The sequence below is a fragment of the Terribacillus saccharophilus genome (assembly GCF_046592595.1).
GTDB classification, from domain to species: domain Bacteria; phylum Bacillota; class Bacilli; order Bacillales; family Amphibacillaceae; genus Terribacillus; species Terribacillus saccharophilus_C.
This window is the reverse complement of the sequence record NZ_JAWVPF010000002.1, coordinates 57672-288357: the sequence shown is the minus strand read 5'-3', so window position 1 is coordinate 288357 and position 230686 is coordinate 57672. Positions and strand designations below refer to the sequence as shown.

Genomic DNA, 230686 nt, shown 5'->3' with positions numbered 1-230686 from the left:
CGTTTCTGGCGAGTAAAACTGAAGTCAAGAATGGGGTGGTGACGCAATGAACGCATTCTTAGACGTATTCGAACAGCGAAGTGATTCCTTTTGGACAGCGTTAGGAGAGCATCTGCAAATATCGATCATTGCATTGCTTATCAGTATTGCAATTGCCGTACCGCTTGGTCTTTTGCTGAGCCGCTCCAAAAAGCTTGCTGAACCGATTATAGCAGTAGCAGCTGTACTGCAGACAATTCCCAGTCTTGCAATATTGGCATTCTTGATTCCATTAATAGGTATTGGGACGAAGCCTGCTATAGTAGCACTTATCATTTATGCACTTCTCCCGATACTCCGAAATACATATACCGGCATAGCAGAAGTTGACCCAGCTTTGAAAGAAGCCGCAACAGGTATGGGAATGAACAGTTTCCGCCGACTGCGCAAAGTGGAGCTTCCGCTTGCGATGCCGATCATCATGGCCGGTATAAGGACTGCGATGGTCATGATTGTCGGGACTACTACTATCGCTGCTTTGATCGGTGCCGGCGGTCTCGGGGAACTTATCCTATTAGGTATTGACCGTGGCGGTGATGTGAACCTCATCCTTCTTGGTGCAATACCGGCAGCTTTGCTTGCTATACTGCTGGATTTGGTTATTCGTATTTTCGAGCGCACAAGCCGGAATTTTGGCTTCAAATCGCTTGTTGTATTGCTTCTCGTAGCTATAATCGGTGTCGTCACACCTTTTGTGGCGGCAAAAGATAACCAGGCTGATCTTGTGATCGGCGGGAAACTGAATGCGGAGCCTACGATTTTGATCAATATGTATAAGCTGCTAATCGAAGATCAGTCAGACTTGAAGGTTGAATTGGAGCCGAATCTAGGGAAAACGGATTTCCTGTTTGAAGCATTGAAAAGCGGCAGCATTGATATTTATCCGGAATTCAGTGGTACTGCACTAGTAACATTAGCGGGTGAACAAGCAGAAAGTAATGACGGTCAGGAAGTGTACGAACAGGCGAGGGATGCGATGAGTGAATCGTTCAACATGGCATATCTGGAACCGATGGCGTACAATAATACGTATACACTTGCAGTGAAGCGATCATTCGCAGAAGAAAACGACTTGCAGACGATTGCTGATCTCAGGAAAATGGATGATGAAATGACCGCAGGATTCACATTGGAATTCAGTGACCGGGAAGACGGCTATTTAGGTATACAGGATCTTTACGGCGTCGAGTTTGGTGAACTGCGTACATTGGATCCTGGTATACGGCAGCAGGCGATCGAGGCGGATGATGTTGACATTATCGATGCTTATTCAACTGACAGCTATATCAGGGATTTGGATCTTGTCACGCTGGACGATCCTGAAAATCTGTTTCCGCCATACCAAGGTGCTCCGCTTATGCGACAAGAGACGCTTGACGAATACCCAGAGCTAGCTGACATATTGGGACAGCTTGCGGGTAAGATAACAGATGAGCAGATGACAGAGATGAATTATCAAGTTGATTTCGAAGACAGACAGCCAGAGGATGTAGCAAGGGAATTCCTTGAGCAGGAAGGTCTACTCTAAAGAAAGGGGCATGAAAAATGACATTTCAAAATCCTGAAAATGAACAAATTCGTGACATATTAGTCAATGCAAAGACGATTGCGGTAGTGGGGCTTTCCAATTCCCCGAATCGCACATCTTATGGTGTATCCCGGGCGATGCAGCAGGCTGGCTATAAGATTATCCCCGTCAATCCGCATGTGACCGAAGTTCTTGGCGAGAAGGCCTATCCGAGTTTGGCAGATGTACCTGATGAAATCGATATTATCAATGTCTTTCGCCGATCAGAATTCCTGCCGGATTTGGCAAGGGAAGCGAGCAAGACGAATGCTCGTATCTTCTGGACCCAGCAAGGTGTCTATGATGAAGGAGCAGCTTCTTATTTGGAACAAGAAGGCTTTACTGTCTTAATGGATTTGTGCATCAAGGTCGCCCATAGTGTGCTAGTAGGACCTGCCCGAAATTGAAAAATACCCCATCTGCTCCGAGCAGATGGGGTTCTTGCATCATTAGCGTATACTAAAACGAATCCAGACGAAATAAGGAGGAATAGACATGAGCTTAGACGGTAAAATGGATGCGACGTACACGGCTTTGCCTGAAGCTTTCTACACAAAGATGGAACCGAATCCGGTCAGGGAACCGCAGATGGTGAAGTGGAACAAAGAGCTGGCAGCTCATCTGGGAATCGAGCAGGAAGGCGTACTCGATACGCTTGCAGGCAGCACTTTTCCCCAGGGAGCAACGCCGATTGCGCAAGCATACGCCGGTCACCAATTCGGTAATTTTACAATGCTTGGTGATGGACGGGCTATCCTTCTTGGTGAATGGCAGGACCAGACAGGTAAGAAAGTGGATATCCAGTTGAAAGGCGCAGGACGCACGCCTTATTCCAGAGGCGGTGACGGTCGTGCAGCACTTGGTCCGATGCTGCGGGAATATATTATCAGTGAAGCGATGCATGGTCTTGGTATACCGACAACGCGCAGCTTGGCAGTCGTTGCAACAGGTGAACCGGTGTACCGCGAAACAGAACTGCCAGGTGCAGTGCTTACCAGGATTGCAGCAAGCCACATTCGGGTCGGAACGTTTGAATATGCGAGAAGATTCTGTTCTGAGCAGGAGCTCAAGGCTTTGGCAGATTACAGCATCCAGCGTCATTATCCAGAGCTTGCCAGGGAGTCTGACGCATACGCACGCTTTTTCCAAGCAGTTGTCGAGCGGCAGGCTTCGCTGCTTGCTAAGTGGGTAAGTGTTGGGTTCATTCACGGTGTGATGAATACGGACAATATGACGATCAGCGGAGAAACGATCGATTATGGTCCGTGTGCTTTCCTTGATACGTATGAACCCATGACTGTATACAGCTCTATAGATATCCAAGGTCGCTATGCATATGCCAATCAGCCGCCAATCGCAGCCTGGAACTTGGCACGTTTCGCAGAAGCAGTGCTTCCTTTGTTTGATGAAGTACCAGAAAAAGCTGTGAAAAAAGCCGAGGATATTTTGCGGGAGTTTCCTCGTTTATACAGAAAATCATGGCTTGACATTATGTATCGGAAAATCGGTATAGTGGATGTGAGAGATGGTGATGAAGCTCTCGTTGAGGATCTGCTGGAGTGGATGGAGCAAGCGGAAGTGGATTACACCAATACATTTCGTGCATTAACAACAGGGGATACAGCTTCGCTTGAACAAACAGAAGGCTTTCGGTCATGGAAAGAACGCTGGGAGAAACGATTGGAATCAGAAGGACTCAAAGCTGCCCGTGACGTGATGCGAAAAACGAATCCAAATGTGATACCACGCAACCATTTGGTAGAAGAAGCGTTAGAGGCTGCAGGAAGCGGTGATTACACGCTATTTGATCGTCTTTGTGACATTGTCTCCGATCCTTACAGTGATGCAGCTGTCGATCCAAAATATACAGAGGATCCGCCGGAACCGGAAGAACCATTTCAGACTTTTTGCGGAACATGATATTCTGCCTGCCGCCTGGCAGGTATACATATATAGGAAGTTGAGAATACGAGCTGACATAGCGAGCGACGCTTTGACAGGGCATCCAAAATATCATAAATTTATATCGAATTTCTCCGAAGCTGTAAAAAAGGACTGGAAGCTATTTTTCGTGAAGTTTTGTAAGAAAGCATGCAAAAAGGCAAAAATGAAGCGAAAATCGCCTCTAGCAGACGAGGAAATACGTGAAATCCCAAAATGTGGATTGATTGACCGGCATTATTCTGCTACTTTTAATTAGGCATACACTGGACTCTGCTAAGCATGGGAGCTAGTTTACACAAACATATGTTTGCGTTATGATAATTATAGCGCATTGTCGTTTTCCAGTGATAAGAATGGAATAATGACTTTAGAAACAGTTTTTTTGTTCGAAGAAGGGAGCCGATGTGGCATTGGCAAAACAAGCATCGCATTACTCAGATGACTCTATTCAAGTGCTTGAAGGACTTGAAGCGGTCAGAAAGCGTCCCGGCATGTATATCGGTAGTACTGACAGTCGGGGATTACATCATTTAGTTTATGAAATTGTCGATAATAGTGTGGATGAGGCACTGGCAGGCCATGGTGACAAAATCAATGTGACCATTCATGAGGACAACAGTATTTCTGTTGAAGATTTTGGCCGCGGGATGCCGACGGGCATGCATGCTACCGGAAGACCTACTCCTGAGGTTATTTTCACTGTCCTGCATGCTGGCGGAAAATTCGGCCAGGGCGGCTATTCGACAAGCGGAGGATTGCACGGTGTAGGTGCATCAGTCGTAAATGCTCTTTCCGAGTGGCTAGAAGTAACGATTCACCGGGACGGCAATATTTACACACAACGCTTTGAGAATGGCGGAAAACCTGCCACTTCACTTGTGAAACAAGGAAAAACAAAGAAAACAGGGACCAGCATCCATTTCAAACCGGATCCGTCCATGTTCTCTACAACAAGCTATAACTTTGATACGCTCGCTGAGCGTTTGCGCGAAGCGGCTTTCTTGCTTAAAGGAGTGGCGTTCCATATTGCTGATAAGCGCAGCGATAAGGAAGAGACATATTTATATCCAGATGGTCTGCAGTCCTTTGTTGATTATTTGAATGAAGAAAAAGATACGCTTCATCCTGTGCTTGCCTTTGAAGGCGAACAGCAGGATATTGAAATCTTCTTCGCATTCCAATTCAATGATGGCTATACCGAAACGATGCTCAGCTTTGTAAACAACGTCCGTACAAAGGACGGCGGTACGCATGAAGCGGGAGCTAAGTCCGGTATGACCCGTGTATTCAATGAATACGCACGCCGTAATAATCTCTTAAAAGAAAAAGATAAGAACCTGGAAGGAACCGATATCCGGGAAGGTTTGACAGCGATTGTCAGTGTCCGGATACCGGAAGCATTGCTTCAATTCGAAGGACAGACGAAAAGCAAGCTCGGTACATCCGAAGCCCGCTCTGCAGTAGATGCCCTTGTATCAGAAAAACTTTCTTATTTCCTTTCCGAAAATCCGGATATTGCCGGCATGCTCGTGAAAAAAGCGATACGTGCGAAGGAAGCACGGGAAGCTGCTCGAAAGGCCCGCGAAGATGCCCGCAGCGGCAAGAAAAAGAAACGCAAGGATACGCTATTGAGCGGAAAGCTGACACCAGCTCAATCCCGCAACCCGCAAAAAAATGAACTGTATCTGGTAGAGGGAGATTCTGCTGGCGGTTCTGCCAAGCAGGGACGTGACCGTAAATTCCAGGCTGTCCTGCCACTTCGAGGTAAAGTTATCAATACAGAAAAAGCCAAGCTGCAGGATGTTATGAAGAATGAAGAAATCTCCACGATCATCCATACAATTGGTGCTGGCGTCGGAGCGGAATTCGACTTGGAGGATGTGCAGTATGACAAAGTTGTCATCATGACCGATGCTGATACAGACGGTGCGCATATTCAAATCCTATTGCTTACTTTCTTCTACCGTTACATGAAGGAATTGATTGAAGCCGGCAAGGTATTCATCGCACTTCCGCCTCTGTACAAGATTTCAAAAGGCAAAGGCAAAAAAGAAGTGATCCGTTATGCCTGGAGCGATGAAGAGATGCGAGAAATCGTCCAGGAACTGAAAAATGGCTATACGATCCAGCGTTATAAAGGACTCGGAGAAATGAATGCCGACCAGCTTTGGGAAACAACGATGGATCCTGCCACTCGCACGCTCATCCGTGTAACGATCGAGGACTTTGCTCGTGCTGAACGTCGTATCACGACGCTTATGGGCGATAAAGTAGAGCCACGACGTAAATGGATTGAGAGTAATGTCGCTTTCGGTATGGAAGAAGACGGGAATATCCTCGAAAACGACAAGCTGCACAACTAAGGGGGATTTCTTTTGGAAAACTATTTGGATCTGCCATTGGAGGAAGTCATCGGAGACCGATTCGGCAGATACAGTAAATATATTATTCAAGACCGCGCGCTGCCGGATGCCAGAGATGGGTTAAAGCCGGTACAGCGCCGGATTTTATACGCAATGTTTGATGAACGGAATACACATGACAAACCGTTTCGGAAGGCGGCAAAGACCGTTGGTACCGTAATCGGTAACTTCCACCCGCATGGAGATACTTCGGTGTATGAAGCAATGGTGCGACTCAGCCAGACATGGAAAGTCCGTAACGTACTTATTGAGATGCATGGGAATAACGGTAGTGTCGATGGAGACCCGCCGGCTGCAATGCGTTATACAGAAGCAAGATTATCCAGCATCGCTTCTGAACTGCTGCGGGATATCGATAAAAATACAGTTGAATTTGTGCCAAACTTTGATGATACGAATGCGGAACCAACTGTTCTTCCGGCAAAGTTCCCTAACTTGCTTGTAAATGGATCAACTGGTATTTCTGCTGGATATGCGACAGAAATACCGCCACATCATCTTGGTGAGGTAATCGATGCTGTTATCATGCGCATGGACAAGCCAAGTGCCACGGTAGATGAACTGATGACCGTCATGAAAGGTCCTGATTTCCCTACTGGTGGTATTATTCAGGGTGTAGACGGTATCAAGAAAGCATATGAGACCGGTAAAGGCAAAATCATTGTCCGTGGAAAAACAAGCATCGAAGATCTCAAAGGCGGCAAACAGCAAATTGTCATTGATGAAATTCCTTTTGAAGTGAATAAAGCGAATCTCGTTAAACGAATGGACGAGCTCCGTCTGGACCGGAAAGTGGAAGGTGTCGCAGAAGTACGAGATGAAACAGACCGTACTGGTATGCGAATCGTAGTAGAGCTCAAAAAAGAAGCAGACGCACAAGGTATCCTGCATTATCTATACAAAAATACCGATTTGCAGATTTCTTACAACTTCAATATGGTGGCAATCAAGGATAGAACACCACAGCTGCTCGGTTTGGCTAGTCTGTTGGATGCCTATATCGGACACCAAAAAGAAGTCGTTACGCGACAATCGGCATATACACTGCAAAAAGCGAAAGATCGGAAGCATATCGTTGAAGGATTGATCAAAGCGATATCCATTCTCGACGAATTGATTGCAACCATCCGTGCATCCAAGGATAAAGCTGATGCGAAACAACGGATCGAGGCAGCATATGGCTTCACAGAAGCGCAAGCAGAAGCGATTGTGAATTTACAGCTATATCGTCTGACAAACACAGATATTACAGCATTGCAGCGTGAAGCGCAGGAGCTGGATGAGCAGATTCAAAAGCTTGAGGATATCCTGAAGAACGAAAAGACATTGCTGAAAGTAATCAAGCAAGATCTTCGGACAATCAAGAAAACCTATCATACAGATCGACGCACAGTGATCGAGGATGAAATCGAAGAACTGAAGATCAATCTGGAAGTAATGGTTGCTTCAGAGGATGTTCTGGTCACTGTTACACATGATGGCTATATTAAGCGGACTAGTCTTCGTTCTTATCAAGCTTCCAATGGTGAGGATTTGGCGATCAAGGAAGAAGATCATCTGATCGGCATGCAGGAAATCAATACGACTGATAAGCTGCTCGTCTTCACGAATAAAGGGAAGTACAGTTTCATGCCAGTGCATGAGCTGCCGGATATCCGCTGGAAGGATCAAGGACAGCATCTGGCCAATATCGTAAGCATGGATAAAGACGAAAAAGTCATTGCCAGCATTCCGGTGCGTGATTTCAAGCAAGGTGGCTATCTTGTCTTTTTCACAAAAAATGGTTCTGTGAAACGAAGTGAATTACAGCTTTATGAAGCAACACGAGCAAACAAATCTTTGACTGCCATCAATCTGAAGGCAGGCGATGAAGTTTGTCATGTGTCTTTGACTGATGGAAACAAACAGCTGTTCATGGCCACAAATTCAGGTTATGGATTATGGTTTACCGAAGAAGAAGTCAGTCCGATCGGCATACGTGCAGCAGGCGTCAAAGGTATGCAGCTGAAAGAAGGCGAGTATATTGTCGGTGCCCAGGCTTTTGATTTGCAGCATTCGCCGAGTGTCGTAGTCATCACGCATAGAGGTTCCGCAAAACGGATGAAACTGAAGGAATTCGAACTATCCGGCAGGGCGAAACGAGGTGTTGTCATGCTTCGTGAATTGAAAAAGAACCCGCATCGAATTGTCGGTTTTTACGTATTGGAGCAGGCAGCAACGATTCATATGGAAACGAAGGATAAGCAGGATCATATTCTCGAGCCGATGAATTTGAATGCAAATGATCGCTACAGCAATGGTTCTTATGTTTTGGATACAGATAAGCACGGAGAAGTAGTCGCTACGTATCCGGAAGCAATATACGACATTGCATTTCCACAAGACAAGCCGTAAGTAAACGGTAATATTATTATGTAAACTAGAGAGGCTATTAGCCTCTCTTTTTCATTTTTACTGCACACGTCAGACTCTGCAAGGATAGAATAATTGACAGGCGACGCATTTTACATGGTATAGTTTTACGTATAGCTAAATGAACGGGGGAGCAGAATGGATAATCGAACGTTTAGAGATGCAATGGGGAAATTTGCAACAGGTATTACAATAGTTACAACCGAGGTTGCTGGGGAGATTAAAGGAATGACAGTGAACGCCTTCATGTCGGTATCACTGGAACCGAAACTTATTGCCATATCAATTGATAAAAAAGCGTCATTATATGACATTTTGCAAACAAATCCTACTTTCGGAGTAAGCGTTTTAAAAGAGGAACAAAAAGATGTCAGCATGGTATTTGCCAAGCAGAAAGAGCAGGAGAATCCAGTACCGATCACAAAACTGCAGGAGGTTCCAGTTGTAGATGGAGCCCTTGTCAATCTAGCGTGTAAAGTTGTGGATAAAGTAATAGCTGGTGACCATGTTATCATAATTGGAGAAGTGGAAGATTTAGTGCTGCGTGACGGTAATCCAGTGCTGTACTTCGGAGGCAGTTACCGAGAAATCAAAGCGACATAAGGAAAGGAAGCAGAGCCTATGGAGCAAACTACAATCCTGGTAGTGGAAGATGAAAAGAAAATGGCAAGGCTGCTGCAGCTGGAGCTTGAGCATGAGGGTTTTGCTGTTGATGTAAAATACGACGGTCTGGATGCATTGGAAGCTTTCTATGCAAATACCTATCAGTTCATTTTACTGGATGTGATGCTGCCATCATTAAGCGGAATGGAACTGCTGCGGCGCATTCGCAAGCAGGATGCCCATGTCCCGGTCATGCTGCTGACAGCTAGAGATGCAGTACCTGATAAGGTAAGCGGGTTCGATCTAGGTGCAACAGACTATATGACGAAGCCCTTCGAAATCGAAGAATTATTGGCGCGCATACGTGCCCACCTTCGCCATACTGTATCAGCCGCTGCGGTACAAGATCCTGCACTGCAGGTTGGTGATTTGACACTTGATGAGAAGACAAGGACCGTCATCCGCGGTAAAAAGGAGATAGAGCTTACACCACGGGAATATGATTTACTATTGTTCCTCATGAAGCATGAAAAACAGGTTTTGACACGTGATCAGCTGCTGGAGAGAGTTTGGGGATTCCAATATGCTGGTGACACGAATGTGGTCGATGTGTATATCCGCTATTTGCGGAAGAAAATCGATACAGGTGAAAAGCGTAAGCTGATCAAGACTGTCCGGGGTGTCGGATATACGATCAAGGATGAAGAGAAGTGAAGCTCCGGACAAGGATCCAATTATACATAGTTGTTACACTGGTGATCCTGTTGCTCATCGTAAATATGTCTATCTATTTCTTATTCCGGCAAGTAAGTTTGGATAATAGTGTCGATCGATTACATGAACAAGGCCGGGCCTTGGCAGAGACCGCTGCCACGGTCGATTGGAAGGATACGTCACGTACTAGTTTGTTCCAGGCAGATTTGCCAGCGGAGGGGCTGGTGCGTTTCATAGGGTCCGATGGACAAAGTGAGGGTGTGATTACGAGAGCTGAAAAGTATCGGGAGCTCCCATTTACATACACTTCACAGGAACAGGATCAAACATATTACCACAATGGCAGCTGGTATGCAGAAGTGTCGATTCCTGTTATCCGGGATAATGGCATTTATACGATGCAGGTTGCAGAAGAGCTTGTCAGCTTAGGACAGACACTGCAAGTGCTCAAATACTGTCTGACGATAGCGGGATTGATCATACTGATCCCATCCATACTCGGAGGCAGACTGCTGGGAAGCTTTCTGCTTCGGCCTATCCTGGCTCTGACATCGACGATGCAGGCTATCCGCAAGAGTGGCAAGTGGAAACGTATGGAAACAGAAAACAGAAGTCATGACGAACTCCACGCACTAAGTGAAACATTTAATGAAATGGTCGATCAGCTGGAAGAAAACTTTTCGAAGCAGCAGCAATTCGTTTCTGATGCTTCACATGAATTGAAAACACCAATCAGTATCATCAAGAGCTACAGTAAGCTCTTGGACCGCTGGGGTGCTGATGATCCTGCCGTACAGCAGGAATCTGTCCAAGCAATTCATAGTGAAACGGAACGGATGCAAGCTTTAGTCGACCAGCTGCTGATTTTAGCAAAGGATGATCCGGAATTGCTGCAAAAAGAATCTGTGGATCTTGGCAGTATAGCGGAAACATGTGCAGCAGCGATGGAAACAGCTTACCAAAGAGAAATCATTGTACGCGCGGAGCAGGCTTTATTCGTTTTGGCAGATAGCAATATGCTGAAGCAGGTCGTCTATATCTTGTTAAGTAATAGCATCAAATACAGTGACGAGCTAATCGAGATAAGTGTTAAGGCTGAGCGGAATGAAGCCATCCTGACTGTTACCGATTATGGAGAAGGGCTCGATGAGAAAGATCAGTTGCGTATCTTTGATAGATTTTACCGGGTGGATAAAGCCCGCACCCGGGAAAAAGGAGGCAGCGGTCTCGGTCTGGCCATTGCCAAACAGCTCGTAGAACTGCATGAGGGGAAGATTGAAGCAGCCAGCGTCTTAGGTGAAGGCTCAACGTTCACCGTACGTCTTCCAAAGTAACTTCTCATCAAATTCTAATAAAGTACTTACCTTTCTTTTAATGGAGAAAATATATACTGGCTATAGATCATAGCTGGAGGCGATAGAAGTGAAGAAAAAGTGGATTATTCCTGCTGCGGTTGTCGTGCTAATAGTTGCTGTCTTTGGTATATATCAAATGCAGGCATCAGCTGGAGAGCCGGAGATGACAGTCGATCAAGCGCGGCAGCAAGCGGAAAAACAATATAACGCAACCGTAACCGAAATTGAGTTGGATCGCAGCGGAAGCGAGCCGAGATATGATATCGATTTGGAAAACGGAGAGAAGCTGTATGATTTGACTTTGAACGGAAATACCGGGGAAGTAATCAGTTTGAAAGAAAGCAGCAGACAGATAACTTCATCGAATACAGACAGCACAAATCAACCGTCTGGCGATGACCAGCAGCAAAGTGAAAATGAGCAATCTGCTGACGATCAGCAGCAATCGGACAAAGAGCAGACAGCTCCTTCACAAAAGCAGGCTTCACAGGCTGAAGTGAAAATTACGATGGACGAAGCTATTAAAATTGCGACAGATGAAGTAGGCGGCAGCGTGACCGATGCGGAGTTTGATGAGGAAGATGGACTGCCAGTTTACGAATTAGAGCTTAAAACAGCCGATGATGAAGCGGAAGTGGTCATCAACGCACAATCCGGAGAAATCGTAACAATCGCATATGATAGCGAGGAAGATTGAAGCAGCGGGAAGCTGCTTTTTTTCTTGGAAGCTTGTCCGAAACCAGCAGAACAAGCAGAAGGTTTAAAGATGCTAGACAGGCCGTTCGACCTGTCTGTGTAATTGGTAAATTAGTAGCTGCTTCCGTAACCCTTGCCAGATGCACCAACAATGATCAAAAGGATGAACAATACAACGATTAAAGCAAAGCCTGTTCCGTAACCCATCTTTACACCTCCCTTTCTTCAAAGATGATGTATTATATGGTTTGTCTGCTGGCTTTGAATGGGTAATATTCAGATGTTTTATATAATTGGTACAACCCATTTTTTATTAAGAATATATTCCTCACCAATCCATGTGATTATTGGCGATCAGCCATTAGCTATAACATTTTTCCTTCTCAGTACATAGCATACAAAGACACCACTTTATATGCTATGTATTGGTGCATACCTCCAGCTATCCCGGGCTATCTCAAATAAAAAAGCTCAAAATCGCCGGCTTTTTTATTTGGATAGTTTCCTCCAAAACTTTTAGCAAGATGGGCCAATAACCATACAGTGGATTAACGCTATTCATATATTACTACCAAAGTACATGGAGGTGTTTTCATGAGCGACGGAGGATACAGCTACGGCGCAGGTTTTGCGCTTATCGTTGTTTTGTTTATTTTGCTTATCATCGTTGGAGCAGCATGGTGCTGATTTAAATAAATGAGACTGCAAATCTATGCAGTCTCATTTTTGTATGTCATTTGAGGTCCAACAATAGCTCTTCCCCCTTCCAACCAGGTAAAATGATTATAACTTATAGGATTAGGAGGAATTATCTGTGGAAGGGTTTTCACTTGATGCCTGGAGCAGTCCAGGTTGCGTATGGAATGGTGAAGTCTAAATGCGATGGTTCGTCCTTGTCATACTACTAACTGGATGCAGTTATCAGGAGCCCGTCTCAAATAAATGTCAGCAACAGATGACAGGGTATTTGGATATTACGGAAGATAATCTGTATATCATCCCCAAGAATGAAGAAATACGTTATAAGCTGAACGGAGTTGCAATACCCGGTACTATTCAGAATGGAGAGGAAATTACAGTTACATACACAAGCATCCTTGAATCATATCCTCCTCAGCTTACAGTGTGTAAGATGCAATCAAGGTAAGCATATCACTTCCCTCTTGCCTGCATCGTATTGGATAATAGGAAGATACTATGCAGAAAAGAAGGGTCCGCCTATGAAACAGATACATTCCAATGTTCTCACTTACCGTGGATCACATTATGATTTCGGCGTGATGCAAGGAGAACGCCTGAAAAATACACCGTTATATGCATATCAGCAAAAACAAAAGCAGCGGAATCGCCGCCGTTTTACCGTAAATCCAGCAGATGCTTTCCGCATGTTCCGCAGCTACCATCCTGGTATTTATGAAGAGCTGACAGGGCTCAGCGATGCACTTGGTCTTTCCATCGAGGAAACATTGATGGATTACAGCGGCTTCCAGCAGGAATGGATCAATTCCGGTTGTTCAATCGTCGCCGGCACTGATTTTCTTGCACGGAATTATGATTACCATCCGAAAACATATGAGGGACGCTTTGTTTTATACCAGCCATCAGAACAAGAGTATTTCGCTACTATCGGTCCAACCCAGCGGATTCTTGGACGTATTGATGGCATGAATGAAAAAGGATTGACGATTGGCTATAATTTTGTGCACCAAAGATTCCCTGAGGAAGGCTTCATTTGCAATATGCTTTCACGTATCCTTCTGGAGACGTGTTCGACGACAGAAGAAGCAGTCGAAAAACTGACAGAAATGCCGCATCGTCACTCCTTTAACTATGTAATAAATGATGCTGCTGGTGTCCGTCGTGTGGTAGAGGGCAGCCCGCGCGGTACTGCAGTGCGAGAAGCAAGCTATAGTACGAACCACTTTGACGTGCTGACAAAAGAGAACCGCCATCATCTTGTGGATAGTAAGCGGCGATTGGATAACATCCAGACGCATTATAAAGAAAATATGGTCGCATCTGAAGGTTTCCGTCTTTTAAACGATCCAAAATATGATGTTTTCTCAGACCAGTATCGCAACTGGGGAGGTACTATCCATACATCTGTGTATAAACCAAAGGAATTGAAAATGGGATTTGCTATCGGAAATCAGCAGCCGACTGAAGTTGATTTCGGCAGCTGGCTCAAGGGTGAAGAATTGCCATTCAGTCAGTTTACGGGTGATTTGGACACGGATGTCCGTATTCCTTATATGGGAGAATGAGAAGAAAACCGCATTTACAATGGTAAGTGCGGTTTTCCTGTTTTATAATAAAAAATATGAATGCGCATACATACGAGGAGGGATCATCTATGCGGCGAACAGCGGAAACAACTGAATTGTTCAGTTTGTCAGCACTATATCAATATTTCGAAACAAAAAATGAACCACAATATAGCAAGAAAGTGCTGGATTTGGTGGAGAAGGCTGAGAAAGGAACTGCCTTCATCTGTTTCACGGGGCATTTTTCGGCAGGAAAAAGCTCACTTATTAATACACTGCTTGGTGACCAAGTGCTTCCAGCCAGTCCAATACCGACGAGCGCCAATATTGTGACCATTCAGCAAGGAGAGCCGAAAGTCTTCGCTTATGGAGAGGATGATACGAAATATGAACTTCCTTCTCCGTACCGCAAAGAAACATTGGATACATATTGCAGGAATAAAGATATTCGCAGAATCGACATACAAGATGACCAAACAGTCCTCCCAGAGAGGGTAGCTTTGATGGATACACCCGGAATCGACGCGAGTGACGATGCAGACCGATTAATGACTGAATCGGCACTGCATCTCGTGGACAGTATGTTTTATGTGACAGATTATAATCATGTGCAGTCGGAAGTGAACTTGCTGTTTTTACAGCAGCTATCCGAACAAAAACAGCCATTTTATTTGATCATCAATCAAATTGACAAGCATCGGGAAGAAGAACTGGCTTGGGCCGATTTCCAAACTGGGGTCACAAACGTATTTGAACAATGGCATATTACACCTGAAGCAGTTTATTATACGACATTGAAAGAACTGGATCATGAACATAATCAGCTATACGCTGTGAAACAAAAGATGCAAGACATGCTGGCCAATCAGGAACAGCTGCATAAAGCAGGACTGGAGCGAGGTAAACAACGCTTGATTGCTAATTATCTGCAGGACGCAGAACAAGAATTAGCGGAAAAGAAAGCAGCATTGTGGGAGCAGCGTCATCAATTGGATCACACCGCTGCGGATGCAGCCAGCAATTGGCGGGAGAAGCAGAAAGCTGCAGAAGAAGACGGACGGGAAACGATTCAGCAGACACTCAAGAATGCGAATTTGATGCCTTATGAAGTACGAGAAGTAGCCGAAGTCTATTTAGAATCGACATTTCCTGATTTTAAAGTAGGTTTGTTTAGCAGTAAACGAAAGACAGCAGAAGAAAGGGAGCAGCGGCGGGCTAAGACAGAAAAATTGATTTATCAGCAAATAGAGAAGCAGTTGGTTTGGCGGATTCGCGATAAGCTTAGCGACTGGGCGAAGAAGCATGATGTATATACAGATTCCGTACAAGTACTGCTGCAGGATTTCTCAGTTGAGCTGCCAGCTGATTTACTGGAGCAGCACCTCCAACCAGGAGCAAGTAAAAATGGTACATATACACTGGTCTACACAGCTGCTGTCGAGGATCATATCAAGCTGTCTTACAAGAAGGCAGCACTGCAAGTAGCAGAAGCTGCAATACAGACAACTCAAGCAGCCTATCAGCAGGCGACACAACTCGAAGATCAGGAAAAAAGCAAAGCTGCGGAAAATGAACGGATCGAATCGGAAATAAATCAGCTGCATCAGTCTTATGAAAAAATCGCAAAACAAATTCGCCAAACAGAGCGCAATACGGATGCAGAAGCTATCGAAAAGGCAAGACAGGCAATGATCAATCGATACCAGCTCAAAGAAAGCATGGATCTATTGGATTCCGTTACCAAGGCAAATAAAGAAGAGCTGGAAACGGAGGCAGTTGTGCAGCATAAATCAGAAGGAAAGCTGACAGCAGAAGAGATGGCGGGACAGTTGGAGGAAGCTGCTGCTGCACTCAACGGTGTCGAAGGATTTCAATCAGCAATAGAAGATATCAAGAATAGAAAAGAAAAACTGATACATCAAGATTACACGTTGGTCCTCTTTGGAGCTTTCAGCGCCGGAAAATCTTCTTTTGCCAATGCGTTGCTTGGTGAAAGTTTACTGCCAGTGTCTCCGAACCCAACTACGGCATCGATCAATATGCTGAAGCAGGCAACCAGAGAGCATCCGCATCAGACTGTAGCCGTTAAGTGGAAATCACGCCAGCATATCGAGGCTGATATCGAGAGCTTAAGCGGAAAGCAGCTAACGCTGGAGGATTTCTTATCTGAGAACCCGACTGATCTTGTGCAGGATAAAAGGCATCAAGCTTTTCTGCAAGCGGTCCAAAATGGGTACAATGTGGTACACGCTAGTCTTGGTACAAAAGGGACAATTCCGTTCGAGGAGTTCGGTGATCATGTAACAAAAGAGACATTAAGCTGTTTTATCGAACAGATAACCGTTTATTTGGATAATGCGTTCCTGAAGCAAGGTGTCACATTGATTGATACTCCTGGAGCGGATTCAGTCAACGCCCGTCATACGGATGTGACGTTCCAATTCATGAAGCATGCAGATGCGATCCTTTTCGTGACTTACTATAATCACGCATTCTCGAAGGCAGATGAACAAGTGCTCCAGCAACTGGGAAAGGTAAAAGGAGCTTTGGAGAAAGACAATATGTTCTTCATCGTAAATGCGAGTGATTTGGCTAAAGATGATGAAGAAGTCCGTTATGTCACTTCCTATGTGGCATCGAATCTGGCAAACTTCCAAATCAGACAGCCGCGTCTATTCGCCTTGAGCAGCTTACTTGGGTTGCAGGAGAAACAGACTTCCAAGATGCTTAATTCGGGGCTCAGCGAGCTGGAATATGAATTAAATGGCTTCATACGAAACGAGCTGACAGAAGTCATTATACAAGGCGCAAGGCAGGAATTGAAAAGACAATATGGACAGCTGCAAGCGTATAGCAATGCGATGGATTTAGATGAAGAAGCGAAATTACAGAAAGTCCATCAATATAAACAGGAACAAAATGAAGTTTTAGCTAAAGCACAGACGTATACACAGTCTGTGTTTCTGCAGGCAATTGTACAGCGGATTGAAAAGCAGCTGCATTATGTGAAAGAAAGGCAGCTACTTGAAGCGAATGATCTGTTTAAACAATGCTTTAATCCATCATTGATCAGAAGCAGCGGATCATCAGGTAAAGCGGAAGTAGTCCGGCAGATTAAAGAGTTTGCTGAGAGGGTCCAAATTCAGCTGGAGCAGGAATACCGGGCCGTCACCATTCGAGTAGACAGAACAGTCCGAGAGCAGATAAAGCAGTGGAGAAGCGGATTGGAGCAAGCCATACAATCGGTGAACGAGGTGTTATCCTTGGCAGTACCCGCAGATAGGGAACTGCCGGAAACTTCGCCGCCAGAAACGCATTTCCGCTTTGAGCAGAGTACTGTCTTAAGACTCCAAAAACTGTATCGAGGTCCAAAGCCCTTTTTCCAAGGAAACGAAAAAGAGAAGCTCAAAGAGGAACTCCTTAAGCTGATGGAGCCGATTCTTGCTGACTTACTGCATGTGTATACATCAGCTATGCAGAGCCACTATGAAAAAATCTGGAGGTCAGAGGAAGAACTGCTTCAGAAGGAGACAGCGGCACAGCTGGAAAGTTATTATACTGGTATGCTCCGGGCTTTGACAGACACATCATCCCGTCAAAAGCTTCAGCAAGCAATTCAAACTTTCACAGCCCTTACACCGGAAAAAGTTTGACCGATGCCAATCCAGGATACTGTATAACCAAAAGGCAATAGTCCAGGAGGTTAGCAGTCATGGAGCAAACACAAAAGCTATTTTCACAGAAACCATCATCTTATTGGCGTAATTCAACGGATATGCCGACATATTCAGCTTTGGAAAAAGATCTGGATACGGATGTATTAGTTATTGGTGCAGGGATCGCCGGTATCACGACAGCATACGAACTAACGAAGCGAGGCAGAAGTGTCGTCCTTATCGAAGGTCGTGAAATTATCTCTGGTACGACAGGATATACAACAAGTAAGCTGACGGCACAGCACGATATCATTTATCAGGGCTTGATTGAACGCTATGGCGAGGAAACTGCAAAAAAATATTTCCAAGCCAATCTGCGGGCCATCAATTATGTGAAGGATACAGCAGCCGAGCATGGAATTGATTGTGAATTCGAGGAGCAGGAGGCTTATATCTATACACAGCTGGATGAAGGTGTGGAAACAATTGAGAAAGAGGTAGAGGCCTACCGCAAGCTTCAGATTGATGGCTATTTAGCTGACACGATGCCGCTGGACATCCCTATCAAAGCCGCCGCTGTCATGCGTCAGCAAGCTCAGTTCCACCCGGTGAAATATTTAGTAGGCTTATTGAAGGAAATCGAGCTGCGAGGCGGAAGTATTTATGAACAGACACTAGCTGTCTCGTTCGATACGGAGTCTCGCCCGGTAGTCCAGACAGAAAATGGTCATACAATTACAGCTAATCATGTTGTCAGTGCAACACATTTTCCGGTGCAGGTGGAGAATCAATATTTCTCCTCGAATATGAACCCAAAGAATTCTTACGGCATTGCTATCAAATCGAAGAAACCGTATCCTGACGGTATGTACATCAGTCTGGAGTCGCCAAAACGTTCCATTCGGAGTTTGAGAAAAGGCGACGATCATTATGTGCTTGTCGGAGGGGAATCCCATGTGACTGGCGATGGTTCTTCTATACTTGATCGATACGAACGAATTTATCAATTTGCTGAAGAGCAATTTGGAGTAGAAGAACTTTATGAACACTGGTCCAGCCATGATCTGCTCACAACCGATCAGCTGCCATTCGTCGGTAAAGTAAGTGACGATGCGCCCGGAATCTTCACAGCAACAGGCTTCGGTAAATGGGGCTTATCAAATGGTGTAGCTGCCGCTAGTTTACTCGCTGATCTTATTGAAGGTAAAGATAATGAATTTGCAGATGTATTTAAAATTGGCCGTGAAATGGAAGAAGCAGAAGCTGTCAGTATCGGTGAGGATGATGTGAATCGTATCAGCAATGAAGCTGTTTTGAAACCAGATGACCTGCCGATTGGAAAAGGTGCCATTCTTGAAAAGAAAGGCCAGACGATGGCTTATTATCGGGATGAACAGGGGGAGTTGCACGAAATGAGTGCTTCTTGTACGCATAACGGATGTCCAGTTTCGTGGAATGATGCAGATCATACATGGGATTGTTCCTGCCACGGATCTCGCTTTACGGCTGTAGGGGAAGTTGTGGAGGGTCCTGCGCTTCGAGCATTGGATAGAGATTAAGTGGAGAAAAAGCTGCTGGTTGGCGCCCAGCAGCTTTTTCTAGTTTACGATTCTTATTCCATTGGAAGGTATTGTTGGTGACATGCAGAAGATAGTATTATGCTGATGCTGAATTGATTCGTATAGGAAGGAACCACATGCTTTACTAACTGGTTTAGCGACTTTAAAAAACGAGAGAATAATGAAAGCGAGGTACGGATAATGGAAAGAGTTACACCATTTTTAATGTTTCAAGACGGCAAAGCAGAAGAAGCGATGAATTACTATACATCACTCATTGAGGATTCAGAAATTAAAACCATAACTCGATATGGAGCGAATGAAGGTGGGGCTGAAGGAACAGTGATGTTAGCCGCATTCTCCTTAAAAGGTCAAGATTTTATGTGTATAGACAGTAATGTAAATCATGCATTCTCGTTTACACCGTCTTTCTCGATTTATGTTACATGTGATACGGAGCAGGAACTGGATGATCTTTATCAGAAACTAAACGAGGGTGGTATAGAGCGTATGCCGCTTGATAATTATGGCTTCAGTAGGAAATTTGGCTGGACGGATGATAAGTTCGGAGTTTCATGGCAGTTAAATCTGCCATAGGATTAGTTTAATATGTTAGAGAGTGATTAGCTGCTGGATATGACTAGCAGCTTTTTCATTGAAACTGTTTCATTACAGTTCTTTTCAACCATATACTTACGACAATACTAGACAGATATTCTCTTACAGATCAATCTTATGGAAAGCTTCCATCCCCTTTATCGTTTCCTCTGGTTTAAGAGAACTAATCACTACTGTTTGATGTTTTAAAGTCAATTCTATTCCCTTCTTACTACTCATTATATAACCCATTTCTCCTTTGAAATTCACGCGTAATCCCCAGCCGCCAAAACGCTTTAATGGACTGTACTGGATAGCTTTATAATGCTTAATGTCCTTATACAAGAACGTTTTATAATGGAAATGGAACGGTATAAAACGAATATATAGACCACCCTCGCGCACTTCAACAACTAGCTTTGTCCATTTGAGTATGATGACTGGAGAAGCAATTCCAAAGATAATCCAAAACAATATTACAACAGCATTTGGAGCCGGATTACTGCCGAAAGGAAGGCCTAAGACAACTTGCAGAATAAAGCCGTACCAAGTTATTCCTGCAATAGTCAGTATGATAAGCCAAAGCAAGGGCTGCCTGGGACGTTGGATTTCTTTATAAATTACTTTATTTGTTTCTATAACAATCACTCCTTTAAAATAGGCAGAGGCTTGAATAAAACAAAAGTGAGCTGTTCAAATAACAGCCCACTATTGGAAAAGAATATTAATTACTGATCAGGTCAATGAACTTTATGACAGCTTCCTCGTTTCCGGGATCAACGTAAACAAGCTCTGTATGTGTAATTATATCTTCTAATTCCTGTGTCATTGTGCTTTCATCTAAACCTTCTGGAGGAGTGGGTGAACCCCCATACCAACGTCCTGGTAATGGAACGTTGTACACATTGATCGTGCCATCTCCATTACTGCTATATGTTACAGATCCATCCACTATGCGGGAACCACTTAACTGAACGACATCTTCCGGATAAGTGACACTAGGAAAATAATCAGGTTCTAGTGCTGTGCCAGCTGGAATATGGCGTATATACAATCCGTCAATCTGCTGGTTTGGACCTAGCTGCAGCCATACTCTAGCGTATTCGATTTCTTCAGCGGAATATCCCGCCAATAGATTATCTCCTTCGGTTTCATATGTATCAGTCGTGTCTTCACTGGTTTTTGTTATCTCAGAAGACTGGATATTTTCTTTCACTTGAGACGCATCAGCAGTATCTCCTGATTCAGTTGAGTCAGATTCTTTTGTTTCTCTTTCAGACTCAGATTCATCTTCTGATTTTCCTGGTTGATTTTTACCTTCAGACTCTACATTCTGCTGAACAGATGCTGAAGCAGCAGTTAAATTTTCTTTAGAATCTTCTTCTGAACTTCCATTAGTATTGCTAGCGCAGCCAGCAAGCACTAAAACAAGTAATGAAAGTGCAGCATACGAATACCAGCTCTTACTGAGCATCCTCATATAATCATTCCTTTCTTCGTCATGTATATTGTAACGCAGTGATTGTTCCAAATAAAGGAAGTGATGAGAATTAAGTGGAATATCATGGTCTTTTTATATGGTTAAATGTCGATCTCTTACTTGGCAGAAGGAAAATCTGGAACTCAGCATTCTAGGTTTTTTCCTTTTTGCTTTTTTCAGACTTACTTAACAATTTTAATAAATAAGTTAAGCGTATTTTAGGAAAAATGTAAATTATAGAACTACTTTTAAAAGAGTTATCATGCTTTGGTATATATGTAATAATAGATGCTAATATTTAGCAGGAAGTTAGCTTATAGAGCAGATTAGTCATTAATCGTGTATTTATAACAAAAATTTTAACAAATTGTAATAAGGGTGGCTTTTCATTGCCTAGATTATAGAAAGATTAAAATTGACCAAAGCTAAGTAAAAATTCACTGTTGCCATTTAGGTTCTGCAGAGTTGGAGGTAAATGAATTGTCTATTATTATTGGGATTTTAGGAATACTTGTTTTAGTCGCTGTTGCTTGGGCTATGTCAAACGATAAAAAGAACATCAATTATAGAGCTGTTGGTATCATGCTAGTTATCCAGCTTATATTAGCCTGGTTCTTGCTGAATACATCCATTGGCAGAACCATCATCAAGAAGATTGTAGATGTATTCACGAAAGTACTTTCATTTGGTCATGAAGGAATCGCATTTTTACTAGGTGACTTATCTACAAAGGGTTATTTTTTCTTTGACGTTCTTTTGATGATTATTTTTGTATCTGCATTATTATCCATTTTAACTTATACCAAAATACTATCGTTCGCCATTAAGTATATAGGCGGTTTTGTTTCCAAAATAACTGGTCTTCCGAAAATTGAATCATTCGTTGCTGTGAACGCCATGATTTTTGGTAATACAACGGCAATTCTGTCCGTCAAGTCGCAAATTCACAAACTCAGTCCTAACCGACTGTTTATTGTCGCTAGTTCATCACTAGTAGCGGTATCATGTTCAACTCTAGGAGCATATTTACAGTTGATTCCCGCTGAATATGTTCTAGTAGCACTGCCATTAAACGTTTTCTCAGGTCTGATATTATCTTCCATTGTAGCGCCGGTAACAAAGGAAGAAGATTTTGAGATAGATGTAAAAGAAATGAACAATGAGAAATCTTTCTTTGAAGCTATTGGTAATGGAACAATTCTAGGTGGTAAAACGGCTCTTATTGTAGGAGCAATGTTACTTACGTATATGGCGTTACTTGCAATGGTTAACTTTATTCTGGATGGTATAGTGGGGATGACATTCCAGGAAATCATCGGTTATGTATTTGCTCCTGTAGCATTTATCATGGGAATCCCAACTTCCGAAATTGTTAATGCCGGTTCTGTCATGGGTACAAAAGTAGCTGCTAACGAGTTTGTTGCAATTACTGATTTCGTCAAAATACTGCCTGACATGTCCACAAAAACAGTAGGTATTGTTTCGGCTTACTTGATTTCATTTGCGAACTTCTCCTCCATTGGGATGATTTTGGGTACGGTACAGGCTATCGATCAAAAGCAGGCAAGCTTGCTGGCTAAAGTCGGATTCAAAGTTCTTTTAGTGGCTACAATGGGATCAATTTTGACAGGAACGATAGTAGGACTGTTCCTGTAAGAGCGTGAGTATCTAAATTACAACCAAAAAAGACTGTACACAACTTCGTGTACAGTCTTTTTTTGTTTTATGTTACCTTAATGGCTCAGGAATAATCAGCGAGTGTGATTCATTGTTTTGTGGTTTCTCCAGCAGGACTTGTGATCTCCCCTTGCAACCATCCGTGATAGCTGCAGTGGAGTTGAAATGGTCAAATTTATGGCTCTGCTGACAATGATCAGCAATGTCACTCCATAGATTTCTCCTGCTTCCTGCAGTGCGGCGGCTGTTCCAATCAGTCTGCATTAGGAGCAGTAACTTCTCAGTTAGTCGGAATTGCTGGAGAAAACTATGCTGTTCCTATCGGCATAACTTTTTTTGACTAGCATACTTGCTGTTGGAAGGTCATCAACAGCTTACATGATACGTAATATGCATTTATTTAAGTATATTTAGAAAAAAGAGAGGCGGAGTTTCAAAAGAAACTCCGCCTCTCTTTCTATCATTGTTTATTTATTCAGTTCAACCGTTTCGTTAACATCCGTCGATTTGGCACTTTCTCCTTTCATACGTTTATACATAAAGGCGATTTGTTTCTTGAAATTACCCGTATCCCAATATTCCGCTGCTTCTGCTTGTACCTTTATTAAGACAACATTCGGATCATCATAGGAGGTTTGCATGATTTTCTCATATGCTTTGTTCCATAATTCCTTTTTCTTGTTTAAATCCTCTACGATTTCCGCTCGTCCACGTACAGATACATAAGACTTGCCAGCATAGGCGACATTCACATCTCGATCATGCAGGATCTCTTCATATTTATCAGTCTCTTTTTTAGTAAAAAACCATAGGTCCCCGTCGAATTCTACTTCTTGCGTTTTCATAGGGCGAGAAACAAGTCCTTCTTCAGCTACAGTCGTCAGCATCGCCGTGTCTACGTCTTTGATTAGCTCTCTTAATGTTGCCATTTCTTCTTGCTTCATCATTTACGCCACCTTTTACTAGTTTATATAGGTATACTACCCTTCATGTCGATTTTTATTCGGGTGTACAGCTTACTAAACTCACTCTATGAGATTTGCGGTTTTTCTTAAAATGCGTATATAAGATAGTCAAATAGAAAAGGCTGTACACCGTTAGGGGGCACAGCCTTTATCCAATTTAATTCTTAATCCTGTTTTGACGACGATACCATATCATCACTGGAATCAATAAAACCGAAAGAACGCCACCAATAATGGATAACGTTGGAAAACTTGAACCTGCTACAACCATCCCGGATAAAGCGCCGCCAGCAGCACCCGATAAAGCAATCAAAACATCCACTGTACCTTGCGTTTTCGCTCGCGTGCTGGTTTCGGTTGAATCTACAAGGAGTGCCGTACCGCTTATCAGACCGAAGTTCCATCCCAATCCGAGTAAAGATAGAGCAATGATAAGCAGAGTCATGGAATCACCGGGAGCTAATGCAGTAATACATCCTGCCAGAAGTAACGTAACTCCAGAAGCGACTGCCATTATTGTGCGGCCCAATTTATCGACAAGAATACCTGTAAATAAAGAGGGGAGATACATCGCGCCAATATGAAATCCAATAACAAGACCTACCATGCTCAATCCATGGCCATGATGATGCATGTGCACCGGTGTCATTGTCATAATAGCTACCATGACAATTTGTGTAAGAATCATGATGATTGCAGCAACTAGAATGCCACGCTTATTTAAATGACCAGATTTAGCCGGATTTTCACTCTTACGATTCACCTGCTTCGTTGCCTCGATCTCCCGTGCTATGACTAATGGTTCCGGACGAAGGAAAATGAAGAGGACAAGACCTGCTGATATGTAAGCTGCTGCTGCTAATATAAATGGACCTGCCAGTGCTGGAACACCAATAGTCGCAGCAAATCTTCCCATTACATTGACTAAGTTTGGTCCAGCAACGGCGCCGAATGTTGTGAAAACCATTGTCATGCTGATAGCTGTGGCTCGTTGCTTGCTATTTGCTAAATCTGTGCCTGCATAACGAGCTTGCAGGTTGGTTGCTGTTCCTGCACCATATATGAGTAAGGAAGCAAATAATAGCAGGATACTATTTATAACCGCTGCAATGATGACTCCTATTGCTCCAATTCCGCCAATGATGAATCCCGCCGAAAGACCTGCCCGGCGACCATACCGTTGTGAAAGCCTGCCGACAGAGAATGCAGCTCCTGCTGAACCTAATGTAAATAACGCAGTAGGTAAACCAGCGTAGGCATCGGTTCCAAGCATTTGCTGGGCAATGAGCGCACCCACGGTAACTCCCGCTGCTAATCCTGCGCCCCCAAAGATTTGTGAAATACTCACTACGAATAATGTCCGTTTGTATAAGGATGTTTGTTTTTCAGGAGAACGAACATAGCTTTGTACATCCATTTTATTTTTCGGAATATCAATCACCTCTCTATATTATCGATTTATAAAAACTCCAACCTAGGTTTGCACTATCATAGCACGCACAAAAAAGCCATACAATACGATAATTGTATGGCGAACAATTCACTTTATCTTGTCAAGCAGCTGTCTAAGGATATCCAGTCCTCGCTTTAGCTCTTCAATTGTTTTCGGTGCGCAGACAGAAACCCTTACAGCTCTTTCAGGAGAACTGTTCCCGACTACAAACCGGTCAGCTGCGTACACTTGCACGCCTTGTTGTGCTGCTAATGTTTCGAACGCAGCACCAGTAATCGTACCGGGTAATACAAGCCAACGAAAGATTCCTGTATCTGCGCCTAACCAGGTGTAGTCCTTCAAATACCTATTTGCGATTTGATTTCTGCGGATCGTCTGCTCACGGTGTCCTTGAATCAACATTTCGAATTGATTGGATACAATTGTGCGGGCTGTAAGTTCTGCTAACAGCGGGGAAACGGTTATATTCAAATTGTAAAGTGCTTTTGAGATTGGCTCCTTAAACTGACTTGGTACAGCTACATAGGCCAGTCGCAGTCCTGGAGCCAATGATTTAGATAAGCTCGCAATGTGTATGACTTGTTCCGGAGCGAACGAAGCAAGGGCGGGCAGCGGATTTTCGTGAAGAAGATGATACGATGCATCTTCTATAACAAACAGATTATGCTTCTTTGCAATTTCCGCAATCCTTTTTCGCTTTTCAACAGATAGAAAGGAAGCGGTAGGATTGTGGTAATCCGGAATCAAATAAATGCCTTTTATGTTTTCGTTTTTACAAGCGTATTCCAATGATTCTGGACTCATCTCATAATTTTCTGATTTTATGGGTACAGTTTGTACACTAAGCATGGAAGCAACTGTTTTTAAGCCAGGGTATGTATGAAGGTCAACACCGATACGATCGCCAGGTTTGCATAGGCTTGCCAGTGCGGCGGCAATCGCATTCTGCCCGCCATTCGCAAACAGAATATGTTCGACAGATGTCTCAAATCCACTTCTTCCAATCAGCTTAACCGCTGCATCCTTTTGCCATAGGCTTTCGCCTGGCCGGCCATAACCGAACCACTTTTCATATCCCGACTCTTGAAGCATGCTTTTCAGTTGAAGCAGCAGCGGCTCGTAAGACGCGTCATCTGGCAGGGTTGCACCCATTTCAATCATGTGCTCAGGTTTTGTATCTTCAAGTAAATAAGCATTCGACAAGGCATCATATGATACAAATGTTCCACTACCCACAGAAGCGCTTAACAATCCCTTTAATTCACAAATTTTAAAAGCTTTTGAAATGGTACTTACGTTTAAATCCAAATAATCAGCAAGTTCTCTTTGAGGAGGAAGTTTGGTTCCAGGCAACAAAACACCTTCTATTATATCCTGCTCCAATTTATCTGATATCGCATTATATATAGGCTTTTTCGCTTTATCAATAGAGGGTTTCCAGCTCATGGGATAGTTCTCGAAAGAATTTATTGGCGGCATGACTTACACATCCTTTTGAAATTTTTTACTTTTTAATCAATCTCCGATAAAACTTGATATTTAGCGTTTATTTCTATTTAGAATCGGGAAAAGTAATGTCGTTAATAATAACTTCTGGTCAGAAGGATCGGGAATGGAATCCATAGGTCCGAAAACTGATTCTGCTAACAATATTACATTCAATTAGTTTATTTTGCTCGAATTATTTCCGCGAGTAAAGAAAATGATGAATCGACTTATTGGAATCATTACAATTGAATACTTTTTATTAAATAACAAGTATAACAATTGAAGATTTGAAATTAGAATGTTAGAATAATTTCGAATAATCTAAGGAGGTACACCAATTTGGCTGAGAATAAAGACAAGAACGTTGAAAGAAAAACTTTAACTACAAGACAGGGACATCCTGTAACGGATAATCAAAATATCCGTACGATTGGTGACCGAGGTCCGGCAACACTTGAGAATTATCATTTTATCGAGAAAATTTCCCATTTTGACAGGGAAGAGGTACCAGAGCGGGTTGTACACGCAAGGGGTGCTGGGGCGTTTGGTTATTTTGAAACGTACGGAAAAGTAGGGGACGAGCCTGTAGAAAAATATACTCGTGCAAAAGTCTTTTCAGGTGCAGGTAAGAAAACGCCATTGATGGTTCGTTTCTCTACCGTAGCAGGGGCAAAAGATTCTCCTGAAACTGCTCGAGATCCTCGTGGTTTTGCAGTGAAGATGTATACGGAAGACGGAAACTGGGACTTGGTTGGTAACAATCTGAAGATTTTCTTTATCCGTGATGCGATGAAGTTCCCGGATATGATTCATGCGTTTAAAGTTGATCCAGCGTCAAACGTCCCTAATCCGCAGCGCATGTTTGACTTTGTGTCACGTACGCCTGAGGCGACACATATGATTACATTCTTATTCTCGCCATATGGCATACCTGCAACATATCGCCATATGCAAGGTTCCGGTGTCAACACTTATAAATGGGTAAATGAAAAGGGAGAAGCAGTCCTGGTGAAGTACCACTGGGAACCGAAGCAAGGCATCCGAAATTTGACCCAAGAAGAAGCAGATTACATTCAAGGAAAGAACACCAGTCATGCAACACAAGATTTGTATGAGGCAATAGAGCAAGGGGATTACCCGGAATGGGAGCTATTCGTCCAGATCATGGAAGATGACTATCATGAGGAGCTTGACTTTGATCCACTTGATGATACAAAGCTATGGCCTGAAGATAAATTCCCATGGCTCCCTGTCGGAAAGATGGTTTTGGACCGTAACCCCGTAGATTATCATGCAGAAATCGAACAAGCAGCATTTGGTACAGGAGTGCTTGTCGATGGAATGGACTTCTCTGACGATAAAATGCTGCAGGGCCGAACTTTCTCTTATTCTGATACACAGCGTTATCGAGTGGGTGCAAACTACTTGAAATTGCCTGTCAATGCACCTAAAACTACCGTTCATACGAACCAGCATCGTGGACAAATGGATTTCCGTGATCCGAGAGAGTCTGGAGACAATCCACATATCAATTATGAGCCATCTATGCTTGGCGGTTTGCAGGAATCCGATAAAGGAGAACGTCCGCAGCACCGTCCAACATATAATGCTGCAGCTATGAGCGCGCCGATTGATCGCCCGAATAACTACGGGCAAGCGGGGGAAACGTATCGCAACCTTGAGGATTGGGAACGAGATGAGTTAATCAATAACTTATCCAATGCTTTAGCTGTTTGTGATGAGTCAATCCAAAACGCCATGGTGGAACACTTTACACAAGCTGATGAGGAATATGGCCGTCGCGTGAAGGAAGGCATTGAGGCGAAGCTGAAAGAAATCAAAGAAAACAATGAAGAAGATAAGCTTCCAGGACGTGAAGCAGGTCAGACGAAATTCGGTCAAGGTTCACTGGCTGCTAACGAAGCTACTGATGAAGCTGTAGAAAATAGCCGCAAATCAGATGAGTATTAAGAAATAAGTCTGCTCAAAAAGGCTGTCAATTGTGACAGCCTTTTTGTTTGCGCTTTTTACAGGAAGAGTGGGATAAAATGATAGAAATTTACTATACTTTTAGTGAATTCCTTTATTTATCTAATTATTTTGTGACATATTCTTTAGAATGATTTAAAATTAAGAGGAGGAGAGATTATATAAGAAAAGAAGGTGCATCAAATGGAAGCTTCTCAAGCCTCTGTTCATCAACAAGAGCCCCTATATCGGCGGGCTGTTTTTACTTTTAGTGGTTCTCACTTCTTAAATGATCTTGTAACAACGGGAATGGTGCCTGCTTTAGTTATACTATATAAGCATGCATTCGATTTAAATTATACGCAGTCCACTTTAATTGTTTTGTTATCCTATTTGACCTCATCTGTTTCACAGCCGCTTTTTGGAATGTTTGCAGATCGTAAGCCTCGCGTTTGGTTATTTCCGGCAGGTGTATTTTGTTCGATAATGGGGCTGGCTTTGACAGGAATTGCTCCATCATTGCCTTGGCTTCTATTATTTATATCAATTTCCGGACTAGGTTCTGGAGCATTCCATCCTGAAGCATCTAGAGGAACGCATTTGGCATCGGGATCCAAGAAAAGCTTAGCCCAGGCGATTTTCCAAGTTGGGGGAAATGCGGGACAAGCATTTGGGCCATTAATTGTTTCCGTATTTATAACCTATACAGGTGTACGAGGACTTCTTTGGCTCTTACCAATAGCATTTATATCTATATTTGTAACTGTTCAAATATTACCTTGGTTAAAAGAACAATTAGTCATCTCCCAGCTTGAGAAAACAAGCAAACAGATAAAGGGTGCAAATAACTACTTAGGTGCCAGCTTGCTTTCATCTATCATCATTCTAAGATCCTGGTGCCAAATTGGAGTAGTTGTTTTTTTGCCATTTTTCATGGATTCTCTTTCTATACAGCAAGCGGAAATTTTAAGCTTTGTTTTTGTTGGGGCAGGGGCGCTTGGCACGTACTTGGGAGGAATATGGGCGGATAAGATTGGTACGAAAAAATTGCTTATCTTCTCTATGCTGATTGCTACACCGTTTGCTCTTGTATTTCCACATGTGCATGGTGCTTTATCTGTTATTGTTCTGTTGTTCTTCGGCTTCAGTGTACTGTCATCATTCTCAGCGAGTGTCGTATATATGCAGCGTATGCTGCCCCAGAGTATAGGACTTGCTTCCGGACTAGCGATTGGTTTTGGAGTTGGAGCAGGGGGAATCGGCTCTGTTTTCATGGGAGGAATATCGGATGCTTTTGGCGTTTCAACGGTGTTCACTATTCTTTCCTTCCTTCCGCTTGCTGGCGCCATAATTGCGTTCTTTCTTCCAAAGTATAAAGAACAATTGTAAATTTTATAAGCGGTATAAGCTATGTACAACACAAATAATCTGAGAAAAGGCGAAAAAGACGGACAACCCGAAATCAGGTTGTCCGTCTTTTTTTAAACTACTTGCTAAATATTATAAAGGAAGAGGTTATGAAACACCCTTGGTACTAAAGATTTCGTGTAAGGCAGCTGAACAAGATTCAATATCGTTGAACAAACTGATAAGACCAGTTGCAGTATTTTCTATACGAAATCCACCGGTCAACTTAGCATAACTGAGTATATATTCATCAAAAGTGTGTGTGATATTAACATCCTCATAATGAATCAGAAACTCTAACGTCTTCTTAATGTCATGGGTCAGCATAAGTTCCCCTTTCCATTAAAGGTGACTCTTGGAGTTCTGATGAATAAAAAGTCATCAATAATGCGGAATTGTATCCACTGTAACACACTTTATTACATAATACATCATTTATAAAACGAAAAGGTTGGATTTTTATACCATTTTAATGGTGGGAAGAGAACCAGACAACAGAAAAAAATGGTCATGGACTTATCTGATGATTTTAAAACAGTACTTCTGTTGGACCTTTTAATAAAATTAAAATACAAGATTCTATTAGAAGAATCCGGTATTTTTTGGTCTTTCTGTGTGGCCTATCAATATCTGCATCCATAGTAACGAAATATATTTAAGCTAATCTTGTCTTAAAGTCTTGATAGCCAAACTCACGCACAACTTTGCAATCGCCATCTTTATCCTTTATCGCAATGGCAGGTAAAGGCATACCATTGAATGTGTTGGTTTTCACCATGGAATAAATAGCCATATCTCCGAAAACTAATCTATCGCCGCTTTTTAATGGCTGATCGAAAGAATAATCTCCTATTACATCACCTGTAAGGCAGGTTTGCCCGCCAAGTCGATAAGTGAATGGCTTTTCGCCAGATTCGCCTGAACCGAATAGAGGAGGGCGATATGGCATTTCCAATACATCAGGCATATGACAAGTTGCTGAAGTATCAAGAATGGCAATCTCAATACCATTTTTATGAATATCAAGCACAGATGTTGTGAGATAGCCTGCGTTGAGTGCAATGGCTTCTCCAGGCTCAAGATATACTTCTAAATCGTACTTATCCTGCATTCTCTTAATGCACTTTTCCAGAGTAGGGATATCATAATCCTCTCTAGTGATATGGTGACCGCCGCCAAAGTTGATCCATTCCATTTGCGGCAGCCATTGACCGAATTTTTCTTCCACGGCATGGAGAGTCGTCTCTAAATCGTCCGAATTCTGCTGACAAAGGGTATGGAAGTGCAGTCCTGAGACACCGTCAAGCAATTCTGGAGCGAAATCTTCCTGTTTCACACCGAATCTGGAACCTGGTGCACATGGATCATAGATCTCATGTCCATCTTGAGTGGAACATTCAGGATTAATGCGCAAGCCAACTTTTCTGCCAGCCTGAAGTGCCTTATCTTTGAATTTTTCCAGTTGTGAGAAGGAGTTAAAGATAATATGATCACAAATGGATATGATTTCGTCGATTTCATCTTCGCGATAGGCAGGGGCAAAGACATGATTTTCTTTGCCCATTTCCTCATAACCCAGGCGAGCTTCGAAAAGGCCGCTCGCTGTTGTGCCGCTCAAATATTTTCCAATCAAAGGGTACATTGCTGTCATGGAAAAAGCTTTTTGAGCCAACACAATTTTAGCTCCCGTACGCTGCATGACACCATTCAGGATTTTTAGATTATTTTCGACGAGACCTTCGTCAACTACATAACAAGGGGTTGGTAATTCTTCAAACCGCATGTTATCGAACAGACTCCTGATCTTTAGCTGCAGGCTCATCCACAAGCACTGGATTGAAATCTTCTACCCATGGAAGTCCCCATTTGTTCAACTCTTCCATGAATGGATCTGGATCGAATTCTTCAATATTAAACACGCCTGGTTTGTTCCATTTTCCAGTCATGATCATAGCTGCTCCGATCATGGCAGGAACACCTGTTGTATAAGAGACAGCTTGAGAACCAACTTCTCTGTAGCATGCTTGGTGGTCACAAACATTGTATACATAATATGTTTTTTCTTTGCCGTCTTTTTTACCTTTGAAGATACAGCCAATGTTTGTTTTACCAACTGTACGTGGTCCAAGTGTTGCTGGATCTGGCAATACAGCCTTTAGGAATTGGAGTGGAATAATCTGTTTTCCTTCGAATTCAATTGGTTCGATGGAAGTCATTCCGACATTTTCAAGAGCTTTAAGGTGTGTAAGGTAGCTTTGGCCGAATGTCATGAAGAAACGAATGCGCTTGATACCAGGGATATTTACAGCAAGAGATTCAAGCTCTTCATGGTAAAGCAAGTACATATCTTTTTTACCAACTTCAGCAAAGTCATACTCGCGCTTTATTTCCATTGGTTCTGTTTCGATCCATTCGCCATTTTCCCAATATCTTCCGTTAGCAGAAACCTCACGGATATTGATTTCAGGATTGAAGTTCGTTGCAAAAGGATAGCCATGGTCTCCGCCATTACAGTCAAGGATATCGATATATTCAATTTCATCAAAGTAATGCTTTAGTGCATATGCAGAGAACACACCAGTAACACCAGGATCAAAACCGCTGCCTAAAAGAGCAGTGATTCCTGCTTTTTCAAAACGCTCGCGGTATTCCCACTGCCATTTGTATTCAAATTTAGCTGTATCCTCTGGCTCGTAGTTTGCTGTGTCCATATAGTGTGTTTTTGTTGCAAGACAAGCATCCATGATTGTCAAGTCCTGATACGGCAATGCTAAGTTCATGACAATATCCGGTTTTACTTCTTCGATTAGAGCAATTAGCTCATCTACATTATCTGCATCCACTTGCGCAGTGGTAATCTTTGTTTTACCGCCATCCAATTTTGCTTTTAACTCATCACATTTAGATTTTGTACGGCTTGCGATACAAATCTCTTCAAATACCTCGCTGTTTTGAACGGCTTTGTGAACAGCTACTGAAGCTACGCCGCCAGCGCCAATAATAAGTGCTTTACCCATTCTTTTATCTCCTATCTATGATAGATTTTTGTCTAGCAAAGAAGAATACTGAAACAACCAAGCGATAATAGCAGTTGCCACTTGCACGTTTTCAGGAAAAGAATACTCAGATGCAGCTTCCTTAAAACAAAAAAGCAAGTGCCAGAAACGCTAATCGCGCATCACACTTGCTTTAGATATAATTATCAATATTAAAATAGCATAGTAACTCCAGAACAAAAGCAGTCCAGTTAATTGGAGTCTTTCGCGAGAAAGCTTTTTAATATTCAAGAATATATCAAATAGGATCAGAGTCTAATAGCAAATAATTACTTTTACCACTCTTATTGACCGTTTCACAAGTTGATGTGCATATGCACTGGTTGTAAAGTAACCAACTTATAAAATTTGAGCTTCTAACTCAATCAATAGGGCAACGAAAGTTGCCAATCGGCATTTGACCCGGCTGTCCGTATGGCCCTTAAACTTCTCCTAATAGGGAAGTGGTCAAAATTATCTGCTTGGAAAGATCCAGATATTATTGAATAGCAGCTTTCCAAATAACGCATCTATTATACTAACACATATATTCCATATAGCAATAGACAAATTTCATCATATTTTTTACAAACATGACATAAAAACAGACGGAATGTGGTTAGAACGCTTATCAATCAGCGTGTCATACGCTAAGTTGCTTATATTATCAAGTAGTATTTATGAGTTAAGGGGGAGCTATATTAGCGGAAAATGCGAAAAACTTATACCGCATCTGTTTTATGGCTGAGAGAAGCAAGCACGAAGAGATCCTTCTGTTTCACCACGTACACATAAAACAGGAGGGTTTATATGCAACGGCAAGAAAAAAACAAATTTTTGGTTTCTACCAGTTTTTCAGTGAATAAATAAAATTGTACTTCCAGCCCTATAACTGAAATTTGTACAAGCTCAGTGCCTGTTTGCGATAGAACATCTTAGGAGTATGCTTCATTAAGCGATCTCTGACACTTGTGAAAAGGAAGCTCTCTGATTGTGCCATTTTTCCAATCTTCCATGATTGATTGGAAATTTGTATGATTCTTTTTCTTCGTCTGGCATCGTAATCTGTGAATACCTCCCGATGATTACTTTGTGTCCTAATGCACTCAGCCAAAATACGTGCGTCCTCAATTGCTTGGCAAGCACCCTGGCCCATATTAGGGGTAATTGCATGGGCAGCATCGCCGATAAAAACAACTCGCCCCGAGTAAAAGCGTTCCATAGGTTCTATATCGATGATATCACGATGAATCATGTCATGTGTCGTCGTTTTCGATAACAGAGTTGGTATAGGATCATGATAATTCTGAAACAGGCGATGCAGGTCCTTTGCAGAGTAATTCGCAATACTGGTATCACTTTGTCGGGCATTTATAAGAGCATACCAATAGACTTTGTTTTTGGGCAGGGGAACGATACCAAAACGGCCCTTCGTTCCCCATGTCTCGATAAAACGATCAGATAAGCCAGGAAGATCTTCAGCTGAAATAACGCCGCGCCAGCAGGTATATCCGGCGTAGCGATACGTATCTTTTTGAAGGAGCTGAGTGCGAATGTAGGAGTGGATACCATCCGCAGCGACGACCAAGTCGCCAACAGCTTGACTTCCATCATTGAATGAAACACGCGCATGGTTATCATTTTGATCAATTCGTACAAATCGTTTTCCCCATTCTACAGTATCGGGAGGGAGCGCAGATAAAAGAATATGATGCAGATCTTTGCGATGGAGGGAATGTAGACTGCCATACTCTGAAGGAACTGAAAGCTGAGTAAGTGTTCGGCCCCGATCAGATAATATATGGAAGCCGTCACTTGGATTACCTTGACGAATGATATCGTCGGAAATATTGTATGGCTTTAGGGCCTCCAAAGCATTCGGGGCAATAATGATCCCAGCTCCAGTAATAGTTGGCTCGTTATTTTTTTCGTATACTTTAACCTTCATTCCTAATTCCTGTAAAGTAATCGCGGCGCATAGCCCCGCAATCCCGCCGCCTATGATCAGTATCGTCTGTGACAAATAAGTCCACCTCCTAGTTACTTTACCACACACAGAAAGATGCGCTGATTACTCTTTTGTTTTGTACTGGCTATTACAGATGGCAGCAGATGCAATAGTTGAACAGCTATCAAATACCTTACAATTTGTTGGCATGACTTACATCTCGTTATAAGGACGTTAAAATAGTCACTGGAGTATATGAAATTAAAAACTCATACATACATCGCTATAGAATTACCTCGTTCGGATAAGGCAGATGTCATTAAAAATCCGGCAGGTATAGATTTCGTTGCAAGTTATTTAGAATAGTACGTATGACGGTGTCAGCTGGAAGTGATTTTAATTCTAAAGCGGTTATTATAGACTTTAAAGGGGAGAAAAGATTACACTAGTACAAGGTAAATAAAAAACGTAATAAGTGATCTTTCTTTACACAGGTTTTAAGTTTATCAATGACTTTATTTTATTATATCAGAAGAAACATCCACGTTAGTTGCTTTTTTGATTTGCGGTTGTGGCAGAGTTCTGGATGGAGTTGAGTATCTTTTTGGAAACAAGCCATTTGAACATCGTGGAAAGATAGGTAGCAAGGGGCATTGTCTATGGAAAGAAACAAACGATCGAATGATTTACAAAAAGGATTAAAAAACCGCCATGTGCAGATGATTGCACTGGGCGGAGCAATTGGAACCGGCTTATTTTATGGTTCTGCTTCTTCCATTGGATTAGCAGGACCGGCAATCCCGCTGGCTTACCTGGTAGGCGGCTTGATGATATTCTTTATCATGCGGGCTTTGGGTGAGCTTTCAGTTGATACGCCAAACTCTGGTTCCATCAGTTATTATGCATATGAGAACTTAGGAGGCTTTTTCGGATTCTTTTCCGGATGGAACTATTGGTTCAATTATGTGGCAGTAACGATGGCTGAGTTGACGGTCGTCGGCATATACGTCCAATATTGGTTTCCGGAAGTACCGTCCTGGCTCACAGCATTCGGATTCCTTGTCTTGATTACTTGCATTAATTTACTTAGTGTCAAGCTTTATGGGGAATTTGAGTTTTATTTCGCTCTCATCAAAGTGGTAGCTATTATTGGCATGATAATTCTAGGTTTGATAATCATCTTCACTGGTTTTGGCAATAATGGTGTACCGACTGGTTTCTCCAATTTATTTGATGAAGGAGGCTTCCTGCCAAACGGAATGATAGGTGTTCTTCTGGCACTTGTACCTGTTATGTTCAGCTTTGGCGGTGTCGAGCTGGTAGGGATAACAGCGGGTGAAGTGGATACACCGAAGAAAACGATTCCTAAAGCAATCAATCAAGTTGTTTACCGCATCTTAATCTTCTATGTTGGTTCAATGATTGTAATTACAGCTATCTTCCCTTGGAATCAAATAGACGGGGAAAGCAGTCCCTTTGTTCAAATACTCGATGGCGTCGGTATACCAGCAGCAGCTGGAATATTGAATCTTGTTGTTTTGACTGCAGCTGTGTCGGCGCATAACAGCAGCTTGTACAGCAATGGGCGCATGCTGCATGCCTTAGCGAAGCAAGGCAACGCACCACAGTTCCTGCAGCGTACTGGCAAACGGACAGGTGCTCCAGTACCAGCCATTTTACTCTCTTCCGGGATGGCAGGGATTGCTGTTATTGTCAACTTCTTAATGCCGGAAAAGGTGTTCGGCTATGTTATGGCAACTGCAACGGTTGCAGGTATCATCAACTGGAGTATGATTGTTATCATCCATTTAGCATTTCGAAAGCGCATAGGAAAGGAAGCAGCTAGCAATTTATCCTTCAAGCTGCCGCTTTATCCTATCTCCAATTATGTTGTACTTCTATTCCTGGCAGCGGTACTTGGCATCATAGGATTCATGCCGGATTATCGCTTGGCTCTATTTATATTGCCTATATGGGTACTGATACTGGTAATAGGGTTTAAACTGAAGAAGAAATGAGTAGTGCGTGTCCTTTGCAGGGACACGCATTTTTATTGTGTTCTTGCACGTGAAAGGCGATATGCTAGGTGCTATAAGGGCGATTATTTGTATCACTTCTAATTCTATTTTTCATAAAGCCGGATAGACCCGGCAGCTGGTGTTTTAGTGTCAATTCTAATGAAAGGACTGACATAAGTCGGTTTTTTATTGGAACAAGTTTCTTCTTTTCTCATATGATATTCAAATATATATTTGATTGTTGGTTTTGTTTATTTTACAATACATTCAAACAAACTTTTTAATAAAAGAGGTTTTTATATGACTTCAGATAAAGCGCTCTGCCAGGTTACTTGTATACATGAAGATAAGGTCAATCGTGTGAAAGAACAGATGACAGATCAAAATACGGTTGATGTCGCAAAAGTATTGAAAGCGGTTGCGGATGAAACGAGACTGCAGATTGTATGTGCTTTAACTATTGAGGAAGAACTATGTGTTTGTGATATGGCAAATATCATTGATTGTAGTGTAGCTACTACCTCTCATCATCTTCGTACCTTAAAGAAAGCAGGAATTGCAAGTACAAGAAAAGAAGGTAAAACGGTTTACTACAAATTAGAGGACAATGTCATTGTCGAGCTAGTGACCAAAATGGTCCTAAACAGAGATAAAATATTGTCTTAAAAAAGGAGAATGCCTTATGCAAGAGCCTAAACAGAAATCTTGCTGTCAAAAAAGCAATAATGAAGTGCAAAGCTGTTGTAGCTCCTCTGAACAGACAACAGTATCACTAAACTCCAGCGGAACAGCAGTTGCGTCAGCAACATCTACAACCCAAGCAGGGGAAAAGGGATCCTGTTGCAGCACTGAACCGGATGAACCTGACCCATCAGCGTCATGCTGTTCTTCTAACACAGAAGAACATGCTTCTGATTGCTGTAATATATCCACTGAAAAGAAAGAATCATCATGCTGCAACGGTAATCTAAACGAAAAGGGAACCACAGACTCGTGCTGTTCTTCTGTTTCATCCAAAGAAACAGTTAGTACTTCCTGCTGTAGTCCTTCAATTAATGAGAGTTGCAGGCATACTACTTCCAATAAGGATGAATCGGAACCAGCAGTTCTGGATCCTCCTTCCAATTGGGTAATATACGCGGTTTCTGGTATGGATTGTGGAGCATGTGCAAAGACGATTGAAAAGTCGGTTTCTAACATTCAAGGTGTACAATCGGTAGAAGTACAATTCAGTACTGGCAAGATGAAGGTCGCCACTTCTGATGAAGATGTATTACGCGAAATACCTCGTATTGTTTCAAAGCTAGGTTATGGAGCAAAGCAAATTCATTCCCGTAAGGATAAAGGTGAAATATATCTCGTAGGAGGAATGGACTGTGGTGCATGTGCGAAAACAATAGAAAATCACTTGCGAACCATTCCTGAAGTAGAACGGGTAGAAGTCAACTTCTCTACAGGTAAAATGAACATTGAGCATACTTCTGATAAGGAAATGATTATTCGAGAAGTCAAAAAAGCAGGGTATACGGCATCTTTAGCTACAAAGAGGAATCGCCAGGATGCAGGAGCAACTAAAGAATCCATTGATTTCGGTACACTTTCTGTTTTATTTTCCGGTCTTTTGCTTGCAGCAGGATACGGCATTACATTCTTGAATGCTCCGTCGCTTATCTCCACTTTGCTTTATGCAGCGGGAATGTTTATCAGTGGATGTAAACCTGTAAAAAGTGCTTATTATGCAGTGAAGAGCCGATCGCTGGATATGAATGTACTCATGTCTGTTGCTGCTATAGGGGCAGCTATTATTGGTGAATGGCTGGAAGGGGCTCTTGTGGTTTGGCTCTTTTCATTAGGGGCAGCACTTCAAACAAAATCGGTGAACCGTACGCGTAATTCCATTAAAGAATTAGTGGATCTAGCACCTCCAGAAGCGTGGGTCAAACGAGGAAACGACGTAAGTAAAGTCCCTGTAGAAGATGTCACTTTAGCTGAAATCATCGTAGTCCGGCCTGGGGATCGAATTCCGCTTGACGGGGAGATTGTCAAAGGGGAATCCAGTGTCAACCAAGCCAGCATAACAGGGGAATCGATACCTGTTGATAAAACAGTGGCAGATTGGGTATTCGCTGGTACGGTGAATGAACACGGCACGTTAGAGATTCAAGTAACCAAATTAGTAGAAAATACAATAATTGCAAAAATCATTGAAATGGTAGAGGAAGCACAAAGTAAACAAGCTCCAACACAAGCTTTCATTGATAAGTTTGCAGGTATTTATACTCCCATTGTATTTGTTATAGCATTGCTTGTTATGGTAGCTCCGCCGCTGTTGAATTTTGGCACATGGGGCGAATGGTTTTATCGGGGCCTAGAACTATTAGTTATTGCTTGTCCATGTGCACTGGTTATCTCAACACCAGTAGCCATTGTTTCAGCAATAGGGAATGCTGCTAAAAATGGCGTTTTGATCAAAGGCGGAACCTTCTTGGAAAAAGCCGGTAAAATTAACGCAATTGCCTTTGACAAAACCGGCACAATTACGGAAGGTAAACCAAAAGTCACCGATGTCGAGGTGTTTGCAGGCGATAGAATATCGTTGCTGCAGATCGCAAAAACTTTGGAAGCTTATTCTAACCACCCAATAGCAAAATCAATTGTAAATTATGCCGATAGAGAACAAATCAGTATACTGACAGGAGAAAACTTCCAGAGCATTGCTGGCAAGGGTGTGCGTGCCACGATAGACGGCATTAACTACTATGCTGGAAACCGAAACCTATTCGAAGAATTGAATGTAACAAATATTCCAGGAGCTATTGAACAGCTGCAAGAGCAGGCAAAAACAATCGTTATCATCGGAAACGATACCGAAATCGTAGGTGTCATCTGTGTGGAGGATACAATCCGCCATACTACTATCAAAGCAATTGATCAATTGAAGACAGCCGGCATGAAAGAAATGGTCATGCTTACCGGTGATAATGATAAAACTGCTGCGCTTATGGCAGAAAAATCTAAACTTACTCGTTATTTTGCAAATCTGCTTCCAGAGGATAAAGTATCGTATATCAAGCAACTGCAGCAAGAGGGGCATCAAACAGCGATGGTTGGTGATGGTATCAATGATGCACCGGCACTGGCCACGGCAGATATAGGGATTGCGATGGGCGGAGCTGGAACAGATACAGCTATTGAAACGGCTGATGTTGTCTTAATGGCTGATAATCTGGAAAAACTCCCGTTCACAATGAAGCTTAGCAAGAAAGCTTTGAACATCATCAAGCAAAATATCTGGTTCTCGATCCTGATTAAGGTGGTAGCATTGGTGCTAATCCTTCCAGGCTGGTTGACATTGTGGATAGCTGTTCTCAGTGATACAGGCGCAGCACTGCTTGTAATCTTGAACAGTTTACGGCTTTTTAGTCTAAAATAACAAATGCATGGTCCTGTTTGATCATGATACACAACAGGACCATATTTTTGATGACTCGTAAACAAAACGCTATTCCAGAGGAGACATTGGGCAAATATGCATTCTCGTAAACTATAGTTAGGAGAATGGAAACGAAACGGCTTGAGTTGATTAATTATCAAGCGGAGAACACCTATAAATCCACTATTTAAGCTCAGATCAAAAACAACAGGATGGTAGTTGCTGGCTCAAGTCTAGTACGAATCATAAATTTAAAAAGTTCGATACCTTAGCGCTAAGGTTTTCGGGCTTTTATTTTGTGTTGACGTCTATTGCAAGTGTATTGTCGGTAAATGCTAATTACTTAACTAGATATTATAATTAAAATAAAATCACTATCGCTTTAACTAATCATACTTAAGTGTTCTTTACTCTATGTATAGATAGAAAGAGGTACATTTCATGACTGCACAAAGTTATATAAAGATTCCAGACGGACTCTGGAAAGGTTTTATTCAACTTGGGATTTCTGCTCAAGAAGTGGTTAGAAAAGCAAAGATGCCCCTTACCATCATATCTGAATCAGAGGTTACTACAGAGCAATATATCAGTATATGGCAAGCTTTTTCAGACATTATCGATGACTCAGGCGCTGGAATGCTTATGCTTCCAACAGTAATTGAAACAGCTCAATATCCACCACCTGTACTGGCAGCATACCACGCTCGTGACTATAGGGATGCTTTAAATAGAATGGCCCGTTACAAAAAAATGTGTCCTCCAGAAAATATTCAAATCGTAGAAAAAGGTACCCAATGCACGATTGAAGTCACATGGAAGAATACTGGTCTACCTGTACCGCCAGTCCTGATTGGAACGTTACTTGTATTTTTACTGGAACTTGGACGCCGCGGCACTGGTTTGCCTATAAAAGCAACTTCAGTAGAACTTTCACATTCAATGCATCAATTACAAGAACTTGAAAACTACTTTGCTTGTCCTATCAAAGTCAACGCTGTAAGTAATCGATTAATATTAAACAGAGGAGATCTTGATCGTCCATTTATTTCTTACAATCATGAATTGCTGGAGATTTTAACGCCGGTGTTGAATCAAAGATTAGAAAGACACAGGAACAATTACTCTATAAAAGAGATAGTAAAGTGGATTTTAAAACGTAGCTTGACTAAGGAAATTCTAGACTTACAAGACATTGCAAGTGAGCTTGGTATGAGCGGACGGACCTTGCAACGGCGACTGACTGAGGAACAAACTAGTTTTAAAGCGCTTTTAATGGAAGTACGTCATGAACAGGCAAGAGAATACTTAGCAAACTCATCTTTAGATCTTAAAGAAGTAGCCTTTCTTCTAGGTTATAAAGATCAAAGCTCATTCTATCGTGCCTTTCGATTCTGGGAAGGGGATACCCCATTGAAATGGCGGCATGAAAATAAAATCAAATAATCTTAAACGAATACAAAGGAGAAAAAAAGATGGAATTAGCATTAGCTAATAAAACTGCTTTGGTTACTGGTTCTACAAAAGGAATAGGAAAAGCAATTGCTTTAGAGTTAGCTAAAGAAGGGGTTAACGTACTAATAAATGGGCGAAGTAATCAAGAAGCTGAAAAAATTGTTGAGGAAATCAAAACAGCATATCCAGCTACTACTCCGCAAAATGCTGCAGCTGACATAGTTGATATTCAACAAAGAGAAGCATTGTTAGAGAAATTCCCGGATGTAGATATATTAATTAACAACATGGGTATCTATGAAGTTATGCAATATGAAGATATTACCGATGACATATGGGAGAAATATTTCCGTACCAACGTTATAGCTGCTAATGGCTTATGCAAACATTATTTACCGAAAATGTTGGAAAATAACGATGGCCGTATTATCTTTATTGCAAGTGAAGAAGCAATAATGCCTTCCGGGTTAATGCCTCAGTATGGTATGACAAAATCCATGCTCTTGTCTTTATCAAAGAGTCTATCCATTTTAACAAAAGGATCTGAAGTGACGATTAATACAATTATGCCAGGACCTACTTTGTCAGAAAATGTTCAACAAATTATTGAGGGGTTGTACACTGACGATGACATGACATTTGCGGAAAAAGAAAAACACTTTATGATCAATAATCAACCTCAATCTGACATACAGCGGTTTATTAAACCAATTGAAATAGGAAGACTTGCAGTATTCTTATGTAGTCCTTATGCTTCAGCGTTTAAAGGGTCACCAATTCGAATGGATGGAGGAATGATTCCAACTATTTATTAAAGACTGATCTCGTGCCTTTTTTATAATGCCAAACACTTCTTGAACGTTTTCATGGAAGTTTAGCTTTTGTTAAAGCTTATAAAGAGAAGCCACACATGAAATAAAGTGTGACTTCTTATATTATTTCTCTACTACCCTTAAATCCTTGAAATAAAATTCCTTATCGTGATCAGTAATCTCTCTTTTTTCTAGTTCACTAGGACGCGTTTGATTAAAGTCGTACAGTCGTTCTAAGCATAAGGTTTGGCATGCTGCCAACTCCTTATCTCCTGGCAGATACATACTGCTATTGTGCTGGCTATCTTTAATACGGTTACCCATATGTAAAAGACCTCATTCTTAAATAGATAGATTGTAGGGATTTCAAGATGGCAATTAGTCATTTACTTAGACGTCTAGGCGCAGCACCAACTTTGCTTGAACGTAATAAAATCAATCGACAGAACACGATTCCAGCTACACAAGCTAAAAGAAAATAAGGGAATATCAAAAATGAAATTGTCGCTAGCAACTGTCCTAACAAGGGTGCAACAAGAGTAGCTCCTGTGTAAGCAAAGGCCATTTGAATTCCCATTGCTGCTTGAGAATTATGTTTACCAAAATAAACAGGGGTTTGGTGCAGCATGGATGGATAAATTGGACCAAGGCCAGCACCTATTATTACAAAAGAAAGTAATGTGAAAATTATTGGCAATGGAAGTAACATGATTAGAAGGCCTGAAACAGTTAAAGAGCAACCTAACTGAATTAAAGCTTCGTTGCTTATCCGGATAGAGAGAAATCCACTTAACATACGGCCAGCCGTCATACCAATAAAGTATAAGGAGATATAACCAGCAGCATTTTCTGGTGGAATATCTTCTATTTTTACTAAATAACTGGAACCCCAAAGCATCATGGAAGCTTCAGTTGATGCTATTAAGAAAAAAGATACCATTCCAAAAGCAGAGCCCTTTTTCTTAAAAGCATGCATCAGTCCCGTTCTGCTTTCAGAATTGATTTCTTTCGTGTATTGGATTGTATTACTATCAGCCTCTTCGTATTTTTTCCACTTTGAAAGTGAAAATAGAAGCAGCAAGACTAATGCAAACTGTAATAATGAAATGGTAAAATAACCACTTCTCCAAGAATTCCCCCAAACAACCAATACTGATAATATAACAGGGCCTAGCAGAGCTCCAACTCCCCAGAAAGCATGTAACCAGTTCATATGTTTTGCTTCGTAGTGAGCAGCAACAAACCTGTTCAAAGCTGCATCCACGGCTCCTGCGCCTAGTCCCAAAGGTATAGCACAAAATAGCAGCCAGATAAACGAAGGAGAAAATGCGAAACCAAGCAGTGCAATAGCAGTCATGGATATACTTACCATCACGATCCTGCCGGTACCTAGTACTCTAATTAATCTATATGAAAACAGACTGGATACTATTGTTCCTATAGAGATAATAATTGAAGCAATACCTGCATGGCCAATCGGAACGCCAAGATCAGTGTTCATAAGCGGCCACGCAGACCCCAATATAGAATCTGGTAATCCTAAGCTGATAAATGATAAGTAAATTAAAAAAATGAAGAACATAATATCCTCCTATTCATAAAAAGGAAGCTTATACTGCAAATAAACAGCAATTAATCACACTGTGTTAAACGAGTTATTCGCATAAACTTAATTAATTATATTTTTATTCATTGTTCTCCTGCTTCATTCATTAGAAACATGCATGAAATTAGACGCGATAAGTTTTTAAGGATGAAATAAATTAGAAGTAGAGGCCGTTACAGCCAATAATTTTGCAAGGACAATAGAGAGCACTTTTACTCGTAATATCCTTTCTGATAAGGAGATATTGTGAAAGCAATACTTGGGATTTCTAAAACTATTGATAAAAAAATAGGAGATGTGTATAATCCTACTTACTGTGAAAAAAATATTCTTTTCTTCTTATTTAGAGAGATGGAGGGACTGGCCCGAAGAAATCTCGGCAGCGGAACTTATGTAATGGAGTTGCTGTGCCAAATCCAGCAAGCTGCGGCTTGATAGATAAGGGGAGTGTTTTATAGATATAAAGCCTCTTCTTATGGATGTAAGAAGGGCTTTATTTTTTTGCAATAAAACAAAATCAGAGGTGAATCAATGAAGAAAGCAAATCCATGGGCTCTCATTCCATTTATTGTTTTTCTAGTTTTATTTATTGGATCCGGAATCATCACAGGAGATTTTTATAACTTTCCGGTCATAGTAGCAATCACAATAGCAGCGGGTGTAGCTTTGTCTATGAATCGAAGGGAATCTCTTACTAAAAAGGTTGATATTTTCTGCAAAGGTGCAGGTAATAGCAATGTCATGCTGATGGTGATCATATTCATTTTAGCAGGAGCGTTTTCTGAAGTTGCCAAAGGCATGGGAGCAGTAGAATCTGCTGTAAACCTTACTACATCTATCGTTCCGCAAAATCTGCTCGTAGTTGGCCTATTTGTCATTGCATGCTTTATTTCCTTGTCGATGGGGACATCTGTTGGTTCCATTGTAGCACTGGCTCCAATTGGAGTTGGGATAAGCGATGAAACCAGTCTTTCGATGGCTTTGGTGATGGGAGCGATTGTTGGTGGTTCGATGTTCGGTGATAATCTATCCTTCATATCAGATACAACGATAACTTCCGTTCGTACGCAGGGCGCACAGATGAAAGATAAATTTAAAGTTAATTTTTGGATTGTGTTGCCAGCAGCTATTGTTACGTGCATCATTTTAGGATTTATCGCAATGGGTGAATCAGCTCAAGTAGAACATATAAACTATAATTGGATAAAGATATTTCCTTACGTCCTAGTTATAGTTTTTGCTTTAATTGGTATGAACGTCTTCCTCGTACTTGTTTTGGGAATTGTTCTCGCGGGAGCTGTTGGCTGGATAGATGGCAGCTACCATTTCATGAGCCTGATGCAGCAGATTGGTGATGGAATGGCGGGTATGTATGAGATTGCCTTCCTTGCAATATTAATAGCTGGAATGGTAGAGATAATTAAGTTTAATGGAGGAATTGATTATATTCTGCAACTTGCAACGCGAAGAATTAAAACGAAAAAGGGTGCCGAATTTAGTATCGCCGGACTTGTGAGTCTAACTGATGTTTCAACTGCTAATAACACAATCTCTATATTGATTACTGGTCCACTTGCTAAGAATATTGCCAATCAGTACGGAATAGAGCCAAGAAAATCAGCTAGTATATTAGATCTTTTCTCTTGCTCCATCCAAGGTCTTTTACCATACGGAGCTCAATTATTGACTGCTGCAACCGTAGCGGGGATTTCGCCAATCAGTATCATTCCATACAGCTTCTATCCAATCTTGGTAGCTATTTGCGGCATTATCGCCATCTTAATTGGCTATCCAAAGAAGAAAAATACTTCGGAAAAATGATTTTCAGCTTTTAAGAGAAAATGTGTATTTATTAAACTTCCTTCCAGTATGGGAACAAGCAGAATTATACCGCATTTAGTCTATTGGTTAAAAACTGGTTCTGCCATAGTGGACTTTTACAACAACAAAAATAAATAGTATGGAGTAAGTAAGAAAAACAGCTGCACACGTGCACCTTTGGGACACACAAGCAGCTGTTTTTTTCTTATTTTATGAATTTAATCTCTGCGGAATTTGAAGAGAATAATCAGATAGATATTCAAATCCTTTACCAATTCCCCCAGCCGCGTGACTGTCGGAACCAGGAACAAGCGGAATTCCCATTTTTGCTGCGTAAGCTATAAGCTCAACTGGCGGATAAATCTCTTTACATAACGGTTTATAAAGACCAGCTGTATTAACATCAAGCTCATATCCTTTTCTCTTTATGAGTTCCAGAATGTGTGTCTGTTCCTCAGATAAAGAGGCCGGTTTCTGGTAAGCAAGCTGAAATTTTTGAATCAATGTAATGTGACCTATTCTCCTTGGTTTAAAGTGACCAAGATCAGCTTCAATGGAAGACTGGAGATTATCATAATAAGCTTTATATAAGGGTAAGAGTCCGCCAAATACATCAGCAGCACGCCCGAATTCATCCTCACTATAATCAATACAGAAAAAGGACTTATCCGGTGCTTGGAGCATGTGTACAGAAAGGATACCATCATCCATTTCCGGACCGTATGTATCAAGGAAAGTTTGTGTTTCTTGTTCGTAGCCTTTGATATAATCAACTTCAAAGCCGATATTGATTTGCAGATCATTTTTATATTGTTTTTGCAGCGCTTTGCCTTCCATTACATAAGCTTCCACCTTGTTTCGGTCCATGGTGCTGTCACGATGTGGAGCGGGATCCGTAAAGCTTTCCGGAAGCGGAGCATGTTCTGTAAATGATAAATGGGTGAGTCCTTTTTCAATTGCCTTCAGAACGTAGGCTTCCATTTTATCGTCTGCGCCGTGCTGGCAATACTGCGTATGTACGTGAAAATCTCCTGGCATATGTTTGCTCCTTTCGTTATGTGTTGACGTTAGTATCTCATTATGTTACATTCAAATCAACAGAAATCCTTTATCTTAGTAAAGTGGTAAAATGATAAAGAAAGAATCGGAGGCTTATAGATGTTCTTACCAGCAGGAAGTCGTGATTTGACAGGTCGACAGCTTGTCAATCGTGTCAGCATATATGAAAAGTTCCAGTCTGTCGTGAATTTACGAAATTATCAAGCTATTGAAACACCTGTCATTGAGTATAGCACAACATTTACCAATCCTTATGCAGGTATGACACTTAAAAAGATGCTGAAATGGTTCGATGAGGAAGGGGAAATCGAAGTATTGCGCCCGGATTGGACGATTGCTGTTGCTCGTGCGCTTGCGAATCAGCAGTCTGATCAGCAGAAATGGGCGTATGCTGGATCTGTCTTCAAAAAGGATCATGCGGGTGTCGAAAGCCATCAGGCTGGCATCGAAATCATCCGGACTCCAGGTCTGTATGGAGAATATGAAAGTTTGTTCACAGCAGTCCGATTCCTTCGGGAACTAGGATTGCAGCAGTATAGCATCGAGCTTGGGCATACGGAAATCTTCGAGACTTTCATATCTTCTCTGGAACTTGAAGAAGCTGCTGCTTCCCAGATTAGACAAGCGATGCACGATAAGCGAAAAGATGAAGTATATCGTCTTGTCAAGGAAGCAGGAAATGAAGAGACAGCCGAAGCAGTCTCTTCATTAGCAGATGCATTTGGCGGAACAGCTATTTTAGATAAGTTTGCTGGGGCGTGGGAAAATAACTCTAAATTATTACCTGTGATCCAAGAGCTTCAGCAGCTTGCGGCTGCTTTGGAAGAGCTTGGTCAGGATGTCATCGTGGATCTGGGGCGTGTAAAGCAGCTTCCATACTACAATGGCGCCATGTTCAGAGGTTTCCTGGCGGAAAGTGGAGCAGAATGCTTCTCTGGCGGAAGATATGACGAGCTGTACGAACAATTTGGCGGAAAGATGAGCGCTGTCGGCTTGGCATTTGATATGGATGTGCTTGCGGCTGCACTGCCAGCACCGGATAAACAGGAACGCATATGCTTGCTGACGGATGAGCAAGGGTTGATAGCAGCTGAAGCGCTGCGTTATAAATATCCAGATGCAGTTGTAGACGTCAGGACAGAAGCAACAGCTGAAAATTATGATCGAGTTTATCAAGTGGTTCAGAGCGGAGAAGGATACGAGGTGGTCGAGAGATGAAACCAGTCATCGCATTAACGAAAGGGCGCGTCGAAAAGCAATTCCTCGCATATTTGGAGGAACGAGGTATCGACAGCAAACCATTGGTGGAAAAAGGACGGAAGTTGAGCGTTGAAACGGATGAGGCGATCTATTTCTTCGCCAAAGGCGTAGATGTGACAACGTATGTACAGCATGGCATTGCCGACCTGGGAATTGTAGGAGAAGATATCATTGCTGAATTCCAGCCGGATGTATTCAATCTCTTCCCATTGCCATTTGGCGCTTGCAAGATGGCAGTTGCTGCTGAGAAGGACAAAGTTTGGCCGGACCGGAAGAAACGGATTGCCAGCAAGTATACCAGTATCACGAAGCAATATTACTTAGAAAAAGGCGAGTCGGTAGATATCATCAAGCTGGAAGGCTCCGTGGAATTAGCTCCGCTGCTTGGATTGGCAGATGCCATTGTCGATATTGTAGAAACAGGTACAACTTTGAAAGAGAATGGTTTGGAAGTAATCGAAGATATCCAGCACTTCACGGCCAGAGTAATAGCTAACCGTTCATCTTTAAAGATGAAACGGAATATTCTCCAGCCATACCTTTCTGTTTTACAGGATGAGGTGGCGCAATCATGAAGAAACTAACCAGTACACAATTCCTGGAACAGTTTTGTTCCCGGAAAGCAGACAGCGGCTTTGACCCTTTGGTGCTTCAGTCTGTATCGGCTATTTTGAAGGATGTCCGGCTGGAAGGTGATCAGGCTGTACGGAAATATACCAAAAAATTCGATGGTACAACAACAGATCAGCTTCTTGTGTCGGAAGCTGAGATAAAAGAGGCAAAAGCCAAATTGGCACCTAAGACGTTGACAGCTTTAAAGCAAGCGGCGGCAAATATTCGTGCGTTTCATGAAAAGCAAGTCATAGCATCCCGCATCATGACTGCCGAGGAAGGCAAACAGCTCGGTCAGCTCGTCTTGCCGATGGAGCGAATCGGTATATATGTACCTGGAGGCAAAGCGGTCTATCCATCGACGATTTTGATGAACGCGATTCCAGCACGTTTGGCAGGTGTGAGGGAAATCATTATGGTAACACCAGTGAAGGATAATGGAGTAATTGCTCCAGTATTAGCAGCTGCAGCTGAAATTGCTGGTGTGGATAAAATATATAAAATCGGCGGCGCCCAGGCGATTGGAGCCTTGGCATATGGAACAGAAACGATTGCTCCAGTAGATAAAATTGTCGGACCGGGCAATGCGTATGTAGCTGCGGCGAAAATGCTTGTCTTCGGTCAGGTCGGGATTGATATGATTGCCGGCCCATCCGAAGTGGCTATCATCGCAGACGAAACTGCTGATCCTGCATTTATAGCTGCGGATTTGCTGGCTCAGGCAGAACATGATGAAAATGCAAGAGTAGTCCTTTTGACAGACAGTAAGGCTTTGATTCAATCAGTAGAAAAAGAGCTGGAAAGCCAGCTGGAGAAGCTGCCTCGCAAAACAATCGCAAGCGAAGCAATCAATGGAGACAGTGCTCTTGTTCTGACAAATTCCGTGACTGAGAGCTTCAAGCTATCGAATGCTTTTGCTCCCGAACACTTGGAGATCCATACAGCTGACCCGCTATCAAGTTTAGGAAAGATAAAACATGCTGGCTCAGTCTTCCTCGGTTCCTATGCTCCTACAGCTTTAGGTGACTATTATGGGGGAACAAATCACGTATTGCCGACAAACGGCACAGCAAGATTCTCATCAGGGCTCAGTGTGGATGATTTTATTAAGAAAACGACATACACGTATTACGATAGACAAGCATTGGAACAAGGCAGAACGGCTATCACTCATTTGACAGAAGAGGAACAGCTGACAGGACATGGAGAATCGATCAATATCCGATTCAAGTCATAGACAGGGGGATTCAATAATGCGTACAGCAGAAAAAGCTCGTAAAACGTTCGAAACAGACATCAACATGCAGGTAAATCTGGATGACAACAGCAACATATCAATCAATACCGGGGTAGGGTTCTTCGATCATATGCTGACATTGTTCGCGAGTCATGCCAGAATTGGACTAGTTGTAGAAGCTAAAGGAGATTTACATATCGACAGTCACCACACAGTGGAGGATACTGGCATCGTGCTCGGGCAGCTGGTGAAGGAAGCACTTGGTACAAAGGTAGGTATCAACCGCTATGGCAACGCCTTTGTGCCAATGGATGAAACATTAGGATTTGTAGCTCTGGATATCAGCGGGCGCCCATTCCTTGTTTTTGATGCAGCATTCGAAAATCCTAAACTGGGCAACTTTGATACAGAGCTGGTACGCGAATTTTTCCAAGCGTTTTCTGTACACGCAGGTATCACACTGCACGCAAAGGTTCATTACGGATCCAATACACATCATAAAGCAGAATCTTTGTTCAAGGCACTTGGCCAATCGCTGGCAATTGCCATTAAAGTGAACCCAGAAATCAAAGGTGTCAACAGTACGAAAGGGATGATCGAATGATTGCAATCGTCGATTATGGCGTCGGCAATGTCGCGAGCGTTGCAAATGCCTGTAAACAGCTAGGATATGAAACGATCTTGACTGACAAGAAAGAAGAATTCGAACAAGCAACCCATATCATTCTGCCTGGTGTGGGATCATTCCGAGCTGCCATGGAGGAGATAAACAAGCGCAACTTGCGCGAAATGCTTCTTGATCTAGCAGCACGTAAACCATTCATCGGTATTTGTGTAGGCATGCAGCTGTTATTTGAAAAAGGCTTTGAACATGGCGAAACAGAAGGACTTGGCCTGATTCCAGGAACTGTTGAGAAAATAGAAACAAGTCACCTGCTTCCCCATATCGGCTGGAATGCTTTAGAGGTAAGTGACGGTTTTCCGACTTACTCAGAACAAAACGGTAAACATGTCTACTTCGTTCACAGTTATCAGGCGAACACACCGGAAGAATATATTGTTGCCAGCACGGAATATGGCACACAGATCCCTGCAATCGTGCAGAAAGGGAATATTTGCGGTATCCAGTTCCACCCGGAGAAAAGTGAAAAAGTAGGCCAGTTGTTATTGCAAAGCGTGTTTGAAAGCAGTCAGCAAGCGTACAGCAAGGAGGAAAGCATATGATCGCAAAACGTATCATTCCATGTCTTGATGTAAAGGATGGCACTGTCGTCAAGGGTACGAATTTTGTTTCACTGCGTGAACTCGGTGATCCTGTCGCCATGGCAGCGGCGTATTCGAAAAGCGGCGCTGATGAGATTGTATTCCTAGATATCTCTGCAACACATGAAGGACGGGCGACGATGATGGACATCGTACGTCAGACTGCATTGCATGTATTCGTGCCTTTTACAGTCGGAGGCGGTGTTCGCTCACTTGATGACATGACGACCATGCTTCAGGCTGGAGCGGATAAAGTAGCCATTAACTCAGCAGCAGTTGCCGACCCGGATCTCATCACAAAGGGAGCAGAGAAGTTCGGTTCCCAATGTATCGTTGTAGCCATCGACGCGAAGCGTTTTGATGATGGCTGGCACGTGGTGACACATGGTGGCCGTAAAGATACCGGCATAGATGCAATCGAATGGGCGAAGGAAGCAGAAGCGAGAGGAGCAGGGGAAATATTGCTCACAAGCATGGATGCTGATGGCGTGAAAACTGGCTATGATCTGCCACTGACAAAAGCGATTGTTGAGAAAGTCCGCATCCCTGTCATTGCCTCAGGAGGCTGCGGCAGTCCTGAAGATATAACAGAAGTATTCCAGGAAACAGATGTGTCCGCAGCTCTTGCAGCGTCTATTTTCCATGATAAGACCTTCAGTATCGAAGAAGTAAAACAAAGCTGCCACCAGGAAGGAGTGCGGATTCGTGAAGCCTGATTTTAGCAAAGGACTTGTCCCAGCAATTGTGCAGGACAGCCAAACCAAGCAAGTACTGATGCTTGCTTATATGAATGAAGAAGCATATCGGAAAACAGTGGAAACGAAAGAAACATGGTTCTATTCACGTTCGCGAGAGGAGCTTTGGAATAAAGGAGCAACCTCCGGAAACATCCAGCAGGTTGTCGACATGAAGCTTGATTGTGATAATGATACAATCCTGATCAGTGTCATACCACAAGGACCAGCGTGTCATACTGGGGAAGTGAGCTGTTTCTTTAACGAAACACCAATTACTGGTGATACAGAGGAAGAAGCGAATATATTCAGGACAGTTATGGATGAAGCAGAAGACCGGAAAAAGCACCCGGTAGAGAATTCCTACACGAATTACCTTTATCAAAAAGGTGTCGATAAAATTGGCAAGAAAGTGATTGAAGAAGCCGGTGAAGTCGTCATCGCTGCAAAGAATGATGATCCAGAGGAATTGATTGCTGAAGTAAGTGACTTGCTGTACCACAGCTTCGTCCTGCTCGCAAACCAAGGCGTCCGCCTGCAAGAAGTAGAAGCAGAACTAGCACGCCGGTTCCAAAAGAAAGGCAATAACAAAGGAGAGCGTCCGCCGATAGAAGAGTGGTGACGCTCTTTTTCATTTACCTTATGCTTGGAAGCTTTGATTTTTAATGACTTGTGCCGTTGTTATATCTTCTGCCTAAGGTATAGATTCCAGCTAATAAAGTCATAGTACCCGGAATTAAATATAGGCCGGCAAGCGCATAAAATCCCGTTGCTGAAGTTAGGATTAATAACCATCCGGCCAGCATTGGTCTTTTATTAGCGATGATAGAGCAAACGATAGCGACGATTCCGCTGATCATACCCAAAAACCCAATATTACCGAATGTGTACGAATCGTCGATGACAGCAAATAATTGCGCTATTATTGAAAAGAGCAGTCCTATGATACCTCCGATTAGAGCAACATGCTTCATGTTTGATCCCCTCTCATAGTAATGAAATTACGGAATAGAAAACCTGAAGTCACAGCTATGCTAATTGATAAAAAGAATAAGTTGAGTAATATACTATTATTCAACTTATCACAAAATCACTGGAGATTACATAGACAAGCTACAATAGGAAAGGCTGCTGTTCATTCCAAAGCTTGCTTTAAATCCTGTATTAGCTCATCCGCATTGCCTTGCCCAACAGATATCCGGATCAGCCCTGTGCTGGTATGCTCCTTTTTCAGCTGTTCAGCATTATTCCCGTAGTTAGGAGACATGATCAAGCTCTCAAAGGAACCCCATGATACGCCAATTTGAAATACTTTTGCTTTATTTATAACCTCTTTCACCGTTTCATAGGTAGCGTTCTTAAGCGAAAAGCTTAGTAATCCAGAGTATCCTGTTAGTTGTCTTTGTCCCAATTCATAGTCTGGATGGGATGGCAATCCAGGATAATGAACTGCCTCAACAGCTGAATGAGATTCTAAGAACTTCGCAACTTTAAGCGCATTTGCTTCATGTGTTGCCATGCGTATAGGTAAAGTTCGCAGGCTGCGTAATAGCTGGGAGGCTTCTTGTGGAGGCATTATTCCTCCAAATAAAATGAATTCATCGGTGAACAGTTTATTTATTATCTGCTTATTGGATATAACTGCTCCTCCCATTAAATCACTGTGTCCACCTAAATACTTCGATGTGGAATGGACGACGATGTCAATGCCGTGTGTTAAAGGTTTTTGAAAGAGCGGTGTTGCCCATGTGTTGTCAATAATCGTTCGAATTCCTCTGCTTTTGGCCAAGCTGGCAAGAGCCTCTAAATCAACCAGCCTGAAATTATGATCAGTCGGGCATTCTAAATAGATGACTTTTGTAGCAGGCAGCAATGCTTGTTCAATGGCTGCGATGCCAGTGGAATAAATAACAGTGTGCGAAACATTGAACTTTTCCATATAGGTTAAAAAATCCATAGTAGAGAAGTAGACATTGCTGATACACAAGACATGATCTCCGCTTTTGAGACTGTTTAATAATGCAGCGCTAATGGCTGCCATTCCAGAAGCGAAGCATTTACAGGCTTCCCCGCGTTCCAGCTCAGCCAATTTCTTTTCCGCAATCTGAACGGTTGGGTTCGTTCCCCGTGTATAAACAAAATGGTTTTGTTCATTCGACACTGCTTTCCCTAATTCTTCAAAGGTAGGGTAAACGAATAGAGTATTGCTAAATGTCGGCGGGATAATTGCACCATTATAACTATCCGGGACTTCGCCGTAATGCATGCATATTTCGATATCCTTTAATCTTTCCTCGCTTTTTGCCATGGTTTACGCTCCTAGAGTTTGTCTATTCTCATTATGTGGATTTTACTATTTTTCATACTTTTGAAGCTGAATCCTTTTCTTTTGGTATAATGGGTTTTTAACAAGAATACGGGCTTAAAGAAAGGCTTAAAGCATGGAAAATCGAAGTATCGAAACAAATGAATATCTATATGTATATACAAAGGGTCTAGAGGAAGGTTCACTTTGCAGACTAGAGCAAAGAGTGCTTTTTGGGCAAGAATCAGATAATCTTATCAAAAGTACAAGTATGATTGAACCAAGCAGAAGTCCGTTTATAAAAGGAAGACTTACTATTCTTTATTCTGGGGATTCTGTAGAAGATATCAGTAAGCAAGTAAATCAGATAGAGCTCGGTAATAAGACATTCAAGGTGCTTTATATTAAAATAAATGACCTGCCAAGCGGCAACAAAATAGAATTTGAAGACCAGCGGGCAATCGAGAAGAAAGTTGGATGGAATATCATAGGCAAAGCGGAAATGCGAAAACCAGATGTACTGTTTGGAATTATTCCGTTTGAAGGACGCTGGTATTTCGGCAGCTATGCAGAAAGTGATTCTGTCTGGCTGCATCATGCTAAGAAACCGCAGGAATACTCGACAGCTTTAAGTACACGTCTAGCAAGAGCGGTTGTGAATATCGCAGTTCCAGATCCGACAGATGTTAGTGTGATTGATCCTTGCTGTGGGATCGGCACAGTCCTGGTGGAAGCACTCTCGATGGGGATAACCATAACCGGAGCGGATCGCAACCCACTTGCGGTTAAGGGAGCTCGGGAAAATATTGCCCACTTCGACTATCATGGGGAAGTGGCAGTTCAAGATATTGCCGAGCAAGAAGGGCACTATGACGTCGCGATCATAGATATGCCTTATAATCTATATTCCCGTGCAACAGCGGAAGAACAGTACACAATCATAAAGCATGCTAGAAGGATTGCCAATAGAGTGGTCATTCTAACTATCGAAGATATGGACGAGATGATTGTGAAGGCAGGCTTTACAATCATGGATCGATGTGTTGCTAATAAGGGATTGAAGGCATTGTTTTCAAGGCAGGTAGTAGTGTGTGAATGAAGCTTGCTTACGTTTAGAGATTTAACTATTCGCTTCTTCTTTGTTTCATGTTTTTCAAGAAAACCAGTAAAAGGTAATGCAATAGTGACCTACTTTTACTGGAGCAGCATTGAATGAAAGCGAATTCATTCTATTGATTGGAGCATTATATGGAAGTTAAAAATACCCCAGACTACGCTCTTTTTATTAAATACATAAATGCATGCATAGCTTGATGAAGGGAATTGCTGCGGAATTTAAGAGTTAGAGATGGACAAGGCATAAAATCATATAAGGAGCTGATTTAAATGAAGAGAATTTCACTTCGTATGGTGAGAGAAGATTTGGTGGATATCCCGCAATACGCGCTTCCAGATGGATTTCGTATTAGATTATTTGAGAAAGGTGACGAGTATCATTGGGCACGTGTGGAAGCCAGTGTAGGTGAATTTGAAAATCAAGACTCTGCACTGGAGCACTTTCATAAAGAATTTGGACCCTATATTAATGAAATGATGAATAGATGTGTGTTCATCGAGAATGAGCATGGAGAAGTGATTGGAACAACAACCGCCTGGTATGGCAACTTAAAAGACGATGGAGAAATAATGGGGAGGATCCATTGGGTAGGCATTGTCCCAGCATATCAAGGAAAAAAACTATCCAAACCTTTACTAAGTGCAGCAATGAATATCCTGGCCAACTATCATTCAAAGGCCTATCTTACTTCACAAACAACAAGTTACCAAGCGATTAATATGTACCTTAACTATGGATTTAAACCATTTATCACAGCTCCAAGCTGTCATGAAGCCTGGACCTTAGTAGAGAGTACTCTAGATCGAAAAATATTAAGATGAAATTATAATTTAGAAGTTGCCTCAGTGTGAAGTCAATATAAAACTGAATTCCATGCGATCAATCATTGAGTAAATCAAAAGTACTTTTTGCGTTATTGAGCGGATACCTTGTATGCTTCACACTACTTTCCCTACAATAAGTAATGAGACGAGCAGAGAAGAGGTGGGCGCATGAAGCTTAGCGTACTAGATCAGGCACCGATCAGGAGAGGCGCAACGCCTGAGGAAGCATTGCAGGAAAGCGTGGAATTGGCTCAGCATGCGGAAAGATTAGGCTATGAGCGTTACTGGTTTGCGGAGCATCATAATACAAATGGTTTGGTGAGCGTCGCGCCTGAAATCATGGTAACGCGGATTGCGAGTGCGACGAATACAATAAAAGTTGGGACTGGCGGCGTGCTGCTGCCGCAGTACAGCCCTTTGAAAGTGGCGGAAACATTTCATACAATAGCTGGACTTTTTCCTGGGCGTGTCGATCTTGGTGTTGGACGTTCGCCTGGCGGAACGGAACAGACCCGGAGTGCTTTAGCAGATGGAGCAGAAAGCGGAATGGGGGAGTTTCCCAGAAAGCTTGCGGAGCTGAAAGGTTTCCTTTATAATTCCCTCCCGCGCGAGCATCCTTACCGTTCGGTAAAAGCTTCCCCGCGAGTCAAAGAACCTGCACCATTATGGGTGCTTGGTCTGTCAGAGGGAAGTGCCAAGCGAGCAGGTGAATTGGGTATCGGTTACGTGTTCGGTCATTTCATCAGTCCGGCTAAACCGAATGCAATGCCTTTATATAAGGAAGCATTCCGTCCATCTGTCATGAGGGAAGAGCCCTACGGCATTGTCTGCATATTTGTCGTATGTGCGGAAACGGACGAGAAGGCGGAAGAGCTAGCCGAGAGCCAGGATCACTGGTTGCTAAGTGTCGGCAAAGGACGCGATACACAGATTCCGTCACCGGAGCTGATTCAAAAGCGTCATCTGACGGATGCAGATAAAGAGATAATCCGTCAAAACCGTAAGCGCTGTGTAATAGGAACGCCGAAAAAGGTAAAAAAAGAGCTGGAGAGGCTGCAGAAGGAATATCAAGCTGACGAGTTCATGCTGATTACCAATATCTACGATAAGGAAGCTAAATGGAAATCGTATGAACTCATCAAACAAGAGGTAGACCATAATAATATTATGTAAACTTAAGGGTTGAAAGAAGGAGCGACTAAGTCGCTCCTTCTATTTATTCCAGTGCTCTTCGATGAACTCATCACGGCCTGACTTAGCGCGATCTTCCTCGTAAGCTTCTTTTTCCTTCTTATAGAAGTCCTGATGATAGTCCTCAGCAGGGTAGAAAACAGCTGCTGGCAAAATTTCCGTTACGATCGGCTGCTTGAACTTGCCGCTTTCTTCAAGTGCTTTCTTCGAGAATTGGGCTAGTTCTTCCTGTACGTCATCGTGATAGAAGATAGCTGTACGGTATTGGTCACCGCGATCTTGGAACTGTCCGCCTGCATCGGTAGGGTCGATCTGAGGCCAATATAGGTCCAGAATTTGCTGATATGTTATTTTTGTAGGATCATACGTAATTTCAACAGCTTCATAATGTCCTGTCGTACCTGTTTTCACTTGTTCGTATGTCGGATTTTCGACGTGTCCGCCTGTATAACCGGAGATGACGGATTCGACACCATCCCATTGATCAAAAGGCTTCACCATACACCAGAAGCATCCTCCTGCGAATGTAGCTTTGGCAAAGTTTGTTGTCATAGTTAATAGCTCCTTCCTGGTGCAATATGACTTATTTTACCCTATATATAAAACTTGTACTAGTATGTTAAACTATAAGGATGAAAGAAAAGAAGGAGACAATGAAAATCGTATGAAAAATCATATTTTACTAATAGATGGCATGGCGATTTTGTTCCGCGCATTTCATGCTACTGCTTACCGAAATTATTTTATGCTCAATTCAAAAGGTATGCCGACAAATGGCTTGCATGGCTTTATCCGTCATTTGGCTGCTGCTGTCGATCATTTTGAACCGACACATGTTGCTGCTTGCTGGGATATGGGTTCAAAGACATTCCGCAGCGAAATGCTGGATACGTACAAAGGGAATCGTGAGGCACCGCCTGTTGAGCTGATTCCACAATTTGAAGCAGTGAAGCAGGTTGCAGCTGGATATGGTATCCCGAATATCGGATTGAAAAACTATGAAGCAGATGACTGCATCGGTACATTGGCCAGCCTTTATGCGGCAGAAGGACATCAGGTTACCGTTCTTACGGGTGATCAGGATATGCTGCAGCTCGTCCGGCCGAATATCGATGTTGCGATTATGCGAAAAGGTGAAGGCAACTACGAAATATTCCAGGAAACAAGCTTTTTCGAACAAAAGGGACTGACACCAGCGCAGATCATCGATATGAAAGGCTTGATGGGGGATAGCTCCGATAACTATCCTGGAGTCAAGGGTATTGGTGAAAAGACTGCTATCAAACTGCTGACTCAATATGAAAATATCGATAAGCTGCTTGAGAACCTGGAAGAACTTCCAGCAGGGGTACGGAAGAAAATCGAATCTGATTTGGATAACCTGCATTTGAGCAGAAAGCTTGCTGCTATCCATTGCAAGGTTCCCATCAGCTGTGAACTTGAAGATGCTGTATGGGCAGTAGATGAGAAGCAGAAACAGGCGATGCTTGAGGAATTCGAACTGACAAAGCTAAGCCGTTTATTGCGCGCAGCTGACCAGCTGGCAAATTAAAAAGCGATTGTGCATAACGCACAGTCGCTTTTTTTTCATCTAAATTGCTGTAAGCGGGAAAAGAAATCACGGACAAATTCGTAGAATAATCGTTCAGAAGGTGCCACTTGTCTTTCTTTTGGCATGATAACGCCTACAGATCTCCTTACCTCAGGAAAGGTGATTGGTATTTTCGTAGTCATCCTGGGCGTTGCATCATAGAATGTACTTTCCGGCAAAATAGTGATGCCGATACCGGCTGCAACAAGTCCTTTAATAGCATCCAAATCCTCACCTTCCGATGATACAGTCGGCTCAAAACCAGCTTTCTTACATCCATCCATCACAAGCTGGCGTAATTTGTATCCTTCTGGGAAAAGAACAAACTGCTCGCTCTGCAAATCTTTCAGATGCAGCTGCTCCCGTTCTGCAAATCGGTGAGCAACTGGAACGAGCGCAGAGAAGCTCTCTGTAAACAGAATTTCTCCATCAATTCGATCGTGATCCCTCGGCACAGGGCCGATAAAGGCAATATCGATATCACCCCGAGACACTTGTTCAATTAAAAATTGATACGTTCCCTGGCGTAGCTGGAACTGGATGTTCGGATAAGCTTCTTTAAATGAGTAGATAACTGTCGGCAAAAGCTGTCCAGCCAAGCTCGTTGGAAATCCGATTTTAATAGACCCTCGCTCCGGATCCAAATGTTCGTCGATTTGCTTTTTGGCATAATCGATTGCCTGCATGGCTGTTTCAATATGGGAGAGGAAGGTGCGTCCGATTTTAGTCAATTTGACATTTCTGCCTTCCCGTTCAAACAAATCCACTCCAAGTTCATCTTCCAAATTACTGACTTGCCGGCTGATGGCCGACTGTGCAACGAGTAAATATTCGGCTGCTTCCGACATATGCTCCCGTTTTGCAACCTCGATAAAATAGCGCAGTTGACGCAATTCCATGCAGTAAACCCCCAATATATCTCAAAATGAGATTAATTCTATCTAAATTATATATTGTTTCGATCAATTAGAAAACCTACAATGTTTAATAAGACAACATGTCGGTTCGAGACAGAGAGTGAGGGATTAATAATGGCATTTCATTTCCTACCAAAAGCACAAGGCTTATACCGACCGGAATTTGAGCACGACGCGTGCGGAATAGGTTTGTACGCACATATGAAGGGTAAAACCGCCCATTATATTGTCCAAAAAGGATTGCAGCTGCTGTGTCAGCTGGACCACCGCGGCGGACAAGGGAGCGATCCTGCATCAGGGGACGGAGCAGGTATCATGGTGCAGCTGCCACACCGTTATTTTTCCGAAAAGACTGAATTTTCGTTACCGGAGCCTGGTTCTTACGGCGTTGCCATGATTTTCTTCAACACGCAAGATGCGCAGCAGGAAGAGCTGGAAAGTAAAATCAGTGCTTTTGTAGAAGCAGAAGGTCAGCACGTAATCGGCTGGCGCACGGTACCTGTCGATGACACGCACATCGGCATTATGGCGAAGGATGTAAAACCTTTCGTCCGTCAGCTTTTCGTCGGCAAAGGGGAGAACACAGAGAAAGGTCTTCCATTCGAGCGTAAGCTGTATGTCATCCGTAAACAGGCGGAAAACGAAGCGAAAGAAATGCAGCAGCATTTGTATTTTGCCAGCTTCTCCAGTGAGACGATCGTCTATAAAGGAATGCTGACCTCAGTACAAGTGGATCAGTTCTACTTGGATTTGCAGGATCCATTATTCGAAAGTGCGTTTGCACTTGTACACTCCCGTTTCAGTACAAATACATTCCCAAGCTGGGAACGGGCCCATCCAAACCGCTACCTGATCCATAATGGGGAGATCAATACTCTGCAAGGGAACGTCAACTGGATGCGTGCCCGCCAAAAGCAGCTTGTATCAAAAGCATTCGGCAAAGACACAGAAAAGATCCTCCCGATTCTGGATACAGACGGAAGCGATTCTTCCATCATGGATAATGCTTTTGAATTCTTTGTGCTTGCTGGCCGTAAACCTGCTCATGCTGCGATGATGATGATTCCGGAACCATGGGATAAGAACCCCTATATGGATAAGGAAAAACGTGCTTTTTACGCTTATCATAGCACATTGATGGAGCCGTGGGATGGCCCGACTGCCATTTCATTTACGAATGGAAAACAAATTGGTGCGGTTCTTGACCGCAATGGTCTTCGCCCAGGACGTTTTTACGTAACAAAAGATGATCATCTTATCCTGTCCTCAGAGGTAGGCGTGCTGGATGTAGAAGAAGAGAATGTCCTTTTGAAAGATCGTCTTAGCCCTGGCAAAATGCTTCTGTTGGATATGGAACAAGGCCGATTGATTCCAGATGAGGAAATCAAACAGGAAATGGCCGCAGAAGCACCGTATCAGCAGTGGCTGGATGAGAACATTGTGGAACTCAATGATCAGACAATAACTGATGATAGTGTAGTCGAGGACCTTGTTACGAAACAAAAAGCTTTTGGCTACACATATGAAGACGTTCAAAAGTACATTGTACCGCTTGTTTCAGAAGGCAAGGATCCGATCGGAGCAATGGGGAATGACACACCGCTCGCTGTGCTGTCTGACCGCCCGCAATCTCTTTTCCACTATTTCAAGCAGCTGTTTGCTCAGGTAACGAACCCTCCGATCGACGCATATCGGGAACAAATCGTTACAAGCACGCTCTCTTATCTTGGAAAAGAAGGCAATCTGCTTCATCCAGATGAGACGAACTGCAGACGTATCAAATTAGCTTCACCTGTCATTACAAACAATCAGCTGGAACAGTTGGTTTCTGATCAAAGCGGCCACTTCAAGCTGCAGGAAATCCATACATTGTTCGGAGAAAATCTGAAGAAAAGCATGGAGCGTATTTTCCAGGAAGCAGAAGATGCGATCAGCAAAGGTGTAAGTGTACTTGTGCTGACAGACCGTCTTATGTCTGATATTTATGTGCCAATCCCTACCTTGCTTGCTGTAAGTGGTTTGCATCAGCATCTTGTCCGGAAAGGTCTTCGGACGAAGGTCAGCTTGATCGCTTCAGCAGGTGAAGTAAGGGAAGTCCACCACGTAGCTACACTTCTTGGATATGGCGCAGATGCCATCCATCCGTACTTGGCATATGCAACCTTGAAGGAAAGCATTGATAACGAAGATATCGTGCTATCATACCCGGAAGCCGTCAGACAATATGCTGCAGCAATGACTGAGGGAGTCGTCAAGGTTATGTCCAAAATGGGCATCAGTACGGTGCAAAGCTACCGCGGCGCACAAATCTTCGAAGCAGTTGGTATCAGTCATGGTGTAATTTCGAAGTACTTCACAGGAACAACATCACAGATTGATGGAATTGACTTAAAAACAATCGCAGAAGAAGCGAAAAAACGCCACCACGCTGCTTATAAATCCACAACATCGGCGCTGGAAACAGGCAGTGAGTATCAGTGGCGCAAAAACGGCGAGCATCATGCGTTCAATCCGAAAACGATTCATACGCTTCAATGGGCATGCCGCCGGGATAATTATGAGCTGTTTAAGGAATACACAGAGGCTGCCGACAAAGAACGTCTTGGCTTCCTGCGTAACTTGTTTGATTTCAAGAAGTCTAATTCGATTCCGCTTGAAGAAGTTGAATCGGTTGAAAGCATCGTGAAACGCTTCAAGACAGGAGCTATGTCATTTGGTTCCATCAGTGAAGAGGCGCACGAAGCATTGGCTATTGCAATGAACCGACTAGGCGGAAAAAGTAATAGCGGTGAGGGCGGCGAGAACGCCAAACGCTATACGCCTGATGAAAACGGCGATTTCCGTCGAAGTGCAATTAAGCAAATTGCTTCTGGCCGTTTCGGGGTTATGAGTTCTTATCTTGTGCAGGCAAATGAGCTGCAAATCAAGGTGGCACAAGGTGCAAAACCTGGAGAAGGCGGACAGCTTCCAGGCAAGAAGGTTTATCCATGGGTTGCAGATGTACGGAAATCGACTCCAGGAGTTGGTTTGATTTCACCACCGCCGCATCACGATATCTACAGCATCGAGGATTTGGCTCAGCTGATCCACGACTTGAAAAATGCGAATAGCGATGCAAGGATAAGTGTTAAATTAGTTGCCAAAGGCGGCGTCGGCACGATTGCTGCTGGTGTTGCGAAAGGCGCAGCGGATGTCATTGTCATTAGTGGCTATGACGGAGGAACAGGGGCATCACCTAAAACTAGTATCAAACACGCTGGTCTTCCATGGGAGATCGGATTAGCGGAAGCACACCAGACACTTATGCTGAACGGTTTGCGTGACCGCGTCCGATTGGAAACCGACGGTAAATTGATGACTGGCCGTGATGTGGTGATGGCCGCATTGCTTGGTGCAGAGGAGTATGGTTTTGCAACAGCGCCATTAGTAGTTCTTGGCTGTGTCATGATGCGCGTTTGTCATATTGATACATGCCCGGTCGGTATCGCGACGCAAAACCCTGAGCTTCGTAAGAAATTCATGGGTGATCCGGATCATGTCGTCAATTTCATGACTTTCATCGCGCAGGAAGTAAGAGAAATCATGGCTGAGCTTGGTTTCCGGACAATCGAAGAAATGGTTGGCCGTACAGACGTATTAGAAGTGTCAGAACGAGCGCAATCCCATTGGAAGGCAGGACAGCTTGATTTAAGCAGATTGCTGCATCAAATCGATGGAGCTCGAACTTACAGCACGCCGCAAAACCATAAGATCGATATCGCATTGGATACGACAGATATCTTGCCGCAGCTTGAAAAAGCGTTATCTGGCAAAGAGCAAGTAAATCTGGAGATGCCAATCCGCAATATCAATCGTGTTGCAGGAACACTTGCAGGTAGTGAAATAAGCAAGAAATTTGCCGAAGCAGGACTCCCGGAAGACTCTGTGAACCTGCACTTCCATGGTTCAGCAGGTCAAAGCTTTGGTGCGTTTACGCCGAAGGGAATGACCTTGACAGTAACTGGAGATGCAAATGATTATGTCGGAAAAGGCTTGTCCGGTGCAAAACTGATCGTTAAGAAACCAACGGACTTCCAAGCATCTGCTGCGAAGCACGTTATTGCTGGTAACGTGGCATTGTATGGAGCGACTTCCGGTGAAGCGTATATCAATGGTATGGCTGGTGAACGTTTTGCAGTCCGGAATAGCGGAGCGACAGCTGTTGTAGAAGGAATCGGGGAGCATGGCTGTGAATATATGACTGGCGGTAAGGTTGTCATACTCGGTGAGGTTGGCAAAAACTTTGCTGCGGGAATGTCTGGCGGCATTGCCTACATCCATACAGCGGACCGGGAAGCATTCAAACAGCTTTGCAATACGGAAATGATCGACTTTGAACAATTGTCTGATGAGAGAGAAATAGCTGAGCTTCGCAGTACTATTGAGAAGCATGCTGCTTACACAGATAGTGAGAAAGCATCCTTCATCCTGGAAAACTGGGAATCGGAACTTGCTTACTTTGTAAAAGTGATTCCAATCGATTACCGCAGCATGATGCATCAAATCGATGCACAGCGTGAACTTGGTCTAACGCAGGAAGAAGCTGTCATGGAAGCATTCGTATTGAAGAACCAGCAGCCAAAACCAGTAAAAGAATCCGAGAAACCTGCAGCAGTACATTAAGAAAGAGGTGGAAGTATGGGGAAAGCAACCGGTTTTATCGACTACAAAAGAGAAGAAGCAAATGAGCGCGATCCAAAGACGCGGACCCGGGACTGGAACGAATACGCCGCTCCTTTCTCTGATGCTACGCTGAAGACACAGGGAGCCCGCTGCATGGACTGCGGTACACCGTTTTGTCATATTGGTATGGAGATCGGCGGTACCACATCCGGCTGTCCGATTTACAACCTGATTCCGGAATGGAACGACCTTGTGTACAAGGGTAAATGGAAAGAAGCATTAGAAAGATTGATGCTGACGAACAATTTCCCTGAATTCACTGGCCGTGTCTGCCCGGCACCTTGTGAGGGTTCCTGTACGGTAGCAATCAGCGATCCGGCAGTTGCCATTAAGAATATCGAACGTGCAATCATCGATAAAGGCTTTGAAAATGGCTGGATAACACCGCGTATTCCGCAAAAACGCACCGGTAAAAAGGTCGCAATCATCGGATCTGGTCCTGCAGGTATGGCTAGTGCGGATCAGCTGAACCAAGCTGGGCACACAGTAACCGTATACGAGCGTGCTGATCGTGCCGGCGGATTGCTTATGTATGGTATTCCAAACATGAAGCTGGAAAAAGAAGTGGTGGAACGCCGAATAAATCTGCTTCGTCAGGAAGGTATCGACTTTATCCTGAACACAGAAATTGGTAAGGATATCCTTGCCGAAGAGCTTCGTGAACAATATGACGCTGTCATTCTATGTACGGGAGCACAACAGCAGCGTGATCTTGTAATAGAGGGAAGAGAAGCAAAAGGTGTTCATATTGCAATGGATTACCTGACTGTCTCTACGAAAGCTTTGCTCGATGATAGTAAAGCAATTCAGCCGGAGTTCGATGCGGCTGGAAAAGATGTCATTGTCATCGGTGGCGGGGATACTGGAGCAGACTGTATCGCGACAGCTGTCCGACAAGGAGCGAAAAGCGTGACGCAGTTCGGGAAACACCCGCAGCTGCCGCTTGCCCGCAGTGCAGATAACCAATGGCCTGAATACCCGCATGTATTCGGATTGGAATATGCGCATAAAGAAGCGAAAGCGGTATATGGAGAAGACCCGCGCCAATACTCTATCCAAACAACGAAATTCGTCAAGGATGAGCAAGGCAATTTAAAAGAATTGCATACAATCGATATGCAGAAAGTACGAAATGAAAAAGGTATGTTCGTTTACCAGGAAGTCGAAGGATCCGAAAAAGTATGGCCTGCTGAGCTTGTTTTGATCGCGATCGGCTTTGAAGGTACTGAAACGCCGTTGCTTACAGAGTTTGGTGTGAACGTTACGCCGAATAAACGTGTAGAAGCTGCCTACGGAGATTATCGAACAAATGTAGAAAACGTTTTTGCTGCTGGCGATGCACGCCGCGGACAAAGTCTGATCGTTTGGGCTATCAATGAAGGCAGAGACGTGGCCAAGCAAGTTGATCTTCAGCTTATGGGTGAGACTGTCTTACCTTGAATACCAAGCAGAATTTCCGTTTAACGGAGGTTCTGCTTTTATTATGCCGCCATCACAAGATGCAATCCAGTAACTTGTCAGAATACCTGCCATTATTTTGGTAGATCACCTTCAAATTGACATCATTTATCCGATATACAAGGAATGGGGGATTCAATGAGGAGGATCAGCATGTTATTGAAACGCAAAAAAGAGAGACAAGCAGAACCGGTGGAACAAACTAATTTATCAAATGAAGCGAAGGTAGTACTTAAAATTGAAGGTGAACTGAAAAAACAGCTTGATATGATTCATTTGACAGAAGACGATTTGCGTGTGTTAACAAAATTGCAGCCACTAGTCTGTGAGGAGATTGAATGCATCGTGAGCCGCTTTTATCAGAACATCACCAATCAGAATAATCTGCTCACTATTATTGAAAGCAATAGTTCTGTAGAAAGATTGAAGCAGACACTTAAGCGGCATATACAGGAAATGTTCGACGGCAAAGTGGATGCTGATTATGTAGAGAAACGCCAACGGATCGCGTTGATCCACGCAAAAATCGGGTTGGAGCCGAAGTGGTATATGGGAGCTTTCCAGGATCTTTTGCAGCAGATGCTATCTATATTTGAACAGCATCTTACTGATTTCGCAGCCTATCGCACAGCCGTTCTTTCTACTACAAAGATCTTTAACATCGAGCAGCAAATTGTGCTGGATGCTTATAATACCGAGCATGAACGCGTACATATTGAGCATATTGAAAAACAGGATAGACTACACGAAAGCATCCAAGCAACTTCCGAAAGCCTAACAAGCATATTCCTGCAGGTGAACCGGGCTGTAGAGGAGCTGGTTGCATTCTCCTCAAAGCTGACGGAACAAAGCAATGAAACGAAACAAACAGCAAAAGAAGTGGTGAACCATTCTGAGGAAGGCCAAGCAGGGCTCGTATCCCAGCAGCAGCGGATGCAGCACATCGGAGAGCAAATGGATCTGGTGCAAAAAGAACTTACAGCGCTGGAGTCAGCAGCTGCGAAGATCGGCAGTATCGTTGGATTGGTAGAAGGTATTGCAGAGCAGACGAATCTGCTTTCTCTTAATGCCTCGATTGAATCTGCGCGGGCAGGCGAACAAGGGAAAGGATTTGCCGTCGTAGCGAGCGAGGTCCGCAAACTGGCGGAAGAAACGAAATCATCTGTTTCTGATGTGACGGCGTTGATTCAAGATACGCATTCCCAAATCAATAACGTTAGCAGATTCATGGAAACAGCAGAGGATTTGATTGCCAATGGTACGGTACAGCTAGGTGATGTAACCTCGAAATTTGAAAACATCATGACGCATTCTCAAAGTAATGAACAAATAAGCAGCCGTACAGAAGAAAGCATCAAAGAATTCACCGGTGAGCTTATGGATGTAAAAGGTGCCATGCAGCAGGCAGAATCCGTATTGCGCCAATTAAACGAACTTACGGAAGCATAAAGAAAACCAGCAGTCAGATGACTGCTGGTTATTTGTTTTCGAATTGTGTTTGTTTGAATTGCCCTTTCAATGCAGAAGGTGCTTGTTTGATGGAAGAAATAACAGTCTTCGAGCCTTCCGTAATCGATTGGACATTAGACTGGATTTCTTTCTGATGCTGCTGCAAGACTGTCTGCTCTTGCTTGATTGTCTGCATATCCGCTTGCATCGGTGCCATAGTCTTATTGATTTGGTTCTTCGTCGCAAGCATAGATTTTACAGCTTTCATGATCATAACCGCAGCAATTGCAAGTGCTCCGACTATTATGATTCCGCAAATGATCCACATGATTGTACCCGTTTCCATATGCCGTCCCTCCTTTATGTATCTGCTTTTCTTTTCCCTGATCTTTATTCATCGTAACATAAAGAACGTAATTTTGTTAAAATTTTAGGTTGAAACTGTTTGGAATCTCCTATATAATCTGTTGATAAGATATTGTTGTCGCAATATTCTATCATTAGAAACAATTTAACCGTAAAGAAAAAGAAAATCTAAAATGACAGGGAGTCCTAGCTTTGAAACAACAAACCTTTGCATTTACACGCAGCGAAAATTTAAAACAGAAACCGGAAGCAAGCACGCTTCAGTTCGGTAAGGTGTTTACAGACCATATGTTCACAATGGATTACTCAGTCGACGCAGGCTGGCACGATCCGCAAATCGTTCCTTACGCACCTCTGGAACTGGATCCGGCAGCCATGTGTTTCCATTATGGTCAGACGGTATTTGAAGGCTTGAAAGCCTATTTAACGAAGGAAGGAAAAGTATTGCTGTTCCGTCCGGATAAAAACTTTGAACGTCTGAATCGCTCAAATGATAGACTGTGCATTCCGCATCTAGATGAGGAATTGGCGTTAGAAGCATTGCGACAGCTTATTTCGGTCGAGAAAGATTGGATTCCGACTGCAGAAGGAACATCACTTTATATCCGTCCGTTCATCATTTCGACGGAGCCGTTCCTTGGTGTAGCTGCATCTGTCAGCTATAAGTTCATCATCATTCTGTCTCCTGTAGGGGCTTACTATAAAGAAGGTATCAACCCGGTAAGCATTGCAGTGGAGAATGACTATGTACGTGCAGTCAAAGGCGGTACAGGTGATGCAAAAACAGGAGGGAACTACGCAGCCAGCTTGAAAGCCCAAGAAGTAGCTGCAGCATCTGGGTTCTCCCAGGTTCTATGGCTCGATGGTGTGGAGAAAAAATACATCGAAGAAGTCGGCAGTATGAACGTATTCTTCAAAATCGATGGTGAAATCGTCACACCGCAGCTTAACGGCAGCATCCTGCAAGGTGTTACTCGTGACAGTGTCCTTCAATTGCTGAAGCACTGGGGCTATCCGGTAACAGAACGCCGCGTGTCCATTGCGGAAGTGGTTCAGGCGCAGAAAGAAGGCAAACTGGAAGAAGCATTCGGTACCGGGACAGCAGCAGTCATCTCCCCGGTCGGCAAGCTCTTCTATGAAGGCGAAACGTACGAGATCAATAACGGTGTCACTGGTGAAGTTGCCAAGCGCGTCTATGATACAATTGTCGGCATTCAAAAGGGTGAGCTGGAAGACACATTTGGCTGGACAGTAGAAGTTAACTGATTTTAAGGAACCTCCACACATAGCGGTGGAGGTTTTTTAGTTCAGACTAGGAGCTTGACCTCTTTTGCTATATAATCTTTACTAAAACGAGTAGTTAGACGAAAAGGTGAATGGACAGATGAAAAGAATAATTGTTAAAATCGGCTCTAGCATGCTATCTGAATCTGGCGGAGGAATGAGTGATTCGAAAATTCGCCAGCACACGAATCAAATAGCGGCATTAATCAAAGAAGGACACGAAGTGATTCTTGTATCATCTGGTGCTGTAGCAGCTGGATTCCGTCAGCTTGGATACCCGTCAAGACCGGTGACAATCGAAGGAAAGCAGGCTGCAGCGGCAATTGGGCAAGGTTTGCTCGTCCAAGCATACACAGAAGCATTCGGCGAACATGATATGAAATGTGCACAGCTTTTGCTGACGCGAGATGTCTTCACAAATGCCGATCAGTATCATAACAGCTACAATACGCTGCAGGAACTGCTAAAGCGCAGTATCATTCCAATCATCAATGAAAATGACTCAGTTTCCATCCGGGAACTTACATTTGGTGACAATGATATGCTATCTGCTTACGTTAGCGGACTTGTAAAAGCTGACTTGCTAATACTGATCACAGATGTTGACGGTATTTATGATAAAAACCCGAATACCTATCCTGACGCAAAGCGTTATCAGCGTTTGGAAGCCATTCCTCCTGAAATGCAGGCATCCATTGAACAGACATCCGGTTCCAAGGTCGGTACAGGCGGCATGTATTCAAAGGTGCTGGCTGCCCAGACTGCGCTTGAGTTGGGTGTGCCAGTATTCATTGGTACGACGAATGCGCACGCAACGCTGCTTGAGATTGCCCAAGGCAATGGGGCAGGTACGTATATAGGAGACGAAGCAACTGAGGTACAGCGCAAAACAAAGCAATGGCTCACGCATCATGCCAGAGCGACAGGCAGCCTCACGATTGACGCCGGTGCAGCAAAAGCACTGCTGGAGCAGGGGAAGAGCTTGCTGCCTATCGGAATCACAGAGGTACAAGGTACTTTCTCGACGTCAGCTGTAGTTGAGATAAAAACGACAGAAGGAGAAACAATCGCCCGGGGTATCAGCGATATCTCATCAGCTGATTTACGTGAAATGCTGGCAAACCGTGAGACTGACCCGTCTGCAGTTTGGCATAAAGCTGTTGTCCACCGGAATTTCATTGTATTCCTATGATAAAGCCGCCAAGCCTGCCAGCTAGGCGGCTTCGGTGTATAATGAAGACCAGAAAGGAGTTTCACTGATGAAGGTAATCATGCTCGTCCAAACGATGTATAAAAATCAACTGCTTCGCGAAGGCGGAACATACGAGATCCCGGAGGAAACAGCAGCTCGCTGGATCAGAAGTAAAATCGCAAAAGCAGCAGAGGAGTGATCATATGGACTTAGGGTTGAAAGGCAAAACTGCATTGGTCGTTGCTGCCAGTAAAGGACTTGGGAAAGCAACAGCCTTAAGATTAGCCAAAGAAGGAGCCTCTGTTCACATTGTCAGCCGTGATGAACAAGCGCTCCAACTAACGAGAGATGAGATAATAAAAGAATCCGGAAATGAATTTGTGACATACTCTGTCTGTGATATTACGGATGCACAAGCAATCTACCGTGCAGTCGAGGCAGCTAAGCAGCATACCGGAAATGTTGATATTCTTGTTAATAATGCAGGCGGGCCTCCGGCAGGTAAATTAATGGATTTTGCCGATGAAGATTGGCAGCAGGCTTTTGAACTGAATTTATTGAGTTTCATCCGATTCATCCGGGCTGTTGCTCCGGTCATGAAAGAAAATGGCGGTGGCCATATTTTAAATATCGCTTCGTCTTCCATTAAGCAATCAATCGATAACTTGCTCTTATCCAACACATTTCGTGCTGGGATTGTAGGTTTAGCGAAATCGCTCTCACAGGAACTGGCACCTGATAAAATCCTGATCAACACGCTTGGCCCTGGAAAAATACATACCGATCGTGTCGACCAGCTGGATCAGAAGTCAGCCGATCAGCTTGGCAAAAGTTTGGAGGAAGTGCAGCAGCAGAGCCAAGCGGCCATTCCGCTCGGCAGATACGGTACACCAGAGGAATTTGCCAACATGGCCGTTTTCCTTTGTTCTTCTGCCAATTCATATATTACAGGACAAGCTTTCGTCGTGGACGGCGGAATGGTCAAGAGTATCGGTTAAAACTTGGCTTTGATCCGGTAATGGCTCAGTGCCAGCAGAGGAAAGATGTACGGATAGCTTTCATAGCGAATATAAAATTGGCCAGGTAGGCCAATGCCTGTCGGATAGTCGATCGAGGCTTGCAGCAGGGGATCAGTCAGTAAAAAGCTGATGCCTTGCTGTACCTCCTTGCTATCCTGTTCACCGCTGGCAATCAAAGCATCGACAGCCCAAGCAGTTTGAACGACTGTACTGATCGGCAAATCCACATACGTTCCTACTTCCGCACTCCGGCATGATTCTCCCCAGCCGCCATCGTCATGCTGAACAGCTTTCAGCCAGTTAACTGCACGCTTGACGTGTTTTTCTGATGGTTTTACGCCGACTGCTGCAAGGCCAGTCAAAGCAGCCCACGTCCCGTACAAATAACAAACTCCCCATCTGCCGTACCAAGATCCATTTAACTGCTGATGCTTATAAAGCCAGCGGATGGCTTTTTTCACATTGGAATGGTCTTTTTTCAAACTAGCATAAGTCCCGAGATATTCCATGACACGGCCAGTCAAATCAGGTGTAGATGGATCAATCGCTGCATCTTCTGCGTTTTCAATCGGCAGCTTTCCTAATATCCACCAGTCTGTATCCTTCTCAAAAGCTGCCCAGCCGCCGTCTTTATTTTGCATTGCCAGCAAATAATCGGATCCTTTTTTCCAAGCGCGCTTAACGGTAAGGTCTTGACGCGCCTGTCTTGTAAGTGCTCGAAGCGCGGCAGCTGTATCATCATTATCCGGGTGGTTGGTGTTACTATCTGAAAACCCCCAACCGCCAGGCTCCACACCAGACTGATGGATCTGCCAATCTGCTTTTAGAACATGCTGCCGCTGCATTAAGTAATGATTGGCTGATAGAATCATCTCTTGTTTCACTGGAGCACCTGCCTGTTGCAAAGCATAACTGAGCAATGCTGTATCCCATACTGTTGATGTGGAATTTTCTACATGGATGCCGTTGCAGTTTTCGTTGACAAGACCATGTATGCCTTTTAAAGCTTGCTGGATTTTTGGGTTGTTTTCTTCATATCCGAGTGCCAGATAGGCATAGATCATGAAGAAAGTAGCGCTTGCATAGCTGTATAGTGTCCCATCCGATTCCGTTCGTTCCTTCATATATTGTTCCGCGTACCGATAACCGGCCCGATGCAGCCGTGCCGGCAGTCGGGATAGACGGCTCCATTCATTCGTGATGGTATGAAAGGGGGAACGAGCATCCATAAAATCGTCCCATTCCTCTTCATATAATAAATGTTCAAGCTGTATGGTGTGCTGGCTTATTCGTTTGAATTTTTTATTCAGCAATATCAGCATTGGTACAAAGTGTATCCTGGCATAGGAACTGAATTGGAAGAAATTGATCGGGAATGTGGTCGGTACAAGCAGGGCGGTCATTGGGAACTTCAAAAAGTGAGGCCATGGTATCATACCGTGGACTGCCAGCATGAAGCGGATCATAAAATGGGCTTTGTTGATGCCGCCGTTTGTGCTGATAAAGCGTTCTGCTGCTCTGAGCTCCTGAGCAGGGACTCCCGAAAAGCGAAGTGCAGCATAAGCCAACACAGTTGCCGAGAGGTTGCCGTTTCTTTCGCCAGGATATGCTGCCCAGCTGCCATCTTCCCGCTGCTTGTTTAATACATGCATCTTAAGTTTCTCTACGGTATCAGCTTCTTTGCCGAAGGAAGTGAAGGTAATGATATAGAAGCAGTCAGTCAAAATCGCGCCTTCAAAGCACATACGCCAAGATCCATCGTTCTGCTGCAGCTCTTCCAGCTTTCTTATACGCTTCTCGATTGCCATTTTCACATCTTCCATATTCACCTGGCTCATGATACAGCTCCTTTTTCCGAGAGTTATGGAACGGAAAATATACTGCAATATGATAAAATATGCGGAGAACAGCTGATTATGACTTGTGCAACTATGTCCCATTAAAGCAGGAGGCAAATTATGCGAGCAATTGTAGCAGCAACCACAGGCAGTCCAGGTGTATTGGAATACAAAACTATGACAGTTCCGGAACCATCAGCAGGTGAAGTGAGGATAAGGGTCTTAAAAGCGAGTGTCCATTTTGCTGATATAAAAAAACGGAAAGGCACGAAAGGTTCTGGAGCCCCAGGCATATTAGGACTAGATGCTGTTGGAATCATTGATAAGCTTGGACAAGATGTCAAAGGGCTTCGTATCGGAGATCGCGTGATCGCATTTGCAAAGACAGGCGCATATGCAGAGTATGCGATAGCGAATGCTTTGCTTGTCTATCCGATTGCGGACCATGTTGATACAGCTGTCGCGGCGGCTTGTCCGGTTCCTTCCTTTTTGTCTTTCATGCTGCTCGAGCGTGTTGGAAGACTTAGCAAGGGAGAAACGGTGCTAGTTCATGCAGCATCGGGAGGTACGGGCCTAACATTGATTCAGCTTGCAAGAAAGCTAGGTGCAGGCAAGATAATAGGAACCGTAAGCTCGGATCAGAAAGCAGCTTTGCCTATGGAGCTCGGCGCAGACCATTGTATAACGTATGATAATCTGTCAGATTCTGTCCAGAAACTGACAGATGGAGCAGGTGCTGACCTGATACTGGACTCGCTTGCAGGCACTGTAATGGAGGAGAGTTTTACTTGTCTTGCTCCTTATGGCAGATTAGTAAATTACGGGAATGCCAGCGGTACAGCCGGGTTTATTAAAACATCAGACGTCCACGCAAGCTGCCGGTCATTGCTCGGCTTTAGCTTGGGTACGACCCGCAAGAAACGGCCAGAAGAATTGAATCGTATTGCTGATCAAGTTATCGGATTAGTAGGAATGGGAGATATCACTTTTCCCAGCATACAAGAATTCAAGCTCGAGGATGCAAATAAGGCACATCAGCTTATGGAAAGCAGGAAACATGCAGGAAAGATACTTCTGCACATCACAGATTAGAGACAGTCAACGGGGGAAATAGAGAAATGAAGTTCGTATCATGGAATGTAAATGGAATCAGGGCTTGTGTAAAGAAAGGCTTTCTTGAATATTTTGAAGAACAAGATGCAGATTTTTTCTGCTTGCAGGAAACAAAGCTCCAAGCGGGTCAAATTGAATTAGATCTGCCTGGATATTATCAGTATTGGAATTACGCCGAGCGTAAAGGGTACTCAGGTACAGCTGTGTTCACAAAACATAAACCGCTCCACGTCACATATGGATTGGATGAAGGTGTGATTGAGCCCGAGGGCAGAATCATCACATTGGAATATGACAATTTCTTTTTGGTTACTGTATATACACCGAATTCTAAACGAGATTTGGCGCGGTTGGCGGAGCGTTTGGAATGGGAAGATAAAATATTATCTTATGTACAGGAGCTGGATAACCGGAAACCTGTCATCCTGTGCGGCGATTTGAATGTTGCCCATCAGGAAATCGATTTGAAAAACCATAAGACAAACCATGGCAATTCCGGCTTCACGAAAGAAGAACGAGAAAAGATGACAGCGTTCCTTGCTTCCGGTTTCGTAGATAGTTTCCGTTACCTTTATCCGGATCGCGAGGAAGCATACAGCTGGTGGTCGTATATGAATAAAGTGAGAGAACGGAACATCGGCTGGCGTATCGATTATTTCATCGTTTCCGAACGGTGGAAAAACAACATCCAAGAAGCTGAAATACACGCAGATACACTGGGCAGCGACCATTGTCCGGTATGCCTATATATCAAAGATGAAGACACCAATTGATGGTGTCTTTCTTCATGTATTCAACAATATTTTAAATAATCTGATAGTTTGTTACACTAAAGAAGGATACATACACATACATTATAACGTACAGGTTAAGTAGGATAGGCAAAAGGAGGAGATGCTGATGCTTCGCAAATCTATGCGGACTCTAGTCGCAGGACTGCTGCTTTTTGTTTGTATGGTACCTCATACGCATGTCCACGTAGCCGGAAAAGAGGATAGGATGATAGATAGGTTAACAGAATATCTGGCCAATGAAGAGCAGTTGCAAGGAGCTACCTATGCCATACATATTATGGAAGGACAGTCAGGGAAGACAATATTCGAGAAAAATGCCGACAAGCGCATGAGGCCTGCATCCAATATGAAGCTTCTCACTGCAGCAGCTGTATTGAATGAACTAGGACAAGATCATCGCTTCGAAACAATAGTCGCAACTGACGGACAAGTAAAAAGCGGACAGCTCAATGGGAACTTATATTTGATTGGTAAAGGAGATCCATCTCTTACTTATGAAGATATGCAACAGCTTGCAAATCAGCTGCGCGGATTGGGAATTCGGAAAATTAACGGCGATATCATTGCGGATGATACATATTTTGATCAGGAACGCTATAGTGAGGATACAACATGGAAGGATGAATCAGCATACTATGGAGCGGCTGTCAGTGCATTGACAGTTGCACCTGACAATGATCATGATACGGGGACAGTGAAGATCAGGGTAGAGGCAAGTTCCTCATCAGGAAAACCGACATTAGATGTGATTCCAGAAAATGATTATGTAACGTTACAAAACGATGCTGTTATTGTATCCGATAACGATGAAGCGGAATTAGAAGTGACTCGAACCCATGGTACCAATAATATTGTCATATCTGGCTCTATTGCTGCGGGAGACAGCGAGCAGGAATGGGTAGCAGTCTGGGAACCCACAGAATATGTTTTGCACCTATTTCAGGATAACGTGAAAGCATCCGGAATCCAAGTCACTGGTACTGCCAAGGTAGCACAAGCACCTTTAAACCAAACGGAGCTACTGCGGACGCAATCCGCTCCGCTTAAGGAACTGCTTTTACCATTTATGAAGCTAAGCAATAACGGACATGCCGAGATGTATATCAAGCATATCGGCCGCGGGGAAAAAGCCGGGAACTGGGAAGATGGAATCAATCAATTGGAGCAGTACCTTGGTGAAATGCAGCTGCCGAAGGAACAGATGGTATTAAGAGATGGATCAGGGCTTTCCCATGTGAATGGAATAACTGCCAGGCAGCTGACAACGTTGCTTACAAAGGTAAAACAGGAGTCTTGGTTCCCTGCTTTCAAATCATCTCTGCCAGTTGCGGGTATGACAGAACGCATGGTCGGTGGGACGCTGCGCAATCGCTTTGTTGGCACGGAGCTCGCTGGGAAGGTTGAAGCGAAGACAGGAACGCTTACTGGAGTTAGTTCGCTTTCAGGCTACATAGAAACAAAATCAGGTGATCATTTCGTTTTCTCCATCCTGCTGAACGGACTACTGGATGAAGAGGAAGGGCCGCGGATAGAAGATCAAATATTGAAGATCGTTTACGAAGAGTTGAAAAGTATGCATACAAATTGAAGTTTATAGACAGGATATCAGCAAGCGGGCAGCGAAATGTTCTAATTAGGAAGGGAATAAAAAGCGGAAGAAGTCATGTGGATGCCTAGAAGCAAACGAGGAAGCTAGGAGTTAAGGGTGTCATCATACCCTGAAAATGATCGTTTGCCGAACAATTACTGATTTCTGAAGCTAGATATGAGGAAAGAAGGAGATAACGGTGAAACAAAGCCGCATGGAAGCAGAGTTATATTGTATCCATTGTCGCGAGGAGTCTCCATTCATGGTTACGTACATCAATGATAAGCTTAAAACGATTTGCTGTACGCAGTGCCATCATGCCATTGATGTCAGGTTGGATTTGCAAAAGGAATTCAAGGAAGAATGGCAAAATCGCATTCTTTCAAAACCTTCCCGAATGACGACAGAGTACAAGGATGACCTAAGCCAATTTCTCTTTACGCTGCCGATCAGGCTGGCGAGCAAGCCATATCGATTATATCAGGACATTAAAGAATCGCGCATCATTATGCGGGATTTCAAAGATGTAAAGCATTGGTGAAGCACCTGGACATATGTTCAGGTGCTTGTTTTTTTTTGAATGATAAAATGAATTTTCTATCCACCACAGGTACAAGCAGAATAGATCTTTTTCAGTGCGGCTTTCTTACTGCGTTAGCCTGAAGATGGGTATAAAAAATACCAATACCTCACGATATAAAATGTATGCTATTATATCGACATACGATATATATCGTATGTCGATATATAGGAGGTGCAGTATTTGAAGAGAACAGAAGATTTGCTGCCTTTAACGCATACCACCTACTACATTTTAATGGTGTTGCGAACGCCGCTGCACGGCTACGGCATCATGAAAGAAGTAGAATCTATAAGTGAGGGATCAGTGAAACTAGGTCCGGGGACACTATACGGTGCGCTTCGCAAGCTGGAGAAGCTTCAATTGATCACGCAAGTGGAACAGAAGGATGCTAAAAAGTCTTACCAGCTGACGGATAACGGCAAAAAGCTGCTAAGTGCTGAATATGAGCGGCTTAAGAAGCTTGTTTCGATCAGTGAAAAGCAGTTAGGGGGAGAACAATGAAAGAGAGAAAGCAGATAAGGAAATGGTTTTGGGCATGGGATGACCAAAAAGAAGAAGTCTGGCTCCAGAAGATGGCACAGGAAGGCTGGACGCTTGAAGAATATAGATGGTTCAAGTACACCTTTCGTGCAAGTGAGCCTTCTAAATTAGTATATCGATTAGATCATCAGATGGGATTTCCTGATAGGAGTTATTTTGATTTATTCGAAATGGATGGCTGGGATAGAGTTTGCTCATTTAACGGTTGGCACTACTTTTGTAAAGAAGATGATGGAACAGATAAATTGGAGATTTTTACAGATAACCAATCAAGAGCAACTAAGTACATACAACTATCCAATTACATTATATTCATCCTATTGATGCAGATATTATCTTTCTGGCTTCCAATCATGACAGGAATCATCAAAATGCCTTTGTGGGCCGGGGGAGCAATCGCTTCAGTAAGCTTAATAGCTGTTTACGGTGCATACATGTTAAAAAGAAAGGCGAAGAATCTAAAAGAGTTTCAAATATAGAAATAGAGGTTATTCTGTTCGAGCAGAATAACCTCTATTGTTTTGGGTAGAAATTGAAAGAAAGAGAAATAACGTGGAAGATGGGCGGAGGCACCAGGGGAAAACAGACAAAAAAGAAAGAACGAAAGTTAAATAAAAACAAGGTGAAAACTTCAATTGAGCGGAAAATTGAAATGAATTGACGTAATTGAAATTAAATAAGGGAATTCTTTGATATCTATCCATTTGACATCAGAGAGAGTGTGCGTCATAATATATTTATCTCGAATTCGAGGTAATTCCATCATCAGGCTGGAGTGATAAAGATGAATCAATTAAAAGGTATTCACCACGTAACGGCAATTACGAGCAGTGCAGAAAAAAACTATGAATTCTTCACGTATGTACTAGGCATGCGTCTTGTAAAGAAAACAGTAAACCAAGATGATATCCAAACATACCACCTGTTTTTCGCGGATGACAAAGGCAGCGCGGGAACAGATATGACGTTTTTCGATTTCCCTGGAATTCCGAAGGGTACGCACGGTACAAATGAGATTTATAAAACTTCATTCCGTGTGCCATCAGATGCAGCTTTGGATTATTGGGTAAAACGTTTTGACCGGTTGGAAGTGAAACATCACGGTATCAAAGAGCAATTTGGTACAAAGACATTATCCTTTGAGGATTTTGATGAGCAGCAATATCAGTTGATCAGTGACGAAAACGATAAAGGTGTGGCATCAGGAACACCATGGCAAGACGGTCCTGTACCTTTGGAGTTTGCTATCACAGGGCTTGGTCCGATCTTTGTCCGGACGGCACATATTGATTATTTCAAGGAAATGCTTGAAAAAGTACTCGTTTTCCGTCCAGTTGCACAGGAAGGGTCTTACTATTTATATGAAGTAGGCGAAGGCGGAAATGGGGCAAGTATCGTTCTTGAGCACAATACAATTCTTCCAGATGGAAGACAAGGTTTCGGTACGGTACACCATGCTGCTTTCCGTGTTGAGGATCGAGCAGTATTGGAGGAATGGATTGAACGGATGCACAGCTTCCAATTCCAAACTTCTGGATACGTGGATCGTCATTTCTTCGAATCCTTATATTCCCGGGTGGCACCAGGAATCTTGTTTGAATTCGCAACGGACGGTCCTGGCTTCATGGGTGATGAACCATACGAGACGCTTGGAGAAAAACTTTCCTTGCCGCCGTTTTTGGAACCAAAACGTGAACAAATCGAAAAACTTGTTCGCCCGATCGATACTGTACGCAGTACGAAACAATTTGAAAAAGAATGATATACCGGCATCTGCTTATTTGGCAGATGTCTTTTTTTTAGCAGATTTCGGCAAGTAAGCGTATAATAAAGATGTAGCATTCATCCCATACAGAAGGAAGGCTTTTTTATGAAAGCAAAAGACTTCATGATAACAGATGTAATAGCAGCGAGCGAACAAGATACGGTCAAGCAGGTTTTGGAGACCTTTGTAGACCGGCGGATCAGCGGAATGCCGATACTGGATAGGGACCGGCGTATTGTAGGCGTCGTCAGTGACGGAGATATTCTGCGAGGGATCCAGCCTAAGGATACAGTCGTCTTTAACTACTTGCTGACAGTGAGTTTTAAAGCGGAAAAAATAGATAAAATCGTAGATGAATTAAAAGATCATCCGGTATTGAACCTTGCCAAAAGACGCGGAATCGTCACCGTCCATGAAGAAGATGAAATGGAAGAAGTGGTGAACATCCTGGCAAAACACCGGTTTAAAAAGATACCTGTATTGAATGATCAAAAACAAGTTGTTGGGGTAATCAGCCGCGGGGATGTACTCCGGACAATTCATTCCAATCTATTGAATGCGCTTTGAGAAATATAGCACTGACTCTGATGAAAGAGTCAGTGTTTTTTTATGGTAGAATAGGAGCTAAGAGCTTGATAGATCAAAGGAGTTTTTTCCATATATGAGTATGACAGTTATATTGGCGGAAAAACCTTCCGTTGCGAAGAATATCGCCGATGCATTGAAAATAAAAACAAAACAAGATGGGTTTTATGAAGGCCCTGAATATATCATCACATGGGCATTCGGACATCTGCTGCAGCTGTTTGATGCGAAAGACTATGACGCTGCCATGGCAAGATGGAAGCTGGATAATTTCCCGTTCGTACCAGATGCTTTCCAATATAAAATCAAATCGAGTCCGCGTAATCGTGACGCCGCCGATCCTGGTGCAAAAAAGCAGATCGCAATCGTAAAAAGGCTCATGCAAAGAAGAGATGTCGGAAAAATCGTGTCTGCTTGTGACTATGACCGGGAAGGACAGCTGATCGGGGATAGCATCATTAATTATATCAAGCCGGACAAGCCCGTTTACCGGCTGCTGTTAAATGAATGGACCGAACAGGAAGTACTGCGCGGTCTTCAATCCCTGCGGCCCAACACAGAGCTAAGACCTCTTTATGATGCCGGAATCGGCCGGCAGTGGGCAGATTGGGTCATCGGTATCAACCTTACTTCTGTAGCGACACTTCGTTATCAGAGCGGACGCGGACAAGTTCTGAACATCGGCCGTGTATTGCTGCCAACTTTAAAAATCATTTATGACCGTGACAAAGAGATCAGTGAATTCAAGCCAGAGCCTTATTTCAAACTGCTTGCAACCTTCCGCACGCCTGAAAAGAAATTTTACGAAGGTGTGTATAAGGAAGGGAAAACAGATAAATTCAAAGACAGAGATCCCTTGCAGGATATCCTTCAGCGTATCCAAGGCAAACAAGGACAGATCAAGGACAAGCAGACGGAGGAGAAGAAGGAATTCTGTCCGCCGTTGTTCAACCTTTCCGGTTTGCAAGGGTATATGACGGCAAGATACAGCGGATGGACATCTGATAAAGTGCTGAAAGTAGCACAATCGCTTTATGAGAAAAAGTACATCACGTACCCGCGGACTTCCAGCACAGCATTAGAAGAAAGCCTTGTATCCAAGGCAGCTGGTGTATTGAAGAAAGTAGCAGCAGGATTGCCATATGAATCAGAAATCAAATTCAGCCGTTCGAAACGGGTATTCAATAATAGCAAGGTATCAAGCCATAGCGCGATCATACCGACTTATGTTCTCCCGAAAAGACTTACACCTGACCAGGAACTTGTATACACTGCTATTAAAAACCGTTTTATCATGCAATTCATGCCTGTCGCGGTATATGAAGAGACAACATTGGAAACAGTTATTCCGGATGTCCCGTTATCTGGCAGCTTTATCTCAAAAGGCCGTATCCAGCTTGTAGACGGGTGGAAGAAGGTCGAGAAGCAGCAGACAAAGGAAACCCTGCTGCCGGATGTGCAGGAAGGCATGCTGGTGGACACATGGGAGACAAGTGTCACTTCCCATATGACACAGCCGCCGAAGCCGCATACGGAGAGAACGTTATTGCGGGTTATGGAGACTTGCGGCAAAGGGAAACAGGATGAAGATGAGGTTGTCGAAGTGCTGCGCGGGTTCAGTATCGGCACCGCTGCAACAAGAGCGGAAACAATTAAAAAGCTTAAAGACATACACTATATTAGTAACAAAGGAAAAGAACTTCATGTAACGGATACAGGCAAAAAGCTGGTTGAAACATTCCCGGTCAAGCCTTTATTCGATTTGAACTTTACGGGACGGCTCGAGAAGACACTTGCTGATATAGAGGATGCGAAGGTTGGCCGAGAAGACTTTCTCGACATGATTTTTTCCTTTACGAAGGAAGCGGTGCAGACGATGAAACAAGACGAAGCTGCACCAATCCGGACAATTGAAAAACAGACAATCACCCATGAAGTATTAGGCAAGTGCCCGGCTTGCGGGGGAGAGGTTGTAGAAGGGTACAAAGGCTTTGGGTGTAAAAATTACAAGAAAACGTGCGGCTATATCATTTGGAAGAACGATAAATTCTTGGCAGCAGTGCGAAAGAAACCAACGAAGACAATGGTGAAAGCCTTGCTGAAAAGCGGAACAGCTCATGTGAAGGGGATGACGAGCAAACGAGGGAAGAAATTCTCGGCTTATCTTTCCTATGAGAAAAACCCTGACAATGACTATTACAGCTGGAAAATGGAATTTGAGAAAAAATAAAAAAAGCGATGTGTGGATTCCACACATCGCTTTTTTTAGAATTCTTCGTAAACCGCTGGATCTTGGTCAGCGATTCGCCCGTCTGAAACGGATAAACTGTTGATTTTCTCCATATCTGTTTGATTCAATTCAAAGTCAAAAATAGCGAGATTCTCTGCTTGCCGGCTTGGAGCAGCAGATTTCGGTATAGCGATACTTCCAAGCTGATAATGCCAGCGCAGTACAATTTGGGAAACAGTTCGTTCATAATTCTCCGCAATTTCAGCAAGTAAAGGATGCTCCAGCAGATTTGTCTTTCTGCCAAGAGGACTCCATGACTCTGTTACAATGCCATTTTCCTTATGGTATTGTCGCTGTTCTTCTTGGTTGAAAAAAGGATGCAGTTCAATCTGATTGATGACAGGCAGTGTACCTGTTTCTGCTTTCAGTCTCTCCAAATGCTCTGGAAGGAAGTTGCAAACACCAATAGAACGAATCAATCCCCATCTGCGTGCTTCAAGCAAGGTCTGCCACGCTTCAATATAATGATCTTTTTTAGGGTTCGGCCAATGAATCAAATATAAGTCGTAATAATCGAGGCCAGCACGATAAAGCGATTCCTGTATCGTTGTAATTGCATTTTCACGCTGATGGTAACGACCTGGGAGCTTGGATGTGACAAAGAGCTCTTCGCGCGAGATACCATGCTGCTTAATAGCCTGCCCGACAGTTGCTTCATTTTCATAATTGTATGCTGTGTCCAGAAGACGATAACCCGCGTCGATAGCACTGCGAATCGCTTGCACACCTTGACTGCCTTTCAAGCTGTATGTACCGAAGCCTACGGCAGGAAGAATCGTGCCATCGTGCAGTTTCTTGGTAGGGATATGGTTTTGCATTGTATTCTCTCCTTTCCAATTCTATTTTCAGCGTAGCATAAATGGAAAAGATTGTCCTAAAATCAACATCTTTCTAAAGTGTTAAAGTATGCTCTAGATATTTATATTTCATGATTAAAAGGTCTTAGGTACAGTGATTTCTCCGATATTGCAGATACATCTATTTGAGGCAGTGTTTGTTGAATGAGTTCATAGATATGTTTAATGATTTCATCTAACTCTTTAACAGCAGTTTCTGGTGCTTGTAGAAAAATAGATTCGAAACGATCAGCTGCATCTTTCGGAATGATATCCATGCTTTCAAGCGTTTGTCTTTGCCATTTAAGAGAGGGATGATGTATGAATTGCCGATTTAATCCGAACAGTAAATGCATTAATTTTTTCTGGACTTCTGCCATAGTTTGATAAAGCATCAGCCAGTCTCTGCGATGAAGCAATGCCTCCCGGTTATTCCATTTAGCACCCATATACAAGTTTTCACTTACCATGGCTATTCCCAATTCCACAGGATAACGCCTTACTTTATCTTTCAGCATTTCCATTACAGCATCATCACTCAGTGAGATACCGTTGTGAATTGCCGCTAACAGACACTGTTTCACCGGACTTGTATCAAATGAGAGCATGACCTCGTCTATCACCTTATTTATTGTTGTGGTCAGAAAATTACTGATTTCAAATTTTACTCCCTGACTGATATATGTCTCTGACCATTCTCCGTCTTCGTAAGGAAAGAAATCTATAATTTCTCCGTTAAGTAATACAATGGGATTTTTCCTTTCCTCTTCAGTTGGAGCTTCCTTCCATAAGACAAATATTTCAATGTCAGAATAGGCATCATGCCAATTCCGAGAAACAGACCCACCGACAAAAACGGTATCAATATTTGTATTCATTTTATATATGTTTGCAATGTCTTTTGCTTTATCAAGAAGATTCACATCAATTTCCCCCCTGATACAAATATAACAAAGGTCTAGAAGTGAACGTGATTTTTCATGCGGTTATGGGTTAGGCAACGATTTATAGCTGCTAAAAAGCAGGGTGACTGGAAAACAGCTTCTAATTTTCTTTATGTTAGCTTATACTTAAAAACAAGGAATATCAGGAAGAACGTACCATGACAGAAGTAGGATTTCAGGGAAATGAGGAAGCGTTTTGACAACTATTACGAAGCTCGAGTCAAAGGTGAAAGAATTATCAAAACTGCTAGAAGCCCTGAAGGAATTGAATGCCGCAATTGATCTGCAAGATATTTTCCAGGGAATCCTCGATCAAATGGTAATGATCGCGGAAGCAAAAGAGGCAACATTATGGATGCTTGAAAAAGAAAAACAACAGATAGTAGCAAAAGCGTCCTGCGGGGTTTCAGCGGAACTACTGCCTATGCCTGCTCTTTCAGATGGAGGAGGTATCGTTGGAAAAGTAATAGAGACCGGAGAGGCAGAATTGATTAACAATGCGGATAGCTCTGCTGTATCCATCCTTATAGTACCGCTTAAAGCAAAAGGACAAATTTTAGGTGCTATTCAACTTATGGATAAAGAGAATGGAGGTCACTTCGATAATAGAGACAGAGAGCTTGCTGTCATATTAGCGGAGCAATCAGCCTTAGCCCTGCATAACAGTCAAATGTATGATGAACTGTACAAAATGTTTGTCAGTATGATTCGAATGCTTGCGGAAGCGCTTGATGCTCGTGACCCGCTGACAAAGGGGCATTCAGAGAGAGTTGCCCGTTACGCTTGGCTGATCGGAAAAAGAATGAAGCTTGATGCCCAAGTATGCTTTGAACTATATCAGGCAGCGATTTTGCACGATATCGGAAAAATCGGGATCGAAGACCGCATTTTACGAAAAACGACTGGATTAACCGAAAGCGAATATGAGCTTATGAAAACGCATACTGAAATTGGTGCCCGTATTCTTTCTGCTATTCAACCGAACCGCATCTTCCAGAAGTCGATTGATACAGCATTGCTTCATCATGAAAGGATGGATGGCAGCGGGTATCCCAAGCAGCTGAAAGGTGATGAAATACCCTTATTCGCCCGCATCGTCGGCGTAGCAGATGCATTTGATGCAATGACAACAGTACGTACATATAGTGAAGGCATGTCTGTCCGGGAAGCCTCAGCAGAATTGATTCGCTGCAAAGGCTCCCTCTTTGATTCGGAAATCGTCGATATCTTTATTGAAATTCTTGAAAATTGCTCTTATGATCTCCAATCATTTCCTGATACAGATGCTGTGTCATAACCAATTAAAAAACGCCCGGAATAAATACCGGGCGTTTTTCGCTGTCTATAATTTATCTTGCATCTGCTTTTCTAATTTCATTCTGGCTTGGTTTTGTGACTAGATAAAGCACATACCCGATAACCGCTCCAGCAATCGCTGGCAACAACCAGCCAAGACCTAAACTGTACATTGGCAAGTTATTTGTTAAGAATTCTTGTACACCAGGGATTGGAATCCCTGCTGCGTTCAAGCCTTCCATCAAGCTGACGACAAAGGTGAAAAGCAGACTAGTCAAGTAAACAGCTCTGCTTCCAGCAAATGCATCATGCAGGAAAGTCAGGAAGATCAAGACAATTGCAAGCGGGTAAATGATAGTCAATACTGGTACGCTGAAGGTGATGATGTTTGTCAAACCGGCATTTGCAACGACTGTACTGAATAGAGAAAGTACTATAGCAATAACAGAATAAGAAACCTTGGGAAGAAGGCGGTTGAAGTAACTGCTGCAAGCTGTAACCAAACCGATACTAGTCGTCAAGCAAGCACCCAGTACAATCAATCCAAGCAAAACATTCCCCAGTCTACCATAGTACACTTCAGAAACTCCCGCTAGTACTGCACCGCCATTATCCAGCAATCCAATTCCAGCTACACTGGTTGCACCAAGATAGGAAATGGAAGTGTAAATCAAAGCAAGAAGTGCTGCGGCAATCAAACCGGCTTTCCATGTGAATCCGAGAATTGACTTGCGATCGGTGACTCCGATATTTTTCACGGAGTTGATGACGATTATTCCAAATACGAATGCTGCCAACGTATCCATTGTCAAGTAACCTTCCTGGAAGCCTTTGAAGAAAGCGTTGCTGCTGTATGCTTCCGTTGGTTCCTGAGGACTGCCTATCGGGTTGACAAGTACTGTAATGATCAATACCGCTATTGTAATAAGCAAAGCAGGTGTCAAATATTTACCGACTATATCGACAATCTTGGCTGGTTTCAAAGAGAAGAAACAAGTTATTCCAAAGAATAAGATCGAATATATAATCAAAGGCCATGCTCCGGGATCGCCAGTTAAGAAAGGCTGAATGCCAATTTCATAAGAAACAGTTCCTGTACGCGGCAATGCAAAAAGAGGACCGATAGATAAATACAGAACGATAGGGAACACATAGCCGAACACAGGATGAACCCGGCTCGCTAAATCCTGCAAATCATTTTTACCGGAAAATCCAAAAGCCAGTATACCGAGCAGCGGCAAGCCCACACCGGTAACGATAAATCCCAGATTAGCGGTCAAGACGTTTGTTCCGGAACTCTGACCGAGCAAAGCAGGGAAGATTAAATTGCCTGCTCCAAAAAATAATGCAAATAACATGAATCCTGTTACGATGACATAAGAAAACGGTATTGATTTTTTCACAGTGTTTACCTCCAAGATGAAAAGCGATTTCTAATTAATCAGAAAATTCAATAGATTAAATAGTGAGAATATTTGAGCCTTGTTAGAGATTCTACCATAGTTCTTTTGTGACAACAACAATAAATAATATTACATAAGATGTATATTTTCTGCTGCATTCGGCATATATAAGTAAAAAAGCCATTTGGAGGCAGAGATCGTGCATTTTACAGAAATGGATATATTCTACGCAGAACTAAAAAGACTGGAAGATGAGTATAAAAGATGTCCTGAACCGGAAATCCGCAGTTTGATCCATGATGATATCCTTTTGATAGAACAAGCGATTGCCAGTTCGGAGAGAGTATAAAAAAAGCGGAAAACACTAAGGTGCTTTCCGCTTTTTTCAGCTTTCTTGATTTCTTTGAAACGGCTGGTCGATAATCAAATCCTGTTTCTTCACACGCTCACTTAAGTATTTCACATAGCGGTGATCTGTAACAAGGAAAGCTAGCTCTTCCCGTTTCAGATGCTTCTCAGCTTCTTCGAAGGAATCGAATCCGATTTCAGCAGGCTGCTGATTTTTCATAATATAATATTTGCGGTTTTGCTGTACGATGAGGAACTTGTCATTCTGTTCATTGACATACAGCGTCCCAAGGTCGTTCTCAGGAACGTTGAATCTGTTATCTGTTGCATCTGGACGCAATGTCTGCAGGTCGAAAGCATCCTTCACGAACAATTCAAATGCTTCATCAGTCAATGAAGCCCCGGATGCTTTCTGATGGCCGCCTCCGCCGTAGTTGCCTGCAATAGCAGATACATCAACATCATCGTGGATAGTCCGGAGACTCAAACGTTTTGTGCCCATCATGACCATTATGATTAGATCAAGATGCGGGAACGTCTTACCTAAGTCATTACCCAGTTCAGAAAGGTAAGATTCGGCATGGACGACGCCGGCCAAATAGGTATCGATCTTAATCGGTACAACTTGTTTTCTTTTCTTGCGGATATAACGAGCTGTTTGAGCATCTTGTACTTGAAGCAATTTTTCCTCCAAGTCACTGAAGACAAAAGTATCATTATGCTGCAGCCGTTCAATCATTTCATCAGCAAATTCTTCGATGCTTTGCAGGAAAAGAAGTGCGTTCAGCTGTTTGGCAGCCTCATTATTGCGCTTTTCCCATTCCCATGTATCGTATTGGCGGACAAGCTCGACAAATTCGCTTACCGCTTTCGTTTTTTCTAAGTATCCTTCTTTGACAAGGACGTCATACAACATACTTGTTGCAGAAGTAAGTGTTCCATCTTCTTCCTTTGTCGCAATCCAGGCCCAATCATGGGCATTCAAGTGTTCGCTTGTTTTGTGATGATCCACCAGGCGTGCTTTGCCGCCAGTTTGGATGAAATCACTGATAGCAGCTTCATTTTCTTCATTTACAGCCAAATCTGTCACCCATAGTTCTTTCTCATGCTGTGTTTCATCGGCTAGGAATTTCTTTACTTCTTCATTCAGACTGCTGATGGAGTTATAGCGGATGTCAACATCCTCTCCAAAAGCAAGTGTGGCCAAGATACCGCAGCCAACACCGTCCAGGTCATTATGTGTCAATAGTTTATACAATGTCTTCACCTCAATTACTAGTATAAGTATAACCCAGCGGAATTATCGGCTTCAAGCATGATTCTTTACAGCTCTTGCTTGAACAGTCGGAATCGGTGGAGAAGGAGCAAATAAAAGCTCGCAGAAATGAGCAGTACACTGCTAAGCAGCACATAGCCATTTGAAATGTACGAATCCAGCGTCATATATAAGAATATCGCACATGATGCCATACAAGTGATGGCAATAAGCAGTTTATAAAATCTTGCAAAGCTGAAAGGGAAACGAACAGCTTGATAAAGACTCGCAAAATGAAGTACTGTCCCGAGCACCTCTCCTAAGTTCAGACCGAGGATGACACCATTTACTCCCATACTCGGCTGAGAAGCAACGAAATAGATCATAAGCAAACTGACAAGCGCTGCAATGAGATTGTTATAGAGGACAACACTGCTTTTTCCGATACCAATCAGAACTGCCTGCAGCGGTATCTGTAAATAGCTGAGCATAAAACAGAAAATCATTTTCTGGATAAGCAGCCCCGCTTCCTCGGAGTGATAAAACAAACCTGTCAATTCGGTGGCGAAAAAGTAAAGAAACAGTGCCCACGGAATACAGATCATCATTGTAACGTTGATTACTTGGTTTATATTGCTGTACATCTGCTGGAATTGACGACGTGCATATAAGTCACTGATGGAAGGGAGCAGATTCGTCGATAAGGAATGTGTGATAAACGTTGGTACGAACACAAGCGGCATGACATAACCCATTAAGAGCCCATATGTTTCGGTAGCTGTCTCGGCAGTAAGCCCTGCTGTAAGAAAACTATGTGTGATAATTATCGGCAGCAGGACACCAGCAAAGCTATTGACCAAATGACTGCCGGTATTCGGCAATGCGACACGGATCAAGTCCCGTGTATGCTGCTTCCCGTCGCGGATGAGGTCTCGGATAATATGCAAAAAACGCCATTTGAATTCTTTTTGCCTGTTGAATGCTACGATCAATACACCTAAAGAGATTGCTTCACCAATGACCATGCTGATTACTGCGCCTGCAGCGGCAACTCCCAGCCCGTAAGGAAGCAGATATTGCACAAGCATATATGTGACGACCAACTGTACACTTTGCTCGAGAATGGAAGCGAAAGCCCCGGGAGACATATACTGCTTTCCATGAAAATAGCCTTTCAAGATAGAAGAAATGGCGACAATCGGTATGATCGGGATAATTGCTGTAAATGTGTATAGTGCACGCTCATCAGCAAATAAAAGACCCGGAACATAGTGGACCAGTCCGAGCAGCAGCATGGATGTGATAACACCCAGCGTCCCGGTTATCAAAAACGAAAGGGAGAGGACGTGCCGCAGTCTTGTCCGATTGTTTGTCGCATTATTCTCTGCCACCAGGTTGGCTACCGCCACCTCCAATCCAAATCCGGTGATGGCAATCAGCAGACCGGTGATCGGCATAGCCATCATTGCCAGACCGATTCCTTCTGGCCCCAGCAGCCGTGACAAAACGATTCCGTTTATGAATCCGATCAGCTTGCTGTAGCAAGCAGCAACCGCAAGGATGATCGTACCTTTCAATAATGATTGTTTTCCCACATTTGTCACCTCAACTTGTCCATAGTTTAGATGTATGTGAAGAATATGCTGTTTATGTCATAGAAGAGTAAGCGGTCACCCAATGAATTAAGTTATCAAAAGGTATGTACCTATTAATCGATCTTTTTTCCATTAGAGCTAATAATCCAGACGAATTACAGTCTAGATCTATAATGCTCTTTTTTTATTGCCCTGTATGAACTGAAATAACTTCAATAGTCGTTGCCCTCAGCATCTGCATTGCTTGTTACTTATCGAGTGGCTCTTGATAAAGAAACTGACAAGTGATAGGTAGGATTCCGTATTGATTTTTCTGCATCCTTACTCAGATAGGCCTGTTTTTCATAAAGGTTTTGACAGTGGAGATCTGCACAATTAACATAATAGTCAGAATTATTAATTATATTTAAGGAGGCGAAAAATTGCAGATATCCGAAATCATGAACAGCAGTGTTTTATGGGTGTTCTGTCTGCTAGTCGTATCTATCGTTATTTTTCAAGGAGCCGTTTTCATGCGATCAGCATTCCAGGTAAAAGCGAGTGTGGGTATGACGGATCGAGAAGCCCGAAGTGCGATGAAGACAGGTGCTATTGCTGCCATTGGTCCTGCCTTGGGCAATATCATCATTGCTGTCTCATTGATGACATTGATCGGAAATCCGCTTACGATGATGCGAAGTGCGATCATCGGGTCCTCCGCTACAGAGTCACTTGGTGCCCAGATGGCTTCAACAGCCTACGGCACAGAGCTAGGATCAGCAAACTTTGGTCCTGAGGCTTTCACAACCATCGCTTGGACATTGTGTATCGGCGGTACAGGCTGGTTAATCGTCACGTTTTTCTTTACAAAGTCGCTAGGGTCATTTCAAAAGAAAATAACAGCACGTAAGAATGGCACGAAAAAGATGGTTATTATCTCGACTGCAGCCATGCTAGGAGCATTCGGCTACTTTGCAGCAAATGAAGCAGTAAAAAGCAGCGGCCACACCTTAGTCATCCTTACAAGCATTCTGATAACGATCGGCACGCTACTCTTAGCCAATAAACTTCAAAGAAACTGGCTGAAAGAATGGGCTTTAGGCTTTGCTATCATTGGCGGTCTGACTGTCGGCTACTTTATCGGATAAAGGGAGGGAAAGAAGATGGCTAAAACAGCGGAACAGGTAGCAGTACAAGAACAGCTGATTGAAACACAACAAAAATCATTTGATGCTTTTCATGTGAATGCCCATTTCTGGGGAAGGCTTACGATTGGCTGTGTGATCGTCTTATCGGCAGCGCTGCCGCTTTATCTATCATTCGTCGAAGGATATCACCCTGGATGGCAGACCATATTCGCAGCCTTTCTCGCGTATATCGCCCTTGTTGGATTTGCTTGGGTAGTAGAGCCGGTCAGTTATTACGCAACACTCGGAGTCTCTGGAACGTACCTCAGTTTCCTTACAGGAAACATCGCTAACATGTGTCTGCCGTCTGCGGCTGCGGCTCAGCAAGTAATTGGAGCAGAGCCAGGTACCAGGAAAGGAGAGGTAGCAGCTACTCTTGCTATAGCGGCAGCCAGCTTTATGAATATCGCTGTGCTCATTCCTGTCATCTTAGGAGGATCTTATATCCTTTCCGTCATCCCGGAATCCGTTCAGGCCGCATTTGCCTATATCATTCCTGCTATCTTTGGAGGCATGATTGCTCAATTGGCTATAAGAAAACCGTTTTTCGGTGTGATCGGTATCGTTTTCGGGATCCTGATGACACAGCTCCCAATCCCTGTCTTCTTTAAAGGCTTGGTCTGTATGTTCCTGACAGTCATTATCTGTGTACTTTTGGAAAATAAGCAAGCATCTAAATCTAACAATAAAGGAGAGATAGTCCATGAGTAAAAAAGAGCTGGTACGTAATCTGGAGGAGTTGGAGCATGTCACAGGGAGTTTAGCACTTGATATATGGCAGCATCCTCAAATTGCTTATGAAGAGACTTATGCGAGTACAGCACAGAAGGATGTGCTGGCAGACGCAGGTTTCCGCATTACAGACAGTATCGGTGGTATGAAAACTGCTTTCTATGCAGAATACGGGAGCGGGCATCCAATAATCGGTATACTGGGTGAATTTGATGCATTGCCTGGGTTGTCCCAATCGAGCAAGCCTTACAAAGATCCAGTCAGTGAGAATGGACCAGGTCATGCGTGCGGCCATCATCTGCTCGGAACAGCTGGTGTAGAGGCCGTGCTAGGGCTCAAGCAGCTTATTGATGAAGGCAAGGTGCATGGGACGATCCGCTATTATGGCTGTCCAGCGGAAGAGGTACTGTCTGGCAAGACATTCATGGCAAGAGAAGGTGTGTTCGACGACTTGGATTGCTGTCTCACCTGGCACCCTGGAACGAGTAACGTTGTCCAAAATTACAGCACGCAGGCAATGGTCTCCATCAAATTCCGTTTCCACGGTATTCCGGCACATGCAGCAGGTGCACCGCATGCCGGACGCAGTGCACTTGATGCGGTTGAAATCATGAATATTGGCGCCAATTATCTGCGGGAGCATTTAGTGGATGGTACAAGAATCCACTATAGCATCACTAATGGAGGGCAAGCACCAAATATTGTTCCGGATGAAGCCGAAGTATGGTATTACCTGCGAGGAGCAAATAGGAATCAAGTAGAGGATATGCTGAGCCGGATGCATGATATTGCAAAAGGTGCTGCTTTGATCACAGGCACGTCAACGTCGCATGAACTTTTGGCGAATTGCTATCATATGCTGACTAATGACACATTGGATACATTGAATTATCGCAACATGGAGGATTATCCGATGGAAAGCTTTACCTCGGATGAAGTTGCTTATGCCGCTATTCTCCGTAAGTCGATGGATCCAAAGCTAGTTGAGGAATCCCGCCGAAAGCTTCAGCTGGACTCGAATGATATACTGCCAACAAAGAATTTCTATGACATGACAATGAAAGGTACAACGATGCCTGGCTCGACAGATGTAGCCGATGTGAGCTGGATTACACCGCTTGCCAGTATCGGTACAACATGCGGTCCGATTGGCACTCAAGTACATGCTTGGCAAGCCACGGCAGTATTCGGCACTAGCATTGGACTAAAGGGCATGCATTACGCTGCACGGATCATGGCTTTGACTGCATATGATCTTCTGACGGAACCGGCACTCGTTGAGCAAGCAAAAGCAGAATTCGCTGAAGCTATTGCCGACAAGCCTTATCAAGCAGGTCTGGATGAGACAGTAATAGCCCCGGGAACTGAACGAAAAGAGCAATTGATCTGAGTGTAATTGACTTCCGTTTTACTTTTGATATACTGTAACCAATAAACACGAGAGGATGATGGGTGACCAATGATTAACTAATCCTAATTTTTCACGAATTGAAAAGCGATTTTCAAGCGTATAAAATAGGATTAGTCTGCCCATTTTTCAAATCGAACTGAACGTATACTTCTCGTACAGATGTATGTGTCTTTCTGGTATGGCTAATCCTTCCAATTTCTATTGGGAGGATTTTTTCTGTCCTCCTATCTTTAAAGGAGCGGTTATTTATGAAAGAATTAATCAAATTACAGCAGGTCAGCTACTTATATGGAGAACGTCTTATTTTGCAGGAGGCAAATGCAATCGTCCACCAAGGTGACGTGATTGGCATAACCGGAAGAAACGGCGCTGGTAAAAGTACATTATTGCAGCTTATAGCTGGCAAGAAGCAAGTGGCGAAAGGGGCAATATGGTTAGCGGATACGCTTGAAGTAGATGTGGTAGAACAAGAAAAAGAAAATTATGCATCACAGCCAGATCTGCCTGAAGCGGTGATTTTACGGGGCAAATGGAAAGTTCCGTCTGTTCCTTATCGTAATATGAGCGGCGGTGAGAAATTGAAAGCCAGGCTTGCGAACGGATTTACAAGTAAGGCAGACGTCTTGCTCCTTGATGAACCAACTAACCACCTGGATGAAGACAGTGTGAACCTGCTTATTGAGGAGATCAAAAAGACAAACAAAACGATGCTGATTGTTTCGCATGACCGCTATCTGCTAGATCAAGTGGCGACAAAGATATGGTCGGCAGAAGAACAGATTCTTCATACTTTTGAAGGAAATTACACTGCCTATACTAATTATAGACAAAAAGAAAAAGCGGCTCAGCAACACGCCTATGAAAAGCAGCAGAAACGCATAAAACAAGTAGAAGACCAAATAGCCTCGCTGCAGAATTGGAGCGCCAAAGCTCATGTCCAATCCACTAAACAGGAAGGCGCCAAGGAGTATTATCGTAAAAAAGCAAAACGGATGGATAAAGCGGTAAAATCTAAAAAAAAGCGACTAGAAAACGAACTGGCAAAAGAGACAGTCGAATCAATCGGACCCGAGCGAGGCATATCCATTGAACTGAAATCTGATCGTAAAAGAGGAAAACGATTTTTAGAATGCAAAAACGTAACGAAGCATTATGAAAGTAAGGTACTCTTTCGTGATGCCAATTTTACAATCAAGCATGGAGAGAAAGTCGGCTTGCAAGGTCCGAACGGGTGCGGAAAGACAACCTTCTTCCGAATGATAACGGATAATGAACCGTATACAGGAGAGATATGGGTATCACCAACAGCAAACATCGGCTATCTTTCACAGGATGTCTATGATCTGCCCTTGGATAAGACACCAGCGGAAATCTTTCACCAGGAATCATTTGCGGAGAGGGGAAAGGTACAAACGCTGCTGCTTCACCTAGGTTTTGAGACAGAAAGCTGGACACTTCCGATAGCAGAAATGAGTATGGGAGAACGTGTGAAACTAAAGCTGATGCAGCACATACTGGCAGATAAGGATGTCCTTTTGCTTGATGAACCAACAAACCATATGGACCTTCCGTCACGTGAACAGTTGGAACAAACACTCGCAGCTTACAGCGGAACGCTGCTTGTTATCTCTCATGACCGCTATTTCAGAGAGAAAGTTACAGATGCGCAATTAATCATTCAGGAAGGCATGATGAGGAAGAATCTGGGTAAGGCAAAAGCGAAATCAGACACAGAGGCGGATATCATACTCATACAGCTGGAAAATGAACGGCAGGAAGTATTAGGGAAGCTGAGTATGCTGACACCTGACGATACGGCGTACAAGGATTTGGATGAGCGTTTTAATCAACTGACAAAAAGAATTAGACAACTGAAGAATTAGAGAAAAGTAAGAAAGAGCTGTGTATTCAAATAATAGCTCTTTCTTTAATTGGGAGTGTTTATGTATGTAAACATTCAGTCCTATATAAAAGGTAATAGGCAAGTTTTCCTGAATTTGAAAGAAGCTCTAATATTGAACCATCTTATAAAGGAGTATGTTAAACTTGGGACAAAAATAGAAATGGAGGTCATCATATAACAGGAAATACTACCTCTTAGCTTTAGTCTTTCTTTTGCTGCCCGCTCAGAGTTTTCGAAATATTGATTATATTTGAAGCTTCCCACTTTATTAAAGCACCTAGTTTTAGAAAAGATCGTTCGTTGTTGAAGTATAAGTGCTTCAAAAATGTCCAACAGAAATTACCCCGCTTTTGCAAGTACACCAGCATCACTGTTAACTAATTGCAAGGTTGATAGCCAATGCAAATCTGATCGATGTCTCATTCGCTGCCTCTTATTCCTACAAAACAAAGAAATCCTTTATGTACTCAATCTTGTAAAAGAGAGTGGTGATATAAAAATTCAGGCTTACTCGTTGTATCGATCACTCCTCTTAACCTGTTATCCTTGTACAGCCACTTTTTCTCTTTTAGGCACAGCATTAAATAATAGATATTTTATTAATAATCCAACCATCATTGACCCGGAATAAGACTTGGGATGTGTCCTGACTAAGAATAAAAAAACATTCAACATCAATGAATCCTGCTAACTGCAATCCCTTTTACGCTATAGGAAACTACCGGAGTGTAGTGATAGCTACTATTTACAAAGCTCTACTATCAAATAATTCATAAGGGGATGGGAATATGTTTAAAAAGAAATGGGCGGCAGCCGCTTTAGCTGCAGCACTTTCAGTTACAGCTTTAGTTGGTATCAAACCAACAAATGTGAAGGCTGAAACAGATGTGAAGGCAATTGTTGATGGAATGTCGGTCGAACAAAAAGTGGGTCAAATGCTTATGCCGGACTTTCGAAACTGGCAAGAGCAAGGGGAAAGCAAAGCAACGGGTTTTACAGAGATGAACGATGAAGTGGGAAGCATCATTCAGAAATATCATTTAGGGGGCGTTATCCTATTTGCCGAAAACGTCGTGGGTACGGAACAAACAGTCCGTTTGATAGATGGCTTACAAAATGCAAGCCCGGAACTACCGCTTTTTATCACCATTGATCAGGAAGGCGGAATCGTGACACGTCTGCAAACGGGAACGAACCTGCCAGGCAACATGGCGTTAGGTGCAACACGAAGTGAGAAATATGCCTATCAAACTGGAAAAATCATTGGGGAAGAATTATCGTCTCTTGGTGTAAATGTAAATTTCGGCCCGTCATTGGATGTAAACAACAATCCTGATAATCCTGTAATCGGTGTCCGTTCATACAGCTCTAATCCAGAGCTTGTCTCAAAGTTAGGCATTGAGACTATACAAGGACTGCAACGCCAGAATGTTGCTGCAACGGCAAAGCACTTTCCAGGACACGGCGATACCGCTACTGACAGTCATTACGGTTTGCCGCTTGTTACACATGACAAAGATAGATTACATGCTGTAGAACTTCTGCCTTTTCAGAATGCAATTGATGAAGGTGTAGACATGATCATGACAGCGCATGTTCAATTTCCTGCTTTTGATGATACAACGTATATCAGTAAAAAAGACGGTCAGGAGATTTTGGTTCCAGCCACACTCTCTAAAAAAGTTTTGACAGGATTGCTACGTGAGGAGATGGGGTTCGAAGGTGTCATCGTCACAGATGCCCTTAATATGAAAGCGATTTCAGATAACTTTGGCCAGGAAGAAGCCGTAGTATTAGCTTTAAAATCAGGTGTAGATATTGCGTTAATGCCTGCACAAGTAAACTCTTTGGATATGGAAAAGAATTTGGCTTCCGTTTATAACGCAGTACTAGAAGCAATCGAATCCGGAGAACTCCCAATGGAGCAAGTAAATGCCTCGGTTGAGAGAATTCTAAAATTAAAAGAAAAACGCGGTATTTTGGATCCTGCCAAAGCACCAATTGAAGAAAAAGTAGCTAACTCGTTAAAAGTAGTAGGCAATAAAGAGCATTTGAAGCAAGAAAAGAACATGGCGGAGGATGCTGTTACGCTTTTGAAAAACGAAGACAAGACACTCCCTTTTAAACCGAAAAAGGGTGACAATATTCTTGTGCTCGCTCCATTTGATGATCAAGTAGAAGCGATGACAAGAAGCATAAACGAATTAAAAGGCAGGAAGAAAGATGTTGAAGTTACTGGCTATGCTTTCTCGGAAAAGTCCTTCAATGAAGAGGTGGCAGCCATGATTGATGAAGCGGACTATGTTATTACCGGTTCCTATGTTGTGAAAAATGACCCAGCTGTAAACGATGGCGTCATTGATGATAGTATCCAGGATTCAAGCAAATGGGCAACAGCTTTTCCGAGAGCGGTCATGAAAGATGCTGAAGAAAAAAATAAAAAGTTTGTGTTAATGAGTCTGCGCAATCCTTATGATGTTGCAAATTTTGAAGAAGCAAAAGCTGTGCTTGCGGTCTATGGTTTTAAGGGCTATTCAAATGGAGCATATAGACAGCCGAACATTCCGGCCGGTATTAAAACGATTTTTGGTGAATCCAAGCCAAAAGGTAAATTACCAGTAGATATTCCATCTGTCAATCAACCGGATGAAATTCTTTATCCATATGGTTATGGACTCGATATTCGTTCAGGGAAGCTGCTTAAATAATCCGAATAAAGGGGAGGAGTTCCATTGAAAAGAGTATTGTTGATGGTAATGATTCTGCTGCTGGCTTTAAGTGCTTTTCCTGCGGAAAAAGAGGTTGCTGCCCATAAGAGGAAGAAAGATAGTAAAGTATCGCTTGGTGTTGAGGTCCTTTTAGATGATCAGAAAGAACTTTTAAAAGACAGAAAAGTTGGCTTAATTACCAATCCGACCGGTATTGACTCAAAAATGAACAGCATTGTTGATTTGCTGCACGAGGATTCGGATATTGAACTGACAGCTTTATTCGGTCCTGAGCATGGTGTACGCGGTGATGCTCAGGCAGGGGAATATGTTGAATCTTATATTGACGAAAAAACAGGACTACCTGTATACAGCCTCTACGGACAAACAAGAAAACCAACACCTGAAATGCTCAAAAACGTAGAAGTGCTTGTGTTTGATATTCAGGACGTCGGCACACGGTACTACACATACATCTACACGATGGCTTATGCCATGGAAGCAGCAAAAGAAAACAACATTCCAATTGTCGTGCTTGACCGCCCGAATCCTCTAGGCGGACTTTCAGTTGATGGTCCTGTGCTTGAGCCTGAATTCTCTTCCTTTGTAGGAATGTATCCAATTCCAACAAAGCATGGAATGACGGTTGGAGAGCTTGCTAGTTTCTTCAACGAAGAATTTAATATTGGAGCAGATTTGAAAGTCGTCAAAATGAAAGGATGGAGGCGGTCGATGGATTTCGATGAAACTGGACTTCCATTTGTCCTGCCGTCACCAAATATGCCGACAGTTTCAACAACGTTTGTTTATCCTGCAACTGGTCTGATTGAAGGAACAAACCTGTCAGAAGGGCGGGGAACAACCAAGCCATTTGAACTGATTGGTGCACCTTTCATCAACAGCACGGATCTTGCTGCAGAATTGAACGCACTTAGTCTGCCAGGCGTGAAATTCAGGGCGGCATCCTTTACACCGACATTTTCTAAACATGCTGGAAAACTCAGCCATGGTGTTGAAATTTATGTAACAGACCGTGATGAATTCGATGCGGTAACTACAGGACTTTACATCATTAAAACAATTCACGATATGTATCCAGACGATTTCGAATTTCTTTCAAACAACTTCTTTGATAAATTGATTGGAAACGATTGGGTCAGAACAATGATTATTGAAGGAGCATCCGTTACAGAAATCACGAAAAAATATCAGAAAGATCTATATGAATTTAAGAAGGTCCGAAAAGAGTACTTAATTTATAAGTAATTGTTTTAAAAGGGTGAAATCATTGAGATTCACCCTTTTTTTAGTATGGCGAAATACGTGTTTCCACTCGATCTTGAGGAATGCAATTGAAGCTGATGTCTGCAAGGAATATTAACAATAGGGAAGCGATCAAAGTTCACATCAACAACAGCGCAAATGTTTTTAGTGCATATTCAGGATACATATCAAATTAGCAACTGATTCATAATGTACACAGGATCAATTTGTTACAGCATTACCAGTAATTTGCATTTCGTAGAAATAGCTAATGACGGATTGAAATTTTAAAGAATCTTTATGATATTGGCTAAAGTGTATATAGATAGTCAATTAATTATGAAGTGATTTCAGATGCGCAATTATAATGCTTCAAATAGCTCAGGAATAGCATAGCGCAACTGAACTCATAGCAGCATGACTGTAGCATATAGCATTTTGTAAGATGAACGAGAAGAGGTACGAATATAGTTTAATAATATACATCTGATTATTTTATTTTCCTAGTTTACATAATATATATTATCGGAAGTAACTTTAAAACGCTGTTTCATATCTCAAAATCTAAGTATTCTTAAGATAGTGAGACAATATCAAAAAAACAGACTGCGCGAACAATCTTGCTGCACAATCTGTTTAAAATTAATCTGCCACGTGTAATACAATTTTTCCTGTATTCTTATTGCTTTCCATATATTCATGAGAATTTGCAACTTGTGCTAACGGAAATACTTTATCTACAATCGGTTTAATTGCACGTGATTCAAATAATGGCAATACATTATCAATCAGATCAGCTGTCAGTCTGGCTTTATAATCAACGCTTCTTGTGCTTAATAATGTTCCTTTTACATGTAAGCGTTTTGCAAGCAACGGCATTATTGTTGCATTTTCCAGCTCCGTACCGCCCAGGAATCCAATTAGGATCAATCTGCCGTCAGTTTTAAGCGTTTTGATATTCTGTTCCCAATAAGTTGCTCCAATGAAATCAAGAATGATATCAGCGCCTGTATCAGCTAATTTATCAGCAAAATCTTCATTTTTATAGTTTATTGTAATATCAGCACCAAGCTCTTTACAGAAATCAAGTTTCTCCTGAGATCCAGCTGTAACTGCTACAGTTGCACCGGCTTGTTTTGCTAATTGTATAGCAGCTGTTCCAACACCGCTTGCACCGGCATGAATCAAGACAGTTTCACCCTGTTTAAGCTCTCCAAGCCAATGCAGCGTCTGATAAGCAGTCAGGAAGACTTCTGGGACCGCTGCTGCCTCTTCATAGCTTAGATGATCTGGAATAGGCATTGCGAGCTTACTGTTCAATACAGCGTATTCTGCATAGCCGCCAGATGGTATCAGTCCAAAGATTCGGTCTCCCTTTTCCCAGCCGTATGCTTCCTCTCCCGCTTCTTCTACGACCCCAGCTATTTCCAATCCTAGAATCGGATCAAAATCACTTGACGGGTAGTTTCCTTTGCGTTTTTCTATATCGGCACGGTTAATGGCTGAAGCCTTTACAGCCACAAGAATTTCGTCCCGTTTTATAGTTGGTTTAGCGGTTTCTTCCAGTTTTAACTGCTCTGGTCCTCCGAAACCTTGTAATGTGATTGCTTTCATGTTAAGACTCCCTTTCTGCCTTTATTTTCACCCTTTACGGAAAAAAAGTAAATAAATCAGCACTATCCAGAATGGTATGGCTAACAAGATGCCAATTAGCAATCCTTTGAAGAATTTCATGCTGCTGCACCTCATTTCGTGTGCTTTTTCTTATTGTTAACCATATGTCAAAAAGCTTAAACATGCAAAAACCCGGCTCCGTTATCTGGAGCTCGGGTTTTGCACTGCTTGATATACGGGAGATCTTGCATGGATAGTCTCTAAATAGTAATCGAATAATTCACTGGAAGCATTCGTCCAGGAATGCTTTTCAGCTTCTATTCGTACATTTTGTTTCATTTTAGCTGCTAATTCCTGATCATCAAGTTTACCTACTGCTTTACTCATGCTGGATACAACTTCATTTTCAAAAAGGAATCCAGTCTTGCCTTCCTCGATTTGTTCCAATGTTGGTCCGCTTTTAGCAGCAATGACAGGAATGCCGGAAGCCATTGCTTCCAGTATGACTAATCCTAGTGTCTCCGTAATAGACGGGAAAACAAATGCATCAGCAGAAGCGAACGCCTGTGATAGCTCTTCTCCGTGAAGAAAGCCAGTAAACAGTGTATTAGTTCCTGCAAATATCTTCTCCAGTTCTTTACGTGCAGGACCATCTCCTATAATTGCTAATGCTAAGTCATCCCGCTCATCCAGCAATGGACGTATCTTATGGATTTCCTTCTCAATTGCCAGCCTGCCAACAAAAATGAGCAGTTTTTTACGACGATCACCTTGCAAGAGCCGCTCACGCATAGTGTCTGAGTAAAATTTCGGATGCCGCTTCTCTATATCGACACCTCTTCGCAATACATGCATCCGCTCAAATCCATGCTCGTCAAGTTCCTGCTTAATAGCAGCAGAAGTACAAAGATTGATGTCAGCCGTATTATGAAGCCTGCGGAAGTGCCACCAGAATAATGGCTTTAAAGGTTTATAAAGCTTGTAATAATCAAGGTATTTCGGAACATGCGTATGATAGGATGCCAAAAGAGGCAGACCTTTTTTATGCGCGTAATGTATTCCTGCTACTCCGACCAATGCAGGGTTCGCCACATGCACGAGATCCGGCTGGTGCTTCTCCAGTAAGGTTTTAATGCGTTTTGTCGGTAAGGAGAATTTCTTGGAACGGTAAAATGGCATTGTAACCGTTCCAACCCCTTCCACTAGCGCACCTTCGTATTCTGTTACACCTAGATCCGGAGCGATAACGACGACCTCATGTTTCTGGCTGCGCAGGAACTTGATCGCTTCGGTGAGCCGGGTGACGACACCGTCAGTGGAGGGCAGAAATGTCTCGGTGATAATAACGATTTTCAATGTAAACTCCTATTTCCACGTAACCGTAGGAAGCACATTTTCTTTGATGACGCGATCTTTATGTTCGATAGCAGTCTCCAAAATCTCGCGAAGTACATCATCTGTTAGCAGGTTAGGCTCGAGACCAAGATCACGAAGCTTCGTATTCACTGCATTATAATAATGGTCTTCTGCTTCCACTCTCGGATTCTCGATAGATTTGATCTGGGGATCAAGACCTTTCACCCGGCTCACTTTCTGCACCTTCTCAGCAAGCTCTTTCACAGAGAAACTTTCCGTGAATTGGTTGAATACCCGGAATTCCCCTGCATCTGCTGGGTTCTCTGCTGCAATTTCCACACAGCGGATGGTATCCGTGATATTCAAGAAGCCGCGTGTCTGCCCGCCGCTGCCATAAACAGTAATGTCGTGGCCAGTAGCCGACTGGATGAGGAATCTATTCAATGCAGTACCGAAGACACCATCATAGTCGAAACGGTTTGCCAGAACTGGATCCAGTTTCGTTTCTTCTGTATGAAGACCATATACGACACCTTGATTCAAATCTGTTGCACGAATACCCCAGATTCTGCAAGCAAGCATGATGTTATGGCTGTCATGAACTTTGGATAAGTGATAGAAAGATCCCGGCTGTTTCGGGAACGGCAGTTTATCCTTTCTGCCTTTATGTTCAATTTCGATATAGCCTTCTTCGATATCGATATTAGGGGTACCGTATTCACCCATCGTACCAAGTTTAATCAGGTGACAAGATGGAGCGAATTCTTTGATTGCATAAAGTACATTCAAGTTTCCGATCACATTATTCTGCTGCGTATATACGGCATGCTCACGATCGATCATGCTATACGGAGCTGAGCGTTGTTCCGCAAAGTGAACGAATGCGTCAGGCTGCGTTTGACGGAATACTTCCGCTAGAAAATCATAATGATTCAAGTCGCCTATGTATGTCTTGATTTCCTTGCCGGTCTTCTCTTTCCATTTCGCTACCCGCTCTTCCAAGGAATAAATTGGTGTTACGGAATTGGATCGTAATTCTTCATCATACTTACGTCTTACTAAGTTATCGACGATTGCTACTTCATGACCTTGCTTGGACAAATAAAGGGCTGTCGGCCATCCGCAGAAACCATCTCCACCAGCTACAACAATTTTCATGACTCATCCTCCTGTGACATCAACATTTCTTGGTACGTTCGTTAACAATTATATGCTAACGATGCTGCAATGAAAAACAATATGGTGTTAAGGAAGATTTGAGAATGTGTAAATAAGCTGTTAACTGTTCAGCCCGCGATCCAATTTTTTCAGCGGCTTTTTCGCTGGGCCTTCGAGTACTTCACCTGTTCCAGAAAAACGTGAACCATGACAAGGACAATCCCAGCTTGATTCCGCACTATTCCAATTGACTTCACACTTCATATGGGTACAAGTTGTATCGACTTGGTGAATTTCTCCGTTTTCGTCCTTATAGACGCCAAGCAAAAGGCCGTTAAACCGCACTTTGGTCGCTTCGCCCCGCTTCAAATTCGGGACATATTCATAGGGCTGTTCCAGTTTACCAATTACAAATTCCTTCGCTACTTCCATAACATTCTTAGTTACACTACCCAAATCAGGGTCCGCCTGAAACCTCGATGGCTGATAAATATTTTTGTAGCGGCTGTTTCCTGCCGTAATAAGTGAACTGATTTCAAGACCTGCAACGATACTGCTAGTCATGCCCCATTTACGATATCCAGTAGCAACAAAGATATTATCGCTGCCTTTGCTGATATGACCGATATAAGGGAGATTATCCAATGTCACGATATCCTGGGCAGACCACATATAGACAGGAGTCTCTGTATCCAGATAAGCGGCAAAGTCCGCGAGTTTCTTATAATATGTTTCCTCAGGATGACCTTCTCCTGTACGATGGGATTCCCCGCCTATGAGAAGCAAGGTGCCATGTTCTTCTGTTTCAATACTGCGTACGGATCTGGAAGGCGTATCCGCATTGATATACATACCACCAGGATAAGGCGTTTTTGGCTTGGCAGCTACTACGTATGATCTATCCTGATACAATCTGGCAAAGTAGAATCCTTTCCCGTCGTAGAACGGAAAATGAGAAGCGACGACTACCTTCTTACAATTTATCTTCAATCCGCTCTTTGTAACAACAACAGGTTCCTGTCCCTCTTCGATAGTATCAACTGGTGTATCTGTATATACCTTACCTCCATTATCAAGAAATACCTGAAGTAAACCGTTTAGGAATTCCAGCGGATGATATTGATACTGTTCTTTCATGATTAATGCCTTTTCTACATCAAAGCCAAGCGGAATCGAGTCAGTCAGTTCTCCTTGTATGCCAAGCTTCTGGTATGCGTCATGTTCCTTCTCCAGCTTATTGACGTTTTGTTTATCCTTTGTGTAGATATAAGCGTCCTGTTCTGCCAGATGGCAGTCGATACTGTGCGCAGAAGTCGTCTCTTTCACAAATCTGATAGCATCCATGCACGCTTCATAATGTGTTTTAGCTGTATCCTTATTAAAATGCCGGATATATTCATCGTAGATTAGCCCATGCTGCGCTGTCAGCTTTGCTGTCGTATAGCCTGTAGTTCCGCTATAAAGGCTGTCAGCTTCCAGAATGGTCACTTGCCGACCTTCTTTTGCAAGCATATAGCCTGTGACAACACCTGTAATACCTCCGCCAACAATGACTATTTCACTTTCTGTATCGTAACGAAGTGATTCGAACTGCGGAATCTTCGTTTTCTCCCGCCAATAGCTTTTATTATGTGTCATGCTTACCCTCCATCTGTAGTAATAGCACCATTTTTGCCAAAGAAATGATGTGTTAATCAGACGTTTTTTGTATACGCTATCAGGGAAGACGTTTTGCAAGGAGGCGGTATAGGTATGAAATGCGTACAGATGGTAGTTGGCGGTAAGGTCCAAGGTGTTGGTTTCCGGCTTGCTGCTGCAGAAATCGCCCGAAATCTTGAATTGGTAGGTTTTGTCCGGAACGAAGCAGATGGTACTGTTCGAGTGGATGCTGAAGGAGATCCAGAAAAAGTAGAACAATTCATTCAGCAAATCCGTAAAGGTCCAAATAATTTTGTGAAAGTGAAACAAGTAGACTTGAAATACTTAGAAAAGCAGCAAGGCTTCAGACGTTTTGAAGTAAGGTAAATGGAAAAACGCCCGGCATATAGCCGAGCGTTTTTTTAATCTACCTTTTTCAAGTCCTTTACCGCCGGTCCTTCTATAACTTCCCCGCTTGCTCTGAAGCGCGAGCCATGGCAAGGGCAATCCCAGGTTGTTTCTGCATTGTTCCAATGTACCTCACATCCCATATGGGTACATGTAGTGTCTACTTTATGGACAATACCATCATTATCTTTATAGATACCAACAAGCTTGCCGTTTTGTCGTATTTTTCCTGCTTCACCACGATCCAGCTCTTCGATGGTCTTTTCTGTTTTCTCGAGTTTTCCGGATACGAGCTCTTTACTCACTTCTACCATATTTTTGGCTAACGTACCAATGCCTTTGATTCCATCCTGCCTTGCCGGATCGTAAATATCGTTATACATACTTTTGCCATTTTCAATCAAAGAAGTGATTTCCTTCGCTGCGGTGATCCCTCCGGACATACCCCATTTACGGAATGCGGTGGCAACATAAAGATTTTGAGTGCGTTTCGTTATACGGCCGATATAGAAAAGACTATCCAGACTCATGAAATCCTCTGCGGACCAGTTATAATCAAATTCACCTATATCAAATTCTGATCTGCCCCAATTGCGGAGATTGCTATAATGTTCTTTCATATTATTTCCTTTACCGGTCCGATGTCCATCGCCTCCGATCAGCCACAATGTATCCCCGTTCTTATCCTTTGCACTTCGGACGGATCTTGATGGACTGTCGATAGAGATGTACATGCCACCGGGATAGGTGTGCGGACTTTTACCTGCAACGATGTAAGATCTTGCAATATCCAAACGTGCAAAGTATGCTCCTTTGAAATCATAAAATGGGAAGTGAGTAGCAATTACCACGTGCTTGGCTGTTACGCTTCCGCCATCCTTTAATTTGACAATAGCAGGTTCACCTTCTTCGATCGTTTCTGCCCGAGTATCCTCGTAAATACGTCCGCCATGTGAACTGATGTACGCTGCCATCGCTTGAAGGAAAAGAAGCGGATGGAATTGTGCCTGATTATCCATCCTTACCGCTTTTTTTGCGGAAACGGGCAGCGCTATTTCGTCTTCCAAAGCACCTGGTATGCCGAGCTTCTCATATGCTTTCCATTCCTTCTCTATTTGGCGGATATTTTTTTCATCGTCAGTGAAAACGTAGGCAGGTTCCATGCTCAGTTGAAAATCTGCTTGCAGATCATTTTCTGTTTCCCTGACAAAGTCGATTGTTTCCATTGCTGCGTCATAATGGATCTTGGCTGTTTCTTCGCCGAATTTGCTGATCAGCTGATCATATATCAAATCATGCTGGGCTGTCAGTTTGGCGGTTGTATAACCAGTTGTGCCATGGCCAAGTTTCAATGCCTCAATCAAAGTTACTTTAAAGCCTTTCTTTGTAAGCAAGTATGCGGTCGTAATACCTGCGATACCTCCGCCGACTACACAAACCTCTGTTTCTGTATCCTCTTGCAGTTTCTCGTAATTCGGAAAATTGCTTGTCTCGATCCAATAAGATTCATGTTTGCCAGTCGACATATAGCGACAACTCCTTTTTTGTTACACTTATCCTATTTGAGGAAAAGATAAACAAAAAAATCCACTGCCTCTGGGCAGTGGATTTGATTAGTTCTCCTGGAAGAACTTGCGGTTGATTTCGATATACTTCGTTTCTTCCGCTGGAACCTCATCTTCCATGAAGATCGCTTCAACTGGGCATACCGCTTCACATGCACCACAATCGATGCAGATGTCAGGATCGATATAGAACATATCTTTACCTTCCGCGATACAGTCAACCGGGCAAACTTCCATACATTCGCCGGCTTTTTCCGCTTCACATGGGGAAGTAATGACAAAAGCCATGTGTACAGCCTCCTCTACTACTATGAATGAACCGGTCATTTGACACGGTTTTTATCCAGGTATACTGCGACTTCGCAAAATACAACGAACTATATGTATTTATACCCTATCGATTCAAATTATAACAACAATATTCGATAATAACAACGGGCGTACTCAATAATTGACAGCTTGTCTGTTCTGCCTAAATACTTCATACTTGACATAGACTGTAGCAAAGGAGGCGATCCAGATGGAAATAACACTGCAGGAAAGCTGTCAATTAAGCACGGTGGCAACACTGTTCCACCTTCCGACGTATGTCCTGTTTGCTGCAAATCCGTTTCTTTCCACGCATGTTAAAGCACAGCAAGCTATTCAGGTTCCGGGCTATACTGCCAAGTCTGTTATCCTCGATGAGGAGATGACAGATGCTGCATTAGCTTCCGCTTATAAGCTCCCGCTTCGGCTAGTGCATTTATTGTATAACACATCTTTTTTCCCTGCAGGCGCTGAGCTCGCACTCCCACAGCGAGTGACCCATTCTGTAACTAGCTTCCGTCAGCACTATGATTATGCCACTTGTCTGCAAGATATAGGAGCTCTATATCAGCTTTTTCCTTTTTTACGTATGCGTACTGTGTATAAAACAGTACTAGGAAAACCAGTTACGGAGCTTCAAATTGGCAAAGGAAAGAAAAAGATTCATGTGAATGCAAGTTTCCATGGCAATGAATGGATCACTTCTTTGGCTCTTATGCGATTTGTAAATGAATACTTGCTTGCTGTCACACATGATAAAAAGCTATTCGGTTACCCTGCAAGCAAGTTATATCGGGATATAACGCTTTCCATTGTCCCGATGGTTAATCCGGACGGTGTTGATCTTGTTATTCACGGAAGCAAGGCTGCGTATGACTACGAAGAACTTGTCCATTTCCTGAACGAAGGTTCTCCTGACTTTAAAGGGTGGAAGGCAAATATCACAGGTGTGGACTTAAATAAGCAATATCCTGCCAAGTGGGAATATGAGCAGCTTAGGAAACCGAAACTGCCTGGACCTCGGGACTTTCCCGGTCTTAGTCCTTTGACAGAACCGGAATCAATTGGTATGTATGACCTCGTGGGAACAGAAGATTTTCATTCAGTCGTAGCACTGCATACGCAAGGAGAGGAAATTTACTGGAGCTTTGAAGAGAAAGAGCCACCTTTTGCAGAAGAGCTAGTTATTCAAATGGAGTATCTCAGCGGTTACAAAGCTGTTAAGGAACTGGATAATTATGCAGGCTTCAAGGATTGGTTCATAGGATTCTATCAGCGGCCAGGCTTTACGATTGAACTGGGCAAAGGACAAAATCCCTTGCCCCTGGAACAAGTTGATACAATTTATAATAAGCTGTGCACCATTTTAATGGTCGTTCTCACAAGTGATAGCATCTAAGCATTCCAGATACGTTCCACCATATAACTGCCGCCGGTGCGCTGTACGAGAAAGACATCTGGATTTGAAAAGCCTTTCCAATGGGAAAATCCGATATCGGTCTGGAATTCCTTCATGAGGATAGCCAGGAGATTGCCATGGGTGACCAAAGCCACTGTTTCCAGGTTCTTTTCTGCTTCCAATTCATCGAGCAGCGTACGCACCCTGATTCTTGCATCATTTGATGATTCACCGCCGGGTAAACGCAGATCAAAGTCAGCAAACGATTCTTCCAATACTTCCAGCCAATCATCAACTGGTTCTTCACTTAGAATCCGCTCTTGCAGGCGCCTGTCTAGCTCTATTGGTATATCAGCTGCATCAGCGAATGGTTTAATTGTCTCGACGGCCCGAAAGAAGGGGCTGGAGATGATACGCTGGATCGGAAAGTCCAGCCTTTTCAGAAAAGCAGCAAGCAATCGGGCTTCATTAATTCCTTCATACGTCAGCGGCGAGTCTTTATGCTGTCCTTGTGCATTGCAATGTCGAACAAGAATAATCCTTTTCACAAGCCCCATCTCCTTCTAGCTATGCTTAGCTTTATTATCGGTTAACCATCGGACAATTACAAGCATAGGAAATACCAGCCACCAAAAAAGGCTAACCTCTACTAGGTTAGCCTTTACCTTGTCAAATTATTACACTTCCTTGAAATAATCTTTCCGGAAAGCACCGACACGGTTTGTATTATCGACGATAAAAATGAACTCTTCTGTTTCATTTTTCACATCATAGATTTTTCCTGGTGTCAGTGTCGTATTGACGACATATTTTTTTGCGTTAGTGTGGACACATTCCACTTGTTTGATTGTTTTTGTATCTTCCCAATGTTTATGGATCATTGTGGTTCTTCCTTTCGTTGATGTTTCTCAAGCTTCGGTAACGTCCATTGCAGCAGCAGTGGCAGAACAAGTACGACCAAAAGCAGCCTTATCGTCTGCAAAGAACTGACAATGGATGGATCTCCGCCAGTCGTCTGGGCAGTCAGTGCCATTTCGACGAGCCCCCCTGGTGCCATGCTGAGTACAGAGGTAGCCATGTTCAATGATGTGAACATGCTGAACACAAGCCCTAGCCCAAAGCAAAGTAATATAAGCAGTATAGACAGACCAGCATAATAGAGACAAAGTCTGCCAGCCTTTTTTAAATCTCTTATAGAAATAGAATGACCTAAATAGACGCCAATTGTCAACTGTGCCGCGACAAAAAACAGATGCGGGAACTGATATAAATGCATGCCGCTTACTTGCAGAATCGCTGTGAGCAGCATCGGGACGATAACAAGTGATGAAGGAATAAATCTATTTGTCAGCCGGGCGATTATGTACATGATGACATATAACCCAATTGTCCACCAAGCTCCTTGTTCTGTCTGCGGCAGCTGTACAGCTCCTTGGGCACTGCCATCCATAAATAGATGTGTAGCGGCAAATGGAATGATGAAAAGAATGCTGACTAGACGAATTGTCTGGAATATCGTCACTAGACCCGTATTGGCCTTCATAGACTCGCTCAATGCTGATACAGCTGACAAACCGCCTGGTATACTGCCGAGCATACTAGTTTTCATATCCACATTCACCCATTTACTAACCAAATAAGCATTAACCATGCAAATTGCAATCAATAATAATGTCAAAAGCGTATAGATTAATAGATAAGGCTGCACATTATGGAACGTATGCACCGTAAATGTATTGCCAATTTGAATACCAAGCAGCCAATAGCTTACTTTACGAAGCGGCTGTGATGCAGCTGTTTTGTTATTCCAAATGATTTTGGAAAGCAAAAGGCCCGTTACCGGACCGAGTATCCATGGAAGCGGCAAATGCAGTAAAGTGAACAGGCCGCCCCCTAATAAAGCTATCAGATAAGACCTCAGGATGGAACGTAATTGACCGTTTTCCCCCATTGAAGTCAGACCCTTTCGCTTTTAGGTTTATAGAACCAGCCACCGATGGCAATAACAGCCATCACGATCCAGAATGTAGCATTCCATCCAGCAGAATCAGGGAAATGCTCTGGGATTATTTCCAATGCAGGATGTGCCAATGTGTGAATAGCCAATTTAATCGCTACCCAGCCGATGATCAGATATGCGGCTGCTTCGAGTCCAGGACGCTTGTCCAGTATTTTAACGATATACGACGCCGCGATTCGGATCAGAATCAGACCGATCATGCCACCTGCTAATACAACTAGGAATTGTCCGCCATCCATTCCGCCGATATGAGGAAGCGGTGTAGCTGATAGGGAAGCTGCAAGTGCCACTGCCGTCAAAATAGAGTCCACCGCAAAAGCAATATCTGCTAACTCGACTTTCAATACTGTCATCCAGAATCCAGAGTTTTTCTTGCTGAAAGGACTCTCGGCATCTTCCCCGCCGCCGTTTTTCTTCAGTTTAATAAGGTTAGCTATACAAATATATAGAAGATAAAGAGCACCTAAAGCCTGTATCTGCCAGATGTTCACTAAGAAACTGACAAAGAACAGGGAAGCAAAGCGGAAGATGAACGCCCCGCCCAGACCATATAATAAAGCTTTGCGCTGCTGATCGGCAGGCAGATGTTTCACAATCAGCGCCATAACGAGCGCATTATCGGCAGCCAGCAGTCCTTCCAGTCCAATCAAAACCAGAAGAATCCAGCCGTATTCAATCCATAATGTACTATCCATTCTCATACTCCTCGTCCAAAACAATGCTCTTGTTCCATCGTATAGCGAACAAGAGCATAGCTGTTACTGTATTTAATTACTTAAAGAGATATAAATACTCTCCATAACCTTCTTTTTCCATTTCTTCGACCGAAATGAATTTCATTGCTGCAGAGTTCATGCAGTATCGCAGTCCACCGGTTGCTCTTGGACCGTCATCAAACACATGCCCCAAATGCGAATCACTTTCAGTAGACCTTACTTCTGTCCGAACCATTCCATGAGAAAGGTCCATATTCTCTTTTACTTCATAGGAATCAAGCGGTCTTGTAAAGCTTGGCCAACCGCAGCCAGCATCATATTGATCCTTGGAAGAAAACAATGCTTTACCAGATACAACATCCACGTAGATTCCTTCTTTGGTGTTATTCCAGTACTCATTTTCGAAAGGTCGCTCTGTTCCATTCTCCTGCGTAACATGATACTGGATCGGAGTTAAAATCTCTTTCAGCTTCGCTTTGTCCTTTTTAGGACCCCAGTTCTGCTTAATAAAGTCTTCCCGGCCGGAACCACGCTTGTACATCTTATAATGGTACCTGTTCTTCTTGTAATAATCCTGGTGTTTCTCTTCTGCCGGATAAAACGGCTTGGCAGGCAGGATCGGCGTCACGATATCCTTTTGGAAACGTCCGCTCTCCTGCAGCTTCGCTTTGGATGCCTCTGCCACTTGCCGCTGCTGTTCATCATGGTAAAAGATTGCTGTTTGGTAAGATTCGCCACGGTCGTGGAACTGACCGCCAGCATCTGTCGGGTCGATTTGCTGCCAAAACGTTTCTACCAGCTTCTCATAAGAGAAGATATCCGGATCAAAAGTTATCTGGACAGCCTCGACATGACCAGTCGTGTTCGAGCACACTTCCTCGTATGTGGGATTCGGTTTGTCGCCGCCTGTGTAGCCGGAAACTACTGATTCGATTCCAGGGCGCTCCGTAAATGGTTCGACCATGCACCAGAAACAGCCTCCTGCAAAGGTAGCGTGTTGTAATGCCATCATAAATCCCTCCTTCATCATATGCTATATATTTTCCTCTTTTGCAGAAAAAAATCAAGTAGCACGCTTTAAATATACAATTTCGGAAGGGATTCTCCAGACGACTTGCTTTTCTGGGGTTTCGGTTCAGATAGCACTTTTTCTTCTTTTTGAATGGAAGTCAAGGTCTTCTCGGCTTTCTCCTGTATATCCCTTCCCTCAGCCTCGTCTTTTGCTTTTGTCTCGGATGCTGCTTCTTCATCATCTTCGTCAAAGTTGATGTCTTTTAAGGCTTTCATCATTTTGAGCATGGAAGGCAAGTTCTTCACCATTGGTCCATATTCCTGTACCATCGGCATAAAGGACTCAGCAGCCCTAAGTGCGCTTTGTGTATGATTCAGCATGTCAAGTAGCGATACTCCTCCAGAAGAACTGCTGCCAGCTGCCGGGAGAGCTGCCCTGGTTGCTGCAGTTTGCGTGCCTCTGCTTCCCCGATTCAGAATCTTTTGCAGAACACCAGATAAGCCGCCGCCAGATGTACGTTGAGCCTGCGGTGCCATTCTTTGCTGGGGAAGGAATGGGTTCCTCCTTACAGGCGGTTGGCCCCGACGCCCAAAAACGGAAGGACCGATTGGATTTCTTGCCATTCTCATACCTCTTCTCACGTCAATATTTCTATCAGTCTACGCAAGCAAGAAGTATTTTGTTCCATTCTATTCTGGATCCAGGCAATATATTTCCCCTCTTTGAGTTCCTATTTCCCGGGCAAGCGCAAAATTCTCCCTCTATCTCCTTTTTAAGCAGAACATTATGTCGTTAATTGACACTTGATAACGAAACAAGCTGATACGTAATAATAGTCTGCTCTTCTTTCAACGTCAATTCGACAATGATTGCCCTGCCAATTTCATCGGTATCTTTTGCTCGCTTGATATCAATCGGCTGATGCAGCGGAAATAAATGATAACCCTGCAGCTTCAGCTGAAAAATGTTTTCTTTGCTGTCAATTCGTTTTTCTTTTCCTTCTGTACGCAGGACTGTTTCAAAATTGATTGGTGTTCCCAAATTGTCTCCTCCTTATTGGAAAACGAATTTTGCAGATGACCCTGTCGGTGACGCATCAATCTGTAGTTTCGTATGAATCTCTTCTTTCAGCTGTGGTACGTGTGAAATAATCCCAAGTACCCGATTGCTCGCCTGCAAACCTTTCAGACTGTCGATTGCCTGCTCGAGTGACACTTCATCCAGTGTTCCGAATCCTTCATCGATGAATAAGGTTTCAAGTTCGACCCCGCCTGCATGCGCTTGAACGACGTCGGACATACCGAGAGCAAGTGATAATGCTGCTTTAAAGCCTTCACCGCCGGATAACGTCTTGACTGGACGCTCCTGCCCGGTATGATGGTCGATCACTTCTAGATCCAATCCGCTTTGAGCTCCGCGTTTAGCAATTTGTCCGCTTCGTTTGAGCTGATAGCGATGATCCGTCATTTCTTCTAATCGAATATTCGCCTGAAGTATGATTTCATCTAAGAAGCTAGTCAGCACATAGCGTTCAAAGGAAAGACGCAGACTATTATCTCCTTTTGCCAAATTGGCTAACTCACCAATATCATAGTATTGCGTTTTTTGATCAGCCGCTTCTTCCTGGAGCCGTACCAGGGAAGTCATAATATCTTCATGATAAGAAGCATAGCTTCTTGCCATATTCAAATTGCTATTCTTCGCTTCAAAGATTTGCTCTGCTTCTGTCACCGCTTGCTCGAACACAATTAAATCAGGTTTCTTTTTCTGATCAGTTTGTTTGCGCAAAGACTCGACCTGTTCAGAAACACTGCGGCGCTGCTGTTCGTAATGTTCCAATTCTTCTTGCAGCTTCCTTATTTCCAGCTCAGAACCGCTTGCTTGTCTAAAAGCATCTGTATCAGGGAATCCTGCTTCTGCTAGCTTAGCGAGAAACGCTTTTTCCTCCTGGAAGTATGTTTGCTCCAAATCCGCTGTGAATTTTTCTGTTGATTCAAGAGCTGCCGCTATTTGCTGTCTGCTCTTGGTGATTTCTTCGAACTGGTGCTGCAGTGTTTCCCATTCGTTGACGGCAGCTTCAATTGCAGCTTCTTCTTGCTTGATTTGCTGTTCCCATTCGGAATGATCCAGAAGCACTTCGGGCAGCTGTTTGCGTTGGTAGCTTATTTCTGCCTCAGCTCGAGTGTACGTTTCTTCTAGTGTACGCAGCTCGTTTTGAAGCTCTTCTGCTGCCTTTTGCTCTTGTTCAAGCGTTTGTTTAAGTTGCTCCAGTGTCCGTCTCTTCTGTTCCAGCTGCTTGCGCTCTTCCTGCTTAGCGCGCAGGGAAGCAGTTGTTTTGTCTTTATTCGTTTGTAAATCATGTTTCAGCGCATCCAGTTTTGTCTGATCGTATGAAGCCTCCCCGGTAATATTCCGGTATAACTCATCCGTTACCTGTCGGATGGCCTGCCCACTCGATTTTGCTTCTACATATTTTTTCTGTACTTCATCATATGCACGCTGGGCATTTTCAAGCATCGTTCTCTTTTGTTTCAGCATCTCAAATGATTGGATGTGCGTTGTTGTTTGAGCAGGTGAGGGATGCTCAAGGGATCCACATACAGGACAAGGTTCACCAGAGGCAAGCTGTCCCGCAAGATGTGCGGCGTGATGAGCCGCTTGCGCTTCTTCCATCTCCGTAATCTCACGCCGCAGCTGCTGCACATGGTTTTCTTTTTCCTGCAGCTGCTGCTTTGTTTGCTGATAGATGGTGCGCATTTCCTGCAACTGACGAAAAGCATCTTTCAGCCGAGCTGCTTCCTCAAGTTGCCGTTCAAGCTTCTCTACTATCCCCTGATCCTCATAGAATGCTTGAATCAATGCAGCTTCCTGGCTTAAATCTTGTTCAAGTACAGTCTGCTGGTTCTTTTTATTTGTGTATGTTTCTTTTAACTGGTTCAAACGCTGGTGCTTGTCTTCAAGCGACTTCTGAATGCGTGTCAATTCCAGTTTGCGCTTCTCATACTCCTTCCACTGCTCGAGCTGCTGCTTTTGCAGCTGCAGCTGTTCCTGCCGGCTTTTCCGCTGCGGTTCCAGCTCTTTTGCTTTTGTGTAAGAAGAGGAGATAGTGCTGTACTGCTGTTCTAATAGATCTTTTCTTTCTTTCGTCTCTTGCTGTGCCTTAACCTGTCGCTGCCACTCCTGTTTACGAGTTGCTAGCTGCTGCTCATATGGCACTAGCCGATTTGCTCGCTCCATTTCTTGAAGGCGCTGTTTTTTTTGTTGGATAGCAGGAAGCTTTTGCTCGAGCTGTTCTTTTTGAACCAGCGCTTGCTCCAACTGCTGGAATGTATCTAGAAGCTGCTTTGCTTCATAATATTCCTGCTGGCGTTTCTGCCAATTATTTTTATGCTTTTCAAGTTCCTGCTCGCCCTGAGAGACAGCAGCTGTGATAGACTCAAGCTCCATTTGCAGCTTTTTCATCGTCTCGGGTACACTATCTGTCTCGGCAGGTTCCTGTGTCCGCCATTCTATCTTGCTGATCTGCTGCTGCTCTTTCCATTCTGTCTGCTGCAAACTTTCCTTCAGCTGTTTGGCTTCATCCTTCAGCGCTTCTGTCATTCGTTCATAAAAGTAGGTACGGAAAATGCGCTGGAGAATTTCTTCCCTCTCTTTGCTGTTCTCAGAGATGAGCTTTCGGAACTCTCCTTGAGGAATCATGATCATTTTACGAAATTGTTCATAATCCAGACCAATCTTCTCTTCGATCACCTCGTTGACTTCCTTGATCCTGGAGGTGATAAGTACTTGTTCTCCGTTTTTCCACTCATAGAATTCTGCTCTTGCCGGGTCATCCGTAAAGCCGTCCCCGCGCTCTTTCTTTTTCTGCTGTTTCGGATAACGTATGACCTCATATTCCGTACCGCGAAGAGCAAAACGGTAGCGAACCTCTGTCGTTTCTCCTGGTGATGCGAAATGACTGCGAAGGGAATCTTGGTCGCGATCACTTCCGCTGGCTCGTCCATACAAGCTGTAACAAATCGCATCAAAAATTGTCGTCTTTCCTGCACCAGTCGGACCTGTGATCAAGAAGATGGATTCTGCTCCAAGTTCCCGGAAATCTATCGTCTGCGGTTTATGATATGGACCGAAAGCGGTCATGATCAATGTAATGGCACGCATATCAGCTTCTCCTCTCTTGCTCGACCAGACGCTGGATGATCGCTTCCATATGAGACTGACGGTGTTCCGGTATGGCTTCACCTTTCATCTCCTCATAAAAGGCAGCAAAGAGCTGCATATGCGACATGCGCTGTTTTTCCTTGATTTGCTTGATGTCAGACATGGAGCTGGCTCCGACCTTGGCCTTGCGTTCTAATCGAAGGATATTTGGATAAAGCTTGCGGAGTTTTCCCATAGGATCCAGCAGCTGTCCGTCATCTAATAGGCGGATATGCAAATAATCGTCTTGATTTCCTGCAGTTCCTTCCATCAATTCATCAAAAAATCCTTCCATAATGCGCATATCCCGTTTTGGCACAAGATCAATCTTCTCAAAAGATTGGAATCCATCAGCATCAATCTCCACCATCGTCACCGATTTCTTGTGGTTTGCTTCCGAAAAGGAATACTTGAGCGGTGAACCGCTGTAGCGTATATGATCACTTCCGATTCGCTGTGCCTGATGCAAATGCCCAAACGCTGCATACGTAAATGGCTGAAATAGAGAAGCATCTACATACGGACTTCCGCCGATCATAGAGAGCCGTTCTTCAGAATCTGATTCCATACCGCCCGCCAGGAAGGCATGTCCAACAAAAACATGGCGTTCTGACATATCATACGTGTCGGTAATATAAGTAACGATCTGCTCCATTGCCCGTTGGTGGGTTGTGATGCTGTCATCCCCAAAAAATGCCCGCACATCAGCTGGCTCTGTATATGGAATAAGGTGGAAATGCACAGGACCATGTTGATCTTCCAGTGTTACTGGGGTCATTCCAGGCCGAAGCTTCGTTTCGATGTACAGCTTACTTGCTTTGAAAAGCTGGCTGCCGAAGTCGAGACGATCCGGGCTGTCATGATTGCCGCTAATGGACAATACCGGTATTTCTTTATCGCCGATAAGCCAGTTCCATGTATTGTTCAGCAGTTCCACTGCGTCGCGGGGCGGAATGGCCCGATCATATAAATCGCCTGCTACGATGACCGCATCAGGCTGTTCTCTATCGATTATCGTTTTGATCTGCTCCAGGATAAGAGCTTGATCTTCTGTCATATGTACGCTGTTGACAATCTTACCAAGATGCCAATCAGCGGTATGCAATAGTTTCATACGAATTCCTCCTGCTATTATTCTAGCATGATTTAGAAAAGGGTGGTATGGGAAGAACCGCCAGGAAACTGCTAGTCTTACTTTCTTCTATGAAAAGGGCATTTGGAAGGCGAGCTATTGTCATCGTGGAGAAAGTACTGCTTCCATTCAAAATTATCCTTATTCCCATATGCATTTAAATCAGGATGAATATCATTTGAATCGTATTTGAGGATCCGTTCCCGTATTTTCTGCTTGATACCAGCTGCAGCTTTTGGCTTTGATTCGAATGTCTCCAGCACCCTTCTAGGTGTTATGGCCAGCATCATACAAGGGAAATTCCGGCTTTTTTTATTGGAATGGGCCGGGGTGGCACAATACATGAAATACTGCTCACCCCCGAAACAATATTCCCATAATGTATCCGCCGGATCATTTGGAATGTGTATCGGCCAGTTATGTGAATCGTGAACTGTCGCCTTGCTGAGCAGATTCCAAAAAATATCGAAATAAGCAGGTACAGCTAATTGCAGCTCTTGCTGCTTCGTTGTATCAAAGAAAATAATGAGGGAAGTATAAGAACCAAATCCCTTTGATTGCTGTCCGTATGTGTGCAGAAGATCTGCCAGCTGCTTAGCTGCATTATCTGTCGTCGGATCAGCAGCGAAACCGTAACGGAATTGACCAAGCTTATGGCCAACCGTGGCCGGTATGCAGGGGAACTGGGATTGCTGATCGGATAATTTACTATGGAAGGCGCGTAGTGCTTCTTGCTGCCAAGAAGAATTGAGGTGATTGTCAGTACTATGGCTTTCAAACAAGATCGTCATCACATGTTCTCCTTTACCTGGGTTTATCCCTAGTACCTTATTCAGGATGGAGACAGCAGGTGAATGACAGGAATCATGAGGACATGCGCCATGTGTTTCGCTTTGGCTGGATGGCAAGTATCCGATCCGTTCGGAAGGTACGCAGCTGTTTGCGCAAAAAACAATAGCCGGTTACAGATGTATCATTGATCCGTTCGATCTTTACTTGGCGCTTTGTCAATGAACCGTCCTTTGCCATATAAATCATCGTAACCTGCTGTTCTATGAATTTCGCCAATGCGGCTCTTTCCATTAAGATCCCCGCTTTCTGTATAATTTCATATATTCATTATATACGAACATATGTTCTTTGTCACTTGCGAAAGAACATATGTTCTATTATACTCTTAACAGGAGGAATTGAGGCATGGTGAATGATCGGGGAAAAATAAAATGGACATCTTTAATGCTGCCTGAGCATGTGGAGATGCTGCAGCAGATGGGACGGGAGATTGGAAAAGCAAAGCCGCCAATCATGGATGAGCAGCAGCTGGAAGAATTGGAGCAGAAGGTGCGCGATATCCAGGTAGGCAAAACGAAAGCCAGTATGATGTACAGCAAAGGGCGCGATGTGGAAAAAGCGACAGGCATCATTACAGGTCTGAAGCAGTCTGAGCATTATTTGCTTCTGGACACAGCGGACCGGCTATATCCCCTCCGCATTCCATTCGACCATATTATAGATATCACATTACACTAAAAAAAAGCCGCTTCCAGTTGGAAGTGGCTTTTTTTGTGTGCAGCGGAGAAATTTAACGTGCGATGTTTTCCACTGGTGTTGCTTCATTAGAAGCATATTTTTTTGTATCCAATTCGCCAAGTGTCCGGCTGGTAACAAGTCCTGATACCATCGATCCGCTGACATTGAGCGCTGTACGACCCATATCAATCAACGGTTCAACCGATATCAATACACCTGCTAAAGCCACTGGAAGGTTCATTGTGGAAAGAACAATCAAAGAAGCGAATGTTGCTCCTCCGCCCACTCCTGCTACACCAAATGAACTGATCATAACAACTAGTATCAAGGTTGCGATGAACGATGGTGATAATGGATTGATACCTTGAGAAGGTGCAATCATAACCGCGAGCATAGCCGGGTAAATTCCAGCACAGCCATTTTGGCCGATTGTGATACCAAATGATGCGGAGAAATTGGCAATGGACTCCGGTACACCAAGTTTATTTCGCTGTGCCTCTACATTCAGCGGCAGCGTACCGGCACTTGTACGGGAAGTGAAGGCAAAAGCCAATACCGGGAATACCTTTTTCAGATACTGCTTTGGACTAAGTCCCAGAACAGCCAGCACAATCAGATGAACCACGAACATAGCAATCAGCGCGACATAAGAAGCGATAACGAACTTACCCAATGTTGCGATTGCATTAAAGTCACTGCCTGCGACTGTCTTTGCCATCAAAGCAAGTATGCCATATGGTGTTAAACGCAATACCAATGTAACAATACGCATGACAAGACTATGCAGTGCTTCAATCATTTTTTGGAAGAAAGCAGCATGCTCGGGAGTTTTTCTCTTTATTCCCAGGTAAGCTACTCCGACAAATGCGGCAAAAATAACAACTGCAATCGTGGAAGTAGCTCTTGCGCCTGTCAAATCCAAGAATGGATTAGCTGGGAGGAATTCCAATATTTTTTGCGGCACTGTGGTGCTTTGCACTTCAGTCAGGCTTGTTTCCAAATCTTCACCGCGTGTAATTTCTGCCTCACCAGCTGTTACATCAATTGCTCTTAGGTCGAAACCTGCAGCGGCTGCAATTCCGATTGCAGCGGCAATTGCTGTTGTCACCATAAGCGTTCCAATAACAAGTCCGCTTATCTTCCCTAAATTGGATGACTTTTCCAGTCTCGTGAAAGCAGCTACAATCGAGATGAATACGAGCGGCATTACGATCATCTGCAATAGCTTCACATAACCGCTTCCGACCAATCCAAACCAATCATTGGTCATAACGATAGTTTCAGAAGCCGGGTCATAAACTAACTGCAGCACAACTCCGTACACAATACCGAGACCCAATCCGGTCAGTACCCGTTTGGAAAAGGAGATATGCTTTTTTTGCATGTAGAACAGTATGCCGATTAAGGCTATAAGAATAATAATGTTCACAAAAGTGAATAAGTCCAAACAAATCATCCTCCTATTAAATTATATAAATCCAATCAACTAAGTATGAATTGACCTTTTACACAATACCATGATGGAAGGATTATGTAAATATGAATCTGTGATGCCGGGAATGGGCATAATGGAACAAAAAATCCAGTTCCTCAAACAGGAACCGGATTTCATCAATCAGCGAAACGAAGTAGATCGCCATTCAGGATAGCATCTGAGTAATATAAATCTTCATTGCGTTTATCGAAATATGGAGAGCATTTTTCCATTTTGATCTGTTCTGCTGAAGTCTTATCATAGCAAAGCTGTTTTGTGTAAATAACCTTATCAGAAACAAAATCGCCATCTCGGAAAACAACAAATGGATCTCGATCAGCTGCTAGCAGATCTTGGCCGAAATTCGGATAATCAGCCGTATCCACACCTAGCAGATGCAAGATGGTTGGCTGGATATCAATCTGTCCCCCAGGACTATGGAAGGTTTTTCCCTCCTGTCCGGGTACGTGGATGATAAGCGGTACGCGCTGCAGGTCGAGTTCTTCCAGTGTAGATAGATTCTCATCCAAATAGGATGCTATGCCATCATAATAGTTCTCCGATATCCCATAGTGGTCACCAACGAGCACAATGATGGAATCCTCATACAAGCCAGATTGTTTCAGTTCCCCGAAAAATTCTTTGAGCGCTTCATCCTCATACCGAACAGTCTGGAAGTAACGGTCCACGACATCGAGTCCGGTGTCTGCTTCATCTAATAATATGTCCTCCTCATCCAACAGAAAAGGAAAATGGTTCGTTAGCAGCAGGAATTTGCTGTAGAACGGCTGCTGCAATTCTTCAAGGTAAGGCATGGATTGCTCGAGGAAGGCCTCATCCTTTATACCGTAATTAATAGAGTTTTCTTCAGATACTTGATAATAATCCTTCGAGAAGAAATCATCGTAGCCAAAAGCATCATATGCTTCTTCCCGATTCCAGAAACTGCCGACATTACCATGGAATGAAGCGCTGTGATATCCGGATTTTGCTAGGATTTCCGGCATCGCGATAAACTCATTCTCCGGCCGTCTGACATAGACAGAACCGCTTGCCAACGGATAAAAAGACTGATCGAACATAAATTCAGCATCCGAAGTCTTTCCTTGCGCAGTCTGGTGATAAATTTGATCAAAATAAAAGCTTTCCTTCATTAAGCTGTTTAAGAAAGGCGTGATTTCCTCACCTTTCACTTTTCTGCCGATGACAAATTGCTGGGTGGATTCCAAGTTGACCAGGATAATGTTCTTCCCTTTTGCGACACCAAAATATTCTGATGTAATATCTGTGTCAGCAGCATCCAAGTACGCTGCTGCCTTGTTATAATCCTGTTTTGTCGCAAACGTACTGCTGAGCTCTGCGCGTGCAGTTTGGTAAATATCATAGCCATGATAATAGACTGGTCCTAGTGTACTCACCATTGCTGACCGGTTATAACTTCCATCATGCTGATCTCCTCCGCCGATATAGGAAGAGCTAACATTAATACCAATCAATAAAGCAGTGCATACCGCGAAACTACCTTTTTGTTTCCATTTTAAAGGTATAGTATGGGGACGTTTGAAGATCCACCATAAAAGAAGAATTAGTGCATCGGCAAAAAGTACTAAGTCCAGTGGATCCATCAATTCTGCAGTGCTTTGACTGAGTCCCCCGACGTTTTTGAACTGGAAAAGAATAGGCAGCGTTACAAAGTCAATATAAAAGCGATAATACAACAGATTTCCGTATAAAATGCCAGTTATAATGATATGTAAAATAAGAAATGCGCCAGCACGCAGTTTTCCTGCAAATAGATACAGCAGGAAAAACAAAATGGCAACTGACGACATACAGGATAAGAGTAGCTGGATGTAATCAAAAGGTTCATACAAAGGTAAATCGAAATAGATGATACAAATAAGGTACATTTTACATAAGAGGAACACGGCTCCGACCGAGCAGAATCCTCTCGCATTAGCGAAAAAATTCATCAGGCGTATGTTTCCTTCTTTCCGATCAGAACGGCAAGCGCATCTGTCACACGCACTAAATCCGCCTCCTTATGATGTCCCATGACCGAAATCTGCACCCAATTGCGATCGATAAGGTAACTGCTATTACAGCTGATCAAATAGCCTTTTCGCCCAAGTTCCCGGCCGACGATATCAGAACGCTGCTCAGATGGCATCACGATAGTAACAATACCAGGTGCATGTGCTGCATTTGCTAAGAGCGTCAACCCCTTCTCTTTGCAGAGCTCAATCAATCTTTTAGTCAATTCGCTGACGCGTTGCATCAGCTTCGCATCTTCCCATTGATCGATTGCAGCAGACAAAGCTTTGATCAAATTGGATGAATGCGTGAACGGCGCGCTGTCATATGTATGATAAAGGCCCAGATCCAAATATCGTGGAATGCTATCGGATATTTCTATGTGGTGATGATAAAATACGAAAGCCAAACCAGCATAGGAAGCTACGCCCTTTCCGCTGCCAGCAGTGGCCAGGAATACATCTCGCAGATCCAGTGGTACATTTCCAAGGGAACTGCAGCAGTCCAGAACCAGCTTACTACCAGTCTTCTTGGTAATGTACTTCAGTTGATTTATGTCCTGCAGCACACCAGTTGAGGTTTCTAAATGGACAGCCCATATCCAGGCGGAATTACTAGCTTCTGCCTCTTCTAATAAATGATCATAATCAAAGCTTTCACCCCAAGGGATTTCCACTGTGCTGAAACGCAGACCCGCCCGCCGCGCATGATCTGTCAGCCTTGAGCCGAACTCTCCATTAACAAGAATAAGCCCATGCTGATCCAATGTGCGTAAGTGAGCTGCGGCTGCGTCATTTCCCAGGGTTCCAGTTCCCAGCAGTATTTGGACATGCTCTGCCAGAGTCAAACTGCTTAGACGCTTCCGCAGCTGATGAAGGTGATCAAGAAATGCAGGTGCACGGTGTGAACAGGCTGTTTCACCCATCGCCTTTTTTACTTGGTCCGCCATTGGAACAGGACCTGGAAGGAAACTAATCGGCTCCTGTTGCTGCTGAAGAACACGCTGAAATGCCCGCGCTTTGCGCTGAAATAATTCTTCCGTCACATACATCGGCTGGAATAGTGCATCTCCTGATCCAACCAATGGCCCGAAACTGACAAATCCCATATGTTTGTACAGTTTTTGCTGGCGCAGCACGCCAGAAATGACAGCCATATCAAACCCATTTTCGAGACAGTACTGTATAAGTGCTTCAGCAAGCCGGAAAAACACGAAGCTGTCACGATAAGCTTTTTCAACTGCCAGCAGTCTGATTTCACATTTGGCATCGTGAGGAGGCAAATAGTCATCAAGCAGTTCTAATTTTTCATCAAGTGAAAATGGTCTGAGTGATCGGATTGCGATCATCGCTACGACCGTCTGGCCATCAATCCCTATAATATATGTATTTTCCTGATCGAACCGATCGATTCTTATACGTTCTTGATTGGCTTCATGCTGAGGAATCTCCTCCGTGAAGGTACGGTAATTCAATGCATGCACCTGTTCGTATTCCCACGGTTCTGTAGCAATTTTGTACTTTAACTGTGTCGAATTCATCGTATGTCACCTTTCGTTACGTAATAGCAAATAGCTCCAAGCAGCCTTCAGATGCGTATGATGGGCTGCCAGGATAAGGACAGTCACTACAACGTAAACAGCAATTGTTAACATGTCCAATCGTAAAAATGGAAGCAGCATGGCTGTACAGGCATAAGCAAGTAATCCTGAGATGCTGAATCTCCTGACAAAAAGATAGATACATAAAAACACAGCGAGCAGCAGGAAGGTTGTTTGGTAGGAAAAGATGACAAGCGCCCCGAGGGATACCGCTATTCCTTTTCCGCCTTTGAAGCGAAGCTGAATAGGGAATATATGACCGAGCACTGCTGCTATTACACTTAAACCTGAGATAAGCTCAGTCTGACCGCTCCAGCGTATAAGCATAACGGCTAGCATTCCCTTAGCTAAATCGAAAGCAAGCACCCAAAAGAAACCTTTCTTCCCCATCGCTCTTCCCGCGTTTGTTGCCCCTGCATTCCCGCTTCCTGTCGTGCGTATATCGATTCCATGCTTCCTTTTCATCATATAATAGGCTCCATTTAGAGAGCCAAGCAGATATGCCAATAAGATACTTAGTAAAGCAAGTCCGACAGCTTCCATAAACTTACACCACCTTGCATTAGTTCCATAGTATAAATAATTATCAGAAACTTCAATGACATTTGACATTTTTTTACCTGAAGATGGTATAAAAAAATGCCTGTATCTGAAGATACAGGCATGATAATCACTTATTCTGTTGTTTCATAAGTCCGCCAAAGACGATCAAAAACCTGCAGCGCTCCATGGAAAGGACTGTTCCATTCCAAGTATTCGCTGATTTCGTCATAAGATGAGCTATGCTTTGGGAAATTATGATCCCCGAACATCCAGTCCGCAAGACGACTCTCATCCGTAGGCTTCTTCCGTCCTCGATATGTCATCATGTAATGATAAAAAGAACGCATTCATTCACCTTCTTTCGATTGTACTTCGCTTTTCTTCCTCCACACCGGGTAATAAATTGTCAGTGCTATAAGTAAGAAGAAAAAAACAGGCGGCAAAAATACATACAGCATTTTAGCGGCTTACCCGATCATATTGGATGAAGTAATAATCGTATGGATTGCGTTCATCTTTGACGCCCTTCTCACGTGATGTTTCATTCCACTCTTCCGGCGGAAAGTCAGGGAAATGCGTATCTGCCGGAAAACTTTCCTCAATATACGTCATATAAATACGATCAGCGATTTCCAATGTCTGGGAAAATATCTCGCTTCCACCGATAACGAAAATCTCTTTTTCGGAGTGCTTGTCCGCTAATTCCTTTACTTCTTTCACATCATGCAAGACCGTAACACCATCTGATTTAAATGCTTTATCCCTTGTAAGTACAATGTTCGTCCGATTCGGCAATGCACCATTCATCGAATCAAGTGTCTTTCTCCCCATGACAATTATTTGACCGGTCGTTTTTTCTTTAAAGAATCTCAGATCTCGCGGAATTCTCCATGGAAGATCATTTTTATACCCGATACCTCGGTTCTGATCCATGGCAAACAATAATGAAATCATGCTTGTCCCTCCTTAAACGGCGACTGGCGCTTTGATAGCAGGATGCGGTTCATATCCGATGATCTCCAAGTCTTCCATGGAAGCATCGAAAACAGAACGCAAGCCGTCTTTGATATGCAATGTCGGCAATGCTTTCGGTGTACGGCTTAGCTGCGTTTCCACTTGCTCAAGATGGTTTGTATATAAATGTGCATCACCAATTGTGTGGATGAAATCCCCAACATCCAATCCGCATTCCTTGGCAATCAAATGTGTCAGCAAACTGTAGCTGGCAATATTAAATGGAATGCCAAGGAAAATATCGCCGCTGCGCTGGTACAGCTGGCAAGAAAGCTTGTTGTCCGCTACATAAAACTGGAACATCGTGTGACAAGGCGGCAGTGCCATAGATGGTACATCTTCTGGGTTCCAGGCGGAAACTATCAATCTTCTGGAATCGGGATTTTTCTTGATCGTTTCAATTATGTCTTGCAATTGATCGATGCTTTCTCCCTGCGTTGTCTTCCAGTTTCGCCACTGTTTTCCATATACGTCCCCAAGATGGCCAAAACGTTCACTGAAAGCATCATCAGACAGAATGAGCTGTTTGAATCGTTCCATTTGCGTTTCATATGCTGTGCGGAAGTCATCATCTTGCAGGGATCGACGTCCGAAATCGGTCATATCCGGTCCGTCATATGCTTCACTTTCCACCCAGTTCTTAAACGCCCACTCATTCCAAATGTTATTGTTGTGTTCCAGCAAATAGCGGATATTCGTATCTCCCTTAAGGAACCAAAGGAGTTCGCTGGCGATCAGCCGGAAAGGGACTTTTTTTGTTGTAAGCAAAGGGAAACCTTTTTGCAGGTCAAAGCGCATCTGGTAACCGAAAACAGAAACAGTGCCTGTGCCTGTGCGATCTTCTTTCTTTGTGCCATTTTCAAGTACATGTCTGCATAGATCCAGATAAGCTTGTTCAGAAGTAGTCATAAAATATCATTCCTTTATCGTATATCATCACACGGCATTTCCCATTCCTCAAAAAATCGGTCCAGGAATTCCTGCATATAAGCATGTCTCGTTTCAGCCATACGCAATGCTGTTTTCGTATGAAGTGTTTCTTTCAATTTCAACAGTTTATCATAAAAATGCTGGACACTCGAATGCTTGGGATCATTTGGCCAGTGGATAAGGCGGCTCGCGGCTCCGCCAAACGCGAATGTCCGGGCAATCCCGATAGCTCCTATTGCATCAAGACGATCAGCATCCTGAATGATTCTGCCTTCCAATGTATCAGGAGTTCGTCCTTTACTGAAGGAAATATTGCGGCACGCCTGGAAGATATCTTGAATTACGCCTTCCTCCAATCCGATACGGCGCAGAAAACCTTGTGCCTCTGCCACAGCATCTGCCGGCTCATCAAATAGTTTATGATCTCCAATATCATGCATCCAACCGATCGCCTCTGTCAGGAACGGATCTGCACCTTCTTCGAATGCAATTTTCCTGCCCATTTTAGCAACACGTTTCATGTGGTAAAAATCGTGCCCTGTGGCGTCTTTACGGAAGATGGTATATGCATAACGCTCCATTTCTTCCAATTGATTTTTCTGTTCCATCATTCATCGCCCTTCCTGGTCAAATAGGTTCAGCTGTTCTGGAGGCGGATCCGGCAGCTGCTGACCAAGGAGCTGCATCATTTCCTTGGCATTATCACTGGCATCACCGCCGGAATTATTATTGAATAGTAAAATGACCCGTGAACTGGATTGCTCCAACTCCAACGCAGTATCCCGCCACTCTTTCAGTTCGCTGTTATTGTATCGATATAAAAAACGGACTTTTCGCCAGTCTTCGCGGCCATTTTGGTTCCAGCCGTGCACATTCCGTCCATGAAAACGAACAAGTGTCAGCTGGTCGTGGGTAGCTTCGGGAACCAGAGGAACAGAACCGCTTCCTGCCTGTGGTTCATCGCAAACTGTATGTATAAATCCTAACTCTCGCAACAAACCGAGCGTCCTGTCTCTGTATTCCTCTGCATACCAAGACTGGTTCCTGAATTCAATCGCTACCGGCAGCCCCTTTGTCAGCTCGCGAATAAAACGGAGTCTATCGATACTTGTCTTTTCCACCTGGAACCAAGGAGGAAACTGAAAAAGGATTGCAGCAAGCTTATCTGCTTCCAAAATGGGCTTAATCGATGCCAAGAAATGATCAAATAATGTTGCTGCCTCTGCTCGCGTCATTTTTTTCCGGCTTTGGCCAGTCATATCCTGATGTGCTTTTATAATAAAGGAAAAATGCTCAGGAGTTTCTTCTGCCCATTTCGTATAGTTACTGACAGACTGGATGGCATAAAAGGAAGAATCCACTTCGACAACATCAAAATGGGTTGCATATATTTTCAATTTTTGCTGCCTGGCTTTTGTATCCGGATATAGCTTATCATGATCTCCCCACCCGGTTACGCCGACTTGAATAGTCAAACATTCGCCTCCTTCCGACAATATACGATTTATTATATTGTAATGGAATCATATCAACCCAGCAACGGAGAGCGCTGGTTGTTCTAAAAAAACATAAGATGTCTCAAATTGAAAAGAAAGAAGGAACGATACAGCTTTTCAATCCGCGTAGAAAGCGATTACTTTCCCAATAAACCACCATTTTTCCCTACTTGACGCATTTTTCAAAATAAGCTATATTTGTGTCAAGCAAACAAGATGAGCGGAATAAGAACATTGGCAGCTTGCAGAAGAGCTAAGTAATTCCGCCCTTCTAGCAGACTGCCTTTTTTAATTCATGCACTTCTTTTTTGCATATTACATGCGTTTTCTGTGAAACGTCTTTTAGGAGGATAAGGAATATGCCAAACGGTATTGTAAAGTGGTTCAACGCTGAAAAAGGTTACGGATTCATTCAAGTAGAGGACGGTAACGATGTGTTTGTACATTACTCCGCCATCCAGGAAGAAGGCTTCAAGAATCTTGAAGAAGGTCAGGAAGTATCCTTTGAAGTAATCGAAGGAGAAAGAGGACCTCAAGCAGCTAACGTAGAAAAACTATAATATAATCCTAAGCGGCAATCCAGTGGGTTGCTGCTTTTTTGTATACACTTCTTTCCATTAGTTGCATCCGCATGGAAAAGCGCGTATACTCTTCCATTGTCTAAGTTAATTTCACTAGGAGGAGCAGCATTGAATAACGATTTACTTTGGATTGTCTTTTCTATTATAAATTTTGTCCTGCTGTTAATCATGTATCGGCTGTTCGGGCGTCTTGGATTGTTCGTATGGGTTGGTATGGCTACAGTATTGGCAAATATACAGGTGACAAAGACGATCGAGCTGTTCGGTTTGACAGCGACAATGGGTAATATCATATATGGAACCATTTTCCTGGCTTCAGATATACTAAATGAAAATTATGGTAAAAAAATCGCAAGAAAAGCGGTTGGACTTGGTTTTGCTACCCTTATCATCATGACAATCATCATGCAGGTTGTCCTTGTATTCGACCCTGCACCAAGCGACATTGCACAAACATCTCTTAGTACGATATTTGGCTTCCTGCCTAGAGTAGCTCTTGGAAGTCTGATTGCATTCGGTATCAGCCAATATGTCGATGTCTGGCTGTACGCACTCATCAAGCGGATTCTTCCAGATGATAAATTCCTTTGGGTGCGAAACAATGGCAGCACGATGCTCAGTCAGCTGCTGGATACACTCGTCTTTTGTACAATCGCCTTCGCAGGGATATATGAAGGTTCAGTATGGTTTGAGATCTTCATCTCGACTTATTTGCTGAAGTTCGTGGTAAGCATCATTTCGACGCCGTTTCTATACGGAGCGAAACGAATGTACAAGCAAATCAATGATTAGGAGGCTGAGATATTGATCGAGGTATATACGGATGGTGCGACTAGTGGCAATCCGGGGCAAAGCGGTGCAGGTATTGTGATCATAAAAGATGGTACACGAAAGACGTACAGCGTCCAGCTCGGTATGATGACAAATCATCACGCCGAGTTTTGGGCCATCATTAAAGCACTGGAAATCTGTCAGAGCGATCACCCCGACGATATCATCTCCTTGCGCTCGGATTCCCAAGCGGCAGTACAAGCAATCGACAAGGAATATACCAAGAACAAAGAGTTTCAGCCGCTATTGGAACAAATAATGAAGCTCAGCAGGCAGTTCCCTTATTTCTTCATTAAATGGATACCGGAAAAACAAAACAAAGCAGCAGATCAGCTTGCTCGGGAAGCGATTCGTCAGACTCAATGATACTGAAGCTGAAATCCTTTTCTGGCAAGCAGATCTTCTGCTTGTTTTTTTGTATGTATCTTATCGTCCCCGATCAAATCCAGCACACTAAGATAAAAGCTGCCATCAAAGGCATGCTGAAAACGCAAAGTCACTTGTACAGCAAAAATGACCTTCCAATCAGGAGCATTGGCATAATTTTTGCCAAAATAGATGAATTGTACGTCTTCGTCTGTCAGTTTAAACCCTTTTGCCCAGATATCATCAAGAAAATAGGCCAAGCTATGCTTCGTCAACGTGCAAAACCCCTTTATCAGAATCCGACTTATATTATAGCATTCTTGTTTCCGGTTTCAATGATTTTATGATAATTCCGTTTTATCGGATTTATTAGATTTTTCTAACTTGCGCAACATTTCTCCTAAGTATTTACAATTCAAAAAGTTAGCATTAAACTAAAAAAGCCAATTAGAAAGGGGATGTTAGCGTGAAAAAGCTTATGTATTTGCTTGCGTTAACGGCTATCGTAGCCATCTTTGCAACAGGTTGTTCAAATGCTGATTCACAAAGTAAATCAGACAGCGGTTCGGAAAAAACAGAAACGACTGATGTCAAAAAAGAACTGCTACATACGCAAATGGATTTTACAGCGGAATTCAGTCCTAATTATGCACCAATCGCAGCGTATCAGACTGCTCTAGCTGACGAAGCTTCCACAGAGGATGTTATCAAGACTTCCGCTGAGGCTGCTAAAAAAGCAGCTGATGAAGGTGCAGAAAAGCTTGCTGACTACAAACTGGAAAGCAATCTTCCAGAAGAAGAGAAAGAAGCTTTTACTGCTTCCCTTGATTCCTTAAAATCTTATTTCGAAGAAGTGAGCAAAGCAATTGATGCTTCTCAAACTGAGCCGAACTTTGATGCTGCTAAGAAACAATTCGATGCTTTCCAGTCTGACTTGGAAGGAATCTATAAAGACGCTGATTTGCAAGTGCCAGATATGGCATCAGCATTAAGCTAAGCTAAAAAAAAGATGCAGACTCTGTCTGCATCTTTTTTTATAATTGATAGATTTTGCTGTATTTCTTAGTCAAATAGCTTACAAGATAATTTGCATTTAATCCTTCACCAGTTACATCCTGCAGCAATTCCAATGGCTTCTTAGCTTTTCCGTATTGATGGATATGCTCTGTCAGCCATTGCTTGATCGGAGCAAAATCGCCTTCTTCTATTAACTTATCCGTATCCAAAGACTCCTGCATCTTGGCATGGAACTGTGCTGCGTACATATAACCTAAAGCATAAGATGGGAAATAACCAAAGTCCCCACCGGACCAGTGGATATCCTGAAGCACACCTTGAGCATCGCTTTCGGGTATAATGCCAAGATACTCTTCCATCTTCTTATTCCAGATTTCAGGAAGATCTTTAACTGTTATCTCATCTTTGAATAATGCCTTCTCCAGCTCATAACGGATCATGATGTGCAAAGCGTAAGTTAATTCGTCAGCCTCGATTCGGATGAATGAGGCTTTCACTTCATTCACCGCCTGATAGAAGGTGTTAAAGTCGATCTCCTGCAGCGATGCTGGAGCATACGTTTTGAACTCCTCAAAATGACCTTTCCAGAAAGCTTCGTTTCGTGCGACAAAGTTTTCCCAGAATAAAGACTGGGATTCATGGATTCCCATGCTTGTTCCGCTTGCTAAAGGTGTCGCAGCCAATGTATCTGCTATGTTCTGTTCGTACAGCGCGTGGCCGCCTTCATGAATCGTACCAAAAACGGCCATACGGAAGTCTTCTTCATCATAACGAGTAGTGATGCGGACATCCTTCGGGTTCAGTGTGATTTCAAATGGGTGAATTGTATCATCCAGTCTTCCCGCTTCGAAGTCATAACCCATTTTTTCCAGAACAGAAATAGTGAAAGCTTTTTGCTGTTCCTTCGAGAAATGTGTATGGAGGATACTAGTGTCTGGTTTCACATCTGATTGCTTGATTTGTTCAAGCAGATTTGTAAGAGATTTGCGTAATGCCGGGAACACTTTGTCCAGTGTCTCCATCGTCACGCCTGGCTCATACATATCCAACAGGACGTCATAAGCATGCTGATCAGCATTCCAGTAGGAAGCGAATTTCTTCTTATAAGTGACCAGTTCCTCCAAATAGGGCTGGAGCAAGCTGAAATCACCTTTCTCCCTAGCCTCTCCCCATACCGATTCGGCCTTGGATTGAAGCATGATATATGCTTTGAATTCTTCTTCCGGAATTTTCTTGTTGCGATCGTATTCTTTTTCACTCTCAGCCAGTGATTTAACCAGAATCTCATCAGTGGCAATCGGCTTCAGTTCGTCAATCAGTTCTTTCAGTTTGTCAGATGTAGATAGACGATGCGACTGCTGTGATAAATAGCTTATCGCTTCAGCCCGGTGTTCCATACCGGCTTTCGGTGCTTTCGTCCGCAAGTCCCAATGCATGAGGGCTATTGCTTCTTCATACGCCTTTTGTTCCTTGATTAAGTCCCAATATTGCTGTGTTGCATCTGACATACTATCCGCTCCCTTTTTCAGATATGCTTGCCGAAATACTGATAATAATCGGTTTTGATAAAACCGTTGAAAAGCTTGCGTTTTTTCGTTGCCTGCTTGCCATAGAATGTCTCGAAACCTTCATGTGCTGTTAAGATATAGCCGCTCCATGAAGGATGGTCCTTCATGATGGATCCCAACTCTTTATAGGCTTTTTCCACTTCAGGACGATCTCCCAATCTTTCCCCATAAGGCGGATTCGATATCATATAGCCATTCTCCTGCTTCGGATTCCAATCAGCCACCTGCATCTGTCTCCAGTCGACCAATTCCCCAAGTCCTGCTTCGATACCATTTGCCTTCGAGATTTCCACCATTTTATGATCAATATCCGATCCGGAAATTTGGAGTTCCTGATCATAATTGGCCAAGTCCTCTGCTTCTTCAAGGGCCTTTTCCCATAGATCGGATTTTATCCAATGCCAATTTTCCGCATCGAATTCCCGGTTAAAACCAGGTGCGATATTCTGACCGATAAGCGCAGCTTCGATAGCGATCGTGCCACTGCCGCAGAACGGGTCATGCAGCGGGAATTCCGGACGCCAGTTCGTCAAAAGCACCATCGCAGCAGCAAGGGTTTCTTTAATCGGCGCTTCACCTTGTCCGACACGATAACCGCGCTTATGCAGTCCAGTACCGCTCGTGTCCAATGTCAAACTGACTGTATCCTTCAAGATGGCCACTTCGATCCGGTGTCTTGGGCCAGACTCCTCCAGCCAGGAAGCAATACCATGCTTTTGCTTCAGCCTCTCAACGACAGCCTTCTTTACAATACGCTGACAATCCGGGACGCTATATAACGTCGATTTGACACTTTTCCCGATAACGGGGAATTCTCCATTTTCCTGTATGTACGTTTCCCACGGTAATGCCTTTGTCTGTTCGAAAAGCTCGTCAAAAGTAGTCGCCTTGAACTCACCAACAAGTACTTTGATACGATCGGCTGTCCGCAGCCACAGATTGCAGCGTGCGATGGCAGACGGATCTGCCTGAAATATTACTTTGCCATTGTCTACTTGCACATCTTCATAGCCCAGCTGCTTCACTTCACGTGCAACGACAGCTTCCAATCCCATCGCAGCAGTGGCAATCAGGGTCACTTGCCTTTTCATCATGTAAAACCTCGCTTTTATGTATTAAAAAGCCCTCTCTACCTGAAACCAGTTAGAAAGGGCTGTTTGTTGTATACAGTGGACCAAATGAATGTTCTGTAAGCCATGTTCTGTACCGATGCACTGCGAGCGGTGGTCAGCCTCGTACAACGGCAGTAATCATCTATCTACAAGCTCAGCGCTTGTCCCTTTTTAGGTTGAATTCCCATAATCAAGGGTGCCCCTACCAACATTTGGGTTGCTCACTCGTGGGGTTTACCTCGTTCCACTCAGCAAGTTTCCAAGCTGACTACGTCACTGTGGCACTTTCAAGACATGTCAGCCATATCCGAAGACTTAGGCTTTCTGCCTGCCGTTAGCATTGCTGCTACCTTGGCTTATGAATTCGCCAAGCACGAACACTACAAGCATCTCAGCCTGTGTGAGCATGGACTTTCCTCTGCATCACTGCAGCGATTACTCAAACATTCATTTTTAAGTTGCTAACCTATTGTACGCGGTTCGACGTTAATAGTCAAGGCCGCCCGGCATCAAACATCATTCTCTGCGAATTTTTTTCCAAAAACGGCCTTTTCCAGATTGGATAACCGTTTGAGGATGTCATAATTCACTTGATGATTCGTTTGTGTCTCTCGCTCCCTTACTGGAGCAGCTGGCTGAGAAACTTGCTCTTTCGGCTGCTGTGCAGATCTGGTTGATCTGACCGTGTCATTTGAGGCCTGCTGCTGTCGCAGGCGTTCATTTTCGCTTTTCAGCCGATCGATTTCTTTTTGGAATGTTTCATAGTCTTGAATGATCTTGTCCAAATATTCATCGACTTCATCTTGGTTATAACCACGCATGCCTGTTTTGAAATTCTTCTCAAAGATATCTTTTTGTGTCAGTTGGATGTTTGCCAAAGCCATACACAAGTCACCTCATTTATACAATTGTATATAAGTCCATTCTTTCAAAATCATCTAAGATTGTCAATTTTCTTCTCATGTCTGATCCCAATAGGAAGGATCATTCATTTGTTCCCGTTCAAGTGTGTCCTGTAAATCCAGCGCAGTTATATAATAAAGCTCATAATCATGCGCTTCTTGATAGCTGCGTGCTTCTTTAAGGAAGAAATCGACACTGCCTGTCTGGTTCTCGTCATACATGACCAGTGCTGCCTCCGTTTTAGACAGCATCCATTTGTCACGCGCTTTAAATTGATAAGGTCCTTTATAGTCGCCTTCATAAATTGGCTGATAGAAATCAGCGAGCATGATCAGCTCCTGATACTCTTCCTGCAGATCTTCTGCCCAGCGTGCGTCCTGATTATCAAATGGCGGGATGACAGCAAGCTGGATATCATATTCCTCTTCCTTCAAATCAAGGACAACCTGTGCTGCCCAAAGCTCTACACCTGTTTGTCCGGACAAAATCACCCATTCCAATCCTGCTTCTATCAGACCGACAAGCTTGTCCCGTATGGTTTGCTTGATATAATGCACACGAGGATCACTCATTTTAAAGATTCCCATTTCGTAGTGCTTGTATCCAGTCACATATAAATTCTTCATCGGGGACATACGCTCCTCTTCTTTTCACTGTTTCTATCTAAGCATAAAAGAGCTGGCTGACGCCAGCTCTAATACGACTATTAGTACCACTTTTTCTGAGTTGGTTTAGGCTTTGGTGCCATTTGCGGCTGCTGCTGAGGCTGCGGCTGGTACATTTGCGGGCTAACCTGCTGCGGCATCGGCATAGGTGCTGGCATCGGCATTGGCATTGGACCACAGTCATGACAAGGATTCGGTTTTGGAGGACTATTGTGAGTCGGGCTAAGATGAGTCTGCTCCATTGATTTTTCGTTAGCATAAGAAGTCGTATGCGGGTACATGTGGACATTCTTCACTTTATGGTGGTTCACCACTGTAGTGTGAACTGGGTGTATATGCTCAATTACCTCTTCAGAGTAAGTGTGTTGTACATTGTTGATGACAGGATCGACAATAGTCTTCGTTCCGCAGTGTACTGTATTGCAATGTACTGGGCGCGGAGGCGGACAGCAATGTCTTTTACGCATGTTCTTTCCCCTTTCTGTATTGGATTCTCTATAACATATGAAAGGGCGAAAGAACATGTACTATGACAAAAACCTATATTTCAGGCGTTTCGACTGATTAACCTGTCCGTATTTTTCAGGGACTCCATATTTTGAGCTCCGATTCCGAACATGCTGATCTTAAGCTCCAGTTCCAGCTGCTCGAATCGTTCAAGCAGCGCCTCTTTTGAATCGACAGCTTCAGGTAATATGGAACGCCCATAGCCTGCCATATCAGCGCCTAAAGCTATCGCTTTAGCTGCATCAACGCCGTTTGTGATTCCTCCGCTGGCAATCAAGCAGTCAGGTGCTTTTGCTAATCTGCTCAGCTGTTCGACGCATCTAGCTGTTGGAAGACCCCAATCAAGAAATGCTGACGCAGCTCTTTGCTTTATCGAATTCTGAGAACGATATTTCTCCACTTCAATCCAAGATGTTCCGCCAGCACCTGCTGTATCGATAAATTGCACACCAGCTTCAAGCAGCTGGCTGCATGTATCAGGAGCGATTCCAAACCCAACTTCCTTGATCCCGACAGGTACAGATAATGCGTCAGCCACTTTTGCGATTTTAATCAAAAGTCCGCTGAAGTCCGTATCTCCTTCATCCTGGAAAATCTCCTGCATGCTGTTTAGATGCAATACAATGGCATCTGCGCCAGTTAAATGTACAATTTGCCTGCATTCCTCTGGCCCATAGCCATAATTCAGCTGTACAGCTCCTAAATTTGCAAAGATTGGTATGGTCGGTGCTTCTTCCCGCAGCTGAAAGCTTGCCGCGGCTGTCTTATTCTCAAGTGCCACTCGACTGGAACCAAGACCAAGTGCCCAACCTTTTTCTTCAGCAGCACTAGCTAAATTCCGGTTGATCTCATGGGCACGGGGTGTACCCCCGGTCATACTGCTGATAAGGAAAGGAACTTTGATCTGTTTCCCAAGGAATATGGTGCTAGTATCAATGGAATGGAAGCTGATCTCAGGAAGAGCCTGATGCTCGAATCGGTAAGATTCGAAACCAGTTGTGATCCCTTTTCCTTGTACCTGTTCATTCAGTGTTATATGTATATGTTCATCCTTACGGTTATGTATGGATTTTTCTGTCATCCTGTTTCCCCCTGGCTCTAATACCTATCCCTGTAATATTGCTTGTGCTGTTAATTTACCGCTTAATGTGACCATGGGTGTACCGCCGCCTGGGTGGGTCGAACCACCTGCGAACCAAAGACCTTTAATATGGGTATCTTTATTCGGTATCCGGAAGAAAGCTTGCTGGAAGCTGTTCGAACTCATCCCATAAATTGCGCCTCTATAAGCACGGGTCCGTACCGCTAAGTCAGCTGGAGTTTGAAGCTCATCGCAGATGATATGTTCCGATAAAGCTGTCAGCCCTTTATCTTCAAGCTGCCGGATAAGCATTTCCTTATATTGTTCTTTATCCTCCAGCTGGTTTATTCCTGTTAGATAAGGCGCATTTGCAAGAACAAACAAATTGCTCATACCGGCAGGTGCAAGATCTGGCTCACTTGCTCCTGAAAAACAAATATAAAGTGTCGGCTCCTTAATATACTGTCTTTCCTTAAAGATCGAAGAAAATTCTGCCTTATAATCGGATGGAAAGAAGACATTATGATGAGCTAATTGGGCGTAATGCTTTTTAACACCTAAAAGCATCGTAAACCCAGACAAGGAAGGTTCCACTTTCTTTATTTTTCGGTCAGAGAAATGCGGTCGGTCAGAGTCATCCAGCAATCCGCTATACAAACTTAGGGCATCTCCGTTTCCGATAAGCGTATCACAAGCATAGTCACCTTTGGTAGTCGTAACCCCTGTTACAGCCCCTCTACTAGTCTTTATACTTGTGACATCGGTTTCTGTTTCGATGGCAACGCCTAATTCCACAGCCAGCTTCTCGAATGCTTCCACGAGTTTATATGTGCCGCCTTTAATGCCATAAACGCCCTTCCCTGCTTCCAGGAATGCAAGCATCGCAAAAATGGATGGTGCCTGAAAAGGGGAAGATCCAACGTATGTTGCGTATCTGCCGAACAAGCGTAATGTATTGGGATGCTTGAAGTACCGTTTTAATAAAGTTTGAAATGATTGCATCGGACGGATTTTGGCAAAATCACGCACAAGCCCAGGCTGCAGTTTTTCCAACCATAAAAACAGGGCTTTATGCAGAAATGCCTTTTCTGAAATCTGAAAAAGCCTCCTGCTTTCAGCTAGGAATGCGGGATAAGCTTTAGCATCAGCTTTGCTGTAGGCAGCAAGCTGCGCCTGCATTTGCTCTATGTCAGCAATGAGCTCGACAATGTGTCCATCCGGAAAGAAATTCTTCCCGATCGGTGAAATTGGATAGAAGGTCAAATAATCCCGGCTGTCCCGCCCTGCATCACGGAATACCTGTTCGAATATGTGCTTCAATGTAATAGTGCTTGGCCCAAGATCAAAATGGAAACCATCTTTGTTAACTTGCTGCAGCTTTCCGCCTAGTGTCTTGTTCTTTTCAAGTATGGTGACATTCCATCCGGCATGGGCAAGGTAAATACTGGTCGTTAAACCACCTAACCCGCCACCTATGATAACAGCACGTTTCATTCGTAATATCTCCTGCCTTTCCATTCATATCCCTCTCTTTGCTTATGAATCCGTATGGCATCCAAAGCGAGTAAAATGAAGCAGCTGCATGCAATAGGATAGAGAAAGGACGTATACCAGTCTGTCTTAGCGCGGGAATCAATGAAAATTTTAATGATTGCCCCTATCAGATAAGCTGCAGCGGCTGTGAGCAGGATCTGATTATTTCTGATTACTAATGCATAAACAAAGAAAACCGACGGCAGCACATAAAGCAGTGCATACAGGAAACATATAAACAAAGTAAGGAATATATTGCTCCCAGTCCCTGTGAAAATATTTTTACGGAATCCCAGCCATACAGAACGGTTTGTGTCGTACATCCGCATACTTGCGAATTTCTCACCGCGAAGCAACGCGACTGGAAACTGAAACCGCTTCATGAGGCGCATCAGTTCCATATCATCCACTATGGCTGATTTGATAGCAGCATGACTGCCTGCGTGTTGATAACTCTCCTTGTGGATGCAGATAAATGCACCGTGAGCAGCAGTAAATTTAGGATCTTGGTTTTTCGTTACTTGTCGGATTGGCAAGTGGCAAATAACGAGGAAAATCATAAACGGAACGAGCATGCGTTCCAGAAAAGTATGTACACGCTGCCTCGGAAACGCGGATATCATCCGATAATTCTTGTCAAGATACGGTTGGAGCAGCGCCAATCCGTTTTTGTCCACTGTTACATCCGCATCGAGGAACAACAACCAATCCCCTTCCGCATATTCCCCCAATTGCTGACAGGCGTAGTTCTTCCCTGTCCAGCCGGAAGGCAGCTCCTTCCCACGATAAAGCTTTAAATTGGGAAACGTATGCTGGAATTGACGCACAACAGAGGTTGTACCATCAGAGGATTGATCGTCTAATACTAGAATCTCTTTTATGTAGGGCTGCTGTGGTATCAGGCTTTCGAGTAATCGTCCAATATTATCTTCTTCATTACGTGCAGGTATCAAAATGCTCACTGGCTTAATCGATGCATTCGCTTTCTTCTTGCTTTTCGGGAAGGCTGTGCTGTTATAGAGCACCCAGATAAGCTGAAGCAGAAGCAGGGAGATGATGGTCATTAATAGTACAAACATAAACGCTTCTCCCTTCCTAGCTGATTTGTTCCTGGGGCTCTAACTGCTGTCCGCCAATGATTGTTTGCTTATGTTCGTCTGCTTGTTCCTCCAGCAGTTTTGATAAGTATAAACTCACACTGGCCCTCGTCATGGTTTCCCAGTCCTCCTGAATCGGTGCACCGAAATGCATGGATGCTATAGGCTTTTTTTCTTCTCCAAAATGATAATGCAAGGTGACCGGAACAACCGGGACAGGCATCTGATGAAGCAGATACCCTATTCCCGTCTCAAAGAGATATGGCCGCTGGTCTTGATGCAAAATCTGTCCCTGGGGAAACAGCCATACACAGCTGCCTCCTTCCAGCAGCTGTCTTGCATACTGGAGGGAAGTGACAACATCGCGAATTCTTGTCTTATCAATGGAAAAGGCACCAAGCTTGCGAAAGAAACGAAACGTTTCCAGCCCCTCTTGAGCCATCAGCATATAATGGTCACCCTTTACATGCTTTTCCGTAACTTGAAAAATCAACAGACCATCCCACCAGGAGCTATGATTGGCTATATATACGGCTGGTTTTTCTGGTACCTCGATATGTCCAGTTGCTTCTACCCGTTCAAAATTACGGGGAAGCAAATAGAATCGTTGATAAGCAGCAAAGAGTTTAATGAACCAGCGCTTTTTTTCTGCTTGAATCAAGTACTCTCCTCCCTTCTGAAAGAAGGATGAACAGAATGGCCAGACAAAAGACTAGGATGAAACCTTTCTTCAAGGCCAGCAATCCGAAAAACAGGAACATCAATTCCGGCAAACGATATGACCGGGCTGATGGCCTTTTTCCTTTTTGCAATGGAAGCAGATATGACAAAATGGCAGCTAGGAAGAACCATGTTATAAAGTTCGTTGCCGGAATGCCATAGTAAAAGCCGCCGTCATCCCACTGCCAAAAGCCCCAAGCCAATGCGACAGGGTCGAGTATAAGATCGATAAGGACGACCCATACGCCTGTCTCCAAAGCTCGCAGCAACTTATTTTGCTGAGTGCTGATCATCGTACTGTTAATAATAAAACCAACCCAAGCAATGGCAATTGTAAAAGGTACTCCTAACACATGATAGCCGAGCATCGTCGTGTATTCGTATTCTCCAAAAGGAAACCCGGTATAGACGCTCAGTGCTTCTATCAGCAATGTTGTCAAGCCAATAACCAAGAGAACGACAGTCGTCTTCCCAATTTTCGAATCATTAAATAAATAAGCTTTGCTTTCCACCAGTACAGCTGCACTGTAAAGGATCATAAAGATGCTATTTGCGAAATACAGCCACTCCGGAAGCTCCCAAAATAAAAGAAGCAAAAGCCCAATAAACAGCCAAACTGCAAAGATACGGTACATCATGTGATAGATTCCTTTTTCCTAGCCTTTTTAGCAGCTTGATAGAGTGCCAGTTTACGGGACTGCGATACATATGCGCGCCTATGGAAAACATCATAGTCATTCTCTTTGATTACATCCATGATTGCTGCGTAATAGCTGCTAGCCAAAGTTATCGCAAATGCGCTCGATTCAGGATACGTATTCAAGCCTTGCAGACCTTCTTCGAACCAATTGTTTGCAGTATTTATCAGTTCATCGACTACCTGGCGGAACGCCAAGGATGATTCCTGAGCATAGAACGCTTCCTCTGAATAGTCGTAGGCTGCCATAATCGATAATGGCAAATATCGCCGGCCCCTTTCCAAGTCTTCTCCAACATCCCGTAAAATATTAACAATTTGCATTGCCTTTCCGAGCTTGATTCCCGCTTGGACAATTTGCTCAGATGGATACTCGTGCAATACTGGCAGCAGCATTTCACCGACAGATCCGGCTACATGATAGCAGTAGTCTTCCAACTGTTCAAATGTCTTAAATTGCGTGTGCATCTCATCCATCCGCTGTCCCTTTATCTGGGTGAAAAATGGTTCTTTTTCTAAATTGGGGAATGTGTCGAAAAGCCAGCGCAAAGATGGCCAAATAAAATGTCCGTCTGCTTTGCTGAGATGATGAAAGTTCCACTCCAGCTCATCAAGCGTATACACGCTATTTTCAGGCTCATCCATGCTGTCATCGATCATCCGGCAGAAAGTATAAATAACGAACACAGCTTCCTTACGCGGAGAAGGAAGCTCGCGAAAAGCCTGATAGAAGCTCGCGGAGTGCTGCTTCATTGCCTTCTCACACGCTTTTGCGTACGGTTTCTTGAGCATTGTCTCCCACCTCTCTCTTCATTAGGTCACTTAGATTCTTCGCACCTTGCATGACGATTGGAACACCTCCACCGGGATGGACGGAAGCACCGACGGCGTACAGCCCTTCTATGCCGAACGGCTTGTTCTGTGGACGGAAGCCTCCAGATTGCAGCAGATTGGGAGCGATACCAAAGCTTCCTCCTTGATACAATCCCGTCTTACTGGCATCATCTGGCGTCCTTACCTTCAGCCATTCAATCGATTCCAATAAACCTGGCAGCAGTGTTTGTTCTGCTTTATGGAGAACACGTTCAACAAGCAAGTCTTGCTCCATCTCCCAATCGATATGGTCGCCAGATGGAACAGGAACCAGGAAATACAAGGCTGACTTTCCTTCAGGAGCACAAGTTGCATCTATGGAACCAGGGTTGAAAAGGTAGAACGAAGGGTCTTCGGGAATAGTACGAGTTTCGAATATCGCTTCCATATTGAACTGGAAATTATCGGGAAGCACAAACTGATGTGTCTGCAGCTCATCCCAGCAGCGATTCGTGCCCGCATAGATGAGCAGACAGCCGCTGGAGGCCTCGGGCTGTTTTTTCTTTTTTACTTTATTATCGCCAAGCAGCGAATGAATGGCCGGGAAATCTCCATTGAATACAATGTTATCAAACGGCTGGGATGTGCCATCAACCTCGATTCCGCTTACCCGTTTCCCATTTTTCCGTATCTTATCGACTTTTGCATTATATTGAAGTGTGACACCCCGCTCTTCACAATAAGAAACCAGCGTTTCAATCAATCCTGCATAGCCACCTTTGACATACCATATACCATGCGCGTGTTCACTATAAGAAATAAGACCATAAATTGCAGGTGTCGTATAAGGAGAACCTCCTATATACAGTGATTGCAGCGCATAAGCATCCTGCAGCTTCGGTTCAGTGAAATAATCACTGATGAAACTATGTACATCACGATAGGCTTTTGATTTATAAAGGAAGCGAAGATTGCTTGTCGTAAAGAAACGGAGCTTGTTAGAAAAGCCTTGCTCCAAAAACTGACTTACTCCAATCCGGTATATGTTCTCCATATCGTGCATAAATCGATCGAATTGCGGTGCTTGATTCGGAAACTTCGCCAGCAGTTCTTTTTTCTGTTCTGCTGGATCAGCATACTTTGTATAAGCCGTACCATCCGCATAATGGATGTTATAAAGCGGATCACATTTGATCAGCTTGAGATCCTCCTGCGGAATAGCGCATTTATCTAGTACATTGCGAATCATATCAGGCAGGAGAACGATTGTAGGTCCTTGATCAATACGGTACGTCCCATCTGTTTCGTATTGCATACGCCCCCCTGGACCTGCTTGCTGTTCAAAGACCGTCACTTGATGACCCTGTCTTTCCAGGAGCAATGCAGTTGTAAGTCCTCCGATTCCCGCACCAATAATCGCCGTCTTCACGTCGTCACCTTCTTCCGGGAAGATCTTATCGTTCGATAAGTTTTTACTCCATTGTTTTTCTCAACTAAATCAGCACTGATTTTTGCTGACTGGAAAATGGTTGGCAGCCCGCTGCCAGGGTGTGTTCCTCCACCGACCAGATAACAATGGGAAATCTCTTTTACTTGATTATGCGGTCGGTTGTACATCATCTGATCAAGTGAATGCGCTAAATTAAATACGGCGCCGTGCTGGATGTTCATCGCTTCCCAATCTGTCGGTGTGATACAATGCTCTGTTTCAATAAGTGCCTCGATATCCTCTATACCTGTTTCCCGTGCGAGGATATCAAGCATTTTCTGACGCATACGCGGGCTTGCTTCTTCCCAATCGATGTCAGATTCCGTATTCGGAACCGGCATCAGCAAATATACTGTTGACTTTCCAGCTGGTGCAGTTGTTGGATCAAGTTTTGTCGGATAATGAATGTAGACAGAGGGATCGTCTGAAAGTACGAATTGTTCTGTCATTTCTTCTACGTTCTTTTTGTAGTCATCAGCAAAGACAACCATATGATGCGGAAGGTCAACTTCTTGCTTCAAACCTAAGTAAAGCATGAAAGTAGAACAGGAATATTTTTTGTTTCCCATTTTCTTTTGGAATTTCTTTTTCCATTTATCCTCAAATAAATGCTGCATACTATAGCTGTAATCCGCATTGATAATAACTTCATCAGCTGGTATTTCACGTCCGTCTTCGAGGCGGAGACCTGTGGCCTGCTTGCCTTCCGTAAGCACTTGTGCTACAGATTTCCCGGTATGAACCATGCCTCCGTATTCCTCAATCACCTGCCGCATTGCTTCACAAATCCGATTGACCCCTCCAATCGGATGGTAAAGACCGAACTTATGCTCCAGATACGATAGTATCGTAAATGTTCCCGGGCACTTCCAAGGAGACATTCCTAAGTATTTTGCTTGAAAAGTAAAAGCATACTTCAACCGTTCATCGTTAAAATAGGTAGAAAGCTTACTGTATACTGTTTGGAACATATCCAGTTTCGGGAGGGCATGCAGCACCTCCTTGCTCATATAAGTGCGTCTATGTACGAAAGGCCTGCGCAGAAGCTTTTCCACTCGGTCGAACTTCTCTCCCTCTTTATCCATGAACTGAATGAAACCTTCACTTTCACCAGGAAAGACCCGTTCGATTTCATCCAGCATTTCTTGTCTGTCAACTCGCGGTGTGAACGTAACGTCGCCAAATCTGAGCGTATATAATGGATCCAGCCGATGCAGCTGAACATAATTATTAAGATCGCGGCCTGCTTCTTCGAAAAGCTCTTCTAGAAGCTGGGGCATCATAAAGAATGTCGCACCGAGATCAAATTGGAATTCCCCTTGTTTCAACCGTGAAGTCCTGCCGCCGATCACATCATTTTTTTCAAATATTTCTACGTTGTATCCCTTGGCTGCAAGCAGCATCCCTGCTGTCAGACCCCCAGGACCAGCTCCGATGATTGCTACTTTTTTCTTAGTCAACGGTCAGACCCCCCCATTCATAATAGTTCTCTATACCCTGTTTGCCTAATGAGGAAACCTTATCGAACGATAAATTAAAAAAGACCTAAAGTGTTAAACACTTTAGGTCTTTCCATTCGTTTAATTGTTATTGTGCTGCTTTTTCGTCAGAGAAAAGATCTTCTGGCTGGAAAGAAAACGGAAGCAGTTCTTCCATCGTAACTGTCTTGGATACGCCATTCATATTTGAAATGTGAATGACAGCATCTTGAGGGAAAAACTCAGCCATCACCTGCCGGCATGATCCGCATGGCGGTACTGGCCGTTCTGTATTCGCGACAACAGCTATTTCAGTAAATTCTCTCTCTCCGTTTGCAATAGCTTGGAAAATTGCAGTTCGTTCAGCACAGCATGTCACAGGATAAGCAGCATTTTCAATATTGCAGCCTTGATAGACATTCCCTGCCTTTGTCAGGACTGCAGCACCAACTCCAAATTTGGAATAAGGTATATATGCCCGTTCTCTTGCTTCTTTAGCTAAATCAATCAGTTCTTCTTTCGTCATTGTTCTCTTCCTCTCCGTCTCGTCCTTCTAAACGTTTCATATCTTCATCAAGCAGTTGGATGACGTAGCCGATCGATTGGTGATAATCCATATATCTTTCAGACCGGATGTCTATGTAATAGCTATGCAAGATGATTAGATGGACATTTTCTTCTGTAGACTGCACCTGCTGCGGATGCACACTGATCTCGCGCTGCTGGACAAAGTCCGCTGCAGCTTGATGCCACTTCTGCAGCAGCTGGTACATTGGTTCAGTTTCTTTCTTGACCATTTCAAAGAATGCTTTATCATGCTTTTCGCTTGGCGGCTCATGCGTAAGATAGCGCTCTTTCAGACGGGCCATCAAGTCGGATAGCTGCTTATTATATGTCTGTAATGTCGTCACTAAAACCCCTTCTCTGCTTATCGTGTTGTTCTATTATACAAGCAGTCAGGCTAATTTACCATGCTCATGATTCCTTTTATCATGCTTTTTATCCAGATGGGACTCTGCTCGGAGCACGCGTTCAATCAAAGGCTGCTTTAGTGTCGTCCTGTAACGGTTCGCCTGTACGGTGAGTCTTTGGTCCAATTTCCGATATACGCCAGCGAGCTGGAACAGAGCCAGCTGCAATTCTTCTTTGGTTACACCATTTTGCTTGTTCATCCGTATGCCCCCTTTTTCCTTACTGATTCTGCCAAGATAAGGCTTCTCCTGCACAGCTGACAAAACAACAAAAAATACGGGTACATTCGCATGATTCAGAGCTCTTTCGCTCATCCTAACTTTAAAGGAGGGTGAAAGATGAAAAAGCAAGAAAGAAAAACATCGACTGGTCAGAAACGCCCGACAGCCCGTACTGCTGGCGACGGATTTGATAAAAAGCTTGATGGACCGAATCGTCCTTCTGTATAAGTTTAAAAAAAGCAAAGCGATCAAATGACCGCTTTGCTTTTTTTCTTGATCGCTGCGGCTAAACTCATCACTCTTCTCTTCCAGTAAAAGACGGATCCTGTCGGGCGGTATCGCTTTTTTTTCGCAGAGATGAACCAACTTTCCTTTATGCCCCCATATCTGTACCAGTCCTTACGAATTTTATCTTCGTGTGAAATGACTGGATAGCTTGTCCGCAGCGGACAGCTTCCGGTAGTTCTAAACCTGCCAAAGTGTTCATAATCATCTCTGGACCCTGTATAAGGAGCGACTTTGGCAAATTGTAAAAAAGCCGGATGAAGCTGTTCATCAAAAAGGAGCTGACTTAATTTCTTACCTATCTCTATCCGCTCATCCACACTTGTAAAATGGTGAGCATACAGTCCATATAACCTGCCATCCAACGTAGGGAAAAATACCGCATTCAAACGCAATAAATCCTGCAGCTGGTATGGCCAACGGCTGAAGATATGTTTTTTATAAAAAGGCTGGACAATAACTGGTGAGCCGATGACATGCTGTTCATTGACAATAAGGCTGTAAAGCAGCTGCTGCACGTCTCCCTCTTTTAAGTATCGCTGCCACGTTTCTTCCATAAAAATAGAAACACGAAAATGACGCAGATATGCAATCATATCTATTTGTCCTTTTTTATGTGCTTCATATAAAAGCAGCTGCGGATACGCATCAGAGAAGATGAGCCAATTAGCACGTTCATAAAGGGAAAAAAGCTGTTTTCTTATCCGTGCTGACAGCAAGTCCTGAAACATATCCAATTGTAAATCTGTCATATTCCAGCCAGCGTTCCTGGAAACCATGGAAGCTAAAAATGCCCACTTTATCTCTGGATTGCTTTCATAAAAAGCTTGATAAGCCATCGTTCTTCGGATATTATCTAAGTTTGCAGCGGCTGTTTTCTCTTCGATGGAAGCTAGCAACTGTGCCGTGTCAGTAAATGTCATCGAATTGCCCCTTTTTCAGTTGAGTTACAGACACAAAGTGAAGTATTCTAAGGATTATGGTATGATCATTCCTATAGTGGGGGGAGAAACCGTGCAATATCCTAACGGGAAAAAGATCATCAGACAATCAGCTGCAACAAGGCTCAAGCAGCCGGTCGATTTCGGCAACAGGGGGATGACTTTAGAGGAAGATATCAATGAGACAAACGAGTACTACCTCGCTCAGCAAAAGGCTATCATCCACAAAAAACCTACTCCAGTGCAGATTGTCCAGGTCGACTATCCTAAACGAAGTGCAGCGGTCATTAAAGAAGCGTATTTCAAACAAGCATCCACTACGGATTATAATGGCGTATATCGCGGAAAATATGTAGACTTTGAAGCTAAGGTAACCAAAAACAAGACCAGTTTCCCGCTCTCCAATTTCCACGAGCACCAGATTACCCATATGGAGCATGTGTGCAGTCATGGGGCTATCTGCTTCGTCATTATGCGGTTTTCCGCACATAATCAAACATTTTTTTTCGAAGCAGAGAAACTTTTTCCGTGGTGGAAACGTCAATATGATGGAGGAAGAAAATCCATTCCCTATGATGTGATTTGTGAGGAAGGGTTTCTGATTCCAATGAAGTATCAGGCAAAGGTCGATTACTTGCACATTATCGATCAGCTTCATTTTAGAACGGAGGAAGAGGAGTAATGGCAGAAAAGGGCCAATCTCGTGCATCAAGAAGAAAACAGAAAAAGAAAAAAAGACCTATTTGGAAGAAAATTTTACTTACGATTGTATTGATTGGTGTATTATGTGTTATTGCAGGTGGTAGTGTATTTGCTTACTACGCTGCTACAGCTCCTAAGCTGGACGAAGAAAAACTATCTGACCCTGCTTCCAATATTGTCTATGACATGAATGGCGATGAATTTGCGGAATTAGGTTCGGAAAACAGACGAAAAGTAACGTATGATGATCTGCCGCAGCAGCTGATTGATGCAGTTACTGCAACGGAGGATTCCCGATTCTTCGAACATAACGGAATCGATATCATACGTACTGGCGGAGCGCTGGTTTCCAACTTTAAGAATGGATTCGGCGCTGAAGGCGGAAGTACAATCGACCAGCAGGTTATCAAACGTTCCTTCCTGTCTCCAGAAAAGACAGTAAAACGGAAAATGCAGGAATGGTGGCTTGCCTTCCAGCTTGATCGTCAATATTCCAAGGAAGAAATCCTGGAAATGTATTTGAATAAAGTATTCTATGGACAATATGCATACGGAGTTGCTACAGCCGCTGAAACATACTTCGGCAAAGATGATCTGAACGATCTTACATTGCCGGAAACAGCTTTACTTGCCGGTCTGCCGCAGCGCCCTACTGCTTATAATCCATTCGAGAATCCAGATCTCGCACAGGAACGTATGAACACCGTGCTTGATTTGATGGTACAGCATGAAAAGATCACACAAGCGGAAGCAGATGAAGCGAAAAAGACAAAAGTAGAGGATTTGCTTACTGAAAAGCAGCCGCAATCCAACAAGTACGGTGCTTTCTTGGATGAGGTACAAAAAGAGCTTAGCGAGCGTTTTGAAGATACTGATCTTAACTTGGATGGCATGAAGATCTACACAACTTTGGATCCGGATGCTCAGGAAACAGTCGAAAATGCGTTAAGTGAAGAAAGCGGCATTTCATGGGTAGATGAAAATCTTCAAGCTGGTATTACCCTGCTTGATACGAAAAGCAGCGCTATCCGAGCGATTGGCGGAAATAAAAACAACGAACTTGGCGGATTTAATTATGCAATTCAAGGATCGAATCAGCCTGGATCAAGCATGAAACCGTTAATTGATTATGCACCTGCTTTTGAAAATGGTGTGTATACATCTACTTATGAACAAATAAATGACGAACCTATTACTGTAGAAGAAGCCCAAAATTGGCAGCCAGGTAACTATGATAATCAGTTCCATGGTTGGCAGAGTGCTAGAAATGCGTTAGCTAAATCTTATAATATTCCGGCCATAAAAACCTTCCAGGCTGTTGGGCCTGAAAAAGCGAAGGAATTTGCAAATGGCTTAGGATTAGAGTTCAAGGACGATACCATTCATTATTCTGACAGTATCGGCGGTTCTTCGGAATTTCGGCCAATTGATCTTGCCGGTGCATATGCTGCCTTTGGTAATGAAGGTATTTATACAGAACCATACGCTATCACGAAAATAGAATTCAGTGATGGCAGCACGTTGGACATGAAACCAGAATCGGAAGCAGCAATGAGCGAATCTACTGCCTACATGGTTACAGACATGATGCGTTCTGTTATGACAGAAGGAACTGGAACATTGGCTAATGTTTCAGGACTTGATATTGCTGGAAAAACTGGTACAACAAACAAAGATGGTCAGGAAGGAAGTCCTGACTCTTGGATGAATGGTTTAACAACTAACTATACTCTATCCATCTGGACTGGTACTCCGGATGATACTATAATTGCTGGCGGCAGTGCCGGTACAAATGTTGCCAAGTACTTGTTCAAGCAAATTATGACCGAAGTCCATGAAGGCAAGGACACGGAAAGCTTTAAAAAACCCAGCAGCGTAGTGGAGGCGAAAGTCGAAAAAGGCTCTCGCCCTGCTGCTTCTCCAAGTGCTGGCACCCCCTCTTCTGAGATCCTGACGGAATTATTCCTGAAGGGTAATCTTCCTGGAACTACTTCAGAAAGATATGAAGAAGAAGAAATCGATCCGGTTACCGGACTTTCCGCAAGTTATGATGAAGCAAGCAATAGTATCAATGTGAGCTGGAATTATGACGGAGATGCGAGCTTCAGTGTAAGTGCTGATCCTAACGGCTCTACATCTACTTCTGATACTTCAGCAGTAATTGAAAACGTTCAAGCTGGACAAACCTACAACATAGCGGTTACAGCATCAGTTGATGGTGAAACTAGTGAGGCGAAATCAACTTCTGTCACCGTCCCTGGCGGAGAAGAGAATTCAGAAGAAGAAGAAAATCCAGATGAAAATGCAGAGAATCAACAAGATCAGAATAATGAAGATCAGCAAACTGAGGACGAGCAGAACCAAGATCAGAATGAGGAACAGAACCAAGACCAGAACGCCGATGAAAACAGTGACCAGAACAATGGTAATGGTAACGGTAATGAGAATAACAACGGCAATGGTAATGAGAATGGTAATGGTAACGGAAATTCTGATCAAGGTGAGGAATCAAGCAATACCGAGGAAGAGGAAAATCCTGATGAAGGAAATCAGGAATCTGATACCGGCGGAGAAGCTGAATCCGACAACGATCAAGGTAATGCTGACGAGCAACAATAATAAAGCAGAAAAAAGACAGTCACTTCATTTGGAGTGACTGTCTTTTAATTTGCTTCGGATCTAAGCCGTTTCTTCCCTTCCCGGCAAATGTCGTTCAATGGACATGCCAGGCAGTTTGGGTTTCTGGCCTTGCAATGATAGCGTCCGAAAAAAATCATGCGGTGATGTGTATCGCTCCACTCATCACGCGGCACTTTTTTCATCAATGTATTTTCTACTTCTGTTACATTGTCCTTCCAACGGCAAAAACCGAGCCGTTTGGATACGCGTTCTACGTGGGTATCCACGGCAATTGCAGGCTCATGAAAAGCAACCGATGCCACAACATTAGCTGTCTTGCGCCCTACCCCAGCCAATTTGACCAGTTCATCACGTGTGTCTGGTACAATACCATCGTATTGATCGATCAGCGTCTGACAAAGTTTCTGGATATTTTTCGCCTTGTTGCGATACAGGCCGATAGAACGGATATCATGCTGCAGCTCTTCTAGAGGAACAGCCAGATAATCTTCTGGAGTCCTATATTTTTGAAACAAATCCTTCGTAACTTTATTGACAAGATTATCGGTACACTGCGCTGACAGAAGCACGGCGATCACCAGCTCAAATGGATTACGGTGTACCAGCTCACAGGCTGCTTCTGGGAACATATCCCGCATCGCATCCAATGCCCGTCGTATCTGGGTTTTGTTCAGCATTGTATGCTTTACCTCCTCAATCTTCTTCCAGCCAGTTATAGTAAATACTCACATCGCGGGCTGGTGCTTGCTGCTCGGAACGCACTGCTGCTGCAGTCGGTCTTTGGTTCTCATGAAATGATTTGCTTTCCTTACGAGCCTGATCTACAGACCGGATACCTTTACGCTTCCATTCACGCAGGATACGATCGATATAGCGGAAATTCAATTTACTCATCAATACCGCTTCCCGCAGAGCAGCTTTAATAAGTGATGGCGGCTGCATGTCTTCATCCAGCCATAATGTGACCGTTTCTATTTCAAATGGCGACAATGGACGGCCGAATTCCTGCTCAAAGAGAATAAATATGGCTGCCTCTTCTTCTTTGTCTGTCTTCTTCTCAGGTTCTGGATAGACGGTTTCTGTAAAAGCAAGATGCCATAAGCCGTTCAAACTGTATGCTTGACTGCGCATATTGTCTTCCTGCACGTCTTCAATTTGAAGCAAGTTACGCTGCACGAGCTTGCGTAATATTAAAGCTACATCTCTTTCAGATAGTGTGACTTTTTTAGCAAGTTCATTCGTTGTTGGAAACATAATGCCTTGCTGCTGAAAAAAGCATATATGCAAAATGACCATCATCTCGGTTTCATTCAAACCAAGGGATACATATCGATTCATCAGGATGCCGGGAAAGGAAAATGGATTTCCCAGCATTCGTTGGTAATTCAAGTCGTTATTCATCTGGGTTCTCCTTCCATTAATAGGACAATCCCTCGTCATTCGACAAGGGATCGTTAGTTTATCTATTTATTATGGGTATAGACGGTTCAAAAGACGTGGGAATGGAATTGTCTCGCGGACGTGCTCCACACCGGATAACCAAGCAACTGTCCGTTCCAGACCTAGTCCAAAACCTGAATGCGGTACACTGCCGTATTTACGCAATTCCAAGTACCAGTTGTAAGCATCGCTAGTCAGATTATGTTCTTCATAGCGTTTTTCCATCAATTCAAGATCATCGATACGCTGAGATCCCCCGATGATTTCGCCATAGCCTTCAGGTGCAATCAAATCCGCACAAAGTACGACATCTTCCCGATTCGGATCTGGCTTCATGTAGAATGCTTTGATTGCAGCTGGGTAATGCGTGATGAATACTGGCTTATCGAAGCTCTCGGCGATAGCAGTTTCATGTGGTGCTCCGAAGTCCTCGCCCCACTCAATATCATCAAACCCTTTTTCTTTCAGCAACTCAATTGCTTTATCATACGTAATGCGTGGGAATGGCGCTGTAACTTTAGCCAATTTCTCTGTATCACGTCCAAGAATTTCAAGGTCCAGTTTGCAGTTCTCCAGCACAGAAGCAACAAGATGGCTGATGTAGTTCTCCTGGATTTCCAAGCTTTCTTCGTGTTCAACGAAAGCCATTTCCGGCTCGATCATCCAAAATTCAATCAAATGACGTCTTGTTTTGGATTTTTCTGCACGGAATGTAGGTCCAAAAGAGAATACTTTATTGAATGCCATTGCAGCAGCTTCCATGTAAAGCTGTCCGCTTTGGGATAGATATGCTTCTTCGTCAAAGTATTTCGTATGGAACAATTCAGTTGTGCCTTCTGCAGAGGAACCTGTCAGAATTGGCGGATCAATTTTTGTATAGCCATTTTCATGGAAATACTCATACGTTGCACGGATGATTTCGTTCCGGATTTTCATTACTGCGTGCTGCTTTTGGGAACGAAGCCATAGATGACGGTTATCCATCAGGAATTCTGTTCCGTGCTCTTTCGGTGTGATCGGATAATCTGTTGCAGCATGGATTACCTCTACATTGCTCACTTGAATTTCATATCCGAAGGAAGAACGGCTGTCTTCCACAACTTTTCCTGTAACATAAAGGGAAGTTTCCTGTGTCATGTTCTTAGCTGTTTGGAACACTTCTTCAGATACGTCACTCTTCACGACGACACCTTGAACGAATCCTGTTCCGTCACGCAGCTGCAAAAATGCAATTTTCCCGCTGGAACGTTTATTGCGGAGCCACGCTCCGATTGTTACTTCTTCTCCTACATGCTCACTAAGCTTAGCAATCGTTGTCTTCAAAAAGAACCCTCCATTGTCTGTCCTACATATGTAGTTGTATTATTGATATTGGCTGGATAGAGCAAAGCTTTCGAGCTGCTCGGAACCATCTAGTGTGTAATAACTGTAGCCTAAGCGATCCTGTTCGTCGCGATATGTGACTTCCCATGCTGGTGCATCATCGTACAATCCCAGCCGGACATCATCCATTTCGCACTCCGCTCCGCATGCAGTTTTCCAGCTGCTCTCAACTTGCTGTTCATCAGCTGTGTCGGTCGTATAAATGATCTGTTTTGGATCCTTCTCGCCTTTTTTCACATAAGCGATAGCATCTTCTCCATCGGCTTGCTTGCCTTTGACGACATGATAGACATGTTCGCCATTGAAGCGTGTCACTTCATCTGCGGTTTCTAAATCAGTGTTTTTAAGTGCAAAGTCCTCTGACGCTTCAAAACCCTCTGTGCGTGCATGTTGCGCTGTGTTATAAACATATATACCGCAGCCGAGGACAATGATCAGAACAGCCAAAGCGCTGAACAGTGTGATCTTAGCCCATTTAGGTACGGTAAATCGTGAATATCGCCGTATCATGATCTTCCTCATCCAATGCTAATCCGAACATTAAGTCCTTTTCCTTCAGTGTACGGTTCAGCGAATCGACCAGCTTGTACAGGTCACTGCTGTATTGTACACGTACAGTGGACAATGTTTCCATCTTATTATTTTCCATCATCGTTACCTCCGAGCCATTCATTTACATGATTTGTTACTCATAGAGATGGCTTTCTGCAGCAAACTAATGTATGTTGAGAAGCAATCCAATTCTTATTATACCAGTAGTCCTGGTGTAATTCTAAGACGAGTTCAAAGTTTTTTCAACAAAAATCTTCCTTCTCCCCAGCAGTTGTGCGTCCTAGTGGCGCACTTTTTTTATAGCCATTCCTCTGCAAGCTCCAAAAGCTCAGCTGTACTCTTATAATGTGTAGGTACATCAGGTATGGAGGCAGTGAAGTAACTTCCATATCTTGTCTTCATCATCCTGTCATCACAAACGAATACTATTCCTCTATCGCTGGACGATCGGATCAGTCTGCCAAATCCTTGTTTGAAGCGGATTACAGCATTAGGTAATGCAAGCTCCATGAAGGCATTCTTCCCTTCTGCCTTCAATTTAGCAGCTTTTGCTTCATAAATTGGATGATCCGGCGGCTGGAATGGCAGTCTGACAATCACCAGACAGCTTAAATCTTCCCCTGGGATATCGACGCCTTCCCAAAATGAACTGGTTCCAAATAAGATGGCTTTCTTATTGCTTTGGAAATTCTTTTTCAGGCGATCGCGGCTGCCGCTTGTAATGCCTTGCGCAATCAAGGTATAATCCTGATCCTCCGTCAGTTCCTTCACAAGTCCATAAGCTTTTTTCAGCATGTCATAGGAAGTGAACAGGACGAGCATCCTTCCATCTGTAATGGAAGCGAGGCTGAGAATCGACTCACAGACCGCATAGATGAAAGGATAGTTATCTTTTCCGCGAACATCGGGAAAATCATTGGGGACAAGCAGCTGTACCTGCTCTTGATACGAATAAGGTGAATCGAAACGTCTGGTGACGGTCTGTTCATCCAAGCCCAGCTGTTCTTGAATGAAAGCAAACGACTGCTTCATAGTTAATGTCGCACTCGTCAGTACCACACTCTTCTTTTCCGAAAAGAAATGTTCAAGCAGCAAATCAGCGATATCCAATGGTTCACTGTATAAGTAAACTGCATTACGTGCGCCATACATATCCACTTCTATCCATTTCACTTCCTCATCATCATAGATGAGGAACATCCGCTCAATCGCATCGATGATCGTCTGCAGCTGATCGACAGCATTGCGGATTGAATCTGCAATCTTTTTTTCTCCTTGCTTGTCTGCCGATTTTGTCAGCTGGAGCAAATGGTGCATACAATCTCGTACACCAAATAATAATCTGTTGCTCATTTCTGCGATAACAAGCACCTGTTTTGTCTCCCGTACATCCTCAAGCCGCAGCTGTAATCTCCCGATATCGTTGGTACCGAGTTTCTTTTTGTGCTGGGACAAGACAAAATCATGGATATAACGGAACATGTCATCTGCTTCTTCTTTGGTCTGATCCCATAAGCTTTGCCAAATAAGTATTTCAGCTTGTGTATTCGGAAGCTCATCCGTTGCTTTCTCATACACTTTGTTCGCATGGGAAAGCATATGATGGATGCTGACATAATCAAGTGCCAATCCAAAATGCTTCGCTGCTGTCGCCTCAAAATGATGCGCTTCATCGATGATGACCCGCTGATAGGACGGCAGGAGCTGGTATTCCTCCTGCATGTCACTGCAAAGCAAAGCATGATTCGTCACAATAATATCTGCTTGCCATGCTGCTTTCTTTGCCCTCTGATAAAACGAACGGGAAAACCATGGCGAAAATGGATCCTGCGTATCCTCTGCATCCGCGGACATATGCAGGAAAAAACGTTTTCCGCTTGAAGGCAAATTCACTTCATCAATATCTCCAGTTTCGGTCATTGTCAGCCATACAAGTAAAATAGCCTTTGTAAGGACGATATCGTAATTGTCATTTGCAGTTTGCTGCAGCTCCGATTCGAAACGGCTGAGACTTAGATAATGCTGTTTCCCTTTCAGCAGTGCCGCTTTGAAGGGAAAAGGGAGGATTCGCTGCAACAGCGGGATCTCCTTGTCCATCAATTGAGCTTGAAGCTGTGTCAGATGCGTGCTGATAACGATCCGGTTCTTTTCTTTTACAGCTGTGTAAACTGCGGGTAAAAGATATGCAAGTGATTTTCCGGTACCCGTTTCAGCTTCCAGAAGTGCGTGTCTGTTTGATTGGAAAACATCGAAGATCTGTTCACTCATCTCCAGCTGACTTTTTCTGGGTTCATATCCTTTCATTCCCTCTGAAAGCCAGCCATCTTTTTGATATAGCTGATCGGCCATATCGCCAAAAGACTGGTTGATGACAGAACCGGGAACTTCTTCTTCATGGATTTTGCGAAAAGCCAGCCCTCGATAAACCTCCAGCTTACCGTCTTGTGCATCCTCAAATGCAATTTCCTCCAAACGATACTCAAGCAAACTTTTCAAATCACTTTTTAAGGATCGTTCCAATGTTAATAGATGCGAAACTGTTTCGTAAGGCAGCTTACCTAATTCCTCTAGAAGAGACAGCAGAAGTTCCGCGGTAACGAGCGTATCAGACAATGCCCGGTGAGGCTGATCATGCTCGAAAGAAAGATGCTCGCTGAGAACACTCAATTTATAGCTTGGTGCTGTTGGAAGCAGAATGCGTGCCAACTCGACCGTATCAAGTACTGGGCGCTGGATTGGTGGCAAACCTGCTTCCTCCAAAGCGCTGTTCAAAAAGCGCAAATCGAAATTCGCATTATGAGCGACCACATAGCTATCTTTAAAGAAAGCAGAAATCTCTCCTGCCACATCTTCGAATTGCGGAGCACCAGCCACATCTTCATCAGTGATGCCTGTCAGTTGGGAAATGAAAGGTGGAATCGGCATACCGGGATCCAGCATCGTCTGAAATTGATCTGTGATCACACGTCCTTGGATGACGACAATCCCGACCTCAATGATTTTATCGCCATTCGACGGCGCATGTCCTGTTGTTTCTAGATCCACCACTACAAATTTTTCCATACTCCACCCTCCATACTGCTTAGAAAAGAAAGACTCTTATCACAGATAAGAGTCTTATCGTACGATTCTTTTATGCCGTTACATCATCACGGTAAGAGGCGGTTCTTCCTCGATGATTTCCTGAACTGTATTATCTTCATTCATCAGGGCGATCTTCGGTTTGAAGTCAGCCAGTTCTTCATCAGATAGCATGGCATAGGATACGATGATTACTACATCATCTTTTTGCACAAGACGTGCAGCAGCACCGTTCAGGCAGATGACACCGCTATGCCGCTCACCGGGAATGACATAAGTTTCGAGACGAGCTCCATTATTATTGTTCACAATCTGCACTTTTTCATGAGGAAGTATGCCTACTTGATTCAGAATGTGTGTATCAATCGTTATACTGCCAACATAATTCAAGTTCGCTTCCGTGACACGGGCACGATGTATTTTTGCTTTCATCATAGTGCGGAACATCTTATTTCCCCCTATATCAAAAACGGTCCATGATGGAGCCGTCGACTTCCAATACTAGATTGTCGATCAATCTTGCCTTGTCAAAATAAACTGCTGCGGCAATGATAATACGCGAATTTATTTCCCTGACTGGCTTTAATGCGGGATAAGACAAAATTTCAACGTAGTCTATTCTACCACTTGTTTGCTTGTTTATAAATTCTTTTACAGCAGATGCCACTTTTTCAGGGTCCTTTTGCCCGTCCTGGATGCTTTGTTTTGCTTGCTGCAGCGCTTGGTAAATTGCTGGTGCATCTTTTCTTTCCTGCTCTGATAAATAAACATTGCGGCTGCTTTTCGCTAAGCCGTCTTCCTCGCGAACTGTCGGAACTGGAACTACTTCAAGCGGGAAATTGAGATCGTGCACTAACGCTTGTACAACTGCTACTTGCTGTGCATCCTTCAACCCAAAATATGCCCTGTCCGGCTGAATCAAATGGAAAAGCTTCGATAAAACGGTAACCACACCATCAAAATGTCCTGGTCTCGATCTGCCGCAAAGTACATCTACCCGGTCGGAAACATGCAGTTTGATTGCACTATTGCCAGGATACATTGCCGCTGCTTCCGGCATAAAGACGATATCGACGCCTTCCTGTTCTGCAATGCGCTGATCACGGACGGCATCTCGTGGATACGTTTCAAAGTCCTCACCCTCGCCGAATTGCAGCGGATTAACAAAAATGCTGAGCACTGTAATGTCATTCTCTGCTTTGGACCGCTTCATCAACGATTGATGCCCTTCATGCAAAAAGCCCATCGTAGCTACATAGCCAATTGATTTCTGCTCTTTCGCCAGCTGCTTTCTTTCTTGCTGCAATGCTTCTAATGTCGAAATGATCTTCATATTCATTCTCCTAATTCAGGTAATGCTGCTTCGTCCATCGTAAAACTCTGTCCGTCATTCGGAAAAATACCATTCTTAACATTTTCCTTATATGTGGAGAAGGCATTCGTAACTGTTTCATTTAGATCTGCATAGCTGACAGCGAATTTCGGCAATCGATCAACACCGTACCGACTTAGGTCATGAAAGACAAGTACTTGTCCGTCTACTTCTGCACCGGCACCAATTCCAATGACCGGAATAGAAATATCTTTGGCGATGAGTGCGGCCAATTGCTTTGGAACACACTCCAGCACGACTGCAATCGCTCCGGCTGCCTCAACTTTACGAGCATCCTCCAGCAGCTGTTTTGCCGTCTGTTCGTTTTTACCTTGTACTTTATATCCGCCAAGTATATTCACTGACTGCGGTGTCAATCCTAAGTGGCCGACAACCGGAATACCTCCAGTGGTTAATGCCTTGATACTGTCCAGGATGACCTGATCTGCTCCTTCAAGCTTTAAAGCCTGCGCGCCGGTTTCCTGGAAGATACGTTTTGCTTGCGGTACAGTTGCTTCCACCGATACGTGATACGTCATGAATGGCATGTCAACTACGACAAACGTATCATTCCCGCCGCGAGTGACTGCTTTCCCATGATGAATCATATCCTCGACTGTTACGGGAATGGTGCTATCATAACCAAGCACTACCATTCCTAATGAGTCGCCTACCAGCAGCATGTCGATACCTGCTTGCTGGGCCAATTTTGCAGTGGGATAATCATAAGCAGTGACCATGGTGATTTTCTCATTATTTTCTTTCATCTTCTGAAGATCTAGCCTTGTTTTCATTTTCGTTATGCCTCTTTCCATTCCAATTCTGCAGAATACAAACGCTGTATGCTGCCATCATCATTTACAAGAATAAGCTCACCGTCTTCCCCGATTCCTTTAAAAATCGCCTCAAAGACAGTGGATGGCGTAGTTGCTGTTACGCGGTGCCCAAGACGCAAAGCGTACTGCATCCATTCGTCCCGGATCACATGAAAACCTTTATTTATGTAAAGCGAATACACATCCTCGAATGCTTTCCATATCTGATGGATAAGCTCCTGGCGCTTCCATTCTTTATCAGTCTCGATACGCAATGAAGTTGCTTTTTCACGGAGGTCCGGCGCTATCTCAGACGCAGACTGATTGATATTGATACCGATACCCAGGACGATATGCTGGATATAATCCTGCTCTGCTTGCATCTCAGTCAGTATCCCGGCGAGCTTCTTACCGCCCAGATAAATATCATTCGGCCATTTAATACTAGCTTCGATGTCATTCTGACGGAATGCGCGAGCAATCGCGACTGCTGCAGCCAGCGTCAGCTGCGCTGCTTCCCGAGGTCCGAAATCGGGTCGTATGATCAAACTCATCCAGATACCAGTTCCTGCTGGAGAATGCCAGCTGCGGCCTTTAGTCCCCTTACCATTTGTCTGTTGATCGGCAATGACGACAGTTCCATGAACTGCACCTTGATCAGCCAATGATTTGGCCAAAAATTGCGTTGAATCGAGTTCTTCTTCAAAAATGATTTTGCGGCCGATCCATTCGGTATCGAGCTTCCAGTTCAGCGTATTTTTGCTGAGTTTGTCAGGCGACCTTCTTACCTGGTACCCTTTACGCGGAACAGCATCTATCTCATAGCCATCTGCTTCCAGCGCCTTCATATGCTTCCAGACTGCCGCCCTTGAAATACCAAGCTGTTCTGACAGAGTCTGGCCGGAGATATACGACGATTTATGATCTTGCAGAATTCTGATGAGACGATTACGTGTCGTATCCATGGATGACCCACTCCTTCAGCTGTTCTTTTTTATTCGGTATCTTATTTTCTACAACAGCTTTTTCGGCAGCAAGCAAAAGATCACGAATCCAGCTCCCTTTTTTTCTGTCAGGGAACCAGCTGATCAGATCATTACCGGAAATGGACAATTCCGAACTGTTCCGGATAGGGAGCAGCTTCCTGATGGATGCTACGCTATCCTGCATATCTTTGTCTTTATATATTTTCACAAGCCGGCAATAGCCGTCATCTAGATGAACCGGCATCTGATAGACTGCCCAAGCATCCAAATCGCTTTGCAGGATGCGCACTAAATGTTGGGCATCTTGTTTGATAGCATTGGAAAGCTTCCACTCTTTTACCCATTCAAGCACTGGTCTTTCACTTAGCAAAGAACATAGGGCAACCCATTCTGCCAAACTGTGAAGAGGCTCGATTTTTTCGGCCAGCTCACTCATCAGGTCAGGATGATCTTTGAAAATCGGTAATGCTTCCCATAATCCCGTATCATGCAAGAGCTGAACAGCTATTTTCACATCTTTACCAGAGCATAATTTTTCCATTTCAATACTTACGCGTTCAATTGCAATACGAGCTAACCAAAGACGCTCGTCCTCCATCACTTTTCGTGCATCTTGATCCAACTTGTACCCTAGCTGCGATACAAATCGTACACCACGCATCATACGCAGCGGATCTTCTTGAAAACGATCAAAGGCTTTTCCTACTGTAACAAGTTCTTTTTTTTCAATCGCATCCCTGCCATGAAAAGGATCGACCAATTCACCAGTCCTAGCCATTGCAATCGCATTAACTGTGTAATCACGACGAGCCAGATCAGCAGCAACATCCGTGACAAAGTTGACGCTATCAGGATGCCTGTGATCAGAATACGCTCCTTCTGTCCGGAAAGTCGTAATTTCAAAGCTTTCATTCTCGAAACGCACAAGCACCGTTCCGTGCTCGATTCCAATCGGAATGACCTTATCAAAGACTTCCATTACCTGCTCTGGAGTCGCTGACGTCGCAATATCCAAATCGCCAACATCTTTCCCGATAAGGTAATCCCTCACAGCTCCCCCAACAAGATATGTGTCATAACCATCTTGTTCGAGCTGCTGTATGACTCGGAATGCTTTTTCGAATATTCTCATTGCAAAACCTCTTCATAAATTGTTTCGTATTGCGAGACAATCTGATCAGAATGGAAGTTTTCCGCTGCATAGTGGATGGATGATTCGGAAAATCGCTGCCACAGCTTCTCATCTGTCAGCAAATCCATAGCGAATGCCCCCATTTGCTCCACATCGCCAAGCTGCGTTATAAACCCATTCTTTCCATGCTCTATGACTTCAGGTATACCGCCGACATCTGTTCCGATACATGGCACCCCGCAGGCCATTGCTTCTAATAGAACCAAGCCGAAGCTCTCTTTTTCAGAAGGCAGCAGCATGATGTCAGCCATATTTAACAGAGCAGCAACATTATTCTGCTTACCTAGGAATAAGACTTTATCTTCGAGACCACGCTGTTGTACATCCCGCAGAATATCAGAGTATTCCGGGCCGTCCCCGATCAGCATCAGCTTGGCAGGCAGTTTCTCCTGTACATACGAAAAAACCTGTACAACATCCTGTACACGTTTCACTTTACGGAAATTGCTTATATGTACGAGTACCTTTTCGTTTTCTTCGATACCGAACTGCTGCCTAATGTCACGTACATCAGCCGGACGGTACACTTCTTCATCCACAAAGTTGTATACAACGTCGATTGGACTTGTGACATCGAGCATTTCCCTTGTCTGCTGTACGAGACTTTGTGATACCGCAGTGACAACATCACTTTCTTCAATTGCATGGACGATCATCTTGCGCAATCCATTATCTATTCCGAGCACCGTAATATCCGTTCCGTGCAGCGTCGTGACGATCTTCACATCACGCTTGGCAATAGCCTTGGCCAAGATTGCACATATGGCATGCGGAACAGCGTAATGCACATGCAGGATATCCAGCTGTTCTTCGTCGATCACTTCAGCCATTTTATTAGCCAGCACTAAATCGTATGGCGGGTATTGAAAGACCGGGTAATGACTCATCTCAACCTCATGGAAAAATACATTCGGAAGCAGCATATCCAGCCGGAAAGGGACACTGGATGTGATGAAGTGAATATCATGTCCCTTTTTAGCTAGTTTTTTACCAAGTTCTGTCGCAATAACGCCTGACCCGCCAAGCGTCGGATAACAAGTGATACCGATTTTCAGCTTTTTCATAGCTCCGGCTCTCGATCGCGAATGATCTTGCGCCAATCGAAATCGCCTCGATCAAGGCCGCGAATAAATATTTCGGCCGCTGCCAAATTGGTTGCAAGCGGGATACGATGGACATCACATAAACGCATTAGCGCACTCACATCCGGTTCATGCGGCTGGGCAGTAAGCGGATCCCGGAAGAAGATGATCAGATCCATTTGATTTGTAGCAATTCTTGCACCGATCTGCTGATCCCCGCCAAGCGGTCCGGATTGGAACAATTCCACAGGTAATCCTGTTGCTTCTTTTATACGTGTACCTGTCGTGCCCGTAGCATATAAAGTATGTTTTTTCAGCATCTCTTTATATGCAACCGCAAAACGGACCATTTCAGGCTTTTTCTTATCGTGGGCAATCAAAGCAATATGCATGTTTATCGCCTCATTCCAATATATTTTCTAATCCGTATGCAAGTATGTCCATCTTCATGACACGGTCCACTGCAAGCTCCACACCAGACATAAAGGATGCGCGGTTGAGACTATCGTGTTTGAGTGTGAATTGCTCGCCTGGTGCACCGAAAATAACTTCTTGGTGTGCGACAAGGCCCGGTAAACGGACGCTATGAATGCGCATGCCATCAAAATCTGCACCGCGTGCTCCAGCTATTGTTTCTTTCTCATCCGGATGTCCTTGTTTCGCCGGCTCACGTACTTCCTGGATCAATTGGGCCGTTTTCAACGCTGTACCGCTTGGTGCATCCAGTTTCTGATCATGATGCTTTTCGATGATTTCTACTGTGGGGAAGTATTTTGCTGCTTGTTTGGCGAATTGCATCATAAGCACAGCGCCAATTGCAAAGTTTGGAGCAATGATTGCTCCAAGCCCTTTCTCTTCGCTCAGTTTCTCCAGCTCTTGTACTTGTTCTTCCGTAAAGCCAGTAGTGCCTACAACTGGACGTACGCCGTGTTCAAGAGCAAGCTTCATATGTTTGTAGCCTGTTTCTGGAATGGTCAAGTCGATAAGCACATCTGCTTCCACTTCATCCAAACACGTTGCTGCGTCTTCGTAGATGACCGCATCACTCGCAGGCAAACCCTCGATATCACGGATGCGTTTCCCTCCATTTTTACGGTCAATAGCTGCAACCAACTCAAAATGAGCTGTCCGATCGATAAGCTGCAATGCTTCCGATCCCATTCGTCCTCTTGGTCCTGCTACTATAATTCTGATCATTTCATTAGTCATTATGTATATCCTCCTGTGTCTTCTTCGTCCATCTGTCTTTATCCCTTGTTTCAAATTTCGTCATCGATTTCTCAAATGCTTCCGACAGATCAATATTGAGGGAATTAGCAAAACAAGTCATCACGAAAATAATATCTCCGAGTTCATCTTCTATCGTATTAGCCTCTTCACTGGCTTTTTTCGGCTTTTCGCCATATGTATGGTTCACTTCTCTCGCAAGCTCCCCGACTTCCTCTGTCATTCTTGCAAGCATGCTGAGCGGTGAAAAATAACCTTCTTTGAATTGGGAAATATAAGCATCAACACGTGCTTGGATTTCCTTTGTCGTATATGTAGTATTCATGCGCGATCTTCCTTTCGCTATATCATTACCATGTTAGCTTAAAAATACGGCTTTTGACAAATGTTTTTACCTATAAGACAAATTTGTAGGGATGAGGATAGTTGTCTATAATATAGAAGGAATTGTCAACTTAGGAGGTAGAATATGTTCAGACTGCGTATAAAGAACATCCTGTTCATTTTGTTGGGCGCGGCCATTTTTTCGTTCGGTATCGTTCATTTCAATATAGCCAACAAACTTGGAGAAGGCGGCTTCACCGGTATAACCCTGATTTTACTATTCGAATTCGATTGGGATCCAGCGATAATGAACCTGGTGCTGAATATTCCGTTATTCTTGATTGGATGGAAATTCCTGGGCAGAACCACTTTTATCTATACAATTATAGGGACAGTTGCTGTTTCCTTGTTCCTGCGCTTGTTTCAAACATATTCCTTCAACATTGACTTAGGGAACGATCTGCTGATCGCGTCGCTTTTAGCTGGTGTGTTCATCGGTGTCGGACTCGGTATCATCTTCCGTTTTGGAGGTACCACTGGCGGTGTCGACATCATTGCCCGACTTGCTAACAAGTATGCCGGCTGGACGATGGGACGGACGATGTTTCTCTTCGATGCCGTTGTTATTGTTACGTCTGTCCTTACCTATCTTGATCTGATCCGCGGGATGTATACACTTGTTGCTGTGTTCGTTGGTGCTAGAGTCATCGACTTTATCCAAGAAGGTGCCTACTCAGCAAGAGGTGCAACCATTATTTCCAGCCAGAGTGCCGATATCGCCAACCAAATACTGAAACAAATGGACCGGGGTGTGACTGTCCTTGATGGCAGAGGAAGTTTTACTGGTGAAAAGCGCGATGTATTGTATTGTGTCGTCGCACGGAATGAAATTGTCCGACTCAAAGCAATCATCACAGCAGTTGATCCACATGCCTTCGTCGCCCTTAGCGAGGTACATGATGTCATGGGAGAAGGATTTACACTGGATGAAAATAAAAAACCATATCATACCGATTGACGTTTCGCATGCATTTTGAAACTTGAATTGGTAAAGTGAAGAGGAATAAACGAGAGAGGTGAGATCGTGGAACTTACAGGAAAGAAAATACTATCGTTCGTCAGTGATGATTTCGAGGATCTGGAATTATGGTACCCAATACTTCGGCTGCGCGAAGCCGGAGCTGAAGTATATTTGGCTGGTGAGTCAGCAAATACTGTTTATAAAGGTAAGTATGGGGTTCCAGCAACTTCTGATTTGACGTTTGATGAAATTGATCCGAATCAATACGATGCATTGCTCGTCCCTGGCGGCTGGTCCCCAGATAAACTTCGCCGTTATCAGAGCGTATTGGAAGTTACCCGGCATTTCCATTCCAATAAGAAAGCCATCGGTCAAATCTGCCATGCCGGATGGGTACTGATCTCTGCCGGCATATTAAACGGCGTGCATGTCACAAGCACTCCTGGAATCAAGGATGACATGACAAATGCAGGAGCAATTTGGCATGACGAAACAGTTATCGTAGATGGTCATATTGTAAGCAGCAGACGGCCGCCTGATCTGCCCGACTACCTAAGAGAATTGATTAAAGTCATAAAAGCACAATAAAAAAGGCATCCCTCGGGATGCCTTTTCTTAATCTTCGTTATTGCTGACAAAGAACATAAGTATGAAGCGTACAAGCTCGGCTACAGCTACTAGAGCTGCTGCAACGTAAGTCATTGCTGCCGCGTTCAAAACCTTTTTAGTGGAACGTTCTTCATCGTTCCGGATGATTCCCGTTGAAACCAGTTGAGTCATCGCACGGTTAGAAGCGTTGAACTCGACCGGCAAAGTAACAACCTGGAACAATACTGCGATAGCAAAGAACGCAATACCAAGTCCAACGAATTGCAGGGATCCAAAGATAGCACCTGCTATGATAAGGAACATGGAAAGGTTGCTGCCCCACGCAGCTGCCGGAGCCAGTGCAGTACGGAATTTAAGGAAACCGTATCCTTCCGCATGCTGAATTGCGTGTCCAACCTCGTGGGCAGAAACCGCTGCTGCTGCCATACTGTGACCGTGATAGTTGTCTGTGGACAAACGAACCACTTTATGACGCGGATCATAGTGGTCAGACAACATACCGCGTGTTTCTTCGATTTGCACATCATATATACCATTATCATCTAAAATCTTTCTTGCGACCTGTGCACCGGTCATTAGAGATGACGTTTCCACTTTCGAATATTTCTTGTACGTGCTTTTAACCTTCGATTGAGCCCATAAAGGGATAATCAGAAGAAGTGCTATATAGATTATATAAGCACCTAGTGACATATACATACCTCCGTAAAAGTATTTGGAACTTATTAAGGTCAATTTTAGTCAAAAATTCGAAAAAAATCAACTATTAGGATCGTTGTTCACACTTTTGTCATTTTCAGCTCGATACTTCTTATAGCCGACATACACAAGTGTCCCTACAATGCTTGCGCTAATACCAAGTATTCCCCAAAATCGTCCTGTTCCATAACTGTTTTCCTCAGGCACGGAAACACTGTACAGATATGCAGGCAGCGCTTCGAACTGTTGATCAAACGTTTGACCAGTTTTGTCGGAAGTTGACGACAGAGCCTCTGTATGCGGCCGCAGCAATAGTTCAGCAAGGTTGGCAAGTACAAAAAAAGAGGCTGTCAGAACAATGACGAGAAGCAGCTTTTTCATAAGCATCCCCTCTTTTTTAAATGTTCCTACAGCCTATGCTTGCAAACGTATGTATATGTCGGTATGTGCCTTATTTGTTTTCGTTTATCTGCGACTTCCGCTGTGTGGCATAATAGCCGACCAGGATGGATACAATGCTCAGCCAGAAAGTGAAATAGCCAATCACTTGAAGGTGATCCATCAGATTGCCGTAAATCGGCATCATGCCGAAAACATAATCAATGATATCATTGTGCAAAACGACAATGGCAGCCAATGCCAAATGCCGCAGCGTAACCCGATAAAGCGGTGCATATAAGATGCCTTGGACAGCCATTGCTAAGTGGGACGCAATCAGCATATATCCTTGCCATGAAAGTGTACCATTCACTGCTAAAGTGAGAAGGTTCATCACGACAGCCCAAATACCATACTTAAATAAAGATACAACCGCCAGAGCTTCGATATACCCATTATGTCTTCCAATCAGATATAAGCCGAGGAAGATAGTAAAGAAGAGACTGGCCGTCGGGCTATCCGGAACAAAAGGCAGGAAAATCGCTGGCGTTATTTCAAGCTGCCAGCCATACCACATATATCCATAAATCGTTCCAAAAAGATTAATGATAAACAATAACAGCATGCTGTAACGATGAAAAAGAAGACGATACATTCTGTGTATTTCCCTTCGTGGAGTATTTTCTATTATGTAATATAACCTGCTCTGGACAAGCAGCAGTTACTTTATTTTAGCAGAATATTTCTTGTCTATCGGCAAAAATAAATAGAAAGATAAAAAAATAGATGCGCTTTAACAGCGCATCCAGTTAAATGTGTTCAATTGTGTCTTGAGCATCTTCTTTCAATTGACGCATCGCCTCACTGAGTAAACGGAACTTATTTTCATCCCTCTTATCAAGAGCCAAATCAATTGCTTCTTGCAACTTCTTCTTTTTGTATTGAAAATGCGAAGCATCAAGAAGTTTTGTGGCCAGCTGTCGGTCTTCTTTCGTGACGTAATGATCTTCCGGCAAGAAAGGATTGTCTTCCAAGACAGCGACATACTCCATGCTTTGATGTGAATTCTTGAAATTGAGTTGAATATAGACCGGGTCTTTCTTGTTCATACGAATATCATGGAATGATTTCTCTGCGTCAGTTGTGACGATGTTGTCCTTATAAAAACGAAACGGTACTTCTTCTGAACAATGGGCGGATATGATGATTCCTCTGGGACTGAACCTTGCTTCACGGATGAAATGCACATTATCAAGAAACGAATCATGATTAATCAAGTAGTTCAAGATCCAGACACTTTCCCTGCGCTTCAATTGGTAATTATCTAAGAACCAGCGAATGAACGTCTTCTTATCCTGCATGGTAACGGAAATATTCATATGTGCCCCCTCCCAGAAAGCGAAATGATTTCAATTCAATGCATTTATTGAGACAAGAGCCTGTTGATATTTTCTTCTACTTCGATATCTGATGGCTCCAGACGAAGATACTCTTTAAGTATTTCGACAGCCTCTTGCATCCTCCCTTCTTCCAATAGGAAATATCCGTATTCTTTTAGAAAATCGCTATCATCTTTGAAGTTAGTATATGCTTCCCCATATGCCTTTAATGCCTCATCAAACATTTCAGTTTCATTATAGGCACGCGCAAGTTCCCAGCGGTATGCTGCATCTTCTTCATCTGTTTCCAAGATATGCGTCAATAATTCGATGATTGCTTCGTGGTCTTCATCCAGCTTGAAATTCTCAATCAGATAGAGTATTGCTTCTTTATACCCTGGGTCGAGTGCAATTGCATGACGAATAAGGAAGTAGCTGCGATCATTTTTACCGAGCTGTCTCGCAAGACGGCCCGCCGTGAAATAGAGTTTCTGATTATACTCATCCAATGACAAACCTTTTTCCGCTGTTTCGAAGGCCTTCTCCATCAAGCCCTCTTCTTCATAGGCTTTGGCAAGATACTCATAGACAGAGAGATAATCCGCTTCCTCTTTCAGCAGCTTTTCCCAAGTACTGATGGCAATGTCATATCTGGATAACTTGAAAGCAGTAAATCCAAAGCTGAACAGTTGTTCCACATCGTCGACATCTGTTTCTTGATAGTAAGTTAAGGCCTTCTCAAATTCACCAGTAGCTGCATACGCTTCTGCAAGGCGGAGTGCGATATCGATATCACCCATGACAGTTTGTTTTTCGTATACTTTTTCATAATAAGTGATTGCTTTTAAATAAGACGCAGTCGATAAAGCCAGCTCCCCTAATGCCAAATCGATAACTGGCTCGGAAGGATCAAATCGTTTTGCTGCCAGCAATTTTTGTTCAGCAACTTCGAATAAACCTTGTGCTTCGTACAAATCAGCAAGCTGCATTTGGGCAGGTACAAAATAGTCTTCATCCTCAACAATTTGATCAAGCTTGTCGATTGCTTCTTGGTCTTCATTCAAATCAATAAAAAGTTCAGCAAGCATCATTTTGAGCTCCATCTCATCCGGGAACATTTGCTCCAGCTGAAGCAGGACTGCTTTTGCTTCTTCATGCATACCCCATTGCATATATAATTCTGCTATTGTGAATTTCTCTTCCTCGTTGGCAGCAGGTAAATATGCCTCTAATGTATCCACTGCTTCCTGCGGCTGGTCATTCTCCATGTATGTTATTGCTTTTCTTATTTCTTCCATTTTTAACACTTCCTTTTATTTACACGCCTCTCGGCTTTTCCATCTGTCTTCAGTGTAACCTAAAGCAATAGCTTTAGAACAGCAAAAAAGTCTGATTCCCGTTTGGGAATCAGACATATTCAATTTTGCAGCGCACGCAAATCTGCAAAAAATGAAGGGTAAGAGATATTGATGCTGTCCGCATCAGTTAAAACTGTCTCCCCTGTTGCAATCAAGCTGGCAATAGCAATCATCATTCCAATCCGGTGATCACCAAAAGAATCAGCAGTTGCACCTGTAAGGGATTGACTTCCAGGAATTCTCATCCCATCCGGTGTAGACTCCACTTCGGCACCAAAGCTGCGCAGTGTAGAAGCAATTGCTTCGATTCGGTCCGTTTCCTTAAAACGAAGTTCCTCTGCATCTTTGATGATTGTGTCTCCCTCAGCCTGCGTTGCCAGCAATGCTAAAATTGGCAGCTCATCGATAAGCCGCGGGATGATGTCCCCGCCAATCTCTGTTCCTTTCAAAGGCCGGTATCGTATTGTGATATCTCCGATTCGCTCGCCTGCCTGAATGTCATGCTCTTTGATTTCCATATCGGCTCCCATTTGCTGCAGCACATCCAAAATGCCGGTTCGGGTATCGTTCAAACCTGTATTCGTCAGTACGATTTCACTGCCTGGGACAAGACATGCCGCAACCAGGAAGAAAGCAGCCGATGAAATATCTCCTGGAACATAGACATCTGTGCCGACGAGCTGCTGGCCGCCTTTGACCGTGACTGTCGTTCCTGTTACATCAATGCTCGCCCCGAAACTTCTCAGCATCTGTTCGGTATGATCCCTGGTCTTGACATCTTCAGAAATCCGCGTTTTGCCATTTGCCAACAAACCCGCAAGCAGCAAAGCTGATTTCACTTGTGCACTTTTGACTGGAGTATGGTATGTAAGGGCTGAAAGCTTTTGGCCATCAATAGCCAAAGGCAAATACTTCCCTTGTTCACGCCCATTAATTTTTGCACCCATCTGACGCAAAGGAATAGCCACTCGATCCATCGGCCTTTTCGTAAGTGAGGCATCTCCATATGCTGTTATATGAAATGGCAGTGCAGCAAAAACACCGAGCAAAAGCCGTGCTGTCGTTCCGCTATTTCCAAAGTAAATCGGTACAGTCGGTTCCGTGAAGCTGTCTTTCCCCTCGCTTTCAATGATAACTGTGTCCCCGTTCTGTTCAATTGAGACACCGAGCGCTCTGAAAGCATCTATTGTCCTGAGGCAGTCCTCTCCAGTCAAGAAATGACGGACAGTAGTTTTTCCTTTAGCCAAAGCACCGAAAATAATGCTGCGATGTGAAACAGATTTATCACCAGGTACGGTGATTGAGCCGGAAAGTCCCTCAGCTGTAGGGTTGAGTCGTACATCTGTCACTGCTTTCACCTTCAATCTTCTATCTTTACTTCATATCCAAAAACTTCTAGTACACCTTTCGCCTTCAACTGGATTTTCTGTTCTGAAAAGCTGAGACGAAGAACTCCTGTCAGTCCTTCACGCAGCTCGAGTATTTGGATATTTACAATACTCAAGCCAGCATCAGCGACGATGGTAAGTACTTTTTGTAATGCTCCCGGCCGGTCAGTAATATCGACATACAAATCATAATAGCCTGGTATTGCACCTTTTTTCCGAGGTTCCAGACCATCCCGGTATTGCTTTGCTTCTTCCAGATAAGTATGGATCTGCTGTCCCTGGTCTTCGGCCAATAGCTTTCTGAATGCCTGCATTTCCTCAATCCAGTCGTCAAGCAGGACCCCCATTTTCTCTTTGTTCTGAAAGAAGATATCCTGCCACATACCCGGATTGCTCGAGGCAATCCGGGTAATGTCACGGAACCCGCCTGCAGCAAGCTTCGGCAGGAAACTATGTTTTGCTTCCCACTTCTTTGCCTGCTGCACCAGAGCGGATGCAATCAAATGCGGGAAATGAGATACAACTCCCGTCATCTCATCATGCTCTTCTGCTGATAATGTGATAAAGGTGCTTTTGGTTCCATCAAGCAGGTTTTCCACCCGCTTGATGTCACTTTCTTTCGCGCGCTGCACAGGTGTAAGGACATAAATGGCATTCTCAAACAAATGCGCTTTGGAAGCCTCGATTCCATGTTTATGGGAACCTGCCATTGGGTGGCCGCCAACGAAGAAGACTTTATCGGACTGAAGTGAAGCAGCCTGCTTGAAAATCGGGCCTTTAACTGAGGATACATCGGTTACAAGTACATCTTTATCCAGCTTCATACCATCAAGTTCTTGAAGAAGTTCGACAGACTTGGAAACTGGTGCTGCAAGTATAATAATATCTGCCTTACGTGCAGCTTCTTGGAAAGAAGATGACGCTTCATCAATGATCTCATGCTTTAAAGCATACTCCAATGTACTTTCCCTTTGATCCACTCCAATAAGGTGAACTTGCTTGTGCATTTGGATATTACGGGCAAGCGAGCCGCCGATCAAACCTAGTCCCGCGATAACGACCGTCTCCATCTTAGCTTTCTTTCACGCTAGTCAAGAATTGATCAAGCAATACTGTGAATTCAGTCATGTCTTTTTCATTACCGATTGTGATTCGCACGCTGTTCGGAATACCAAGAGCGTCGCCGGAACGGATGATAAAGCCTTTGGAGAGCATATGCTGGAAGACAGCATCTCCGCTTACAGGCAGATCGTATAGTAACACGAAGTTTGTGTGAGACTCATAATATTTGATCTGGTGAGCATCACAAAATGCCAGGAAGCTATGTTTCACTTTATTGTTCTTAGCGATGGAATCCTTGATGAACTCCTGGTCGTCAAGTGCTACAATCGCTGCCTTTTGTGCAATCGTCGTATTATTGAACGGACTTCTTACAACGTTGATTTTATGGATAACTTCCGGATGACCGATACCGTAACCAACGCGCAATGCAGCCAATCCATACGCTTTAGAGAAAGTACGAAGCGTAATCAGATTCGGGTAGTCGCTCAAAGCAGCTAGTGTGTCAAAGTAATCATTTGTTTCCAAAAACTCGACATAAGCCTCATCCGCTACTACCAGAACATCTTTTGGCACTTGGCGAAGGAAGTTTTCAAAGTCTGCTTTGGCAATATGGTTCCCCGTTGGATTATTCGGCGTACATAGCCAAACAATGCCTGTCTTCTCGTCGATTGCTTCTAGCATAGCCGGAAGGTCGTGGAACCCATCCTTTGTTTCGATAGCTCGGACCTCTGCTCCTTCAATCAAAGCATGATGCGGATATTGAGAGAAAGATGGATGTGCCATTACCGTATTCAAACCAGGTGCGAGGAATGTACGGCAAAGCATCATGATGATTTCATCTGAGCCTGCTCCGAGAACAATTTGATCCAAACCTACACCAAAGCGCTCTGCCAATTTCTCTTTCAATGCTGTCCCATATCCATCCGGATAGATTTCCTGTTCATCCGCAAATGTCGGCAGAGCCTCTTTCACTTTAGCTGAAAAGCCGTATGGATTTTCATTGGATGCGAGTTTTACGATCCGATCCAACCCAAATTCTTTCCGGACCTCTTCCATCGGTTTTCCTGGTTTGTAAGCTGTCAATTCATTCAAGATCTGTTTTGCTCTCATTGATGCTCCTCCTTTAAGTCGGGACGTAACTTAATTGCTTCCTCGTGATAAACGTGATGAATGTCCTGCTGCGCCAAATCAGTGCGTGCTGTCAGCATCACCCGGATACATTTCTGCAAACCGCCTTCAATCGCCAGTTCCTGCATACACATGACTGGTACGTATGTCCAATCATCACGAAAAACGCGCAATGCCTTTGCCGGAAATGTCTTAGTCAAATCAGGAGTTGCAGAAACAAGCACTTGAACAACATCCTCAGGTTCTATTGCATTCTTTGAGACCATTTCATCCAGCATAGCTGCTGTTGCTTCGATAATTTGCTGTTCATCGTTCTTGGCTACAGTTGTTGCTCCTCTGAATCCTCTTATCATGGTCTGCTCATCCTCTCAAGGAATGATACAACAGCATCATGAAGCGTATCATGATCAACCTTTTCCGTCACAGGCTCTGCGATATCACGAAGCAGCACCATGTGAACCTCTTTGTTCTCCGATTTCTTATCCATTTGCATTCTTTTAACTAGTCTTTCAGAAGAAAGGTCAGGTAATTGCATAGGATAATCGTTTCGTTCCATCCAGCTGCGGAACTCATCTAGACGCAAATCTGCCCCGAATCGTTTCTCACTCAATTCCAAAGCAAAGAGCATGCCAAGAGCAACTGCTTCTCCGTGTGTAAATGTACCGTAGCCTGCTTCAGCTTCAATAGCGTGACCGAGAGTATGGCCCAAATTCAAAAACTTGCGCAAATCATTTTCTTTTTCATCTGCCTCAACGATCTTCGTTTTTACCTGTATTCCCAAAGATAAATCCTTAATCAGCAGATCTTGATTCTCTTTGTCGAGTTTTTCCCTTGCAAGCAGCTGGTCAAGGAAATCAGCGTTCCCTATATACGCTTCTTTAATCAGCTCCGCATAGCCGCTTCGTACTTCCTTTTCCGGAAGTGTGGTAATTGTGTCGACATCATAGACAACAGCAACTGGCGGGTAAAAGCTCCCGATCAGGTTTTTCCCAGTTTCATGGTTGATTGCAACCTTACCGCCCACACTCGAATCATGGGCAAGAATCGTTGTCGGTAACTGAACGAAATCTATCCCGCGCATATATGTACTCGCCACAAATCCTGCTAAGTCTCCAATTACGCCTCCGCCTAAAGCCAGGACAAGCGCCTTCCGATCGAGCTCTGCTTCGAACATACTATCCAATATGTCGAAATAGACATCCTTGCTTTTCGCTGCTTCGCCTGGCTCGATGATTTTCTTCGTTATCTTCGCATCAGGCAGAAGTGAAAAAACATAATCATCCAAATAATGAGGAGCGATGCTCGTATCGGTTACTATAAATACGTTTTGGTAGGACTTGGGCAAGAACTCAGATAACTTATGTCTGATACCCGCACCGACAGATACTTTATAGCTGGACTGACTTGCTTTTACTGTGATCTGTTCCATTAAAACACCCGGATTTCTTCCCGGTAGTTTTTGATCGCTTCCTGTAGCTTTGGAAACTGATCATTCGGGAATTGTTCCAAAATTGCCTTTGCAATCTCGAATGCCACTACATGCTCCATTACAAGAGCTGCTGCTGGAACTGCACAGCTATCAGAACGCTCGATGCTAGCATTGAACGGCTCCTTTGTCTCTATATCCACACTCTGAAGCGGTTTATAAAGCGTCGGGATTGGTTTCATCACACCTTTGACAATAAGAGGCATGCCTGTTGTCATACCGCCTTCCAAGCCGCCCAGGCGGTTCGTTTTGCGGTAATAGCCATTTTCTTTGTCCCATGCAATTTCATCATGCACTTGACTTCCTGGAAGTCTGGCAGCTTCAAAGCCGATGCCGAATTCCACACCTTTGAAAGCATTGATGCTCGCTACAGCTCCCGCAATACGTCCATCAAGCTTTCGGTCATAGTGAACATAAGAACCGATACCTGCTGGCAGTCCTTCTACATAAACTTCCACGACACCGCCGATTGAATCTCCATCTTTTTTTGCCTGGTCAATGGCATTTACCATCTGTTCTTCTGCCTGAGGATCTAGGCAGCGTACAGAAGATGCTTTCGAGATACTGTCTCTTTCTTCATATGTATAGTCCGGGAACTCGACTGCTTTAATACCGGCAATCTCTTTTGTATAACCGACAATATGGATATCCAATTCAGCTAGAAGCTTTTTAGCTACAGCTCCAGCTGCAACGCGCGCTGCAGTTTCGCGGGCTGATGAACGCTCCAATACATTCCGCATGTCGCGATGGCCGTATTTCAAGGCTCCATTTAAATCTGCGTGCCCGGGTCTTGGCCGTGAGACGATTCGACGAACAGATTGCGGGTCTTCGACTGGGTCCTCACCCATAACGTCTATCCAATGCTTAAAATCATCATTATGTATAACAAGTGCGATAGGCGAACCTAGTGTATAACCATGACGGACACCGCCTACAATGTCGACCAAATCCTTTTCAATCTGCATTCGCTTACCGCGGCCATGGCCTTTCTGCCTTTCAAGCAAGGAAGCGTTGATGTCATCGGTAGTCAACGGTAAATAGGAAGGAACACCTTCTACAATTGTTGTAAGCTGTTTACCATGTGATTCACCTGCAGTTAAGTAGCGCATGTATATTCCTCCGTTGTCTCTGTTCTTTGTAATTTTATTTACTATAACATAACTTGTTTCTTAAGTGGGAACTATTCTGACAATATTTTGAGCTGTAACTTAGAGATATTTCCTGCTGCGTTCTTCTAATAAGCGACGCAGTGTGCTCAGGCGGTCTTCCGCTTTATTAGAGGCGGCCTCCACGGTATAACCGTCTTCCAGCAATTCCTTCATAAGGACTATCTTCTTGATCATATAATAATCGAATCGTCTTGTAGTATTTGTCTTTTCCTCTGCCCTATCGATATATCCTTTATCTTCCCAGTATCTGAGCTTTCTAATTGGGATATCAGTGATTTTAGCTGCGTCACCAATCGTGACAGCCATCTGCAGAAGCAGCTTATAATCAATTTCATCCATTCAGAATATTGCCCCCTCCTTGCAGCTTTAGCCTCATTATACGTCATTTAATCCATTTGACAACTTTTGAAGATAATATATAATTATTGGAGATTAGTTACAAAAGGAGTACGAACATGATTGTCAATTCAAAAATTCACCGGGCTCTTTGTGGTGCTGTTACTGCTGCCATCATGACCGCCATCATTTCTTTTACTTTAACAGCTGTTAACTCAGGATTACATGCTTTCCAGATTTCAAACTGGCTGCGTGCATGGGTTATCGCTTTTACTTTAGTATTCGCCATTTCTTTTTTCCTGCCGGCATTCGTCAATCGACATATATCCAAGATTATACGGATTAAGGAATAAGAAAACAGACTAGGAGATATCCTAGTCTGTTTTTTGTTTTTGATAGAAAAATGTATCGACAGCGCCTAAGCCGTAAACATTCGGATTGAAAATCTGCTCCGTACTGCCGACAAATAGATAGCTATTATGTGCCAGTGATTTACTGAATTTATGATAGATATCTGCCTTCGCTTCTTCCGTGAAGTAAATAAGCACATTTCGGCAAATAATCAAATCGTAATTCGTATCATAAGCATCCGCCAGTAAATTGTGCTGCTTGAATTGGATATGCTGTTTCAATTCATCTTTTATTTGGAATACAGACCCATCTTGATTGAAATAAGCAGATTTGATTGCTGCTGGCATTTCTTTCAATGCTCTTTCATTGTACTTCCCGATTTTAGCAGTTTCCAGCACGCGCTGATCTAAGTCAGTTGCATGAATGGTATACGAAGTCCCTTTCGCATAACGATCCAGTAGAATTGCTAAAGTGTACGGCTCTTCGCCAGTAGAACAAGCGGCACTCCATATTTTAAGCGGCTTCTTTTTCTTAAGCAATTCGGGAAGGATGCGTCGCTCCAGCACTTCCCACCGCTGATAGTTACGGTAGAATTCAGAAACATTAATGGTCATTCGATCAAGGAACTCGTCCAACAGAGCTGTATCGCCTTTGATTGCCTGAAAATACGCTTTGAAATCCTTAAAGCCTTTCTTTTCGCGAAGCGTCGTCAAACGCCTTAGCATCTGAGCTTCTTTATATTGAGATAAATCGATACCCGTATTTGCTTTGATTTGCTGTACAAAGTAATCATAATCTGCGGCCACGTCTTTTTCCCCTGTCTATATGTATCTAGTTCTATTTTACTGTATATGAGGGGGGGATGGTAGAAGAAAATAAATAAAAAATGCAGGCATACATGCCTGCATTTTTATTTATTCATATAGCCATTTCGCAGTTGCTTGTTCATAAGAAACCAATTCATCGGCTTTAAACATATTTGCGATTTCCCGCTCAGCGCTTTCTGCACTGTCGGAACCATGGATAAGGTTACGGCTCATTTCTACTGCGTAATCACCTCTGATTGTACCTGGCGCTGCATCTGTTGGCTTAGTCGCTCCAATCATACTTCTTGTAAGCGCAACGCTGTCTTTACCTTCCCAAACCATTGCAAATACCGGACCAGATGTGATATAGCTGATCAATGAACCGAAGAAAGGTTTGCTTTCATGTTCTATGTAATGTGTCTTGGCTTGTTCTTCTGTCACGACCATTATCTTACCTGCCAAAAGCTTTAAGCCTTTCTTCTCAAATCTTGTAACGATTTCCCCAATCAATCCACGTTGTACGCCATCCGGCTTAACCATCAAAAATGTTTTTTCCATAATAAATCCAGCTCCCTTTTGTGAACTTTACTGTCATCATACCAGTTATGTAAGCGTTTTACAATCAGGAGCTGCGCTTACCAATATGTCTAGCAATTTGTTTCAGTGTATTACGATCTCTTGTTGGCGGCAATTTATCCAATTCCTGATATGCTTTCTGTAAGTAGCGGTCACTGATTTCCAACGATCGCTTGATGCTGTCTGAAGCTTTTATGTGCTGGATAAATGGCTGCAAAGTTTCCTGATCCAAGGTTTCGGGATTTCGAAATGCTTGCGTAAGCCGCTCTTTGAAGAAGCGATCTTCGCATGCAAGCAACGCAGGAAGCGTCACGTTACCTTGCAGTAAATCGCCGCCAGCCGGCTTGCCCAAATCAGCTTCGGATGCAGTGAAATCGAGTACATCATCTATGATCTGATAACTCATACCAACATAATAACCGTACCGATACAATGCCCGCTCATGCTCCAGCGATGCACCGGATGCAATAGCACCAAGCCGTGCGCTTGCAGCTATAAGTATCGCTGTCTTACGGCGTATACGCCGGAGATAATCCTTCAAATGCTGTTCAATTCGGTATTTATCCCGAATCTGTTCCACTTCACCGATACAAAGCTCGACAATCGTATGAGCAAGAATCTTGTGCGCCCTTGGTTCCTCGAGCTTGGAAAGGTATTCCAGGGAACGAGCAAAGATATAATCACCCGCATACATGGCCACCTTGTTATCCCATTTTGCCTTTACGGTCGGTTTTCCTCTACGGAGTTCCGCATCGTCAATGACGTCGTCGTGAACTAGTGAAGCCATATGGATCAGTTCGAGTGCGACGGCCACCGTTTGGATCCGGGGCAATTCATACGTACCGAACTTACCGCTCAGCAAAACGAAAACCGGCCGGATCCGCTTGCCGCCTGCTCGGAGAAGCTGTACCGACGCATCCTCCAGGACAGGATGCTCTGCGCGAATCGTGTTCGTCATTGCATCCTCGATTCTGTCCAGGTCTTTTTTTAAATATGAGTAGATCATCGGTAATTTCATTCACGTCACCTTCATCCGTCCAGACATTTTGCCAGTCAGTCCCTGACCGCCGGCTTTTCTCCCATATGCATAGCTGCTACGCCGCCTGTATATGTTTTAATCTTCACATTCGTCAATCCAGCTTGCTGGAAAAGGCTGCGAAGCTCCTTCTTCCCTGGGAAATCCTTTGCAGACTCCTGCAGCCAGCTGTATTCATCATAACTTTTCGCCAGAAGCTTACCTAAAACTGGCATGATTCGTTTGAAATAAAAATAATATACTTGTTTGAAACCGATCATTGTCGGCTGTGATGTTTCCAGGCAAACCACCTTGCCACCAGGCTTGACCACTCGATACATCTCCTTCAGTACTTGGAGATAATCAGGAACATTGCGCAGGCCGAAGCCAATGGTCACGAAATCAAAAGAATTATCCTCAAACGGCAGCTCCATCGCATTTCCCCACGTAAACGATAGCTGATCGATTGATTTTTCCGTGTTTTTCTTTTCTGCTACTGAGAGCATATTCTTGCTGAAATCAAGACCTGTCACTCGCCCTTGCGGACCAACAGCCTTAGCAAGCGAAAAGGACCAATCACCAGTTCCACAGCAAACATCTAATGCTGTGTCCCCTGGCTGCACCTGCATTTTCTTCATCACACTCCGTCTCCAAGCACGGTGACGCCTGAAGGAAATGACAGAGTTCATAAAATCATAGCGGTCATATATCTTTTCGAAAACGTGATGTACACGCTGTTCTTTCGTTTCTTGTGCCATAATTACCCTTCTTCCAGAAATAACTCTTCCTGCCGATTCCCCTGAAGCAGCAGCTTGCGGGATAGCTTAGCAAAAGCTGGCGGCAGTGTATCCAGCTTTGCTTGAAGCCTGCATTTGGCAGCTTCTATCTCCTGCTGTATCACTTGCATCACAGTCAGTCCGCTCTTCTCCATTTCGATGATTGCAGAAAGCTTCTTAAGCAAAGTTGTCTGATTTTCTTCTCTGACTTCCTGCTGCAGTCTGCTTATCAAGCAATAGTCATCCACTGGATCAAGTGTTGCTGTATCAATAAAGCGGGAAGCTGCTGTTCGGAACAAGCAGCCCTCCAGCCGTCCGAGCTTCTTAAAAAATGCTTCGGAAGTTGCCGCGTCATAATGGAGTGACATCTTCTGTTCATTGATTTCCTTGATGCTGGTAGCTAATAAAGCGACCATATCGATATCTTCCAGTCCAGCAAGTATCTGATAATATAACGCACTGTAATAAGTACCAGCCAATACAGTCAGCTGTCGGTTCTTCCGTTCATCAGCTGTCTCGTCAGTTTTTGTAGTAACAATCACTTTATCGTGCGTATCCAGCGCCATCTGGATCAGCATAATGGTGATCGTATAGTCAGTCTGCTGCTTATCGGGCAGGTTCGTTTGACCAAATAGCGTCTGCAATAGCAGCAGCTTATTTTCGTCCAAGAATGGCGCTTCCGTATTCTCGTCCAGATAAGTCTGCTGCATGCGCTTCTCTATTTTATTTCGTAGTGTGTGTAGCTCTTCCATGGATGCATAGGACAAAACAATCACCTGCGCCCTTTTTCGTATTTCAAACTGTATAAAAAGTATTATAGCATAGCAAGTCCTATTTCGTCTTGTCTGCACGCTTTTCAAATAAAAATGAGGGACACCTGATATACTCAGGCACCCCTCATCACAGCCCATATGTAATTACTTCACGTTATCCTTAAGGGCCTTGCCGGCTTTGAACGCTGGCACTTTGCTCGCCGGGATTTCGATTTCTTTCCCAGTCTGCGGGTTACGGCCTTTACGTGCAGCGCGCTCGCGTACTTCGAAGTTACCGAAACCGATCAATTGTACTTTGTCACCTTGTTTAAGAGAATCCATGATTGAATCGAAAACCGCGTCAACAGCTTTCGTAGCATCCTTTTTAGAAAGATCGCTTTTCTCAGCAACAGTATTGATAAGATCTGTTTTGTTCATACTTACACCTCCCTGACATTACCTTGAACAGTAAGACAATAGCATGTGCTATCATTTGTTCACCATAAAGATAGGTTTTATACCTATCAATACCGCTCATGTTGCGATATCAACGCTTATAATAAACGACTTAGCGGCATAATTCAACACAAAACGCCAGAAATCCTTAAATTTATCGCATTTCAGCATAATTTTTGTCAAAAAAAATAAAGCGGCTCATTTGCCGCTCATAGAATGATCGCAATTAAACCGCCCGATCCTTCATTGATGATTCTTTCCAGTGTTTCTTTCAATTTATATCTGGCATTTTCCGGCATCAAGCTGATCTTTCCTTGAATACCCTCTCTCACGATGCTGTTAAGGGAACGGCCGAAGATGTCTGAATCCCAGATTGAAAGCGGATCTTCCTCGAAGTCCTGCATCAAGTAACGAACCAGCTCTTCGCTTTGTTTTTCTGTGCCAATGATAGGCGCAAATTCAGAATGGACATCTACTTTGATCATGTGGATACTTGGTGCAACAGCTTTCAGCCTAACGCCGAAGCGGGAGCCTTGCCGGATGATTTCAGGTTCATCCAAAGCCATATCCTGAAGACTTGGGGCCGCGATACCATAGCCTGTCTGTTTTACCATATGCAATGCATCGGATACTTGGTCATATTCACGTTTCGCATGGGAGAAATCCTGCATTAGCTGCAGCAAGTGATCTTTCCCGCGAATCTCTTCACCGACAATTTCTTTCAACACTTGATCGTACAAAGCGTCTGGAGCATGTAAATCTATTTCTGCCACTCCTTCGCCCAGTTCCATTCCTGCTAGATTTGCTCTTGCGATATAGTCATATTCATCAAAGTATCCCACAACACGATCAACATCACGAAGCCGTTTGATATCTTTGACCGTTTCCTGGATGGCTGCCTGGTAGTTGGAACGAAGCCAATGGTCTTCCTTGAGTACCATCACCCAGCTTGGCAAATTAACGTTCACTTCCAGGACCGGGAACTCATACAGGGACTCCCGCAGCACGTTGTATACATCATGTTCTGTCATGCTTTCAACGCTCATCGCGAGTACTGGGATATCGTATTTTTCACTCAATTCCTGACGAAGCAGCTCGGTGTTTTGGTTATGTGGTGTGACGGAATTGATCACCATGATGAATGGCTTCCCAACTTCCTTCAGTTCAGATACAACACGCTCTTCCGGCTCCACATAGTCAGTACGCGGAATTTCACCGATTGAACCGTCAGTTGTCACGACAACACCAATGGTGCTGTGCTCCTGGATCACTTTTCGGGTACCAATCTCTGCAGCATCATGGAATGGGATAGGTTCCTCATACCACGGTGTATTGATCATACGCGGTCCGTTTTCATCTTCGAAGCCTTTCGCGCCAGCCACTGTATATCCTACACAATCGACGACCCGGACACTCACTTCCAGACCTTCGTCCACTTGAAGGGAGACAGCGTTGTTCGGAACGAATTTTGGTTCTGTCGTCATGATCGTCCGACCTGCTGCGCTTTGCGGCAGTTCATCCTGTGCTCGCGCCCGCTCTGCTTCATCCTCCATGTTAGGCAGGACAACCAATTCCATGAACTTCTTGATAAATGTCGATTTCCCAGTTCGGACAGCCCCTACCACCCCAAGGTAGATATCGCCGTTTGTCCGCTTCGAGATATCTTTAAAAATATCTACTCTTTCCAAAAGATCCCCTCCCGATCTACTTTCGATGCATGGACAGTCTTAGCTACATACACTAGCAGTTTATGATGTTGTCCTATCCAAATATGCTAGAAATAATGGATTCCTTGCCTGCTGGCATCAAAGGGCGGTTTTGCAGGAAAGGACGAACAGCATATTGCCCTCTGCGGATAATCTATGCACTGCAGACGGGGATCATGCCAATAAAAAAAGAAGAAGCAGATGCTTCTTCTTGAAATAGACTAAATATACCCAAGGCAACCTAGAAAAATATGCTGGTGCGAGTTAGTTTATGCGTAAAGGGCAAGGGATGGTAAGTTGTTCTGCCCAATTGCCGCAGTTAGTTTTTGAATAATTTGCTTAGCGTGTTCATATCAGTCGGCATATTATTGCCGATGATCGCTTTGACGATTTTATCTTCTTTCGCCTGAGTAAGCGGTTTGCCAGCCATTGCTGCCAATTGCTTCACCAAGCCGCGCACCGTTGCTTCGTCTTGGAAGTTCGCACTTTTAACAGAGTTGGCTACCTTGTAGATGTCATCAGCCTTCACATTCGATTTTTTCTGAATCTGATCAATCAAGTTCTTTTGAAAGTCTGCCACGTTCATTCCTCCTTGCAGATTAGCTACGAAACAGTATATGCAAGGAGTGAAAAAATGTTAGCGGGCATTCAGCACATCTTGAAGATCATCCATTTCATGCTTCGGCAAACGTGTCATAAGCTGATCCACGATATCCTTCGCTTTCGCACCATGGAAAAGAACCTGATTGATACCTTTGGTAATCGGCATTTCGACACCAGCTTTGTCAGCAAGCTCAGCCACGGCTTCCGTTGTTCGAACACCTTCCACAGCCATCCCCATCTGGGCAAGTGCTTCATCCAGTGTCATGCCTTTACCGAGCATATTACCAGTTCGCCAGTTGCGGCTATGGACACTCGTACACGTCACAATAAGATCTCCCATACCGGATAAGCCAATGAATGTTAGCGGATTCGCTCCGAGCTTTGTCCCAAGACGGGCAATTTCAGCGAGCCCCCTGGTAATCAATGCAGCTTTTGCATTATCCCCGTACCCTAGTCCATCTGAGATACCCGCACCTAAGGCAATGATATTCTTCAAGGAACCGCCAAGTTCCACGCCGACCATATCCGTGATCGTGTAAACACGGAAGTTTTCGTTCATGAACAGTTCTTGTACCTTCTTGGCTTCTTCCATTGCGACAGAAGAGGCGCTTAGCGTCGTCGGCTGCCGTTTTGCCACTTCCTCTGCATGGCTTGGACCTGACAAAACGACGACCGGACGATGTGTGACATGCTCCAGTTCTTCCTCGATCATCTGGGAAACACGTTTACTTGTTTTTGGCTCTATTCCCTTCGTTGCATGCGCAATAACAGCTCCAGCAGGGATGTGTCCTGCAAGCTTTGCTGCCACTTCGCGTGTTGCTTTTGCAGGTACGACGAGGATGACAGCAGCCGCATCACGTACTGCCTCTTCTATATCAGCATAAGCAGTAATAGCCTCAGGAAGTGTCACTCCAGGCAGGTATTTCTCGTTCTGGCGCTTTTCATTAATTTCAGCTACTTGATTCGGATTATGAGACCAGAGCCTCACCTCATGTCCATTGTCTGCCAAAACCATGGCCAGGGCGGTCCCCCAGCTGCCGGCACCGAGCACTGCTGCTATCTGTTGTGTCATAAAAATCCTCCTCGTCCCTTTTTATGATCTTCTTCTAGGGAAAATCTTAATTGGTGTACCAGTGAATCCGAATGCTTCTCTGATTCTATTTTCCAGGAATCGAACATAAGAGAAATGCATCAGTTCCGGATCATTCACAAACACAGCGAACGCTGGCGGTTTGACTGCCACTTGAGTAGCATAAAGCACTTTCAGGCGCTGGCCTTTGTATGTCGGAGCTGGATTCATTGCCAAGGCATCCATGATCACGTCATTCAAAACATTAGTCTGGATACGTTTTGCATGGTTCTCACTTGCTGTAAGAATTGCAGGCAATAGGGTATGAATCCGCTTTTTCGTCTTAGCAGACAAGAATACGATTGGTGCATAATCCAAGTAAAGGAAATGTGCACGGATTTCATCCGTGAATTCCTTCATCTTCTTCTCATCCGATTCTACGGTATCCCATTTATTGACGACGATAACGATTGCTTTACCAGCATCATGCGCATACCCGGCAATCTTCTTATCTTGTTCGATGATACCTTCTTCAGCATTGATAAGCACAAGGACGACATCAGATCGCTCAATCGCTTTCAACGCACGGAGAATGCTGTATTTTTCTGTTGTTTCATATACTTTACCGCGTTTTCGCATACCTGCAGTGTCAATGATGACAAAGTCTTGTCCTTCTCTTGTGAAAGTGGAATCGACTGCATCACGTGTCGTACCTGCAACATCACTTACGATTACCCGTTCTTGGTTAAGCAGGGCATTAACAAGCGACGATTTACCGACATTCGGTCTGCCGATCAAGCTGAAATGAATTGTTTCTTCGTCTTCCTGCATTTCGGCACGCTCTGGGAAATGCTGGACAGTTGCGTCAAGCAAATCACCAAGTCCTAAACCATGCGTACCAGAAATAGGGAATGGCTCCCCAAACCCAAGGCTGTAAAACTCATAAATTTGATCCCGCATTTCCGGGTTGTCCACTTTATTGACTGCCAGTACGACTGGCTTATTGGAACGGAATAAAATTTTCGCAACTTCTTCGTCCGCTCCTGTGATACCTTCACGGCCATTCACCATAAAGATGATGACATCCGCCTCTGCAATGGCAAGTTCTGCCTGTTCACGGATTTCCACTAGAAATGGTGCATCTCCGATTTCGATACCGCCGGTGTCAATTATGTTAAATGGCTGGTTCAGCCATTCAGCTTCCGTATAAATTCTGTCACGTGTCACACCAGGTGTATCTTCCACAATGGAGATCCTTTCCCCGGCCAGACGGTTGAATATGGTTGATTTACCTACGTTTGGTCTGCCTACAATGGCAACTACTGATTTCCTCATGAAAGGAACATCCTTTCCTACTTTCCTTTATATGCTGGTTCTCTTGTTGCAACCTAACTGTTTTATTCTAGCAAAAGCGCCATAGGGAAACAATATTTTTCGACATCATGTTCTTCCTGGAGTCCATTTCGACTTATTTCGCAGATACTTTCGCAGCATACCTAGCAGCTTTGCCGAGATTATTAATAGCAGTACTGTTCCAAGTACATCCATTGCTTTAAAGCTGCCAGCAGCTTGCTTAAGGCCATATATATCCAATAGCAGAAGATAGACCACTTCCCCCAGGGCAAAGCCCAGGCAGCTGATTCCTAGCTGCAAATGGAAATTCCGAGTCAGATAAAGGACCAGGACAAATAATGTCAGTGAGAACAGAAGAACACGCGGAATAAGCAGTGCGACGGGGTTTGTCAGCTCCCAAAGCAGCATCCCCGCATAAGCGATCCCCAAGCAGATACTTCCAAATGTTCCGCGTCCCACTCGCTTACTCGCAAAGATAAATAGGTAGCCAATGACAGCAAGCAGAAAAACGGTGGCAAAAATCCGATGGCCGGCAAAACTGAAAGAAAAACCTGATAATGAAATGGTCAGCAGTATAGCAAATGCAAAAAGCGTCCGTGCCAATGAATGGCGCATGAAAAAGGTTACCAAGATCCAGCTGATCCACGTAGCCCAAAAAAAGTAGAATCCGTCCATTTTTCATTCCTCCCTGTATCAGCATTATGACAAGTGAGGCGAAAAACTATACACCGAGGACAAAAAAAGACCAAGGATGTCATGAGGACAACCTTGGTCTTTTCAATTATTGCTTGTACTTATTCAATTTGTCACCGAGAATATCACCAAGCTGGAAGCCTGAATGCTCTTCTTCTTTTTCGTATTCCTTGATGACAGCATCATTTTCATCTTGTTCTAATTCCTTGATGCTCAAGCTCATGCGTTTTTCGCTTTCGTTGACATCAAGAACTTTTACTTGCACTGTTTGACCTGGCTCAAGCACTTCCTGCGGCGTACCGATGTGACGGTTAGCGATTTGGGAAATGTGGACAAGGCCTTCCACACCAGGGAATACTTCAACGAATGCACCGAAGCTCACTAAGCGCTTCACTTCTCCGTCCAATACATCCCCGGCCTGTGCGCGATCACTGATGTTTTCCCATGGTCCAGGGAGTGTCTCTTTCAAGGAAAGGCTGATGCGCTCGTTTTCTTTGTCGACACCTAGCACTTTGACTTTGATTTCTTGACCTTCAGTCACGACATCAGATGCCTTTTCCACATGCTCATGTGAAAGTTGGGAAATGTGGACTAGACCATCAATTCCTCCTCCGATGCTGACGAAGACACCAAAGTCAGTCAAACGCTGTACTGTACCATCGATTACCTGACCAGCTTCTAAGCTGTCAAGCACTTCCTGCTTTTTGGAAGCTTCCTCTTCTTCCGCTACTGCACGGTGAGAAAGGATGACACGGTTTTGTTCGCGGTCAAGCTCGACCACTTTCAGCGTAAGCGGTTTGCCTTTGTATCCTTCGAACTCTTCCACAAAATATGTTTCCACAAGGGAAGCAGGGATGAATCCGCGAAGACCGACATCTACAACAAGACCGCCTTTAACGACTTCTTTGACTTCTGCTTCGAAGATTTCTCCGGATTCGAATTTCGCTTCCAGGTCCTCCCATGCAAGCTCAGCAGTAACTGCGCGCTTGGATAGGACGACTTCTTCGTCATCTACTTTTTTCACTTTTAGTGTCAACTCTTCACCTTCACTCACTGCATCAGCAGCGCGCTCAACATGAAGACTGGATAATTCGCTGATTGGCAGGATACCTTCCACTTTGTAGCCGATGTCTACCAAAGCTTGTTTATCTTCCACTTTCACCACTTTACCGGTTACAGTATCGCCTACAGACAATTCCTTGAAATCCGTAGCTTGCTCATTCATTTCATCCATCAAAGAGACCTCCTTCAGTTTACGAGACAAAACATAAGTAAAAAAACATAGAAATGTCCTTTTTTCTAACTTCTAACATTTGAAGATATTTGTCAAGTGATAGGGCATCTATCCGACATGCTTATTCATTAGAAGTTGAATTTCATCCATGATCACCTGTGATACTTCTTTGGCTGGTGCTTTACGCTCTCTCAGCTCTTCCATATCGATCGGTGGGCCATAGATGACTTTCAATGGTTTTACCCCTTTATAAGAGCCGATAATCGCACAAGGCACAACTTTCGCTTCCGAACGCATGGCAAAGAAGCCTATTCCAGGAAGGGGCTCCCCTAGCTTGCCGTCTTTACTTCTGGTTCCTTCAGGAAATAATCCCATCGTCTTGCCTTCTGCCAATATGTCCAACCCCACACGAAGTGCCCCGCGGTCCTGCATGCCCCGCTTCACTGGAAATACATTCAGGTTTTTCATGAGCCAGCCCAGCGGCTTAGGCTTGAAAAGCTCGCTTTTTCCCATGAAGGCAATGTCGCGCGGACATGTAATACCCAATATAGGCGGATCGAAATTGGAGATATGATTGGAACAGACCAAGACAGGTCCTTCCTTAGGAACATGTTCCCTGCCATACACTTTTATACGAAACATTGGATAAAAGGCGGCACTGAGGATCATTTTACCTATGGTATATAATGACATAATCCTTACTCCTTATCTTCCGAGAGCCTCGTGTACGGCTTGAAGGATTTTTTCTACAACACCATCAATGGATAGTGACGTTGTATCGATTTCAACAGCGTCTTCCGCTTTTACTAAAGGAGATGCTTCTCTCTCCGAGTCGAGCTTGTCACGAAGACGTATTTCTTCTTTCAGCTGCTCCAGATCCGCCTCGAATCCTTTGGCGATATTTTCTTTATAACGGCGCTCTGCGCGTTCCTGGACAGAAGCTATCATGAAAATCTTCACTTCAGCATCCGGAAGGACACGAGTTCCAATATCACGGCCATCCATTACGATTCCATTATCAGCTGCAAGCTGTTGCTGGCGTCTAACCATCTCTTCGCGTACAAGTGGATGCTTCGCAACAATGGATACATTATTTGTCACTTCATTCGTACGAATTGCTTCGGTTACATCTTTACTGTTTACAAGCACTTTTTGACCGTCTTCATGCTGCATCAAGACAATATCGATGCCTTGCAGCAACGAAAGCAAAGCCTCTTCAGATTCCAAATCAGCTCCAGCCTCGAGTGCAGTCAGCGTTAGCGCTCTGTACATAGCTCCAGTATCCACATAGACGAATTGCAGTTTTTTAGCGACTAGTTTGGATACCGTACTTTTGCCTGCAGCAGCAGGTCCATCAATTGCGATAGCGATAGTTTTCGAATTCATTTCATTCAATCCTTTTTCTATTCATAATCGGAAATAAAACCTAATAAAGCATAACACAGGATAGCAGCTTGGTCTATTTGAAGTCTACCTGATCCGAAGTCCTTTTTTCCGCTGTTCCCGCTGACGCTCAAAGCAGAAACGGATGATTGCTTGTCTGTCCCGTTCCTGGATTTCATCGAACCGGATACTGGCAATAATTTTACCCGTTTTTCCATTACGGACGATACGGACGATGCTTCCGGAAGCAGTCAGAAAAGCAGGACCTTCTTTCTGCAAGGAATAAGCGAGATACAGTGTCACTCCCATTCCTTCCTTGAATCCATGCTTCTCAGGGAGAAGCATGGATATACCCCCGCCGCTGACATCAAGCGTAATCGATGATATTGGAGTAATTCCTGCTTCATCACTATGAATTGCGACATCTGTACTCGTCATAATACGAACATACTGACGCCGTTGTATTTTCCTGATTTCATCATGCTCTGGCATCGAAAGTTTCAATGCCGGCACCTTGAGCATCTCTCTGCCCTGGATTATTGTTTCAAAAGTGAATGCGACTTCCTCTTCTGTCACATATAACGCTTTAAAAACAGTACCTAACGGAAAGATGTCTGTCCGTTTTGTCTGCTCATTTATCGGATAGTCAATATAGATTGTATCTTCTCTTAAGTCGATTACTTTGGCTCGATAACGCGACCATTCCTCATTTTTAGCTATATCATTTCTCTCTAAGACTAAAGTACCGCCTATTTTCAGCAAACGCCTCTCCTCTTCCCATAAACCGTCCTTTCTTCCTATTATTGCAAAAATAATCAAAAAGGGGAAGGCTGTTTGCCTTTCCCCTTTACGTACTTTGCAAGAAACGTGCTTCTGTCGTTGTTTGTTTCTCGATTTCTTCTTCTCTACCTGTATCAGCATTCACATAAATGCGGTATGTTTCGTCATTCCTAGTGCCCATGATTTCGTAGACGAGCGTTTCTTCGTGCGTGTCGTTTTCAATCAAGGCAAGATGTGTTTCCTGAACCTGAACATTTTGATTCAATTTTTCTGCTGCTTGTTCTTTTGTCAGCTTCGGTTTCTGTAAATCCCGCTCATGGTGATTCATGAAATAGTCACGGGCATTATAGCCTAGAATATCTCCATTATCCAGCGCAACTTTCACTTGAACAATATCTGCAAATATACGCACATCGTCCTGAACAGGTACAAAGAAGAAGATTCCGACAGAATCATACTGGCTGCTTTGAACCATTTCCATATCCGCCAGCTTCTGCTCTTTTAGAAAATCCTGCGCCTTTTGCTGGGCATCATGCAATCCCAATTTTGGCTCCTGTCGCTCCCTCTGCATCATAAGTGTAAGGATATGACCGCCTTTTTGGCTGATATCCGCATAGCCGCTTTCCCCATCTTTTTGATAAGAGAGACTGTATAGCGGAACATCAGAGCCTTTTCCGGATTTTCCGCCTTCAATGCCGCTGATCGTATTCAAATCAAACGCCTTCGCAGCAATAGTTTTTGCTTGTTTTTGATTGATTCTTTCTCCAGTCACACCTTCAAATTTATGCTCTTCATTAGAGGCTGGCAGCGCACCGTTATTGAAGTCTTTTTCATCAGAAAAACCGCCAGAGGTATCATCTACAGTTTGGAAACTTGAGATAATCGTATTATCTGAATGATCTGGTTCATCATCTGATAATGCAAGCTCCACGTCAGTCCAATGCAGATTGTCTCCCAGAACTGTATTCTGGACATTGCGCAGTTCATCTTTTATTTGCCCCGCGTTTTCATGCAGCTTTTCCAAGCGCTGCATTTCTTCTTCAGACAGTGGTTCTTTATCCAAATCCCGGACAGCTGTCTTATAAGTAAAATCACCAATGTTTGTCAGGAATTTCTCTGTTTTTTCAAACGGTAATAGTGCTAATGGAAGTTGACCGACATCGGTATGTGCTTCAGAAGATAAACGCCAGATTTCCGCTAATTGCGGAGATAGTGATTCTCTGGAGTTCATTGCCAGCGTCGCTCCGATTTTGTCGTGCAGCGTATCTATCCGGTACGTCAGCTCGTGGAAGGAACGCTGATAATTATTCTCTGCTTGCATCCTGATATCATTCTTTTCCTGGCGTTCATTATAGCCCCAAATAGCTGTTCCTGTTAGTGCCAGAGCCAAAACACCGATAATCACCCATTTGTACATGCTTCGCTCTCCTTTCTACATACAGAAAATATGCTCACCGATCGTTTTAATCTGCGGTCTGCCCCAAATCCATGGCGAGGTAGCCGTATTCGGGTTAAAGTAATAAATCGCTCCGCCAGACGGATCCCAGCCGTTTATGGCATCAAGTACGGCTTGTTCTGCAGTTTCGTCCGGTGTCAGCCAAATCTGTCCATCTGCAACGGCTGTAAAAGCTCGCGGTTCAAATATGACACCAGAGATCGTGTTCGGAAACGAAGGGTCTTCTACTCTGTTCAAAATGACTGCTGCTACGGCCACTTGACCTACATATGGTTCTCCTCGTGCTTCTCCATGAACAGCATTGGCCATCAATTTGATATCATTTTGTGAATATCCATTTGGAACATTTACTGCAGACGTGTTCTGCGGCTTTGCGTTGCCACCGCCTGCATTACCCCCGTTACCACGTTTCTTCACTTGCTGTTCTTGTGGCGTTCCGCCATAGTAAGTGAAGGTATTTCCTTCCTCGATTTGACGCATGACAAAGGCTTTATCATAATTTGTGATAGAAACTAGCTTGTCTTTTGCCTGCTGACCTGCAACACCGTCAATTTCCATGCCGAATTCATATTGGAAATTGCGCAGTGCCCAGTAAGTGCTCCACCCGAATACACCATCAATTGTTTTATTGTAGTATCCTGCATATTGTAAGCGCGCTTGCAGTTCCACTACGTCATCTCCTGTTGCTCCGTGCTGGATCACCTGATCGGAAAAGGCATTAGTCTGCACAGGTGCCGATAATAGTAAGCCTATCAACATCAGACCGGCACAAAACAATTTGCAAAGCCGAATCTTTTTACATTCCATTGTTCATTTCCTCCAACCTAACTATGATCTGACTACCGATAGCTTTCTTCTGGCACGCCCATATTATGCAACAAAAAAAGAGTCAGGCAGATTCACTGCCTGACTCTTTTATTTCGTTGTTTGTATTTGTTCGATAGGGTGCTGGATTGCTGCTCTCACTTTACGAAGTCCGATTATCCAAAGGATGATCATGAAAGGTACAAGCACGTAAATCCAGTTGAATGTAACAATCAGCAAAATATAATCATATAATCCGTGCAGCAGGAATGGAATCAGCATCGCTGCAAAAATGCGCAGACGCGGATGATAGCTGCCGAATTTGGCTCTGCCAAGATAATATCCCATCAGTACCCCAAAAAGGGCATGGGAAGACACTGGGAAGAGTGCCCGTGTGAAAGCATAGTCTACTCCGTGCGCAAATAAATAGAGGACATTCTCCACCGTAGCAAAGCCCAAGCTGATACTGACGCCATAAATGATCCCATCATATACCGAATCCATCTCGGTATGCCTGAAAGCTGTGTACAGGAAGACGAACCATTTAAAAAACTCTTCCATGAATCCGACAGTGAAGAATGAATAAACAATCGGATGTGTACTTATTCCCTCGGCTTTCATCGCGTATTGGATGAACATAATCGGAAAAACAAGCAGAGCGCCATATAGGAAAGTCCGCAATACCATGCTGAGCGGCTCGGGCTCCAGACGATCCTTCAAATAGAAGAAGGTGAGTAGCGCGAGGGCTGGTGCAATAGCAGCGGAAAGGATGGTAAGCATGATAGCACCTCTTCCAACTAACAATCTTCCCTTATCGTACCATGTGCTCTATTTTTTTGGAATATGTTACTGGAAAGAAACAGGAAATAATTCCTGCAATCTAGATAAGTCTATCTGCCTGATCGGAAGCCAGAGCTACAGCGAGCTCGATACGGGCCTTCTTACTATCTTGGTCCTTTCCTAATAGAACCCCAGCCTTATACAGATCGTAGGCACTGCCTTCATAATCATATGTTGTATATACGTTCCCCTCTTCAGAAGCAGTCGTCAAAATAATTTTGATGCCTGCCTGCAGAGCTTGAAGAATCTCATCTTTCATATTGGGAGCGACTTGTCCCCGCCCTACACCTTCTAAGACGATACCTTTAACACCTGCTTCACGCGCGGCCTTTATAAATTTGCCATCCGCCTGCAGATAGCACTTTATGATATCCACATCAGGCAGCTTGCCTTTCAGCTCATACGTATTCCGTTTGACCGGTTTTTGGTAAAGGTACACTTTATCATTGTCGATGATACCTAAATATCCAAATCCGAAAGCGTTAAAGCCTTGAATATTGGAGGCATGCTCTTTCTTAACATATTTTGCTGGGAAAATACGTTCATTAAAAACAACAACCGTTCCACAATCCAGTAATTGCTCATCATAAGCCGTAAGAACAGCATGGCGCAGATTAATGTACACATCAGAACCAAGTTCATGGATAGCCCGCTGGGAACCTGTGACAACGATAGGTCGGGCATCCGCTATGGTCAAATCAAGAAAATAAGCCGTTTCTTCCAGCGAATCCGTTCCATGCGTAACCACAATGCCTTTTACTTCAGGATCCTTTAGCTGCTGTTCAATTGTGCTTTTTAATGAAAGCAGGTCATCAAATGTAATATGCATACTGGGCTTTTGAAGTGCACTTACGACTTTTACTTCAATATGATCTGGCAGGTCAATCTGGCTGCGCAGTTCCTCGCCTGTCATTTCACCTGAAGCAAGCTTTCCGCTTTCTTCATTCGGTACACTGGCAATTGTGCCGCCAGTAGTAATCAATACGACTTTCCCTTTTATCATCTATTTCCTTCCTTTCAGTTGCGCGAAGCAATAGACTGGGCAATATGTCCGCCATGGAAACGACCATTTTCGATGAAAACTTCGTTATTGTTGTTCCCGGCAGCAATTACACCAGCAATGAAAATACCCGGTACGTTTGACTCCATCGTTTCAGGATCGTGGTCGGGCTTGCCTGTATCTGGATGGATTGAAATGCCCATACTTTGCAGCAGTTTCAGATCGGGACGGTACCCAGTCATCGCAAAAACAAAATCAGCATCAACTACATGCGTCTCGCCTTCTGCTTCATAAATAACCTGCGTTTCAGTGATTTCTTTAATATGCGCATTGAACTTATGATCAATGTATCCATTGCGCGCCAGAGATTCGTATTCCGGCAATATCCACGGCTTGACACTTTTCGAATATGTACTGCCGCGGTAGAGCGCTGTAATATTCGCACCGGCTTTATGAAGTTCCAGCACAGCATCGACAGCGGAATTTTTCCCGCCAATTACCGTTACATTTTTACCGAAATAAGGATGAGCTTCTTTAAAATAATGAAATACATGCGGCTGATCCTCACCGGGAACTTGCATCAGATATGGCTGATCATAATAGCCAGTTGCCACAATAACATAATCTGCTTTATATTGTTTCTCTTCGTCCTTTATCGTCTTCGTCGTTAACGTAAAGTCATGCATGCTGCCTGACACTTGCATCACTCGTTCGAATGTATGTATACGTAAATTACGTCGCTGTGCTACAGTTCGATAATAAGCCAGCGCCTGGTTCCTTACAGGCTTCTTCATTTCGGTTACAAATGCGACGTCCCCTACCTCCAGCCGCTCACTTGAACTGAAGAATGTTTGATGTGTAGGATAATTATAAATTGAATTGACAACATTCCCTTTTTCGATCAGAAGCGGTTCGATCCCAGCTTTTTGCAGCTCAATTGCCGCAGATAGTCCGCATGGACCTGCTCCTATAATAATAACGCGTTCTTTTTGCATTGTAGTGCTCCTTTCCATCTCTTTTCCCGATAAAAGAGAAAGCTCTTATCCTTTCGCTTCAGGATAAGAGCATGTTTTCCATTATGATTAAATCCAGCCTCTGAATCTGGATGCTTCCGCCATTTTGCGGACGCCCACCATGTATGCAGCCAGCCGCATATCGACTCGTCTTGTCTGTGCAGTCTGATAAACATTTTGGAATCCTTTCAGCATCACTTTCTCTAATCTTTCTTCTACTTCCTGCTCCGTCCAATAAAAGCCCTGGTTGTTCTGGACCCATTCAAAATAGGAGACCGTCACGCCGCCTGCAGATGCAAGCACATCCGGAACTAACAATATGCCCCGTTCGGTTAATATCTTGGTAGCTTCGAACGTTGTCGGTCCATTTGCTGCCTCAATCACAATCTGGGCTTTGATGTTATGCGCATTATCTTTCGTTATTTGATTTTCTACCGCAGCTGGTACAAGTATATCGCAATCAAGCTCCAATAGTTCCTGGTTGGAAATGGTGGACTTGAACAAGTTGGTCACTGTTCCGAAACTGTCCCGTCGATCAAGCAAATAGTCGATATCCAGACCATCCGGATCATGAAGCGCCCCGTAAGCATCTGAAATACCGATTACTTTCGCGCCAGCTTCGTGCATGAATTTAGCCAGGTAACTGCCAGCATTTCCGAAGCCTTGAATGACAACACGCGCTCCTTCGATGCTGATGCCTCTCTGCTTGGCTGCTTCCTTCAAACAGATTGTAACGCCTTTAGCTGTAGCAGTCTCCCTGCCATGTGAACCACCCAGCACAATTGGCTTGCCAGTGATGAAACCAGGATTATTGAATTCATCCATCCGGCTGTATTCATCCATCATCCACGCCATTATCTGGGAGTTGGTCATCACGTCAGGTGCTGGTATGTCCTTTGTAGGCCCGACAATCTGGCTGATCGCCCGTACATACCCACGGCTGACACCTTCAAGCTCACGGAAACTCATTTCACGGGGGTCACAAATGATACCGCCCTTTCCGCCTCCATAAGGCAAGTCGACAATACCTGCTTTCAGACTCATCCAAATGGACAATGCCTTTACTTCATTCTCGCTTACTTCGGGATGGAAACGCACGCCACCCTTGGTTGGACCTACTGCATCATTATGCTGCGCCCGGTACCCTGTGAATATCTTCGTACTGCCATCGTCCATCCGGACTGGAATACGGACTGTCATTAACCGTACTGGTTCTTTCAGTAATTCATAGACTTCTTCGGGATAGCCAAGTTTCTGCAAAGCCGATTGTACGACCCTCTGTGTCGATTCTAATACGTCCCTATGCTTGTTGTTGGTAGATTCCGCAGCGTTGTCGGCCACTGTTCTGTACCTCCTAAATGTTTCCCCATCTTGTTTAGCGATATTACCACATCGAATCTTCACATCCATTCTAACAAAAAAGCAGCAAGATGGATAATGAGAACCGTGTATTTAATCAAAAATCAAAAAGATACCGGCAGATGCTCCGGTATCTTCGGCAACTTATGCAAAATACGTACAGATCTGCCGTATTGCATCCTTATCAAAAATCTTCTTGCCGTATTCATTCAGCCGAACCGAAGTGACGATACTCGGATTGGCGAATTCCGACATGACCGCTATCAGGTTTTCCCGTGCTGCTGGATGGAGCAGCGTGCGGATTTCCATATAGTAAAGATCGTTCATAAAGTACACAGCAGCATCTTCAATGCCGATTTGGTCCAGCTGACGTGCAACGCTGATGATGTCCTCAAAATCTGTAAATGAGAAGATAAGCTCCCTGCTTTCGTCAAGTGTCACTTTCATCTCGATATAATCCTCTTCTTCTTCGAAGTCTTCTGTCTGCGGATACTGTGTTACAATGATCTGCATCCCCTGTGCTTGAAGAATATGCACTTGAACTAAAAGTGTGCCTTCCAATTCAAAGCCCAATTCATCGCTTGCTTCATACATCATATCGTGAAAAAGCTGATGAACGCCCGGAAGATCATGCCACAGATCTTCCTTAGTCAAGCCTCTCTCGATTAAATCGTCGAAGGTAAGAAAGATCTTGAATTGATTTAATGATACGCGCTCTAACTTCATCACTTTTCCCCCTTGGATGCCATTCTAGATATAGATAGCATATGATTCGCTTTATGTTTTGTACGCGGCACTCCCCCAATGGGAGCGTCCATTTTCTTGTTGGTTTTCACCCTCGAACAGAAAGGATTTGTACGTATAGTTAGTATATTAATCTTTGAGTTAAAAATACCCTCGTTGTCCAAACTGAAAACGGACTAAAATAAGGCTGGTATCGACAGCGGTACGTCTGTATACAGCAGGATAAACCCTATAACTGCCAGAACAATGACCGTCAGGAGGATGAACCTGGCAATACCTCCATTCCAGCGCAGGCGGAAGCTTGTCCGCTGTCCATCATGGACTGTCCGGCGCGGGGGTAAATTAAGAACATCGATACGCTGAACTGCTGGTTCCGTTTCTTCTGTCTCCGGTGGCGAATCCTCGTCACCTTGGGACTGTGTCACGGATGCCACCAGCTCCTCCAGATTCTGATCCTTCTCTTCTGTCTTTGCCATGAAGTGTCCATCCTTCCATTTCCGTTTTACTGCTGCAGGAGGTGATACAGCTGCTCACGCCAGCCAGAACGTTCCGGCTGTGCTTTGGTCAGAACCGCCTGCCATTCAGTAAGGGTATCGCCGCAGTTATCGCAGCATCGGCCTTTTGCTTGGCGCACATCAGATTGAAAGTCTGCAAAAAGCGCCTGGCGCCTGCATGTATCTGTATAGACCCATTCTTTCATGCGCTGCAGCTGCTTCAGCTTATGTCTTTTCCTGTCTCCAACAAACTTCTCTATTTGTTCCAGGAAATCCTTCCAAGCATTTGCCTCATAATGCAGATGATTTCCCTTTACTATATCATGTTTCTCCATTTGATAAAGTAAAAATCGCCATTGCGTCTCACTAATCGGAATATGCTGGATGAGCAGTTCATAGGAAGGCAGTTCTAGCTCCCCTGCTTTTACCCGCTGATATAGGAAACGCAGCATTTGCTGAATCGATGCTTGCTCCGGAAGATCCTGTTCGATCAAGTGGATGGGTATTTGCCAATCCCCAGGGCTGTAAAGAACAACACTGACACTTTCTTCTCCGTCCCGCCCTGCCCTGCCGACTTCCTGGATGAAAGATTCCTTGTCACTTGGCAAATGATAGTGAATGATCAGGCGTACATCTTCTTTATCCACTCCCATGCCAAATGCACTCGTACAGCAGATGATCTGCAGCTGGCCGGCAAGGAATTGCTGCTGGATCAATATCCGGTCTTCATTCTCCATGCCTCCATGATAGTAAGCACAGGCCATGTCCGGCATATTTGCCCGTATGATGGCCGCCGTGCTTTCAGCCATGTTACGACTCGAAAAATAAATGATAGTAGGTGCTTGAAACTTTCTGAGCAAAGCCAGCATCGTCTCATTCTTTTCCTGCTGATCTTGTACTTCCTTGATAAAATACGAGATATTTTCCCGATCCATCGGATAGATATGCTTATCCATGTCCAAATCCCCAAGCAAATGCTGAATATCTGCTTGTACTTCTGGAGTAGCTGTGCCAGTCAAAGCAAGTACTGGCGGATGGCCCAGATTTCGGATCACTTCTGCCAGTCGCAAGTAATCGGTACGGAATTCCTGTCCCCACTGCGAAATACAATGTGCTTCATCCACGACAAACAATTGGATATGCAGTGACTGCAAACGATTGATCAGAAAGTCGTTTTGGAGCATCTCCGGAGAAACGTAAAGCAAGTCATAATGCTGCAGTTTCCGCAAGATCTGCTGTTTGTCTTCAAAATCAAGAAAACTATTGAGTGCCGCTACCCGCTTGAATCCTCTTGCACGCAGCTGTTTCACCTGGTCCTCCATCAGAGACAGAAGTGGCGAAACAACGATAACTTGTCCGCTCCGCATGAATGCAGGCAGCTGATAGCAAATGGATTTCCCTGTTCCCGTAGGTAAGACTCCCAATGTATGATGGTCGTTTAAGACACTTTCCAGTATCTCCTCCTGCCCGGTCCGGAAACGATCATAGCCATAATACTTCTGCAGTGCTTTCTGCAAATCCGCATTCATGCTTTCACCTCCCGCTCTTTCCGCAATGCCAGTGCCAATCTGATCTGAAAATAGTCATATTTCCCTTCCAGCAAAGCATGAATCTGTTTGAGTTTGTTTGTACCGGCTCTCGTGGCGCACGCTAAAATGATATTTGCATCGGCTTCAGAAATAAATTGACTGGAAAATGCTTCACCATCGAGCCAGGTTATTTCGACGATATGATCTTTGATTGTGTTCTCTGTCAACCCTCTGACAAGCGCAATCTGCTCTACTGACATACCGCGTTCAAGCATTGTCCGTGTCCTTTGCGCTGTGGAGGTAATGGACCGAATCTGCTGCTTTGGACTATCCATAAGTGCAGCAAGATGCGGATAGGAAGGTGTATCGCCTTCTGCGTGCTGCAGGAGATGATGGATAGTCGACGTTTGATAAAGGAGCACATCCGTATGATGCACATGATATTTTTCTGCCAGCTGTTCAGTAGTCAAACCGATATGCTGATATCCTGTTAATCGGTCAACAAATAAATCAGCTTGTATTTGCGGCAGTTTCTCGAGCAATCCGTATAACTCTTCATACACTCCGTTTCGCCAGTCATCCAGATGATGCTGTTCCTGTCGGTACAACTGTTTTATCCAATGCTGGATGGCAGGGTTGTCCGTTACAGGTATATACCGTTTCTCCTCATTTGCTTGGTTGGAAAGCAGCTGAACGAGCAGAAGCAGCCGATACAGGAAGTGCTCTGTTTGAGATTGATAGGCCATACCATTGAAATACGGCATGTCTTCCGGGATAACCTTCCCTTCTTCTTGGATGGTTTCGTCAGCTATCTGGTCGAATACCTGTCTCTGTAATTTCGGGTAAATTCCGAACAGATGGGTGAGGCCATACATATGGGCATCCTGCAAAGTTTGGGCAGAACGCTTGCCTTGCAGCAGATGATAGATGGACGCTGTGCTCCGTTCCTGACGGATGGGCTGAGCGGCATGGATGATGATAGATGCCAGAAGCATGCTAACCAACCTTTCTGTAAGCTTGTATTCCGTTTCGGTACGCGCTACACTTAGTATAAAGCAAGAAGCATCTTTGTTGAAAGCGGAAGGGGGAAAAGCGGGATGGCAATGTATACATATGTCGATCAAGATACTTGTATCGCCTGCGGTACATGCGGAGCTGTCGCGCCCGATGTATACGATTATGATGATGAAGGTCTGGCATTTGTCCTGCTCGACCGCAATACTGGTACCTTCGCTGTACCAGAGAAATTGCAGGAGGATGTAACAGAGGCATTTGAAGAATGTCCGACCGAGTCGATCAAGCTAAGTGATTTGGTTATCGCAAAAGAAGCACTATCCCATATATGAAGAACCACTTCCTGTTAAGAGGAAGTGGTTCTTTTACCTTCCGCAGGAATCCACTTGCTGAACAGCCTGCGCAGAACCGGATACAAGATGAAAAAGAAAATACCGTTGCCGATCGCATGCATTGTATCAAAACTTATTCCTGCAAGGTAGTACGCCAGGAAATGCTCCATTATGAACAAATTAGGCAATGATATCAATAAACCATATACATACCCTGTCAGAACACTGGCAGCCGTCATGACAATCAGCGGCGGGTTTTTCCACAGCCTGCCAGCTAGACCGAATGTAAGACCAATCAGCCCCCAGGCCAGCATCTGCCATAATGTCCATAACCCCATACCAAGTATCATATTGGATAACAGCGTGGACAAAACAGCGATAATGATGCCTGCAGCCGGACCTAGCAAAAGCGAACAAATGATGATGACACTCGTCATCGGCTGCATATTCGGCAGAAAGGGAAATAGCACGTTCGCATATATTCTTCCTACCGCTGCAAGTGCCGTCAGCATTGCCAGCAGCGTCAGCTTACGAGTTGTAAACATTAAGCTGCTTGCAGATTGAAGACAACCTCATCGCCGTCCTTCAATTCAAGCTCATTCGCCCCGACTTGTGCCATCTCCCCGTTGACAGTGAACAGCCAGTATTTGCTTTTTTCTTCATCTTGGCTATGACCGTCGATTGACGTGATGAACCCATCATCTTCTTCGATTTCGAAGTTCTCTTTCATCACATCCAGCAGATTGTCGCCTTCCTCGAAGCTGACTTCCTTCGAAGAGATTTCTTCTCCACCTTCAGAAAGTGTTACGGTCACTTGCTGTTCGGCTTGCTGCTCTGTTTGCTGGTTTTGTTGCTGGGATTGTTCTGTCGTCCCGCACCCAGCCAGGATGCCTGCTGCCAGCAATAGGGCAGAAAACATATGTAGTACTTTTTTCATAAAAAAATCCTCCCTTTTAGTAAAGGAAAGAGCATCAGAAGCTGCCGCTCCACCCGCTCAGTCCTCGAAGCGGTGAAACACAAGCACACAGGGCAGGTCTGCTGACTGATACCTTTATCTACTAAGAACCCTTCCCATCCATCAGGACAGTGGTTATGTTCCTTTCGGCGGTAATCACAGCTGCGAGGACAGTCACGGAATCACACCGTGTTCCCTATCAAGTCTGTTCGACACCTTGTACGCTTTGAATCCAGCTTATTTTATCATATTATGTCAGGTTTGTATCCTGTGGGAGACGAATCGTGAATGTTGTTCCTTCATGAAGCTTACTTGTAACTTTGATAGTTCCGTCATGTGCTTGGATGATATTTTTAGCAATAGCAAGTCCAAGGCCATTTCCAGTTCTGGCGGTTTTTCTCGTTCTTGATTTGTCTGCCTTGTAGAATCGTTCGAAAACGAAAGGCAGATCTTCCTCCGGGATCCCGCTCCCAGAATCTTTGACAATTACGACGAGCTGTTCCTTATCTTCAGATACCAACACTTGAACAGCCCCTGCATTCTCTGTGTGCGTAATGGCATTATCAATTAGATTCGTCAATACCTGTTCGATAGCATCAGGAGCAAAATGATAGGTCTGCTTATCCAATGCATTGACCAGCCCTAGTTTGATTTCCCGTTCATCGGCCAAGCCTTGAAACTTACGGACTATCCGCTCCAGGAACGGATTTATTTCCACCTCTTCCATGACGAGATTCGTATCTCCTGCTTCCATCCGTGCTAGGTCAAGCAGCTGGTTGACGAGCCTTCCGATTCGCAAGGATTCATCATGGATGATTTGAGCAAGTTCATTTTTTGCTTCAACAGTATCAGCAATATCATCGATGATCGCTTCACTATAGCCCTGCAGCAAGGAAATCGGTGTGCGCAGCTCATGGGTGATATTCGTTATAAAATCTTCACGGAGCTTATTCAATCTGCGCTCCTGCGTCATATCCCGCACGACTGCCACGGCACCGCGAATTGCTGCATCATCATAAAGCGGTGTGGCAATAATCACCCATTCCCGCCCTTGGATCGTTACTTCACGGGTAACCTCCGATGCAGTCGAGACAACATTTTCCATGATTTCAAGCCAGAAACCCGGAACTTCATGGAATGTCTCGCCATTTTCAAACTGCCAATCATGGATGAATGTTTCAGCAGGGGGATTAGTTACGGTCAATTCGCCTTGCCTGTTGATCATGACTACACCATCCACCATTGCATTGACAACGCGGGCAAGATGTTCTTTTTCCTGGCTGAGTGCGTTTATATTGAATTCCAGCTGTTTTCCCATTTTGTTAAGAGCAGTAGCAAGCATACCTATTTCATCATGTGTGACAACAGGCACTTCGGTACCAAATTCACCTCTGGCAACATTCAGCGCGGCATCCTGCATCTTGATCAGCGGTTTTGTGATCCTGGACGATAGGAAAAAGGCAAATACTGTTGTGAGGACAAAGGCAATTCCTGCTGCCAGCAGGATGATTTGTGTCGTCTGATTGCCTGTCTCTTTCACGACAGATAATGATTGATAGACATAAACTGCGCCAGACCCATCCTGCAGCGGTGTACCGACAACGATTACACTTTTGTCGGTATCAGGCAGGATAAGCTGTTTGGATACATCTTCTCCATCTGTTACAGCCTTATTTAATTCCGTATCATTCAGCAGCCATTGCTTATCCACATCCGGCAGTGGCTCCTCTTCATCTGCGTCAGATAACCAAAGCTCATCATTTTGAAGGATGGCAATACGGGAATTCGGATCCTGAACACGTTCTGCAGTATCGTACACCGTACTGCGGTCGTCAATCTCTTCCAGCAAGATGGATACCTTTGCTGCTGTCTGCATAAGACTTTCCTCTGCTTCTTCTATATGAAAATTACCGAAGAACTCCAGCAGCAGAAATGTAAGCAGACCAAGGACGACTGACACAAGAACCAAGATGGTCAGCCAAAGCTTGTTAACAACACTTCCCCACAGCATCAGCTCTTATCCGCTTCGAATTTGTATCCGACACCCCACACTGTCACAATCATGCTTGCAGCTTCCTCTGATACCTTGCTCAGTTTTTCACGAAGTCTTTTGACATGCGTATCTACAGTACGCAGATCTCCGAAGAACTCATATTTCCAAACCTGCTTCAGCAGCTCTTCTCGTCCGTACACTTTATCTGGTGTGGAAGCAAGGAAGTGCAGCAATTCATATTCCTTTGGTGTCAATGTCACTTCTTGATTATCCGCTGTCACACGGTGGGCATCTTTATCTATAGTCAAATGGGAGAATACAAGCAAATCCTTCGCTTTTGCGTCTGTATGCAAATATTTAGTCGTAGAAGACCGGCGCAATAAGGCTTTGACTCGCAGCACGACTTCACGAGGACTGAAAGGTTTCACAATATAATCATCCGCACCGACTTCAAAGCCTTCCACTCGGTCAGCTTCTTCTCCCTTGGCTGTCAGCATGATGATCGGCGTTCCTTTTTCCTTGCGTATTTCCTGGCAAACCTCGATGCCATCCTTACCAGGCATCATGACATCCAGCAGGATAACATCATAATCTGTTTCATTTGCCATTTGAAGTCCCTGGTCTCCGTCAGCAGCTTCATCAAGCGTGTAGCCTTCTTTCTCCAGATACATGCGCACGAGTCTGCGGATTCTTTCTTCATCATCTACTACAAGAATATGTGCTTCTGTTTCCATGGTCCTTCCCCTTTTCTCTTTTTATGTTAAGCATACGCGTGTAATCCTACGATAAGCAAGTTTACTGCCAGCAAATTGAACATGATGATACAAAAGCCGATTACAGCAAGCCATGCGGATCGAATGCCTTGCCAGCCTCTCAGCATGCGTATATGTAAATAAGCTGCGTAGAAAAGCCAAGTAATCAGTGCCCACACTTCCTTTGGATCCCAGCCCCAAAAGCGGTCCCACGCCTGCTGAGCCCAAATCATCGCAAAAATAAGAGCGCCTAGTGTGAAGATAGGAAAACCGACTGCGACAGAACGGTACCCTATGTCATCCAGCATTTCCTTTGGTATTCTCCTCACAAAAGGCTGGAGCGCTGCTCCAATCCTTTTTCTGGTGAAAAAACGAATGAGAATATACAAGACACAGCCTGCGATCAAGGATAAGCAGATTGTATTAAGCTTCAGTGCCGCATTCTCACCGCGCAGCCAATCCGGAACAGGTATGCCGAACGGAAATGGTGAAGATACCATATCACTTGGTACAAACAAAGGAGGCAGCTGATAAATGACGCTTGTATCTGCTGTCGACACACTGGCTGTATATCCGAATGATCGGAAAAGAATAGCGAGAAGCATATAGCCGGCAACCGAAAGGATAAGAACAATGATGCCCTCGATGAGCCATACCCTCTTAAGCTGTTTCTCCTGATTTGTTTCATGCAGGATATAAAGAAAACCCGCAAAAAAACTGACAGCAAGTACTGCTTCTCCAAGTGCAGCCGTTGTCACGTGAATATACAGCCAATGACTTTGCAGTGAAGGTACAAGCGGTGCTACCTCACGAGGAAACATGGCAGCACAGCCGATAATCAGGACACTGATCACCAATGCCATCACCGCTAAAAGCGGATAGCGATAAAGCTGGTAGATAATCAGTAAAACCAGTATGAGCATCATGCCAAAGAAAGTCATGAATTCGAATAAGTTGCTTACTGGAGCATGTCCGCTGTACATCCATCGCAGGATGAAAAATCCAAGCTGCGCGATCCATCCAGCCGCAGTGACAATCCAAGCAATGCGTTCTGTGAGGCCATGCCGGTGTTTAGCTGCTGCCCATGTGAAGAAAATGATTCCAAGCAGATAACTGATAAAAGCAGCCTCCAGTAAATGTCCGCTTATAATAGATAACTTTTCCATCAGCTGCTCTCCCCTTTATCATAGCTGTCGAAAATACGATCCAGTTCTCTTTCAAAGGAAGACGCATGCTTATTCGTATGTCCTGCAATCATATAAGAGCCGTCCTCTTGTTTTTGAAGCCATACTCTGCGATGCTGCCAATACAGTCCCTGGATAAGACCAATCATGAAAATAAGACCTCCGAGCAGGAATACCGGCAAGGTCAAATCGCGTTTCACTGACAATCCTGTCACGTTATGTGTATCATAATCGACAGTGCGTACGCTGAATCTATCCGTTCCCGTCTCCGGCACCACCTCATCAATCGCAAGGAACAGCCTTTCTGTCTTATCGTCCTCTGTAATATCGAAAACGAATGCAGGATTACGAGGATATTTCGTTGCAGTAATGATGTTGTTTCCGTCCAATTGATAGTCCGGATAATAATCAACCAATTTCGCATGAAGCCCGTTATCCAGCGTATAGTCGGCTTGGGGATTTTCCGTGCTGACAAGAAAATCAGCTGTTTCGCCTTCCCTATTCTCTGCGCGGAAAGTCAGGCTAGTGAATTCATTCAGCTGATAGCCTGATTGATAGATCGTATATCCAGCTGCTTTGACAGGATGATTTACGGATACCTGCAGCTTTTTCAATTCATTCAATTCTGGGGTCTCACCTGCAATATGATCTTCGGCTTCGTAGATAATGACATCTGTTGTGAAGCTTTTCGGTATCAATCTGCCTTCTTGTTCAATAGCAGCTTCGAACTTTGGATCCTTATCATCGTATGTATCTACCCGGAATTTCTCGTTTTTTATAAACAATGATTGATCCGTATTGGGTACAATCGCTGTTTCACCGTCCCGTATCCATACAAACTCATCTTGATAAAAATATGGAAACAGCCGCAGAAATGCACCAAGCAGCACTAAGAGCAAACCGATGTGATTCACGTAAGGTCCCCATCTGGCAAAGCGGTTCTTCTCCGCCAGATAATCTGTTCCATCTTGCTGAATGCGATAATGCCTTTCTTTTAACTGTTTCAACAAGCGCTCCGGATTAGTTATGTCCTTGTTTCGAACGTAAACTAGCTGCTTCAAAAAATGTTGCTTTCGCTTTACTGGCTGTCGTTTCAATGCACGGTACAAAGGAAAAAAACGATCAATGCTGGCAACCAGGATGCTGGCCCCAAGCAGTCCCAGCAGCGTCATATACCACCAAGAGCTGTATAGCTGATCAAAGCCTAAATCATGATACAGGCTTCCGAACATACCATATTCCGATTCGTAAAACTCCTTGGGCAGTTTTCCGATAGGAATGTATGCCCGCTGCGGCAGAATAGTGCCGATTGCCGTTGCAAGCAATGTCAGCAGCAGGATATACATGCCGTTCCGTACAGACGCGAAAAAACGCCATACCTTATCTATAATCGTCCGGTTACACTGCTGCGAGCGCCGGTTTGCTCCTTCATAGCGCATATCCAGTTTTTCTTTTAAGATGCTGCCGCATTGGCAGCATTTTTCGCTATCAGGATTGTTTTCATGCTTACAAGCAGGACATTTCTGCAATTACACCGCCTCTTTTCTCAAGGCACAATCTTATCCAAATATTCCTCCAGCCGCTCCGTTTCTAAAGGACCATATACAGTCCTGGAAACTGTTCCATCTTCTGAGATGAAAAACGTAGCCGGCAGCGCATCTACTCCATATGCTTCCATCACCTGTCCGTTATCCAGTAAGATCGGAAATGACAAATTATACTGCTCGAGGAAACGGTTAATAACCACGCTGCTTTCGTCCACATTGACAGCAGCAAAGATAACATCTTTGTTTTCGTATGTATCGGATGCCTCTTCGAATAAAGGCATCTCCTGTTTGCAAGGCTCGCAATAGGTCGCCCAAAAATTGACTAGGACACCTTTTCCGCGCATATCGGATAACTGAAACGCTTCGCCTGTCTGCATATCTGTCAGCTTAAAATCAGACGCCAGCTGTCCTGCTTCCACTTTTTCTTGCTTCCCTTCTCCCAGCAGCCTCCAGCATGCTGTCAAAACAAGGCCGGCCAGTATGGCCAGCACAATTAGACGTGTCATATAACGACGCTTACGAACAGGTGCCACTTATCCTCACCTCTTTGCCAAGTATAGCATGTCATCCGTCTGCCAATTTTGACAAATTATTTACGTTTTTCTTTGTACTCCGTTTTGAACCGATGCACTTCTTCTGGAGTAAGCTTGCGATACGCACCAGGCTGCAGCCCTTCCAGTGTTAAGAACCCATATCTTTCGCGTTTTAGTTTCTGGACAGGGAATTGAATTCTCTCCATCATTTTTCTTACCTGGCGGTTTCGTCCTTCATGCAGGATGATCTGTACAAGGCTTGTATTCTTCTTTCTGTCTGCGCTCATCAGCTTCGCATAAACAGCTTTGCATTTATGCCCATCGATCATGATGCCGCGTTTCAGCTGTTTCAGTTCATCAGGGGTAGGAATGCCTTTTACTTTGGCAACGTACACTTTATCGATTTTTTGACTTGGATGCATGAGCATATTGGCAAACTCACCGTCATTTGTCAAAAGCAGCAAACCTGACGTGTCATAATCCAGACGGCCGATTGGATAGACTCTCTCCAGGACTTCCGGCATTAAATCCAAAACCACTTTCCTGTCTTTCTCATCCTGGACGCTTGAAATGACGCCGCGCGGCTTATAAAGCATATAATAGACGGACTTTTCCTTTTCAAGCGGTATCCCATTTACCTCTACCGTATCTCTGTCTGTTACTTTGATGCCAAGTTCCTTCACTACCTTGCCATTGACCTTGACTTTACCTTCCAAGATCATCGTTTCGGCTTTCCTCCTGGATGTAATGCCGCTGTGGGCAATTACTTTCTGAAGGCGTTCTGCTTGTTTATCCATTTACTGATCCTCACTTTTTATCATCAGGAACAAAAGAAAGAGCGTTAACGGTTGTCAACGCCTCTCATGCTCCGAATATAATCGTTACTACTATGATTGAAGCCATTATACCAATAACATCAGCCAACAGTCCAACTTTTAATGCATCCCCCATCTTCCGGATACCGACTGCGCCAAAATATACTGTGAGAACATAAAAAGTTGTATCCGTGCTTCCTTGAAGGACAGAAGCCAACCTTCCAATAAAAGAGTCAGGTCCATGTGTCGCAATCAGCTCTGTTGTCATCCCGAGTGCGGCCGTCCCGCTGATCGGCCTTACAAGTGCCAAAGGGACGATATCAGCTGGCATTCCGATAAAACTCAAAAAAGGTGTTATCAGACCTATCAAGGCATCCAAGGCACCAGAAGCTCGGAGAATTGCGATCGAGACAAGCATTCCGAGCAAAAAAGGCAGTATCGAGATTGCCAGACCGATGCCTTCCTTGCCGCCATCGACAAATAGTTCATAGGTCGGCAGCCGTTTCGCCGTCGCAATAGTCAATACGACAAGGATGAGGCAGGGAATGATCCACATGCTGGCGGTTGCAAGCAGACTCATAGATGCCGCTCCTTCCGTCGCCTGATTTCATAAAAGAGCCTATCAATCAGAATGGCGCCTATGAATGATATAATCGAAGCCAGCAGCGTTGCGCTGACAATTTCGGTTGGAGATTGTGAACCATATTTCATCCTTACAGCAAGCACGGTTGTCGGAATCAGCGTCAAGCTTGATGTATTGATAGCAAGGAACGTAATCATCGAACGACTTGCTTTCGGGCTTCCGCTAAGCTTCTTCATCTCTTCCATTGCCTTTATTCCCATTGGTGTCGCCGCATTTCCCAAACCAAAGAAATTGGCTGTCAAGTTGGACAGGATATATCCCATTGCCGGATGGTCCTTTGGGATGTCTGGAAATAATCTCGCAATGAATGGCTTGGCAAGCCTTACCAGACCTTTCAATAGACCTGCTGCTTCTGCTATCTTCGTGATACCGAGCCAGAATACCATCACACTGATCAAACTGATAGCGAGCACGACTGCGTCATCGGCACTTTTGAAGATGGCCTTATTCACTTCGTCCATCGTGCCATTGATCATGGCATAAATTATGCCGCCTATGGCCATGACTGCCCATATATAGTTCACCATAGGCGAACACCCGCAAGATCATCAAACACTTGCTTCGTTGAACCGGCCAGCGTCGGTTTTTCGGGGACTGCAAAGATTGGCACTGTTCCGATTTTCTTTTCATTGAGATAATAAACATCCGCACCAATCTGCTGGTTTTCCTTTTGCTTGTCCTGTTTCAGAAGCTGTGTCTTTGTATGGGCTTGTTTCTTTTCCTGTTCGGTGAGCGGATAGATAAGGGATGTGCCTGTCTCAGACTGTTTCAGCTTGCTAAGCTCATACTCATCGAAGCCCCATTCAAAAAGATTTATATGATCCCTCCAATCATCCGGATCATTTATCGTTACGACAACAAGTTCCATTCCATCCTTTTCTGCAGTACTGACAAGTGTGCGGCCCGCTTTTTTCGTATAGCCAGTCTTACCGCCGGTAGAGTATTCATAATAACGTGTGAGCATCTTGTTTTTGTTTCCCCAGGCATACAGCTTGGAATCGGGTTTGTATGTTTTTGTCCCGCTGATTTTACGGAAGGTCTCGTTCTGCATCGCATATTTTGTCAATAATGCCATGTCATATGCGGAGCTACGGTGTGTTTCCGTATCCAGTCCGTGTGGATTATCAAAATGGGACTCCTGCATGCCAAGCCATGCCGCTTTTTCATTCATCAAATGTGAAAATCCTTCTTCACTGCCGCCCACATGTTCAGCTATGGCTACGGCTGCGTCATTTCCAGATCGAAGCATCAGCCCATAGACAAGATCTTTCAAAGGAATTTCCTCCCCCTGTTCCAGGTATATGGAAGATCCCTCTGTATACACTGCATTTTTGCTGACATGGACTTCTTCATCCATCTTTCCAGATTCGATAGCGATAATAGCGGTCATGATCTTTGTGATACTGGCGATCCTTTTCGGATCAGATGCATTTTTTTCATATAAGACCCTGCCAGTAGAAAGCTCCATCAGGATGGCTGCATCTGCAGATACCCCAGGTTTGGCGGCCGCTTGCCCTGGCAGGAGCATCACACAGAGGATTATAGCAGTCATAACAACCAGAACGCGCTTGAACATGTATCAAACCCTCCCTTAATCATCTACCATCAGTGTATGCACAGAAGACAAGCTTATGAACAAGTGAAAACCCCTATCCTTATGGATAGGGGTTTTCACTTGTTCAGAATGGCGCCCAGTTCACTTGCTTGGCTGTTTGGAATCTTTGTGTCACGTTTGCCCAATTGACGACGTTCCACCAATTATTTATATATTGCTTTTTCTCTGTTTTATACTGCAGATAATACGCATGCTCCCACATGTCTAGAACCAATAAAGGAATCGTATCTGCCAGACTGAAAAGCTGGTGCTTTTCGAGCGTCTGTATAGCTAGATGGTGCGACCTTGGCTCCCAAACGAGAATAGCCCAGCCGACACCTTCGACACTATCTGCAGCCTTGGAGAACATATCCTTGAATCTCTGGAACGAACCGAAATCTCTTCGTATTTGCTGGGCCAGCTGCCCGGAAGGTTCTCCCCCGCCATTAGGGGACATATTGTACCAGAAAATCGTGTGCAGAAAATGACCAGAACCGTGGAAGGATTGCTCTCTTAAATGATGCTTATAGTCCGAGCTCGTTTTGTTCTCCCGATTCACATAGAGCATTTCTTCTGCTTTATTCAAACCATCAACATAGGATTGATGATGTTTTGTATAATGCAATTCCATGATCTCCCTGCTTATGTGCGGCTCAAGTGCATCAAAGCGGTAAGGAAGCGGCGGCAGCCTGTGCTGGCCCCAGCGGACACTATTCTGGCGGCTGGCTTGCTCTGCTCGCGCTGCCAGCCTCTGTGCATCCTGACGAAGCTGCAGCACTGCTTCCTGCGCAATAATTTCCGAAGTTAAAAGCTGCTGCAGGTTATGCTGCAGCTCACGAAGATCAGGTTCCCATTCTTCAATTGAAGACTCCCCTGCATGTACTTCCATTGCCTTACTCCATTCCAGCAAGGCTTCCAAATAATTTCTGCTGTTCAAGATCACTCACCTCGCCCTAGCATATGTACCCATACAGCCAGGTGAATCTTGTCAATCTGATTCGGCAGGGAAATCTTCGAAGAACAGATCCGCAGCTCCTTCCGGGTCATCGGTCCCTTCTGGCAGAGGCGGCAGGTCATCCAATGTATGCAGACCAAAATATGCAAGAAATGCAAGTGTCGTAACATATAAAATTGGTCTCCCGATGCCTTCCTTACGTCCGCTTTCTTCTATAAAGCCTCTTGCAACAAGTGTCTGGATCGGCCTTTCGCTCTTCACACCGCGAACCTCCTCGACCTCGACTCTTGTGATTGGCTGTTTATATGCAATGATAGCAAGCGTCTCAAGCGCTGCTTGCGATAGTTTACTGTTTTGCGGAGAATCCAGCAGTTTCCGGTGATAAGATGCATGCTCTGATTTCGTTGTCAGATGGAAAGCACCTTTCGATTTCATGATCGCTAAACCACGGTTTGGAGACGCGTAAGCTTCCCTTAGCGCTGCCAATTCTTCCTCTATTTCTTCTTCTCCTATTTCCAAAGCATGCATGAGCTGTTTCTTTGTCAGCCCTTCATCCCCGGCTGCAAATAACAGCCCTTCTAAAATACTGTTATACGGTACTTCCATCGAGCATCCCCATTTCAAATACGATTAAATCATCAAAATGCTGTCTTTGCTTACAGAAAATCTGCTGTTTCTTCATCAGTTCCAATATAGCCATGAAGGTAACGACAATGTGCTGCTTCGTGCGTTCCGGGAATAATTCGAAGAAATCGACCCCTTCTTTTCTGGATTTAACAGATTGCAGGACCTCTCCCATTCGATCTTCCAGCACAATTTCTGCGCGTTGGATCTTCGTATCAAGCGGCTGGCTCCATTCCCTCCTGCGAAAAACACGCTGCAGGGCAGCTACCATATCATAGACAGTAACCTCACCGGGCTCGAGCGGTTTCAATTCCGGCTTGTCCGGAAGCGGTGCTGGAGGTCTTGTGTAAAGCTTATCAGCAGACATTTCTTTTTCTTTTAAATCTTCTGCCGCTTCTTTAAACTTGCGATATTCGATCAATCGGTTCATCAGCTCATCTCGAGGATCTTCTTCCTCCATCGCTGATTCTTCATCAAGCGCAGCTTGATTCGGCAGAAGCAGCTGGCTTTTCATCGCAAGCAGTGTGGCTGCCATCACCAAGTATTCACTGGCGATATTCAATTCCAATTGCTGCATCGTATGTATATAGTGCATATATTGCTCGGTGATCACAGCCACCGGTATGTCATAAATATCGATTTCATATTGGTTGATCAAATGCAGGAGCAGATCAAGCGGGCCTTCGAATCCATCCAGTTTCACACTGTATCCTTGCATAAAATCTCCTCCTTCCGAAAAAAGTTCACTACCGCCCATACCCTGGCTTACTTCCCGACATACCTTATACCGTAAGATAAATGTTCAGACATCCTGGCGTTTATCTGAGCCACAATTCATAAAGGAGGAATTTCACCATGGGTAGCTACAGCGGAGGATTTGCTTTGATCGTTGTTCTTTTCATTCTTCTAATTATCGTAGGTGCTGCTTGGCTATAAGCCGAGCGCACAAAGAAAACCAGCCTTCATAGAGGCTGGTTTTTATTTTAAGCTTCTGTTTCGCATTTCTCAAGGAAATTCTTTGTTTCATCCGTTGCAGTGACTTGATGCATCGGTGAGTACATATTGCGTAATTCACAAACCATCTGCTTGCCGATGCCATTGCCGCGGTGAGATGGATCAACCGAAATATGCTGCACAATTGCCTTATCCTCATCAATCACGACTCCTAGAGCGCCGAGGATATCATCTTCATCTTTCCAAAGAAACAAGTGCCAATTCGGATTGTTATTATATTCCTGAATTGTCTGCTGCAGCTTTTTTACCTCTTTTACATCGGGCATGAAAGATAAAAGTCCCATTGCGATTTTTTCCATTGACTTCTTGTATCGTATTAGCATAATAACCCCTCATTAAGAAAATAACTTTCCGATCAGAGACAGAAGGAATAAGCAGCTTGCTCCCATCATGACCCAGAAAAGCACCTTCTCTTGTTTGTCACTATCCTGCAACTGTGTTCAACTCCTGCCGTACGTAGTCTTATTTAAAACCTATCTACGTTTTTTGTCAACTTTACATCCTGTATTTCCCGCATATACTTCATTCCGGACTACTCCAAAGAAATTCTATGCTAGTTTCTCCTACATTCCTCGCTCCATACAAAGGATGGAAGCAGAATCTGGCGAGAGTGGGGGGATATGTGGTAGAATCATCACGAGTACATACTCATTTAATTTTAGGAGGACAAGCAAATGGCGAAAAAAGGTTACATCCTAATGCTGGATGGCGATAAAATTGAATTCGAATTATATCCGGAGGAAGCACCAAACACTGTAGCGAACTTCGAGAAGCTCGCTAACTCCGGTTTCTATAATGGCGTGACATTCCACCGTGTCATCCCAGGCTTCGTAAGCCAAGGCGGAGACCCGACCGGTACTGGTGCTGGCGGCAGCGGCACAACGATCAAATGCGAAACAGAAGGAAATCCTCATAAGCATGAAGCTGGCAGCTTGAGCATGGCACATGCGGGTAAAGATACAGGCTCCAGCCAGTTCTTCATCGTGCACGAGCCGCAACCGCACTTGAACGGCGTTCACACTGTATTCGGTAAAGTAACATCCGGTCTTGAAATCGCCCGTAACATGAGAAACGGCGACACAATGGAAACTGTAGAAGTTTTCGACGAAGAATAAAAAAATCCTGTATGCGTCATGCATACAGGATTTTTTTATTCATAAGAAAGATCCAGCCTTGTCAATTCTTCGGCTTCTTCTCTCCTGACGACAAGTCTGTCGACTCCATTTTCAACAAAGACTACAGCTGGTCTGCCAAAGCGGTTATAGTTGTTTGCCATCGCGTAACCGTATGCGCCAGTACTGAAAACCGCAAGCAAGTCCCCGGCCTCCGCTTTTGGCAAATCAATATCCCAAATAAGCATATCGCCTGATTCACAGCATTTACCTGCAATGGAGACTGTCTCTACCGCTTCCTCATCTGCACGGTTAGCAATTTTGGCCTCATAAACAGCTTTATAAAGAGCCGGACGAAGATTATCCGTCATCCCGCCATCAACAGAAACATATTTACGTACTCCCGGAATCTCTTTAACAGAACCAATCGTATAAAGGGTAACTGCCGCATTTCCGACAATCGACCTACCTGGCTCGATCCAAATTTCCGGCATCTCGATTGACGCTTCTTCTGCTTCTGCTTTGATTCGTGTCACCAGTGCATGGATATAGTCGGATAACGGAAGCGGTTCGTCATTCTCTGTATAGCGAATGCCAAAGCCGCCGCCCACATTCAGTACGGAAGGTGCATAACCATAATCAGACTGCCATGCTTTGATAAGCTCGAACAATCTGCCTACTGCCATAAGGAATCCGTCTGTTTCGAAAATTTGGGAACCGATATGACAATGTAATCCCTTCATTCTGATCACTTTGCTATCCTTCACTTTACGGAATGCTTCTTCTGCTTGTCCATTGCCAATATCAAAGCCGAACTTCGAATCTTCGTTGCCTGTCAAAATATAATCATGCGTATGAGCTTCGATGCCAGGTGTGACACGCAGCAGGATATCCATCTGCTTACCTTGTTCCTTCAATACTGCTTCCAATAAGTCAATCTCATGGAAATTATCCACAACCACACAGCCAATGTCATGTTCCACTGCCATTGAAAGTTCCTGATAGCTCTTGTTATTGCCATGCAGGTGAATTTTTTCAGTCGGAAAACCGGCTTTCAATGCAGTATGCAGTTCACCCTGGGAAACAACATCCAAGCTAAGTTTCTCCTGCTTTGCTACCTGCACCATTGCCACCGAAGAAAAAGCTTTGCTGGCGTAAGCAACTTGGGCTTTGACTCCCAGTGTTTCAAACGCTTCGACAAATGCCTTGGCATTTTTCCGGATAACGCCAACATCGTATACGAATAATGGTGTACCATATTTTTTAGCTAATGTGACGGCATCTATTCCGCCGATTTCCAAAATGTGCTGATCATTAATTACAAAAGGGTGCTGCATACAATAACCTCCAAACAACGGCTTCATCGGATAAGGCATAAAAACGAAAGCCCATCTTTCCGCATAGGAAGAAGATGAGCTATCGCATCACACGCTACACTACCCGTACTGTCGTAAAAAATAGATAGAGTAAACGTACCATATTCTCATTTTTCTAGCAACTAAGAATTCGGTGCCCTTGTTTTATCTGGAGAGTTGGTAATAGTTGGACGGTATTTCGTGAGTGGAACCGGTGTCCTATATCCAACCTCCAACAATGCTTTCAGATTGAAAGGAATGAACGGCCACAGATATGGTGTATTAAGTGATTTCGTTCCTATTAGTATCAATATGGCTAAAGTAATGCTGATGACGAACCCTGGAACCCCGAAAATGGCAGTTGCAACAAGGAAGAAGATCCTTGTTATTTTGTTTGACACACTCAGCTCGAAGCTAGGCGTAACAAAGGAACCTATAGCAGAAACAGCTACATAAAGGATTACTTCAGGTGTGAACAATCCCACATTGATGGCAATTTCCCCGATCAGGATAGCTGCGATAAGACCCATTGCCGTAGATAATGGTGTTGGTGTATGGATTGCAGCTAGTCTTAGGAATTCAATACCTAGATCTGCCAGGAGAATTTGCAGGAATAAAGGTATGTGCCCGTCATCTTTATTCGGACCGATGAAGTCAATGCTTTGCGGTAGCAATTCCGGATGGACAGTAATCAAATACCAAAACGGCAAAAGGAACAGTGATACAAAAATGCCTATAAGGCGGACCCACCGTATGAATGTTCCAGGTGCTGGCGATTCCCTGTATTCCTCAGCATGCTGTAAATGGGAAAAATAAGTTGCCGGTGTGATGATGACACTAGGTGAAGTATCCACAATAATAAGGACATGGCCTTCTAACAGGTGGACCGCACCAATGTCCGGGCGTTCGGTATACCTGACAAGCGGAAACGGTCTATTTCCTTGCTTTACCAAATATTCTTCCACTGCTTTATCAGACATAGGTAATCCGTCGATTTCAATTTCCTTTAGTTCTTTTTTAATGAGCTTCACTAGATTTGGATCAGCAACGTCCTCGATATAGGCGATACAAATATCTGTCTTAGATCTCTCACCGACCTGCATCATTTCCAGCCTAAGGCGTTCGTCCCGTATTCTCCTGCGTGTCAAAGCAGTATTAATGATAATATTCTCCGTATATCCATCCCTTGGTCCACGAATGACCTTCTCTGTGTCAGGCTCTTCCGGTTGTCTCCCTGGATATGACCTTGTATCGACAACAAAAGCAAAATCACAGCCATCGATGAATACGACAATTAATCCTGATAAGAACTGATCCACACAGTCATCGATGCTTTCAGTCCGCTTCACTTGCATGTGCACAAGTCGATTTTCGATAATTTCCGAAACTTTGTTTGTGTTTTTCTCATTATCATTGATACTGATCAACTTCGAAATCACGCGCTGGACAACCATAATATCCACAAGACCGGTCGTATAGTAGATTTCAATACGTTTTTTTAGAATGATCAAGGTGCGGTGACCGACGTCAAAGGAGACACCGACCCCGACACGCTCCTTCATAAAGTCATTGACTTCATCGATCTTTGCTGGGATCGGTGTTTTTTGTTCACTAGCCATTACTGCTTCCCTCCCTTTCTAAGATGATGCGAAGCGCTTGCTCTGTGATTGGGGAGCCAAGTTCAATTGCATCCTTCCCGTGCATCTTACCGATATCTCCGATTGCGATCACTAAAGGGAGATTCAGCTGGTCAAGCAAATACACTGTATCACCATTGATACGGCCGACTTCCTCTGTGATAACACCTTCTTTATCGACACCGAATGGCTGGAGCTCCCCATCCTGATCGACGGAAAAGCTGACGCGGCTCCATTCCCTGTTTTGCGTATGAGCCGCAACTGCCAAGGCACCGATAACTGTAATATCCGGATCATCCACAATCGATCGAAGCAGGACCTCACCGCTTCCTACGCCCGGTACACCACCATCATCGAGCAGGACATAAACCGGCTCGATTTCAGCTGCATGGATAGCATCAATCATTGTTTCAGCTCCCACTGTCATCGGATTATCAGCTAAATAAGAGAGAGACGTTCCACCGATTTTATCCGCTAAATAATCAATCGTCCGCTTTGCATAAGCGTCTCCGTCTGTAATCAGAATTACTCTCTTCATACGGGGTCATCCCCTCGGCTTAAAGAATACAGACACTAAGAATCCGAAAAGAATAGCAGCTGCGATACCGGCTGAAGTAAGCTGGAACATCCCGAGTGCAATGCCCCAAAAACCATGTTTATCCGCTTGTTCCATTGCTCCGTGAAGTAAGGAGTGTCCGAAGCTGGTAATTGGAACCGAGGCACCGGCTCCTGCGAAAGAAATCAGATTATCATACAAATCAAATCCATCCAGCACACACCCTAAAACAACGAAGGTACTCATGACATGTCCAGCATCCAATTTAGCAACATCCAAAAGCAGCTGACCGGCTACACAAATCAAGCCTCCGACTACAAATGCCCAAAAAAAGTCCATGGTTACTCCTCCTCCCTTACGAGTACGACACTATGGGCGATAGCTGGTATCGATTCCTTCTGACGTATGAGTGTAGGGTTCATCAAAGCGCCGGTTGCGGTTACCAGTATCCGTTTATAGGTTCCCTTTCGCATCTCATCGAGAAGATGGCTATAGGTTACGATAGCGGAACAAGCCGTACCGCTGCCCCCGGCAAGCATGCCTTGATCACTGTTATAAAGCAGATTGCCGCAATCCTTATGTACGGCATCAATATTGATTCCGTCACTGCGGAGCATATCTTTCAAAATAGGGGATCCGACACTCGATAAATCTCCAGTCACAATAAGATCATAATCAGCAGGTGTACGTCCGAAATCGCTCAAATGTCGTTTGATTGTGTCATATGCGGCTGGTACCATTGCGCTTCCAAGATCAAAGGCATTTGTTGCACCAAAGTCAACTACTTTTCCGATTGTTGCCCCTTCAATCCGAATCGGACTCTTTTCACGGCTTACAAGTGCACACCCAGCTCCAGTTGCTGTACTAGTTGCTGTAGCAGGTTTCTGATTCCCATATTCGGTCGGGAAACGGAATTGCCGCTCTGCTGTCGCATTATGGCTACAGACAGCTGTCAAAATGCGGTCCGCCACTCCTGCATCGACCAGTTGGGATGCTACCGCCAATGTTTCCATACTTGTAGAGCATGCACCAAACATACCGAGATAACTCATATCCATATCTCGTGCTGTATAATTGGCACTCACATTCTGGTTAAGAAGATCTCCAGCGATGAACATATCGATATGCTGCTGCTTCAAACCGGCTTTTTCCAATGTGATTTGGATAGCATCTTGCAAAAGTTTTCTTTCTGCCATTTCCCAGTTATCTTCACCGCAGTAAAGATTATCGTAGGATTTATCAAAGGTATCTCCGAGTGGTCCTCTCGATTCCTTCGGTCCCACACTCGTACCTGTTTCTTGAATATAGACGCGCTGATTCAACGTCCAGGATTGCTTGCCCACTTTCACCATTTTCTCATCCTCCGATCAGCTGGCTGAAAATATACCGGATGATGCCGACAATATAGGCCGACGTAACACCGAATACAATAACACTGCCAGCAAGTTTGAACATATTGGAACCTACTCCTAGCACATAACCTTCTGATTTGTATTCCAAGGCAGCACTAGTCACGGCATTGGCAAAACCAGTTACCGGCACTGCTGATCCTGCCCCGGCAAATTGTGCGATCCGGTCATACACTCCGAGTCCTGTCAATATTGCGGAAATGAGAATCAGTGTTGTAACGGTAGGTGTACCAGCCTCTTGCTGGGTCATATCAAAAACCTGCATGTAAAACTTGGTCAAAAGCTCCCCGATCAGACAGATAAAACCGCCGACAAAGAAAGCTTTCAAGCAATTTCGGACGTAAGGTACTTTCGGATAGTACGTTTTGGCTGTGTCAGTATAATTTTCTTTTTTGAACTTGGAGTCCATGATGTCACCTCTTCGATTAATAGGAAAATAAAAGCCATTGGAACAAGGATCCGGTAATCTTCCCCAGCACGATTGCCATGAAGAACCAGATCAGACTAGCGTCCAGACCAATTCGTCTAGTCAGGATTGGGAAAACGTTTAAAACCTCGGTCAAAGCTGCCGCAAGCATTCCGACGAATATTCCATGCAGAAGACCCCAAAGCGTGATCAAAAGAATCGGTGCATGGAAATGAAAATAGTGGAAGGAAAGAATTGTGCCTGCAAAAGCACCGGCTGTGACGCCAGCCTCATAAGAAATCAGGAAATGCTGTGTTTTGCTTAGCTGCACCAATCTCGGAATGATACCCAGTACTGTCAGAAAAGCGACAAATCCTGCTCCAGTTGCAAGGCCTGCACTAAGCCCTATCAGCACTTCAACTGTGGCGATCCACATGCTGCTGTTCCAATTCGTTCTCATGATAAGCTACATAAACATCCATATCACGCTGATATTTGTGCATCTCTACTTCAAGCGGACTAGGCTCTTCATTCAAACGCTTTTTGAATACATGGTTGAAAAAGAGAATCATCCCCACCCCTATGCCAATGCTGTACGGAATTTGCAGCCATAGCGGATGCACAAGCTTTTCCCCTGTCAACAGAAAATGAATTTGCTGCTGGACCGGCTCCATGGCTACATCGAAATGGAAATTCATGATCGTCATCGCCGACCCTATGAATAAAAGCAGCCAAATGAGAATGACGAGAGGCCATACGGTACGTTTTGCAGCATGCTGGACATGGACTATCGTCTGTTCTGCACCAATCAGCTGCAGTTCATGCTCGGGAAAGAGCTTCATCAGCTGTTGAAAGACCGAAAAACAATCAAGGACAACGATGTTGCTGTCTTTCTTCGTAATCCGGTATATGACGGTGTCGAGCATACGATCCTTATAGTCTCCAGCATTTGCAATATGTGCGATATCCTTTAGCTTGATCACAGATTCTGGAGTGGTGGTGATTTTTCGGATGAACCGAATATAGACAATAGATGGCATAATACACCTCTCCTCCTATGAAGAAGGGTTTCTGTACTTAGTATGGGAAAAGCACAGGAAAACATGCTGGTAATTCCAGGCAATAAAAAAAGCTTCTGCACGATGTGCAAAAGCTACTTTTCCAGCTGCTCTTTGATGCTGGCCAATATTTTCTTTTCAAGCCGGGAAACTTGGACCTGGGAGATGCCAAGACGTTCTGATACTTCAGATTGTGTTTGATCTTTGTAAAATCGTAAGTATACGATCAGCCGCTCCCTTTCACCAAGTGATTGGATCGCTTCTTGCAAGGCAAGCTTATCAAACCAGTTATCATCCTGTTCAGCAATCTGATCCAATAAGGTGATCGGATCCCCATCATTCTCAAAAACTGTCTCATGGATCGAATGCGGCAGCTTGGCAGCCTCTTCCGCGTGGATAATATCCTCCGGTTCTAGCTCCAGCTCTTTGGCTATTTCCTGAATAGTCGGCACTCGATTGAGTGCTTTCGTCAATTCTTCTTTTTTCTTTCTTACTTTATTAGCGGTTTCTTTGAGCGAACGACTAACCTTCAGACTGCCGTCATCCCTGATGAATCGCTGAATTTCGCCAATGATCATCGGTACCGCATATGTCGAGAAGCGTACATCATATGACAAATCAAATTTATCGATCGATTTGATCAATCCGATACAGCCGATCTGGAACAGATCATCCGGATCATAGCCGCGGTTGATAAAACGCTGGACGACTGACCAGACGAGCCTGACATTTCTTTCGACAAGGATGTCCCTTGCTTCTTTATCACCATTCTGACTTAACTGGATGTATGTTTTTACTTGCTTATCGGTCAATTGTTCTTTTGCCTTCTGCTGTTTCAAATATACATCCATATGCCCCACCTACTGACTCATGGCTTTGCTTCGATTGAATTGCTTATTCATCGTCACTGTGGTGCCTTCACCTTCTGCGGAATGCACATACACATGATCCATGAAATTTTCCATGATTGTAAAACCCATACCGGAGCGTTCCAAATCGGGCTTTGATGTGTACAGTGGTTCCATCGCTTCTTCCACATCAGGAATGCCAACACCTTCATCCTGGATGATCAATTCCACTTCATCATCGGAAAGTGTGCAAATTATGGTAATCATCTGGTCTGGGTCTGAATTGTAACCATGGATGATAGAATTGGTCACTGCTTCAGAAACGACTGTTTTGATTTCAGTAAGCTCGTCCATTGTCGGATCCAGCTGAGAGACGAAGGATGCAACTGTAACGCGGGCAAAAGCTTCATTCCTGCTTTGACTTGAAAAGGAGAACCGCATCATATTTGTGTTCATGATAATACCACCCCGAAAGTTTCCAGCGCATAGCGCTCATTTTCTTCAAATCGGATAATCTTGAATAAGCCGGATAGCTGAAACAGTCTGTCCACAGCCGGTGTCAGGCTGCAAACCACCATTTCCCTTCCTTCTGCTTTCAATTCCTTATATCTGCCGAGAATGACACCTAGACCAGAGCTATCCATAAATGAAAGAGATTCCAGATTCAGGACCATATGCTTGATGCCAGGCTGCTGCAGGGCAAGCTGCCAGCTTTCCTTCAATTCGCTCGCTGTATGATGATCAAGCTCCCCGTTTAGACGCGCCAGCAAGATCGATTCCTTCAATTCATAATCAACTGTCAACCCCATAGCTTTTCTCCTCCCTTATCTGCCTATAGTTTTCTGCAGAAAAAGGCGAATACCTTTCGAGTGACAAAAATAGAAGAAACTCGTACGTCTTAGTCAGAATCAGCGGAATTTCACCACATCATCAAAGCTGCGCTTGATCAGCAGCCAATAGCTTGCTTTTGGAACGTCTTCTTTCAGGACGAGCGGTGTAGTGGAAATTCGTTTGCCACCGGCTTTTACTTCCAGTACACCTACTTGATCACCAGCTTTCAGCGGCAGGGAGAGCTCGGCTTTATACACGATATTCGTCGACAATTCTTCAAGCTTTTCCCCTTTTTTGACAAGCAGCGACACTGGTGTGCCAGTCACAACTGGAACATCTTTATTACGAGCTTTCAGCATATCCAGCTTGGCCACAGTCTGATCCTGTTTATATAGCTGCTTTACCGTATACTGGTTAAAGCCATAATCGAGCAGCTTGGATACTTCATTATTCCGCTGTTTTGGTGTTTCGGCACCCATCACGACCGCGATGACCCGCATCCCATCTTTCTTGGCGGTAGCTGTGAGGCAGTATCTTGCTTCTTTCGTAAATCCAGTTTTCAATCCATCCACACCTGGATAGAATTTCACTAGCTTATTCGTATTGACAAGCCAGAATGGATCATCGGAATCCTTGCGCAGATAATCTTCGTATATACTTGTAAATTCAGTGATTTCTTCGTGTTTGAGCAATGCTCTGGCCATCATAGCCATATCTTTAGCTGTGGAATAATGATCTGCAGCAGGAAGTCCGGTAGCATTTTGGAACTTAGTATGAGTCAGCCCGATTTCTCTTGCTTTCTCGTTCATCTTCCGGACAAATCCATCTTCGGTTCCGGCAATTTTCTCAGCCATTGCCACACTTGCATCGTTGCCCGATGCGACGGCTATACCTTTCAAAAGATCCTTCACCGTCATCTCTTCTCCGGGTTCAAGGAAGATTTGTGATCCTCCCATACTAGCTGCGTACTCACTAGCTCTTACTTTTTCATCATACCGCAGCTTGCCAGCTTCGATTTCTTCCATAATCAAGAGCATCGTCATGATTTTTGTCATACTGGCTGGAGGGAGCTGCTCCTCCATATTCTCACCTGCCAGGACACGGCCAGTATCACGTTCGATTAGAATAGAGGATTTAGCAGTCTTCTCCTCTTGTTTTGCTGCAAAAGTCTGTGGCGGCAGTGCCATAAGACTGATAACGAATGCAATCAGCAAACTTATTAGACTCATTTTTTTCATTTAGGGTTCCTCCGTTTACGGTAATACAGTTAGATTCTCCCAAATGAAATGATTTATTAATATTTTGCACACAAAAAAAAGCAGCCCTTAAAAAGGACTGCTTTTTCATTAGGAAATGACGTCGTAAATCAATGCCATTTTTTCAGGCTGTGCTGTATCAATTGTATAAGAAGACAAGACTTTAGCCACTGAATCAGCTGCTTGTGCATCACGAGCATGCAAGACAGCGATCGTTTCGCCTTGCTCGACAGCATCTCCCTGCTTCTTCTTCAGTGTGATACCCACAGCATGATCGATGTCATCGTCTTTCGTCGCACGGCCTGCACCTAAGTACATTGCTGCTGTTCCGATTCCTTCCGCATCAATGCTGTGAACGAATCCGCCAACAGGTGCTTTGACTTCAATATGATAATCTGCCTGAGGCAAAAGTTCCGGATTATCGACAAGGGCTGTATCACCGCCTTGAGCCCCGATGAACGTACGGAAAGCTGCCAATGCAGTTCCGTTATCCAAGCATGCTTCCAGATGCGCACGCGCTTCCTCGTAGCTTGAGAACTTATTCGCTAATAGTGCCATATGAGCTGCCAGTTCGACAGAAATTTCCCGAAGATCTGTTATCTTCTCCCCGCTCAAAACCTGAATTGCTTCTTTTACTTCATTGCTATTTCCAACCTCAAACCCAAGCGGCTGGTTCATGTCCGTAATAACAGCAACTGTCTGGCGGCCAAGGTTTTTACCGATTTCGACCATTGTCTCTGCCAATTTCTTGGAATCATCCAATGATTTCATGAAAGCGCCAGAGCCTGTTTTCACGTCAAGTACGATCGCTTCGGCACCAGATGCCAGCTTTTTGCTCATGATAGAGCTTGCGATGAGTGGGATGGCGTTGACCGTTCCGGTAACATCACGCAGCGCATATAGCTTTTTATCCGCTGGTGCCAGGTTTCCGGTCTGACCAGCTACCGCAAGTTTGTTTTCATTCACCAATCCCATGAACTGCTCGCGGCTCAAATCAATGGAAAAGCCTTTGAAGGATTCAAGTTTATCCAATGTTCCGCCAGTGTGACCAAGACCGCGGCCAGACATTTTCGCAACCGGAATTCCAATAGCAGCAACAAGCGGTCCAGTAATCAATGTGATTTTATCTCCTACACCGCCTGTGCTATGTTTATCGACCTTTTTACCTTCAATGCTGCTAAGGTCGAAAGTTTCACCAGAATTGGCCATCTCTTCTGTCAGCCAAGCTGTCTCTTCTTCTGTCATGCCATTGAAATAGACAGTCATCAAAAAGGCAGAAGCCTGATAATCGGGGATATCTCCTCTTGTATAGCCATGGACGAAAAAGGCTACCTCTTCTTTGGTGAGCGTATCGCCGTCTCTTTTCTTCGTAATCAAATCAACCATTCTCATATTCGTTCACCTGCTTTATTTTATTGGAAGCTGCTTCACAATTTCTTTTACGAAACGCAGAAAATCTTCCCTTACTTGACCCGTAGTCTCCATTACTTCATCATGGGTAAGCGGCTGGTCAAGGATACCAGCTGCCATGTTGGAGATACAAGAAATTCCTAAGACTTCCATCTTTGCATGGCTGGCAACAATCACTTCCGGAACAGTAGACATACCGACAGCGTCACCGCCCCAAACACGAAGCATCCGCACTTCAGCACCTGTTTCATACGAAGGACCTGTGTTTCCGACATAAACGCCTTCTTTCACACCAAGTCCGATTTTAGCAGCCACTTCACGTGCATAAGCTAAAAGCTCTTTGCTGTAGACAGATGACATGTCAGGGAAACGAGCGCCAAGCTCTTCATCGTTTGGTCCAATCAGCGGATTTGTTCCCATATTGTTAATATGATCAGAAATCAGCATCAAGTCACCCGGCTCGAAGCTTTCGTTGATCCCCCCAGCTGCGTTGGTTACAATCAGTGCTTGTACACCAAGCGCCTTCATTACACGAACAGGTAATGTAACAAGCTCCATCGGGTATCCTTCATAGAAATGGAACCGGCCTTGCATGGCGATTACATCTTGTCCTTCAAGCTTCCCAATAACCAGCTGTCCTTTATGACCGCTGACCGTTGAAACCGGGAACCCTGGAATATCACCATAAGGTACGACAGTTGTTTCGGTAATCTCATCAGCCAGTACGCCAAGTCCGGATCCTAAAATGAGACCAATCTTCGGTGTACTAGTCAGTTTCTCTTTAATATAATCTGCTGCCTGTTTGATTGCTTCTGCCTGCATGTTCATTTCCCCTTTTTCAATGCTTGTAAAAAGCTTGTGCCGTGCTCTGGCATTTCAATACCGAAATTATCAGCAATAGTTGCGGCGATATCCGCGAATGTATTGCGCAATTCCAGTTCCTCTCCTTGCTCGCTGCCAGTATGATAAGCAATCAATGGCACATATTCCCGTGTATGGTCTGTCCCAGGAGCAACAGGATCATTGCCATGATCAGCTGTAATGATGAGCAAATCATCCTCTTTCAATTTTTCAAGAACTTCCGGAAGCCGTTTATCATAATCCTCCAACGCTTGTGCGTATCCCTCAGGATCGCGGCGATGACCGTATTTCGCATCAAAATCGACCAAATTAAGGAAGCTGATGCCTGTAAAGTCTTCATCCATACTTTCTACAAGCTTCGTCATACCATCGTCGTTGTCCTTTGTGCGAACAGACTTGGTAACACCTTCACCATCGTAAATATCAGAAATCTTTCCTAGTGCGATGACATCAAAATCCGCATCCTGCAAACTATTCATTGTCGTTCTGCCGAAAGGTTTCAGTGCATAGTCGTGACGGTTCGACGTACGTTCAAAAGCGCCCGGTTCCCCTGTGAATGGACGAGCGATGATACGACCTACCATATAGGGATCATCCAATGTCATCTCACGGGCGATTTCACAAATTTTGTACAGCTCATCAAGCGGAATGATATCTTCATGGGCAGCGATTTGCAATACAGAATCAGCAGATGTATAAACGATCATATCGCCAGTTTCCATATGCTGTTCACCAAGCTCATCCAAAATCTCCGTACCGGATGCTGGTTTATTACCGATGATACCGCGTCCAGTCCGCTGCTTCAGTTCATCAAGCAAAGCAGCTGGAAACCCATCCGGAAACGTGCGGAAAGGCTGATCGATACGAAGGCCCATGATTTCCCAGTGTCCAGTCATTGTATCCTTGCCATTTGATGCTTCCTGCATTTTTGTGTAAAAAGCTTTTGGCTGTTTGGCAGCCTGTATACCTTCTACTTCCCGGATGTTGCCAAGACCAAGAGCTGCCATATTCGGCATTTGCAGACCGCCGCGGTGAGAAGCGATGTGGCCGAGCGTATCCGCTCCTTTATCACCGAAAGCCTCCGCATCCGGTGCTTCCCCAATGCCGACAGAATCCATTACTATTAGAAATACGCGTTTGAAATCCAAGTTAAAAGCCTCCTATTAAATTGCTTAAGCCCGAGGATGATGTGTTTTATATATATCCTTCAGTCTTGTTTTCGTCACATGAGTGTAAATCTGTGTTGTACTGATATCAGCGTGACCGAGCATTTCCTGAACAGCACGCAAATCAGCCCCATTCTCCAATAGATGCGTAGCAAATGAATGACGCAGTGTGTGAGGGGTGATTTCTTTCTGTATCCCGGCATCCCGGGCTATTTGTTTCAATACCTTCCAAAAACCTTGTCGTGATAATTGGTTTCCATGATGATTCACAAATAGAATGTCGCTTGCTTTGGACTTCAGCAGCAATTTACGAGATCGATTCAAATAGTCCTCAAGCCTCGCCTTTGCCATATCCCCAAGCGGTACGATCCGTTCCTTCGATCCTTTCCCGAAACAACGGACAAAGCCCATTTCCAGGTGAAGATCATCCAGTTCCAGTGCTAATAGCTCAGAAACCCGCAGACCGGTTGCGTAAAGTGTTTCCAGCATTGCGCGATTCCGAATCGTCAATGTGTCGGTGCCTGGACATGTAAGCAGCTTGTCCACTTCATCGGAAGAAAGGATCTTCGGCAGCTTACGCTCTTTTTTTGGTGTATCGATATGTATGCTCGGATCTTCCTTCAGCCCGTATTCACGCAGCAAAAACTGATGGAAGAGTCGGATGCTGGATAATGTCCGTGCTATCGTAGCAGCGGATTTTCCGTCATCATGCAGCCAGCGCAAGTAGGCAGTCAGTTTGGCACGAGTCACATGTGCCCACTCCATCACTTCATTTTCCTGGAGATATCTTGCATATGTACGCAGATCCCGGGCGTAGGATTGCAGTGTATTATCCGAAAGGCCCCGTTCGATCTGCAGATAATGGATAAAGTCATCCAGAGCTTCTTGCATGTATCCTACTCTCCTAACCGGAAAAATAACGTCATCCTATCCACTAGACTTTCCTGCTCCATTGCCGCCACTTTCACTGCATTTCCCTCTGGAGGATCATAACGGTGATAGCTCTCGTATTCACTATGGATGAACCGTAATCCGAAATAGAAGAATGTAGAGCAGGCTACAAATACGAGCAGAAGCTTGCAGGTGTCGAAGATGAATCGCTTCATGTACACTTCCCCTTTCTTAAGACTTGTCTTTGTAACAGACTATGCCAAAGAAAGCGGAATTTATACGTACAGGATAACGTTACCTCATTCCTGTTGTTTTGTAAATTGGTTAGTGAAACGAAAGAAAGCCTTTTCCATCTACTTGGAAAGGCTTCATCTGCTTATGATGTTCGATTCACTTGCACAGCGGCTGCTTCGAGCTCTTCTTCCTTCTCACTTGCCTGACAGACGCGGCAGATACCGTGGAATGTTAGGCGGTGATCCTTGACCTTGAATCCCCAGTCACTCTGGACAATCTTCTCGACGTCCTCCAGCAAGTCTTCATCAATCTCCTCGACCGATCCGCATTCCATGCAGACAAGGTGGTGATGGAAGTGCGTTGCTCCTTCTTTGCGAAGGTCATAGCGGGAAACGCCGTCCCCGAAGTTTATTTTATCAACAATTTTTAATTCTGATAATAATTCCAGTGTACGGTATACAGTAGCCAAACCGATTTCCGGTGCTTTTTCCTTTACGAGGAGGTAGACGTCTTCAGCGCTTAAATGGTCCTCTTCTCGCTCCAGCAGCACACGTACCGTTGCTTCCCGCTGCGGTGTCAGCTTGTAGCTCTGCGCATGTAATTGCTTCTTTATGCGTTCAATGCGGTGTTCCAAGTGAATTCCTCCCTCGTAATCCCACACTTATTATATACTGATTGCGAAAAAGGTGTCAAATTATAATTATTATAAACAGCTAATTATAATCATTCTTAATAGAACAAATCACAGCAAATCATTCACAAGCATTGACAGAAGCGGGTTTGCCAGAAAAGTTTCAATGATGGAGGCTGCTGCTGAACCTGCAATAAGCACCAGGAAAATGGTACTGTATTGGAAAAAATAGCGTCTTAATGATAATGGAGACCGCTTCGTTATGAGCTTACGCAGAAGTGTGACAGAAAACAGCATCGCGCTGGTTCCAGCTATTAGATACAGCGGGATGACGACTAAATTTTGCGGAGCAACAGCTGCCGCTGCAAGCGTCAGGCCTTTCCAGCCAAGCTGATTTACCAGAAATCCAACACTGAAACCCATCATTAGTCCTTTGCTGAACAGCAGCATCCAGATGATTGGAATGCCGATGATGGAAAGACCGAGCACATACAGAAACAGCAGAAATTTTAAATGGGCAAGAAAACTCGATTGGAGAATCTCCTGCTTGCTGATCACCTGCCCTTGCTGAAGCTGCGCGAAAAACCGTTCCAGATAATAAAACAAATCTTCCTTTTGCGTAAAATTCATGCTGTTGACAACTATCGCTCCGAATATGATTCCAATCAAGAATAGAACAAGCATGAACAAATAACTTGTCGCATGCTGCTTTACATGATGAAAGAGAATAAACTGCCGCTGCTTCATCTTATCTGCCTCCGTATTCTAGTCTAGTTACTAGAATCTATGACGGAAGCTTGTCTGCTAGAACAGTTACTTGCTTGCGTGCTTCAAGCGGAGATGCAGCAGAGCATACATTGTTTTCGCATCATGAATCCGCTCCTGGTTTACAAGCTCCTCTGCTTCTTCCAGCGTCAATTCCATCAGCTCGACAAATTCATCATCGTCACCAGCTACCTTTTGGGATAGAAGTTCGATATCATCTGCTTCGTATACATGCAGCAACTCATCGGCAAAGCCGGGTGATGTATAGAAAGATCCAAGCTTTATCAGTTTTTTAGTTGTATATCCCGTCTCCTCTTCAAGCTCTCTTACTGCCGTCACTTCTGGTTTTTCACCAGGCTCGAGCTTGCCTGCAGGGATCTCGATTATCGATTTTTCCAGTGCTTTTCGATATTGCTCGACAAAAATGATTTTTCCTTCTTTTGTGATCGGAATGACAGCTACCGCACCAGGGTGCTTGATAAGTTCCCGCTTGGACGTATTCCCATCGGGCAAACTAACCGTATCCACCCTTAAGGAAATGACCTTCCCTTCATAAATGGAAGTTGTGTCGATTGTTTTTTCTTCGAATTTCTTCATTATGTACACTCCTTTTTATCGCTTCTTCCATCTTACCACAGCTTGCACAGGACAGATAAGTTGTCTGCTGATCTGCTTACGCTTACACTGAACACGTAGGATAAAAAGGAAGGTGGTTCTTACGATGCAGAAAA

The 230686-nt window shown here is 44.0% G+C and carries 232 protein-coding genes, 1 other RNA gene and 2 riboswitches (2 of these 235 only partly in view); of the genes, 77 read left to right on the top strand and 156 right to left on the bottom strand.

The window, feature by feature from the left end:
• The 10 genes from SFC25_RS03870 to SFC25_RS03825 all read left to right on the top strand — a co-directional run.
• Positions 1 to 50 carry the 3' end of an ABC transporter ATP-binding protein gene (locus tag SFC25_RS03870; protein ID WP_411214023.1) on the top strand. Its footprint begins 1018 nt before the window's first position, so only the last 50 of its 1068 coding nucleotides appear in the window; the start codon falls outside the window, past its left edge; its stop codon occupies positions 48 to 50.
• Positions 47 to 1567, top strand: a complete 1521-nt coding sequence (locus SFC25_RS03865; protein ID WP_411214022.1) for an ABC transporter permease/substrate-binding protein — start codon at positions 47 to 49, stop codon at positions 1565 to 1567. Before SFC25_RS03870 ends, SFC25_RS03865 begins: the two co-directional genes overlap by 4 nt.
• Before the next feature lie 17 nt (positions 1568 to 1584).
• Entirely contained in the window at positions 1585 to 2013 is a 429-nt protein-coding gene (locus tag SFC25_RS03860) for a CoA-binding protein (protein ID WP_411214021.1), read from the top strand.
• Between the two features lie 88 nt (positions 2014 to 2101).
• Positions 2102 to 3526 carry a protein adenylyltransferase SelO gene (locus tag SFC25_RS03855; RefSeq protein ID WP_411214020.1) on the top strand — a complete coding sequence of 475 codons (1425 nt, stop codon included), beginning with the start codon at positions 2102 to 2104 and terminating at the stop codon, positions 3524 to 3526.
• A gap of 428 nt (positions 3527 to 3954) precedes the next feature.
• On the top strand, positions 3955 to 5913 hold the full coding sequence (gene parE, locus SFC25_RS03850; protein WP_411214019.1) for a DNA topoisomerase IV subunit B: 1959 nt from the start codon (positions 3955 to 3957) through the stop codon (positions 5911 to 5913).
• A 12-nt stretch (positions 5914 to 5925) separates the two neighbouring features.
• On the top strand, positions 5926 to 8367 hold the full coding sequence (gene parC, locus SFC25_RS03845) for a DNA topoisomerase IV subunit A (RefSeq protein ID WP_411214018.1): 2442 nt from the start codon (positions 5926 to 5928) through the stop codon (positions 8365 to 8367).
• Between the two features lie 156 nt (positions 8368 to 8523).
• Complete coding sequence (locus tag SFC25_RS03840; RefSeq protein WP_411214017.1) at positions 8524 to 8988, top strand: flavin reductase family protein; 465 nt, start codon at positions 8524 to 8526, stop codon at positions 8986 to 8988.
• An 18-nt stretch (positions 8989 to 9006) separates the two neighbouring features.
• The gene (locus SFC25_RS03835) at positions 9007 to 9702 is read left to right on the top strand and encodes a response regulator transcription factor (protein WP_411214016.1); all 696 of its coding nucleotides are present in this window, start codon (positions 9007 to 9009) and stop codon (positions 9700 to 9702) included.
• Positions 9699 to 11036 (top strand): sensor histidine kinase, encoded by a 1338-nt coding sequence (locus tag SFC25_RS03830; protein ID WP_411214015.1) that lies wholly within the window; start codon positions 9699 to 9701, stop codon positions 11034 to 11036. Before SFC25_RS03835 ends, SFC25_RS03830 begins: the two co-directional genes overlap by 4 nt.
• Before the next feature lie 88 nt (positions 11037 to 11124).
• Positions 11125 to 11754, top strand: a complete 630-nt coding sequence (locus SFC25_RS03825; RefSeq protein ID WP_411214014.1) for a PepSY domain-containing protein — start codon at positions 11125 to 11127, stop codon at positions 11752 to 11754.
• 110 nt (positions 11755 to 11864) lie between these two features.
• On the opposite strand, the gene SFC25_RS03820 is transcribed toward SFC25_RS03825, so the two are convergent.
• Positions 11865 to 11960 carry a YjcZ family sporulation protein gene (locus SFC25_RS03820; RefSeq protein ID WP_411214013.1) on the bottom strand — a complete coding sequence of 32 codons (96 nt, stop codon included), beginning with the start codon at positions 11958 to 11960 and terminating at the stop codon, positions 11865 to 11867.
• 387 nt (positions 11961 to 12347) lie between these two features.
• Between SFC25_RS03820 and SFC25_RS03815 the strand changes: the two genes are divergently transcribed.
• The 6 genes from SFC25_RS03815 (at position 12348) to SFC25_RS03790 (ending at position 19829) form a co-directional block, all read left to right on the top strand.
• Positions 12348 to 12440: a YjcZ family sporulation protein gene (locus tag SFC25_RS03815; protein ID WP_038560545.1), complete on the top strand. Its 93-nt coding sequence runs from the start codon at positions 12348 to 12350 to the stop codon at positions 12438 to 12440.
• Between the two features lie 190 nt (positions 12441 to 12630).
• The gene (locus SFC25_RS03810; protein WP_411214012.1) at positions 12631 to 12900 is read left to right on the top strand and encodes a hypothetical protein; all 270 of its coding nucleotides are present in this window, start codon (positions 12631 to 12633) and stop codon (positions 12898 to 12900) included.
• A 73-nt stretch (positions 12901 to 12973) separates the two neighbouring features.
• Positions 12974 to 14017: a C45 family autoproteolytic acyltransferase/hydrolase gene (locus SFC25_RS03805; RefSeq protein WP_411214011.1), complete on the top strand. Its 1044-nt coding sequence runs from the start codon at positions 12974 to 12976 to the stop codon at positions 14015 to 14017.
• Positions 14018 to 14106: 89 nt separating this feature from the next.
• Complete coding sequence (locus SFC25_RS03800; RefSeq protein ID WP_411214010.1) at positions 14107 to 17670, top strand: dynamin family protein; 3564 nt, start codon at positions 14107 to 14109, stop codon at positions 17668 to 17670.
• Between the two features lie 59 nt (positions 17671 to 17729).
• On the top strand, positions 17730 to 19232 hold the full coding sequence (locus SFC25_RS03795; protein ID WP_411214009.1) for an FAD-dependent oxidoreductase: 1503 nt from the start codon (positions 17730 to 17732) through the stop codon (positions 19230 to 19232).
• A 201-nt stretch (positions 19233 to 19433) separates the two neighbouring features.
• Complete coding sequence (locus SFC25_RS03790; protein ID WP_411214008.1) at positions 19434 to 19829, top strand: VOC family protein; 396 nt, start codon at positions 19434 to 19436, stop codon at positions 19827 to 19829.
• 123 nt (positions 19830 to 19952) lie between these two features.
• On the opposite strand, the gene SFC25_RS03785 is transcribed toward SFC25_RS03790, so the two are convergent.
• Positions 19953 to 20477 (bottom strand): DUF6141 family protein, encoded by a 525-nt coding sequence (locus SFC25_RS03785; RefSeq protein ID WP_411214007.1) that lies wholly within the window; start codon positions 20475 to 20477, stop codon positions 19953 to 19955.
• A 76-nt stretch (positions 20478 to 20553) separates the two neighbouring features.
• Positions 20554 to 21309, bottom strand: coding sequence for a hypothetical protein (locus SFC25_RS03780; RefSeq protein WP_411214006.1), 756 nt, complete (start codon positions 21307 to 21309; stop codon positions 20554 to 20556).
• Between the two features lie 480 nt (positions 21310 to 21789).
• Here SFC25_RS03780 and SFC25_RS03775 point away from each other — a divergent pair, with 480 nt between their 5' ends.
• Positions 21790 to 22965: a NupC/NupG family nucleoside CNT transporter gene (locus SFC25_RS03775; RefSeq protein ID WP_411214005.1), complete on the top strand. Its 1176-nt coding sequence runs from the start codon at positions 21790 to 21792 to the stop codon at positions 22963 to 22965.
• Between the two features lie 488 nt (positions 22966 to 23453).
• Here the strand turns inward: SFC25_RS03775 and SFC25_RS03770 are convergent, their stop codons facing one another.
• The 3 genes from SFC25_RS03770 to SFC25_RS03760 form a co-directional block, all read right to left on the bottom strand.
• The gene (locus SFC25_RS03770) at positions 23454 to 23933 is read right to left on the bottom strand and encodes a pyridoxamine 5'-phosphate oxidase family protein (RefSeq protein WP_411214004.1); all 480 of its coding nucleotides are present in this window, start codon (positions 23931 to 23933) and stop codon (positions 23454 to 23456) included.
• 175 nt (positions 23934 to 24108) lie between these two features.
• Positions 24109 to 25368, bottom strand: coding sequence for an MFS transporter (locus tag SFC25_RS03765; protein WP_411214207.1), 1260 nt, complete (start codon positions 25366 to 25368; stop codon positions 24109 to 24111).
• Between the two features lie 123 nt (positions 25369 to 25491).
• Positions 25492 to 26883: an aminotransferase-like domain-containing protein gene (locus tag SFC25_RS03760; RefSeq protein WP_411214003.1), complete on the bottom strand. Its 1392-nt coding sequence runs from the start codon at positions 26881 to 26883 to the stop codon at positions 25492 to 25494.
• A gap of 348 nt (positions 26884 to 27231) precedes the next feature.
• Here SFC25_RS03760 and SFC25_RS03755 point away from each other — a divergent pair, with 348 nt between their 5' ends.
• Complete coding sequence (locus SFC25_RS03755) at positions 27232 to 28863, top strand: catalase (protein ID WP_411214002.1); 1632 nt, start codon at positions 27232 to 27234, stop codon at positions 28861 to 28863.
• A 192-nt stretch (positions 28864 to 29055) separates the two neighbouring features.
• Positions 29056 to 30249, top strand: a complete 1194-nt coding sequence (locus SFC25_RS03750) for an MFS transporter (protein WP_411214001.1) — start codon at positions 29056 to 29058, stop codon at positions 30247 to 30249.
• A 673-nt stretch (positions 30250 to 30922) separates the two neighbouring features.
• On the opposite strand, the gene nspC is transcribed toward SFC25_RS03750, so the two are convergent.
• The 3 genes from nspC to SFC25_RS03735 form a co-directional block, all read right to left on the bottom strand.
• The gene (nspC, locus tag SFC25_RS03745) at positions 30923 to 32050 is read right to left on the bottom strand and encodes a carboxynorspermidine decarboxylase (RefSeq protein WP_411214000.1); all 1128 of its coding nucleotides are present in this window, start codon (positions 32048 to 32050) and stop codon (positions 30923 to 30925) included.
• 1 nt (position 32051) lies between these two features.
• Positions 32052 to 33284 (bottom strand): saccharopine dehydrogenase family protein, encoded by a 1233-nt coding sequence (locus SFC25_RS03740; RefSeq protein WP_411213999.1) that lies wholly within the window; start codon positions 33282 to 33284, stop codon positions 32052 to 32054.
• A gap of 904 nt (positions 33285 to 34188) precedes the next feature.
• On the bottom strand, positions 34189 to 35325 hold the full coding sequence (locus SFC25_RS03735; protein ID WP_411213998.1) for an FAD-dependent oxidoreductase: 1137 nt from the start codon (positions 35323 to 35325) through the stop codon (positions 34189 to 34191).
• 584 nt (positions 35326 to 35909) lie between these two features.
• Between SFC25_RS03735 and SFC25_RS03730 the strand changes: the two genes are divergently transcribed.
• On the top strand, positions 35910 to 37268 hold the full coding sequence (locus tag SFC25_RS03730) for an amino acid permease (RefSeq protein ID WP_411213997.1): 1359 nt from the start codon (positions 35910 to 35912) through the stop codon (positions 37266 to 37268).
• Between the two features lie 300 nt (positions 37269 to 37568).
• Complete coding sequence (locus SFC25_RS03725) at positions 37569 to 37934, top strand: ArsR/SmtB family transcription factor (protein WP_411213996.1); 366 nt, start codon at positions 37569 to 37571, stop codon at positions 37932 to 37934.
• Between the two features lie 45 nt (positions 37935 to 37979).
• On the opposite strand, the gene SFC25_RS03720 is transcribed toward SFC25_RS03725, so the two are convergent.
• Entirely contained in the window at positions 37980 to 38285 is a 306-nt protein-coding gene (locus SFC25_RS03720) for a hypothetical protein (protein ID WP_411214217.1), read from the bottom strand.
• On the opposite strand from SFC25_RS03720, the gene SFC25_RS03715 reads away from it, so the two are divergent.
• The 3 genes from SFC25_RS03715 (at position 38194) to SFC25_RS03705 (ending at position 42968) form a co-directional block, all read left to right on the top strand.
• Complete coding sequence (locus tag SFC25_RS03715; RefSeq protein WP_411214206.1) at positions 38194 to 40701, top strand: heavy metal translocating P-type ATPase; 2508 nt, start codon at positions 38194 to 38196, stop codon at positions 40699 to 40701. The two genes, SFC25_RS03720 and SFC25_RS03715, sit on opposite strands and share 92 nt — an antisense overlap.
• 441 nt (positions 40702 to 41142) lie before the next feature.
• Positions 41143 to 42144 carry an AraC family transcriptional regulator gene (locus SFC25_RS03710; protein ID WP_411213995.1) on the top strand — a complete coding sequence of 334 codons (1002 nt, stop codon included), beginning with the start codon at positions 41143 to 41145 and terminating at the stop codon, positions 42142 to 42144.
• 29 nt (positions 42145 to 42173) lie between these two features.
• Complete coding sequence (locus SFC25_RS03705) at positions 42174 to 42968, top strand: SDR family NAD(P)-dependent oxidoreductase (protein ID WP_411213994.1); 795 nt, start codon at positions 42174 to 42176, stop codon at positions 42966 to 42968.
• 120 nt (positions 42969 to 43088) lie between these two features.
• Here the strand turns inward: SFC25_RS03705 and SFC25_RS03700 are convergent, their stop codons facing one another.
• Together SFC25_RS03700 and SFC25_RS03695 are read right to left on the bottom strand one after the other, a co-directional pair.
• Entirely contained in the window at positions 43089 to 43289 is a 201-nt protein-coding gene (locus SFC25_RS03700) for a maltose acetyltransferase domain-containing protein (RefSeq protein WP_411213993.1), read from the bottom strand.
• 58 nt (positions 43290 to 43347) lie between these two features.
• A complete protein-coding gene (locus SFC25_RS03695; RefSeq protein WP_411213992.1) occupies positions 43348 to 44547 on the bottom strand; it encodes an MFS transporter in 1200 nt (399 codons plus the stop codon).
• A gap of 360 nt (positions 44548 to 44907) precedes the next feature.
• Positions 44908 to 45016, top strand: a riboswitch (SAM riboswitch).
• Between the two features lie 86 nt (positions 45017 to 45102).
• Here SFC25_RS03695 and SFC25_RS03690 point away from each other — a divergent pair.
• The gene (locus SFC25_RS03690; RefSeq protein WP_411213991.1) at positions 45103 to 46392 is read left to right on the top strand and encodes a Na+/H+ antiporter NhaC family protein; all 1290 of its coding nucleotides are present in this window, start codon (positions 45103 to 45105) and stop codon (positions 46390 to 46392) included.
• Between the two features lie 210 nt (positions 46393 to 46602).
• On the opposite strand, the gene hisJ is transcribed toward SFC25_RS03690, so the two are convergent.
• Positions 46603 to 47430 carry a histidinol-phosphatase HisJ gene (gene hisJ, locus SFC25_RS03685; protein WP_411213990.1) on the bottom strand — a complete coding sequence of 276 codons (828 nt, stop codon included), beginning with the start codon at positions 47428 to 47430 and terminating at the stop codon, positions 46603 to 46605.
• Positions 47431 to 47550: 120 nt separating this feature from the next.
• Here hisJ and SFC25_RS03680 point away from each other — a divergent pair, with 120 nt between their 5' ends.
• From SFC25_RS03680 to hisIE, 7 genes are read left to right on the top strand one after another with little or no spacing between them, the layout of a single operon-like run.
• Positions 47551 to 48669 carry an ATP phosphoribosyltransferase regulatory subunit gene (locus SFC25_RS03680; RefSeq protein WP_411213989.1) on the top strand — a complete coding sequence of 373 codons (1119 nt, stop codon included), beginning with the start codon at positions 47551 to 47553 and terminating at the stop codon, positions 48667 to 48669.
• The gene (hisG, locus tag SFC25_RS03675) at positions 48666 to 49286 is read left to right on the top strand and encodes an ATP phosphoribosyltransferase (protein WP_411213988.1); all 621 of its coding nucleotides are present in this window, start codon (positions 48666 to 48668) and stop codon (positions 49284 to 49286) included. Before SFC25_RS03680 ends, hisG begins: the two co-directional genes overlap by 4 nt.
• On the top strand, positions 49283 to 50560 hold the full coding sequence (hisD, locus tag SFC25_RS03670) for a histidinol dehydrogenase (protein WP_411213987.1): 1278 nt from the start codon (positions 49283 to 49285) through the stop codon (positions 50558 to 50560). Before hisG ends, hisD begins: the two co-directional genes overlap by 4 nt.
• A 16-nt stretch (positions 50561 to 50576) precedes the next feature.
• On the top strand, positions 50577 to 51164 hold the full coding sequence (gene hisB, locus SFC25_RS03665) for an imidazoleglycerol-phosphate dehydratase HisB (protein WP_411213986.1): 588 nt from the start codon (positions 50577 to 50579) through the stop codon (positions 51162 to 51164).
• Positions 51161 to 51784, top strand: a complete 624-nt coding sequence (gene hisH / locus SFC25_RS03660; RefSeq protein ID WP_411213985.1) for an imidazole glycerol phosphate synthase subunit HisH — start codon at positions 51161 to 51163, stop codon at positions 51782 to 51784. Before hisB ends, hisH begins: the two co-directional genes overlap by 4 nt.
• Complete coding sequence (gene hisF, locus SFC25_RS03655) at positions 51781 to 52539, top strand: imidazole glycerol phosphate synthase subunit HisF (protein ID WP_411213984.1); 759 nt, start codon at positions 51781 to 51783, stop codon at positions 52537 to 52539. Before hisH ends, hisF begins: the two co-directional genes overlap by 4 nt.
• The gene (gene hisIE / locus SFC25_RS03650; RefSeq protein WP_411213983.1) at positions 52529 to 53179 is read left to right on the top strand and encodes a bifunctional phosphoribosyl-AMP cyclohydrolase/phosphoribosyl-ATP diphosphatase HisIE; all 651 of its coding nucleotides are present in this window, start codon (positions 52529 to 52531) and stop codon (positions 53177 to 53179) included. The genes hisF and hisIE overlap by 11 nt, the downstream gene beginning before the upstream one ends.
• Positions 53180 to 53219: 40 nt before the next feature.
• Here the strand turns inward: hisIE and SFC25_RS03645 are convergent, their stop codons facing one another.
• Together SFC25_RS03645 and SFC25_RS03640 are read right to left on the bottom strand one after the other, a co-directional pair.
• The gene (locus tag SFC25_RS03645) at positions 53220 to 53531 is read right to left on the bottom strand and encodes a hypothetical protein (RefSeq protein ID WP_411213982.1); all 312 of its coding nucleotides are present in this window, start codon (positions 53529 to 53531) and stop codon (positions 53220 to 53222) included.
• Positions 53532 to 53692: 161 nt separating this feature from the next.
• A complete protein-coding gene (locus tag SFC25_RS03640) occupies positions 53693 to 54865 on the bottom strand; it encodes a trans-sulfuration enzyme family protein (RefSeq protein ID WP_411213981.1) in 1173 nt (390 codons plus the stop codon).
• Positions 54866 to 54998: 133 nt separating this feature from the next.
• On the opposite strand from SFC25_RS03640, the gene SFC25_RS03635 reads away from it, so the two are divergent.
• From SFC25_RS03635 to SFC25_RS03625, 3 genes are all read left to right on the top strand, one after another.
• On the top strand, positions 54999 to 55961 hold the full coding sequence (locus SFC25_RS03635; RefSeq protein ID WP_411213980.1) for a TRM11 family SAM-dependent methyltransferase: 963 nt from the start codon (positions 54999 to 55001) through the stop codon (positions 55959 to 55961).
• A gap of 287 nt (positions 55962 to 56248) precedes the next feature.
• Positions 56249 to 56800, top strand: coding sequence for a GNAT family N-acetyltransferase (locus tag SFC25_RS03630; protein WP_411213979.1), 552 nt, complete (start codon positions 56249 to 56251; stop codon positions 56798 to 56800).
• A 171-nt stretch (positions 56801 to 56971) separates the two neighbouring features.
• Positions 56972 to 57976: an LLM class flavin-dependent oxidoreductase gene (locus SFC25_RS03625; RefSeq protein ID WP_411213978.1), complete on the top strand. Its 1005-nt coding sequence runs from the start codon at positions 56972 to 56974 to the stop codon at positions 57974 to 57976.
• A gap of 39 nt (positions 57977 to 58015) precedes the next feature.
• Here SFC25_RS03625 and msrA (SFC25_RS03620) read toward each other — a convergent pair whose 3' ends face one another.
• Positions 58016 to 58546 carry a peptide-methionine (S)-S-oxide reductase MsrA gene (msrA, locus tag SFC25_RS03620; protein ID WP_095222758.1) on the bottom strand — a complete coding sequence of 177 codons (531 nt, stop codon included), beginning with the start codon at positions 58544 to 58546 and terminating at the stop codon, positions 58016 to 58018.
• 112 nt (positions 58547 to 58658) lie between these two features.
• On the opposite strand from msrA (SFC25_RS03620), the gene SFC25_RS03615 reads away from it, so the two are divergent.
• Positions 58659 to 59546, top strand: a complete 888-nt coding sequence (locus SFC25_RS03615; RefSeq protein ID WP_411213977.1) for a 5'-3' exonuclease — start codon at positions 58659 to 58661, stop codon at positions 59544 to 59546.
• A gap of 35 nt (positions 59547 to 59581) precedes the next feature.
• Here the strand turns inward: SFC25_RS03615 and gltC are convergent, their stop codons facing one another.
• Entirely contained in the window at positions 59582 to 60484 is a 903-nt protein-coding gene (gene gltC / locus SFC25_RS03610; RefSeq protein ID WP_411213976.1) for a glutamate biosynthesis transcriptional regulator GltC, read from the bottom strand.
• Between the two features lie 132 nt (positions 60485 to 60616).
• Here gltC and gltB point away from each other — a divergent pair, with 132 nt between their 5' ends.
• The 3 genes from gltB to SFC25_RS03595 all read left to right on the top strand — a co-directional run bounded on the left by gltB (position 60617) and on the right by SFC25_RS03595 (position 68131).
• Positions 60617 to 65164 carry a glutamate synthase large subunit gene (gene gltB, locus SFC25_RS03605; protein WP_411213975.1) on the top strand — a complete coding sequence of 1516 codons (4548 nt, stop codon included), beginning with the start codon at positions 60617 to 60619 and terminating at the stop codon, positions 65162 to 65164.
• 15 nt (positions 65165 to 65179) lie between these two features.
• Positions 65180 to 66664: a glutamate synthase small subunit gene (gene gltD, locus SFC25_RS03600; protein WP_411213974.1), complete on the top strand. Its 1485-nt coding sequence runs from the start codon at positions 65180 to 65182 to the stop codon at positions 66662 to 66664.
• Positions 66665 to 66835: 171 nt separating this feature from the next.
• The gene (locus SFC25_RS03595; RefSeq protein WP_411213973.1) at positions 66836 to 68131 is read left to right on the top strand and encodes a protoglobin domain-containing protein; all 1296 of its coding nucleotides are present in this window, start codon (positions 66836 to 66838) and stop codon (positions 68129 to 68131) included.
• A 28-nt stretch (positions 68132 to 68159) separates the two neighbouring features.
• Here the strand turns inward: SFC25_RS03595 and SFC25_RS03590 are convergent, their stop codons facing one another.
• Positions 68160 to 68477, bottom strand: coding sequence for a hypothetical protein (locus SFC25_RS03590; protein WP_411213972.1), 318 nt, complete (start codon positions 68475 to 68477; stop codon positions 68160 to 68162).
• Positions 68478 to 68689: 212 nt separating this feature from the next.
• On the opposite strand from SFC25_RS03590, the gene SFC25_RS03585 reads away from it, so the two are divergent.
• From SFC25_RS03585 to SFC25_RS03570, 4 genes are all read left to right on the top strand, one after another.
• Positions 68690 to 69763: a branched-chain amino acid aminotransferase gene (locus SFC25_RS03585; RefSeq protein ID WP_411213971.1), complete on the top strand. Its 1074-nt coding sequence runs from the start codon at positions 68690 to 68692 to the stop codon at positions 69761 to 69763.
• Positions 69764 to 69881: 118 nt separating this feature from the next.
• Positions 69882 to 70973 carry a glutamate 5-kinase gene (gene proB / locus SFC25_RS03580; protein ID WP_411213970.1) on the top strand — a complete coding sequence of 364 codons (1092 nt, stop codon included), beginning with the start codon at positions 69882 to 69884 and terminating at the stop codon, positions 70971 to 70973.
• A 67-nt stretch (positions 70974 to 71040) separates the two neighbouring features.
• Positions 71041 to 71172 carry a hypothetical protein gene (locus SFC25_RS03575; RefSeq protein ID WP_411213969.1) on the top strand — a complete coding sequence of 44 codons (132 nt, stop codon included), beginning with the start codon at positions 71041 to 71043 and terminating at the stop codon, positions 71170 to 71172.
• Between the two features lie 4 nt (positions 71173 to 71176).
• A complete protein-coding gene (locus SFC25_RS03570; RefSeq protein ID WP_411213968.1) occupies positions 71177 to 71971 on the top strand; it encodes an SDR family oxidoreductase in 795 nt (264 codons plus the stop codon).
• Here SFC25_RS03570 and SFC25_RS03565 read toward each other — a convergent pair.
• Positions 71968 to 73830 carry a terpene cyclase/mutase family protein gene (locus tag SFC25_RS03565; RefSeq protein ID WP_411213967.1) on the bottom strand — a complete coding sequence of 621 codons (1863 nt, stop codon included), beginning with the start codon at positions 73828 to 73830 and terminating at the stop codon, positions 71968 to 71970. The genes SFC25_RS03570 and SFC25_RS03565 overlap by 4 nt on opposite strands.
• Before the next feature lie 120 nt (positions 73831 to 73950).
• Here SFC25_RS03565 and SFC25_RS03560 point away from each other — a divergent pair, with 120 nt between their 5' ends.
• From SFC25_RS03560 to SFC25_RS03520, 9 genes are all read left to right on the top strand, one after another.
• Positions 73951 to 74922 carry a quinone oxidoreductase family protein gene (locus tag SFC25_RS03560; protein ID WP_411213966.1) on the top strand — a complete coding sequence of 324 codons (972 nt, stop codon included), beginning with the start codon at positions 73951 to 73953 and terminating at the stop codon, positions 74920 to 74922.
• A gap of 26 nt (positions 74923 to 74948) precedes the next feature.
• The gene (locus tag SFC25_RS03555) at positions 74949 to 75716 is read left to right on the top strand and encodes an exodeoxyribonuclease III (RefSeq protein WP_411213965.1); all 768 of its coding nucleotides are present in this window, start codon (positions 74949 to 74951) and stop codon (positions 75714 to 75716) included.
• 127 nt (positions 75717 to 75843) lie between these two features.
• Positions 75844 to 77325 (top strand): D-alanyl-D-alanine carboxypeptidase/D-alanyl-D-alanine endopeptidase, encoded by a 1482-nt coding sequence (gene dacB / locus SFC25_RS03550; protein WP_411213964.1) that lies wholly within the window; start codon positions 75844 to 75846, stop codon positions 77323 to 77325.
• A 199-nt stretch (positions 77326 to 77524) separates the two neighbouring features.
• Positions 77525 to 77866, top strand: coding sequence for a bh protein (locus tag SFC25_RS03545; RefSeq protein WP_411213963.1), 342 nt, complete (start codon positions 77525 to 77527; stop codon positions 77864 to 77866).
• Positions 77867 to 78142: 276 nt separating this feature from the next.
• Positions 78143 to 78409, top strand: coding sequence for a PadR family transcriptional regulator (locus SFC25_RS03540; RefSeq protein ID WP_411214205.1), 267 nt, complete (start codon positions 78143 to 78145; stop codon positions 78407 to 78409).
• Positions 78406 to 78927 carry a DUF2812 domain-containing protein gene (locus SFC25_RS03535; protein WP_411213962.1) on the top strand — a complete coding sequence of 174 codons (522 nt, stop codon included), beginning with the start codon at positions 78406 to 78408 and terminating at the stop codon, positions 78925 to 78927. Before SFC25_RS03540 ends, SFC25_RS03535 begins: the two co-directional genes overlap by 4 nt.
• A gap of 305 nt (positions 78928 to 79232) precedes the next feature.
• Positions 79233 to 80210 carry a ring-cleaving dioxygenase gene (locus tag SFC25_RS03530; protein WP_411213961.1) on the top strand — a complete coding sequence of 326 codons (978 nt, stop codon included), beginning with the start codon at positions 79233 to 79235 and terminating at the stop codon, positions 80208 to 80210.
• Between the two features lie 108 nt (positions 80211 to 80318).
• Positions 80319 to 80780 (top strand): CBS domain-containing protein, encoded by a 462-nt coding sequence (locus SFC25_RS03525; RefSeq protein WP_411213960.1) that lies wholly within the window; start codon positions 80319 to 80321, stop codon positions 80778 to 80780.
• A gap of 100 nt (positions 80781 to 80880) precedes the next feature.
• Positions 80881 to 83028 (top strand): type IA DNA topoisomerase, encoded by a 2148-nt coding sequence (locus SFC25_RS03520; RefSeq protein ID WP_411214204.1) that lies wholly within the window; start codon positions 80881 to 80883, stop codon positions 83026 to 83028.
• 35 nt (positions 83029 to 83063) lie between these two features.
• Here the strand turns inward: SFC25_RS03520 and SFC25_RS03515 are convergent, their stop codons facing one another.
• Entirely contained in the window at positions 83064 to 83906 is an 843-nt protein-coding gene (locus SFC25_RS03515; protein WP_411213959.1) for an aldo/keto reductase, read from the bottom strand.
• Positions 83907 to 84007: 101 nt separating this feature from the next.
• Positions 84008 to 84847: a DUF4037 domain-containing protein gene (locus SFC25_RS03510; protein ID WP_411213958.1), complete on the bottom strand. Its 840-nt coding sequence runs from the start codon at positions 84845 to 84847 to the stop codon at positions 84008 to 84010.
• A gap of 217 nt (positions 84848 to 85064) precedes the next feature.
• Between SFC25_RS03510 and SFC25_RS03505 the strand changes: the two genes are divergently transcribed.
• Entirely contained in the window at positions 85065 to 86165 is a 1101-nt protein-coding gene (locus SFC25_RS03505; protein WP_411213957.1) for an HD-GYP domain-containing protein, read from the top strand.
• 52 nt (positions 86166 to 86217) lie between these two features.
• Here SFC25_RS03505 and brnQ read toward each other — a convergent pair whose 3' ends face one another.
• Positions 86218 to 87567 carry a branched-chain amino acid transport system II carrier protein gene (gene brnQ / locus SFC25_RS03500; RefSeq protein ID WP_411213956.1) on the bottom strand — a complete coding sequence of 450 codons (1350 nt, stop codon included), beginning with the start codon at positions 87565 to 87567 and terminating at the stop codon, positions 86218 to 86220.
• Between the two features lie 199 nt (positions 87568 to 87766).
• Here brnQ and SFC25_RS03495 point away from each other — a divergent pair, with 199 nt between their 5' ends.
• Positions 87767 to 87916, top strand: a complete 150-nt coding sequence (locus SFC25_RS03495) for a hypothetical protein (RefSeq protein ID WP_411213955.1) — start codon at positions 87767 to 87769, stop codon at positions 87914 to 87916.
• Positions 87917 to 87952: 36 nt separating this feature from the next.
• On the opposite strand, the gene SFC25_RS03490 is transcribed toward SFC25_RS03495, so the two are convergent.
• Positions 87953 to 89173: a DHH family phosphoesterase gene (locus SFC25_RS03490; protein ID WP_411213954.1), complete on the bottom strand. Its 1221-nt coding sequence runs from the start codon at positions 89171 to 89173 to the stop codon at positions 87953 to 87955.
• A gap of 65 nt (positions 89174 to 89238) precedes the next feature.
• The gene (gene spoVB / locus SFC25_RS03485) at positions 89239 to 90765 is read right to left on the bottom strand and encodes a stage V sporulation protein B (RefSeq protein ID WP_411213953.1); all 1527 of its coding nucleotides are present in this window, start codon (positions 90763 to 90765) and stop codon (positions 89239 to 89241) included.
• Between the two features lie 422 nt (positions 90766 to 91187).
• Here spoVB and SFC25_RS03480 point away from each other — a divergent pair, with 422 nt between their 5' ends.
• The 6 genes from SFC25_RS03480 to SFC25_RS03455 all read left to right on the top strand — a co-directional run bounded on the left by SFC25_RS03480 (position 91188) and on the right by SFC25_RS03455 (position 99951).
• Positions 91188 to 91892, top strand: coding sequence for a DUF5058 family protein (locus SFC25_RS03480; RefSeq protein WP_411213952.1), 705 nt, complete (start codon positions 91188 to 91190; stop codon positions 91890 to 91892).
• Positions 91893 to 91907: 15 nt separating this feature from the next.
• Positions 91908 to 92642: a small-conductance mechanosensitive channel gene (locus SFC25_RS03475; protein WP_411213951.1), complete on the top strand. Its 735-nt coding sequence runs from the start codon at positions 91908 to 91910 to the stop codon at positions 92640 to 92642.
• On the top strand, positions 92635 to 94053 hold the full coding sequence (locus SFC25_RS03470) for an amidohydrolase (protein ID WP_411213950.1): 1419 nt from the start codon (positions 92635 to 92637) through the stop codon (positions 94051 to 94053). The genes SFC25_RS03475 and SFC25_RS03470 overlap by 8 nt, the downstream gene beginning before the upstream one ends.
• A gap of 269 nt (positions 94054 to 94322) precedes the next feature.
• Positions 94323 to 95957, top strand: coding sequence for a ribosomal protection-like ABC-F family protein (gene abc-f, locus SFC25_RS03465; RefSeq protein WP_411213949.1), 1635 nt, complete (start codon positions 94323 to 94325; stop codon positions 95955 to 95957).
• Between the two features lie 808 nt (positions 95958 to 96765).
• A complete protein-coding gene (locus SFC25_RS03460) occupies positions 96766 to 98685 on the top strand; it encodes a glycoside hydrolase family 3 protein (RefSeq protein WP_411213948.1) in 1920 nt (639 codons plus the stop codon).
• 48 nt (positions 98686 to 98733) lie between these two features.
• On the top strand, positions 98734 to 99951 hold the full coding sequence (locus tag SFC25_RS03455; protein ID WP_411214203.1) for an exo-beta-N-acetylmuramidase NamZ family protein: 1218 nt from the start codon (positions 98734 to 98736) through the stop codon (positions 99949 to 99951).
• A 639-nt stretch (positions 99952 to 100590) separates the two neighbouring features.
• Here the strand turns inward: SFC25_RS03455 and SFC25_RS03450 are convergent.
• From SFC25_RS03450 to SFC25_RS03435, 4 genes are all read right to left on the bottom strand, one after another.
• Positions 100591 to 101562, bottom strand: a complete 972-nt coding sequence (locus SFC25_RS03450) for an NAD(P)H-quinone oxidoreductase (RefSeq protein ID WP_411213947.1) — start codon at positions 101560 to 101562, stop codon at positions 100591 to 100593.
• Between the two features lie 201 nt (positions 101563 to 101763).
• Positions 101764 to 102918 carry a glycosyltransferase family 4 protein gene (locus tag SFC25_RS03445; protein WP_411213946.1) on the bottom strand — a complete coding sequence of 385 codons (1155 nt, stop codon included), beginning with the start codon at positions 102916 to 102918 and terminating at the stop codon, positions 101764 to 101766.
• Positions 102919 to 102927: 9 nt separating this feature from the next.
• Positions 102928 to 104076: an NAD-dependent epimerase/dehydratase family protein gene (locus SFC25_RS03440; RefSeq protein ID WP_411213945.1), complete on the bottom strand. Its 1149-nt coding sequence runs from the start codon at positions 104074 to 104076 to the stop codon at positions 102928 to 102930.
• Between the two features lie 120 nt (positions 104077 to 104196).
• Positions 104197 to 105714: an FAD-dependent oxidoreductase gene (locus tag SFC25_RS03435; protein ID WP_411213944.1), complete on the bottom strand. Its 1518-nt coding sequence runs from the start codon at positions 105712 to 105714 to the stop codon at positions 104197 to 104199.
• Positions 105715 to 105828: 114 nt separating this feature from the next.
• On the opposite strand from SFC25_RS03435, the gene SFC25_RS03430 reads away from it, so the two are divergent.
• Positions 105829 to 106101 (top strand): acylphosphatase, encoded by a 273-nt coding sequence (locus SFC25_RS03430; RefSeq protein WP_411213943.1) that lies wholly within the window; start codon positions 105829 to 105831, stop codon positions 106099 to 106101.
• Between the two features lie 35 nt (positions 106102 to 106136).
• On the opposite strand, the gene SFC25_RS03425 is transcribed toward SFC25_RS03430, so the two are convergent.
• Complete coding sequence (locus SFC25_RS03425; protein WP_411213942.1) at positions 106137 to 107648, bottom strand: FAD-dependent oxidoreductase; 1512 nt, start codon at positions 107646 to 107648, stop codon at positions 106137 to 106139.
• A gap of 87 nt (positions 107649 to 107735) precedes the next feature.
• Positions 107736 to 107975 carry a ferredoxin family protein gene (locus tag SFC25_RS03420; protein WP_093728423.1) on the bottom strand — a complete coding sequence of 80 codons (240 nt, stop codon included), beginning with the start codon at positions 107973 to 107975 and terminating at the stop codon, positions 107736 to 107738.
• A 232-nt stretch (positions 107976 to 108207) separates the two neighbouring features.
• Between SFC25_RS03420 and SFC25_RS03415 the strand changes: the two genes are divergently transcribed.
• Positions 108208 to 109395: a M14 family metallopeptidase gene (locus tag SFC25_RS03415; protein ID WP_411213941.1), complete on the top strand. Its 1188-nt coding sequence runs from the start codon at positions 108208 to 108210 to the stop codon at positions 109393 to 109395.
• Here SFC25_RS03415 and SFC25_RS03410 read toward each other — a convergent pair.
• From SFC25_RS03410 to SFC25_RS03360, 11 genes are all read right to left on the bottom strand, one after another.
• On the bottom strand, positions 109392 to 109952 hold the full coding sequence (locus tag SFC25_RS03410) for a histidine phosphatase family protein (protein ID WP_411213940.1): 561 nt from the start codon (positions 109950 to 109952) through the stop codon (positions 109392 to 109394). The genes SFC25_RS03415 and SFC25_RS03410 overlap by 4 nt on opposite strands.
• A gap of 120 nt (positions 109953 to 110072) precedes the next feature.
• Positions 110073 to 110276, bottom strand: a complete 204-nt coding sequence (locus tag SFC25_RS03405; RefSeq protein ID WP_411213939.1) for a DUF6501 family protein — start codon at positions 110274 to 110276, stop codon at positions 110073 to 110075.
• On the bottom strand, positions 110273 to 111346 hold the full coding sequence (locus tag SFC25_RS03400) for an AbrB family transcriptional regulator (protein ID WP_411213938.1): 1074 nt from the start codon (positions 111344 to 111346) through the stop codon (positions 110273 to 110275). Before SFC25_RS03400 ends, SFC25_RS03405 begins: the two co-directional genes overlap by 4 nt.
• A 5-nt stretch (positions 111347 to 111351) precedes the next feature.
• Entirely contained in the window at positions 111352 to 112110 is a 759-nt protein-coding gene (locus SFC25_RS03395; RefSeq protein ID WP_411213937.1) for a TerC family protein, read from the bottom strand.
• Positions 112111 to 112186: 76 nt separating this feature from the next.
• Positions 112187 to 113140, bottom strand: a complete 954-nt coding sequence (gene msrA / locus SFC25_RS03390; protein WP_411214202.1) for a peptide-methionine (S)-S-oxide reductase MsrA — start codon at positions 113138 to 113140, stop codon at positions 112187 to 112189.
• A 68-nt stretch (positions 113141 to 113208) separates the two neighbouring features.
• Complete coding sequence (gene vrrA / locus SFC25_RS03385) at positions 113209 to 113766, bottom strand: VrrA/YqfQ family protein (protein WP_411213936.1); 558 nt, start codon at positions 113764 to 113766, stop codon at positions 113209 to 113211.
• Positions 113767 to 113935: 169 nt separating this feature from the next.
• Positions 113936 to 114184 carry a DUF2584 family protein gene (locus tag SFC25_RS03380; protein ID WP_411213935.1) on the bottom strand — a complete coding sequence of 83 codons (249 nt, stop codon included), beginning with the start codon at positions 114182 to 114184 and terminating at the stop codon, positions 113936 to 113938.
• 12 nt (positions 114185 to 114196) lie between these two features.
• Positions 114197 to 117304 carry an AAA family ATPase gene (locus SFC25_RS03375; protein ID WP_411213934.1) on the bottom strand — a complete coding sequence of 1036 codons (3108 nt, stop codon included), beginning with the start codon at positions 117302 to 117304 and terminating at the stop codon, positions 114197 to 114199.
• A gap of 1 nt (position 117305) precedes the next feature.
• Positions 117306 to 118457 (bottom strand): exonuclease SbcCD subunit D, encoded by a 1152-nt coding sequence (locus SFC25_RS03370; RefSeq protein ID WP_411213933.1) that lies wholly within the window; start codon positions 118455 to 118457, stop codon positions 117306 to 117308.
• 77 nt (positions 118458 to 118534) lie between these two features.
• On the bottom strand, positions 118535 to 119266 hold the full coding sequence (locus tag SFC25_RS03365; protein WP_411213932.1) for a YqcI/YcgG family protein: 732 nt from the start codon (positions 119264 to 119266) through the stop codon (positions 118535 to 118537).
• 73 nt (positions 119267 to 119339) lie between these two features.
• Positions 119340 to 119558, bottom strand: a complete 219-nt coding sequence (locus SFC25_RS03360; protein ID WP_411213931.1) for a WYL domain-containing protein — start codon at positions 119556 to 119558, stop codon at positions 119340 to 119342.
• A gap of 114 nt (positions 119559 to 119672) precedes the next feature.
• Here SFC25_RS03360 and SFC25_RS03355 point away from each other — a divergent pair, with 114 nt between their 5' ends.
• Entirely contained in the window at positions 119673 to 120005 is a 333-nt protein-coding gene (locus SFC25_RS03355) for a YolD-like family protein (protein ID WP_411213930.1), read from the top strand.
• 52 nt (positions 120006 to 120057) lie between these two features.
• On the opposite strand, the gene SFC25_RS03350 is transcribed toward SFC25_RS03355, so the two are convergent.
• The 9 genes from SFC25_RS03350 to SFC25_RS03310 all read right to left on the bottom strand — a co-directional run bounded on the left by SFC25_RS03350 (position 120058) and on the right by SFC25_RS03310 (position 129075).
• Positions 120058 to 121452 carry an L-cystine transporter gene (locus tag SFC25_RS03350; protein ID WP_411213929.1) on the bottom strand — a complete coding sequence of 465 codons (1395 nt, stop codon included), beginning with the start codon at positions 121450 to 121452 and terminating at the stop codon, positions 120058 to 120060.
• 164 nt (positions 121453 to 121616) lie between these two features.
• Positions 121617 to 123452 (bottom strand): LTA synthase family protein, encoded by a 1836-nt coding sequence (locus SFC25_RS03345; RefSeq protein ID WP_411213928.1) that lies wholly within the window; start codon positions 123450 to 123452, stop codon positions 121617 to 121619.
• Entirely contained in the window at positions 123452 to 125053 is a 1602-nt protein-coding gene (locus tag SFC25_RS03340) for a GNAT family N-acetyltransferase (protein ID WP_411213927.1), read from the bottom strand. The genes SFC25_RS03345 and SFC25_RS03340 overlap by 1 nt, the downstream gene beginning before the upstream one ends.
• Positions 125054 to 125059: 6 nt before the next feature.
• The gene (plsY, locus tag SFC25_RS03335; RefSeq protein WP_411213926.1) at positions 125060 to 125656 is read right to left on the bottom strand and encodes a glycerol-3-phosphate 1-O-acyltransferase PlsY; all 597 of its coding nucleotides are present in this window, start codon (positions 125654 to 125656) and stop codon (positions 125060 to 125062) included.
• Between the two features lie 131 nt (positions 125657 to 125787).
• Positions 125788 to 126003: a YozE family protein gene (locus tag SFC25_RS03330; protein ID WP_411213925.1), complete on the bottom strand. Its 216-nt coding sequence runs from the start codon at positions 126001 to 126003 to the stop codon at positions 125788 to 125790.
• 112 nt (positions 126004 to 126115) lie between these two features.
• Positions 126116 to 126610, bottom strand: a complete 495-nt coding sequence (locus SFC25_RS03325; protein WP_411213924.1) for a dihydrofolate reductase — start codon at positions 126608 to 126610, stop codon at positions 126116 to 126118.
• A gap of 12 nt (positions 126611 to 126622) precedes the next feature.
• On the bottom strand, positions 126623 to 127579 hold the full coding sequence (locus SFC25_RS03320; RefSeq protein ID WP_411213923.1) for a thymidylate synthase: 957 nt from the start codon (positions 127577 to 127579) through the stop codon (positions 126623 to 126625).
• A gap of 14 nt (positions 127580 to 127593) precedes the next feature.
• Positions 127594 to 128211 (bottom strand): HD domain-containing protein, encoded by a 618-nt coding sequence (locus tag SFC25_RS03315; protein WP_411213922.1) that lies wholly within the window; start codon positions 128209 to 128211, stop codon positions 127594 to 127596.
• Positions 128212 to 129075 (bottom strand): DUF72 domain-containing protein, encoded by an 864-nt coding sequence (locus SFC25_RS03310; RefSeq protein WP_411213921.1) that lies wholly within the window; start codon positions 129073 to 129075, stop codon positions 128212 to 128214.
• A 380-nt stretch (positions 129076 to 129455) separates the two neighbouring features.
• Here SFC25_RS03310 and SFC25_RS03305 point away from each other — a divergent pair, with 380 nt between their 5' ends.
• The 3 genes from SFC25_RS03305 to SFC25_RS03295 all read left to right on the top strand — a co-directional run bounded on the left by SFC25_RS03305 (position 129456) and on the right by SFC25_RS03295 (position 130874).
• Positions 129456 to 129656 (top strand): cold-shock protein, encoded by a 201-nt coding sequence (locus SFC25_RS03305; RefSeq protein WP_095217872.1) that lies wholly within the window; start codon positions 129456 to 129458, stop codon positions 129654 to 129656.
• 129 nt (positions 129657 to 129785) lie between these two features.
• On the top strand, positions 129786 to 130469 hold the full coding sequence (locus tag SFC25_RS03300) for a queuosine precursor transporter (RefSeq protein WP_411213920.1): 684 nt from the start codon (positions 129786 to 129788) through the stop codon (positions 130467 to 130469).
• Positions 130470 to 130481: 12 nt separating this feature from the next.
• A complete protein-coding gene (locus SFC25_RS03295) occupies positions 130482 to 130874 on the top strand; it encodes a ribonuclease HI family protein (RefSeq protein WP_411213919.1) in 393 nt (130 codons plus the stop codon).
• Here the strand turns inward: SFC25_RS03295 and SFC25_RS03290 are convergent.
• A complete protein-coding gene (locus tag SFC25_RS03290) occupies positions 130868 to 131149 on the bottom strand; it encodes a DUF6123 family protein (RefSeq protein WP_411213918.1) in 282 nt (93 codons plus the stop codon). The two genes, SFC25_RS03295 and SFC25_RS03290, sit on opposite strands and share 7 nt — an antisense overlap.
• Before the next feature lie 191 nt (positions 131150 to 131340).
• Here SFC25_RS03290 and SFC25_RS03285 point away from each other — a divergent pair, with 191 nt between their 5' ends.
• Positions 131341 to 131871 (top strand): hypothetical protein, encoded by a 531-nt coding sequence (locus SFC25_RS03285; protein WP_411213917.1) that lies wholly within the window; start codon positions 131341 to 131343, stop codon positions 131869 to 131871.
• Between the two features lie 37 nt (positions 131872 to 131908).
• Here SFC25_RS03285 and SFC25_RS03280 read toward each other — a convergent pair whose 3' ends face one another.
• The 17 genes from SFC25_RS03280 to SFC25_RS03200 form a co-directional block, all read right to left on the bottom strand.
• Positions 131909 to 133399 (bottom strand): carboxypeptidase M32, encoded by a 1491-nt coding sequence (locus tag SFC25_RS03280; protein WP_411213916.1) that lies wholly within the window; start codon positions 133397 to 133399, stop codon positions 131909 to 131911.
• Positions 133400 to 133416: 17 nt separating this feature from the next.
• Positions 133417 to 134550 (bottom strand): THUMP domain-containing class I SAM-dependent RNA methyltransferase, encoded by a 1134-nt coding sequence (locus tag SFC25_RS03275; RefSeq protein ID WP_411214201.1) that lies wholly within the window; start codon positions 134548 to 134550, stop codon positions 133417 to 133419.
• 94 nt (positions 134551 to 134644) lie between these two features.
• An RNA gene (rnpB, locus tag SFC25_RS03270) (RNase P RNA component class B) lies at positions 134645 to 135018 on the bottom strand.
• Between the two features lie 62 nt (positions 135019 to 135080).
• Complete coding sequence (gene gpsB, locus SFC25_RS03265; RefSeq protein WP_411213915.1) at positions 135081 to 135455, bottom strand: cell division regulator GpsB; 375 nt, start codon at positions 135453 to 135455, stop codon at positions 135081 to 135083.
• A gap of 75 nt (positions 135456 to 135530) precedes the next feature.
• Entirely contained in the window at positions 135531 to 136100 is a 570-nt protein-coding gene (locus tag SFC25_RS03260; protein ID WP_411213914.1) for an SLOG family protein, read from the bottom strand.
• A gap of 80 nt (positions 136101 to 136180) precedes the next feature.
• Positions 136181 to 136606 (bottom strand): CotD family spore coat protein, encoded by a 426-nt coding sequence (locus SFC25_RS03255; RefSeq protein ID WP_411213913.1) that lies wholly within the window; start codon positions 136604 to 136606, stop codon positions 136181 to 136183.
• A gap of 80 nt (positions 136607 to 136686) precedes the next feature.
• A complete protein-coding gene (gene fni, locus SFC25_RS03250; protein WP_411213912.1) occupies positions 136687 to 137727 on the bottom strand; it encodes a type 2 isopentenyl-diphosphate Delta-isomerase in 1041 nt (346 codons plus the stop codon).
• Between the two features lie 24 nt (positions 137728 to 137751).
• A complete protein-coding gene (locus tag SFC25_RS03245) occupies positions 137752 to 139221 on the bottom strand; it encodes a phytoene desaturase family protein (protein ID WP_411213911.1) in 1470 nt (489 codons plus the stop codon).
• A complete protein-coding gene (locus SFC25_RS03240; RefSeq protein WP_411213910.1) occupies positions 139218 to 140339 on the bottom strand; it encodes a glycosyltransferase family 2 protein in 1122 nt (373 codons plus the stop codon). Before SFC25_RS03240 ends, SFC25_RS03245 begins: the two co-directional genes overlap by 4 nt.
• Positions 140340 to 140355: 16 nt before the next feature.
• Positions 140356 to 141018: a lysophospholipid acyltransferase family protein gene (locus SFC25_RS03235; RefSeq protein ID WP_411213909.1), complete on the bottom strand. Its 663-nt coding sequence runs from the start codon at positions 141016 to 141018 to the stop codon at positions 140356 to 140358.
• Complete coding sequence (locus tag SFC25_RS03230) at positions 140984 to 141715, bottom strand: carotenoid biosynthesis protein (protein ID WP_411213908.1); 732 nt, start codon at positions 141713 to 141715, stop codon at positions 140984 to 140986. The genes SFC25_RS03235 and SFC25_RS03230 overlap by 35 nt, the downstream gene beginning before the upstream one ends.
• Positions 141712 to 142566, bottom strand: coding sequence for a phytoene/squalene synthase family protein (locus SFC25_RS03225; protein WP_411213907.1), 855 nt, complete (start codon positions 142564 to 142566; stop codon positions 141712 to 141714). The genes SFC25_RS03230 and SFC25_RS03225 overlap by 4 nt, the downstream gene beginning before the upstream one ends.
• Complete coding sequence (locus SFC25_RS03220; protein ID WP_411213906.1) at positions 142535 to 144016, bottom strand: phytoene desaturase family protein; 1482 nt, start codon at positions 144014 to 144016, stop codon at positions 142535 to 142537. The genes SFC25_RS03225 and SFC25_RS03220 overlap by 32 nt, the downstream gene beginning before the upstream one ends.
• Positions 144013 to 145536 (bottom strand): phytoene desaturase family protein, encoded by a 1524-nt coding sequence (locus SFC25_RS03215; protein WP_411213905.1) that lies wholly within the window; start codon positions 145534 to 145536, stop codon positions 144013 to 144015. The genes SFC25_RS03220 and SFC25_RS03215 overlap by 4 nt, the downstream gene beginning before the upstream one ends.
• A 127-nt stretch (positions 145537 to 145663) precedes the next feature.
• Positions 145664 to 146080 carry a cytidine deaminase gene (locus SFC25_RS03210; protein ID WP_411213904.1) on the bottom strand — a complete coding sequence of 139 codons (417 nt, stop codon included), beginning with the start codon at positions 146078 to 146080 and terminating at the stop codon, positions 145664 to 145666.
• Positions 146058 to 146465 carry a DUF1798 family protein gene (locus SFC25_RS03205; RefSeq protein ID WP_411213903.1) on the bottom strand — a complete coding sequence of 136 codons (408 nt, stop codon included), beginning with the start codon at positions 146463 to 146465 and terminating at the stop codon, positions 146058 to 146060. The genes SFC25_RS03210 and SFC25_RS03205 overlap by 23 nt, the downstream gene beginning before the upstream one ends.
• Before the next feature lie 45 nt (positions 146466 to 146510).
• Entirely contained in the window at positions 146511 to 146726 is a 216-nt protein-coding gene (locus tag SFC25_RS03200) for a hypothetical protein (protein ID WP_411213902.1), read from the bottom strand.
• A 138-nt stretch (positions 146727 to 146864) separates the two neighbouring features.
• On the opposite strand from SFC25_RS03200, the gene SFC25_RS03195 reads away from it, so the two are divergent.
• Positions 146865 to 146975 carry a spore protein gene (locus SFC25_RS03195; protein ID WP_411213901.1) on the top strand — a complete coding sequence of 37 codons (111 nt, stop codon included), beginning with the start codon at positions 146865 to 146867 and terminating at the stop codon, positions 146973 to 146975.
• A 20-nt stretch (positions 146976 to 146995) separates the two neighbouring features.
• Here the strand turns inward: SFC25_RS03195 and SFC25_RS03190 are convergent, their stop codons facing one another.
• Positions 146996 to 147955, bottom strand: a complete 960-nt coding sequence (locus tag SFC25_RS03190) for a DUF2515 family protein (RefSeq protein ID WP_411213900.1) — start codon at positions 147953 to 147955, stop codon at positions 146996 to 146998.
• A 61-nt stretch (positions 147956 to 148016) separates the two neighbouring features.
• Between SFC25_RS03190 and recU the strand changes: the two genes are divergently transcribed.
• Positions 148017 to 148655 carry a Holliday junction resolvase RecU gene (gene recU, locus SFC25_RS03185; RefSeq protein WP_411213899.1) on the top strand — a complete coding sequence of 213 codons (639 nt, stop codon included), beginning with the start codon at positions 148017 to 148019 and terminating at the stop codon, positions 148653 to 148655.
• Positions 148655 to 151294: a PBP1A family penicillin-binding protein gene (locus SFC25_RS03180; RefSeq protein ID WP_411213898.1), complete on the top strand. Its 2640-nt coding sequence runs from the start codon at positions 148655 to 148657 to the stop codon at positions 151292 to 151294. The genes recU and SFC25_RS03180 overlap by 1 nt, the downstream gene beginning before the upstream one ends.
• 44 nt (positions 151295 to 151338) lie before the next feature.
• On the opposite strand, the gene nth is transcribed toward SFC25_RS03180, so the two are convergent.
• The 15 genes from nth to SFC25_RS03105 form a co-directional block, all read right to left on the bottom strand.
• Positions 151339 to 151992 carry an endonuclease III gene (gene nth, locus SFC25_RS03175; protein ID WP_411213897.1) on the bottom strand — a complete coding sequence of 218 codons (654 nt, stop codon included), beginning with the start codon at positions 151990 to 151992 and terminating at the stop codon, positions 151339 to 151341.
• Positions 151993 to 152008: 16 nt separating this feature from the next.
• Complete coding sequence (locus SFC25_RS03170) at positions 152009 to 152716, bottom strand: DnaD domain protein (protein WP_411213896.1); 708 nt, start codon at positions 152714 to 152716, stop codon at positions 152009 to 152011.
• A 69-nt stretch (positions 152717 to 152785) separates the two neighbouring features.
• On the bottom strand, positions 152786 to 154078 hold the full coding sequence (asnS, locus tag SFC25_RS03165; RefSeq protein WP_411213895.1) for an asparagine--tRNA ligase: 1293 nt from the start codon (positions 154076 to 154078) through the stop codon (positions 152786 to 152788).
• A 39-nt stretch (positions 154079 to 154117) separates the two neighbouring features.
• Positions 154118 to 154648 carry a cell wall elongation regulator TseB-like domain-containing protein gene (locus tag SFC25_RS03160; RefSeq protein WP_411213894.1) on the bottom strand — a complete coding sequence of 177 codons (531 nt, stop codon included), beginning with the start codon at positions 154646 to 154648 and terminating at the stop codon, positions 154118 to 154120.
• The gene (locus SFC25_RS03155; RefSeq protein ID WP_093728373.1) at positions 154614 to 154787 is read right to left on the bottom strand and encodes a YpmA family protein; all 174 of its coding nucleotides are present in this window, start codon (positions 154785 to 154787) and stop codon (positions 154614 to 154616) included. Before SFC25_RS03155 ends, SFC25_RS03160 begins: the two co-directional genes overlap by 35 nt.
• Before the next feature lie 200 nt (positions 154788 to 154987).
• Complete coding sequence (gene dinG / locus SFC25_RS03150; RefSeq protein WP_411213893.1) at positions 154988 to 157753, bottom strand: ATP-dependent DNA helicase DinG; 2766 nt, start codon at positions 157751 to 157753, stop codon at positions 154988 to 154990.
• A 78-nt stretch (positions 157754 to 157831) separates the two neighbouring features.
• Positions 157832 to 158218, bottom strand: coding sequence for an aspartate 1-decarboxylase (panD, locus tag SFC25_RS03145; protein ID WP_411213892.1), 387 nt, complete (start codon positions 158216 to 158218; stop codon positions 157832 to 157834).
• 16 nt (positions 158219 to 158234) lie between these two features.
• Complete coding sequence (panC, locus tag SFC25_RS03140; RefSeq protein ID WP_411213891.1) at positions 158235 to 159104, bottom strand: pantoate--beta-alanine ligase; 870 nt, start codon at positions 159102 to 159104, stop codon at positions 158235 to 158237.
• Between the two features lie 2 nt (positions 159105 to 159106).
• The gene (gene panB / locus SFC25_RS03135; RefSeq protein ID WP_411213890.1) at positions 159107 to 159937 is read right to left on the bottom strand and encodes a 3-methyl-2-oxobutanoate hydroxymethyltransferase; all 831 of its coding nucleotides are present in this window, start codon (positions 159935 to 159937) and stop codon (positions 159107 to 159109) included.
• A 5-nt stretch (positions 159938 to 159942) separates the two neighbouring features.
• Positions 159943 to 160923, bottom strand: coding sequence for a biotin--[acetyl-CoA-carboxylase] ligase (locus SFC25_RS03130; protein WP_411213889.1), 981 nt, complete (start codon positions 160921 to 160923; stop codon positions 159943 to 159945).
• The gene (locus SFC25_RS03125) at positions 160907 to 162076 is read right to left on the bottom strand and encodes a CCA tRNA nucleotidyltransferase (RefSeq protein ID WP_411213888.1); all 1170 of its coding nucleotides are present in this window, start codon (positions 162074 to 162076) and stop codon (positions 160907 to 160909) included. Before SFC25_RS03125 ends, SFC25_RS03130 begins: the two co-directional genes overlap by 17 nt.
• Entirely contained in the window at positions 162073 to 163200 is a 1128-nt protein-coding gene (bshA, locus tag SFC25_RS03120; protein WP_411213887.1) for an N-acetyl-alpha-D-glucosaminyl L-malate synthase BshA, read from the bottom strand. The genes SFC25_RS03125 and bshA overlap by 4 nt, the downstream gene beginning before the upstream one ends.
• Positions 163197 to 163610, bottom strand: coding sequence for a methylglyoxal synthase (gene mgsA / locus SFC25_RS03115; RefSeq protein WP_411213886.1), 414 nt, complete (start codon positions 163608 to 163610; stop codon positions 163197 to 163199). The genes bshA and mgsA overlap by 4 nt, the downstream gene beginning before the upstream one ends.
• A 10-nt stretch (positions 163611 to 163620) precedes the next feature.
• Positions 163621 to 164427: a 4-hydroxy-tetrahydrodipicolinate reductase gene (gene dapB, locus SFC25_RS03110; RefSeq protein WP_411213885.1), complete on the bottom strand. Its 807-nt coding sequence runs from the start codon at positions 164425 to 164427 to the stop codon at positions 163621 to 163623.
• A complete protein-coding gene (locus SFC25_RS03105) occupies positions 164420 to 164770 on the bottom strand; it encodes a nucleotide pyrophosphohydrolase (RefSeq protein WP_411213884.1) in 351 nt (116 codons plus the stop codon). The genes dapB and SFC25_RS03105 overlap by 8 nt, the downstream gene beginning before the upstream one ends.
• A gap of 144 nt (positions 164771 to 164914) precedes the next feature.
• Here SFC25_RS03105 and SFC25_RS03100 point away from each other — a divergent pair, with 144 nt between their 5' ends.
• The gene (locus SFC25_RS03100) at positions 164915 to 165787 is read left to right on the top strand and encodes a YitT family protein (RefSeq protein WP_411213883.1); all 873 of its coding nucleotides are present in this window, start codon (positions 164915 to 164917) and stop codon (positions 165785 to 165787) included.
• 66 nt (positions 165788 to 165853) lie between these two features.
• The gene (locus tag SFC25_RS03095) at positions 165854 to 166378 is read left to right on the top strand and encodes a type 1 glutamine amidotransferase domain-containing protein (RefSeq protein ID WP_411213882.1); all 525 of its coding nucleotides are present in this window, start codon (positions 165854 to 165856) and stop codon (positions 166376 to 166378) included.
• Between the two features lie 27 nt (positions 166379 to 166405).
• Here SFC25_RS03095 and SFC25_RS03090 read toward each other — a convergent pair whose 3' ends face one another.
• The 12 genes from SFC25_RS03090 to SFC25_RS03035 form a co-directional block, all read right to left on the bottom strand.
• Positions 166406 to 167092 carry a zinc metallopeptidase gene (locus tag SFC25_RS03090; RefSeq protein ID WP_095222671.1) on the bottom strand — a complete coding sequence of 229 codons (687 nt, stop codon included), beginning with the start codon at positions 167090 to 167092 and terminating at the stop codon, positions 166406 to 166408.
• A gap of 66 nt (positions 167093 to 167158) precedes the next feature.
• Complete coding sequence (locus SFC25_RS03085) at positions 167159 to 167479, bottom strand: sporulation protein YpjB (RefSeq protein ID WP_411213881.1); 321 nt, start codon at positions 167477 to 167479, stop codon at positions 167159 to 167161.
• A 70-nt stretch (positions 167480 to 167549) separates the two neighbouring features.
• On the bottom strand, positions 167550 to 168131 hold the full coding sequence (gene lhaT / locus SFC25_RS03080) for a lipoprotein heptaprenylglyceryl N-acetyltransferase LhaT (RefSeq protein ID WP_411213880.1): 582 nt from the start codon (positions 168129 to 168131) through the stop codon (positions 167550 to 167552).
• A 154-nt stretch (positions 168132 to 168285) separates the two neighbouring features.
• Positions 168286 to 168855: a ReoY family proteolytic degradation factor gene (locus SFC25_RS03075; RefSeq protein WP_411213879.1), complete on the bottom strand. Its 570-nt coding sequence runs from the start codon at positions 168853 to 168855 to the stop codon at positions 168286 to 168288.
• A 44-nt stretch (positions 168856 to 168899) separates the two neighbouring features.
• On the bottom strand, positions 168900 to 170153 hold the full coding sequence (locus tag SFC25_RS03070; protein WP_411213878.1) for a tetratricopeptide repeat protein: 1254 nt from the start codon (positions 170151 to 170153) through the stop codon (positions 168900 to 168902).
• 119 nt (positions 170154 to 170272) lie between these two features.
• Positions 170273 to 171562 carry a 3-phosphoshikimate 1-carboxyvinyltransferase gene (aroA, locus tag SFC25_RS03065; RefSeq protein ID WP_411214200.1) on the bottom strand — a complete coding sequence of 430 codons (1290 nt, stop codon included), beginning with the start codon at positions 171560 to 171562 and terminating at the stop codon, positions 170273 to 170275.
• Positions 171563 to 171573: 11 nt separating this feature from the next.
• Positions 171574 to 172671 carry a prephenate dehydrogenase gene (locus SFC25_RS03060; protein WP_411213877.1) on the bottom strand — a complete coding sequence of 366 codons (1098 nt, stop codon included), beginning with the start codon at positions 172669 to 172671 and terminating at the stop codon, positions 171574 to 171576.
• 1 nt (position 172672) lies between these two features.
• Positions 172673 to 173773, bottom strand: a complete 1101-nt coding sequence (hisC, locus tag SFC25_RS03055; RefSeq protein WP_411213876.1) for a histidinol-phosphate transaminase — start codon at positions 173771 to 173773, stop codon at positions 172673 to 172675.
• Positions 173770 to 174144, bottom strand: a complete 375-nt coding sequence (gene aroH, locus SFC25_RS03050) for a chorismate mutase (RefSeq protein ID WP_411213875.1) — start codon at positions 174142 to 174144, stop codon at positions 173770 to 173772. The genes hisC and aroH overlap by 4 nt, the downstream gene beginning before the upstream one ends.
• The gene (aroB, locus tag SFC25_RS03045; protein ID WP_411213874.1) at positions 174141 to 175220 is read right to left on the bottom strand and encodes a 3-dehydroquinate synthase; all 1080 of its coding nucleotides are present in this window, start codon (positions 175218 to 175220) and stop codon (positions 174141 to 174143) included. Before aroB ends, aroH begins: the two co-directional genes overlap by 4 nt.
• Positions 175220 to 176386 (bottom strand): chorismate synthase, encoded by a 1167-nt coding sequence (gene aroC / locus SFC25_RS03040; protein WP_411213873.1) that lies wholly within the window; start codon positions 176384 to 176386, stop codon positions 175220 to 175222. The genes aroB and aroC overlap by 1 nt, the downstream gene beginning before the upstream one ends.
• A gap of 99 nt (positions 176387 to 176485) precedes the next feature.
• Positions 176486 to 176785, bottom strand: a complete 300-nt coding sequence (locus tag SFC25_RS03035) for a MerR family transcriptional regulator (protein ID WP_411213872.1) — start codon at positions 176783 to 176785, stop codon at positions 176486 to 176488.
• Positions 176786 to 176901: 116 nt separating this feature from the next.
• Here SFC25_RS03035 and SFC25_RS03030 point away from each other — a divergent pair, with 116 nt between their 5' ends.
• Complete coding sequence (locus tag SFC25_RS03030) at positions 176902 to 177135, top strand: DUF2798 domain-containing protein (RefSeq protein WP_411213871.1); 234 nt, start codon at positions 176902 to 176904, stop codon at positions 177133 to 177135.
• Between the two features lie 21 nt (positions 177136 to 177156).
• Here the strand turns inward: SFC25_RS03030 and SFC25_RS03025 are convergent, their stop codons facing one another.
• The 25 genes from SFC25_RS03025 to SFC25_RS02905 all read right to left on the bottom strand — a co-directional run bounded on the left by SFC25_RS03025 (position 177157) and on the right by SFC25_RS02905 (position 200569).
• Positions 177157 to 177939 carry a CheR family methyltransferase gene (locus SFC25_RS03025; RefSeq protein ID WP_411213870.1) on the bottom strand — a complete coding sequence of 261 codons (783 nt, stop codon included), beginning with the start codon at positions 177937 to 177939 and terminating at the stop codon, positions 177157 to 177159.
• 108 nt (positions 177940 to 178047) lie between these two features.
• Positions 178048 to 178497, bottom strand: a complete 450-nt coding sequence (ndk, locus tag SFC25_RS03020) for a nucleoside-diphosphate kinase (RefSeq protein WP_411213869.1) — start codon at positions 178495 to 178497, stop codon at positions 178048 to 178050.
• A 64-nt stretch (positions 178498 to 178561) separates the two neighbouring features.
• The gene (gene hepT / locus SFC25_RS03015; RefSeq protein ID WP_411213868.1) at positions 178562 to 179533 is read right to left on the bottom strand and encodes a heptaprenyl diphosphate synthase component II; all 972 of its coding nucleotides are present in this window, start codon (positions 179531 to 179533) and stop codon (positions 178562 to 178564) included.
• Between the two features lie 35 nt (positions 179534 to 179568).
• Positions 179569 to 180288, bottom strand: coding sequence for a demethylmenaquinone methyltransferase (gene menG, locus SFC25_RS03010; protein ID WP_411213867.1), 720 nt, complete (start codon positions 180286 to 180288; stop codon positions 179569 to 179571).
• 2 nt (positions 180289 to 180290) lie between these two features.
• Positions 180291 to 181073 carry a heptaprenyl diphosphate synthase component 1 gene (locus SFC25_RS03005; protein WP_411213866.1) on the bottom strand — a complete coding sequence of 261 codons (783 nt, stop codon included), beginning with the start codon at positions 181071 to 181073 and terminating at the stop codon, positions 180291 to 180293.
• Between the two features lie 150 nt (positions 181074 to 181223).
• Positions 181224 to 181496, bottom strand: a complete 273-nt coding sequence (locus SFC25_RS03000) for an HU family DNA-binding protein (protein ID WP_095222655.1) — start codon at positions 181494 to 181496, stop codon at positions 181224 to 181226.
• Positions 181497 to 181723: 227 nt separating this feature from the next.
• Positions 181724 to 183202 (bottom strand): stage IV sporulation protein A, encoded by a 1479-nt coding sequence (spoIVA, locus tag SFC25_RS02995; RefSeq protein WP_411213865.1) that lies wholly within the window; start codon positions 183200 to 183202, stop codon positions 181724 to 181726.
• Positions 183203 to 183539: 337 nt separating this feature from the next.
• Entirely contained in the window at positions 183540 to 183806 is a 267-nt protein-coding gene (locus tag SFC25_RS02990) for a stage VI sporulation protein F (RefSeq protein ID WP_411213864.1), read from the bottom strand.
• Positions 183807 to 183857: 51 nt separating this feature from the next.
• Entirely contained in the window at positions 183858 to 184895 is a 1038-nt protein-coding gene (locus SFC25_RS02985) for an NAD(P)H-dependent glycerol-3-phosphate dehydrogenase (RefSeq protein WP_411213863.1), read from the bottom strand.
• Positions 184896 to 184916: 21 nt separating this feature from the next.
• Positions 184917 to 186227 (bottom strand): ribosome biogenesis GTPase Der, encoded by a 1311-nt coding sequence (gene der / locus SFC25_RS02980; RefSeq protein ID WP_411213862.1) that lies wholly within the window; start codon positions 186225 to 186227, stop codon positions 184917 to 184919.
• Positions 186228 to 186332: 105 nt separating this feature from the next.
• Positions 186333 to 186920, bottom strand: coding sequence for a YphA family membrane protein (locus SFC25_RS02975; RefSeq protein WP_411213861.1), 588 nt, complete (start codon positions 186918 to 186920; stop codon positions 186333 to 186335).
• A gap of 106 nt (positions 186921 to 187026) precedes the next feature.
• Entirely contained in the window at positions 187027 to 188172 is a 1146-nt protein-coding gene (rpsA, locus tag SFC25_RS02970; RefSeq protein WP_411213860.1) for a 30S ribosomal protein S1, read from the bottom strand.
• 108 nt (positions 188173 to 188280) lie between these two features.
• A complete protein-coding gene (locus SFC25_RS02965; protein ID WP_411213859.1) occupies positions 188281 to 188865 on the bottom strand; it encodes a lysophospholipid acyltransferase family protein in 585 nt (194 codons plus the stop codon).
• A 12-nt stretch (positions 188866 to 188877) separates the two neighbouring features.
• Entirely contained in the window at positions 188878 to 189558 is a 681-nt protein-coding gene (cmk, locus tag SFC25_RS02960; protein WP_411213858.1) for a (d)CMP kinase, read from the bottom strand.
• A gap of 84 nt (positions 189559 to 189642) precedes the next feature.
• Positions 189643 to 190317, bottom strand: coding sequence for a flagellar brake protein (locus SFC25_RS02955; RefSeq protein ID WP_411213857.1), 675 nt, complete (start codon positions 190315 to 190317; stop codon positions 189643 to 189645).
• A gap of 85 nt (positions 190318 to 190402) precedes the next feature.
• Positions 190403 to 191752: a germination protein YpeB gene (gene ypeB / locus SFC25_RS02950; protein ID WP_411213856.1), complete on the bottom strand. Its 1350-nt coding sequence runs from the start codon at positions 191750 to 191752 to the stop codon at positions 190403 to 190405.
• A 15-nt stretch (positions 191753 to 191767) separates the two neighbouring features.
• Positions 191768 to 192550, bottom strand: coding sequence for a spore cortex-lytic enzyme (gene sleB, locus SFC25_RS02945; protein ID WP_411214199.1), 783 nt, complete (start codon positions 192548 to 192550; stop codon positions 191768 to 191770).
• A 156-nt stretch (positions 192551 to 192706) separates the two neighbouring features.
• Entirely contained in the window at positions 192707 to 193375 is a 669-nt protein-coding gene (gene prsW, locus SFC25_RS02940) for a glutamic-type intramembrane protease PrsW (RefSeq protein ID WP_411213855.1), read from the bottom strand.
• A gap of 100 nt (positions 193376 to 193475) precedes the next feature.
• On the bottom strand, positions 193476 to 194438 hold the full coding sequence (locus tag SFC25_RS02935; RefSeq protein WP_411213854.1) for an asparaginase: 963 nt from the start codon (positions 194436 to 194438) through the stop codon (positions 193476 to 193478).
• A gap of 14 nt (positions 194439 to 194452) precedes the next feature.
• Positions 194453 to 195430 carry a YpdA family putative bacillithiol disulfide reductase gene (locus SFC25_RS02930; protein ID WP_411213853.1) on the bottom strand — a complete coding sequence of 326 codons (978 nt, stop codon included), beginning with the start codon at positions 195428 to 195430 and terminating at the stop codon, positions 194453 to 194455.
• Between the two features lie 87 nt (positions 195431 to 195517).
• Positions 195518 to 196789: a Glu/Leu/Phe/Val family dehydrogenase gene (locus SFC25_RS02925; RefSeq protein ID WP_411213852.1), complete on the bottom strand. Its 1272-nt coding sequence runs from the start codon at positions 196787 to 196789 to the stop codon at positions 195518 to 195520.
• A gap of 162 nt (positions 196790 to 196951) precedes the next feature.
• The gene (locus tag SFC25_RS02920) at positions 196952 to 197533 is read right to left on the bottom strand and encodes a genetic competence negative regulator (RefSeq protein WP_411213851.1); all 582 of its coding nucleotides are present in this window, start codon (positions 197531 to 197533) and stop codon (positions 196952 to 196954) included.
• A 194-nt stretch (positions 197534 to 197727) separates the two neighbouring features.
• Complete coding sequence (locus SFC25_RS02915; protein WP_411213850.1) at positions 197728 to 198027, bottom strand: hypothetical protein; 300 nt, start codon at positions 198025 to 198027, stop codon at positions 197728 to 197730.
• A 26-nt stretch (positions 198028 to 198053) separates the two neighbouring features.
• On the bottom strand, positions 198054 to 199574 hold the full coding sequence (locus SFC25_RS02910; protein ID WP_411213849.1) for a RecQ family ATP-dependent DNA helicase: 1521 nt from the start codon (positions 199572 to 199574) through the stop codon (positions 198054 to 198056).
• Entirely contained in the window at positions 199571 to 200569 is a 999-nt protein-coding gene (locus SFC25_RS02905; RefSeq protein WP_411213848.1) for a YpbB family protein, read from the bottom strand. The genes SFC25_RS02910 and SFC25_RS02905 overlap by 4 nt, the downstream gene beginning before the upstream one ends.
• A 102-nt stretch (positions 200570 to 200671) precedes the next feature.
• On the opposite strand from SFC25_RS02905, the gene SFC25_RS02900 reads away from it, so the two are divergent.
• The gene (locus tag SFC25_RS02900) at positions 200672 to 200920 is read left to right on the top strand and encodes a ferredoxin (protein ID WP_411213847.1); all 249 of its coding nucleotides are present in this window, start codon (positions 200672 to 200674) and stop codon (positions 200918 to 200920) included.
• Between the two features lie 14 nt (positions 200921 to 200934).
• Here the strand turns inward: SFC25_RS02900 and SFC25_RS02895 are convergent, their stop codons facing one another.
• The 14 genes from SFC25_RS02895 to SFC25_RS02830 form a co-directional block, all read right to left on the bottom strand.
• On the bottom strand, positions 200935 to 201465 hold the full coding sequence (locus SFC25_RS02895) for an ECF transporter S component (RefSeq protein WP_411213846.1): 531 nt from the start codon (positions 201463 to 201465) through the stop codon (positions 200935 to 200937).
• The gene (locus tag SFC25_RS02890) at positions 201465 to 201857 is read right to left on the bottom strand and encodes a DUF4430 domain-containing protein (RefSeq protein WP_411213845.1); all 393 of its coding nucleotides are present in this window, start codon (positions 201855 to 201857) and stop codon (positions 201465 to 201467) included. The genes SFC25_RS02895 and SFC25_RS02890 overlap by 1 nt, the downstream gene beginning before the upstream one ends.
• Positions 201858 to 201931: 74 nt before the next feature.
• Positions 201932 to 202110, bottom strand: a riboswitch (cobalamin riboswitch).
• A gap of 15 nt (positions 202111 to 202125) precedes the next feature.
• Positions 202126 to 203886: an ATP-binding protein gene (locus SFC25_RS02885; protein WP_411213844.1), complete on the bottom strand. Its 1761-nt coding sequence runs from the start codon at positions 203884 to 203886 to the stop codon at positions 202126 to 202128.
• Positions 203886 to 204602: a response regulator transcription factor gene (locus SFC25_RS02880; protein WP_038560981.1), complete on the bottom strand. Its 717-nt coding sequence runs from the start codon at positions 204600 to 204602 to the stop codon at positions 203886 to 203888. The genes SFC25_RS02885 and SFC25_RS02880 overlap by 1 nt, the downstream gene beginning before the upstream one ends.
• Positions 204603 to 204628: 26 nt before the next feature.
• A complete protein-coding gene (ccsB, locus tag SFC25_RS02875; RefSeq protein ID WP_411213843.1) occupies positions 204629 to 205786 on the bottom strand; it encodes a c-type cytochrome biogenesis protein CcsB in 1158 nt (385 codons plus the stop codon).
• On the bottom strand, positions 205786 to 207333 hold the full coding sequence (locus SFC25_RS02870) for a cytochrome c biogenesis ResB family protein (RefSeq protein ID WP_411213842.1): 1548 nt from the start codon (positions 207331 to 207333) through the stop codon (positions 205786 to 205788). Before SFC25_RS02870 ends, ccsB begins: the two co-directional genes overlap by 1 nt.
• 17 nt (positions 207334 to 207350) lie before the next feature.
• A complete protein-coding gene (gene resA, locus SFC25_RS02865) occupies positions 207351 to 207884 on the bottom strand; it encodes a thiol-disulfide oxidoreductase ResA (protein WP_411213841.1) in 534 nt (177 codons plus the stop codon).
• Positions 207885 to 207940: 56 nt separating this feature from the next.
• On the bottom strand, positions 207941 to 208681 hold the full coding sequence (locus SFC25_RS02860; RefSeq protein WP_411213840.1) for a pseudouridine synthase: 741 nt from the start codon (positions 208679 to 208681) through the stop codon (positions 207941 to 207943).
• A gap of 64 nt (positions 208682 to 208745) precedes the next feature.
• Positions 208746 to 209279, bottom strand: a complete 534-nt coding sequence (locus SFC25_RS02855; RefSeq protein ID WP_411213839.1) for a spore maturation protein — start codon at positions 209277 to 209279, stop codon at positions 208746 to 208748.
• Positions 209276 to 209869, bottom strand: coding sequence for a nucleoside recognition domain-containing protein (locus tag SFC25_RS02850; RefSeq protein ID WP_411213838.1), 594 nt, complete (start codon positions 209867 to 209869; stop codon positions 209276 to 209278). The genes SFC25_RS02855 and SFC25_RS02850 overlap by 4 nt, the downstream gene beginning before the upstream one ends.
• Positions 209863 to 210918 (bottom strand): D-alanyl-D-alanine carboxypeptidase family protein, encoded by a 1056-nt coding sequence (locus tag SFC25_RS02845; protein WP_411213837.1) that lies wholly within the window; start codon positions 210916 to 210918, stop codon positions 209863 to 209865. Before SFC25_RS02845 ends, SFC25_RS02850 begins: the two co-directional genes overlap by 7 nt.
• Before the next feature lie 103 nt (positions 210919 to 211021).
• Positions 211022 to 211879: a superoxide dismutase gene (locus tag SFC25_RS02840; RefSeq protein WP_411213836.1), complete on the bottom strand. Its 858-nt coding sequence runs from the start codon at positions 211877 to 211879 to the stop codon at positions 211022 to 211024.
• 45 nt (positions 211880 to 211924) lie between these two features.
• Positions 211925 to 212497: an SMC-Scp complex subunit ScpB gene (scpB, locus tag SFC25_RS02835; protein WP_411213835.1), complete on the bottom strand. Its 573-nt coding sequence runs from the start codon at positions 212495 to 212497 to the stop codon at positions 211925 to 211927.
• Positions 212481 to 213233 carry a segregation/condensation protein A gene (locus SFC25_RS02830; RefSeq protein WP_411213834.1) on the bottom strand — a complete coding sequence of 251 codons (753 nt, stop codon included), beginning with the start codon at positions 213231 to 213233 and terminating at the stop codon, positions 212481 to 212483. Before SFC25_RS02830 ends, scpB begins: the two co-directional genes overlap by 17 nt.
• 137 nt (positions 213234 to 213370) lie before the next feature.
• Between SFC25_RS02830 and SFC25_RS02825 the strand changes: the two genes are divergently transcribed.
• Positions 213371 to 213451 (top strand): YjcZ family sporulation protein, encoded by an 81-nt coding sequence (locus SFC25_RS02825; protein WP_411214198.1) that lies wholly within the window; start codon positions 213371 to 213373, stop codon positions 213449 to 213451.
• A 47-nt stretch (positions 213452 to 213498) separates the two neighbouring features.
• Here SFC25_RS02825 and SFC25_RS02820 read toward each other — a convergent pair whose 3' ends face one another.
• Complete coding sequence (locus tag SFC25_RS02820) at positions 213499 to 213852, bottom strand: GNAT family N-acetyltransferase (protein WP_095217955.1); 354 nt, start codon at positions 213850 to 213852, stop codon at positions 213499 to 213501.
• Between the two features lie 351 nt (positions 213853 to 214203).
• Here SFC25_RS02820 and SFC25_RS02815 point away from each other — a divergent pair, with 351 nt between their 5' ends.
• Positions 214204 to 214644: a peptidylprolyl isomerase gene (locus SFC25_RS02815; RefSeq protein ID WP_038561014.1), complete on the top strand. Its 441-nt coding sequence runs from the start codon at positions 214204 to 214206 to the stop codon at positions 214642 to 214644.
• A gap of 35 nt (positions 214645 to 214679) precedes the next feature.
• Here the strand turns inward: SFC25_RS02815 and lysA are convergent, their stop codons facing one another.
• The 20 genes from lysA to SFC25_RS02715 form a co-directional block, all read right to left on the bottom strand.
• Complete coding sequence (gene lysA / locus SFC25_RS02810) at positions 214680 to 215978, bottom strand: diaminopimelate decarboxylase (RefSeq protein ID WP_411213833.1); 1299 nt, start codon at positions 215976 to 215978, stop codon at positions 214680 to 214682.
• Between the two features lie 161 nt (positions 215979 to 216139).
• Positions 216140 to 217615, bottom strand: a complete 1476-nt coding sequence (locus SFC25_RS02805; protein ID WP_411213832.1) for a spore germination protein — start codon at positions 217613 to 217615, stop codon at positions 216140 to 216142.
• Entirely contained in the window at positions 217608 to 218171 is a 564-nt protein-coding gene (spoVAEA, locus tag SFC25_RS02800) for a stage V sporulation protein SpoVABEA (protein WP_411213831.1), read from the bottom strand. Before spoVAEA ends, SFC25_RS02805 begins: the two co-directional genes overlap by 8 nt.
• Before the next feature lie 6 nt (positions 218172 to 218177).
• Positions 218178 to 218528, bottom strand: a complete 351-nt coding sequence (gene spoVAE, locus SFC25_RS02795) for a stage V sporulation protein AE (protein WP_411213830.1) — start codon at positions 218526 to 218528, stop codon at positions 218178 to 218180.
• Positions 218529 to 218530: 2 nt separating this feature from the next.
• Positions 218531 to 219541, bottom strand: coding sequence for a stage V sporulation protein AD (gene spoVAD / locus SFC25_RS02790; protein WP_411213829.1), 1011 nt, complete (start codon positions 219539 to 219541; stop codon positions 218531 to 218533).
• A 4-nt stretch (positions 219542 to 219545) separates the two neighbouring features.
• Positions 219546 to 220007: a stage V sporulation protein AC gene (gene spoVAC / locus SFC25_RS02785; RefSeq protein WP_411213828.1), complete on the bottom strand. Its 462-nt coding sequence runs from the start codon at positions 220005 to 220007 to the stop codon at positions 219546 to 219548.
• Positions 220008 to 220023: 16 nt separating this feature from the next.
• Positions 220024 to 220440: a stage V sporulation protein AB gene (locus SFC25_RS02780; RefSeq protein WP_411213827.1), complete on the bottom strand. Its 417-nt coding sequence runs from the start codon at positions 220438 to 220440 to the stop codon at positions 220024 to 220026.
• The gene (locus SFC25_RS02775; RefSeq protein ID WP_411213826.1) at positions 220421 to 221044 is read right to left on the bottom strand and encodes a stage V sporulation protein AA; all 624 of its coding nucleotides are present in this window, start codon (positions 221042 to 221044) and stop codon (positions 220421 to 220423) included. Before SFC25_RS02775 ends, SFC25_RS02780 begins: the two co-directional genes overlap by 20 nt.
• 113 nt (positions 221045 to 221157) lie before the next feature.
• A complete protein-coding gene (gene sigF / locus SFC25_RS02770; RefSeq protein ID WP_411213825.1) occupies positions 221158 to 221913 on the bottom strand; it encodes an RNA polymerase sporulation sigma factor SigF in 756 nt (251 codons plus the stop codon).
• Between the two features lie 9 nt (positions 221914 to 221922).
• Complete coding sequence (spoIIAB, locus tag SFC25_RS02765; protein WP_411213824.1) at positions 221923 to 222366, bottom strand: anti-sigma F factor; 444 nt, start codon at positions 222364 to 222366, stop codon at positions 221923 to 221925.
• Positions 222363 to 222719: an anti-sigma F factor antagonist gene (gene spoIIAA / locus SFC25_RS02760; protein WP_093728299.1), complete on the bottom strand. Its 357-nt coding sequence runs from the start codon at positions 222717 to 222719 to the stop codon at positions 222363 to 222365. The genes spoIIAB and spoIIAA overlap by 4 nt, the downstream gene beginning before the upstream one ends.
• Positions 222720 to 222818: 99 nt before the next feature.
• Complete coding sequence (locus tag SFC25_RS02755) at positions 222819 to 223979, bottom strand: D-alanyl-D-alanine carboxypeptidase family protein (RefSeq protein ID WP_411213823.1); 1161 nt, start codon at positions 223977 to 223979, stop codon at positions 222819 to 222821.
• 108 nt (positions 223980 to 224087) lie between these two features.
• Complete coding sequence (locus tag SFC25_RS02750; protein ID WP_411213822.1) at positions 224088 to 225389, bottom strand: pyrimidine-nucleoside phosphorylase; 1302 nt, start codon at positions 225387 to 225389, stop codon at positions 224088 to 224090.
• A gap of 15 nt (positions 225390 to 225404) precedes the next feature.
• A complete protein-coding gene (locus SFC25_RS02745) occupies positions 225405 to 226229 on the bottom strand; it encodes a purine-nucleoside phosphorylase (RefSeq protein WP_411213821.1) in 825 nt (274 codons plus the stop codon).
• Between the two features lie 2 nt (positions 226230 to 226231).
• Positions 226232 to 227416: a phosphopentomutase gene (gene deoB / locus SFC25_RS02740; RefSeq protein WP_411213820.1), complete on the bottom strand. Its 1185-nt coding sequence runs from the start codon at positions 227414 to 227416 to the stop codon at positions 226232 to 226234.
• Between the two features lie 24 nt (positions 227417 to 227440).
• Positions 227441 to 228325 (bottom strand): site-specific tyrosine recombinase XerD, encoded by an 885-nt coding sequence (xerD, locus tag SFC25_RS02735; protein WP_411213819.1) that lies wholly within the window; start codon positions 228323 to 228325, stop codon positions 227441 to 227443.
• A gap of 5 nt (positions 228326 to 228330) precedes the next feature.
• Complete coding sequence (locus SFC25_RS02730) at positions 228331 to 228540, bottom strand: DUF4227 family protein (RefSeq protein ID WP_038561065.1); 210 nt, start codon at positions 228538 to 228540, stop codon at positions 228331 to 228333.
• A gap of 161 nt (positions 228541 to 228701) precedes the next feature.
• Positions 228702 to 229193 carry a ferric iron uptake transcriptional regulator gene (fur, locus tag SFC25_RS02725; RefSeq protein WP_095222605.1) on the bottom strand — a complete coding sequence of 164 codons (492 nt, stop codon included), beginning with the start codon at positions 229191 to 229193 and terminating at the stop codon, positions 228702 to 228704.
• A 108-nt stretch (positions 229194 to 229301) separates the two neighbouring features.
• Positions 229302 to 229937: a stage II sporulation protein M gene (spoIIM, locus tag SFC25_RS02720; protein WP_411213818.1), complete on the bottom strand. Its 636-nt coding sequence runs from the start codon at positions 229935 to 229937 to the stop codon at positions 229302 to 229304.
• Between the two features lie 66 nt (positions 229938 to 230003).
• Positions 230004 to 230552 carry an NUDIX hydrolase gene (locus SFC25_RS02715; protein ID WP_411213817.1) on the bottom strand — a complete coding sequence of 183 codons (549 nt, stop codon included), beginning with the start codon at positions 230550 to 230552 and terminating at the stop codon, positions 230004 to 230006.
• A 124-nt stretch (positions 230553 to 230676) separates the two neighbouring features.
• On the opposite strand from SFC25_RS02715, the gene SFC25_RS02710 reads away from it, so the two are divergent.
• Positions 230677 to 230686 carry the beginning of an aldo/keto reductase gene (locus SFC25_RS02710; protein ID WP_411213816.1) on the top strand. 911 nt of this gene lie beyond the right edge of the window, so only the first 10 of its 921 coding nucleotides appear in the window; it begins with the start codon at positions 230677 to 230679; its stop codon lies beyond the right edge, outside the window.

Excerpts from the sequence above, each read along its gene's own strand:
- SFC25_RS03865 (WP_411214022.1), top strand. The coding sequence starts at position 47 with ATGAACGCATTCTTAGACGTATTCGAACAGCGAAGTGATTCCTTTTGG.
- SFC25_RS03860 (WP_411214021.1), top strand. The coding sequence starts at position 1,585 with ATGACATTTCAAAATCCTGAAAATGAACAAATTCGTGACATATTAGTC.
- SFC25_RS03855 (WP_411214020.1), top strand. The coding sequence starts at position 2,102 with ATGAGCTTAGACGGTAAAATGGATGCGACGTACACGGCTTTGCCTGAA.
- SFC25_RS03840 (WP_411214017.1), top strand. The coding sequence starts at position 8,524 with ATGGATAATCGAACGTTTAGAGATGCAATGGGGAAATTTGCAACAGGT.
- SFC25_RS03835 (WP_411214016.1), top strand. The coding sequence starts at position 9,007 with ATGGAGCAAACTACAATCCTGGTAGTGGAAGATGAAAAGAAAATGGCA.
- SFC25_RS03820 (WP_411214013.1), bottom strand. The coding sequence starts at position 11,960 with ATGGGTTACGGAACAGGCTTTGCTTTAATCGTTGTATTGTTCATCCTT.
- SFC25_RS03815 (WP_038560545.1), top strand. The coding sequence starts at position 12,348 with ATGAGCGACGGAGGATACAGCTACGGCGCAGGTTTTGCGCTTATCGTT.
- SFC25_RS03810 (WP_411214012.1), top strand. The coding sequence starts at position 12,631 with ATGCGATGGTTCGTCCTTGTCATACTACTAACTGGATGCAGTTATCAG.
- SFC25_RS03805 (WP_411214011.1), top strand. The coding sequence starts at position 12,974 with ATGAAACAGATACATTCCAATGTTCTCACTTACCGTGGATCACATTAT.
- SFC25_RS03800 (WP_411214010.1), top strand. The coding sequence starts at position 14,107 with ATGCGGCGAACAGCGGAAACAACTGAATTGTTCAGTTTGTCAGCACTA.
- SFC25_RS03795 (WP_411214009.1), top strand. The coding sequence starts at position 17,730 with ATGGAGCAAACACAAAAGCTATTTTCACAGAAACCATCATCTTATTGG.
- SFC25_RS03790 (WP_411214008.1), top strand. The coding sequence starts at position 19,434 with ATGGAAAGAGTTACACCATTTTTAATGTTTCAAGACGGCAAAGCAGAA.
- SFC25_RS03780 (WP_411214006.1), bottom strand. The coding sequence starts at position 21,309 with ATGAGGATGCTCAGTAAGAGCTGGTATTCGTATGCTGCACTTTCATTA.
- SFC25_RS03770 (WP_411214004.1), bottom strand. The coding sequence starts at position 23,933 with ATGATGAAGCAAGAAGAAATGGCAACATTAAGAGAGCTAATCAAAGAC.
- SFC25_RS03765 (WP_411214207.1), bottom strand. The coding sequence starts at position 25,368 with ATGGATGTACAAAGCTATGTTCGTTCTCCTGAAAAACAAACATCCTTA.
- SFC25_RS03760 (WP_411214003.1), bottom strand. The coding sequence starts at position 26,883 with ATGCCGCCAATAAATTCTTTCGAGAACTATCCCATGAGCTGGAAACCC.
- nspC (WP_411214000.1), bottom strand. The coding sequence starts at position 32,050 with ATGCGGTTTGAAGAATTACCAACCCCTTGTTATGTAGTTGACGAAGGT.
- SFC25_RS03740 (WP_411213999.1), bottom strand. The coding sequence starts at position 33,284 with ATGGGTAAAGCACTTATTATTGGCGCTGGCGGCGTAGCTTCAGTAGCT.
- SFC25_RS03730 (WP_411213997.1), top strand. The coding sequence starts at position 35,910 with ATGGAAAGAAACAAACGATCGAATGATTTACAAAAAGGATTAAAAAAC.
- SFC25_RS03725 (WP_411213996.1), top strand. The coding sequence starts at position 37,569 with ATGACTTCAGATAAAGCGCTCTGCCAGGTTACTTGTATACATGAAGAT.
- SFC25_RS03710 (WP_411213995.1), top strand. The coding sequence starts at position 41,143 with ATGACTGCACAAAGTTATATAAAGATTCCAGACGGACTCTGGAAAGGT.
- SFC25_RS03705 (WP_411213994.1), top strand. The coding sequence starts at position 42,174 with ATGGAATTAGCATTAGCTAATAAAACTGCTTTGGTTACTGGTTCTACA.
- SFC25_RS03700 (WP_411213993.1), bottom strand. The coding sequence starts at position 43,289 with ATGGGTAACCGTATTAAAGATAGCCAGCACAATAGCAGTATGTATCTG.
- SFC25_RS03695 (WP_411213992.1), bottom strand. The coding sequence starts at position 44,547 with ATGTTCTTCATTTTTTTAATTTACTTATCATTTATCAGCTTAGGATTA.
- SFC25_RS03690 (WP_411213991.1), top strand. The coding sequence starts at position 45,103 with ATGAAGAAAGCAAATCCATGGGCTCTCATTCCATTTATTGTTTTTCTA.
- hisJ (WP_411213990.1), bottom strand. The coding sequence starts at position 47,430 with ATGCCAGGAGATTTTCACGTACATACGCAGTATTGCCAGCACGGCGCA.
- SFC25_RS03680 (WP_411213989.1), top strand. The coding sequence starts at position 47,551 with ATGTTCTTACCAGCAGGAAGTCGTGATTTGACAGGTCGACAGCTTGTC.
- hisG (WP_411213988.1), top strand. The coding sequence starts at position 48,666 with ATGAAACCAGTCATCGCATTAACGAAAGGGCGCGTCGAAAAGCAATTC.
- hisD (WP_411213987.1), top strand. The coding sequence starts at position 49,283 with ATGAAGAAACTAACCAGTACACAATTCCTGGAACAGTTTTGTTCCCGG.
- hisB (WP_411213986.1), top strand. The coding sequence starts at position 50,577 with ATGCGTACAGCAGAAAAAGCTCGTAAAACGTTCGAAACAGACATCAAC.
- hisH (WP_411213985.1), top strand. The coding sequence starts at position 51,161 with ATGATTGCAATCGTCGATTATGGCGTCGGCAATGTCGCGAGCGTTGCA.
- hisF (WP_411213984.1), top strand. The coding sequence starts at position 51,781 with ATGATCGCAAAACGTATCATTCCATGTCTTGATGTAAAGGATGGCACT.
- SFC25_RS03645 (WP_411213982.1), bottom strand. The coding sequence starts at position 53,531 with ATGAAGCATGTTGCTCTAATCGGAGGTATCATAGGACTGCTCTTTTCA.
- SFC25_RS03640 (WP_411213981.1), bottom strand. The coding sequence starts at position 54,865 with ATGGCAAAAAGCGAGGAAAGATTAAAGGATATCGAAATATGCATGCAT.
- SFC25_RS03635 (WP_411213980.1), top strand. The coding sequence starts at position 54,999 with ATGGAAAATCGAAGTATCGAAACAAATGAATATCTATATGTATATACA.
- SFC25_RS03630 (WP_411213979.1), top strand. The coding sequence starts at position 56,249 with ATGAAGAGAATTTCACTTCGTATGGTGAGAGAAGATTTGGTGGATATC.
- SFC25_RS03625 (WP_411213978.1), top strand. The coding sequence starts at position 56,972 with ATGAAGCTTAGCGTACTAGATCAGGCACCGATCAGGAGAGGCGCAACG.
- msrA (WP_095222758.1), bottom strand. The coding sequence starts at position 58,546 with ATGACAACAAACTTTGCCAAAGCTACATTCGCAGGAGGATGCTTCTGG.
- SFC25_RS03615 (WP_411213977.1), top strand. The coding sequence starts at position 58,659 with ATGAAAAATCATATTTTACTAATAGATGGCATGGCGATTTTGTTCCGC.
- gltC (WP_411213976.1), bottom strand. The coding sequence starts at position 60,484 with ATGGAATTGCGTCAACTGCGCTATTTTATCGAGGTTGCAAAACGGGAG.
- gltB (WP_411213975.1), top strand. The coding sequence starts at position 60,617 with ATGGCATTTCATTTCCTACCAAAAGCACAAGGCTTATACCGACCGGAA.
- gltD (WP_411213974.1), top strand. The coding sequence starts at position 65,180 with ATGGGGAAAGCAACCGGTTTTATCGACTACAAAAGAGAAGAAGCAAAT.
- SFC25_RS03595 (WP_411213973.1), top strand. The coding sequence starts at position 66,836 with ATGTTATTGAAACGCAAAAAAGAGAGACAAGCAGAACCGGTGGAACAA.
- SFC25_RS03590 (WP_411213972.1), bottom strand. The coding sequence starts at position 68,477 with ATGGAAACGGGTACAATCATGTGGATCATTTGCGGAATCATAATAGTC.
- proB (WP_411213970.1), top strand. The coding sequence starts at position 69,882 with ATGAAAAGAATAATTGTTAAAATCGGCTCTAGCATGCTATCTGAATCT.
- SFC25_RS03575 (WP_411213969.1), top strand. The coding sequence starts at position 71,041 with ATGAAGGTAATCATGCTCGTCCAAACGATGTATAAAAATCAACTGCTT.
- SFC25_RS03570 (WP_411213968.1), top strand. The coding sequence starts at position 71,177 with ATGGACTTAGGGTTGAAAGGCAAAACTGCATTGGTCGTTGCTGCCAGT.
- SFC25_RS03565 (WP_411213967.1), bottom strand. The coding sequence starts at position 73,830 with ATGAGCCAGGTGAATATGGAAGATGTGAAAATGGCAATCGAGAAGCGT.
- SFC25_RS03560 (WP_411213966.1), top strand. The coding sequence starts at position 73,951 with ATGCGAGCAATTGTAGCAGCAACCACAGGCAGTCCAGGTGTATTGGAA.
- SFC25_RS03555 (WP_411213965.1), top strand. The coding sequence starts at position 74,949 with ATGAAGTTCGTATCATGGAATGTAAATGGAATCAGGGCTTGTGTAAAG.
- dacB (WP_411213964.1), top strand. The coding sequence starts at position 75,844 with ATGCTTCGCAAATCTATGCGGACTCTAGTCGCAGGACTGCTGCTTTTT.
- SFC25_RS03540 (WP_411214205.1), top strand. The coding sequence starts at position 78,143 with ATGGTGTTGCGAACGCCGCTGCACGGCTACGGCATCATGAAAGAAGTA.
- SFC25_RS03535 (WP_411213962.1), top strand. The coding sequence starts at position 78,406 with ATGAAAGAGAGAAAGCAGATAAGGAAATGGTTTTGGGCATGGGATGAC.
- SFC25_RS03530 (WP_411213961.1), top strand. The coding sequence starts at position 79,233 with ATGAATCAATTAAAAGGTATTCACCACGTAACGGCAATTACGAGCAGT.
- SFC25_RS03525 (WP_411213960.1), top strand. The coding sequence starts at position 80,319 with ATGAAAGCAAAAGACTTCATGATAACAGATGTAATAGCAGCGAGCGAA.
- SFC25_RS03520 (WP_411214204.1), top strand. The coding sequence starts at position 80,881 with ATGACAGTTATATTGGCGGAAAAACCTTCCGTTGCGAAGAATATCGCC.
- SFC25_RS03515 (WP_411213959.1), bottom strand. The coding sequence starts at position 83,906 with ATGCAAAACCATATCCCTACCAAGAAACTGCACGATGGCACGATTCTT.
- SFC25_RS03475 (WP_411213951.1), top strand. The coding sequence starts at position 91,908 with ATGGCTAAAACAGCGGAACAGGTAGCAGTACAAGAACAGCTGATTGAA.
- SFC25_RS03470 (WP_411213950.1), top strand. The coding sequence starts at position 92,635 with ATGAGTAAAAAAGAGCTGGTACGTAATCTGGAGGAGTTGGAGCATGTC.
- abc-f (WP_411213949.1), top strand. The coding sequence starts at position 94,323 with ATGAAAGAATTAATCAAATTACAGCAGGTCAGCTACTTATATGGAGAA.
- SFC25_RS03460 (WP_411213948.1), top strand. The coding sequence starts at position 96,766 with ATGTTTAAAAAGAAATGGGCGGCAGCCGCTTTAGCTGCAGCACTTTCA.
- SFC25_RS03455 (WP_411214203.1), top strand. The coding sequence starts at position 98,734 with ATGATTCTGCTGCTGGCTTTAAGTGCTTTTCCTGCGGAAAAAGAGGTT.
- SFC25_RS03450 (WP_411213947.1), bottom strand. The coding sequence starts at position 101,562 with ATGAAAGCAATCACATTACAAGGTTTCGGAGGACCAGAGCAGTTAAAA.
- SFC25_RS03440 (WP_411213945.1), bottom strand. The coding sequence starts at position 104,076 with ATGAAAATTGTTGTAGCTGGTGGAGATGGTTTCTGCGGATGGCCGACA.
- SFC25_RS03435 (WP_411213944.1), bottom strand. The coding sequence starts at position 105,714 with ATGACACATAATAAAAGCTATTGGCGGGAGAAAACGAAGATTCCGCAG.
- SFC25_RS03430 (WP_411213943.1), top strand. The coding sequence starts at position 105,829 with ATGAAATGCGTACAGATGGTAGTTGGCGGTAAGGTCCAAGGTGTTGGT.
- SFC25_RS03425 (WP_411213942.1), bottom strand. The coding sequence starts at position 107,648 with ATGTCGACTGGCAAACATGAATCTTATTGGATCGAGACAAGCAATTTT.
- SFC25_RS03420 (WP_093728423.1), bottom strand. The coding sequence starts at position 107,975 with ATGGCTTTTGTCATTACTTCCCCATGTGAAGCGGAAAAAGCCGGCGAA.
- SFC25_RS03415 (WP_411213941.1), top strand. The coding sequence starts at position 108,208 with ATGGAAATAACACTGCAGGAAAGCTGTCAATTAAGCACGGTGGCAACA.
- SFC25_RS03410 (WP_411213940.1), bottom strand. The coding sequence starts at position 109,952 with ATGGGGCTTGTGAAAAGGATTATTCTTGTTCGACATTGCAATGCACAA.
- SFC25_RS03405 (WP_411213939.1), bottom strand. The coding sequence starts at position 110,276 with ATGATCCATAAACATTGGGAAGATACAAAAACAATCAAACAAGTGGAA.
- SFC25_RS03400 (WP_411213938.1), bottom strand. The coding sequence starts at position 111,346 with ATGGGGGAAAACGGTCAATTACGTTCCATCCTGAGGTCTTATCTGATA.
- SFC25_RS03395 (WP_411213937.1), bottom strand. The coding sequence starts at position 112,110 with ATGGATAGTACATTATGGATTGAATACGGCTGGATTCTTCTGGTTTTG.
- msrA (WP_411214202.1), bottom strand. The coding sequence starts at position 113,140 with ATGGCATTACAACACGCTACCTTTGCAGGAGGCTGTTTCTGGTGCATG.
- vrrA (WP_411213936.1), bottom strand. The coding sequence starts at position 113,766 with ATGGCAAGAAATCCAATCGGTCCTTCCGTTTTTGGGCGTCGGGGCCAA.
- SFC25_RS03375 (WP_411213934.1), bottom strand. The coding sequence starts at position 117,304 with ATGCGTGCCATTACATTGATCATGACCGCTTTCGGTCCATATCATAAA.
- SFC25_RS03370 (WP_411213933.1), bottom strand. The coding sequence starts at position 118,457 with ATGAAACTATTGCATACCGCTGATTGGCATCTTGGTAAGATTGTCAAC.
- SFC25_RS03365 (WP_411213932.1), bottom strand. The coding sequence starts at position 119,266 with ATGACGATCTTGTTTGAAAGCCATAGTACTGACAATCACCTCAATTCT.
- SFC25_RS03360 (WP_411213931.1), bottom strand. The coding sequence starts at position 119,558 with ATGGAAAGAGCCGCATTGGCGAAATTCATAGAACAGCAGGTTACGATG.
- SFC25_RS03355 (WP_411213930.1), top strand. The coding sequence starts at position 119,673 with ATGGTGAATGATCGGGGAAAAATAAAATGGACATCTTTAATGCTGCCT.
- SFC25_RS03345 (WP_411213928.1), bottom strand. The coding sequence starts at position 123,452 with ATGAATTTTTTCGCTAATGCGAGAGGATTCTGCTCGGTCGGAGCCGTG.
- SFC25_RS03340 (WP_411213927.1), bottom strand. The coding sequence starts at position 125,053 with ATGAATTCGACACAGTTAAAGTACAAAATTGCTACAGAACCGTGGGAA.
- plsY (WP_411213926.1), bottom strand. The coding sequence starts at position 125,656 with ATGGAAGCTGTCGGACTTGCTTTACTAAGTATCTTATTGGCATATCTG.
- SFC25_RS03330 (WP_411213925.1), bottom strand. The coding sequence starts at position 126,003 with ATGCGTTCTTTTTATCATTACATGATGACATATCGAGGACGGAAGAAG.
- SFC25_RS03325 (WP_411213924.1), bottom strand. The coding sequence starts at position 126,610 with ATGATTTCATTATTGTTTGCCATGGATCAGAACCGAGGTATCGGGTAT.
- SFC25_RS03320 (WP_411213923.1), bottom strand. The coding sequence starts at position 127,579 with ATGACTACTTCTGAACAAGCTTATCTGGATCTATGCAGACATGTACTT.
- SFC25_RS03315 (WP_411213922.1), bottom strand. The coding sequence starts at position 128,211 with ATGATGGAACAGAAAAATCAATTGGAAGAAATGGAGCGTTATGCATAT.
- SFC25_RS03305 (WP_095217872.1), top strand. The coding sequence starts at position 129,456 with ATGCCAAACGGTATTGTAAAGTGGTTCAACGCTGAAAAAGGTTACGGA.
- SFC25_RS03280 (WP_411213916.1), bottom strand. The coding sequence starts at position 133,399 with ATGTCAGATGCAACACAGCAATATTGGGACTTAATCAAGGAACAAAAG.
- SFC25_RS03275 (WP_411214201.1), bottom strand. The coding sequence starts at position 134,550 with ATGAAAAGGCAAGTGACCCTGATTGCCACTGCTGCGATGGGATTGGAA.
- gpsB (WP_411213915.1), bottom strand. The coding sequence starts at position 135,455 with ATGGCTTTGGCAAACATCCAACTGACACAAAAAGATATCTTTGAGAAG.
- SFC25_RS03260 (WP_411213914.1), bottom strand. The coding sequence starts at position 136,100 with ATGAAGAATTTATATGTGACTGGATACAAGCACTACGAAATGGGAATC.
- SFC25_RS03255 (WP_411213913.1), bottom strand. The coding sequence starts at position 136,606 with ATGCGTAAAAGACATTGCTGTCCGCCTCCGCGCCCAGTACATTGCAAT.
- fni (WP_411213912.1), bottom strand. The coding sequence starts at position 137,727 with ATGACAGAAAAATCCATACATAACCGTAAGGATGAACATATACATATA.
- SFC25_RS03245 (WP_411213911.1), bottom strand. The coding sequence starts at position 139,221 with ATGAAACGTGCTGTTATCATAGGTGGCGGGTTAGGTGGTTTAACGACC.
- SFC25_RS03240 (WP_411213910.1), bottom strand. The coding sequence starts at position 140,339 with ATGTTTGTACTATTAATGACCATCATCTCCCTGCTTCTGCTTCAGCTT.
- SFC25_RS03230 (WP_411213908.1), bottom strand. The coding sequence starts at position 141,715 with ATGATGTACCGTATCTTTGCAGTTTGGCTGTTTATTGGGCTTTTGCTT.
- SFC25_RS03225 (WP_411213907.1), bottom strand. The coding sequence starts at position 142,566 with ATGCTCAAGAAACCGTACGCAAAAGCGTGTGAGAAGGCAATGAAGCAG.
- SFC25_RS03210 (WP_411213904.1), bottom strand. The coding sequence starts at position 146,080 with ATGACGAAAGAAGAACTGATTGATTTAGCTAAAGAAGCAAGAGAACGG.
- SFC25_RS03200 (WP_411213902.1), bottom strand. The coding sequence starts at position 146,726 with ATGAACAAGCAAAATGGTGTAACCAAAGAAGAATTGCAGCTGGCTCTG.
- SFC25_RS03195 (WP_411213901.1), top strand. The coding sequence starts at position 146,865 with ATGAAAAAGCAAGAAAGAAAAACATCGACTGGTCAGAAACGCCCGACA.
- SFC25_RS03190 (WP_411213900.1), bottom strand. The coding sequence starts at position 147,955 with ATGACATTTACTGACACGGCACAGTTGCTAGCTTCCATCGAAGAGAAA.
- recU (WP_411213899.1), top strand. The coding sequence starts at position 148,017 with ATGATCATTCCTATAGTGGGGGGAGAAACCGTGCAATATCCTAACGGG.
- SFC25_RS03180 (WP_411213898.1), top strand. The coding sequence starts at position 148,655 with ATGGCAGAAAAGGGCCAATCTCGTGCATCAAGAAGAAAACAGAAAAAG.
- nth (WP_411213897.1), bottom strand. The coding sequence starts at position 151,992 with ATGCTGAACAAAACCCAGATACGACGGGCATTGGATGCGATGCGGGAT.
- SFC25_RS03170 (WP_411213896.1), bottom strand. The coding sequence starts at position 152,716 with ATGAATAACGACTTGAATTACCAACGAATGCTGGGAAATCCATTTTCC.
- SFC25_RS03160 (WP_411213894.1), bottom strand. The coding sequence starts at position 154,648 with ATGATACGGCGATATTCACGATTTACCGTACCTAAATGGGCTAAGATC.
- SFC25_RS03155 (WP_093728373.1), bottom strand. The coding sequence starts at position 154,787 with ATGGAAAATAATAAGATGGAAACATTGTCCACTGTACGTGTACAATAC.
- dinG (WP_411213893.1), bottom strand. The coding sequence starts at position 157,753 with ATGGAAAAATTTGTAGTGGTGGATCTAGAAACAACAGGACATGCGCCG.
- panD (WP_411213892.1), bottom strand. The coding sequence starts at position 158,218 with ATGTTCCGCACTATGATGAAAGCAAAAATACATCGTGCCCGTGTCACG.
- panC (WP_411213891.1), bottom strand. The coding sequence starts at position 159,104 with ATGAAGATCATTTCGACATTAGAAGCATTGCAGCAAGAAAGAAAGCAG.
- panB (WP_411213890.1), bottom strand. The coding sequence starts at position 159,937 with ATGAAAACAAGGCTAGATCTTCAGAAGATGAAAGAAAATAATGAGAAA.
- SFC25_RS03130 (WP_411213889.1), bottom strand. The coding sequence starts at position 160,923 with ATGGATACGACACGTAATCGTCTCATCAGAATTCTGCAAGATCATAAA.
- SFC25_RS03125 (WP_411213888.1), bottom strand. The coding sequence starts at position 162,076 with ATGAGAATATTCGAAAAAGCATTCCGAGTCATACAGCAGCTCGAACAA.
- bshA (WP_411213887.1), bottom strand. The coding sequence starts at position 163,200 with ATGAAAAAGCTGAAAATCGGTATCACTTGTTATCCGACGCTTGGCGGG.
- mgsA (WP_411213886.1), bottom strand. The coding sequence starts at position 163,610 with ATGCATATTGCTTTGATTGCCCACGATAAGAAAAAGCCTGAAATGGTC.
- dapB (WP_411213885.1), bottom strand. The coding sequence starts at position 164,427 with ATGACTAATGAAATGATCAGAATTATAGTAGCAGGACCAAGAGGACGA.
- SFC25_RS03105 (WP_411213884.1), bottom strand. The coding sequence starts at position 164,770 with ATGAATACTACATATACGACAAAGGAAATCCAAGCACGTGTTGATGCT.
- SFC25_RS03100 (WP_411213883.1), top strand. The coding sequence starts at position 164,915 with ATGTTCAGACTGCGTATAAAGAACATCCTGTTCATTTTGTTGGGCGCG.
- SFC25_RS03090 (WP_095222671.1), bottom strand. The coding sequence starts at position 167,092 with ATGTCACTAGGTGCTTATATAATCTATATAGCACTTCTTCTGATTATC.
- SFC25_RS03085 (WP_411213881.1), bottom strand. The coding sequence starts at position 167,479 with ATGAAAAAGCTGCTTCTCGTCATTGTTCTGACAGCCTCTTTTTTTGTA.
- lhaT (WP_411213880.1), bottom strand. The coding sequence starts at position 168,131 with ATGTATCGTCTTCTTTTTCATCGTTACAGCATGCTGTTATTGTTTATC.
- SFC25_RS03075 (WP_411213879.1), bottom strand. The coding sequence starts at position 168,855 with ATGAATATTTCCGTTACCATGCAGGATAAGAAGACGTTCATTCGCTGG.
- SFC25_RS03070 (WP_411213878.1), bottom strand. The coding sequence starts at position 170,153 with ATGGAAGAAATAAGAAAAGCAATAACATACATGGAGAATGACCAGCCG.
- SFC25_RS03060 (WP_411213877.1), bottom strand. The coding sequence starts at position 172,671 with ATGGAGACGGTCGTTATCGCGGGACTAGGTTTGATCGGCGGCTCGCTT.
- hisC (WP_411213876.1), bottom strand. The coding sequence starts at position 173,773 with ATGAGAGCAAAACAGATCTTGAATGAATTGACAGCTTACAAACCAGGA.
- aroH (WP_411213875.1), bottom strand. The coding sequence starts at position 174,144 with ATGATAAGAGGATTCAGAGGAGCAACAACTGTAGCCAAGAACGATGAA.
- aroB (WP_411213874.1), bottom strand. The coding sequence starts at position 175,220 with ATGGAACAGATCACAGTAAAAGCAAGTCAGTCCAGCTATAAAGTATCT.
- aroC (WP_411213873.1), bottom strand. The coding sequence starts at position 176,386 with ATGCGCTACTTAACTGCAGGTGAATCACATGGTAAACAGCTTACAACA.
- SFC25_RS03035 (WP_411213872.1), bottom strand. The coding sequence starts at position 176,785 with ATGGATGAAATTGATTATAAGCTGCTTCTGCAGATGGCTGTCACGATT.
- SFC25_RS03030 (WP_411213871.1), top strand. The coding sequence starts at position 176,902 with ATGATTGTCAATTCAAAAATTCACCGGGCTCTTTGTGGTGCTGTTACT.
- ndk (WP_411213869.1), bottom strand. The coding sequence starts at position 178,497 with ATGGAAAAAACATTTTTGATGGTTAAGCCGGATGGCGTACAACGTGGA.
- hepT (WP_411213868.1), bottom strand. The coding sequence starts at position 179,533 with ATGAAATTACCGATGATCTACTCATATTTAAAAAAAGACCTGGACAGA.
- menG (WP_411213867.1), bottom strand. The coding sequence starts at position 180,288 with ATGGCACAAGAAACGAAAGAACAGCGTGTACATCACGTTTTCGAAAAG.
- SFC25_RS03000 (WP_095222655.1), bottom strand. The coding sequence starts at position 181,496 with ATGAACAAAACAGATCTTATCAATACTGTTGCTGAGAAAAGCGATCTT.
- SFC25_RS02990 (WP_411213864.1), bottom strand. The coding sequence starts at position 183,806 with ATGAACGTGGCAGACTTTCAAAAGAACTTGATTGATCAGATTCAGAAA.
- SFC25_RS02985 (WP_411213863.1), bottom strand. The coding sequence starts at position 184,895 with ATGACACAACAGATAGCAGCAGTGCTCGGTGCCGGCAGCTGGGGGACC.
- der (WP_411213862.1), bottom strand. The coding sequence starts at position 186,227 with ATGAGGAAATCAGTAGTTGCCATTGTAGGCAGACCAAACGTAGGTAAA.
- SFC25_RS02975 (WP_411213861.1), bottom strand. The coding sequence starts at position 186,920 with ATGGACGGATTCTACTTTTTTTGGGCTACGTGGATCAGCTGGATCTTG.
- rpsA (WP_411213860.1), bottom strand. The coding sequence starts at position 188,172 with ATGGATGAAATGAATGAGCAAGCTACGGATTTCAAGGAATTGTCTGTA.
- SFC25_RS02965 (WP_411213859.1), bottom strand. The coding sequence starts at position 188,865 with ATGTCATTATATACCATAGGTAAAATGATCCTCAGTGCCGCCTTTTAT.
- cmk (WP_411213858.1), bottom strand. The coding sequence starts at position 189,558 with ATGAATTCGAAAACTATCGCTATCGCAATTGATGGACCTGCTGCTGCA.
- ypeB (WP_411213856.1), bottom strand. The coding sequence starts at position 191,752 with ATGTACAAATGGGTGATTATCGGTGTTTTGGCTCTGGCACTAACAGGA.
- sleB (WP_411214199.1), bottom strand. The coding sequence starts at position 192,550 with ATGTTGATAGGCTTACTATTATCGGCACCTGTGCAGACTAATGCCTTT.
- prsW (WP_411213855.1), bottom strand. The coding sequence starts at position 193,375 with ATGCTTACCATCCTTTCCGCTGCTATTGCACCAGCCCTCGCGCTACTC.
- SFC25_RS02935 (WP_411213854.1), bottom strand. The coding sequence starts at position 194,438 with ATGATAAAAGGGAAAGTCGTATTGATTACTACTGGCGGCACAATTGCC.
- SFC25_RS02930 (WP_411213853.1), bottom strand. The coding sequence starts at position 195,430 with ATGCAAAAAGAACGCGTTATTATTATAGGAGCAGGTCCATGCGGACTA.
- SFC25_RS02920 (WP_411213851.1), bottom strand. The coding sequence starts at position 197,533 with ATGAAGTTAGAGCGCGTATCATTAAATCAATTCAAGATCTTTCTTACC.
- SFC25_RS02915 (WP_411213850.1), bottom strand. The coding sequence starts at position 198,027 with ATGGCAAAGACAGAAGAGAAGGATCAGAATCTGGAGGAGCTGGTGGCA.
- SFC25_RS02910 (WP_411213849.1), bottom strand. The coding sequence starts at position 199,574 with ATGAATGCGGATTTGCAGAAAGCACTGCAGAAGTATTATGGCTATGAT.
- SFC25_RS02905 (WP_411213848.1), bottom strand. The coding sequence starts at position 200,569 with ATGCTTCTGGCATCTATCATCATCCATGCCGCTCAGCCCATCCGTCAG.
- SFC25_RS02900 (WP_411213847.1), top strand. The coding sequence starts at position 200,672 with ATGGCAATGTATACATATGTCGATCAAGATACTTGTATCGCCTGCGGT.
- SFC25_RS02895 (WP_411213846.1), bottom strand. The coding sequence starts at position 201,465 with ATGTTTACAACTCGTAAGCTGACGCTGCTGGCAATGCTGACGGCACTT.
- SFC25_RS02890 (WP_411213845.1), bottom strand. The coding sequence starts at position 201,857 with ATGAAAAAAGTACTACATATGTTTTCTGCCCTATTGCTGGCAGCAGGC.
- SFC25_RS02885 (WP_411213844.1), bottom strand. The coding sequence starts at position 203,886 with ATGCTGTGGGGAAGTGTTGTTAACAAGCTTTGGCTGACCATCTTGGTT.
- SFC25_RS02880 (WP_038560981.1), bottom strand. The coding sequence starts at position 204,602 with ATGGAAACAGAAGCACATATTCTTGTAGTAGATGATGAAGAAAGAATC.
- ccsB (WP_411213843.1), bottom strand. The coding sequence starts at position 205,786 with ATGGAAAAGTTATCTATTATAAGCGGACATTTACTGGAGGCTGCTTTT.
- SFC25_RS02860 (WP_411213840.1), bottom strand. The coding sequence starts at position 208,681 with ATGGATAAACAAGCAGAACGCCTTCAGAAAGTAATTGCCCACAGCGGC.
- SFC25_RS02855 (WP_411213839.1), bottom strand. The coding sequence starts at position 209,279 with ATGAGTCTGCTTGCAACCGCCAGCATGTGGATCATTCCCTGCCTCATC.
- SFC25_RS02850 (WP_411213838.1), bottom strand. The coding sequence starts at position 209,869 with ATGGTGAACTATATATGGGCAGTCATGGCCATAGGCGGCATAATTTAT.
- SFC25_RS02845 (WP_411213837.1), bottom strand. The coding sequence starts at position 210,918 with ATGTTCAAGCGCGTTCTGGTTGTTATGACTGCTATAATCCTCTGTGTG.
- scpB (WP_411213835.1), bottom strand. The coding sequence starts at position 212,497 with ATGGAAGTACCGTATAACAGTATTTTAGAAGGGCTGTTATTTGCAGCC.
- SFC25_RS02830 (WP_411213834.1), bottom strand. The coding sequence starts at position 213,233 with ATGCAAGGATACAGTGTGAAACTGGATGGATTCGAAGGCCCGCTTGAT.
- SFC25_RS02825 (WP_411214198.1), top strand. The coding sequence starts at position 213,371 with ATGGGTAGCTACAGCGGAGGATTTGCTTTGATCGTTGTTCTTTTCATT.
- SFC25_RS02820 (WP_095217955.1), bottom strand. The coding sequence starts at position 213,852 with ATGCTAATACGATACAAGAAGTCAATGGAAAAAATCGCAATGGGACTT.
- SFC25_RS02815 (WP_038561014.1), top strand. The coding sequence starts at position 214,204 with ATGGCGAAAAAAGGTTACATCCTAATGCTGGATGGCGATAAAATTGAA.
- lysA (WP_411213833.1), bottom strand. The coding sequence starts at position 215,978 with ATGCAGCACCCTTTTGTAATTAATGATCAGCACATTTTGGAAATCGGC.
- SFC25_RS02805 (WP_411213832.1), bottom strand. The coding sequence starts at position 217,615 with ATGGCTAGTGAACAAAAAACACCGATCCCAGCAAAGATCGATGAAGTC.
- spoVAEA (WP_411213831.1), bottom strand. The coding sequence starts at position 218,171 with ATGAAGAGAGTAATTCTGATTACAGACGGAGACGCTTATGCAAAGCGG.
- spoVAE (WP_411213830.1), bottom strand. The coding sequence starts at position 218,528 with ATGGACTTTTTTTGGGCATTTGTAGTCGGAGGCTTGATTTGTGTAGCC.
- spoVAD (WP_411213829.1), bottom strand. The coding sequence starts at position 219,541 with ATGGTGAAAGTGGGCAAGCAATCCTGGACGTTGAATCAGCGCGTCTAT.
- spoVAC (WP_411213828.1), bottom strand. The coding sequence starts at position 220,007 with ATGGACTCCAAGTTCAAAAAAGAAAATTATACTGACACAGCCAAAACG.
- SFC25_RS02780 (WP_411213827.1), bottom strand. The coding sequence starts at position 220,440 with ATGTGGATCGCCACAGTTGAAGTGCTGATAGGGCTTAGTGCAGGCCTT.
- SFC25_RS02775 (WP_411213826.1), bottom strand. The coding sequence starts at position 221,044 with ATGCCATCTATTGTCTATATTCGGTTCATCCGAAAAATCACCACCACT.
- sigF (WP_411213825.1), bottom strand. The coding sequence starts at position 221,913 with ATGGATGTATATTTGAAACAGCAGAAGGCAAAAGAACAATTGACCGAT.
- spoIIAB (WP_411213824.1), bottom strand. The coding sequence starts at position 222,366 with ATGAACACAAATATGATGCGGTTCTCCTTTTCAAGTCAAAGCAGGAAT.
- spoIIAA (WP_093728299.1), bottom strand. The coding sequence starts at position 222,719 with ATGGGGTTGACAGTTGATTATGAATTGAAGGAATCGATCTTGCTGGCG.
- SFC25_RS02755 (WP_411213823.1), bottom strand. The coding sequence starts at position 223,979 with ATGAAAAAAATGAGTCTAATAAGTTTGCTGATTGCATTCGTTATCAGT.
- SFC25_RS02750 (WP_411213822.1), bottom strand. The coding sequence starts at position 225,389 with ATGAGAATGGTTGATTTGATTACGAAGAAAAGAGACGGCGATACGCTC.
- SFC25_RS02745 (WP_411213821.1), bottom strand. The coding sequence starts at position 226,229 with ATGCAGGCAGAAGCAATCAAACAGGCAGCAGATTATATTAAAGAGAAA.
- xerD (WP_411213819.1), bottom strand. The coding sequence starts at position 228,325 with ATGCAAGAAGCTCTGGATGACTTTATCCATTATCTGCAGATCGAACGG.
- SFC25_RS02730 (WP_038561065.1), bottom strand. The coding sequence starts at position 228,540 with ATGAAGCGATTCATCTTCGACACCTGCAAGCTTCTGCTCGTATTTGTA.
- spoIIM (WP_411213818.1), bottom strand. The coding sequence starts at position 229,937 with ATGAAGCAGCGGCAGTTTATTCTCTTTCATCATGTAAAGCAGCATGCG.
- SFC25_RS02715 (WP_411213817.1), bottom strand. The coding sequence starts at position 230,552 with ATGAAGAAATTCGAAGAAAAAACAATCGACACAACTTCCATTTATGAA.